Source organism: Flavobacterium algicola (genome assembly GCF_022399565.1).
Lineage (GTDB): Bacteria > Bacteroidota > Bacteroidia > Flavobacteriales > Flavobacteriaceae > Flavobacterium > Flavobacterium algicola.
The window spans coordinates 461,372-692,057 of record NZ_JAJTUT010000002.1 but is presented as its reverse complement, the minus strand read 5'-3'; the positions used below and the strand labels follow the sequence as shown (position 1 = coordinate 692,057).

The 230,686-nt window shown below is 32.7% G+C and carries 176 protein-coding genes, 1 pseudogene and 1 riboswitch (2 of these 178 cut by a window edge); of the genes and pseudogenes, 101 read left to right on the top strand and 76 right to left on the bottom strand.

Going from position 1 to position 230,686, the window contains the following annotated elements:
* Positions 1 to 326, top strand: partial view of a DUF1697 domain-containing protein gene (locus tag LXH21_RS09625; protein ID WP_239865224.1) — the 3' portion only. 220 nt of this gene lie to the left of the window's left edge; the window shows 326 of its 546 coding nt (coding positions 221-546); its start codon lies beyond the left edge, outside the window; its stop codon occupies positions 324 to 326.
* Positions 327 to 560: 234 nt separating this feature from the next.
* Here LXH21_RS09625 and ald read toward each other — a convergent pair whose 3' ends face one another.
* Positions 561 to 1,643 carry an alanine dehydrogenase gene (gene ald, locus LXH21_RS09620; RefSeq protein ID WP_239865222.1) on the bottom strand — a complete coding sequence of 361 codons (1,083 nt, stop codon included), beginning with the start codon at positions 1,641 to 1,643 and terminating at the stop codon, positions 561 to 563.
* Between the two features lie 350 nt (positions 1,644 to 1,993).
* A complete protein-coding gene (locus LXH21_RS09615) occupies positions 1,994 to 2,722 on the bottom strand; it encodes a Dph6-related ATP pyrophosphatase (RefSeq protein ID WP_239865221.1) in 729 nt (242 codons plus the stop codon).
* Positions 2,723 to 2,945: 223 nt separating this feature from the next.
* On the opposite strand from LXH21_RS09615, the gene LXH21_RS09610 reads away from it, so the two are divergent.
* Complete coding sequence (locus LXH21_RS09610; protein ID WP_239865219.1) at positions 2,946 to 5,027, top strand: M1 family metallopeptidase; 2,082 nt, start codon at positions 2,946 to 2,948, stop codon at positions 5,025 to 5,027.
* A gap of 1 nt (position 5,028) precedes the next feature.
* On the opposite strand, the gene LXH21_RS09605 is transcribed toward LXH21_RS09610, so the two are convergent.
* Positions 5,029 to 5,550 carry a DUF7935 family protein gene (locus LXH21_RS09605; protein ID WP_239865217.1) on the bottom strand — a complete coding sequence of 174 codons (522 nt, stop codon included), beginning with the start codon at positions 5,548 to 5,550 and terminating at the stop codon, positions 5,029 to 5,031.
* Between the two features lie 109 nt (positions 5,551 to 5,659).
* On the opposite strand from LXH21_RS09605, the gene LXH21_RS09600 reads away from it, so the two are divergent.
* Positions 5,660 to 6,430, top strand: coding sequence for a sulfite exporter TauE/SafE family protein (locus tag LXH21_RS09600; protein ID WP_239865214.1), 771 nt, complete (start codon positions 5,660 to 5,662; stop codon positions 6,428 to 6,430).
* A gap of 65 nt (positions 6,431 to 6,495) precedes the next feature.
* On the opposite strand, the gene LXH21_RS09595 is transcribed toward LXH21_RS09600, so the two are convergent.
* From LXH21_RS09595 to hxpB, 5 genes are all read right to left on the bottom strand, one after another.
* Complete coding sequence (locus tag LXH21_RS09595; protein WP_239865204.1) at positions 6,496 to 7,665, bottom strand: MFS transporter; 1,170 nt, start codon at positions 7,663 to 7,665, stop codon at positions 6,496 to 6,498.
* Between the two features lie 176 nt (positions 7,666 to 7,841).
* Positions 7,842 to 9,584, bottom strand: coding sequence for an APC family permease (locus tag LXH21_RS09590; RefSeq protein ID WP_239865202.1), 1,743 nt, complete (start codon positions 9,582 to 9,584; stop codon positions 7,842 to 7,844).
* Positions 9,585 to 9,649: 65 nt separating this feature from the next.
* The gene (locus LXH21_RS09585) at positions 9,650 to 10,093 is read right to left on the bottom strand and encodes a DinB family protein (protein WP_239865201.1); all 444 of its coding nucleotides are present in this window, start codon (positions 10,091 to 10,093) and stop codon (positions 9,650 to 9,652) included.
* On the bottom strand, positions 10,065 to 10,562 hold the full coding sequence (locus LXH21_RS09580) for a nuclear transport factor 2 family protein (RefSeq protein ID WP_239865193.1): 498 nt from the start codon (positions 10,560 to 10,562) through the stop codon (positions 10,065 to 10,067). Before LXH21_RS09580 ends, LXH21_RS09585 begins: the two co-directional genes overlap by 29 nt.
* 210 nt (positions 10,563 to 10,772) lie before the next feature.
* Positions 10,773 to 11,423, bottom strand: coding sequence for a hexitol phosphatase HxpB (gene hxpB, locus LXH21_RS09575; RefSeq protein WP_239865190.1), 651 nt, complete (start codon positions 11,421 to 11,423; stop codon positions 10,773 to 10,775).
* 266 nt (positions 11,424 to 11,689) lie between these two features.
* Between hxpB and LXH21_RS09570 the strand changes: the two genes are divergently transcribed.
* From LXH21_RS09570 to LXH21_RS09530, 9 genes are all read left to right on the top strand, one after another.
* On the top strand, positions 11,690 to 13,015 hold the full coding sequence (locus LXH21_RS09570) for a TolC family protein (protein ID WP_239865188.1): 1,326 nt from the start codon (positions 11,690 to 11,692) through the stop codon (positions 13,013 to 13,015).
* 10 nt (positions 13,016 to 13,025) lie between these two features.
* Positions 13,026 to 14,222: an efflux RND transporter periplasmic adaptor subunit gene (locus LXH21_RS09565; RefSeq protein ID WP_239865187.1), complete on the top strand. Its 1,197-nt coding sequence runs from the start codon at positions 13,026 to 13,028 to the stop codon at positions 14,220 to 14,222.
* A gap of 7 nt (positions 14,223 to 14,229) precedes the next feature.
* Positions 14,230 to 14,973, top strand: coding sequence for an ABC transporter ATP-binding protein (locus LXH21_RS09560; protein WP_239865185.1), 744 nt, complete (start codon positions 14,230 to 14,232; stop codon positions 14,971 to 14,973).
* Between the two features lie 2 nt (positions 14,974 to 14,975).
* On the top strand, positions 14,976 to 16,196 hold the full coding sequence (locus tag LXH21_RS09555; protein ID WP_239865183.1) for an ABC transporter permease: 1,221 nt from the start codon (positions 14,976 to 14,978) through the stop codon (positions 16,194 to 16,196).
* Positions 16,197 to 16,202: 6 nt separating this feature from the next.
* Positions 16,203 to 17,237: a sensor histidine kinase gene (locus LXH21_RS09550; RefSeq protein ID WP_239865180.1), complete on the top strand. Its 1,035-nt coding sequence runs from the start codon at positions 16,203 to 16,205 to the stop codon at positions 17,235 to 17,237.
* A 3-nt stretch (positions 17,238 to 17,240) separates the two neighbouring features.
* On the top strand, positions 17,241 to 17,972 hold the full coding sequence (locus LXH21_RS09545) for a LytR/AlgR family response regulator transcription factor (RefSeq protein ID WP_239865178.1): 732 nt from the start codon (positions 17,241 to 17,243) through the stop codon (positions 17,970 to 17,972).
* Positions 17,973 to 18,057: 85 nt separating this feature from the next.
* On the top strand, positions 18,058 to 18,801 hold the full coding sequence (locus tag LXH21_RS09540) for a hypothetical protein (RefSeq protein ID WP_239865176.1): 744 nt from the start codon (positions 18,058 to 18,060) through the stop codon (positions 18,799 to 18,801).
* Between the two features lie 342 nt (positions 18,802 to 19,143).
* Positions 19,144 to 21,060, top strand: a complete 1,917-nt coding sequence (locus tag LXH21_RS09535) for a DUF294 nucleotidyltransferase-like domain-containing protein (RefSeq protein WP_239865174.1) — start codon at positions 19,144 to 19,146, stop codon at positions 21,058 to 21,060.
* A 23-nt stretch (positions 21,061 to 21,083) separates the two neighbouring features.
* Complete coding sequence (locus LXH21_RS09530) at positions 21,084 to 21,659, top strand: 3'-5' exonuclease (RefSeq protein WP_239865172.1); 576 nt, start codon at positions 21,084 to 21,086, stop codon at positions 21,657 to 21,659.
* Here LXH21_RS09530 and LXH21_RS09525 read toward each other — a convergent pair.
* The 14 genes from LXH21_RS09525 to LXH21_RS09460 all read right to left on the bottom strand — a co-directional run bounded on the left by LXH21_RS09525 (position 21,652) and on the right by LXH21_RS09460 (position 36,623).
* A complete protein-coding gene (locus LXH21_RS09525; protein ID WP_239865170.1) occupies positions 21,652 to 22,617 on the bottom strand; it encodes a YeiH family protein in 966 nt (321 codons plus the stop codon). The genes LXH21_RS09530 and LXH21_RS09525 overlap by 8 nt on opposite strands.
* Positions 22,618 to 22,692: 75 nt before the next feature.
* Positions 22,693 to 23,589 carry a LysR family transcriptional regulator gene (locus LXH21_RS09520; RefSeq protein ID WP_239865168.1) on the bottom strand — a complete coding sequence of 299 codons (897 nt, stop codon included), beginning with the start codon at positions 23,587 to 23,589 and terminating at the stop codon, positions 22,693 to 22,695.
* A gap of 28 nt (positions 23,590 to 23,617) precedes the next feature.
* Positions 23,618 to 25,645 (bottom strand): hypothetical protein, encoded by a 2,028-nt coding sequence (locus LXH21_RS09515; protein WP_239865165.1) that lies wholly within the window; start codon positions 25,643 to 25,645, stop codon positions 23,618 to 23,620.
* Between the two features lie 60 nt (positions 25,646 to 25,705).
* Entirely contained in the window at positions 25,706 to 26,452 is a 747-nt protein-coding gene (gene fabG / locus LXH21_RS09510) for a 3-oxoacyl-[acyl-carrier-protein] reductase (RefSeq protein ID WP_239865163.1), read from the bottom strand.
* A 185-nt stretch (positions 26,453 to 26,637) separates the two neighbouring features.
* Positions 26,638 to 27,960 (bottom strand): Na+/H+ antiporter NhaC family protein, encoded by a 1,323-nt coding sequence (locus tag LXH21_RS09505; RefSeq protein ID WP_239865161.1) that lies wholly within the window; start codon positions 27,958 to 27,960, stop codon positions 26,638 to 26,640.
* Positions 27,961 to 28,017: 57 nt separating this feature from the next.
* A riboswitch (SAM-I-IV-variant riboswitch) is annotated at positions 28,018 to 28,113 on the bottom strand.
* Between the two features lie 117 nt (positions 28,114 to 28,230).
* Positions 28,231 to 28,656 carry a hypothetical protein gene (locus LXH21_RS09500; protein ID WP_239865159.1) on the bottom strand — a complete coding sequence of 142 codons (426 nt, stop codon included), beginning with the start codon at positions 28,654 to 28,656 and terminating at the stop codon, positions 28,231 to 28,233.
* Positions 28,657 to 28,870: 214 nt separating this feature from the next.
* Positions 28,871 to 29,743, bottom strand: coding sequence for a succinate--CoA ligase subunit alpha (gene sucD / locus LXH21_RS09495; protein ID WP_239865157.1), 873 nt, complete (start codon positions 29,741 to 29,743; stop codon positions 28,871 to 28,873).
* A gap of 96 nt (positions 29,744 to 29,839) precedes the next feature.
* Entirely contained in the window at positions 29,840 to 30,202 is a 363-nt protein-coding gene (locus LXH21_RS09490; RefSeq protein ID WP_239865155.1) for a nuclear transport factor 2 family protein, read from the bottom strand.
* Between the two features lie 2 nt (positions 30,203 to 30,204).
* A complete protein-coding gene (locus tag LXH21_RS09485) occupies positions 30,205 to 31,134 on the bottom strand; it encodes a UDP-3-O-(3-hydroxymyristoyl)glucosamine N-acyltransferase (protein WP_239865153.1) in 930 nt (309 codons plus the stop codon).
* Between the two features lie 92 nt (positions 31,135 to 31,226).
* Positions 31,227 to 31,793 (bottom strand): elongation factor P, encoded by a 567-nt coding sequence (gene efp, locus LXH21_RS09480; protein WP_239865151.1) that lies wholly within the window; start codon positions 31,791 to 31,793, stop codon positions 31,227 to 31,229.
* Positions 31,794 to 32,016: 223 nt separating this feature from the next.
* Positions 32,017 to 32,805 carry an acyl-ACP--UDP-N-acetylglucosamine O-acyltransferase gene (gene lpxA, locus LXH21_RS09475; protein WP_239865149.1) on the bottom strand — a complete coding sequence of 263 codons (789 nt, stop codon included), beginning with the start codon at positions 32,803 to 32,805 and terminating at the stop codon, positions 32,017 to 32,019.
* 49 nt (positions 32,806 to 32,854) lie between these two features.
* On the bottom strand, positions 32,855 to 34,249 hold the full coding sequence (locus LXH21_RS09470; protein ID WP_239865140.1) for a bifunctional UDP-3-O-[3-hydroxymyristoyl] N-acetylglucosamine deacetylase/3-hydroxyacyl-ACP dehydratase: 1,395 nt from the start codon (positions 34,247 to 34,249) through the stop codon (positions 32,855 to 32,857).
* Positions 34,242 to 35,285, bottom strand: coding sequence for a UDP-3-O-(3-hydroxymyristoyl)glucosamine N-acyltransferase (gene lpxD / locus LXH21_RS09465; protein ID WP_239865138.1), 1,044 nt, complete (start codon positions 35,283 to 35,285; stop codon positions 34,242 to 34,244). The genes LXH21_RS09470 and lpxD overlap by 8 nt, the downstream gene beginning before the upstream one ends.
* Positions 35,286 to 35,381: 96 nt before the next feature.
* Positions 35,382 to 36,623 carry an HD domain-containing protein gene (locus tag LXH21_RS09460; protein WP_239865136.1) on the bottom strand — a complete coding sequence of 414 codons (1,242 nt, stop codon included), beginning with the start codon at positions 36,621 to 36,623 and terminating at the stop codon, positions 35,382 to 35,384.
* Positions 36,624 to 36,825: 202 nt separating this feature from the next.
* Between LXH21_RS09460 and LXH21_RS09455 the strand changes: the two genes are divergently transcribed.
* From LXH21_RS09455 to LXH21_RS09440, 4 genes are read left to right on the top strand one after another with little or no spacing between them, the layout of a single operon-like run.
* Positions 36,826 to 37,335, top strand: coding sequence for a GbsR/MarR family transcriptional regulator (locus LXH21_RS09455; RefSeq protein ID WP_239865134.1), 510 nt, complete (start codon positions 36,826 to 36,828; stop codon positions 37,333 to 37,335).
* 25 nt (positions 37,336 to 37,360) lie between these two features.
* Positions 37,361 to 38,467: an efflux RND transporter periplasmic adaptor subunit gene (locus LXH21_RS09450; RefSeq protein ID WP_239865133.1), complete on the top strand. Its 1,107-nt coding sequence runs from the start codon at positions 37,361 to 37,363 to the stop codon at positions 38,465 to 38,467.
* A gap of 33 nt (positions 38,468 to 38,500) precedes the next feature.
* A complete protein-coding gene (locus tag LXH21_RS09445; RefSeq protein WP_239865131.1) occupies positions 38,501 to 41,665 on the top strand; it encodes an efflux RND transporter permease subunit in 3,165 nt (1,054 codons plus the stop codon).
* Positions 41,655 to 43,055 (top strand): efflux transporter outer membrane subunit, encoded by a 1,401-nt coding sequence (locus LXH21_RS09440; protein ID WP_239865129.1) that lies wholly within the window; start codon positions 41,655 to 41,657, stop codon positions 43,053 to 43,055. Before LXH21_RS09445 ends, LXH21_RS09440 begins: the two co-directional genes overlap by 11 nt.
* 258 nt (positions 43,056 to 43,313) lie before the next feature.
* Here the strand turns inward: LXH21_RS09440 and LXH21_RS09435 are convergent, their stop codons facing one another.
* From LXH21_RS09435 to LXH21_RS09415, 5 genes are all read right to left on the bottom strand, one after another.
* Positions 43,314 to 46,040, bottom strand: a complete 2,727-nt coding sequence (locus tag LXH21_RS09435; protein ID WP_239865127.1) for a response regulator — start codon at positions 46,038 to 46,040, stop codon at positions 43,314 to 43,316.
* Between the two features lie 27 nt (positions 46,041 to 46,067).
* Positions 46,068 to 46,496: a response regulator gene (locus LXH21_RS09430; protein ID WP_239865125.1), complete on the bottom strand. Its 429-nt coding sequence runs from the start codon at positions 46,494 to 46,496 to the stop codon at positions 46,068 to 46,070.
* 6 nt (positions 46,497 to 46,502) lie between these two features.
* Positions 46,503 to 50,045, bottom strand: a complete 3,543-nt coding sequence (locus LXH21_RS09425) for a PAS domain S-box protein (protein ID WP_239865118.1) — start codon at positions 50,043 to 50,045, stop codon at positions 46,503 to 46,505.
* Positions 50,046 to 50,176: 131 nt separating this feature from the next.
* A complete protein-coding gene (locus tag LXH21_RS09420; protein WP_239865116.1) occupies positions 50,177 to 50,863 on the bottom strand; it encodes a DUF547 domain-containing protein in 687 nt (228 codons plus the stop codon).
* Positions 50,864 to 51,008: 145 nt separating this feature from the next.
* Positions 51,009 to 52,196 (bottom strand): acyltransferase family protein, encoded by a 1,188-nt coding sequence (locus LXH21_RS09415; RefSeq protein WP_239865114.1) that lies wholly within the window; start codon positions 52,194 to 52,196, stop codon positions 51,009 to 51,011.
* A gap of 320 nt (positions 52,197 to 52,516) precedes the next feature.
* On the opposite strand from LXH21_RS09415, the gene LXH21_RS09410 reads away from it, so the two are divergent.
* Positions 52,517 to 53,533: an FAD:protein FMN transferase gene (locus tag LXH21_RS09410; RefSeq protein WP_239865112.1), complete on the top strand. Its 1,017-nt coding sequence runs from the start codon at positions 52,517 to 52,519 to the stop codon at positions 53,531 to 53,533.
* A 143-nt stretch (positions 53,534 to 53,676) separates the two neighbouring features.
* Here LXH21_RS09410 and LXH21_RS09405 read toward each other — a convergent pair whose 3' ends face one another.
* The 4 genes from LXH21_RS09405 to dnaK all read right to left on the bottom strand — a co-directional run bounded on the left by LXH21_RS09405 (position 53,677) and on the right by dnaK (position 64,579).
* The gene (locus LXH21_RS09405; RefSeq protein ID WP_239865110.1) at positions 53,677 to 60,567 is read right to left on the bottom strand and encodes a S8 family serine peptidase; all 6,891 of its coding nucleotides are present in this window, start codon (positions 60,565 to 60,567) and stop codon (positions 53,677 to 53,679) included.
* 450 nt (positions 60,568 to 61,017) lie between these two features.
* Positions 61,018 to 61,722, bottom strand: a complete 705-nt coding sequence (locus tag LXH21_RS09400) for a DUF3307 domain-containing protein (RefSeq protein ID WP_239865109.1) — start codon at positions 61,720 to 61,722, stop codon at positions 61,018 to 61,020.
* Entirely contained in the window at positions 61,716 to 62,318 is a 603-nt protein-coding gene (locus LXH21_RS09395) for a transcriptional regulator (protein WP_239865107.1), read from the bottom strand. Before LXH21_RS09395 ends, LXH21_RS09400 begins: the two co-directional genes overlap by 7 nt.
* Positions 62,319 to 62,695: 377 nt before the next feature.
* Positions 62,696 to 64,579 carry a molecular chaperone DnaK gene (dnaK, locus tag LXH21_RS09390; RefSeq protein WP_239865105.1) on the bottom strand — a complete coding sequence of 628 codons (1,884 nt, stop codon included), beginning with the start codon at positions 64,577 to 64,579 and terminating at the stop codon, positions 62,696 to 62,698.
* A gap of 340 nt (positions 64,580 to 64,919) precedes the next feature.
* Between dnaK and LXH21_RS09385 the strand changes: the two genes are divergently transcribed.
* The 9 genes from LXH21_RS09385 (at position 64,920) to LXH21_RS09345 (ending at position 75,452) form a co-directional block, all read left to right on the top strand.
* Complete coding sequence (locus LXH21_RS09385) at positions 64,920 to 65,309, top strand: DUF1398 domain-containing protein (protein WP_239865103.1); 390 nt, start codon at positions 64,920 to 64,922, stop codon at positions 65,307 to 65,309.
* 420 nt (positions 65,310 to 65,729) lie between these two features.
* Entirely contained in the window at positions 65,730 to 66,167 is a 438-nt protein-coding gene (locus LXH21_RS09380) for an acyl-CoA thioesterase (RefSeq protein ID WP_239865101.1), read from the top strand.
* A 144-nt stretch (positions 66,168 to 66,311) separates the two neighbouring features.
* The gene (locus LXH21_RS09375) at positions 66,312 to 66,611 is read left to right on the top strand and encodes an HPF/RaiA family ribosome-associated protein (RefSeq protein WP_239865099.1); all 300 of its coding nucleotides are present in this window, start codon (positions 66,312 to 66,314) and stop codon (positions 66,609 to 66,611) included.
* A 170-nt stretch (positions 66,612 to 66,781) separates the two neighbouring features.
* Positions 66,782 to 67,600 carry a 3-methyl-2-oxobutanoate hydroxymethyltransferase gene (gene panB / locus LXH21_RS09370; RefSeq protein WP_239865097.1) on the top strand — a complete coding sequence of 273 codons (819 nt, stop codon included), beginning with the start codon at positions 66,782 to 66,784 and terminating at the stop codon, positions 67,598 to 67,600.
* A 1-nt stretch (position 67,601) separates the two neighbouring features.
* The gene (locus tag LXH21_RS09365; protein ID WP_239865095.1) at positions 67,602 to 68,291 is read left to right on the top strand and encodes an RluA family pseudouridine synthase; all 690 of its coding nucleotides are present in this window, start codon (positions 67,602 to 67,604) and stop codon (positions 68,289 to 68,291) included.
* 179 nt (positions 68,292 to 68,470) lie between these two features.
* Positions 68,471 to 69,232, top strand: coding sequence for a hypothetical protein (locus LXH21_RS09360; RefSeq protein ID WP_239865092.1), 762 nt, complete (start codon positions 68,471 to 68,473; stop codon positions 69,230 to 69,232).
* Between the two features lie 89 nt (positions 69,233 to 69,321).
* Positions 69,322 to 73,377 carry a PAS domain S-box protein gene (locus tag LXH21_RS09355; protein ID WP_239865090.1) on the top strand — a complete coding sequence of 1,352 codons (4,056 nt, stop codon included), beginning with the start codon at positions 69,322 to 69,324 and terminating at the stop codon, positions 73,375 to 73,377.
* A 50-nt stretch (positions 73,378 to 73,427) separates the two neighbouring features.
* Complete coding sequence (gene ypfJ, locus LXH21_RS09350; RefSeq protein ID WP_239865088.1) at positions 73,428 to 74,285, top strand: KPN_02809 family neutral zinc metallopeptidase; 858 nt, start codon at positions 73,428 to 73,430, stop codon at positions 74,283 to 74,285.
* Between the two features lie 231 nt (positions 74,286 to 74,516).
* Entirely contained in the window at positions 74,517 to 75,452 is a 936-nt protein-coding gene (locus tag LXH21_RS09345) for a phosphatase PAP2 family protein (RefSeq protein ID WP_239865087.1), read from the top strand.
* 5 nt (positions 75,453 to 75,457) lie between these two features.
* Here the strand turns inward: LXH21_RS09345 and LXH21_RS09340 are convergent, their stop codons facing one another.
* Positions 75,458 to 76,300, bottom strand: a complete 843-nt coding sequence (locus LXH21_RS09340) for an NAD(P)H-hydrate dehydratase (protein ID WP_239865085.1) — start codon at positions 76,298 to 76,300, stop codon at positions 75,458 to 75,460.
* A gap of 178 nt (positions 76,301 to 76,478) precedes the next feature.
* Here LXH21_RS09340 and gcvT point away from each other — a divergent pair, with 178 nt between their 5' ends.
* The 6 genes from gcvT to LXH21_RS09310 all read left to right on the top strand — a co-directional run bounded on the left by gcvT (position 76,479) and on the right by LXH21_RS09310 (position 82,357).
* On the top strand, positions 76,479 to 77,561 hold the full coding sequence (gene gcvT, locus LXH21_RS09335) for a glycine cleavage system aminomethyltransferase GcvT (protein WP_239865083.1): 1,083 nt from the start codon (positions 76,479 to 76,481) through the stop codon (positions 77,559 to 77,561).
* A gap of 75 nt (positions 77,562 to 77,636) precedes the next feature.
* Entirely contained in the window at positions 77,637 to 78,350 is a 714-nt protein-coding gene (locus LXH21_RS09330; RefSeq protein ID WP_239865081.1) for a YebC/PmpR family DNA-binding transcriptional regulator, read from the top strand.
* Between the two features lie 81 nt (positions 78,351 to 78,431).
* The gene (locus LXH21_RS09325; RefSeq protein WP_239865079.1) at positions 78,432 to 79,292 is read left to right on the top strand and encodes a DMT family transporter; all 861 of its coding nucleotides are present in this window, start codon (positions 78,432 to 78,434) and stop codon (positions 79,290 to 79,292) included.
* Between the two features lie 619 nt (positions 79,293 to 79,911).
* Positions 79,912 to 80,148 carry a hypothetical protein gene (locus tag LXH21_RS09320; protein ID WP_239865077.1) on the top strand — a complete coding sequence of 79 codons (237 nt, stop codon included), beginning with the start codon at positions 79,912 to 79,914 and terminating at the stop codon, positions 80,146 to 80,148.
* Positions 80,149 to 80,492: 344 nt separating this feature from the next.
* A complete protein-coding gene (locus LXH21_RS09315) occupies positions 80,493 to 80,936 on the top strand; it encodes a MarR family winged helix-turn-helix transcriptional regulator (protein ID WP_239865075.1) in 444 nt (147 codons plus the stop codon).
* Positions 80,933 to 82,357, top strand: coding sequence for a serine hydrolase (locus LXH21_RS09310; RefSeq protein WP_239865073.1), 1,425 nt, complete (start codon positions 80,933 to 80,935; stop codon positions 82,355 to 82,357). The genes LXH21_RS09315 and LXH21_RS09310 overlap by 4 nt, the downstream gene beginning before the upstream one ends.
* Before the next feature lie 223 nt (positions 82,358 to 82,580).
* Here LXH21_RS09310 and LXH21_RS09305 read toward each other — a convergent pair whose 3' ends face one another.
* The gene (locus LXH21_RS09305; RefSeq protein WP_239865071.1) at positions 82,581 to 82,766 is read right to left on the bottom strand and encodes a hypothetical protein; all 186 of its coding nucleotides are present in this window, start codon (positions 82,764 to 82,766) and stop codon (positions 82,581 to 82,583) included.
* 159 nt (positions 82,767 to 82,925) lie between these two features.
* Here LXH21_RS09305 and LXH21_RS09300 point away from each other — a divergent pair, with 159 nt between their 5' ends.
* From LXH21_RS09300 to LXH21_RS09235, 15 genes are all read left to right on the top strand, one after another.
* Positions 82,926 to 83,468, top strand: a complete 543-nt coding sequence (locus LXH21_RS09300; RefSeq protein ID WP_239865069.1) for an STM3941 family protein — start codon at positions 82,926 to 82,928, stop codon at positions 83,466 to 83,468.
* Between the two features lie 194 nt (positions 83,469 to 83,662).
* A complete protein-coding gene (locus LXH21_RS09295; protein ID WP_239865067.1) occupies positions 83,663 to 84,253 on the top strand; it encodes a hypothetical protein in 591 nt (196 codons plus the stop codon).
* Between the two features lie 176 nt (positions 84,254 to 84,429).
* Complete coding sequence (locus LXH21_RS09290; RefSeq protein WP_239865065.1) at positions 84,430 to 85,155, top strand: hypothetical protein; 726 nt, start codon at positions 84,430 to 84,432, stop codon at positions 85,153 to 85,155.
* 541 nt (positions 85,156 to 85,696) lie between these two features.
* Complete coding sequence (locus LXH21_RS09285; RefSeq protein WP_239865063.1) at positions 85,697 to 86,305, top strand: Pr6Pr family membrane protein; 609 nt, start codon at positions 85,697 to 85,699, stop codon at positions 86,303 to 86,305.
* 430 nt (positions 86,306 to 86,735) lie between these two features.
* Positions 86,736 to 87,764 carry a major royal jelly family protein gene (locus LXH21_RS09280; protein WP_239865061.1) on the top strand — a complete coding sequence of 343 codons (1,029 nt, stop codon included), beginning with the start codon at positions 86,736 to 86,738 and terminating at the stop codon, positions 87,762 to 87,764.
* 188 nt (positions 87,765 to 87,952) lie between these two features.
* Positions 87,953 to 88,615, top strand: a complete 663-nt coding sequence (ribB, locus tag LXH21_RS09275; RefSeq protein ID WP_239865059.1) for a 3,4-dihydroxy-2-butanone-4-phosphate synthase — start codon at positions 87,953 to 87,955, stop codon at positions 88,613 to 88,615.
* Positions 88,616 to 89,197: a Crp/Fnr family transcriptional regulator gene (locus LXH21_RS09270; RefSeq protein ID WP_239865057.1), complete on the top strand. Its 582-nt coding sequence runs from the start codon at positions 88,616 to 88,618 to the stop codon at positions 89,195 to 89,197.
* A 265-nt stretch (positions 89,198 to 89,462) separates the two neighbouring features.
* The gene (locus tag LXH21_RS17250) at positions 89,463 to 89,591 is read left to right on the top strand and encodes a hypothetical protein (RefSeq protein ID WP_262916192.1); all 129 of its coding nucleotides are present in this window, start codon (positions 89,463 to 89,465) and stop codon (positions 89,589 to 89,591) included.
* Positions 89,592 to 90,192: 601 nt separating this feature from the next.
* Positions 90,193 to 92,265 (top strand): hypothetical protein, encoded by a 2,073-nt coding sequence (locus tag LXH21_RS09265; protein ID WP_239865055.1) that lies wholly within the window; start codon positions 90,193 to 90,195, stop codon positions 92,263 to 92,265.
* A 272-nt stretch (positions 92,266 to 92,537) separates the two neighbouring features.
* Entirely contained in the window at positions 92,538 to 93,311 is a 774-nt protein-coding gene (locus LXH21_RS09260) for a Rossmann-like and DUF2520 domain-containing protein (protein ID WP_239865053.1), read from the top strand.
* Complete coding sequence (locus LXH21_RS09255) at positions 93,295 to 93,822, top strand: KdsC family phosphatase (RefSeq protein ID WP_239865051.1); 528 nt, start codon at positions 93,295 to 93,297, stop codon at positions 93,820 to 93,822. Before LXH21_RS09260 ends, LXH21_RS09255 begins: the two co-directional genes overlap by 17 nt.
* 52 nt (positions 93,823 to 93,874) lie before the next feature.
* Positions 93,875 to 94,801 carry a geranylgeranylglycerol-phosphate geranylgeranyltransferase gene (locus LXH21_RS09250; RefSeq protein ID WP_262916191.1) on the top strand — a complete coding sequence of 309 codons (927 nt, stop codon included), beginning with the start codon at positions 93,875 to 93,877 and terminating at the stop codon, positions 94,799 to 94,801.
* Complete coding sequence (locus tag LXH21_RS09245; RefSeq protein WP_239865047.1) at positions 94,794 to 95,378, top strand: Maf-like protein; 585 nt, start codon at positions 94,794 to 94,796, stop codon at positions 95,376 to 95,378. Before LXH21_RS09250 ends, LXH21_RS09245 begins: the two co-directional genes overlap by 8 nt.
* Before the next feature lie 13 nt (positions 95,379 to 95,391).
* Positions 95,392 to 95,922, top strand: a complete 531-nt coding sequence (locus LXH21_RS09240; protein WP_239865045.1) for a mechanosensitive ion channel domain-containing protein — start codon at positions 95,392 to 95,394, stop codon at positions 95,920 to 95,922.
* A gap of 119 nt (positions 95,923 to 96,041) precedes the next feature.
* Positions 96,042 to 97,859, top strand: coding sequence for a BamA/TamA family outer membrane protein (locus LXH21_RS09235; RefSeq protein WP_239865043.1), 1,818 nt, complete (start codon positions 96,042 to 96,044; stop codon positions 97,857 to 97,859).
* A 195-nt stretch (positions 97,860 to 98,054) separates the two neighbouring features.
* Here LXH21_RS09235 and LXH21_RS09230 read toward each other — a convergent pair whose 3' ends face one another.
* The 3 genes from LXH21_RS09230 to LXH21_RS09220 are packed head-to-tail and all read right to left on the bottom strand — an operon-like array spanning position 98,055 to position 101,512.
* Entirely contained in the window at positions 98,055 to 98,945 is an 891-nt protein-coding gene (locus LXH21_RS09230) for a Ppx/GppA phosphatase family protein (RefSeq protein WP_239865041.1), read from the bottom strand.
* Positions 98,946 to 98,949: 4 nt separating this feature from the next.
* Entirely contained in the window at positions 98,950 to 101,022 is a 2,073-nt protein-coding gene (ppk1, locus tag LXH21_RS09225) for a polyphosphate kinase 1 (RefSeq protein WP_239865040.1), read from the bottom strand.
* Entirely contained in the window at positions 101,009 to 101,512 is a 504-nt protein-coding gene (locus LXH21_RS09220) for a SixA phosphatase family protein (protein WP_239865039.1), read from the bottom strand. Before LXH21_RS09220 ends, ppk1 begins: the two co-directional genes overlap by 14 nt.
* A gap of 734 nt (positions 101,513 to 102,246) precedes the next feature.
* Here LXH21_RS09220 and LXH21_RS09215 point away from each other — a divergent pair.
* Genes LXH21_RS09215 through LXH21_RS09205 form a run of 3 tightly spaced genes read left to right on the top strand, consistent with a single transcriptional unit; the run spans position 102,247 to position 114,866 of the window.
* Entirely contained in the window at positions 102,247 to 111,948 is a 9,702-nt protein-coding gene (locus LXH21_RS09215; protein WP_239865038.1) for an Ig-like domain-containing protein, read from the top strand.
* 59 nt (positions 111,949 to 112,007) lie between these two features.
* Positions 112,008 to 112,916 carry a PorP/SprF family type IX secretion system membrane protein gene (locus LXH21_RS09210; protein ID WP_239865037.1) on the top strand — a complete coding sequence of 303 codons (909 nt, stop codon included), beginning with the start codon at positions 112,008 to 112,010 and terminating at the stop codon, positions 112,914 to 112,916.
* Between the two features lie 12 nt (positions 112,917 to 112,928).
* On the top strand, positions 112,929 to 114,866 hold the full coding sequence (locus LXH21_RS09205; RefSeq protein ID WP_239865036.1) for an OmpA family protein: 1,938 nt from the start codon (positions 112,929 to 112,931) through the stop codon (positions 114,864 to 114,866).
* A 2,884-nt stretch (positions 114,867 to 117,750) separates the two neighbouring features.
* On the opposite strand, the gene ccsA is transcribed toward LXH21_RS09205, so the two are convergent.
* Positions 117,751 to 120,948 carry a cytochrome c biogenesis protein gene (ccsA, locus tag LXH21_RS09200; protein ID WP_239865035.1) on the bottom strand — a complete coding sequence of 1,066 codons (3,198 nt, stop codon included), beginning with the start codon at positions 120,946 to 120,948 and terminating at the stop codon, positions 117,751 to 117,753.
* 342 nt (positions 120,949 to 121,290) lie between these two features.
* Between ccsA and LXH21_RS09195 the strand changes: the two genes are divergently transcribed.
* The 11 genes from LXH21_RS09195 to LXH21_RS09145 all read left to right on the top strand — a co-directional run bounded on the left by LXH21_RS09195 (position 121,291) and on the right by LXH21_RS09145 (position 130,534).
* On the top strand, positions 121,291 to 122,283 hold the full coding sequence (locus LXH21_RS09195; protein WP_239865032.1) for a tyrosine-type recombinase/integrase: 993 nt from the start codon (positions 121,291 to 121,293) through the stop codon (positions 122,281 to 122,283).
* 274 nt (positions 122,284 to 122,557) lie between these two features.
* A complete protein-coding gene (locus tag LXH21_RS09190) occupies positions 122,558 to 123,337 on the top strand; it encodes a hypothetical protein (RefSeq protein WP_239865030.1) in 780 nt (259 codons plus the stop codon).
* Between the two features lie 184 nt (positions 123,338 to 123,521).
* Positions 123,522 to 124,070 (top strand): hypothetical protein, encoded by a 549-nt coding sequence (locus LXH21_RS09185; protein ID WP_239865028.1) that lies wholly within the window; start codon positions 123,522 to 123,524, stop codon positions 124,068 to 124,070.
* 164 nt (positions 124,071 to 124,234) lie between these two features.
* Complete coding sequence (locus LXH21_RS09180) at positions 124,235 to 124,708, top strand: hypothetical protein (protein WP_239865025.1); 474 nt, start codon at positions 124,235 to 124,237, stop codon at positions 124,706 to 124,708.
* Positions 124,708 to 125,370 (top strand): hypothetical protein, encoded by a 663-nt coding sequence (locus LXH21_RS09175; protein WP_239865017.1) that lies wholly within the window; start codon positions 124,708 to 124,710, stop codon positions 125,368 to 125,370. Before LXH21_RS09180 ends, LXH21_RS09175 begins: the two co-directional genes overlap by 1 nt.
* A gap of 200 nt (positions 125,371 to 125,570) precedes the next feature.
* On the top strand, positions 125,571 to 126,026 hold the full coding sequence (locus LXH21_RS09170) for a hypothetical protein (RefSeq protein ID WP_239865015.1): 456 nt from the start codon (positions 125,571 to 125,573) through the stop codon (positions 126,024 to 126,026).
* A gap of 175 nt (positions 126,027 to 126,201) precedes the next feature.
* Entirely contained in the window at positions 126,202 to 126,456 is a 255-nt protein-coding gene (locus LXH21_RS09165; RefSeq protein ID WP_239865013.1) for a hypothetical protein, read from the top strand.
* Positions 126,457 to 126,554: 98 nt separating this feature from the next.
* Positions 126,555 to 126,971 (top strand): hypothetical protein, encoded by a 417-nt coding sequence (locus LXH21_RS09160; RefSeq protein WP_239865011.1) that lies wholly within the window; start codon positions 126,555 to 126,557, stop codon positions 126,969 to 126,971.
* 193 nt (positions 126,972 to 127,164) lie between these two features.
* Positions 127,165 to 127,767 (top strand): hypothetical protein, encoded by a 603-nt coding sequence (locus LXH21_RS09155; protein WP_239865009.1) that lies wholly within the window; start codon positions 127,165 to 127,167, stop codon positions 127,765 to 127,767.
* Between the two features lie 744 nt (positions 127,768 to 128,511).
* The gene (locus tag LXH21_RS09150; RefSeq protein WP_239865007.1) at positions 128,512 to 129,054 is read left to right on the top strand and encodes a hypothetical protein; all 543 of its coding nucleotides are present in this window, start codon (positions 128,512 to 128,514) and stop codon (positions 129,052 to 129,054) included.
* A 910-nt stretch (positions 129,055 to 129,964) separates the two neighbouring features.
* Positions 129,965 to 130,534, top strand: a complete 570-nt coding sequence (locus LXH21_RS09145; RefSeq protein ID WP_239865005.1) for a hypothetical protein — start codon at positions 129,965 to 129,967, stop codon at positions 130,532 to 130,534.
* Positions 130,535 to 130,771: 237 nt separating this feature from the next.
* Here the strand turns inward: LXH21_RS09145 and LXH21_RS09140 are convergent, their stop codons facing one another.
* Positions 130,772 to 131,044 (bottom strand): hypothetical protein, encoded by a 273-nt coding sequence (locus LXH21_RS09140; protein ID WP_239865003.1) that lies wholly within the window; start codon positions 131,042 to 131,044, stop codon positions 130,772 to 130,774.
* 321 nt (positions 131,045 to 131,365) lie between these two features.
* Here LXH21_RS09140 and LXH21_RS09135 point away from each other — a divergent pair, with 321 nt between their 5' ends.
* From LXH21_RS09135 to LXH21_RS09120, 4 genes are all read left to right on the top strand, one after another.
* Positions 131,366 to 132,715, top strand: a complete 1,350-nt coding sequence (locus LXH21_RS09135; RefSeq protein ID WP_239865001.1) for a hypothetical protein — start codon at positions 131,366 to 131,368, stop codon at positions 132,713 to 132,715.
* Positions 132,716 to 133,818: 1,103 nt separating this feature from the next.
* Entirely contained in the window at positions 133,819 to 135,087 is a 1,269-nt protein-coding gene (locus LXH21_RS09130; RefSeq protein WP_239864999.1) for an alpha/beta hydrolase, read from the top strand.
* 1,042 nt (positions 135,088 to 136,129) lie between these two features.
* Positions 136,130 to 136,714: a hypothetical protein gene (locus LXH21_RS09125; RefSeq protein ID WP_239864997.1), complete on the top strand. Its 585-nt coding sequence runs from the start codon at positions 136,130 to 136,132 to the stop codon at positions 136,712 to 136,714.
* 156 nt (positions 136,715 to 136,870) lie between these two features.
* A complete protein-coding gene (locus tag LXH21_RS09120) occupies positions 136,871 to 137,686 on the top strand; it encodes an META domain-containing protein (protein ID WP_239864995.1) in 816 nt (271 codons plus the stop codon).
* A 35-nt stretch (positions 137,687 to 137,721) separates the two neighbouring features.
* Here LXH21_RS09120 and LXH21_RS09115 read toward each other — a convergent pair whose 3' ends face one another.
* On the bottom strand, positions 137,722 to 138,591 hold the full coding sequence (locus LXH21_RS09115) for a LysR family transcriptional regulator (protein ID WP_239864993.1): 870 nt from the start codon (positions 138,589 to 138,591) through the stop codon (positions 137,722 to 137,724).
* Positions 138,592 to 138,698: 107 nt separating this feature from the next.
* On the opposite strand from LXH21_RS09115, the gene LXH21_RS09110 reads away from it, so the two are divergent.
* The 6 genes from LXH21_RS09110 (at position 138,699) to LXH21_RS09085 (ending at position 145,033) form a co-directional block, all read left to right on the top strand.
* Positions 138,699 to 139,406: a class I SAM-dependent methyltransferase gene (locus LXH21_RS09110; RefSeq protein WP_239864990.1), complete on the top strand. Its 708-nt coding sequence runs from the start codon at positions 138,699 to 138,701 to the stop codon at positions 139,404 to 139,406.
* A 370-nt stretch (positions 139,407 to 139,776) separates the two neighbouring features.
* Positions 139,777 to 140,949: an MFS transporter gene (locus tag LXH21_RS09105; protein ID WP_239864988.1), complete on the top strand. Its 1,173-nt coding sequence runs from the start codon at positions 139,777 to 139,779 to the stop codon at positions 140,947 to 140,949.
* Positions 140,950 to 141,129: 180 nt separating this feature from the next.
* Positions 141,130 to 141,732, top strand: coding sequence for a TetR/AcrR family transcriptional regulator (locus LXH21_RS09100; RefSeq protein ID WP_239864986.1), 603 nt, complete (start codon positions 141,130 to 141,132; stop codon positions 141,730 to 141,732).
* A 52-nt stretch (positions 141,733 to 141,784) separates the two neighbouring features.
* A complete protein-coding gene (locus LXH21_RS09095) occupies positions 141,785 to 142,591 on the top strand; it encodes a haloacid dehalogenase type II (protein ID WP_239864984.1) in 807 nt (268 codons plus the stop codon).
* A 375-nt stretch (positions 142,592 to 142,966) separates the two neighbouring features.
* The gene (locus LXH21_RS09090) at positions 142,967 to 143,704 is read left to right on the top strand and encodes an SDR family oxidoreductase (RefSeq protein ID WP_239864974.1); all 738 of its coding nucleotides are present in this window, start codon (positions 142,967 to 142,969) and stop codon (positions 143,702 to 143,704) included.
* Positions 143,705 to 144,082: 378 nt separating this feature from the next.
* On the top strand, positions 144,083 to 145,033 hold the full coding sequence (locus tag LXH21_RS09085; RefSeq protein ID WP_317208789.1) for an NAD(P)-dependent oxidoreductase: 951 nt from the start codon (positions 144,083 to 144,085) through the stop codon (positions 145,031 to 145,033).
* 331 nt (positions 145,034 to 145,364) lie between these two features.
* Here the strand turns inward: LXH21_RS09085 and LXH21_RS09080 are convergent, their stop codons facing one another.
* On the bottom strand, positions 145,365 to 148,280 hold the full coding sequence (locus tag LXH21_RS09080) for an FAD-binding and (Fe-S)-binding domain-containing protein (protein ID WP_239864965.1): 2,916 nt from the start codon (positions 148,278 to 148,280) through the stop codon (positions 145,365 to 145,367).
* A gap of 236 nt (positions 148,281 to 148,516) precedes the next feature.
* Positions 148,517 to 149,227: a hypothetical protein gene (locus tag LXH21_RS09075; RefSeq protein WP_239864964.1), complete on the bottom strand. Its 711-nt coding sequence runs from the start codon at positions 149,225 to 149,227 to the stop codon at positions 148,517 to 148,519.
* A 191-nt stretch (positions 149,228 to 149,418) separates the two neighbouring features.
* On the opposite strand from LXH21_RS09075, the gene LXH21_RS09070 reads away from it, so the two are divergent.
* The 5 genes from LXH21_RS09070 (at position 149,419) to LXH21_RS09050 (ending at position 154,912) form a co-directional block, all read left to right on the top strand.
* A complete protein-coding gene (locus LXH21_RS09070; RefSeq protein ID WP_239864962.1) occupies positions 149,419 to 150,306 on the top strand; it encodes a carbon-nitrogen hydrolase in 888 nt (295 codons plus the stop codon).
* A gap of 127 nt (positions 150,307 to 150,433) precedes the next feature.
* Complete coding sequence (locus tag LXH21_RS09065; RefSeq protein WP_239864960.1) at positions 150,434 to 151,996, top strand: protein adenylyltransferase SelO; 1,563 nt, start codon at positions 150,434 to 150,436, stop codon at positions 151,994 to 151,996.
* Between the two features lie 61 nt (positions 151,997 to 152,057).
* Positions 152,058 to 152,693 carry an HAD family hydrolase gene (locus tag LXH21_RS09060; protein ID WP_239864958.1) on the top strand — a complete coding sequence of 212 codons (636 nt, stop codon included), beginning with the start codon at positions 152,058 to 152,060 and terminating at the stop codon, positions 152,691 to 152,693.
* A 358-nt stretch (positions 152,694 to 153,051) separates the two neighbouring features.
* Positions 153,052 to 153,900, top strand: a complete 849-nt coding sequence (locus LXH21_RS09055; RefSeq protein WP_239864956.1) for a transketolase — start codon at positions 153,052 to 153,054, stop codon at positions 153,898 to 153,900.
* A gap of 58 nt (positions 153,901 to 153,958) precedes the next feature.
* Entirely contained in the window at positions 153,959 to 154,912 is a 954-nt protein-coding gene (locus LXH21_RS09050; protein WP_239864954.1) for a transketolase family protein, read from the top strand.
* A 135-nt stretch (positions 154,913 to 155,047) separates the two neighbouring features.
* Here LXH21_RS09050 and LXH21_RS09045 read toward each other — a convergent pair whose 3' ends face one another.
* The 15 genes from LXH21_RS09045 to menD all read right to left on the bottom strand — a co-directional run bounded on the left by LXH21_RS09045 (position 155,048) and on the right by menD (position 175,139).
* The gene (locus tag LXH21_RS09045; protein WP_239864952.1) at positions 155,048 to 155,794 is read right to left on the bottom strand and encodes an MlaD family protein; all 747 of its coding nucleotides are present in this window, start codon (positions 155,792 to 155,794) and stop codon (positions 155,048 to 155,050) included.
* Between the two features lie 6 nt (positions 155,795 to 155,800).
* The gene (locus LXH21_RS09040; RefSeq protein WP_239864950.1) at positions 155,801 to 156,544 is read right to left on the bottom strand and encodes an ABC transporter ATP-binding protein; all 744 of its coding nucleotides are present in this window, start codon (positions 156,542 to 156,544) and stop codon (positions 155,801 to 155,803) included.
* The gene (locus LXH21_RS09035) at positions 156,544 to 157,362 is read right to left on the bottom strand and encodes an MlaE family ABC transporter permease (RefSeq protein WP_239864948.1); all 819 of its coding nucleotides are present in this window, start codon (positions 157,360 to 157,362) and stop codon (positions 156,544 to 156,546) included. Before LXH21_RS09035 ends, LXH21_RS09040 begins: the two co-directional genes overlap by 1 nt.
* A gap of 111 nt (positions 157,363 to 157,473) precedes the next feature.
* Complete coding sequence (gene tamL, locus LXH21_RS09030) at positions 157,474 to 159,762, bottom strand: translocation and assembly module lipoprotein TamL (protein WP_239864946.1); 2,289 nt, start codon at positions 159,760 to 159,762, stop codon at positions 157,474 to 157,476.
* The gene (locus LXH21_RS09025; RefSeq protein ID WP_239864944.1) at positions 159,746 to 164,737 is read right to left on the bottom strand and encodes a translocation/assembly module TamB domain-containing protein; all 4,992 of its coding nucleotides are present in this window, start codon (positions 164,735 to 164,737) and stop codon (positions 159,746 to 159,748) included. Before LXH21_RS09025 ends, tamL begins: the two co-directional genes overlap by 17 nt.
* A gap of 363 nt (positions 164,738 to 165,100) precedes the next feature.
* Entirely contained in the window at positions 165,101 to 166,291 is a 1,191-nt protein-coding gene (gene fabV / locus LXH21_RS09020) for an enoyl-ACP reductase FabV (protein ID WP_239864942.1), read from the bottom strand.
* Positions 166,292 to 166,375: 84 nt separating this feature from the next.
* Positions 166,376 to 168,028, bottom strand: a complete 1,653-nt coding sequence (gene recN / locus LXH21_RS09015; protein ID WP_239864940.1) for a DNA repair protein RecN — start codon at positions 168,026 to 168,028, stop codon at positions 166,376 to 166,378.
* A 40-nt stretch (positions 168,029 to 168,068) separates the two neighbouring features.
* Positions 168,069 to 168,953, bottom strand: a complete 885-nt coding sequence (gene porD / locus LXH21_RS09010) for a type IX secretion system protein PorD (protein WP_239864938.1) — start codon at positions 168,951 to 168,953, stop codon at positions 168,069 to 168,071.
* Positions 168,946 to 170,157 carry a bifunctional phosphopantothenoylcysteine decarboxylase/phosphopantothenate--cysteine ligase CoaBC gene (gene coaBC, locus LXH21_RS09005; protein WP_239864936.1) on the bottom strand — a complete coding sequence of 404 codons (1,212 nt, stop codon included), beginning with the start codon at positions 170,155 to 170,157 and terminating at the stop codon, positions 168,946 to 168,948. The genes porD and coaBC overlap by 8 nt, the downstream gene beginning before the upstream one ends.
* A 14-nt stretch (positions 170,158 to 170,171) precedes the next feature.
* On the bottom strand, positions 170,172 to 170,486 hold the full coding sequence (locus tag LXH21_RS09000) for a DNA-directed RNA polymerase subunit omega (protein WP_239864934.1): 315 nt from the start codon (positions 170,484 to 170,486) through the stop codon (positions 170,172 to 170,174).
* 9 nt (positions 170,487 to 170,495) lie between these two features.
* Positions 170,496 to 171,290, bottom strand: coding sequence for an outer membrane protein assembly factor BamD (locus tag LXH21_RS08995; RefSeq protein WP_239864933.1), 795 nt, complete (start codon positions 171,288 to 171,290; stop codon positions 170,496 to 170,498).
* Between the two features lie 123 nt (positions 171,291 to 171,413).
* Entirely contained in the window at positions 171,414 to 172,295 is an 882-nt protein-coding gene (gene dapA, locus LXH21_RS08990; RefSeq protein ID WP_239864931.1) for a 4-hydroxy-tetrahydrodipicolinate synthase, read from the bottom strand.
* Positions 172,296 to 172,302: 7 nt separating this feature from the next.
* The gene (locus LXH21_RS08985; RefSeq protein WP_394799570.1) at positions 172,303 to 172,821 is read right to left on the bottom strand and encodes a DUF6913 domain-containing protein; all 519 of its coding nucleotides are present in this window, start codon (positions 172,819 to 172,821) and stop codon (positions 172,303 to 172,305) included.
* 182 nt (positions 172,822 to 173,003) lie between these two features.
* Positions 173,004 to 173,345 carry a DUF2853 family protein gene (locus LXH21_RS08980; protein ID WP_239864926.1) on the bottom strand — a complete coding sequence of 114 codons (342 nt, stop codon included), beginning with the start codon at positions 173,343 to 173,345 and terminating at the stop codon, positions 173,004 to 173,006.
* A gap of 132 nt (positions 173,346 to 173,477) precedes the next feature.
* Positions 173,478 to 175,139 carry a 2-succinyl-5-enolpyruvyl-6-hydroxy-3-cyclohexene-1-carboxylic-acid synthase gene (menD, locus tag LXH21_RS08975; protein WP_239864924.1) on the bottom strand — a complete coding sequence of 554 codons (1,662 nt, stop codon included), beginning with the start codon at positions 175,137 to 175,139 and terminating at the stop codon, positions 173,478 to 173,480.
* A 162-nt stretch (positions 175,140 to 175,301) separates the two neighbouring features.
* On the opposite strand from menD, the gene LXH21_RS08970 reads away from it, so the two are divergent.
* Complete coding sequence (locus tag LXH21_RS08970; protein ID WP_239864922.1) at positions 175,302 to 176,246, top strand: tRNA dihydrouridine synthase; 945 nt, start codon at positions 175,302 to 175,304, stop codon at positions 176,244 to 176,246.
* A 4-nt stretch (positions 176,247 to 176,250) separates the two neighbouring features.
* Here LXH21_RS08970 and LXH21_RS08965 read toward each other — a convergent pair whose 3' ends face one another.
* The gene (locus LXH21_RS08965; protein WP_239864920.1) at positions 176,251 to 178,578 is read right to left on the bottom strand and encodes a type IA DNA topoisomerase; all 2,328 of its coding nucleotides are present in this window, start codon (positions 178,576 to 178,578) and stop codon (positions 176,251 to 176,253) included.
* A 417-nt stretch (positions 178,579 to 178,995) separates the two neighbouring features.
* Between LXH21_RS08965 and acs the strand changes: the two genes are divergently transcribed.
* The 3 genes from acs to LXH21_RS08950 all read left to right on the top strand — a co-directional run bounded on the left by acs (position 178,996) and on the right by LXH21_RS08950 (position 183,296).
* Positions 178,996 to 180,906, top strand: coding sequence for an acetate--CoA ligase (gene acs / locus LXH21_RS08960; protein ID WP_239864912.1), 1,911 nt, complete (start codon positions 178,996 to 178,998; stop codon positions 180,904 to 180,906).
* Positions 180,907 to 181,170: 264 nt separating this feature from the next.
* Positions 181,171 to 181,839: a response regulator transcription factor gene (locus LXH21_RS08955; RefSeq protein ID WP_239864904.1), complete on the top strand. Its 669-nt coding sequence runs from the start codon at positions 181,171 to 181,173 to the stop codon at positions 181,837 to 181,839.
* A gap of 77 nt (positions 181,840 to 181,916) precedes the next feature.
* Positions 181,917 to 183,296 carry a sensor histidine kinase gene (locus tag LXH21_RS08950; protein WP_239864901.1) on the top strand — a complete coding sequence of 460 codons (1,380 nt, stop codon included), beginning with the start codon at positions 181,917 to 181,919 and terminating at the stop codon, positions 183,294 to 183,296.
* 133 nt (positions 183,297 to 183,429) lie between these two features.
* Here LXH21_RS08950 and LXH21_RS08945 read toward each other — a convergent pair whose 3' ends face one another.
* On the bottom strand, positions 183,430 to 183,747 hold the full coding sequence (locus LXH21_RS08945) for a winged helix-turn-helix transcriptional regulator (RefSeq protein ID WP_239864892.1): 318 nt from the start codon (positions 183,745 to 183,747) through the stop codon (positions 183,430 to 183,432).
* A 120-nt stretch (positions 183,748 to 183,867) separates the two neighbouring features.
* Here LXH21_RS08945 and LXH21_RS08940 point away from each other — a divergent pair, with 120 nt between their 5' ends.
* Entirely contained in the window at positions 183,868 to 184,380 is a 513-nt protein-coding gene (locus LXH21_RS08940) for a lactoylglutathione lyase family protein (RefSeq protein WP_239864890.1), read from the top strand.
* A 132-nt stretch (positions 184,381 to 184,512) separates the two neighbouring features.
* Here LXH21_RS08940 and LXH21_RS08935 read toward each other — a convergent pair whose 3' ends face one another.
* From LXH21_RS08935 to LXH21_RS08910, 6 genes are all read right to left on the bottom strand, one after another.
* A complete protein-coding gene (locus LXH21_RS08935; RefSeq protein WP_239864888.1) occupies positions 184,513 to 184,995 on the bottom strand; it encodes an ABC transporter ATPase in 483 nt (160 codons plus the stop codon).
* Positions 184,996 to 185,084: 89 nt separating this feature from the next.
* Positions 185,085 to 185,765: a TIGR02117 family protein gene (locus LXH21_RS08930; RefSeq protein ID WP_239864886.1), complete on the bottom strand. Its 681-nt coding sequence runs from the start codon at positions 185,763 to 185,765 to the stop codon at positions 185,085 to 185,087.
* Positions 185,766 to 185,842: 77 nt separating this feature from the next.
* A complete protein-coding gene (locus LXH21_RS08925; RefSeq protein ID WP_239864884.1) occupies positions 185,843 to 186,634 on the bottom strand; it encodes a (Fe-S)-binding protein in 792 nt (263 codons plus the stop codon).
* Positions 186,635 to 186,780: 146 nt separating this feature from the next.
* Complete coding sequence (locus LXH21_RS08920; RefSeq protein ID WP_239864883.1) at positions 186,781 to 188,088, bottom strand: (Fe-S)-binding protein; 1,308 nt, start codon at positions 188,086 to 188,088, stop codon at positions 186,781 to 186,783.
* 189 nt (positions 188,089 to 188,277) lie between these two features.
* On the bottom strand, positions 188,278 to 189,246 hold the full coding sequence (locus tag LXH21_RS08915) for an MlaD family protein (RefSeq protein ID WP_239864881.1): 969 nt from the start codon (positions 189,244 to 189,246) through the stop codon (positions 188,278 to 188,280).
* Between the two features lie 50 nt (positions 189,247 to 189,296).
* Complete coding sequence (locus tag LXH21_RS08910) at positions 189,297 to 190,448, bottom strand: N-acetylmuramoyl-L-alanine amidase family protein (protein ID WP_239864879.1); 1,152 nt, start codon at positions 190,446 to 190,448, stop codon at positions 189,297 to 189,299.
* A 133-nt stretch (positions 190,449 to 190,581) separates the two neighbouring features.
* On the opposite strand from LXH21_RS08910, the gene LXH21_RS08905 reads away from it, so the two are divergent.
* Both LXH21_RS08905 and LXH21_RS08900 read left to right on the top strand, forming a co-directional pair.
* Positions 190,582 to 193,260: a putative LPS assembly protein LptD gene (locus LXH21_RS08905; RefSeq protein WP_239864878.1), complete on the top strand. Its 2,679-nt coding sequence runs from the start codon at positions 190,582 to 190,584 to the stop codon at positions 193,258 to 193,260.
* Positions 193,261 to 193,331: 71 nt separating this feature from the next.
* Positions 193,332 to 193,712 carry a RidA family protein gene (locus LXH21_RS08900; protein ID WP_239864876.1) on the top strand — a complete coding sequence of 127 codons (381 nt, stop codon included), beginning with the start codon at positions 193,332 to 193,334 and terminating at the stop codon, positions 193,710 to 193,712.
* Here the strand turns inward: LXH21_RS08900 and LXH21_RS08895 are convergent.
* The 4 genes from LXH21_RS08895 to pfkA all read right to left on the bottom strand — a co-directional run bounded on the left by LXH21_RS08895 (position 193,702) and on the right by pfkA (position 197,131).
* Positions 193,702 to 194,073 carry a methylglyoxal synthase gene (locus LXH21_RS08895; RefSeq protein ID WP_239864874.1) on the bottom strand — a complete coding sequence of 124 codons (372 nt, stop codon included), beginning with the start codon at positions 194,071 to 194,073 and terminating at the stop codon, positions 193,702 to 193,704. The genes LXH21_RS08900 and LXH21_RS08895 overlap by 11 nt on opposite strands.
* Positions 194,074 to 194,085: 12 nt before the next feature.
* Positions 194,086 to 194,940 (bottom strand): N-acetylglucosamine kinase, encoded by an 855-nt coding sequence (locus LXH21_RS08890; protein WP_239864872.1) that lies wholly within the window; start codon positions 194,938 to 194,940, stop codon positions 194,086 to 194,088.
* A 117-nt stretch (positions 194,941 to 195,057) separates the two neighbouring features.
* Positions 195,058 to 196,062: a type I glyceraldehyde-3-phosphate dehydrogenase gene (gene gap, locus LXH21_RS08885; RefSeq protein WP_239864870.1), complete on the bottom strand. Its 1,005-nt coding sequence runs from the start codon at positions 196,060 to 196,062 to the stop codon at positions 195,058 to 195,060.
* Between the two features lie 82 nt (positions 196,063 to 196,144).
* Positions 196,145 to 197,131 (bottom strand): 6-phosphofructokinase, encoded by a 987-nt coding sequence (pfkA, locus tag LXH21_RS08880; protein ID WP_239864869.1) that lies wholly within the window; start codon positions 197,129 to 197,131, stop codon positions 196,145 to 196,147.
* Between the two features lie 323 nt (positions 197,132 to 197,454).
* Here pfkA and LXH21_RS08875 point away from each other — a divergent pair, with 323 nt between their 5' ends.
* The 3 genes from LXH21_RS08875 (at position 197,455) to LXH21_RS08865 (ending at position 202,545) form a co-directional block, all read left to right on the top strand.
* Positions 197,455 to 199,290: a cytochrome-c peroxidase gene (locus LXH21_RS08875; protein ID WP_239864867.1), complete on the top strand. Its 1,836-nt coding sequence runs from the start codon at positions 197,455 to 197,457 to the stop codon at positions 199,288 to 199,290.
* Between the two features lie 132 nt (positions 199,291 to 199,422).
* The gene (locus LXH21_RS08870) at positions 199,423 to 201,588 is read left to right on the top strand and encodes an alkaline phosphatase PhoX (RefSeq protein WP_239864865.1); all 2,166 of its coding nucleotides are present in this window, start codon (positions 199,423 to 199,425) and stop codon (positions 201,586 to 201,588) included.
* A 54-nt stretch (positions 201,589 to 201,642) separates the two neighbouring features.
* Positions 201,643 to 202,545, top strand: a complete 903-nt coding sequence (locus tag LXH21_RS08865) for a leucine-rich repeat domain-containing protein (RefSeq protein ID WP_239864863.1) — start codon at positions 201,643 to 201,645, stop codon at positions 202,543 to 202,545.
* A 28-nt stretch (positions 202,546 to 202,573) separates the two neighbouring features.
* On the opposite strand, the gene LXH21_RS08860 is transcribed toward LXH21_RS08865, so the two are convergent.
* On the bottom strand, positions 202,574 to 206,905 hold the full coding sequence (locus LXH21_RS08860; protein WP_239864861.1) for a translocation/assembly module TamB domain-containing protein: 4,332 nt from the start codon (positions 206,903 to 206,905) through the stop codon (positions 202,574 to 202,576).
* A 306-nt stretch (positions 206,906 to 207,211) separates the two neighbouring features.
* Here LXH21_RS08860 and tsaD point away from each other — a divergent pair, with 306 nt between their 5' ends.
* Genes tsaD through LXH21_RS08830 form a run of 6 tightly spaced genes read left to right on the top strand, consistent with a single transcriptional unit; the run spans position 207,212 to position 212,511 of the window.
* A complete protein-coding gene (tsaD, locus tag LXH21_RS08855) occupies positions 207,212 to 208,234 on the top strand; it encodes a tRNA (adenosine(37)-N6)-threonylcarbamoyltransferase complex transferase subunit TsaD (protein ID WP_239864859.1) in 1,023 nt (340 codons plus the stop codon).
* A gap of 3 nt (positions 208,235 to 208,237) precedes the next feature.
* Complete coding sequence (locus LXH21_RS08850) at positions 208,238 to 208,948, top strand: 16S rRNA (uracil(1498)-N(3))-methyltransferase (RefSeq protein ID WP_239864849.1); 711 nt, start codon at positions 208,238 to 208,240, stop codon at positions 208,946 to 208,948.
* Positions 208,949 to 208,964: 16 nt separating this feature from the next.
* A complete protein-coding gene (locus LXH21_RS08845) occupies positions 208,965 to 209,609 on the top strand; it encodes a DUF4159 domain-containing protein (RefSeq protein ID WP_239864847.1) in 645 nt (214 codons plus the stop codon).
* A gap of 50 nt (positions 209,610 to 209,659) precedes the next feature.
* A complete protein-coding gene (locus LXH21_RS08840) occupies positions 209,660 to 210,751 on the top strand; it encodes an AI-2E family transporter (RefSeq protein ID WP_239864846.1) in 1,092 nt (363 codons plus the stop codon).
* Positions 210,752 to 210,753: 2 nt separating this feature from the next.
* Positions 210,754 to 211,935, top strand: coding sequence for a THUMP-like domain-containing protein (locus tag LXH21_RS08835; protein WP_239864838.1), 1,182 nt, complete (start codon positions 210,754 to 210,756; stop codon positions 211,933 to 211,935).
* A gap of 9 nt (positions 211,936 to 211,944) precedes the next feature.
* Positions 211,945 to 212,511, top strand: a complete 567-nt coding sequence (locus LXH21_RS08830; protein WP_239864837.1) for a hypothetical protein — start codon at positions 211,945 to 211,947, stop codon at positions 212,509 to 212,511.
* An 84-nt stretch (positions 212,512 to 212,595) separates the two neighbouring features.
* Here the strand turns inward: LXH21_RS08830 and LXH21_RS08825 are convergent, their stop codons facing one another.
* From LXH21_RS08825 to LXH21_RS08810, 4 genes are all read right to left on the bottom strand, one after another.
* Positions 212,596 to 214,362 (bottom strand): RagB/SusD family nutrient uptake outer membrane protein, encoded by a 1,767-nt coding sequence (locus tag LXH21_RS08825; protein WP_239864835.1) that lies wholly within the window; start codon positions 214,360 to 214,362, stop codon positions 212,596 to 212,598.
* Positions 214,363 to 214,365: 3 nt separating this feature from the next.
* Entirely contained in the window at positions 214,366 to 217,641 is a 3,276-nt protein-coding gene (locus LXH21_RS08820) for a SusC/RagA family TonB-linked outer membrane protein (protein ID WP_239864833.1), read from the bottom strand.
* A gap of 78 nt (positions 217,642 to 217,719) precedes the next feature.
* Complete coding sequence (locus LXH21_RS08815) at positions 217,720 to 218,628, bottom strand: FecR family protein (RefSeq protein ID WP_239864831.1); 909 nt, start codon at positions 218,626 to 218,628, stop codon at positions 217,720 to 217,722.
* 119 nt (positions 218,629 to 218,747) lie between these two features.
* On the bottom strand, positions 218,748 to 219,263 hold the full coding sequence (locus LXH21_RS08810; protein ID WP_239864829.1) for an RNA polymerase sigma factor: 516 nt from the start codon (positions 219,261 to 219,263) through the stop codon (positions 218,748 to 218,750).
* A 300-nt stretch (positions 219,264 to 219,563) separates the two neighbouring features.
* Between LXH21_RS08810 and LXH21_RS08805 the strand changes: the two genes are divergently transcribed.
* From LXH21_RS08805 to LXH21_RS08770, 8 genes and pseudogenes are all read left to right on the top strand, one after another.
* The gene (locus LXH21_RS08805; RefSeq protein ID WP_239864827.1) at positions 219,564 to 220,640 is read left to right on the top strand and encodes a phosphatidylinositol-specific phospholipase C1-like protein; all 1,077 of its coding nucleotides are present in this window, start codon (positions 219,564 to 219,566) and stop codon (positions 220,638 to 220,640) included.
* Between the two features lie 236 nt (positions 220,641 to 220,876).
* A complete protein-coding gene (locus tag LXH21_RS08800) occupies positions 220,877 to 221,014 on the top strand; it encodes a hypothetical protein (RefSeq protein WP_239864825.1) in 138 nt (45 codons plus the stop codon).
* Between the two features lie 376 nt (positions 221,015 to 221,390).
* Positions 221,391 to 222,587, top strand: a complete 1,197-nt coding sequence (locus tag LXH21_RS08795; RefSeq protein ID WP_239864823.1) for a hypothetical protein — start codon at positions 221,391 to 221,393, stop codon at positions 222,585 to 222,587.
* A 3-nt stretch (positions 222,588 to 222,590) separates the two neighbouring features.
* Complete coding sequence (locus tag LXH21_RS08790; protein ID WP_239864821.1) at positions 222,591 to 223,670, top strand: hypothetical protein; 1,080 nt, start codon at positions 222,591 to 222,593, stop codon at positions 223,668 to 223,670.
* Between the two features lie 39 nt (positions 223,671 to 223,709).
* Positions 223,710 to 223,976: pseudogene (locus LXH21_RS08785) on the top strand (DUF6804 family protein); the annotation flags it as partial.
* Positions 223,977 to 223,988: 12 nt separating this feature from the next.
* Positions 223,989 to 224,831: an endonuclease/exonuclease/phosphatase family protein gene (locus LXH21_RS08780; RefSeq protein ID WP_239864817.1), complete on the top strand. Its 843-nt coding sequence runs from the start codon at positions 223,989 to 223,991 to the stop codon at positions 224,829 to 224,831.
* A 165-nt stretch (positions 224,832 to 224,996) separates the two neighbouring features.
* A complete protein-coding gene (locus tag LXH21_RS08775) occupies positions 224,997 to 225,869 on the top strand; it encodes an AraC family transcriptional regulator (RefSeq protein WP_239864815.1) in 873 nt (290 codons plus the stop codon).
* Positions 225,870 to 226,116: 247 nt separating this feature from the next.
* A complete protein-coding gene (locus LXH21_RS08770; protein WP_239864813.1) occupies positions 226,117 to 227,262 on the top strand; it encodes an alpha-hydroxy acid oxidase in 1,146 nt (381 codons plus the stop codon).
* Between the two features lie 470 nt (positions 227,263 to 227,732).
* Here the strand turns inward: LXH21_RS08770 and LXH21_RS08765 are convergent, their stop codons facing one another.
* Together LXH21_RS08765 and LXH21_RS08760 are read right to left on the bottom strand one after the other, a co-directional pair.
* A complete protein-coding gene (locus LXH21_RS08765; protein WP_239864811.1) occupies positions 227,733 to 228,254 on the bottom strand; it encodes a DUF4252 domain-containing protein in 522 nt (173 codons plus the stop codon).
* Positions 228,255 to 228,268: 14 nt separating this feature from the next.
* On the bottom strand, positions 228,269 to 228,526 hold the full coding sequence (locus LXH21_RS08760) for a hypothetical protein (RefSeq protein ID WP_239864809.1): 258 nt from the start codon (positions 228,524 to 228,526) through the stop codon (positions 228,269 to 228,271).
* Between the two features lie 76 nt (positions 228,527 to 228,602).
* On the opposite strand from LXH21_RS08760, the gene LXH21_RS08755 reads away from it, so the two are divergent.
* Positions 228,603 to 230,009 (top strand): S41 family peptidase, encoded by a 1,407-nt coding sequence (locus LXH21_RS08755; protein ID WP_239864808.1) that lies wholly within the window; start codon positions 228,603 to 228,605, stop codon positions 230,007 to 230,009.
* Between the two features lie 62 nt (positions 230,010 to 230,071).
* Here the strand turns inward: LXH21_RS08755 and LXH21_RS08750 are convergent, their stop codons facing one another.
* Positions 230,072 to 230,686, bottom strand: partial view of a TonB-dependent receptor plug domain-containing protein gene (locus LXH21_RS08750; protein WP_239864805.1) — the 3' end only. 1,323 nt of this gene lie beyond the right edge of the window; the window shows 615 of its 1,938 coding nt (coding positions 1,324-1,938); its start codon lies off the right edge, out of view; the stop codon is at positions 230,072 to 230,074.

The window sequence follows — 230,686 nt, the reverse complement described above, 5'->3', positions numbered from 1 at the left end:
CTATTATAATAATAAATAAATCCGATTTGCAAGCTTGTTTTACCAATAATGAATTTTTGAAAGAAAAGGATGCAGATACAAAAAAATTATATGTTGCCTTTATCTCTGCAAATTTGAGACCAGACAGTATTAATGATTTGCGAATAAGTCAATTTAAACCCGACGAAGCGCGCATTGATGACAATCGCATTTTTATAAAATATGCAGTAGGAGCTGGTAAAACTCGTTTTGATCAAAAGTATATTGAGAAAAAATTAAATGTATCTGCCACAATTCGTAATTGGAATACCGTTACGCAATTACTAAAGATGTATGAAGAGCGTTAATTACAAATAGCACTCTTTTTGCAGTCGCAAGTCAATTAGAGCGTTATTGATAGTTACAAATTTTGTTGTTTCCGCGTGAGGGATAGAAGTGAAAAGCCCGCAAAAAAGTGCCGCGATAGCAGCACTTTTTGAGGACTTGTAGCGGATAGCCCGACCTTCAAAATCCCGATGCTTTGAGATTTTGAAGGTCACGCCCAAAAAGTTGCTATTCTTTTTGTAAAAAGGAACTTAAATTTATTCAAAACCTTCCATTATTCCAGGGTAAACGCATTCTCCGTTTACTATATTTAATCCTAATGCTAATCCAGGATTTGCATCACAAGCATTTTTCCATCCTTTGTTTGCTATTTGCAGTGCATAAGACAAAGTTACATTGGTTAATGCTAATGTAGAAGTATGTGGAACTGCACCAGGCATGTTGGCTACACAATAATGTACTACATCATCAATAATATAAATAGGATCTTGGTGTGTTGTTGCTCTTGTAGTTTCAAAACAACCACCTTGATCAACAGCTACATCTACCATAACCGTTCCAGGACGCATGTCTTTTAACATATCTCTAGAAATTAATTTTGGTGCTCTTGCTCCTTTTAATAATACACCACCAATGATTAAATCATGAGTTTGAATGTTTTTACGAATGTTGTATTCATTAGAAAATTCAGTTGTAACATTGTTTGCCATAATATCATTAATATAACGTAAACGTTTCATGTTCACATCCATGATAGTAACGTGAGCGCCTAATCCTGAAGCTTTTCTAGCTGCTTGCATACCTACGACACCTGCACCAAGAATCAATACTTTTGCAGGAGGAACTCCAGGAACTCCACCTAATAAGATACCCAATCCACCATACGTTTTCTCAAGATATTTGGCTCCTTCTTGAATTGACATTCTACCTGCAACTTCTGACATAGGAGTCAATAATGGTAGGCTTCCATCTGGATCTTCAACTGTCTCATAAGCAATACAAATAGCGTTACTTTTCAACATTGCTCTCGTTAAGGCTTCACTACCTGCAAAATGGAAATAAGTAAATATTACTTGATTTGATTTTATAAGGGAATATTCTGACTCAATAGGCTCTTTGACTTTTACAATCATATCACTTATTGCATAAACCTCTTCAATACTAGGAAGTATTAGCGCACCAACATCAATGAAATCTTGATCGGTAAAACCACTACCTAAACCAGCAGTATGCTGAATATAAACAGTATGGTTATTCTTTACCATCTCAAAGACACCCGCTGGTGTCATACCTACACGATTTTCATTATTTTTAATCTCTTTTGGAACTCCTACTATCATAAAATGATTGTTTTAATTGTTAATTGTTTTGTGAAATAAAATCAACTTAATAGCCGATGCGTTGATAAATGTACAAAAAATATGAAACGGAAATAACTTTTTTTAAGAATAATGTATTCTAATAAAACGTCTACTTACAGCAAGTTTTACATTTAATAACGTTAAAAATACGTTTGATATAAAAGTGTTGATGATATCAATCAAAATAGCCATTTTTTTTTCTTTTTACATTTTTTTTATCAATATTACTATTCACGAATAATTTGCCTAAAACATTACTTTTTGTAAATATTTTGTGAGTTTTAACCAATTTATTGAATGAGGTATATCTAAATTAACCGCAATCGCCATTACTCTAAATCGCAATACCAGAACCCAAATTCAAACGCTGAATCATCTGTGTTGCATGCAGTATTAGATGCTTTCTGTGCTGTAGGCTTTTCATATTTTCTATAAACGATTTCACCAATTTTGAAGTTTACTGGTGTTGAAAAGATTGGACCATCGAAAGTAAAGGTGTGAAACTCGCCGTTTTCGCCGCAGGCATCTACATTTTCTGGCAGATCGTTGATGAAATCGTGGTCTATTATGCGACCCACAAAACTTTTATCGAGATATTTTTCGTTAACGCAAACGACAATGGTTTTAAACCCTAAAGATAAAAATTCATTAATTAAATCATTTGTATCTCTTTTCCATAACGGGAACAATGCCGTCATATTCAAGGATGCCAATTTTTCTTCGCGATAGCTACGCAAATCTTCTAGAAAAATATCTCCAAAAATAGAATGTGTAATTCCGTTTTCTTTTAATTTCAGCAAAGTTTCCTTCATTACTGACTCATACACCTCCATAGTAGGCATTTCTGGAACCGTCATTATCTCTAGAGGTATACCAATACTCTTCGCTTGTTGCTGAAGTAATTCTACCCTCACGCCATGCATAGAGATACGTTGAAATTGTTTGTTAACACTAGTCAATAAACAACTGATCTCAATTTCAGGGTTCTGAAGTATTTTGTATAATGCTATGGCAGAATCTTTCCCGCTGCTCCAATTAAACAATGCTTTTGTTTTCAATACTATCTTAATTATAATTAGTGAATTGTAAACTTACAAAAGTTTAAAATTTATTGTAAACATTATATAGGTATAAGATAAATTGGTAATCTAATTAACAGATACATCATATTATTAGTAATGCCAATACAATAGCCGCTAACTGATTGTAAAAGGAGATGCAGACTAGGGTGTAATAAGCAAACCTTTTGTAACTTTGACAGATAGAAAATTATATATATACATGAAATATTTATTCTTATTGCTCTCCTACATAGCCATTGGACAACAAGTTAAAAATGTAGACTTTATAAGGTCTTGTGGTAAGTTAATGCTCAATACACAAGAAAAGTCAATTTCTGGTGAAGTAGTTTACGAATTTAAAGTTTTAAAGGCAGTTGATACTATTATTATTGATGCAGTCAATATGAGTTTTGAAGATGTCACTTTAAATGGTAAAGCAATAACCACTAAAAACACTTCTAAAGCACTACAATTAATTTCATCTTTTAAGAGAGGTAATTATAAATTGAGGTTTAATTACAAAGCTGTCCCAAAACAAGCTTTGTATTTTGTTGGAGATTTTGTAGCAGGAGGAGACTCTCAAATTCCCTCGCAAATATGGACACAAGGGCAAGGTCGTTATACAAGCAATTGGTACCCAAGTTTTGATGATGTAAATGAAAAAGTAATTTTTAATATAGAAGTTTCTTTCGATAAAAAATATGAAGTAGCTTCGAATGGTGTTTTAGAGTCAAAAAAGCAAGGTTTATCAGAGACGGTTTGGACTTATGAAATGCAGAAACCTATGAGTTCTTATCTATTAATGCTAGGAATTGGTGAGTACAAAATATATAAGGATGTGTCAAAATCCAATATTCCCATGGAAATGTATCTTGAGAAACTAGACAGTGCAAAATTCGAAACTACTTACCGAGATTCTAAGAAAATTTTTTACTTTCTCGAAAGTAAAATAGGAGTGAAGTACCCTTGGAAAGTATACCGTCAAATTCCAGTTAGAGATTTCCTTTATGCAGGTATGGAGAATACATCAGCAACTATTTTCTCAAGTCGCTACGTTGTGGATACAGTTGGCTTTGCAGATAGGAGTTATACCAATGTCAACGCTCACGAACTAGCACATCAATGGTTTGGAGATTTGATAACTGCAGAAAGCGGGAAACATCATTGGCTGCAAGAAGGTTTTGCTACTTACTACGCTCTTTTGGCTGAAAAAGAATTAAAAGGAGAGGATTATTTTTATGGCAAAATGTACGAATCAGCACAGCAAATAAAATATGCATCACGCACTGATACTATTCCGATTTTGAATGAAAAGGCAAGTTCTTTAAGTTTTTATCAAAAAGGAGCATGGGCACTCTTTGTACTGGAAAATGCTATTGGTGAGAAAGCATTTGATAAAGCAGTACAATCATATTTAAAAAAGCATCAATTTCAAAACGTAACCACAGAAGATTTCTTTACAGAAATTAGAAAGGTATCAGATTATGACCTACAACTTTTTAGTAAAGTATGGCTTGAAGACTATGTTTTTAATACACAACAAGCCAATGACTTATTACTTAAAAATAAAATGATCCAACTTTTATTTCAAGTAGATGAAATGAAATTGGATAGCTTATCTAGAAAGGAAGATTTTTTTAGAAAAATTTTAATTGCAGATGTTTCGATAGTGGTAAAAAAAGCCATAATTAATCAACTAAAAATAGAAAGTTGGTCAAATAAACAAGCGCTATTTGAGGCTGCAATGAGTACAAATGATTTAGAATTACGACAATATACTGCTGCCTTAACGCCAAAAATAACTGAAGAATTTCGCACTCAGTACGAGTCATTACTCAATGATAAATCGTATCAAATGCAAGAGCTAGCGCTCTTCAATCTTTGGAGAAATTTTCCAGCCGAACGCATTAATTACTTAGAGCAAAGTAAGGATTGGATGGGTTTTAATGATTACAATTTACGTACACTATGGTTGTCTTTAGCATTATCTACTTCTGATTATATTCAAGATAAAAAACCATTAGTTGATGAATTAATTCAATATTCCAGTCCTCAATTCGAAGCCATTACGAGACAAAATGCATTAGAAAAATTAATAAGTTTTAAGATTATAAATGATGAAGTGCTTATCAATTTGGTTAAAGCTACCACACATCATATGTGGCAATTTTCTAAATTTGGAAGAGATACAATACGAAAAATGCTCAAAGAAGAAGCAATGAAAACTTCCTTTGAGCATATTTTACCAGCATTAAATGAAGCAGAAAAGTTTCAATTGACTAGACTCTTAAAAGAGCTTTAGTCTACCACATTTCACTTACTTCATTTTTTATAAACGCAATAGCGGTTGCGCTAGGGGTAGGTTTATCTAGCAAATCGTTCAAAACATAAGCACGTAGCGTATCTGCATCAATTACTTGACTTTTTTGAGCAGCAAGTCGAATCATTTGTATAGTTGCATTTTTGGCTGTCAATAAGATCGACCAGCATTTTGCCGAAATATAAATTTGTTGCGTCAAATTGTGCTCAAATTCTTGTTCAATTTGTGCAATTATATAATTTTGATAATCAACTTTGTCGGTAGATATAGGTGCTACTCGAACTAATAATTGTGTGGGATTGATGCGTTCTGCAAATAAAACCATTCGCTCATATGCTTGCAGGCGTAAAGGTAAGATTGCTGGTTGACTCTCCTTTTGAAGTAGCCAATGTCGCGTATTTTGTTGATCTTTAAAATGAGCATCGAATAAATAGTAAGCAACAGCTCCTGTTATCAATGAGGGTATAGTATATGAAAGTAGTGTCGGCAAAAAAGTAGCGTCCATTGTAGTGATAGGTTTAAATACAAAAATATACTTTTTTGAATAGAATATATCTAGCTATATCAATTTTGAAACGTTATTTTTGAAAACTTATTTAATCAAATAAACTGTAATGGAAAATTATATAATTGCTCTGCTATGCTTCGCCGCATTTATAGCGGGTTTTATCGATGCTATAGTTGGTGGTGGTGGTCTCATTCAAACCCCTGCTGGATTAATTTTATTACCAAATTTACCTGTTTCTACAGTAATAGGGACATTAAAAATCCCCGCATTTTCTGGCACTTCATTTGCCGCTTTTCAATACTTGAAAAAAGTGACAATGAATTGGCGTTTGCTATTTATGATGATGATTATTGCGATTCCATCAGCGTTTGCTGGGTCAGCACTATTGACCTATATGAGCAATGACTTTATGAAACCTTTACTTCTTTTTATATTATCACTGCTAGCAATATATACTTATGCAAAGAAAAATTTCGGACAACATATAGAGAAGAATTTAACAAAGCGTCAGCAACTTATAAATGCTGCACTAATTAGTTTTATTGTTGGCATGTATGATGGTTTTATTGGGCCTGGTACGGGTAGTTTTTTTGTAGTTGCCTTTATAGCTTTGATGGGATTTGATTTTTTACAAGCTTCAGCAAATGCCAAAATGGTAAATCTAGCAACCAATTTCGGTTCAATAGTCCTATTTATGATTAAGGGTAAAATCATTTGGGTAATCGCGCTACCAATGGCGGCTTGCAATGCATTAGGCGGATGGTTGGGCGCCAAATTAGCAATAAATAAAGGAAATGGTTTTATCAGAATCTTTTTTTTAATAGTTGTAGTCGGAACTTTGATTCGTTTTGCCTATGATGTGTTTTGGAATAAATAACCGTTAGTACTCTCAAAATGTGCTATGATCATATTAAATAATTACCCTACTTAGCATCCAAAACTTTAAGAGTGTTGGATGCTTTTTTTATTGAGGTAAAACAAACCAATCACTGGGCCGACAGCCAATACCATAAAGAGATACACAGCGTTATTAGCTGTAACGAAATAACTAATTAACTGAATACTTACGATAGTCACAAGAAAACCTACAGAATTTACAATCGTGATGATCGACCCTTTACTATCTTGCGGTGCTTCTTGTGCAATAAGAGTCGAAAAAAGTGGCGAATCTGCAATTACGGCAAAGGACCAAAAGAATAAAAAGGTAAGAAATAGAATTTCAGAACCGATTTCTAAAAATAGAGGGGATAAAAGGCAACAAATAGCTGAAACTGTTAATATAATTTTTGATAGTTTTTTCGTTCCAACTTTCTTCGAAAAATAGCCACTCAAAATGCAAGCTATGCTACCGATGGCAATTATATAAAAACTTAATAAAGAAAAATTAGCGTTAAATTCGGGATGATTTTTATAGTAATTCTGTATCATTAACGGGACAAATGTCCAAAAAGCATACAACTCCCACATATGACCAAAATAACCAATTGCAGCTGCAGTTAATTCTTTATTTTCAAATGCATCAAATATTGTTGTTAATGTGAAAGAAGTTCCTTTAGATCGAAAGGGACCGTCAGGAACTAAAATATATAATAACAGCCCACCTATAACTGAAAATAGGGAGGTAGCATATGCAACATATTGCCAAGGTAAATCAAGTGTAAAACTTTTTATGAAATGAGGAAAAGCGGTACCTAATACCAGAGCACCCACTAAATATCCTAATGATTTTCCCAAACCTTCTTGGTAATAATCTGCAGCAATTTTTATACCTATTGGATATATTCCTGCAAGGAAAAATCCAGTTAAAAAACGAACAGAAAGTAAAAGTGCAGGAGTAAGACCTGGTAAATTAACACCAAGATTAAAAATAGCAGCTAGAAGAGCACTTATAAAAAATACTAATGAAGGAGAGAATCGATCTGCTATTGCTAATAATGCATAAATTAAAGTTCCTAAAATAAATCCAAGCTGTATTGCACTTGTACTATGCGCTAAAAAATCATTTGATACCCCCAATTGTTGAATTAGTTCGGGTAATATGGCGTTTCCAGCAAACCAGAGAGAAGTGCAGAGAAATTGAGCTAAGACGATTATAATTAATATTTTTTTCATTGATAAATTTATTCTTTAGTCGTTGCGAATTGTAAACCTGACATCTTGGTAGGTATAATTTTAAATTATCTAATTTAAGTATAACCAAGAAAGTTCTGTTGTTAAGAAGGTAAAAATGCCGCAGTTCAAATTTGAAGAATTTGAGCTGCGGCACTATATAATTTGTGAACTAATAATTACATTATTAAACGAACTCCACCGAGTTCAGAAACTCTATAAGAGAAACGATCACCTGGAGAACCAATAAACATAAAGTTTTTTGGTATGTTCCAACGGTTTGATAAGGTGTCTATAATCTCTGGACCAAACACACCGTCTAATTCAATGAATTCGATATCAATATCTGGATAAGCTCTGTCTAAAACTTTTAAATCAGAAATTAGTAAATCGTTATTTTCATGGTCTTTATTAATATTTACAATTTTCAATTTTTTTGTTGATTCATTATTTTGAACATACTGCATCACTTTATTTATAATTGCTACATCATCACCTTTGGTGAAAAATACAAATTCTTGTGACTCTATCTTTAAATTCATTTTATGTAAATAACGATTACTAAAAATGACCATTTTGCGTAAAGGTTGGTAAAAATATTCCAACGCTTCGATAAGAAGACGAATTAACAATGTACGATTAAGCATTATTGCAACAAATCCAAAAGCTGGTACCAAATACTGCAGAAACGTATAAAAAGAACTTACATTAAGTTTAATATTACCAACAAATGCCGTGATAATTAACGCTACCGCAATCACTACAGCGATACCGCGGGCTCTTTCTGGTCTCGGTAATTTTCTTCTTTTAAACTTCAATAATAAATTTCCTATTCCGAATAACCCCATTACCGCCAAAAATGAGAATGTATAGACACCCGCAAGTGCAACAATATCTCCTTTGGTAACCAGTAATACAGAAATACAAAGGATAAGAAAGCTAATAATTATTCGGTAATTTGATCCTCTACTGTTTTGTTTTAAGAAGTAGTTTGGTAAAATTCTGTCCAAAGTCATACGACTTAATAATCCTGAAACCCCAACAAATGATGTTAATACCGCACCACACAGTACTAATACAGCATCAATTGATATCAAATAGGCCAACCATGATCCACCTGTAGTAGCTCCTAAGTGCGCTAAAAGAGATTCTTGATGGTCTCCAACTTGCGCTAGCGGAATTATACAAATAAGTAGCAAGGCTATTACAGGGTTAAAGAAACTAACGATTGCCCACATATTACGTAATGTTTTTGGAAAAACACCCACTTCTTGCTCTTCGACAAAATTTGCAGAACTTTCAAAACCTGAGATTCCCAACATAGCTGCCGAAAATCCTAAAAACAAAGCATTCATTATTGTTCCAGAGTTGATGGGTAAGCTCCAATTCATTTCAAAAACATCAAAACCGTTCATAAATATAAAAAATACAGAAGCGATAACCAGTAATGTTAGTGTACTCAAATGGGTTATAAAAATAACTACCGCTACGATTGCAGATTCACCAATTCCGATAATGGCCAATCCTGTAAAAATTAGTAAAATAATAATCGTTGCAATGGTGATATTTATGCCAGGAGCAATATTATGCAAATAATGCATTCCTTCTGAAGCAGATATTACTGCCGTAGCCATATAAGACAGTACCGTTAAAGTAGCTGCAATAGAAGCTAATCTTTTTGAAGATGTATTAAGAAGTACGTTATATGCACCACCATTTAAAGGTAGAGCGCCAACAACTTCCCCGTATATTTTTCTAAACAAGAATAACACTACCGCCACAAATAATAGAGAAATCCACGCATATTGACCTGCATACATTATAGTAAGCGCCGATACGTATAAGCAAGAAGAACTAATATCATTTCCACAAATAGCAGTGGCTTGAAGTTCATTTAATTTCTTGTGCATTACTTTTTTCATTATCAATTTTTTATTTAAACAGGCGCAAGATACTCGTTTGTTAATTATTTCCCAATAATAAATTATTAAATATCCAACAATCTTCGGTGGTAATTAATCTGTCCTAAATGGTAGGTGAGGTGTGTGGTTAAATGAATCAACAAATATTCTGTAGACGTTTTCTCTTTTAAAACTAAGATGGGAAATTCTTCTTGTAGAGTTGTTAGATCTAAGCTATTCAATGTTTGATTGATTATAATTACAGTCGAATCAATCATTTCAAGCAATTTATCAGTCGGAATATATTTGGTGGAAAATTCTAATTCTCGATTACGAACATAACCAGAATTACCCAAAATGCCACCAATATAGGTGTTTAAGTTGCCCAATATGTGTAAGGTTAAATTTCCAGCAGAATTAGCAATGTTATCACTGGTAATCCAAATACAGCTTTCGTTTTGATACGACTCAATTTCTGACTTGAGTACTGCTAAATTATTATTAAACAGTAATAGTATGCTTTTTATCACCTTGATGTAGTTTGTAGTTTAGTAATGATAGTAAGGCTTTTTCTTGAATTTTTTGCTGCATGAAGCCGGTCCAGCCCATAAGTGCACCAGAAAGTCCCAATGCTTGTCGAGACCATTTCCAAATATCGAATTCATCAGTATGTTTAATAATGAGACCATCTTTAAATTGAAAGTTAGCATTAACTACGTTGACCACCTTCCTATTAGCTGCACTATATTGATAAGTCGCAGTCCATTTTGCAGAACCCATAAATTCATCTGCTCTAATATCAGTGACCTCAATATGCATTTTCCCTTTGCCTTTATCAATTAGCATTGACCACATACAAAACACATCATTCCCTGTAAGCGATCCAAAAATAGGATCCATAAAGCGCACATTTGGTGCGTATAACTTAAACATTGTAGCTGTATCTGATTTGGAAAAAGCGGAATAAAACTTATGGATATTATCTTCGTTTGCTGTCATTTATAGTGGTTCTTCTAGTAAAAATAGTAAAATATTTCGATATCTTAACAGTTTTGCGACATTGTTATTTTTACTTTATCCTTGAAATACTATTCTTGATTTTTGTGTCGAAATGGACAATAGTAGCCAACTTTACTTTCGAAAGAAAATTCAGTTGTTTTCGCAAGATAACCAACACTAAATCATGTTATTATTCGAATAAAATCCAACCTATTTTTCAGTTTGTAAATAATCAATTACCTCTATCATTGTACCAAAAATAGCGTCTGCCAGTGAGAATCTAGGATCATTTTGATTTTCTGGAATCACAATTGTTGTCATACCTGCCGATTTGCCCGCTATCATTCCCGTAACACTATCTTCAAGAACGATGCAATCTTGAGGTTTCACTTCCAACTTCTTAGCAACTGTCAAATAAACGGCTGGATGCGGTTTTCCGTAGTCTTCATTGTCCGCACTGCACACCACTTTAAAGTAATGCCTGATGTTTAATTTGTCAAAAACAGCATTAATAATTGGTATACTAGATGAAGTACCAAGTCCAATTTTGAAATTGCTGGCTACCAAATAGTCTAGCAGTTCAAACAGCCCTTCTTTTGCTTCACCTTCCTCACCGATAAGCACTACAACCGAATTAATAATTTCCTTCTCAATGATTTTAGGATCTAAAGAAAGATTGAATAATTCACACCAAGTTAAAGCTACATCATCGATGCGTTTTCCCATCGTGTATTTGATGCAGTCTTCCGCTGTGATAATTACATTTTGACTGGCTAGAACTTTTATCTGAGCATTTCTCCAAATAGGTTCCGAATCAATGATTACGCCGTCCATGTCGAATATAAAGGTGTTTTTTTTCAATTTAAATCTGTATTTAGATATTAATTTTTCATTTGTCTTCAGATACAAAACTACTGATTTGCTTTTTTAGTACAGTTAATTGTTTTGTAATAATCCATTTTTAGTGACCAAAATATCCATATTATTTCAGCTAACAACTATTTCGATAAAAATCTCATCGATAGAATCATTGTTTGTAGGGGTAAAATAGCCCCAAAAATCTATTTTAGTTTAGTAAATGATAGTATTATTTCACCTTTGAAGTGTTAATCAAAAACACTTTAACAATGAAACTATATTTAATCATCATAAGCTTCTTGTATATGCAATTATCATTTGCTCAAGAAGTTTTAAAAGTACCAGCAACAAAAATTTGGTCATTGCAAGACTGTATAACATATGCAATAGAAAACAATATAACTGTGAAAGAGGCGTCTCTAAACACCGATATCGCAGAAGTTGACTACAGCAAAGTACAGTCATCGCGATTACCAAATTTATTTGGGAGCGCGGCGCAGAATTTTGCAAATGGTAACAGTATTGATCCCATAACAAGCAATTTTGTAACAGATCAAATTTACAGTACAAACGTTGGAATCAACAGTTCAATGACGTTGTTTCAAGGAAACCAGATAAACAATCGCATTAAGCAAAGCAAATTGTTATTTGAGCAAAATGTCTTTTTAGAAGAGCAAGCAAAAAATGATATTGTGATAAGTTTGCTTCAAACCTATTTACAAACTCTTTACAGTAAAGAAGGAATTGCTATTGCAGAAAGTAACTTGGCATCATCTGAAAAGGAAGTTATACGTGCAAAGTCACGTCTAGATGCAGGTTCAATTGCCTTGAACGATTATACTGAAGCACAAAGTCAAGCGGCAACAAACAAATACAATCTTATTACGGCCAAAAATACTTACCAACAGTATATCATTACATTAAAACAATTACTAGAGTTGCCACCAACAGAAAATTTAGAAATTTCAGATGAAAGCACTGTGCTTATGCATTCTGAATTTGATAAAATGGCCATCTATAATAAAGCTTTAAGCTTTTTACCAGAGATTGGTGCTAGTAATACAAATATAGCGGTGAATCAAAAGGAATTGGATATTGCAAAAGGAGGCTATTTACCAACAATTGCTCTTGCGGGTAGCATAGGCTCTGGATATACGAGTATTACTGATAGCAATTTTACAGATCAACTAAATCTGAATTTTAATCAAAAAATCGGATTGTCTGTTAGTATTCCAATTTTTAATAGAAATATTACAAATGCAGCTGTTCAAACGGCTTCAATCAATATAGAAAAAGCTGAGATACAAAAACAAACGACAGTTAAAGAAGTTTATAAGAAGGTAGAAACTGCTTATCAAAATGCTGTTTCCTCTCAGGAGCAAGTACTGGCTGCTACAGCATCGCGAGAAGCTGCAATGCAATCCTACAAATTGGCACAAAAAAAATATGAGCTTGGGGCTTTGAGTACTACAGATTTAATCGTAAGTCAAAATACCTACACCAATGCAGAACAAAACTTTCTACAAGCAAAATATTTAAAAATATTATACTACCAATTATTACAATTTTATCAAGGAAACGACATCAAACTTTAATACAGAAAAAATGAATAAAAAGAAAATAATCATAGCAAGTATCGTACTAATTGTCTTAGTTGTAATTGGGTACTTATTTTTGAAAGGTGATGATACTGTTGTCATCGAAGCCAAAACGGTTTTAGCAAAAAGCGAAAATGTGACTACCATGGTCACTGCTACAGGAACGATTGAACCCATTACACAGGTAGAAGTAGGGACGCAAGTTTCTGGAGTTGTAGAGAAAATCTACGTAGACTATAATAGTGTTGTAAAAGAAGGCCAGTTGATTGCTGAGCTAGATAAAACGAATTTAAAAGCATCGTTGATTCAAGCGCAAGCGGCTTATGATAACGCCGTAAGTCAAAGATCATATACCAAAACGATCTACGACAGACAAAAAACGTTGTTTGACAATCAAGTAATTAGTAGATCTGATTATGACGAAGCGAACTACAACTATCAAACGGCAAAAGGAACGGTAACACAGCGATTATCTGATTTGCAAAAGGCAAAAACGAATTTGAGCTATGCCGATATTTATTCGCCTATAGATGGTGTGATTTTGTCTAAAGCTATTGACGAAGGTCAAACTGTAGCTGCAAGTTTAAGCACTCCAACACTATTTACTATAGCGCAAGATTTGAAAGAAATGCAAGTTGAAGCAGATGTCGATGAAGCCGATATTGGTGATGTAAAAGAAGGTCAACGTGTGACGTTTACGGTAGATGCTTATATAGGTCAAGTGTTTAACGGAGTCGTAACTCAGGTGCGACTTGACCCAACTGTTACTTCAAATGTAGTTACTTATACTGTTGTAATTAAAGCAGATAACCCTGACTTGAAATTAAAACCAGGTTTAACAGCTACCATCTCAATTTATACATTAGAATTAAAAGATATTTTAACCGCTGAAGCGAAAGCAGTGAATTTTACACCTGAGAGTGAATTGTTATCCAATTACAATTTGCAACATAAATTAACCGATACTAAAATTACGCCAGCTGAAGATGCTAAGACGTTATGGGTACTTGCAGCAAATGGTGCGATCACTCCCAAAACAGTTCTTCTCGGAGCAAGTGATGGTGTAAACGTTCAGATACTAAGTGGTATTGAAAAAGGCGAAAAATTAGTATATAGTTTAAAAGAAACTACTGCAAAAGCATCAAAACAAGCTACTAGCGAAAGTCCATTTATGCAAAAACCACCAGGAGGTGGAAGAAAATAAGTATATCATGAGTAAAGAAATTATCAAAATAGAAGATTTGAAGCGTGAATTTATGATGGGAACTGAAAAAGTTCAAGCTTTAAAAGGAATATCGTTCGGCATTCAACAAGGGGAATTTGTTACCATTATGGGTTCGAGTGGTTCAGGAAAAAGTACCTTACTAAATATCTTGGGTTGTTTGGACCAGCCAAGTTCTGGGATTTATGAAATTGATGGCGTAAAGGTTAAAGATTTAACTAAGAACGAGCTGGCTACTATTCGAAACGAAAAAATAGGATTCATTTTTCAGTCTTATAATTTACTGGCGAAAACTTCAGCGATAGAAAATGTCGAATTACCATTGTTATATAACAGCAAAGTATCAAGTGAAGAACGACGAGAACGCGCAATCAAAGTTTTAAAAATGGTGGGGTTAGGAGAAAGAATGCACCATACACCTTCACAACTCTCTGGAGGACAACAACAACGTGTAGCGATAGCGAGATCATTGGTCAACAATCCGGTAATGATTTTGGCAGATGAAGCTACAGGAAACTTAGATACTAGAACGTCATACGAAATTATGTCTTTGTTTCAAGAATTGAATAAGCAAGGAATCACGATTACGTTTGTGACCCACGAGCCAGACATTGCTACATTTAGCAGTAGAACCATTGTATTAAAAGATGGAAATGTAATCAGCGACTATAAAAATGAAGCAATTCAGTCAGCCGCAGAACAACTAGCAAATTTACCTAAAGAAAATCATTAATTATGAGAATACTTAATCCATTAAGAATAGCTTTTAAAGCCATAATCCTTAACAAAGTGCGATCACTGTTGACAATGCTAGGTATTATAATAGGTGTAGCTTCTGTAATTGCAATGTTGGCGATAGGGGAAGGATCCAAAGAAAGTATTCGCGCTACCATAACCAGTATGGGATCCAATATGATAACTGTAAGGCCAGGAAGTGATGTGCGCGGGGGAGTCAAACAAGAACGTAGTGCTATGGAAACGCTAAAACTTACAGATTATCTCGCACTAAAAGAAGAAGCTTCATTGTTGACTTACATTTCTCCTTTAGTGAATGGTAGTGGTCAAGTCATCAGCGGTTCCAACAACTGGCCATCTTCAATTTATGGAGTGAATCCCGATTATTTGAAAATCAAAACTACAGAATTGCAAAGTGGTAGCATGTTTACAGATGCCGAAGTTCAAACTGCTGCTAAGGTAGCTGTCATAGGACAAACGGTTGTAGATAATATATTTCCAGACGGTAAAGATCCAATAGGCCAAATGATTCGGTTCAACAATATTCCATTTACAGTCATTGGAGTATTGGAAGTAAAAGGTGAAAATACTTTTGGACAAGATCAAGATGATATTGTGATTGCACCTTATACAACAGTGCAAAAAAGAATTCTAGCGGTTGACTTTTTAGAATCAATTGTGGCTTCGTCTATAAATGAGGAAAAAGCACCTGAAGCTGTACTTCAAGTAAGCGAAATTATGCGCACACAGCACAAACTAACAGAAAGCACTGCGAATGATTTTAATGTTAAGTCGATGGAAGAACTTATATCAACATTTAGTTCGACAAGCGAAATGCTAACATTATTATTAGTAGCAGTTGCTAGTATATCGCTATTAATTGGTGGAATCGGAATTATGAATATTATGTATGTATCTGTAAAAGAGCGTACAAAAGAAATCGGTTTGCGATTGGCCGTAGGAGGGAAGGAGTCTGATATTTTAATGCAGTTTCTAATTGAAGCAATTCTGATTAGTTTAACAGGCGGATTCCTTGGCGTAACTTTAGGACTTTCGGCAACTTTCTTTATCGAAAATTTCTTAAATTGGCCCACGAGTGTAACCTCATATTCGATTATAATTTCTTTTGCAGTATGTGCGGTAACTGGTATTTTCTTCGGATGGTATCCCGCGCGAAAAGCTTCTGCTCTAGATCCAATAACTGCTTTACGTTACGAATAAATAATTATGAAAAAGAATCAAATAATAACACTTCTTTCGCACTTACTAATTTGGGTATTTCTCTTTTGTATGCCTTATCTATTGACATCACAACAAGAAGGTGTCAATAGAATTATTGCACACTTTTGGGTACCGTTAACCTTTTATGCGATACTGTTTTATACCAATTATTTCATTTTAATTGATCGATGTTTATTTTCGAAAAAGACAAGCTTGTTTATCATTATCAATATTTTATTAATTGCTTTGTTCGTATATCTAAAGGAGCAAAGCGATATTACTTTTTTTCAGGAACTTGTACGTAAGAAAATTTTAAAGGAAGGAGAAGGAGGTCCACCATTTAAGTTGTTCATATACATGCAAATACTTCCTTATATTGCATCAGTTTTATTTTCAATTGCGGCAAAAACTACCAAAAGATTAGCTAAAACCGAAGCGGAACGCAAAGAAGCTGCCAATGTGAAGTTAGAATCGGAATTGCAACATTTGCATTACCAATTGCAACCGCATTTCTTTTTCAATTCACTTAACAATATTTACTCACTAGTTGATAGTGCCCCAGAACAAGCAAAAAAAACGATTCATAGTTTGAGTAAATTGATGCGTTATATGTTGTATGAAACTAATTTAGAGCTAGTTTCACTTACAAAAGAAATCGATTTTATGAAAAAATATATCGATTTAATGAAGTTGAGAGTTTCAGATAAAACGACAGTCAACTATTCATTTCCATTACAAGAAACAGGCATACAAATTGCCCCTTTATTATTTATTTCTTTGATCGAAAATGCCTTCAAACATGGTGTTTCTGCCAGTAAAGAAAGTGCTATAGATGTAACTATGACCTCTAATAATAAACAGGTATTGCTAGTTATAAAAAATAGCAATTTTCCTAAACAAACTGATGATAAAAGTGGTTCAGGTATTGGTTTAATTAATCTTGAAAAACGCTTAGAATTGCTTTATCCTAATAAATATGACTTTAAAACAGGTGTAGAAAACAATTGTTTTTCAGTAACTTTAGAAATTGAAACTACCTAAACTATGAGTAATCTAAAGATAAGTTGTGTAATTGTCGATGATGAGCCGATGGCAATAAATTTGGTCGAAAGTTATGTCGAAAAAACACCATTTCTCACGCTTAAAGGTAAATTTAACAGCGCTATAGAAGCAATGGCGTTCTTAATGTCAAATCCGGTTGATTTACTATTTCTTGACATACAAATGCCCGATCTGTCTGGTATTGAATTTTCTAAGATGTTGCCGAAAGAAACGCGAATTATTTTTACAACTGCTTTTGATCATTATGCCTTAGAGGGTTTTAAAGTAGAAGCTTTAGACTATTTACTGAAACCCTTTGATTATGCAGAATTTTTGACTGCAGCAAATAAGGCAAATCATTGGTTTGAACTGGTAAGGGGTAAAGAGCAGTCAATGCTAAGTGCTGAAAAAGATTTTTTATTCGTAAAATCAGAATACAAACAGTTACGTATAAAATTGGATGACGTTTTGTATTTTGAAGGATTAAAGGATTATATCAAGATATGGTTAAAAGACAATCCAAAACCTATTTTGACAATTATGAGCTTAAAATCACTGGAAGAAGAACTACCGGTATCTAAATTTATGCGCGTACATCGATCTTTTATCGTAGCATTAAAAAGTATTGAATTGGTAGAACGAAGTCAAATAGTGATTAATAATCAGCGTATTACGGTATCTGAGCAGTACAAAGCAACTTTTACGGATTTCATCAATTCAAATTCTCTTAATTAGTTGCGTTTTTAGTAATCATATTAATAAATACTAAAAATTAATTGCCGATCATTTTTACTTTCCCAATATAACTGATAACCCATACATGAAATTATTTCGTAGTTTTAGAAGAAAACTTATTGCCTTGAGTAAATTCAAGTCTTATTTGGCCTATGCTTTGGGCGAGATTGTACTTATTGCGATAGGTATCTCGATTGCTTGGAAAATCAATAATTTAAATGATATTCGAAAGGATAATATCGTAGAAAAAAAGATTTATGCCAACTTAAACGAGGAGCTAAATTCGAATTTACGCACACTCAATGGCTTGATCGACGAATACCCTCAAAGAATAACTTATTTAGAAAAAACTTTAGATTATGTGGGTAAACAGCCAAATGAATTAACCCAAGGAGCAAAAGACACCATTATTAATTTATTTGATACCGATGTAATTTTACTCGATAATTCTATCAATTCGATACTAAGGACAACTAAATTTGAATTTATAGAATCTACAGAGCTCAAAGATTTAATTATTTTGTATCCTAATAAAATTATTAAGTTTCAAGAACAAAATGATAAAATTAAAAACTTGGTAAATAATCGAATAAAACCTGCTATAGAAAAACACATATCATTGGCAGACAAATTACCAGCATACACGAAATACCAACGTATAAAAGATTTAGGAAGTAAATCTGATTACAATGCATTGTTGGCAAATAAAGAATATCAAAATTCTATTATAGATTGGTTGTTACAAACTCAGATACAGTTAAACAATGCGAAAAATATTCGTAGTAAAACCAAAATATTGATACAAGAGTTGAAAACAGAGTTAGATTAATCACCAACTATATTATTCTGGATTTAAAATAATAACCTAAAACTAGACTCATCTTACTATAATTCGACCTTTATAAATTGAACTATAATTTATATTATGTAAAATAGAATATTTTAGAACTACTTCTATTGCATTTATATCGTTAATTATCAGGCCTTAATAAAAATAACTCTTTATCGCAATATCAAATTCGAAAACAACAGAAAAAAGAAGTATTTATTTACATATTCTAAGAAAACGATTGTATTAAGACATTTTTAATAAAACTAATTAGAATCCTCGACAAATAGATTTTATAATAGTTTAATTTATTAATTTTGCAGTATACAATTAATAAAGTCTATGAATTCAATTGCTGTACAAATTGCCGATTTTTTAAAGGAATATACACCGTTTAATCGTTTGACTACGGATGAAATATTAGAAATTGCTGTAAGTATTCGTGTAATTAATTTAGAAAAAAATAAAACAGTATTTAGCATAAATGATTCTTTACACGATAGTTTCTACGTTGTAGCTTCAGGACTAATTAATCTAACTGTTATTGCGGAGGCAGAAGAAACAATTTTGACCAAATGTCATGAAGGGACAATTTTTGGTTTAAGACCATTTTTTGCCAAGAACAACTACATGATGAATGCCAAAGCACGTGAAGAAAGTGTTGTTTATGCGATTCCAATTGCTGTTTTTAGACCTTTTGTTGCAAGTAATTCTGATGTTCTAAATTTGCTGTTAGAAAATTTTGCAGTAGACAAACGCAACGCAAACGATAAGGAAAATTTCGAAAATAATCTGATCTCTGAAAATTCATTTTTTACAGGACAACAATCTGGAATGCAATTTTTTCAAAATTTATCTTTCAATACACATCCACTAATCACAACTGGAAATACTGTAATTAAAGAAATTGCTCAGTTAATGGCTGAAATGAAAGTAAATAATGCCTTAATTTGCGAAAAAAATATACCAGTTGGTATTGTCACAGATACTGATATGTCTTCAAAAATTGCTACGGGACGCTTCCCGATTACGGATACTGTCGATGCGATTATGTCGTATCCCGTGATTACAGTTTCTGAAAATGTTTCGCTAGCTGAAGCACAATTATTGATGCTGAAAAACAATGTAACTCATTTGTGTGTCACGACAGATGGTTCTGATAAAACGGAAATTAAAGGCGTTATCTCCGAACACGATCTAATTTTGGCACAAGCAAATAACCCAGGTGTATTAATTAAAGAAATTAAGCGTTCGCAAAAAGCTAGTGAGTTAAAACAAATACGCTCTCGATTAGGCGACATAATACAGTCATCGATTCAGAAAAATATTCCACTAACACATATATCAAACATTGCAAGTGAAGTAAATTTTGCGATTTTAAAGAGAGCTGTAGAGCAATCTATTTTAGAACTGGGCTCCCCTCCTGCTCGATTTGCTTGGTTTAGCATTGGAAGTCAAGCCAGAAAAGAACAATTATTACTTACCGATCAAGATAACTTTTTGGTTTTTGAAGATGTTGCTCCAGAAAAGTACAAAGAAATTAAAGACTACTTTATAGAATTGGCAACAAAAGCTATTGCAAAATTAGAGAAAACAGGTTATACGATGTGTCCAGACGGTCATGTTGCCAGCAATATAATTTGGTGTAAGTCGGTTTCTGACTGGTTAAAGCAATTTGATTCATGGATGAAGAATCCTGGTGAGAAAAATAATAATCTAAGCAGTATCTTTTTTGACTATGAAATCATTTTTGGTGATCAAAAAATAGAAGATGCATTAAATACTGTTGTATTTGAAAATGTAGTTGGTAACACACTTTTGTTCGACTTTCTAGGGAACGATGCTCTAAGAAAAAATTCACCCCTGAGTTTTTTCAAAAAATTCCTCGTTGAAGAAGAAGGTCCTCACAAAGATAAATTTGATATTAAAACCAGGGCTTTATTACCTTTAATTGATGGTGCTAGAATGTTCACAATGAGCTACGGTATAAAAGGAATTAACAATACTTATGTTAGGTTTAAACAACTAGCTATCACAGATTCTAAACATGCTGAGATTTATCTTGATTGTGCCGATGCGTATTTGACATTAACAAAATTTAGAACTCTCGAAGGAATCAAAAATGATGATACCGGACAATATATAAATATTGAAGAGCTTTCAAAAATTGATCGCGAAAAGCTCAAAAATGCCCTTGCTCCTATGAAAGAGCTTGAAGATTTGATCAAAAACAAATTTCAATTAACTCAATTTTCTTAATTATGCTAGATTGGTTAAAAACTATGAATAAAGTTTATCCAGATTTTTGGAAAAACTACTTATCGACATTTAATAAAAAATCCAAACGATTTGTTTTGTTATCTATAGAAACAACTGGAGATAGCGTACAATCGGATGTTATTTTAACAATCGGTGCTTTTTCTGTAATCGACGATAGCATACATATAGGCGATAATTTTGAAACTGTATTAATGCAATACAAATTCTTTCATGATAATAAACTCCCTTTTGATTTTATAGTAGACAGCAAATTAAAAAAAATGGGAGAACCTGATGCTATGAAGGGTTTTATTGATTATTTGGGTAATGCAATTCTAGTTGGTCACAATATTAATTTTAGCGTCGCAATGCTAAACGCCGCCTTAGAACGTTTGGAATGTGGAAGCTTAAAAAACGAAGCATTGGATGTAAATATTATGCATCAAAAGTTAATAGAAGTTACTGATCAAGATTTCACATTAGATGAGCTATTAAAGGTGTACAAAATTCCAAATGAAATAAAAGGTTCTTCGCCTGATGCTGCCTATCGCACTGCTCTACTATTTCTAAAATTAAAATCTAGACTGGGTATTAAATAAGATATCTTATAGCTACCAATGACATACTAGCAATAAATAACCATAATAATACACCATGAAGTAAAGGTTTAAAACCTACAGAAAGTAATACATTAAGATTAAGTCCAGAACCAATTAAAAATAAGGTTATAGTTAGCCCTATTTTTGCTAGGAGTACAATTGTTGGAGCAATTACGCTTATTTGTGGCACATAAGTATTTAAAAACATTGCAATTATAAAAAATCCTATAAAGTATGGAATGTTTATTTTTTTAGATTTATTCTTAAACGCTATAGTTGTCACTAATGCTACCGGAATTATCCACAATGCTCTGGCTAACTTTACTGTAGTTGCAATTGACAGCGCTTCCGCTCCATATTTGTTAGCGGCGCCCACGACCGAGCTAGTGTCATGAATTGCTATAGCGCACCATAATCCAAACTCTTGCTGTGACAATTGCAACCAGTGGCCTATCGCTGGAAATAAAAATAGGGCTATCGAATTTAGTATAAATATTACTCCTAGTGCTACTGATGTTTGTTTTTCATCTGATTTGATTATTGGAGCAATAGCTGCAATAGCACTACCGCCACAAATCGCAGTTCCACAAGAAATTAAATGAACGGTTTTTCGATCAATTAAAAACCATTTTCCCAATAAGAGACCTATAGCAATTGTGCTGATAATAGAAACTACCGTAAATATAAAACTAGTTGAACCAATTGCCATTGCTTGATAAACATTCATACCAAATCCCAGACCAACTACTGAGAATTGCAATAAATAACGAATAGCGATATGGTTAAAAGGTAAGAATGGATGTCCCGAAACATTGGCTACGATTAAACCTAATAATAGCGCTATTGGTGGTGTTACTCCAGCAGTGAGACATAAAATCAGTAGGATTACAAATATGAGTTTCTGAAAATTTGGATTTACTTTTACGAACGGATGCATTTTTTGATCTTCGGTTTCCATTGTACTTTTTTTAAATTAATACATTACAAAGTTGCGCCATTTAAATCGTTCTAAAACATCATAAATAACAATACTCTATAACTTCAAGTTATAGTATTCTGCTAGATGTTTAATGAATAAATTTACCAAAGCATTTTGACTTCCTTGAAGTGTAATTATATAAAAGTACCTTTCAATTGCTAAATCTTCAACATCTATAACTCTTAATTCGTTATTTTTTAATTCTTTGCTTACAGCATGTATAGACATAAACGCAACACAGTCTGAATTTAATAAGTAAGATTTGATACTTTCGGTACTGCCTAATTGCATCTCAATTGAAAGTTTTTGGAGTGATTTGTTTTGATTATTAAGACTGTGCTCTATTACCTCTAAAGTTCCTGATCCTACTTCTCTTGTTACAAATTTTAATTTTTCTAGAGTGTCAAATGATATGTTATTGTAATCTGCTAAAAAATGATTTCTTTTGCAAACCAGCACAATTTCATCTCTTAAAAATTCAATATATTTAATCGAAGGATTTTTAGATTGTCCCTCTACAATACCTATTTCAATTTCATTATTTAGAAGCGCATTTTCTATATGTTCGGTATTTCCATTTCTCAGATTTACTTTTATATCATTCAATTTTAAATGAAAATCTGCTAATAATGGCGAAATTACATACTGAGAAATTGTCGTACTTGCCCCCAATCGCAATGCACCTCTTCGTTCTTTGGTTAGAGTACTCATCTCATAATCTATCGTTCTGTAGGTCTCAAAAATGGTTCGACTATATTTTAATAAAATCTCCCCTGCTTGTGTGAGCGATATCTTGGATCCTCTTCGATCGAAAAGTTTTATTTTATAATTTTCTTCTAATTCTTGAATGTGTTTACTTACTGCAGGCTGAGTTATGTACAGTTCCCCCGCTGCCTTAGTAAAACTTAAACGGTTGGCAACAGCAGCAAAAACTTGTAGTCTAAAATCCATAGAAATATCTTGTTAGAAGCTAATGTAATTATAATAATCCATTGTATTTTCGAATAAACCACTCAGCAGATAGTGTTGCCGCAATTATAATCAATAGCCAATACCAGTCTATGAGCGGCGATCGGCTTACGTGTTTCTTTTGCACTGCTTGATAGTCACTATTGCTTAATAATGACTGCACTAATTGCTCCATTTGATTGGGGAAATACAACTTACCAGCAGTTTGAGTAGCTAATTGGTTTAATTTTTCTGCGTCTGCATTTACAAATTGTTTTTCAATATCAAAATCTAATATTTCGAATGAATTGGAATAAATTGTTTTGGTATTCAGTTCCTTAACAACAAAGCTATAACTACCTGCTGTGAGTCCGTCAAGGTTCACTTTAAAGAAACTGTTTGATTTTAGTAAATCATAATTTTTTACCTGTTTCGATTTTTCATTTTTGACAGAGATAGTTAAATGAGCTTTTTCATCAAACTCATAATTTTTATTAAAAAACTGAGCATTAATTTCGATAGACTCACCTGAATTATAAAAATTTTCGTGATTAACTACTAATGATTTTTTAGTATTATTCGATGATAAAAATTGAATAATTTTGTCTACAAATAAATCATACTTATCAAATGATTGCTGATCTATATTAGATTGTAACCGCCATCTCCAGCTATTCTCTCCAAATAGAAAAGCCGAACGCTTTCCCTGTCTTTCACCAAATGCGAGCAGAGGTGCGCCTGTTTCGATATTTCTAATCTTCGCTGACAATGCTGTCGATACAAGATTTTTGACGGTGATTTTTCCAAATGGATTTTCTAACGGTGGTAAATTTTCAAAACCAATATTTTCTGCGGCAAATAGATTAAATTGTTCTTCAAATTTAACAGTGAAATCTTCTGGTTGACTACTCATTTTAAAATCAAAATAGTCTTGCGTTTGATTTAAAAAATTATAGTTGGTATGCATTCCCGTTATGATAAAGGCGTTGATACCGACTTTATCAATTTCCTCAAAAACTACTTTAAATTTTGATGTAGGTTGGTAAAATATACATACAGCATAATTACTTAAGTTACTGATTTCATTTGGTTTAACAATGGTTACTTTCCGTTGTTCATTAGTCTCGATAGCGCGCTTTAAAGCAGCTATGTCAGGATGATTAATTTCTGTAATTATTGCAATATTTGTTTTTTGATCAAGCACTTCAACAGCAAAATTTTTGACATTATTGTATGTGTTTTTTTCCTTCTCAGAGGTAGTAATCTTTGCCTTGTAAATCTGTACGCCTTTTCTATCTGCAGGCAAGAGTAGATTTACAGTAGTATTCTTCACCATGCTCGATAATGAAACCTTCTGCTTGGCTACAATAGATTTTCCTTGGGTAATTATTAAATCAGCTTGAATAGCTTTAGTTCCAGAATAGTTAAGAAAAACTTCTACTGGAAATTTATTTTTGTAAAATGCATATTTATTTACATTTAGCTGTCCAATTTTTAAGTCAAATACTTTTGTAGTATCTCCCACAACAATAGGATACACTTTGTTGGAATTATCAAAGGCATATACATAATCATTTCCATGGGTTTGATTACCATCCGTAATTACGATACTCGGATAAGTTTGACTTCGATAATAATTCTTTAAGTTTTTTGAAATGCCATCAAAGTTAGTTTGATTACCTTTATAATTAAAGGAAGATGATGGTATAAATTCACTGTCAAATCGAAAGGATTGAATCGCAAATTTATCAGCCAAGTCTTTATTATTAACCAAGAAAGTGTAAATGTCTGATGCAGATTCAGATGCACTTAAATATTTAATAGAGCTGGAATTATCAACTATAATGGCTAAGGGAGGTTTAACAGTCTCTAACTTATTAGTTGTAAATATGGGGTTGATAAGCAGAATAAAGATTGCTAACAATGATAAGAATCGTAAAAAAGCCAAAAGAAAATTCAGTCTTGAATCACTTTTGGCTTTGTATAGGTATTGAATAAAAGACAAACCACCTGCTACAAGAACAGAAAGTATTAGAAATAGCATTGTTGATTTGTCCATATTTTAAAGTAAACTTTATTCTAAGTAATCAATATAGCATTAAATATTGATGTTTATCTACTACGTTAGCATTCCACCACATACGTTTAATGTCTGCCCTGTAACATATGCGCTCATATCAGATGCTAGGAAAAGACACGCATTAGCCACATCTTCTGTAGTTCCTCCACGTTTCAACGGGATACCATCTCTCCATCCTTGGACCACTTCTTCACTTAACTTTCCTGTCATTTCAGTTTCGATAAATCCAGGAGCAATTGCATTACAACGAATATTACGTGAACCCAATTCAAGAGCTACTGACTTTGTAAATCCAATTACACCTGCCTTTGAAGCTGCATAATTAGTTTGCCCAGCATTACCTTTAACACCTACCACACTACTCATGTTGATAATTGAACCAGCACGTTTCTTTAAAAAAGTTTTTTGTACCGCTTTGGTCATATTAAATACAGACTTTAAATTAACCGCGATAACTGAATCAAAATCAGCTTCTGAGATACGCATTAATAAATTATCCTTAGTAATTCCGGCATTGTTTATAAGAATATCAATTGTACCAAAATCCTCTAGAACTTTATCAACTAAAATTTGAGATTCATTAAAATCCGCCGCATTTGATTGATAACCTTTTGCTTTAATACCTAATGCATTTAATTCATTTTCTAATTCTAAAGCAGATGCTGCAGAAGAACTGTATGTAAAAGCTACATTAGCTCCATGTTTAGCAAAAACTTCTGCTACTCCTCTACCTATTCCACGACTTGCACCTGTAATGATCGCCACTTTTCCTTCTAGTAATTTCATATTTAAAAATTAATTTATTTTTTATTTGAAGCTATTCCTGCTATACGTTGCAATCTTTTATGTCCGCATGGCGGATATAAAAGGATTTTCACTGCTATCAGGGCTATCTAAGAGTTGTCAAATATAGAGTAATTCCTTTTTTAAAAAAAATTTCAAATTCATTTACCTCACAAATCTAATCGTAATTATAGTTTAAAAAAACGTTTTACCAATTTATCCCAAAAAGTACTATAAATAGCAATCAAGGTAAAGAGAAATAAAAACAAATGATACCAAGCATTACTGAGTAAATCCATAAAGTCTAATTTACCTTTCGCAAAACTTAATATTAAAAGCACTTGTGCTCCGTAGGGTAATATTCCCTGTATAACACAAGAAAATATATCCAGAATAGCTGCTGTTTTTTTGGAACTCAAATTGTATTCCTCGTTAATTTCCTTTGCAATTCCTCCAGTAATTACAATTGAAACGGTATTGTTGGCAATCGCTACATTGGTAAAACCAACCAAAGCTCCTATTCCCAATTGAGCTGATTTTTTATTTTTGATTCTTTTTTTTATTTGGTGCAATAAAAAATCGATTCCACCCGCTTTGTCTACCATAGCAGCTAACCCTCCTGTAAGCATAGATAATAAAAATATTTCGGTCATACTAGTAAATCCTTCATAGACTTTTCGAGCAAATTCCATCACGGTAAAATGATTTCCAAAATAACCAATCAAGCCAGCCAATACGGTACCAATAATTAAAGTTGAAAAAACATTGACTCCCATAAGAGCAAGTACGATAATTAATATATAAGGAACAATAGTAACCCATTCAAAACTGGTTTTAGTAATTGCTTCTGCTGTAATATCTGAATTTAATCCAAGGAAATAAAACAATATAATTGTAATTATTGCGGCCGGTAAAGCAATAAATAAATTAACTTTAAATTTGTCTTTTAATTCACAACCCAGCGATTGAGTTGCTGCAATTGTAGTATCGGAAATCATCGATAGGTTATCGCCCAACATAGAACCACCCAATAATGCACCGGCTATCAAGGATAATGAAGCTCCACTTGAATTAGCCAAGTCTACTGCAATAGGACCAATGGCAACAATAGCTCCAACCGAAGTTCCTGTAGCCGTTGATAAAAAAGCAGCAATTAAAAAGATTCCCAAAGGAAAATAGGCTACATCAATAGTACTAATTCCTAAGCTTACAACCGCATCAACACCGCCCATAGCTTTACTAACGACTGCGAAAGCACCTGCTAAAAGGTAAATTAAACACATTGTCATAATTTTTCTTTCGCCACAGCCAGCAATTAAAGTAGCTACGTTTTCTTCGGTAGAATTTTTAAATAACAAAAAAGCAGCTATAATACCTATTAATACAGCAACTGGAGCAGGTAAAGCATAAAAATCATGAAGCCAAATACCAGCTCCTAAAAATGTAAAAATAAAAATCAGTAAAGGAATCAAGGCATATGCATTTCCTTTTTTTTTCAATAAATGTGTCATAAATCAATTTTATCATGAAATGATTATAACGAAAAACAAAGCTAAAAATGGGAATGTAAAACAACATTTTTTTCCAAGGAATTGGCTTATCGTTTTAGCACCTTGCTCGTTGTTGCAGGTTGCTATCTCATTATGAGATTCGTGATAACGTTTGCAAAACTACTTATTATTTTATGGAAAAATAATAGTAAAATGGTTTTTATAATTTTAAATTAAAAAAGCTTTACCGAAGTAAAGCTTTTTTAATCTTTTCTATCAAAAGTTGCTAGCTTAGAAAGCCACATTCCATCTTGGTAATCTACCATTTTCAGATAAAAAGTTCTGTAGCACTTGTCCTTCTACATAAGTTGGAATACCTTTATCTGTGTCATTAAAAGTTTCAAACCATAGCACTTCAAGTCTTTCGATATTTTCGATTTTCATTTGTGCAGGCCAAGAATACTTTCTTCCTGTTTTTGCAAATTGATGTCCGTTTACAATTTTATCATACAAACCACCATTTTTACTTTTTAGTGAACCATCATTCTGTACAGTTCCTGTAGAACCAACCATAATAAGTTCTTTATCATCACCATTGATTGCGTTCACGATGAAAACTCCACTTCCTTCAGAAGCGTTACAAGCATCTTCTAAACTATCATCAACTGAAATTGTAAAACTATTGTTTTCTTTGTATTTCTCTAATTCTTTGTACATAACTTTTTGTTTATTATTTGTGGTTTTTGACAAAAAAAATCCCCACAAAAGCGTGAGAATCCATAAAAACCAATCGTTTATCTTTGCGATATAGTAATTAACATTAAAAAAATAATGATTTTTACTAAAGTGCAAATATATTTCTTTAATTTCATTTTATACTAAAAAAGCCCCACAAATGTGAGGCTTCTTATTATTATAATTTAGAAAAAGATTATCCTAAAACTTCTTTAACTTTTTTACCAATTTCAGCAGGTGAATCAACAACGTAAATACCGTTGTCTCTCATGATTTGTTTTTTGGCAGCAGCAGTATCATCTGTACCTCCAACAATAGCACCAGCATGACCCATTGTTCTACCAGCAGGAGCAGTTTCTCCAGCAATAAAACCAATTACAGGCTTACGGTTACCATCAGCTTTGATCCATTTTGCAGCATCAGCTTCTAATTGACCACCAATTTCACCAATCATAATGATACATTCAGTCTCAGGGTCGTTCATCAACAATTCAACAGCTTCTTTTGTAGTTGTTCCAATAATAGGGTCTCCACCAATACCAATTGCAGTAGTGATTCCTAATCCTTGTTTAACTACTTGGTCAGCCGCTTCATAAGTTAATGTTCCTGATTTAGAAACGATCCCTACAGTTCCTTTTTTGAAAACGAAACCTGGCATAATACCAACTTTAGCCTCACCTGGAGTAATAACTCCTGGACAGTTAGGTCCGATTAATCTAGCATTTCTTTCTTTTACATATCCATTTGCTTTGATCATATCTGCTACTGGAATTCCTTCTGTAATAGCGATAATTACTTTGATACCTGCGTCAGCAGCTTCCATGATTGCATCAGCAGCAAAAGCTGGTGGTACAAAAATAATAGTAGTATCAGCTCCCGCTTGTTCAACAGCATCTTTAACTGTATTAAAAACCGGACGTTCTAAATGTGTAGTTCCCCCTTTTCCTGGTGTAACTCCTCCAACAACGTTTGTTCCGTATTCAATCATTTGAGAAGCGTGGAATGTTCCTTCACTTCCTGTAAATCCTTGAACAATTATTTTCGAATCTTTATTAACTAAAACACTCATGATATATATTTTATGTAGTTTTTAAATTTTGTGTTGCAAAAATAGAAAATAGTAGGCATTAATCTGTTGAGAACTTCGAATTTTTTAAAACAAAAATCAAGGTTTTTGACTGATTTGAAACCCGCGATATAATTTATCGTCTTTTATCTCCCAGATCGCCATGAAATAACCTAAGAGCATGTCCTCTCTTGGGTTTTCAATAGTTTTAACAAAATGAGTATACCGTACAGAAATCATATTATTTTCTGCTACGATTTGACTTATTTTAACTTTTGATCGAATATAACCTATACTTAAATCTGTTATAAGAGACAAAAGAGAGTCGTAATTTAATTCAGAATATCCGCTACTATTATTCCAGTCGATTCGAATCTCTGGATGGATATAATTTTTCATTATTTCGCTATCAATAAGTGCATCTGATTTATAAAAATCAACAACTAATTCTTTTGCAGTCATAACTATCGTAATTTGGTTAAAATTTCAGGTATTTTTTTAAGATTAGCAAGCTGTTTTAATTGCTCTCTAGATTCTTGGATGGGTGTACCGAAATAAGATTTTCCACCAGCAACAGACTTAGTAACACCTGTTTGCCCCATTATTACAGCTTTTGAACCAATAGTAATACCACTTGTAGTACCAACTTGCCCCCAAAGAGTAACTTCGTCTTCGATTATTACACATCCAGCAATCCCTGTTTGTGAAGCAATTAGGCATTTCTTACCAATTACCGTATCATGACCCACATGAACTTGATTGTCTATCTTTGTTCCTTCTCCAATAGTGGTATCGCCAGATACTCCTTTGTCAATTGTACAAAGCGCACCAATTCCGACATTATCTTCGATAACCACTCTACCTCCTGAAATAAGTTGATCAAAGCCAGTCTCCCTCTTTTTATAGTAAAAAGCATCAGCTCCTAATATTGTTCCTGCATGTATGATTACGTTGTTACCTATAACTGTGTGATCATATATAGACACATTAGAGTGAATAAGACAGTGATCCCCAATAGTTACGTTGTTCCCAACAAAAACATTAGGCTGAATTACGGTACCTACTCCTATTTTTGCCGATTGCGAAATAGAAACTGAAGAGGAATGAAAAGGTTTGAAGTAATTTGTTAATTTATTAAAATCTCTAAATGGATCATCAGAGATTAAAAGTCCTTTACCTACTGGGCAATCAACTTTTTTATTAATTAATACAATTGTAGCAGCAGACAGAAGTGCTTTATCATAATATTTAGGATGATCAACAAAAACGATATCTCCTGGCTCAACGACATGAATCTCATTCATACCCAAAACTGGAAGGTCTTGATCTCCAACAAATTCACATTGCAGTAAATTTGCAATTTCTTTTAAAGAACTAACTTTTGGAAATTTCATATTAATCTAATTGTATTTAATTTATCATTTAAAAAATTATGCACTTCAGGCGTAGTAAAATCACTACGCTTGAAGTGCAAAAATTTGAAAAATTATTCTTTTACACGTTCCATATAAGAACAAGTAGCAGTATCAATTTTAATTTTATCTCCTTCGTTAATAAACAAAGGTACATTTACAGTTGCTCCAGTTTCTACTGTGGCAGGTTTTGTAGCATTTGTCGCTGTATTACCTTTTAATCCTGGTTCTGTATAAGTAACTTCTAATATTACCGATGGCGCCATATCTACAGCTAATGGTAAATCAGTTTCTGTATTGATTTGAATCATTACATTTTCTCCTTCTTTTAATAAATCTGGAGAGTCTAGAACATTTCTATTTAAAGTAATTTGTTCAAATGATTCTGCATTCATAAAGTGAAAATCATCACCTTCTGGATATAAATATTGAAAAGTATGTGTTTCTACACGCACTGTATCAATCTTATGTCCTGCTGAAAAAGTATTATCTAATACTTTACCATTTGTCAATGATCTCAATTTAGTTCTTACAAACGCTGGCCCCTTACCTGGCTTAACGTGTAAAAATTCAATGATTTTATAAATATCGTGATTGTGCTTAATACAAAGTCCGTTTTTAATATCTGATGTAGATGCCATTTTGTTTATTATATTTTAATTATTTTAAAGCTAATTTCTTTAGCTTACCTATATTTTATTTATCCTCTCCTAATTAAAGTAGTGAGTTATATAAAATCATTTATTAAGAAAATTTAGGAACCATTTTATTTATTTAAAAGTAAATAGAATTATTCTTATCTAGTATTTTTATTCCGAACTAAGATAACATATAAATAGTTCAAAATCAATACTAGCTATTTCATTATATTGTGCTACTTGAATAACCTTTCATCACTCCTCTTGATGAATTTCGAATAAAATCTAAAATTTCATCACGTTCTGGAGTTGCTTCCATTTCGGCCTCAATGATTCCTATAGCTTGTGTTGTGTTATAGTTTTTTTGATAAAGAATCCGATATATATCCTGAATCTCTCTAATCTTTTCGGTTGTAAAGCCTCTTCTTCTTAGTCCAACGGAATTGATACCAACATATGATAAAGGCTCTTTTGCTGCCTTCGTATACGGAGGAACGTCTTTACGTAACAACGATCCACCAGAAATCATAGCATGATCACCAATACTGATGAACTGATGAACTGCTGACAAACCTCCAATTACAGCGTAATTACCAACTGTAACATGTCCGCCTAATAAAACACCATTTACAATAATAGCATTGTCTCCTACGTGACAATCATGCGCAATATGTGCAGCTGCCATAATTAAACAATTGTTTCCAATGGTCGTCTGACCTGATGCAATAGTACCTCTATTAATGGTAACGCACTCTCTAATAGTACAGTTATCACCAATAATGGCTAGAGAATCTTCCCCTCCAAATTTTAAATCTTGTGGTACGGCAGAAATAACTGCGCCTGGAAAAATGTTACAATTTTTACCAATTCTAGCACCTTCCATAATGGTAACATTGGAACCGATCCATGTTCCATCTCCAATAATTACATTATTATGAATAGTTGTAAAAGGCTCTATAACCACATTTTTGGCGATTTTGGCACCTGGATGAACATAAGCTAATGGTTGATTCATCTATTTTTTTTTAAATTTAATTATGATAGAGTATAACTCTAAACTTATATTAATGTTGTGGTTTTAAAGCAATTTGTGCCATTAACTCAGCTTCTGCTACTAATTTTCCATTAGCGTATGCATTAGCTTGCATATGACAAATTCCTCTACGAATAGGTGTAATTAAATCACATTTAAAAAGTAGTGTATCTCCTGGCAAAACTTTATGTTTAAATTTTACATTATCCATCTTCATGAAATATGTCAAGTAATTTTCTGGATCTGGAACTGTACTTAATACTAATATACCTCCTGTTTGTGCCATAGCTTCAACAATTAAAACACCTGGCATAACCGGAGCTTCTGGAAAATGTCCTACGAAGAAATTTTCATTCATAGTCACATTTTTCATACCCACCACATGATTTTCAGACATTTCAATAATTCTGTCAATCAATAAAAATGGAGGTCTATGAGGTAAAACCGACATGATTTTATGAATATCCATCAGTGGTTCTTGGTGCAAATCATAACTAGGAACAAAATTACGTTGCTCTATTTTAATGATTTTTGCCATCTTTTTTGCAAATTGAGTATTTACAAAATGTCCTGGTTTATTAGCTATAATTTTTCCTTGAATTTTCGTTCCAATCAAAGCCAAATCACCTACAACATCGAGAAGTTTGTGTCTTGCTGCTTCATTTGGATAATGCAATGTCAAATTATCTAAAATTCCGTTTGGCTTTACATTTAATGAATCTTTACCAAATGAAACTTTTAATTTTTCCATTGTACTAGCAGATATGTCTTTATCTACATAAACAATAGCATTATTTAAATCTCCACCTTTGATTAAACCATTGTCTAATAACGACTCTAATTCATGTAAGAAGCTAAACGTTCTTGAATTTGCGATTTCAGTCTTGAAATCATCCATATTTTTTAAAGTAGCATTTTGAGTACCTAAAATTTTAGTACCAAAATCTACCATAGTGGTTATACTATAAGAATCACTAGGCATAACTAAAATTTCACTTCCCGAGGCTTCATCCGTAAATGAGATAACTTCTTTTACTACATATACGTTTCTCTTTGTATTTTGTTCTTCAACTCCGGCTTTTTCCAAAGCTTCAACAAAATACTTAGATGAACCATCCATAATAGGTAATTCTGAAGCATTTAGCTCCACAATAACATTATCTAAATCACAACCTACCAGTGCTGCTAATACATGCTCTGGAGTCTGAATTTTTACGCCTAATTTTTCCAAATTAGTACCCCTTTGTGTATTTACTACATAATTTGCATCTGCTTCAACTACAGGATGTCCTTCTAGATCAACTCTAACAAAAGTGAAACCGTTGTTTACTGGAGCAGGTTTAAAAGTCATGCTGACTTCTTTACCTGTATGTAATCCAACCCCAGTTAGGGATATTTCTGCCTTGATGGTCTTCTGTTTAACCATTATTTCTATTTTTTGTGTTTAATATTTCTTTCTTCAACTCTTCAATTTCTGTTATTATCTTTGGTAAATTTTTGAAATGAACATATGATTTACTAAAATCATTATATCCAAATGTTGGACTACCTTGCAGTATTTCGTTATCTTTTATATTTCTCGTAACACCTGATTGTGCTTGGATACGAACATTGTTACCTATGATCAAATGACCTGTAATTCCTACTTGACCGCCTATCATTCCATTTTTACCAATTTTGGTAGATCCTGCAATTCCGGTCTGAGCGGCAATTACTGTATTCTCACCGATCTCTACATTATGCGCTACTTGAATTTGATTGTCAAGTTTTACACCTTTTCTTATTATGGTAGAACCCATTGTAGCTCTATCAATTGTAGTAGCAGCTCCAATTTCAACATCATCTTCAATAATAACATTACCTATCTGAGGAATTTTCTTGAACGATCCGTCAGCATTTGGTGCAAAACCAAAACCATCCGAACCTATCACTACACCAGAATGTATCTTACATTTATTACCAATTTCGGTTTCAGAATATATTTTAACACCAGGATAAAGCGTCACTTCACTTCCAATTTTCACATTGTCTCCAATATAGCAGTTAGGATAGATCTTAACATTATCGCCTATTGTAACATTTGTACCAATATAACTAAAACTTCCTAAATAAAAATTATCACCGTAGATCACTCCTTCTGAGATAGCTACAGGATTTTCTATTCCGTTCTTTAGACCTTTTACTTGGTCGTAAAATTCAAGTAATTTTGTAAAGGACAAATAAGCATCCTCTACTTTTATCAATGTTGTATTTATTTTACTTTCTGGCTCGAAGTTTTTGTTGACAATAGTTATGGTTGCTTCTGTAGTATAAATAAAGTGATTGTATTTTGGATTGGACAGAAATGTTAGTGATCCATCTTTCCCTTCTTCAATTTTTGACAATTGATGAACTTCAGCATTCGGATTACCAACTACTTCTCCTTCTAAAATATCCGCTATTTGTTCTGCTGTAAATTTCATTATGATTTAATTACTTCTTCTTAACCTTAATAACTATAATAGTATTAAAAAATCGATTGTATTATTGATTTCGACAAAAATATAAAAAAAAAGATCTTAAATCTTGATTTGTTCGAGTTGTTTTGGGAAACAAATATAGTATTTCGTAACTAGCTTTGATAATGATTTCAAGTTCAGTTGATCTGCAGATTCAAAAACATCCTCTACAGAGCGATCTTTTTTAAGTATTCGAATAGGTTCTGCTTCTTTACTGTAAGCCTGATTTTTAATTTTACCTTTAAAAATAAAATAGCTTGTATCCGCCATACTCAAGTTATGCTCGGCAGCAAATTTCTCTTTAAATTGCTCGAGATCATCAACGGTAGGTTTATCACTAGACAATTTTATTTTTGGTAGATCGCGATTAATAATCATCTTACTTAAAGTTGATAATATATAATCATCATTATACTGCCAAGCTTTTAAAGCGCTTATTATATCAAAATCATCTAATTGTGAAAACAACTGCAAGTTTTTGGAATCGAAAGATTCTAAGTCAATTTTATTTTTCATAAAGAATTGTAACGGCATGCTGCAAGGTAAATCAATCCCTTTACTCGTTAAGTCTTTCGCACGTTTGAGTACTTTAGTCAACGTTAGTTCGGCCGCCAAACTAGTTTTATGTAAATAGGCTTGCCAATACATTAATCGTCTTGACATCAAAAATTTCTCAACAGAATAGATACCCTTTTCCTCAATAACTAGATAATCGTCGACTACATTCATCATTTGAATCAGTCGTTCTGAATTGACGTTACCTTCCGCTACCCCCGAGTAAAAGCTATCTCTTTTTAGATAATCCATTCGATCCATATCCAATTGGCTTGAAATCAACTGTAACATGAACTTTCTATCGTATTCCCCCTTAAAAATTTGAATAGCAAGATCAAGTTTACCATCAAACTCAGCATTCAGCTTTTCCATAAACAGTAAAGAGATTTGTTCATGATGAACATCTTCTACAATAGTTTTTTCCATCGTGTGTGAAAAGGGACCATGTCCTATATCATGAAGCAAAATAGCTATGTACAGTGCATTTTCCTCCTCTGCTGAAATTTCAACTCCTTTGAAACGCAAAACATCTACCGCTTTCTGCATCAAATGCATACAACCTAAAGCATGATGAAATCGAGTGTGGTGTGCTCCCGGGTAAACAAGATAAGACAATCCCATCTGTGTTATTCTACGAAGACGTTGAAAATAGGGATGCTGAATTAAATCATATATTAAAGCGTTGGGTATTGATATGAACCCATAAATTGGGTCGTTGAATATTTTTAATTTATTGATGTTACTCACAATCGTAATGTTTTGGTCAACAAATATAGTTAAATTTCATTTTAGTACCTATCGTAAAAATAGTATGCTTTTATTAATCAATTCTTAATTATTAGTAGGTTTCATTGCATTAAAATTAACGCTTTTAAAATTAACAATTTTTTATGGTTCTAATGGTTCGGTGTTTTACGAACCAATTGTACTTTTGCATAAAAAATCACAAATGGAAGACATTCAAAAAGAAAGAGCTGAGATGATTGAGCTGTTTGGAATTCATTTCGAATCTCTTTATCAAATTCCACCTCTAGCGGCTCGAATACTAGGCGTTTTAATTGTAGATGGCTGTAAATCTGGTTTAACCTTTGAAGCTTTGATAGAAAAGTTATCAGCCAGTAAAAGCTCCATCTCTACCAACTTAAAACTACTATTGAGCATGGATAAAGTATTTTACTTTACTGTAAGTGGTGATCGAAAGAAATATTATAAATCGGCTCCATTAAGCGATAGATTAAGTAATTACATGAAGATGATTGAGGCTGAGAGTAATATCATTAATAGAATGCATGATTACCGTCTTAAAACAGCTTCTTGTTCAGAAGAAATTTGTAATCTTGAAAATATCATTTCGTACAAAAATCACTTGCATAAAATAGAGAAAACTTTTGAACAAACGATTGCAGAATTTAAGAAAATCGAAATTAAGAATCATAGTCATCTACAAATAAATAATTAATTAAAAACAAGTAAAATAATCTAAAATGAGAAAGAGATATATCATAAGTGCATTTGTATTATCACTGAGCTTACTATCCTGCAAAAAGGAAGAAACAGCTGCTGCTCCAACTGTAATGCCTTATAAAGTCGTTGCCGTAGAAGCATCAAATACTACTTTATTGGCTGAGTATCCTGCTTCATTAGAAGGAATAACAGATATCGATATTCGTGCTAAAGTAGATGGTTACATCGAGAAAATTTATGTACAAGAAGGTGAGCAGGTCAAAAAGGGACAGCTTCTTTTTAAACTTGAGACTCAAACAGCCAACCAAGAAGCTAGTGCTTCTAAAGCTAATATTACAGCTGCACAAGTTGAAGTAAACAGATTAAAGCCATTGGTTGATAGAAATATCATTAGCGATGTGCAATTAGCCACGGCAAAAGCAAATTTAGCTAGTGCAAAAAGTATGTACCAAGGTATTCTAGCTAAGATTAATTATGCTTCTATAAAGAGTCCTGTTAATGGTATTGTTGGTAGTTTACCTTTGCGAATAGGAAGTTATGTAAGTAGTCAAACGGCAGAACCTTTAACTAGAATTTCTGATGTGAGTACTGTTTTCGCCTATTTTTCTATTAATGAAAAGCAACAGCTAGACATTATGATGAATGCTAAAGGAAAATCTTTTCAAGATAAAGTTGACAATATGCCAGCTGTAAATTTAGTACTAAGCAACGGTCAAGTATACGAGCAAAAAGGTAAGATTCAAACATTTAGCGGACAAGCTAATATGCAAACTGGATCATTTAATGTGAGAGCAAGTTTTCCTAACGCTAATAAATTATTACGTTCTGGAGGAAGTGGTGTTGTACAAATCCCAACAGACTTAGAAGATGTTATCATCATTCCACAAAATGCGACATTAGAAATGCAAGACAAGCGTATAGCATTAATTGTAGATAAAGATAGTAAAGTAAAAGCAGTGCCTATCGTAGTACGTCCTATCCCAGGAGGCCGTTTTTATGTTGTAGACAGCGGATTAAATGTGAATGATAAAGTTCTAATTGAAGGTGTAGGAATTGTAGCCGAAGGAACTCAAATCAAACCAGAAGTAGTTGATTATAAAGCAACAATTAATCCTACGACAAAATAATTGACAATTTAACTATTGCGTAAATAAAAATATATGTTTCAAAAATTTATTGACAGGCCGGTATTGTCAACGGTGATTTCTGTAATCATCTTAATATTAGGAGCGATTGGATTAGTTTCCCTTCCTGTTTCACAATACCCAGAAATTGCACCACCAACAGTTACTGTTGCTGCAAGTTACCAAGGAGCAAGTGCTGAAGTTGTAATGAGCTCGGTAGTAATTCCGTTGGAAGAACAAATTAATGGTGTAGAGGACATGACTTACATGACTTCAACATCAAATAATGATGGTTCAGCAACTATAAACATTTACTTTAAATTAGGTACAAATGCCGATTTAGCAGCGGTAAACGTTCAAAATAGAGTGTCACGTGCGACACCATTGCTACCGCAAGAGGTAACGCAAGCCGGAGTTACTACTTCAAAAAGACAGAGTGATAACATCTTAATCTTCTCATTATATAGTGAGAATCCTGATTATGATATGACATTTCTTCAAAATTACGCTAATATCAATATCTTACCCAAAATTAAGAGGGTTGCAGGTGTAGGAGAAGCAGTAATTTTTGGTCAAAAAGATTATTCTATGCGTATCTGGTTAAAGCCAGATGTTATGGGCGCTTATGGGTTGATACCTTCTGATATCACTGCTTTGCTAGCGGAACAAAATATTGAAGCAGCTCCTGGACAATTGGGAGAGAATAGCAATCAGTCTTTTCAATATACTTTAAAATACAAAGGTCGTTTACAGGACACTAAAGAATTTGAAAATATCATTGTTCGTGCTACAGATAATGGTGAAATTTTGAAATTAGGTGACGTTGCAAGAGTTGAATTAGGAGCAGTAAATTATGCTGGTAATACACTTACAAACGGTAATCAATCTGTGGCTATTGCTATTGCGCAAACTGCGGGTTCAAATGCACAAGAGGTAATTGAAGGCGCTTTAAAAGTTTTAGATAATTCAAAAGTAAACTTTCCTAAGGGAGTTAATTACACAACTTTAATTAATGCAAATGACTTTTTGGAAGAATCCATTACCAAGGTTATTCATACACTTATTGAAGCATTTATACTAGTATTTATAGTTGTTTTCATCTTTTTACAGGATTGGAGATCTACATTAATCCCAGCGATATCTGTACCTGTAGCAATTTTGGGAACATTCTTTTTCTTAAGTGTCTTTGGTTTTACCATTAACCTTTTAACATTGTTTGCTCTGGTCCTTGCCGTGGGAATTGTTGTCGATGATGCGATTGTTGTCGTCGAGGCCGTCCATGCAAAAATGGAAGCTGGTGAACATGATCCTAAAAAAGCGGCTCATAGTGCAATGGGTGATATTAGTAGTGCTATTATTTCGATTACATTAGTAATGTCAGCAGTTTTTATACCAGTATCTTTTATCAGTGGATCGGCTGGGGTTTTCTATAAACAATTTGGTTTAACACTGGCTGTTTCGATCGTACTTTCGGCAATTAACGCCTTAACATTATCACCAGCATTGTGTGCTATTTTCTTAAAGCCACATGATAATGCAAAGAAAACAGGATTCTTAGATCGTTTTTACACTGCGTTTAATGTTGGTTTTGACACAACTACTCAAAAATACAAAAGGTCAGTTGAATTTTTCATCAAGCGTAAATGGTTAGCATTTGCTGGTATTGCTATTTTTGCTGGATTATTTATTTTATTATTAAATATCACTCCAAAAGCATTTGTACCTGGTGAAGATACGGGAGCAATTATTTCTGATGTATCTCTTCCTCCTGGAACTTCTTTAGAAAATACTGAGAAAGTATTACTCGAAATCGAAAATAAAATTAAAGACATTCCTGAAATAAAAGAAGTATTACGTATCTCAGGACGTAGTTTGATAAGTGGTACAGGTAGTAATTACGGAATGGTAATTGTAAAATTGAAAACTTGGGCCGAACGTAAGGATGCTAATCAAGAGATTTCAATGATTGTTGGCGAATTATTTAAACGAACTGCAGCTGTAAAAAGTGCCAAAGTACTTTATTTTGCGCGCCCTACCCTAGTTGGTTTTGGATTTACAAATGGTTTTGAAATGCAACTACAAGATCAAAAAGGTGGAACCATACAAGAATTAAGTGATGTGAATAATAAGTTCTTAGCGGAGTTGAACAGCCGTCCAGAAATAAAATATGCTGCTACTTCTTTCTCTCCAAATTATCCACAGTATCGTATTGATCTGAATGTTGCAGCTATTAAAAGATCAGGATTAACTGTAAGTGATGTTTTAGGAACAATGCAAGGTTATTACGGTGGTGTGTATGCTTCCAATTTTAATAAATTCGGAAAACAGTATCGCGTTGTTTACCAATCCGAACCTGAATTTAGAGCTGATGCAGAATCTTTAAACAAAGTAAAAGTTAGAAACGACCAAGGTATTATGGCTCCGATCTCACAATATGTGACTTTGGTAAAAGTATTTGGACCGCAAGCAATTGAACGTTTTAACTTATTTACGTCAGTCAAAGTGACGGGTGCTCCTAATGAAGGATTTAGTTCTGGAGATGCGATTAAAGCTGTAGAAGAAGTAGCTGCTCAAAAACTTCCTATTGGTTACGGTTATGAATTCTCAGGTATGACGCGTGAAGAAATTAGTGCTGGTGGACAAACTTTGTACATTTTCTTATTGTGTTTGGTATTTGTTTATTTTTTACTAGCAGCACAGTACGAAAGTTATATGCTACCATTTGCAGTATTAATCTCATTACCAATTGGATTGGCAGGAGCGTATATTTTTGCTTTCTTATTTAATGTTAGTAATAATATATACTTACAAATTACATTAATTATGCTTATTGGATTACTGGCTAAGAATGCTATTTTGATAGTGGAATTCTCAGTCGACGCAAGAAAGAAAGGCTTAAGTGTCGCACAAGCGGCTGTACAAGGTGCTGTTTCTAGACTTCGTCCTATCTTGATGACTTCATTTGCATTTATCTTCGGGCTATTACCTCTTATGTTGGCTCAAGGAGCTGGAGCAGTTGGTAATAAATCGATTGGTACAGGAGCTATTGGAGGAATGTTAATAGGTACATTATTAGGAGTATTTGTTATTCCTGTATTGTTTATAGTTTTCCAAAACTTACAAGAAAAGATTTCACCATTAGTATTTGATACTACAAACGAATCAGATGTTCCATATTTAGAGAAAGAAAATGAAAAATAACATATATAAAATAGGGGTATTAGTCGCGACTACTACCCTAATGCAATCTTGCTTTGTCGCAAAGGATTATAAACGACCTGATGTTAAAACTATTGATCTTTATAGAACGGAGCAAACTTCGACAGATTCGCTATCGATGGCCAATGTGAGTTGGGATAAAATCTTTGTTGACCCATTATTGCAAGGTTATATTAAAAAAGGTTTGGAGAATAATCTGGATGTTCGCATTGCCATGCAAAATATATCAGCAGCCGAATCATTGATGTTGCAAGGAAAAGCGGGTTACTTTCCTACTCTTAGCGTGTCAAGTGATTGGACGCATACCGAGTTGTCAAGAAATAGTCAATTTGGAGCTATTGTTGCTAATAGAAGTGTTGATCAATATCAATTGTACGGAAGTCTTTCTTGGGAAGCAGATATCTGGGGAAAAATAAGAAGTAATAGCCGAGGAACTCAAGCTACTTACCTACAGACGCAAGCTGCTAATCAAGCGATAAAAACGCAACTTATTGCATCTATTGCTTCAACCTATTATCAATTATTGACTATTGATGAGCAAATAAAGATTGCTGAGACCACTTTATTAAATAGAGATAAAAGTATTGAAACTATTCTCGAACTTAAAAAAGCAGGATTGGTTACTGAAGTTGGAGTTAAACAAACAGAAGCACAGAAATATGCAACTGAGTTAATTCTTGCCGATTTAAAGAATAGTACTATTCTTTTAGAAAACTCTCTTAGTGCACTTTTGGGTCAAGGTTCTAAAAACATAGAGCGCGGTAGCTTTGATTCTTATCCATTACAGCCTGAACTTTCTGTTGGTGTTGCTACAAATTTGTTGCGCAATAGACCAGATGTGATCGCAGCAGAATACAATTTGATTAACAATTTTGAAATGACAAATGTTGCCAAAAGCAGCTTTTATCCTTCGTTAAAGGTTACAGCTACTTCGGGATTACAAACCATAGATATTCAAAAATGGTTTAGCGCCAATTCAATTTTCGCTAGTATAATCACTGGTTTGACGCAACCTATCTTTAATCAGAGACAAATTAAGACGAAGTACGAAATTGCGAAGGCTAATCAAGAAAAAGCTTATTTACAATTTGAACAATCGTTATTAACTGCAGGTAAAGAAGTATCAGACGCTTTAGCTCAGTATAAAAATGAGTCTTATAAGTTGACAGTTAGAGAAAAGCAAGTAGAGGCATTAACAAAAGCATCTAGTTTCTCTGAAGAATTATTGACTTATGGTTTGGCTAATTACTTGGAGGTTTTAACATCAAAAAATGATGCTTTGAATGCAAAACTAAATCTTGCAGACAATAGATACCAACAGTACAAATCAGTAATACAATTGTACAGAGCCTTAGGTGGTGGATGGCAATAAGTAATAATTTCGTATATGAAATTATAATTGGTTGATTAATTTAAAAAGCCACTAAGTACTGCACTTAGTGGCTTTTGTTTTGTAAATGGGAGCAGAAAATATAATTATGGAAGAAGTCCTCTCCTGCTATTCACTATATCTTTATGACAAAAAAAGTCATAAAGGATGCCGTTTCTATCAGGGCTATTGAGAACAATTTATTTTCAATATATTATTTTACAAATCCATTGATTAATAACTGATGTACTATAAACACGTTTAATTTAAATGTAAAAAATATTTATTGAGTAAAAGTTCCAACTCATTTTTGTTGATGGGCTTAGTTATATAATCATTCGATCCTGCTGAGATTGCTTTTTCGCGATCACCTGTTAATCCAAATGCAGACTGTGTTATAATTACTATTTCGTTGTTCAGTTTTCGAATCTCTTTGATTGCTTCATAACCATTCATTACTGGCATTTGTACATCCATTAAAATTAAATCAAAATTAGAATTAGCTCTAAAACTTTCAACAGCTTCCAATCCGTTTTTAACCTCTATAATTTCTTTACCAAATTCCTTGACCGATTTTGAAATTAATTTTCGAGAAATCGCATCATCATCTGCTATCAAAATCTTCAATTTAGATAGTAAAGAAGTACCATTTTTAATTTCAACATTTTCGATAATGGGTAAAGTAACATTAACTTCTTTTTTTTGTGAATTGAGAGGCAGTGTGAAATAAAATGTGGAACCAAGTCCTTCACCGCTTTCTAACCAAATCGTTCCACCAAGTAAATTAACAAAAGCTTTCGCTATAGCCAATCCTAATCCAGCACCGTGTCTAGCTTCGATATTAGCGATGTCAACTTGAATAAATCGTTCAAATATCGCCAAGTGCCTGTCAACAGGAATTCCGATTCCAGTATCCTTCACAAAAAACTCTACCCTATCTTCTTTAATTTGATAACCAAATTCTACAGATCCTTCGTCAGTGTATTTAATTGCATTTTTGACTAAATTGGTCAAAATAGCATAAAGTTTTTCTGGATCTGTATTTAGATAAAGTGCGTCAAAATGCTGGCTGTTGTACGACAATTGAATTGATTTTTCTTCGGCATCTAATTTTAAAAGTTCAAAAATATAACTTACTTTTTCATTTATATCAACTTCTTGCAAACTGATCTCCATCATTCCAGATTCAATCTTGGAGATGTCTATGATTTCCGAAATTAGATTCAGCATACGAGCACCACTCACTTGTATGAGCTTTATATATTCTTTTTGTTCTTCTTTACCTAATCCAGGTTGGCTTAGAAGAGATGAAAACCCTAAAATTCCATTCATGGGTGTTCGAATTTCATGACTCATATTGGCTAAAAATGCCGATTTTAATCGATCACTTTCAACAGCTTGCTCTTTTGCTTTAATTAATTCATCAAATATTGTTTTCTTCTCAGTAATATCAGATTTAATAGCTAAATAATGTGTTATTTCTCCATCTTCATTTTTTATAGAAGAGATAGCAGCTTGCTCCCAATACATAGATCCATCTTTGCGTTTATTTTGAAATTCACCCCTCCATTCCTTTCCTGATCTAATTGTTTCCCAGAGGTTATTGTACTCTTCTGATGATGTATAACCTGACTTTAAAATATTTAAATTTCTACCTACAATTTCATCTAAGGTATACCCTGTAATTTCTGTGAATTTGGGATTTATATATTCCACATTACCCAAAGTATCTGTGATTTCGATAAGAGAAGGACTTTGCTCTACTGCACTCGAAAGTTTTATCAATTTGTCTGATATTATTTTACGATCTGATATATCTCTCGTTACTCCAAGTATACCAATCGCATTTTTATTTTCGTCCAGAATTAATGAAGCTTTAACTTCAGTCCATATTGTTGTCTTATCCTTTCTATACATTTCTAACTCCACTGCATTTATCAAACATTCTTTCTTATTTGCTGAAAGTTCATTTGTTTGTAACCTACCCATAAGTTTGGATAATTTAAGGTAAGATGAAGGAGTCAGAACATCTACTATATTTTGCTTAATAGCTTCTTCTGGAGTGTAACCTCTTAATGTTTTTACGGCAGGACTTATGTAGGTATAATTAAGCTGCATGTCTAATGTAAATATAATATCTCCAGCATTATCTGCCAAGAGACGGTATTTGGATTCACTTTCTAACTGAGCTTTATTTCTCTCTTTTAATTCGTAATGTTGATAAGAGTTAATGATAATAGATGGTAACTTAATTAAATAATTATCATTCTTAGTAATGTAATCATTGGCTCCTAATTTTAAAGCTTGAACTGCCAATTCTTCATTTCCTTGGCCGGTAACTATGATTATAGGAATCTTAAGCTTTAATTGCTGCCTTACCGTTTTAATTAACTCCATTGCATCCATACCTGGTAATTTATAATCCATCAAAATAATTTTATATTTTTCTGGATTATCTAATTGCAGCTCACGTAGGGCTTCATCCGATGACATCACTGGAGAGATATGTATAAAAGGAGCATGTTGGGCAAGATGGCGTAACGTAAAGTCTATGTCTGCCGCATGATGTTCTATGTATAAAACTTCTATTATCTCTGCTCTACTACTTATATTTTCTTTAAAATTTGAAATTGCTTGATAAATAGCTTCTGGTAAATTTGCAATATAATCAGTTCGTTTTACTATATAATCTTCTGCTCCAGACTTTAAAGCTGTGACAGCAATTTCTTCATCGCCTGCACCCGTCAACATGATAACCGGAAATTGAAAATCCTTTTGTCTTATTTCCATCAATATTTCAAGACCGTTACCGTCTGTAAGATTCACATCAAGGAGTGCAATATCAAATATAATATTTGAATCAAGTAAAACTCTAGCTTCCGATAGTGAGGACGCATGTTTAATACTAACATTGGGAAGTAGACGCGACAGACCAATGGTAGTCAATTCTGCATCTGATAAATTATCCTCAAGTAATAATATTTTCATACAAATATGGTTTATAGTAATAGTAATTTATACCGTTATGTTGGTTAGCCTCCAATACAGGTCTATATGTCCTACAATATCTAAGAATTTTTCAAAACTTACAGGTTTTACAATATAAGAATTAACTCCTAATTCATAGGCTGTTTTTAAATCTGATGATTCAGAGGAAGTTGTTAAAATAACAACCGGAATCGTTTTAAATTCGGGATGTGATTTCAGCTTTTTTAAAACCTCCAAACCATTTATTTTAGGCATGTTTAGATCTAGTAAAATAATAATAGGTTTCAATTCTCCATTTTCCCATTTTTTAAAATAAGTCAAGGCTTCTTCCCCATCTCTGGCAACTTGAATTGGATTTGAAATTTTCTTTGAAGCAAAAGCTCGTAAAGTAAGATCTATATCGATTGGATTATCTTCTACTAATAAAATCGGGCTTATACTATTATCTGAATTCATAGTTATTTAATTTTTTGGTATTTCAATATAAAAAGTCGCACCTGCGTTAGGAGTACTTTCTGCCCAAGCTTTTCCTTTCATTCTATGCATCGCCTTATTTACTAATGCTAATCCTATTCCCGTACCTGGAAAATCTTCTATACGTTGCAAGCGTTGGAAAATTTCAAATATTTTATGGTGGTATTTCATCTCAAATCCAATGCCATTATCGTTAACAGCAATGATCCAAGATAATTCTTTTTCTTCTAACTCTATTACAATCATCGGATTAGTTTTACCCTTGGTGAACTTTATAGCGTTTTCAACTAAATTACGAATAGCCATTGCCAATCCTTTTGCATCGGCTTGTATTTCTACATCCTGAATTTTTACATCAATACTAAAATTAGTCGTTTCATTACTATAACTTGTAAGCACAGTGTTCACTAGTTCTTTGATTTTTACTTTACCAATTGTTAATTGGCTTCGTTCTAATCGAGAATACTCCAAAAGATCATCTATTATTTGATTCATTTGTAATGTCGAACTTCGAATTTTATCTATAAAAGATTGCGCTTCTGTATTCAGTTCTGGTTTATAAATATCTGCCAATAGCTTACTATATCCGTCGATCCCTCTTAAAGGAGCTTTTAAATCGTGCGAAACTGAATATGTAAATGTTTCAAGTTCCTTATTTATAGCTTCAAGTTGGACAGTACGAAGTCTTACCTTCTCTTCAAGTTCATTATTAAGACTTATAATTTCTTTTTCAGCTTTTTTTCTTTGGGTGATATCATTAATAATACTCAAAAACAACGTGTGATCATTAATGTCAACTATGCAAGCAGAGATTAAGTAATCAGCTATTTGTCCCGATTTCTTTAGAAACTGAACCTCCATTTCATTTACAGACTCATTATTTTTTAGCTTAGCGATAAAAGTATCCTTCTCATCACAGTTAACCCATGTCGTGCAGTTATTTTTGCTACATTCCAAAAATTCTTCTCTTGTATATCCCAGTGTTTCAATAACGCGATCGTTTACTTCTAAGACTTGACCATCCAGTGTACTAAGCGAAACCATATAAGGACTTAATCGAAACGTTTTTTCGAATTTTTCCTCAGAAAGTTTTAGTGCTTCTTCAATTAATTTTCTCTTTGTAATATCAATACTTAATCCTGATGCACCTGTGATTATGTCATCTTCAAAAATGGGATTTAAGGTAGTTTGTAAATATCGTACATCATTATCAATCGCAATTTTAAATTCAAATGTACTACTTACGCCCCCAAAAGTCGTTTTAAATTTTGGAATCCAAAAAGCAGCTTCTTCAGCAGATAAATTTGCGATGGAACTCATTCCTTTTTTTAACTTAATATCATATTTTGTATTTATAATATTTTCAAAGGTATTATTGAAAATGATATAGTTATAATTTCGATCTATAGAATAAATCGAATCTTCTCTATTATCAATCATAGACTTCAAATTAGCTGCAGTTTCTTTAAGTGCTTGTTCTGCCAACTTTAACTCGGTAATATCTCTAGTGATAATTAGAAGATGCGGAATATTATTTAATTTTACAACTGCCGCAGACACTAGACCAGTGGTTGTAACAGTACTATTTTTAGGTTTAAATTGCGCTTCAAAGTTCTCGATTTTACCGTATTTATTTATAGTTGAAATCATGTGATCTCGATCATTCAAATCATTCCAAATATTAATATCTTCATAAGTTTGCCCAATAATTTCTGCCCTTGAATAACCAGTTTTTTGCAGAAAATTTTCATTAACATCAATGTATTTACCATTATCAATTTGCGTAATTGTAACTACATCTGGACTTGTCAAAAAGATTTGCTTGAATTTTTCCTCACTTTCAATTAAGGCTTTCTTTGCCTTTTTTTGCTCGGTAATATCATGAGAATTATAAAGAATATATACACATTTGTCATTCTCATCCATTACTGGATTTAAGGTAATTTCGGCAGTATAATTATTTCCGTTAATGTCTACGTTTTCTGTGTAGTGAAGTGATTTTTTAGTGAATGCCACTTTCTCATAATTTTTGATCGTATCATTATAAAATATTTCATTCAAGCCAATGGCATCATTTAAAACACGTACAGATTTACCAATGAAGAAATCAAAATCTAACATGACTCCATTAGCTTTAAGGGCATCTATATATGGTTTGTTTATTATGTCCACTTGAAACTCGTTATTATCGTGAACACTCACTAATAGCTGAAGATCTGTGTGATTATTAAAAATAACAGATAACTTTTTTTCACTATCCTGCAAGGTTTTTTCAGCTATTTTACGTTCAGATATATCTCTAATTATATTCAGGTAACGATTATCACCCACCATTTTGGAGCTTAATTCTGTCGGGACATAACTACCATCTTTTTTGCGCAAGCGATATTGAGAACAAACCGTCTCGCCCAACTGAAGTCGATCTACTGTTTGCTTATAATCTTTGCAGTTAAAATCTTCGGGATGTATAAGATTGTGACCATTGAGCACTATTAATTCTTCACGTGAATATTCTAGTATATCACAGATTTTATTATTTAACTCTAAAATATCACTATGCTCGTTAAACACTGCAATTCCGTCTGCCGAATTGTCAAATAAACTTTTATACTTATATTCACTTCTTACAAGTGCTTCTTCTGCTCTTTTCTTTGTTGTAATGTCTGTTGAGATACCTCCCACCCCTTGAATTAAACCTTGTTTATCATATAATGGAAATTTCTGAGAGATATAAAAATGTTTTCCATCAGCTTCCATATTTTCTTCTTCAATCACAATTGATTTTTGCAATCGAATAACTTCTAGATCATTATTCCGATGCTGATCTGCAATTGTCTGAGGCATGATTTCATCTCGGAATTTGCCAATAATATCTTTCGAATTTACTTGAAAAATTTCTCCAAATTCATTATTTATAAGCATTAATTTGCCTTCAAGATCAAATGCATAAATTAATGCAGGACTATTATCTAAAATATCTTCTAGAAGCATCTTTTTTTTAGATAATTCAGTGTTAATTCTGACTTGATTCGATTGTTTAATGGCAATTTCAAAAATGCACTGAAGAGCTTCTAATAAAAAACTTAACATGTTTTTTATATCACTCAAAGAAAATACTGGAACTGAAGCAACATCATTTAAAAATCGTTCAGTTTTAAATTTATATATATTTGCTTCTTCTGCGAACAGGGTAATATCCGGCTGTTCGAAAAAAAAGTATCCAGCATGGAGATCAAAATAATGCTCTCCTTCAATAATAATCGGAATAGAAAGTTCGGCTAAGCCATTTATATTTTTTGAAATTTTATAGTTATCTAATTTCTCAAATGTTAATATAATATCTGTAGTCCAATTTGATGTTTGTTTATTTTGAAGGTAATAATCCTTATGTAGTTTTCTCCAATTATAATGGGATAATATAACGTCTTCGCTATTTATTATAGCTACCGCTAAACCATTAGTTTTTGTAAAACGTTTTAGTAGTTCATCTATTTTTTTGAAGTCGAAAGATTTGAATGACGCATTTCTCATAAAACATTATACTTAAAGAGATTCTTAAAAATAATCATTTTTAGGTCAACTAACGTAAAAATAACGATTAATATCTTACTTTAAACAATATTTTATTGAAGCGTAAAAAAACTAAAGTTATCGTTTCTTTATTAACCAAAATTTTCTAGATACGGTTCCCAACTATAATCGTTAAATTGAATTTTATAATTATTATTTTCTAATTCCAAAATATGATTAAGTAATTTTTGAATACCTTTAATACCGCCAAAATCACCGCGATACCAGTGTAATAATTTTGATGTTTTCAGTATTTGTTCTTTTTCATTCACAGTGGTTTCAGATATGATAAACGAATGCATAGCTTCATTAAGCTGAGAATGCAGCGCATCCACTTTATAGAAGGCAATCGGAGGGCAACTTTTTGCTCCACAATTTAATGCAAAGTGAATACGGTAATCTAAATCCTCAACGGCTAGATCATGAATTAATCTAGATGAAAATGGATTTCCAAAATAGCCAAAACTCCATTTCCATCTGTTTTTTCTTAGAATACCATGTTCGATATCATCGAGGCTAAATCTATTATTAGCAATTATAACTTCACTTAAAGAAAAAATTTTCTTACGAACAATTGATCGATTTGCAAATATTTGGAAATAAGCGTTGTAAATATTGATCCAAAAAGTTTTCTTCGCTTTGTCTGAACTCAACTCTAATTTTAATTGTTCAAAATCGAGATTGCTCAGCTGCAATACTTCATCTTCGGTATTTTTATTCATTTTTACATTCAGTAATAATTTTCCCGAAAGTACCGTATATCTATTTAAATTTTCCATTATTAAAATTTTGATAAGAATTTGTAAAACTAAATTCTTGATTATAATTAAAATAATAGACTAATAACTAGATACTTCCTGACAAAACGGCTTAAAAATTAACAGAAATATAGTGAAGCTGAAATAGAATATTTAAGTTTATAATTTACAAACCTACAATTGCTTGACGCACATTATTACTTAGGTGACTACTATTAGCTATAGGTAAACTCAACATTAAATCATCATATGGAATAATTTTGGAAATAATTTTGGTTTGCAAAAATTGAATTTCAGCATCTGTCAATTTTATCGCTTTTATAGGAAAGAAAAATAATCGAGCAAATTTTAATTTCAGCATATATTTATAAATAAGACAGCACATTACTATATTTAAAGCAAATAGAAATGTGTGTAAAATTGGGTTATAAGCTTCTAAATCAAACATGGTACCGTAGACATCTCTAATGAATATATGATATGCTAAAATGAAAAAACTAGCTTTCGAGCAGTAGGTTAAAACCAAACTTAAAAATGGAATTTTCTCTATATATTTAGATAAATATAGAACTGTAAATATTCCTAAAATAGATAATAGTAACAGATAATGATAATTGAATATCAAAAAATACATATCAAAATGAATGTCTAATTGGAAGTAAATTAAAATACAGCACGAAATTATGAAGAAAATTGGGAACATAATCATTTTCGAATTAAAGAAAAAAGCATTCCCATTTAAAAACTGACTAGAAAATTTCTTGAATGTAAACCCAAGTAATAAGTAGGTGAAAAATATTGGTGTATGTTGAATATTATAAAAATTAATTTTCACATTACTTAAGAACACTAATAATATAGATAATAAGATATAAAAATAATAATTAGTTGGTGTATTTAAATTTAAGTTAGCTAATGCTCCTTTAAAAACCATCTGTCCAAAAAACAAAGCGGCTATAAACCAGAACGCACCAATCATCATAAAGTCACCAAATTTAAAGACTCTCAAAAATGTTTTTATTTGATCAAATATTCCTATAATTGTTATATGATCTGTGCTAATTGTGTAGAGTAGGATATTTAGTAATAGTATACTAATCATAAAACTTAACAAAGGTTTTATTAAACTGTCAACCTTACTCTGGAAAAACATTTTATAACATAGTTTATCTGTAAAGAGATATCCCGAAATAAAAATAAACAACGGCATTTTGATAATCATAGCTATTTTTTGAAAACTAACTAGTGCAGGATAAATATCCTTAAACTGATAGTGGCTTATCGTCATTAATATAATGCTAATCCCTTTTGCAATATCAAAGATTTGAACACGTTTTTTATTTTCTACCATCATAGTTTATCTTTAATTATTATACCTAAAAATTTCGCTTACAAAACTATGTCTACTCTGTATTTATTCTTTACGGTTTTCCGTAACCGGTGCATATTGTTTTAATTTTTTTTTATGGCATTAGCCTTACTTAGATTTAGATTTAAGAATATCAATTACATTAGCAATTCTCAATTTGATTTTTGAATACCGTTTGCTCGTTATCTTGACGATTTTATACTTGCAATAGTTTAGAGTATTATATTTGTAAACCTTTACTATTTCAAGTGTTAATCAAATTTGATGATTTAACAACTATAGATAATTGCTTAAATGAAGATTTTATGTTAAAAAAATTAGTATCTTGCTCTTTGATTACTTTATTTATGTCTAGCTGTGTTTCTCAAAAAAGAGAAATAATTAAACTTGAAGGAAAATCACAGGGCACTACCTATCACATAATATATATGTCTAAAGATGGCATTCGATATAAAAAACAGATAGATTCCCTTTTAACAGTTGTTGATAATTCTATGTCAACTTGGGTTCCTAATTCCATTATTTCTAGAATAAATAATAATGAAGAGAATGTCATAGTTGACAACTATTTTAAGACGGTTTTCAATAAGTCATTCGATGTATCAAATAAAACAGAAGGGAATTTTGATATTACGGTCGGACCTTTAATTAATTCTTGGGGATTTGGACCTACTACCAATAACGCATTAGCAAGTACTAAAGTTGATAGTTTGATTCAACTAGTTGATTATAAAAAAGTAACGTTAAAGAATAATGTTGTCATTAAAGAAAATCCGTCTATTAAAATTGACTTTAATGCAATAGCACAGGGATATTCTGTAGATGTGATAGCCGACTTCTTTGACAAAAAAAAGGTAAGAAACTATTTGGTCGAACTTGGCGGTGAGATAATAGGAAAAGGTAAAAAAAATGGTGAAGAATGGAAAGTTGGTATTGATCAACCAAATGAAAAAGGGGTGTCTGAAGGACAACTAGAGGCAATCATAAACTTAGATAATAAAGCGTTAGCTACTTCAGGTAATTATCGAAAATATTATGTTAAAGGCGATCAAAAATTTTCACATATTATTGATCCTAAAACAGGTTACCCTGCAAAACATAATTTATTAAGTACTACAGTAATAGCAAAGGATGGAATTACAGCAGATGCATATGCCACTGCTTTTATGGTAATGGGATTAAAAAAATCTAAAGTTTTTTTAGAAAAAAACAAGAAATTAAATTTAGAAGTCTTTTTCATCTATGATGAAAATGGTAAATGGAAAACTTTCACCTCACAGGGTTTAAAAAAACGTCTTATAGAACTCCCTAAAAAATTATAGCCCATTTTTAAAAATAGGTCTTTATTTATATTACGCCATTGTCAAAGATTTTCTGTTTTACTATTTCAGGACGGGACAGTTATTATATAAAAAAAGCTGCTTGAATAATTTCAAGCAGCTCTTTAAAATAATGGTGTAGAAAATTATTGAACAATTACTTTTTCAGTACTTGTTTTACCATCTTCCTCTACTTTCAAAATATATACTCCTCTGATAAGCGAAGAAGTATTAATTTCTTTACTTTCTGTTTGAAGTGATAAAACTTCTTTTCCAGAAACGTCATAGAATGTAACTTTTTTAGAACCGTTATTTGCTGTAATGACAAACACTTTTCCGTTAACTATCGGATTTGGAAAAATTGCAAATCCTTCAATAGCATTTTCTTTGATGTCCAATGAGCAACCATCATTAGTTACGTGAACAGTTCTACAGATCATAACTTCATTATTAAATGCATCTTTGACAGTATAACTTACAACATAAGTTCCAATAGTATTCACATCAAGTGTACTAGTTACCATAACATTTGAAGTTAAATCTGTACCCAGATTATCTTTGGCACTGTAACCTGCCTCCATATAAGTACAACCTTTACCAATGGATATCTCCATTTGTCCTAGTAATGTGATCATTGGTACTGCTCTTTCAATAGTAATAGTCCATTTTTGAATAGTACCATTTTGAGCTATCACATTATACATAATTGGCATTGTGTAATTAAGAGATGTAACTCCACTATTTTGGTAATAAGTACCAATAAGTACAGTTGCTTGTTCTGATACTTGAAAAACAGGAACCAGAGCATTCAAATTCGCATTATTATTCACAAATACCTTAACCGTTTTGGAGTTTGTATCGATCAAGCTTGAACCAACTTGATTTGCTACCGAATAGTTAATAAACGAAGCTTCTGGGTTCTTAGCATTAATAGCTACATTGTAATTTGTTTTAGAAAGCTTGTTTTCTGAAACTACTGTAACTAATACATTATTTGTATAATCTACTGCTGAACTTTGCGATGTTTGTTTTACGTTATCGATATATAATTCAGCACCTGTAGAAACAGTAAATGCCGCTTTTAAATTTGAAGTAGTCACTCCAAATGGCACTGTGGCAGTAACATTGTCTCCAGAAATAGTAGTTGCAATATCCTGCGTTAAACTAGGGTTTGCACTAGCTTTAAAATCATAACTAATTAATTTGCTCTCACTATTCAATCCAACAAGAACATTGATAGAATATTGTTCTACAATTCCTGTATTGAATCCAACTCCTTGAACCTCTAGGACAACGGGTGCTCCAAAGTTTACCAATGTTTGACCACTTACTACTGGAAGACCTCCAATAGTTACTGTAGAATTCATACCTGCACTAAAATCTATTGTAGCTGCATTAATATCTATTCCATCTTTTAATACAACGTTGAATGTTTTACTGGCTGCATCATAAGAAGACGACAGTTGTTCTGTCAACTTCAAGCTTTCTAGTAATACTGGTGTATTCCAGAATTTGCCAATACCCATACCATTTGTATCTGCATTTTTGACAATAGCCGTATTATCACTTGCACTAGTGTCATATACATATTGTCCGTCACCAGAAGAAAAAGAATAATAAGCTAATAAACCTGCTTCATTTCCTGTAAATTTAGTAGTTGCATTAGCCATAAGTGTTGCTTGGTCGCGAACACCAGACCAGATACGAACTTCATCAATTTTACCATCTATACCACGTGTTAGTGAGGCATTGTTTCCAATAAAAGCTTGTAAGGTAGCATTTGTAGATGCTGCTGCTGCAGTACCTGTTGCTGTAAAGGGAACTGCAACTCCATTAACATAAATAGTATAAACATTGGTAGCACTTACTGAAAATGCAATATGTTGCCATTTATTCAATGATACAGAATTTGCTCCTGTGTTCGCCACATAAGAACCTGTTGCTGTCGTAATTGATAGCACCAAACTATTTTCATTATACGTAGGATTGTTGTTGGTATGAACAAACAATAGCACTCTTGACTTATCCAAAATTCTCCCAAATGTTGTTGGATTATTTCTATTTACCCAAGCTTCAAAAGTATAATTGTTTGTTAGATCTAGAGCTGGGCTCACATCTGTAACTATATAATCGTCTACTCCGTCAAAAGTACCTACTACATTGGTAGCTGCATCAGCTACGTGATTAAATGAGATAGTTTTTGAATCATTTGTAGCATCTGTATCTCCAACCAATTTGGTATATACTTCAATCGCATAATTTCCAACAGCGGATAAATCTGCTTTTGTTGTAAAAGTGAAAGTACCAGTTGCACCAGCCGCAATTGAAGCTGTATTTGTTTGTACAACCTCTGCTCCACCATTAATTTTATAAGCTATTGGGAAATTTGAAATCGCAGTCGTCGAATAGTTACGAATAAGAGCAGTAACTGTAACTGGTTTCATTCCTAGTTTTACTGGTGCAGTAATTGATTCTACACTAGCATCAGCTGCTGTAAAAGGAAGAACGTTAATAGTATACTCTTCAATTTCGAAGTCTTCTCTTGAAGTTTTTAATCCATCAAAAGTGGGTCCAAGATTCACATTAAAATATTCACTCGGAGATCGGAACATATGAATAACACGCATCAGTTTTTCACCAGAAGTTGTACTCGCTGGAATTGTTAGACCACCTACCAAAGTTGTGTTGTTTCTAAAGTTGTGAATACTTGTAGTAGAAGCAACAGCTGGAGATGTCGCAGTAGTTAAGGTATTAACCCAAAAGTTTCCTGCATAAAATTCATCCGTTAGGTTTCCGTCACCATTTAAATCGATTACAATCATTGTAAAAACACCTGGTGTTGTACTAGATAAATCTCTAGAAATCGGTCTTTCAGGTTTTGAGATTGTAACTTGAGGCTGATAAGTAAATCCAGAATATACAGGTATCTTGATGTTTTTAAAATCTGAATAACCAGTAACTCCAGAATTGTTTATAACATCATTCCACTTAAATGAAGTAATCGCAAAACCATTAGTATTAGTATTGGTTGGTAAATTATTATTGTTATAAACTACTTTTTCAATAGAGTTATTTGTTATATCATCATCAATTTCGTTAACACCTGCTTTAATCGTATATTGACCATTAGCTAAAGATAAATCTGCAGTCGTTTCAAATGTGTAAGTTGCAGTAGCTAGAGAAGCAATAGTAGCAATAGTACCTGTAACTTTAGCTTCACCATTTACTTCGTAATAGACAGACACGTTAGTTCTTGCAGTAGCACCATTATTCTTAACTAAAATAGTTATAGGGTTTGCTGCTGTTTTTTTACCAAGAATTTCAGGTGCATAAATTTGTGTAATTCCAGTATCATTTAGAGTTGATGTTGGTTTAGCTACACATGAAATAGTAGCAACCCATCCTTTTTCAACAACTTCGCTGTCAGATATAAATCTAAATGTAAGTTGTCCTCCTGTAGCAGTAGAAGTTAATGATGGAGGTAATGAATTTCCGTCAAACTTCCCTAATAATGTTGCTGAAACCGAACTTCCATTATATACATATAGATAATCATAACCAGCTTCTACATCAAATTCGGTAAAATCAACTTTAATGCTATTCCCTGTAACTGCAGGTGCAAAAGTTATGGTTTGTGTAAGACTGTTGCCGTAATCCGCATACCTACTACCGTTATCTACAAAAACTGCTGAACAAGTGGTTACCGTTGTAGCGCTTCCCATCGCAATATCAGTCCCGTTGTTAATAACTGTTTTAGTAATTGAATTGTTAGCTTCAACTGTATCACCTGTTGGAGTAATTTTAGCAACAACAGTATATATTCCTCCTGCTACGAAATCTGCAGTTTTAGTGAAAGTATAGGTAGACTCACTTAAAGGTGCAATAGGTCCTGGAAGAACTTCTGTAACTTCCGCTTGATTATTAATTTTATATGAGATCGGAATATTACTAATGGCTGTTGGAGAATAATTATAAATTTTAGCTGAAACTGTTTCAGTTGCAGTATAGCCCGTGTTGGTTGTCAATGAACTCAAAGCAAGATCAGTTGTTGTTGCTTCATAAATCTCAACATTATCAATAAAAATTGTATTATATGTTGGGGTCGTTGTAGCATCATTATCCATGACACCTTCCAAAGTTACACTGAATTTTGTTCCAGCTACTGCTGCCAAATCATAAGTCAAGGTAGTGTTTCCTGAAAGTGAAGCCCCTCCATAAACTGATACATTTTCATGACTTGTAACAGGTACACCGTTTACTAAAACTCTAAAAAAGTTTTTATTAGCTGCAACACTATTTGACCAAATTAAATTGAATTTTAAACGAATTGCTTTGCCTGTTAAAGTAGTGGCATCGATATCACAAAAAGACAATCTTTTAATGTAATTCGGATTATTTGTAAATGCATTACTTACTGTACTAGCAACCCATAATGGTGAGCCAGCAACAGATGAACCAGACATTTTTACAGCATCTAATAGATCTAAACTTGCAGATTCATATCCAATTGTTCCTGTACTGCTCGCTTTTGACAAGGTATAGTTTGTTGGCTTTCTATCATTAAAGTTTTCTTTAAAAGGCAAAGTTGGTGCTGTCAAAGTAGGACTACTTATTGGTTCTACATTAATAGCCTTAGCTCTTTGTGATACTAGACCAGTAGCAGTGTCAATTGCACGTACTGTAAACCAGTTATTATCACCTACTGTTAAATTTGCAAAAGTATAGGTAGGGTCACTTACAATTGCAACTGACTCAAACGCATATCCATTTAATTTTAATACTTCATATGTAGCACCTGAGATTGCGTTCCATGTCATCGTGTAAGCAGACACTCCACATGCTGCAGGAGCAATTTGCAAGTTCTCAGGTTCTGTCATAACCGCAAAGTTTTCTTTCGAAAATTCTACTTTGCTTCCAGCGCTGATTCTGATTTTTGCATTCGAAACTACACCTTGTGGTACAGTCCAAGCAAAATTTCTTGCCGCTGCCGGTAAATCTGCAGCTATTATTGTATAAGTATTACCTCCATCTACTGAATATTCGATAGTAAATGGTTTTTCATCCCCCTCGTAATCCCAACGAATATATTCTGTTGATTTTGGATTAAATTTTTCTCCACCAATAGGATAAGTTACTACCAACTCTGGAGCAACATAATCATAAACTACTGAAAATTCTTGTGCGTTCAAAGGTACTGTAGTTCCTGTAACTATAATAGTATAAGTACCTGCAGCTGGATTATCTAGTGTGATTTGCTCGATATTATTCAATAAATCTACCCCTCTCTTAGCAATAGCATTTGGAAGTGTAGGATCTAGTATCCACGGAAGTGTTGTTACACCGTCTTTAACTATTTTAATATCTAAATCATTTACAGATATATTAGTTGCGCCTGGCGTAGCTCCTATATCTGAATAAGCCATCATAATTTTTAACGATGACAAACCTGCTGGCACTGTAATTTGTTTTTCATAAGTAGCACCATTTGCAACAGATGCTGTGTAAAACATTTTTTTATCCAATACCTTTATTGCTCTTAAAGCGTTTAGATTACCAAAACCATATTTATAATCTGGTCCAGCATTACCAACATCTTTAGCCGTATTACAAACTAACGCTTTCATTAAGGAAGCCAACGGTTTTGCTGCATAAATATTTTTGTAACGTTCATACAACAAGACCAAAGTTCCAGAGGTTCCTGGCGTTGCCATAGATGTTCCACTCATTGTTTGATATCCATTGGAATAATCCAAAGAATAAACATTTGTTCCTACTGCTGCAATTTGAGGTACCAAACGACCATCTAATGTTGGACCAAAACTACTGTAGGTACTAATTACATCATTTGGATCATTTGCAGCTACATGTAAAGCATTCTTAGAAGCCTTTGTAGAAGTATTAAATCCACCTGTGTAGGCACTCTGTGAATTTCCATTCGAATAAACATTTAATAAATAAGGATATTTAACTGTTACGTCATCATCCCCTCGATCACTAACGCTATATCTCGTAGTATTGTAACCAGTTGTTAGACTTACACCATAAGAGTTAGAAGTAATTTCTACTCCATCATCGGCAGCAGCAAGATCTCTTTCTACATACACAGGAAGTCCGTTTGATTGTGTATTAAAATTCCACCCAAACATCTGTACATCGGGCGCCATCCCTTTTGCTCGAGGATCTAATACTCCTGCTCCACCAATAGTTCCAGAAACGTGTTCTCCATGTGAAGATGGGTTTTCATATTCTCTATTTGTAACTCTTCCAGTATGATCAATATGTTTTTCTAGATTTCCATCCCAGATTCCGATTTTTACCCCTTTTCCTGAAAGATCGTAACCTAATCCTGGAATTTTAGAACTTAAAACGTTTGCTTTATGTGATGTTACACCTGGAACATTATCACTTTCTACTGGAGCAGGTTGTAATTCGATATTCTGTACCCAATTTAATTCAGCTAATTCATTTACCTTTTCAGATGGAACTTCAAGGTATACTTGATTATATGAGCTAATATTTTTGAAGCTTTTGATATTAAGTTTAGCTAAATCACTATTAATCGTTGCTTCGTCAACACCTTTGAAATAAGATGCCACTACTTTGATATTATTATTTTCCATTCCGTATTCAGGAACAGCTCCATTAACAATTACAGGATCAATTTTTAGTTCAGAATCTACTGCAACAACAGTTCTAATGTTTTTTGAAAATGTACTTTGATTGTAGTATTTAGAATCAATAGCTACATAATACGCATTATTAGATAGATAACTAATTAAATTTATTCCCTTGTTTTTTAATTCTTTTTGCTCATCCAAAGTAGGAATCTTTGTAAATTGCATTAAAGAATATTCTGTTTTAGGAATTTTCTTGTCGGTACTTTTTTTACGAGCACTAACTTGAGCAGAGAAATCTGCTGTAGTGTTAATTTTTCTTCCATTTATTGAAATGGAATAATTATCTTGATTACTAACCTGCGACCATCCTCCCATGATCGACAAGTTAATCAAGACAAGTGAAAGTAATTTTTTTCTCATCTTTGAATAATTATATGTTAATATGTTAAAACGGTAAATTTAATTTAACATTTAAAAATAAACGCTAAAAATTTTAAACTAAATAATTTGATTTATAATTTAGTTTTCATTATTAAAAATCACCATTTCTCTTTATATCATTGCATTTAATTAAACGGATTCAAAAAATGATTGAATTTTATTCATTGTTATATTGTTAGTAATGATATAGATACTTTATTATTTACAGTGTATTTAGTGATGAAAATGCAATATAATTTTATAGAAATTAACAATTTTTAGGTTTCCTCTTATTTCTACACACACTTAGCACTATTTCGATAAAAATTATTTAATAGAGAATTAATAAAAAATTAATGGACAAAAAAAAAAGACTTTCTTCCGTTAGGATGAAAGTCTAAAATGTATCTTTTAAGATATATTATGGAGCTTTTTTTTCGAATAGTATAGCTATAAATACAAACTAATAAATTGGTACCCCCTAGCAATTAGCATGGACAATCCAAAACTCAACAAAGTTCCTATCAGCACATATTCGGTCAAATTACGGTCTTTAGCATTGTTTAGATCTCCAAATCTAAAGATTGATTTAGCTCCTAGTAAAAATCCTACTCCCTCCCAATAATCCATGAGAACAAATGCAAATATAAAAAGTCGTTCTAGTATCCCGATATATTTACCCGCCTGATTGGGATTCTCATCTTTCATTTTCCATTTTGATAACAGCACTTTAATGATAATTGCCGCTACTTGGGTCTGTAACACCAAAGCAGTTAGAAATAGGACTATTTGAGAAAATGAAATTACAGTAGGATCAAATACAAATGGTTTATAGGAATAAACCACAAAAGTTATAATTATTAAGTGGGCAATTTGATCTAAAAAAAACAAGAGGATTTCATTCTTTTTATTTTGTAATCGCAATTTAATCCAATCGATTATAAAATGTGAAAAAATGATAGATATTATTCCAATCCAATATTGAAACTGAAATTGCAAAGCTATAATTAACGCCAAAGTATGTACACCTATATGCAAGCATAAGTATTTCGGACGCTGTCTAGCAATAGATTTTTCTTTTACCCATTTATCTGGTTGTAGCAGAAAATCACCAACCAAGTGGGCTAATAATAAAGGAATTAATAATGTCAACATAATTCAAGTATACTTTGTCTATAGTAGTTTAAAAATTGATTGAGTTGGTCATACCCTCCCCTTTTTAATGCTTCGCTAATATTTCCTTGACCTTTTTTGTCGAAATTCTCAGCAATATCTATTTGATTCATTGTTGGGTTTTGGAATTTAAAGCAAATCACTTTAGCTGTTTTAGCTGTCCATTTATCCATTGTAATCGAAGCCAAGTCTAACATAGTGTTAACTATTGTATTATAGTGCTCCCAAGGTGTCTTTATCGAGAAGTAATGTTTCTTTAACCTATCAAAACTAGTTCCCGAATTTACAAAGGCTGAACCATTTGATTCAGTGATTTTATCTGTTCGGTAATTAATATCTCCCACTCCAATAGCCATTCGAACATTAATATTATTACTTTTTAAAGACGATTTAATTATAAGGCCTAATAACAGAGCTTGTTCTGGACTTGTTATAATTTGAAAGCTATCACCACGGTAAATTTCCCAATCTTTGGGAGTAGAACCATATTGACTCAATATTTTTTTTAATGGATGCATCCACAATTCAACGTCTGTTTGTTGAGATTGGACAATATCACCTGTAATAACTGCAAACATATAAAATTAATTTAGCTTGTAAATATATCTATTTAAAAGCAGATAATAAAAAATATATACAAAAAAGCAGATAATATTAAATATATGCTCAGTGATATATATTATCAATCACTTAAAAATGATTACTTATGAAACATCATTTTCTTCTTATTAATAGTTTTAAATGTAACTAAAATATAAAGATAAGCGCTCCATTTTATATTAAATAATTTCAGTTTGAGTTAAAGTTACTCATCACTTATTACAAAAAATATGTTTTTTGGAACAAAAAAAAACCGAGCCATTGCTAGCTCGGTTTTATTATTTATTCTTGAAAAGATCCCGATAGAATCGGGACAAGCGATTCACACAATTTTTTATAAAAATTGGTTTATTACTTATTTTACTTCTTCGAATTCAACGTCTTCAACATTGTCTCCTTGGTTTTCAGCTTGTGGTTCAGCACCACCTTGAGCTTGTTCTCCTTCAGCATACATTGCTTCAGTAGCTTTTTTCCAAGCAGCATTGATGTTATCAAGTGCAGTTTGAATAGCTGGAATGTCTTGAGATTGGTGAGCCATTCTCAATTCAGTTAAAGCGTACTCAACAGCAACTTTATTATCATCTGTTAATTTAGCTCCAAGATCTTTCAACTGAGTTTCAGTTTGGAAAATCATAGAATCAGCTTCGTTTAATTTCTCAGCTCTTTCTCTTGCAACTTTGTCAGACTCAGCGTTAGCTTCAGCATCTTGTTTCATTCTTTCGATTTCTTCAGAAGTTAATCCAGAAGAAGCTTCGATACGAATATCATGAGATTTACCTGTTCCTTTATCAGTAGCAGATACTTTGATGATACCATTTGCATCAATATCAAAAGAAACCTCGATTTGAGGAACTCCTCTTGGTGCTGGTGGAATACCGTCTAAGTTGAAACGTCCGATAGTTTTGTTATCAGCAGCCATTGCTCTAGCTCCTTGAAGAACGTGTAGTTCAACAGTTGGTTGAGAATCTGCAGCTGTAGAGAAAACTTGAGATTTTTTAGTTGGGATAGTAGTATTAGCTTCGATTAAGATAGTCATAATTCCACCCATAGTTTCGATACCTAAAGATAAAGGTGTAACGTCTAATAACAATACATCTTTTACATCTCCAGAAAGAACTCCACCTTGAATAGCTGCTCCAATTGCAACAACTTCATCAGGGTTAACTCCTTTAGACGCTTTTTTACCGAAGAATTTTTCAACTTCTTCAACAATTCTTGGGATACGTGTAGATCCACCTACCAAGATAACTTCGTCAATATCAGATGTAGATAAACCTGCATCTTTCAACGCTCTTGCTACTGGAGCCATAGAACGTTTTACTAATGAATCAGCTAATTGCTCAAATTTAGCACGAGATAATTTTTTTACTAAGTGTTTTGGTCCTGAAGCAGTAGCCGTAACATATGGTAAGTTGATTTCTGTTTCAGTAGAAGCAGATAATTCAATCTTAGCTTTTTCAGCAGCTTCTTTTATACGTTGTAATGACATTGGGTCAAGACGTAAATCAATATCTTCGTCAGCTTTAAATTCGTCAGCTAACCAGTCAATGATTACTTGGTCAAAATCATCTCCACCTAAGTGAGTATCTCCATTTGTAGATAATACTTCAAAAACTCCGTCTCCTAATTCAAGAACAGAGATATCAAATGTACCTCCACCTAAATCGTAAACTGCGATTTTTTGATCTACTCCTTTTTTATCTAATCCGTAAGCAAGTGCAGCAGCAGTTGGCTCATTGATGATACGCATTACTTTAAGACCTGCAATTTCACCAGCTTCTTTTGTAGCTTGACGTTGTGCATCATTAAAGTAAGCAGGAACAGTAATAACCGCTTCAGTAACTGTTTGACCTAAATAGTCTTCAGCAGTTTTTTTCATTTTTTGCAATGTCATTGCTGACAATTCTTGTGCAGAGTATAAACGACCATCAATATCAACACGTGGTGTATTGTTGTCTCCTTTTACTACTGAATAAGGAACTCTTTTTGCTTCTTCTGTAGTTTCAGCAAAAGATTGTCCCATAAAACGTTTGATAGAAGCAATAGTCTTAGTTGGATTAGTTACCGCTTGTCTTTTTGCAGGATCCCCTACTTTAATTTCTCCACCTTCAACAAAAGCGATGATAGATGGTGTTGTTCTTTTTCCTTCTGCATTAGGAATTACAACAGCTTCATTACCTTCCATTACAGAAACACAAGAGTTTGTAGTACCTAAATCAATTCCGATTATTTTACCCATTTTTAATATATTTAATTTTATTATATACTCGTTTTAATAACTTGTTGACTGTAAAGCAATCTTTATGCCAACAGAAAACCCTATATTAAATTGTCAGTATTTGTTATAATGGCGGAAATATAGCTGACATCTTGACATTTTACTACGACTGACATTTTAAAATGCACAATATCTATACTGTCATATTTACTCATGAGTACTCCCTAAACACAACCTTTAATGAGTTGAAGGCACTGTAAAGGTTATAATCGAATCAAAATTAATTAATCATTCACTTTCCATTTTCGAATTCGAAATTTATTTTCTTTATCTGTATCTTTGTTTTCTTAAAATTCAAATTATGTTTACCCTATCACAAATTCAGGACGCACACGATAAAGTGCAAACCGGCGAAGATTTTTCTACTTACATTCAAGACTTAATTCAATTAGGCGTTAAAGGATACGATACTATTGTTACAGATGGCCGAATCTCTTATTATGGAGATAATAACTACACAACCACTACAGAGGCAAAATACGAAACATTGGCTACTGCTACAATCGCTAACAAAGAACGATTTATAGAGTTTTTGGTGATGCACCAAGATGGTCAAACTAATTATCATACGTTTTGCCAACATGCAGCACAATGTGGTATTGCAAAATGGCGCGTTGACATCATAGAGATGACCTGCACGTATTTAGACGCAGCTAATAATCCGATTGTTATCGAAAAAATTCCAGTGTAATTTAGAACTTCATCATCTTAACTGGTTATATTATCTATATTAAAAAAAACCTGTCGCAGAACTATCGATTTCGACAGGTTTAAAATAAAACTTTGTTCTTGATTAAACCTTTATAAATTTATTCTCATCTGGTTTGAACTTTGATTTCAAGTACTCCTTCACAACCAGAAACATTTTGAATCAACTTAGTTTTATACTTCAACAAAAAAAGAAATTTAAAATAAACTCTTCATTTCTTTCACAATAACTTCATTCTATTAATTTTTAACGCTTTAGATCAAAATAGAAAAATGATCTTAAAATTGGTCCATAGCGATAACCTATTAATTTACCACTTTTCTCAAACTTCTTGAGAATCTATCTTTCAATTCACTAATTTTACTATCCTACATTATCTATTAATTAAATAAAACAATACATATGACCTCTTTCAGCAAACAAATCTCTTTTCGTTGGGCAGATCTTGACCCAAACTTTCACGTAAGACATAGTGTGTATTATGATTTTGGTGCACAACACCGTATCGAAATTTTAGAGGGGCTTGGACTAACAATGAAAATTATGCAGTCACAGTACTTTGGCCCAGTAATCTTTAGAGAAGAATGTGTTTTCCGAAAAGAAATTAAACTTTCTGACACCATATATATTCACACCAAAGTGGCAAAGATGAAACCCGATGCTTCGAGATGGACAATTGTACACGAGTTGCGTAATGAAGAAGATTTACTTGCTGCCACAATTTCTGTAGATGGTGCTTGGATGGATACAAAATTACGTAAACTTGTAAACCCTGTTCCTGATGTGATATTAAAAGCATTGTCTGTCTTTCCTAAAAGTGACGATTTTATTCAACTTTAATTTTTAAATGTAATTTCATATAAAATTAAATACGTAAATTTGAGAATAAGCACTTTCAAATTATAACAAACTTCACTCAAATAGTAATAAGCCCTAGAAGAACTCCTCATTTACCTAAAACAATAAACTTAAAAATAAAGATATATGGAATCAATCATTCAATTCGTACATGCTGAAACTAATAAAACAGCAGAACACATCGTATTAAAAAAGTTAGATACCTTAACAAATCATTTTGACTGGGTAATACGTGCAAATGTCATCTTTAAGGAAGAAAAAGATTCATATGGTAAAGGTAAAATTTGTGAAATAACATTGAGTTGCCCTGGCCCTAGAATATTTGCAGTTTCTAATGAAACATCTTTTGAAATTGCAGCTGCAGAAACTGTTAAAGATATAGAGACACAATTGAATAAGCGAAAAAGCGAAATGAAATCGCATTAATAACATCTTTTAATGCAATTTAAATAAATGAACTTTATTAAACTTTTGAGTTTGATAAAGTTCATTTGCATTTAATAGCGCCCACTTTAAAATATTTACCTAATTTTACATGCTCGAATTGATATAGAGTACCCTTAATTTATTAAGGTTTCAACCAAAAATAGAACAGAATGTCTGTAGCAAAAAAAGATTATAAAAGAATTACCACTAAGTCCTTGATCGAAATGAAAGCAAATGGAGAGAAAATCTCTATGCTAACTGCTTATGATTTTACTATGGCAAAAATAGTTGACACAGCTGGTGTTGATGTTATCCTCGTAGGTGATTCTGCCTCCAACGTTATGGCTGGACATGAAACTACCTTACCTATAACGCTAGATCAAATGATCTATCATGCTTCATCGGTAGTGAGAGCAATAGAAAGATCACTTGTAGTAGTTGATTTGCCTTTTGGTAGTTATCAATCAGATCCAAAAGAAGCGCTGCGTTCTGCCATTCGAATAATGAAAGAAAGTGGAGGTCATGCCGTAAAATTAGAAGGTGGTAAAGAAATTAAAGACTCCATCAAAAAAATATTAAATGCCGGTATTCCTGTAATGGGCCATTTGGGTTTGACACCTCAGTCAATTTACAAATTTGGAACCTATACAGTACGTGCCAAAGAAGAGCAGGAAGCTGATAAATTGATCGAAGATGCTTTGCTTCTAGAAAAGTTAGGATGTTTTGCTGTGGTTGTAGAAAAAATTCCCGCACACCTAGCCGAAAAAGTAGCTCAAAGTATTTCTATCCCAGTTATCGGAATTGGTGCAGGAGGAAATGTTGATGGTCAAGTATTAGTTATTCACGACATGCTTGGAATGAATAATGAATTTAGCCCACGTTTCCTACGTCGTTATATGAATTTATTTGAAGGAATGACTACCGCAATTGGTCAGTATGTTGCCGACGTAAAATCAAAAGATTTCCCTAACGAAAAAGAACAATATTAAGTTGAAGATAGTATCTACCAAAGATAATTTACAAGTGCTACACGAAGACAATCACATTATTGTGATCAACAAACGTGTCGGTGATCTTGTTCAGGGTGATAAAACTGGTGACAAACCGTTGTCTGACATCGTTAAGGAATACATCAAAGACAAATACAATAAGCCGGGAGAAGTTTTCTTGGGCGTAGTACATCGTTTGGATAGACCGACAACGGGTATTGTTGTTTTTGCTCGTACAACCAAAGCACTTACGCGCCTTAATGAGCTGTTTAAAAATAGAGAAACGCAAAAAACGTATTGGGCAGTTGTAAAAAATAAACCGCCAAAGCAAGAAGATAAACTAATTCATTATCTAAAAAGAACTGAAAAAAATAATTCGTCAAAAGCGCATATTAAAGAAGTTCCAGATAGCAAAATGGCTAGTTTGGATTATACCGTAATCAAAGAGTTAAACAATTATTTTGCCTTAGAAATAAATCTTCATACTGGTAGACACCATCAAATTAGAGCACAATTATCAGCTATTGGCTGTCCTATTAAAGGTGATTTAAAGTATGGATTTGACCGTAGTAATCCGGATGGCGGAATACATTTACACGCTCGCAAATTAACTTTTATTCACCCCGTAAGTAAAGAAAGTTTAACATTATTGGCACCTACACCAAATGATGTTATTTGGTCTGCAGTTTAATAGCATTATCGGGATCATCCTAGATCATACACTCCTATTAAATTAATTAGATGCTTTCTAATTTTTATAAAATAATAGTATTAATTGCAATTAGCATTGTTAATAAATTATTACTTTCGGCAAAAATATAAACTAGTAGTACACTTAAAATACTTGTTTATGATTAAAAAATATAGAAAATGGAGCTTAAAAAAGATAAAATTGAGCAACTCAAGTCTCAGGGATATGAATTAAATTTTGAAAACACTTTCAACCAAGTATTGGGTAATTATAAAAAGATAGCATTATATGCTGGTTTTATGATTCTTGTTTTTGGTGTTTTACTGATTTCACTTATATACGGTGGACTTCTATCTTATTTTGGAGCTGAGAAAATTATCGAAATTGCAAAACCAGAAAATCTGACTCCCGAAAAATTAACTAAAGAATTTTTTATAATTTATAATATTCTTGCTATCTTACTTAGCTGTTTAATAAGTCCATTTGCTGCAGGCTTTATAAAAATGGCTTATTGTGCAGATCATGATGAGGAGTTTAATGTATCAACCATTTTTGCCTACTACAAATTTCCTATGTTTATCAAGTTATTTACTGCTACCCTACTTATCGCAGTTTTCAATTGGATATTAGCATCAGGTTTTGAAGCGATCGGAATTGCTTCTTTTGGTATTGTAGTATCATTATTAGTATCTTTATTTACAGCATTAAAAACTCCGATGATAATTTTCAGTAACTTAGGTGTTATAGAATCCATAATGACAAGTGTCTCTTTAATTTCAAAACAAGCATTTACAATAATGGGACTTATTCTTGTTTGTGCACTATTTTCACTCGTAGGATTACTAGGATTGGGAATCGGAATCATTTTTACGCTTCCAATTATGTATTCACTATATTACATACTATACAAAGAAATCATTGGGTTTGATAAGTTAGAATAATAAACTACAAATCGATTGAATACGTAATTTAAGCTTTACGTATAAATGTTTATCTGGAAACAGTCGCTACTAAATTATAAAAGTCAACTATGCTTGTTTGTTATCATTTTATTGAGACATTTCTATCGCAATTACTTCAATATCCTTGGAGTATCGTTTCATTGGGAATTAATTATTTCTCTCCGATTGATCAAACTCCAGTAGAGCAAAGTGTTTATAGAACAATTGCTATTTTTTTTACTGTTTTAATACTTATACTTTTTTACTATATCTTCAAATCAAATAAAATTATACAAAATCAATTCACAGATAATTTTTTATCGAATGAATCAAGAAGTAAAGAATACCAACACTATTTTCTTTACTTTGGACTGTTCTTTATCGTACTAGAAACATCATTAGAAATATTTAAAATCAGGCCAGAAAGTCTGTTTTTATCCAATGTAATAATCGGATCTGTATTTTGTACTATTTCACTTTTAAGTAGAAAATATACTTTCTTATTTAACAATTTACATTTCTTATTTAAATTATTTTTCTACCTATTCTTTTTAAAAGTTACTCATAACATTGTTAAGCATCCTACTGACAGCATACCTTACGTAGGTTTCATTATGCTATTGTTATTTTCTTTCAACATTTACAGACCAATAAAAATATATTACTACTTTCTTATCAATGCGATACTTGTTCTTTTAGTGTTGTTTTTTGAAAGCTTAATTCCTTTAAAGTCGATAATTGTTTTAATAAATTATAGTCTAGTAATTGTAATAGTCAACTTTATAAGACATTTGTCATTATTAAACATTAAAAATCAATTTCGTTTTTCGAATGATATCGTACATCGAGGTAACTCACTCTCCATCGCCATTGATGATAATAGAGAAGTAGTTTTTTGCAGCCAAAATATCGTGAAATTATTAGGTTTTACTCCAGACGAGATTGTGGGCGATAATTTTTCAAAACTTACACACAGTCGTGAATTAATCGAATATTTCTCAAGTACAGGTGCACTCGAAAACAAATTATACATCAAAGAAATCAGGTGCAAAAATCATGGACTAAAATACTTCCAATGGAGTTATCAAAGATATTCTGAAGAATTATTTATCATTGTGGGACAAGACGTTACAGAGCAGATACGGATTCAAAAATCGTATGAAAATCTGGTTGAATCTGCCAATGATATTATTTTTGAGCTGGATAGTTGTGGCGAATATATTTTTATCAATAAAAATTCAGAAATTATAACTGGTTATACACTTGAGGAATTATATAAGTCAAATTTTAAAAGTTTAATCAAAGAGGATTACAAAGAAAACATTATTCACTTTTATATCAATCCTCCAGACGAAGCAAACTCATATTCTATAATTGAATTCCCTATAGTCAAAAAAGATGGTTCAGAAATTTGGCTCTCTCAAAAAGTGTCTATTAATCGAAATGAATTTGGTAAAATAATCGGTTTTTTTGCAATTTCTAGAGATATCACATTCGTAAAAGATAATGAGAAAGAAAAAGCATTACAACAAAATAAAAATCAAAAATACAGCTCAGCATTAAAAATCTTTACTCAGAAAAGTTATTCAAACGCAGAAACGTTGGATACCAAAATAAAAACAATACTTGAGATTACTGCACAAAATACAAACATTGACCGTGTAAGTTTTTGGGAGTATAATAGCGCTAAGATTGAATGTTTTTACTTGTATAAAAAGAAAGAAAACGTATTTAGCAAAGAGCCTAACATTTTAAGAAATTCATGTCCTAAATATTTTTCGACAATAGAAAAAAAATCGCAAGTTGTTATTTCTGATATTAGTCTTAAACAAATCGATTTGGAATTTAACACATCTTATTTTCCTGAGAACAATATTGTTTCGTTACTAGACACACCAATTTTTATTGATGGCGAAATCAAAGGAATAATCTGTTTTGAAGCAGTTCACACCAAACACCATTGGGACAACCAAGATATAAATTTTGCTAGATCAATTGCAGATATTATTGCTATCGCTTTTGAATCAAAAAGCAGAGTTGAAATCGAGAAGAAATTAATTTACAAAAGTGAATTACTTGCTGCCATGACACTTTGTGCTGAGAAATTATTGAACAGCCAAGACCTTGATGAAATCTTTTCAAACGTGCTGATTTTGATGGGTCAAACTACGCAATCAAATCGTGCTTATTTTTATATTACAAATTTAAAAAACAAAACGATTAGCCAGAGGTACCGATGGATTGCTGGCACTTCTCATTTATCAGAAACAAATCCTGAATTACAGAATTTAAGTTTTGAGTATTTTGAAGATATATTGCACCCACTACAAGAAAACAAAATATATAATGCAACTGTTTCTGAAATTGATAATATCTCACTTAGAACTAAGCTGGAGAATCTTAATGTTTTCTCTTTAATTTTATTCCCTTTATTCGTGAAAAATCAATTCCATGGTTTTCTAGGTTTTGATGATACTTCACAAGAAAGATTTTGGTCTGAGGATGAAAATAATATTTTACAAACACTTGCCCGAAATATTTCCACAGCAATAGAACGAATTGAAACGGAAACTGCTATCCAAGAAAGTGAAGAGAAATTCAGGTTATTAGCAAATAATATTCCTGGAACTGTTTACTTGGCCAAAAATGATCCCGGCTTTAGTAAAATATACTTAAACGATGAGATCGAAAAGTTGACAGGCTATAATAAGAATGACTTTCTGGATAACAAAATTTTATATGTAGATCTTATCCATCCAGATGACTCTGCAGATATATTAGCCGAGTCTAATGAAAGGTTGAAGAATTTACAACCCTTTCATTTTACCTATCGTATCATTAAAAAAGACAAAGAAATAGCCTGGGTTGAGGAATTTGGAGATACCGTTCTTAAAAATGGAAAAATCACCTATATCGAAGGTATAATGCTCGATATTACAAAGAGAAAAGAAGCTGAAAGTGCTATAGAAAAACAAAAATATGCGGAAGCTGCCAATATAGCAAAATCAGAATTTTTGGCCAATATGAGTCATGAGATAAGAACACCACTTAACGGAATCATTGGATTTACTGACTTGCTAATGAAAACCAAATTGGGTGACAACCAACTCAAACATATGAGTACTGTTAACCAGTCTGCTCATTCACTGTTGAATATTGTCAATGATATTTTGGATTTTTCTAAAATTGAAGCTGGCAAACTAGAGCTCTATATCGAAAAAGTCGAAATTCAAGAATTACTAAATCAAGTTATAGACTTAGTTTCCTATGATTCTAGCATCAAGAACATAGATTTACAATTGATTGTTACTCCAAATGTTCCTAAGTTTTTCTGGATTGATAATATTAGAATTAAACAAATATTAATTAATCTTTTGGCGAATGCTGTAAAATTTACAAATAATGGTTTTGTAAAATTAAAAGTTGACAATCTCAAAACGATAGGAAATTCTCAGAATTTAATTCGTTTTTCAGTAGAGGATTCTGGAATTGGGATATTAGAAAAAAATAAAGCACGCATTTTCAATGCATTTTCGCAAGAAGATAATTCGACTACCAAGAAATTTGGAGGAACTGGATTAGGTCTCAGTATTTCTAATAAATTATTAGGCTTAATGGACAGCGGACTGAATGTAGAAAGTGAAATTAATGTGGGGAGTACATTTTATTTTGACATACAACTCAAATGCTCTAATAAGGTAGAGCCTGATGATCTTGTCTCTTTGCCTAAAGAGGCCGAAGATTATCGAAAAAGTTTGTCTCGATTAGAAAGTAGTACACCGATTATTATGCTAGTAGAAGATAACAAAATTAATATGTTATTGATCAAAACTATTATCAAAAACATATTACCCGATGCTCAAATAATTCAAGTTTATAATGGTGAAGAAGCTGTAAATCAATTTAAAGTTGCAGAACCAAATATTATTTTTATGGACATTCAAATGCCTGTGATGAATGGATATGAGGCAACAAAATTAATACGATTACTAAAAACAGGTGAATCAATACCCATTATAGCAATTACTGCTGGTGCCGAAAAAGAAGAAAAAGATAAATGCCTTGCTATTGGGATGAACGATTACATTTCAAAACCAATTATTAAGGGAATTGTAGAAGAAAAATTAGCACTTTGGCTGCGCTAATTGGTAAATAAAAATCATTAGATAAATAAACAACAATAAAATTATAAATCATGAAGTGGAAAGGTAGAAGACAAAGCGGAAATGTAGACGATAGAAGAGGAATGTCTGGCGGTGGTAAAGCAATTGCTGGCGGTGGAATTATCGGAATTGTTATTTTACTACTAAATGTTTTTGGTGGTGAAAACGGACAGATGGTAGGTAATATTTTGCAACAAACGCAAGGTCAATCTGCTCCGACCGAGCAACGTGATCTTACTACTGCCGAACTTGAAGAACAACAGTTTGTAAAAACTATCCTTGCCGACAATGAGGATGTATGGACAAAAATTTTTCAAGAAAATAATCTAACTTATAAAGAGCCTAAAATTATTTTGTTTGAAGGATCTGTACAAACAGCATGCGGTGGAGCAACTTCAGCTTCGGGTCCGTTTTATTGTCCAGGAGATCAAAATGTGTATATGGATCTAAAATTCTTTGAAGAACTAAAAACAAAATTTGGTGCTCAAGGTGGAGATTTTGCAACTGCTTATGTGATTGCGCATGAAATAGGGCATCATGTGCAAACCTTATTAGGAACATCTGCAAAGATGAGACAAATGCAAGAAGGAAAAAGTAAAGCAGAAGCAAATAAGTTATCTGTTGCTTTGGAACTTCAAGCTGACTTCTACGCTGGTTTGTGGACAAACTACAACCAAAAAATGAATAATGTACTTGAAATTGGAGATATTGATGAAGCATTAAGTGCAGCACATGCTGTAGGAGATGACGCTATTCAATCAAAAATGCAGGGCCACATCGTTCCAGAATCATTTACTCATGGAACTTCAGAACAACGCAAATATTGGTTTATGAAAGGATATAATTCCGGAGATATTAAACAAGGAAATACTTTTGATGAAATTCGTTAAATGACAAAATTAGGTTTGAATTTTTAATAAATAGGTATCGAGAAATAGTTCGCTAAAACGATGGTTTCTCGATATTTTTTTTTCGAATAACAGATGGCAACTGTGGCTGTTTTTCTTGCAGTAACTTTTTAAATTACTATCTATTTTAAAATTATATAAATCATCTTTTGCCATTGTTACTTACTTTATCAAAATGTATATTTGTCCCGAAGAAAACAGTAGCACTGCACTATGAAAAAAGCGTCCTTATTTTTAATCATCTTTATTTCGATAAGTAGCTTCGCTCAAATTGATAGCGTAGCTATAAAAAAAGAAAGCCGATTCAAAGTCGCTACAGCTGTACTTAAAAATAGTATAATTAGTGTACCAGGAGATTTCTCAGAAATGGGACATACTATCTCTAGTGACTGGAAACGCACCGCTTTATATACAGGTGGAATTATCGGACTTATTGCAGCCGATAAAATAACGACGGGTTATTTACATGATAAGATAGAACCAACTATAGATTATCAATTACCCAGAATTGATGTTGTTAAGACAGATATTGATTGGGTTGATGGCAATAATGCTTATATCTTGTACCCAATATTGGGGCTTTATGCAGGATCAATTATTGCAAACAACGAAAAGGGTCAGGTAGTAGCGGTCAATGCTGTAAAAGCAGTTACGTATTCCTATGTAATATCCCATTTATTATTAAAATCGATTACTGGCAGAAACAGACCGCAGCGTCCTCTCAATGGTGACGAACCTGCAGTCGCGCCCTGGACAAAAGACAATTGGGATTTTGGTAATTTTCACCGCCCCTACATCAGTTCTGAAGCCGACGGAACTTCATTCCCCTCCTTTCATGCCACTTTCTACTATTCGGTAGCCAAAGTGTTTCAAATGGAGTACAACAATTATTGGATTCCTTACACCATAGCTACAGGAGTTTATTTGGCCGATTTAAAAAATCATAATCACTGGGTGTCAGATATTTTGATCGGTGGTCTCGTAGGAACAATTATTGGTAAATCAGTGGTATTAAGTAGTCGTAAGCAAGCGGAAAAGTCTACAAATACAGCAGTTATAAGCAATCCAAAAAACTTTAAAATGACCAAACAACTCATCCCACAAGTTTCAAGTAGCATGATAGGTTTGCATTTTATTGGTAGCTTTTAATCACATTACAAAGTTAGAAAAGCTTTCCCCAAATAGTCAATAATATCAGATGCTATAAACGATTGTGTTCCTGTAACTGGTAGCGCAATATCGGCAGTGAGTCCATGAAGGTAAACGCCTATTATGGCTGCATCTACTGGAGCATAAGATTGTGCCAAAAGGCTGGTTATAATTCCGGTCAATACATCGCCACTACCTGCAGTTGCCAAAGCGGCATTTCCTGTACAATTTTGATAGACTGTAGCACCATAGACAATATGGGTAGGTGCTCCTTTCATAACAATGATAACATTGTATCTTATAGAAAAACTGATAGTTTTTGCAAACATCTCTTCTTCACTACTCCACTCACCTATCAATCTTTGCAATTCTTTCAAATGTGGTGTTAATATGGTTTTCGGTTTTAGCGTTTCAAGAGCTTCTGGATTTACAGAAAGTATGTTTAATCCATCGGCATCGACTACCATCGGACATTTGCATTTTCTCAAAAATTTTAAAACTGCTTTTTGAGTTTGAGACGACAACCCCAAACCAGGACCAATCCCTACAGCATCAGGTTTAAATAAGAGATGAATATCAGATATTCGTTTTTCAACATCATCTGTATAAGTCATTACTTCGGGATTTGTCGATTGCATAATATGATAGCCACATTTGGGAATAAAAACGGTTACAAGACCGCAACCCGATTTTAGGCAAGCTTTTGATGATAAAACAACGGCACCTATTTTACCATAACTTCCTGCCACTATCAAAGCATGCCCCTGCACTCCCTTATGAGTATCGCTAGCTATTGGATGGAATCTTTCTAAGATATCCTTCTTATCAATTAGTATTATTGGTTTCATAATATATTGTATCACTTTTACTTAAAAATACAAATATTTTATTAAAAATACTATTACACACTAGCTCAAATCACAAAAATATTTTAAAAACAGTCCTGATAAATTTGTATTGGACTTCACTTTGGTCAGTCCATAAAAAAGCGATAAATTAGCGACTTCAAAACTATAGAAAATCAAGATGAAAAATACTGCGCTTACGCACATACACGAAGGTTTGGGAGCAAAAATGTTGGCTTTTGCGGGCTACAATATGCCAATATCTTATGAAGGAATCAATATAGAGCATGAAACAGTTCGTTCTGCAGTAGGCGTTTTTGATGTTTCGCACATGGGAGAATTTTTACTTTCGGGACCAAATGCTTTGGCTTTGATTCAGAAAGTAACATCAAACGATGCTTCGGTATTAACAATAGGTAAAGCACAATATTCTTGTTTACCAAATACAACGGGTGGTATTGTTGATGATCTTCTAGTATACAAAATGAAAGAAGAGCAATATCTATTAGTAGTTAACGCATCAAATATTAATAAAGATTGGGATTGGATTTCAAGCCAAAACGATTTGGATGTCGATATGAAAAACATATCCGAAGACTACTCTTTACTTGCCATTCAAGGACCAAAAGCTGTAGAGGCAATGCAGTCTCTAGCTTCTGTAGATTTAGGCGCTATTGCTTATTATAATTTTGTAATTAGTGACTTTGCAGGAGTCGAGAACGTTATTATCTCGGCAACAGGATACACAGGTGCAGGAGGATTTGAAATCTACTGTAAAAATACAGAAGCCGAACAAATTTGGAACAAAGTGTTTGAAGCTGGTGCTGCTTTTGGTATAAAACCAATCGGCTTAGCAGCACGCGATACCTTGCGTCTAGAGATGGGATTCTGTTTGTATGGTAATGATATCAATGACAGCACTTCGCCATTAGAAGCGGGATTGGGATGGATCACAAAATTCAATAAAGAATTTACCAACTCATCTAGTCTAAAAAGTCAAAAAGAAGCTGGTGTTACTCGTAAGCTAGTAGGTTTTGAAATGCAAGAACGCGCGATTCCTAGACATGATTATGAAATCGTAGATGCTAATGGGATTGAAATCGGAATTGTAACATCAGGCACAATGTCTCCTTCTTTAAACAAAGGAATTGGTCTAGGTTATGTTACATTAGCAAACAGTGCAGTCGACAGCGAAATTTTCATTCGCATCCGAAAAAAAGATGCTGTGGCCAAAGTGGTTAAACTGCCATTTTACAAAAAATAAGAATCCAATTAATTCATTTTATAAGTTGTAAAAATATCTTATTTTTGCAAGCGTTAAAAAACAAAAAAATCAGAAATGGGAAGAGCATTTGAATTTAGAAAAGGAAGAAAAATGAAACGTTGGTCAGCAATGGCAAAAGCGTTTACGCGTATAGGAAAAGATATCGTAATGGCAGTTAAGGAAGGTGGACCAAACCCTGATGCCAATTCTAGATTGAGAGCAGTAATCCAGAATTCTAAGGCAGTAAACATGCCTAAGGACAATGTAGAGCGCGCGATCAAAAAAGCAACAGATAAAGATACTGCCAACTACAAAGAAGTCCTTTTTGAAGGCTATGCACCCCACGGTATTGCAATTCTAGTAGAAACTGCTACTGACAATAATAACAGAACTGTTGCCAACGTAAGAAGCTATTTTAACAAATGCAACGGAACATTGGGAACGCAAGGTTCTGTAGAATTTATGTTCGATCATACTTGTAATTTCCGTATTCCAGCAGAAGGACTTGATCCTGAAGAATTAGAATTAGAACTAATTGATTTTGGTGCCGAAGAAGTTTTTGAAGATGAAGACGGAATTTTAATCTACGCTCCTTTCAACAGTTTTGGAACAATACAAAAAGAATTAGAAACGCGTAATCTTGAAATTTTATCTTCTGGATTTGAAAGAATACCACAAATCACAAAAAAATTAACTGAAGCTGAAATGGCAGATGTTGAAAAGTTGATTGAAAAGATGGAAGAAGACGATGATGTTATGAACGTTTACCACACAATGGAGGAAGCATAAGACCCATATACTTTTACAATACAAAACTCTAGCGTGCGCTAGAGTTTTTTTGTTTCACATCAAACACTACAAATTAATCCCATGCTCTACCTTATTCTAAGCATATTATGCAGCGTCACCATAGGTGTCATCTTCAAAATTTCTCGAAAGTACACAATCACAACTAGTCAAATTGTAGCTTGGAACTACGTCTTTGCACTACTTCTATGTTACTTTATATTCCAACCCGATCTTAGCAGCATTACTACAAGTGCCCCTTGGAGCATTTACATTCCGCTAGGGATTCTACTGCCGACAATATTTTTATTTTTGGCGGCATCAATCAAATATATGGGAATCGTGAAAACAGATGCTGCGCAACGACTCTCTCTATTTATACCATTGCTTGCCGCTTGGCTATTGTTTGACGAACAGTTCAGTACCTTAAAACTCATCGCCTTTTTAATTGCCATGCCTGCGCTGCTACTTATATTGTCAAAAAAGTCAGATAATAAAAGTAACAAATGGACGTATCCAATGGTTGTCTTGGTAGGATTTGGTGCCATCGATATACTATTCAAGCAAATAGCACTGGCAACTACCCTACCCTTTACGACCTCCTTGATGATTGTATTTTCAATATCATTATTGGTAATTATGCTTTACGTACTGTACGAGGTGATTATACAGAAAGTAAAACCAACCAGCATCAATTTTTATATCGGTGCCTTAGTAGGAATCTTTAATTTCGGAAACATACTCTTTTACCTCAAAGCCCATCAAGCCTTTGCCAAGAACCCATCAACGGTATTTGCGGCCATGAATATGGGAGTGATCATTATCGGAAGCTTGGTTGGTATCATTGTATTCAAAGAAAAATTAAATAACAAAAATTACCTAGGATTACTATTCGCACTTATTGCCATCGTACTTATTACGTATTCTCAAATACTTCAATACTAAAGATTAATTTAAGGAGAAATAGTGAATGTTTTTTTAGGAGCAATTTCCAGCTATACGCTCCAATCTTTTTATAAGGCAGAAAAATGCCTCACAAAAAGGATTTCCACTGCTATCTGGGCTATGGATTATGAAAAGGAAAACATATTATTTATCGAAAAAATTATTTCTAAAAAAGGATGCAACTACATCATTATAATAAACACATTAGATTTATTCTTTAAACCTACATTTCTAATAAAGGCAACCCGAAACGGTTGTCTTTTTTTTTCAAAATCCAATAAGCTTACATTTTTATGTGTATTTTAAGGAGCAGGAACAACCGTTTCATAACAATCCTCTCTCCCATCCCGACGCTTTGGGTCTAACGGTGGTATGTATATGCGTTTTGTTTTTCCTATTTGTACCTGAGTAGTTATGACAAGTCAAACTATAGAAACACTGAAGTTTCTACTTCTTACTTACAAAAACTATCCAGCAAATAAAAAGACATCATACTTATTTGTAAGAAAAAAACAATATATTTGAAAGTAAATAAAGTATGACAGTTGTCATACATATCTACTAGTTAGCAGTAATAGTGCGCAAGAATCGAAAATTATGGATATTAAAAAATATTGTATTGAAAGTTTCAAAAGATGAAAATGCAGCTCCATTCCATACAACATCAATGATTCAAATGCCTGAAGGAAATACTATTTCAAGAGAAATGCTAGAAAAAATTTTTGCTGAAAGCAATGAAACAAAGACATTAATTAGACATTTAGTTCCTAAATATTTTTCCGAAGCTAAAATAGTAACAGCTGTTTCACCAGAAAAAAGTGTTCCTGAAATGAAGAAAAGGACTAAAAGAGAATAATTAATACTGCTCACCGCTATTTTGATATAGCTGGAATTTAGTGAAATTGCCGTTTCGCAATCATATTTTCGATAAGCCGAAAACTGAGCATTTACGAACTTCCAGCCATCTCAAAGCATAACGTTATGTGACAGTAATAAAAAAATCCAACGTAATCACACCACTTATAGGATTTCATATTTTAATTGAAATAGAAATGCGGAAACTTGAAAATTGCGTGTGATTTTCAGTGACAATTTCTACCCTATTCAAAATTTACTTTTCAATACCTAACCTGTCTTTTTTTTAATATTTATTTGATATATCAAGTAAATACTTATATTTGCTTGATATATCAAATAAATATGAAATTCGCAACACCAACAAGCACTGTACTTTACTCAATTGAAGAAACTATAAAAGCTTATCGTAGATTAAGTCAACAAAATATATCTAGTATAGTTCCCGATATTACTGTGGACCAAGCCTTAATTCTAATTATCATTGACAGAGAGGACAAAACTCAATCTGAAATTGCCGATTTAGTTTTTAAGGATTATGCATCAATAACCCGAATTATAAAGTTGATGTTAAACAAAAACTATCTAACAAAAACTATTGACGATGCTGACAAACGAAAAGCGGAGTTAAAAATCACACAAATTGGTAAAGAAATCATAGAAAAACTAAACCCTGTAATAAAAAAAAATAGAGAGATTGCGCTTAACACATTATCAGAACAAGACATAAAACAATTATTTGAAATATTAAATAAAATTACTCAAAACTGTAAAAAAAATAGTAAATGAAAAAAATTATCTACCTATTAGCTCTCACAAGTATATTTTCTTGCACAACTAAAAAAAACGTTTATTTTCATAACACTAAAGTGCAAGAAATTGTTAACTATCTTGATTCTTTGGAAGGATTCAGCGGAGCCGTTTTAATTTCTAAAGATGATAGTATTTTATTACAAAAATCTTATGGATTTGCTCATTTAGGTCATAAAGTCAAAAACAATACAGATACAAAATTTACTTATGCTTCCATAGGCAAATCATTCACAGCAGTTGCTATTTTTCAATTAATCCAAGCTGGTAAAGTATCTTTAGATGATCCGATAGGAAAATTTCTTCCAAGTTATCCAAATAAAATAGCAAGAGATTCCGTCACAATTAAATTGTTACTAATGCACAGAAGTGGGTTGCCTGATTATTTTTATTCAGATAAGTTTTTGAATACTCCTAAAGAAAAATTTAGAACAATAGAAAGCCTCACAAATTTATATGAAAATGAACCGTTAGAATCTAAACCAAACGAAGAATTCTCTTATAGGAATTCTAATTATATTATACTTGGTAGAATTATAGAAGCTGTGAGTAAAATGCCTTATGACAGCTATATAAAAGAAAATATTTTTTCTAAAGCAAATATGCAAAATACAGGCAATTTTGATATTGACCATATTATAGAAAATGAAGCAGAGAACTATACATTCTCAGACGTTTATCCAAACCAATTACAAAAAACAATTTTTATGAGTGCTGTAAAAGGAAGTTCTGCGGGTGGTGGATATACCACTATAAATGACCTGTATAAATTTGCATTGGCATTTAAAAATAATAAGTTCTTAAATGCAGATTATACAAATTTTATGAAAAAAGAACCAGAAAATGGCTCGTATGGATACGGATTGCAATTTGCAGGAGCAAAAGGTTCAGGTGTATACGGGCACAGTGGCGGACATTTTGGAGTTGGTGCTGAATGGCGAATATTTGAGAAACAAAATTATACCGTAATTCTACTAACTAATAAAGACCTAGGCCAAGGATTTTTTGATGCTCGTTTTTTTATTGAAAAAACAATTGCAGGTTCAACACCAAAGTTGAATAACTATTTTTATACAAAAAAAGTAATCAATACTTGTTTAATAAAGGATATTGAAGAAGCTAAAATAGTTATAAAAGAATCAAAATTAGAACTATCCGAAATCGACCTTAATGCCAAGGGGTACGAGATGATTAAAAGAGGTCTTTATAAAAAAGCAATAGACTTATTCACACTCGGAATTTTTTCTTTCCCAAAATCGTATGAAGCTTATGATTCTTTAGGTGAAGCATATATGATGGACGGTAATATTAACAAAGCTACTGAAAATTATAAAAAAAGTTTAGAATTAAACTCGGAAAATACTAATGCAGTACAAAAGTTAAAAGAATTACTAAAATAAAAAAACTATATACAATCACGTAAATAGCCGTCACATAACAGCTAGAGTTTCGTTGCGTGCGAAGCACAAACAATGAAAGTCGTGTTGAACGAAACCGCTCAACATCTATACCTATGGATTTTTCGTTTTATAAGTTTAAGAATTTCAAGAGACTATCCTTCCTCTATTTTTTTTGCAGTAAATTTCAATGTAATTTTCTACTGTTTTCCCTCACTTCTGAATATCAAATTCCTTGCCCGTAAGTAGGACGACCTTCTGTCTTTATAGTACTAACGCTAAAGCCTAATGATTTTAATGATAGTACATCGACAAAAGCTACGATAAAACAAACCACATTATATGAAGTAATTGTTTCTTTTAAACTATTAATAAATAGCTGATTGCGAGGAATTCCAGTGATGTGTTGCATGCTTAAATATACAACTTTTCTTCTTTTTTATTAGACATTATGTGTTATATTTGATTCAGATAAATTTTAGTTTTTTCATAGACTGAAGTTAGCGATGAGCTTAAAACGAAAAGGAGAATTTAATAACCTAACGCGATAAAAAATATACATTTAAATAGAATGAATAAAATTGAAATTCCATTAAGCAGAACAAAGTTAACATTGACAATCGTAGGAGCATTTTCTTTTGTATTCTTTGGGATTGTTTTTATAATTAATCCTGACAAATTTATCACACCTTTTTTGCGAAGTCCTGAATTGGTTAGAATTGTTGGAATTATTGCAAGTTTACTTTTTACTATTTTGGGTATATATGGAATTATAAAACTGTTCGACAAAACCGTCGGCTTAACAGTTGACGAAAATGGAATTACTGACAATACAAATGCTTCAAGTGTAGGACTAATTAAGTGGAGCGAAATCACAGAAATTAAAGCTGAGAAAGTTATGTCAACAAAATTTTTACTAATTTTCACAAAAAACCCGAATAAATTTTTAGAAAAGAAAAGCGGTATTAAAAGGAAAATATTGCAAGGAAATATGAAAATGTATGGAACGCCAATTTCAATAACTTCAACAACTTTAAAATATAAATTTGACGATTTAAATAATTTATTAGTTGAAAAACTGAGAGAGCAACGAGAAAAAAAACCGAACGTCTAACAGCCATTTAGCAAGATTGCGAATTTTGTGGCAAATTCACGGATACGTTTCCCAAGAAATTTTATCTTTAACGGAAAATTTAAGGTTACGAAATTTGCAACCTCGCTAAGGTCAAAACATTGTAAGCAATGCAACCGAAAAACCGGATGACCTAAATACTTTTGAAATTTAATTTACCTAATAAATTGGAAAAAATGATTAGAATTATAGTTACTTTTTTAGCTCTTTGTGTAACACTGTTAACTTTTGGTCAGGCAAAAAATCAAGAAAAATGGGCGAAAGTTATTTCAGAAATGACCAAAGCAAACAAAGGAGACACTATTAGTCTAAGGTCAAAAAACATTTTAGAATGGTCTGATTTTAAAATGTCACCTGAATTAAACAAAGATTTGAATTCTAATATAGAATTGAATTCTAATATAGAATTGACATTTGGCGTTTTTACGAAAAAAGTAAATTTTTGGACAGGAGTCATTACTGTTGAATCATATGGGGGAATTAGAAGGGATTTATCGTGGGTTAATCCACAAAGTAAATCGGAACAACTTTTAGATTATCTTCAATTGAAATATGAGATTGCACATTTTTTTGCAAAACAATCAGAAAATGATATTAATAGCAAAAAAATAAATGCAGGAAATGTAAATAAAATTAACGGAATTATAGAAACATATTTAATTGCGCGAGATAATGCTCTTAATGAATTTGATATGGAAGCTAATTTTGGCAATAATGCAGAAGTTATTGGTAAATGGAAACAAAAACTCCGTAATAACGAAATGTAAAATGTATTGCCTGTAATTGCAGTTGCACAAAATACAAGACTTTAGTGGAAATAACGTTCTGCATCAAGTTTTCGTTTAGCCGAAAATTGAATGGTTACAAACTTCTATACATCGTAAAGAAGCAACATTTCAGCGATCATTATGCAATGAAACCTACAAAACTGAACAAATAAAAGATGATAGAAAATTTACCGACATACATTTCATTGACATTTGGAATGACAACTGTTGCAACTCTTCTACTCTTTATTTGGACAATTAAAAACTCAAAATCTGAAAAGGCAAGAAAAAAAACAGCATATATTTCATTGGGATTAATAGTTTGGTTATTATTCCAAGGTGTTTTGACATTAAATAATATGTACAACACTGATACAAATTCGTTTCCACCAAAAATAGTGTTATTAGGAATATTGCCAATGGTTATGGCAATTATAGTATTATTTACAACCTCAAAAGGAAAACAATTTATTGACAGTTTGCCGCTAGAAAATTTGACTTATGTAAATGTTGTGAGGATACCAGTTGAAATAGTTTTATTTTGGCTTTATGTCAACAAAGCAATTCCAGAACTTATGACATTTGAAGGTCGAAATTTTGATATCCTTGCTGGAATTTCTTCTCCATTTATTGCGTACTTTGGACTAACAAAAGTTAGATTCAATAGAAAAATAATTTTAACATGGAACCTTATTTGTCTTGGACTCTTATTTAACATCGTTTTAAATGCTTTGTTTTCTGCACCTTCGCCAATTCAAAAATTTGCTTTCGAACAACCGAATATTGCGATTTTAAATTTTCCTTTTAGCTGGCTGCCAACATTCATAGTTCCGATTATTTTATTTGGCCATTTAGTATCAATTAGACGACTAATAAGTTTTAAGACAGAACTTAATAAATAGTGCCTGAAATCTATCTGTCAAGATTGCGAATTTTTGCTGAATTCACGTTTACGTTTCGCAAGAAATTATATCCTTTATAAAATGATCATTTATTAATGTACACTTATTGTAAAATGCTAGCAATAGCTATTTTATATGGCAAAGGGAAAAAGTTAGTTTGATTTAATTAAATAATAGTAGTTATGAAGCTGCATTTTGGGTTAAAAAGTATTTTATCATAATTGAAATAGTATGCTCGAAATCATTTAACAATTAATCATAATCTAAAACTTTGCGATTGCCCAATAATCTTATATCCTTTTATAATTTACGGAAATTATTTTTTTAACCAAGGCAATCATTACAAGCACCATTCACAAGACCTATTAATCGACAATCCGACCACCTAAGAATTAGTTCAACAAACATTCTGTACAATTTGCTTATTTACTAGATTTACCGTTTTAATTTGTAATTTCGTTTAGCTGAAAATAATCATTTTCGTAGAACAGTCTCAAACGCGGGAAATGACATTAGCACTAAGCTTAAAATAACGCACAGCATGAAAAACAAATTATCGATCCTTTTTGCAGCAATAACTTTGTTTGCGGTTGTGACTCAATATTATTTAATGATAGAAAGTAGAGTTGCTTCAATACTTGAAACAACAATTCGATTCTTTAGCTTTTTTACCATTTTGACAAATTCGCTAGTAGCGATATATTTCATATTGTCTTTGGTTAAGAAAAAAAACAATTATTTGTCCATCATTTATAAATCTGGAACTCTTACTGCTGTAACCGTTTATATCACTATTGTGGGATTGGTTTATCAAATTCTCTTACGACATATATGGACTCCAGAAGGTATGCAACGGCTCGTTGATGAGTTACTTCATTCAATAATACCGATCCTGGTAATTATTTTCTGGTATTTGTACGAAGAAAAAATATCGATAAAATACAAACAGTTATTGAAATGGCTAATTTACCCGATACTCTATCTTATATTCATCTTAATTCGCGGAGCCTTAGCTGAATTTTATCCTTATCCATTTGTAAATGTGGCTGCTCTTGGTTTAGAACAGGTTCTCATCAACAGCGCCGGACTTTTAGTACTGTTTATTTGCATCTCCGCTGGGTGCATTAAACTTGGAAAAATATTAAAGTGAAGACAATAAATAAGTTTATTTCTGAAAGCTCGATTTTCATTGCCTGCCTCATATGTACGATCGAACTTGTATCTCAAAGAACCGATTTTAATCCCTCAAAAATTTACGCTTACTTTCAAAAAATTGAAAGAATATCAGGAGATAACTGTGTCTTTACTATTAAAATTAATTGACTACTATCCTACTCTTCTAAAGATATTGGTCTTTATTATAAGATTAAGAATTGCAGCAACTTTTGTATTTTGAACTTGATAAAAAAATTATTCAGTGAGAATTATTTAAGGCGATAAAGACATTAGAGACATCTTGCAACCTTTGGAAGTGTGTAAAATCATGAATTTTCTAGTACATTTACATTTGGCTCTATTAGTAAATAATCACTCACTAATTATTCCAATCTCAACTATACATTATTTAATTAAACAAAAAAATGAAAAAAATAATTGCACTAATCATAATTACTGGGCTTTGGAGTTGTAAGTCCGAAAAGGTAAACATTCAAAATGTCGCGACGTTTAAAGGGCAACAAGTAACAGGTGTAACTGTTAGCAATAAAGGCCGCATTTTTGCAAATTTCCCGAGATGGAGAGATGGTGTAGACAATGCTGTTGTTGAAGTTCTCACGAAAGGAAACTCAAACGCATTTCCAAATGAAAATTGGAACAGCTGGAAATTGGGAGCAACACTTTCTGATAGTGTATTTGTAGCTGTACAAGCTGTAGTTGCTTTTGAAAATAAGCTTTATGTTTTAGACACACGAAATCCATCATTTAAAGGTGTCTTAGATAATCCAAGAATTTTTGCTTTCGATCTTACCACCAATCAATTGGTAGAAACCTATTTGTTAGATACCAAAAGTTTTCATCAAGACTCCTACATCAATGATTTACGAGTTGATAAAAAGTTGGGTAAAATTTATATGACAGATTCTGGTCATGCTGGAATAGTAATCTTAGACATTAATTCTGGAGTATCTTTTAGAGTATTAGACAATCATTATGCTACATTGGCAGAGACAGATCATTTAACTTTCAGTAACAGTGTCTGGACAAATACCGTCCATTCTGATGGAATAGCATTAGATACCAAAAACGATCTTTTGTACTTTCATGCGTTAACAGGATATAAATTGTATTCCATTCCAACAAAGATTTTAAATTCGGGTAATCAAAAAGAAATTGAAGATAATGTAAAGTTGGTTGCAACTACATCTGCGCCAGACGGAATGATTTTGAATAATGATGATTTATTTTTTGCTGATTTAGAAAATCATAAAATTATGAAATTGAATATACCAACTGGTAATACATCTGTAATTATTGAAGGAGAAAAAGTAAGATGGGCAGATACATTTAGCATTCATAATAATGAGTTATTCTATACCAATTCCAGAATTAACGAAGTTACAGGTGATATCAAGGATATGGAATTTACTATCAACAAAATAAAGATTAAATAAATTATAGAAATTAAATTGACAAGTTTACATTAAATCGCTATTCTACTTATTATCAACCATTATGAACTGTAAGAATAAAAAGTCTTAATTATACTCATTCAATTTTAATTAAATTTATTGACCTATGTCAAATAATTCGATTTAAGACAACACTAATTTTGCCATAGAAATTATAATTAAAATTTACAATGGTACTTACAGAATTAGATACTTTAAGAATATTTGGCAAAGACAGTAAAGAACGAATCGAAAAAGCAATGAATCACCTTCAAAACGGATTTGGAATTATTTTGATTGATGACAAAGACCGTGAAAATGAAGGAGACTTAATATTCGCGGCAGAAAATATGACTACAAAAGATATGGCGCTCATGATTAGAAAATGCAGCGGTATAGTATGTCTTTGTTTGACAAATGAGAAAGCGGACTTACTCGACTTGCCTTACATGGTGAAAGAAAATACGAGCAGTTATCAAACGCCATTTACAATTTCGATAGAGGCCAAAGAGGGTGTTACTACTGGAGTTTCTGCCAAAGACCGATTGACGACGATTCAAGTTGCATCTGCGGTAGGCGCAAAGAGCACAGATTTAAATAAACCAGGACATATTTTTCCTTTACGAGGAAATAACAATGGTGTTTTAGGACGCGAAGGACATACCGAAGGCAGTATTGATCTTATGAAATTGGCAGACTTAAAGCCTGAAGCAGTACTGTGTGAACTGATGAATGACGACGGAACTATGGCGAAAATTGATACGATTACTGAATTTGCAGAACAACACAATCTCGTTGTACTCTCAATACAGGATATTATTTATTATCGTAAGTTTGTAAGAGATTATAAATAGATGATAAATTATATTGAGCTTACAAATTACATAAGAAAGAATATCAACATTGAGGAAGAAGAATTAAAAATCGTATTGTCTTATTTCAAAGCCATTAAAAAAGGCAAAAATGAAATTTTACTATCAAATGGTAAAAATAGTCAAGTTAGTTATTTCGTAAAGAAAGGGTGCCTAAGATTCTTTTACATTGATGAGGAAGGTAGAGACATTACGCGTTACATAGCATTTGAAAATCAATTTGCTACTGAGTTTGTTAGTTTCATAACCAATGAACCTGCAAAAGAAACCATTCAGGTTATTGAAGACAGCGAACTTTTATACATTACTCACGACAACTTTAGACACCTTATGACAATAATTCCTAATTGGAAGGATTTTTATAACATCTATTTAGAAAAGGCTTATGTCAATAATGCAAAACGATTAATTTCGTTTACCGCTCTCGATGCAACAGAGAGATACAAACAACTTTTTAAAATAAATCCAAATATTGTAAAACGCCTACCAAACAAAATAGTTGCCTCTTACATAAATATATCACAAGAAACATTGAGTAGATTAAAAGCTAAGATTCTATTGTGAAAATCTAATATGTCTTACTATGAACTCTAATTTAATTACATAAAAATCACAGTAAGACATTCTATTTCTATAGAAAATTAGACCTCTTTAAATTTTTATTTTTTTTATAAAAGTTAGGCAGTTAGTATTCGAATGACAGCATATCCTATGGGATTAGATGTATCTAATTTCAATATTATTATATTAAACTGAATGCGATTTTTCAGCTCAGCCAAAAACGCTGACAATTCCCATTTCTTTCCCGTTTGTTGTGTAATTTTGCAAGATGAAGATTTTAATTATCGAAGACGAGCCACAGCTATTAAACAATAGTAAAGAATCACTTGAAAAAGAAAGTTTTCTTATTGAAACAGCTGCTGATTATAACAATGCTATTGACAAAGTATTTATATAAAACTAAGAAAATTAGTGGTTCTGCATAACTTCTTCTCTCAACTACCAAAACAAATACATGGAGTCCATTTACATATCAAGTAACACGATTCACTTTTTATTATTCAAAACGTTTTTGAAACAAAAATCCACCTTTACTATTGGCTGTATGAGCGATATTTTGGCAAATGGAACCAATAAGATAGTCAATTATCTAGCATTTGATATTTTGGTAAAAAATCCGTTCTAGAATTAAAACAGAAACGGCATTATCTGCTATAAAAAAAGGTCAATATTAATAGGTTTGCTATTTACTTTATAGTAATAAATAGTATAAATTAAACTATAATTATAGAGAGCAATTCGATTATAATTGTTAATTTACTTATCAGAATAGTTGGCTAAAAATTATCGAATTGTTTATCCATTAAACATTTTACAGATTATTACCCTGCTCCTGCTGTTTTTATCCTCAAATAGTAAATTTAAATTAGTAAATTACACCCAAATATTTAATAAGAAATTATAAACCTAACTCTATAATTTACAACAATTATGGTACGGAGATTTTATCCTACCGCAGAAGATTGCCGTTCTATGGAACGTTTTAAAATATACCACATATGACAAATAACATTCTAATTGAGAATCAATATAAAAGATCTAGTTTATTCGAAAAAGAGAATGTCAACTATCTAGTTCGCATTTTAAAAAGGTTCAATACTGTTCCCAAAATAAACAATATCAATATTATCACCTCTACTAGTGAGCCAACTATATTTAGAATTGTTCCCAACAAATCCATAATAATAGGATCGTCTTTTTTGGATAAACCTATTTTGGCCCTGGTTTATTTAAGATATGGTATCGAATGGCAGCTTTGGTATAAAGCTGTAAACAATGAAAAAGAAGATGCTACATTATGTGATCTAGCAGCGCTTGAGGTTACACGTATTTTTTATAATTTACTGCCTAAAAATGATAAAGAAAAATTAGAAAATCTAGATGATTTTTTGGTGAATCTCATTAAAAGTGATTCGGATTTAAATACTGATGCAATCCTTAAAAATAAAGAAATTCAGTCTTATCATAAATTAGACACCTCAAATAGTGTTTTTAAGGATTCTTGGAAACCTATTGTCGAAAACTTAGCAAAACCTACAGAATATTTATTAATGTCCGGAGGAGACATGAGGTTGAATATTGACGAAATTCAGTTACTGAATAAGTACGGATGCCGTCCATTTCCAAGACCAGAAGCCTATACTTTTGCCTCGTCAACGGCATCGAGTGTTTCTAATTTTGCTTATGACAAAACTGATAAAGTTAGGAGCATTTTAATTAAGAACAGTCTAAAAAAGGGATTCAAAAAAACCACTATCGAATTTTCTGAATTGTTGAAAAGCAACCTTCGAAAAATATTTAAATTAAGCGAAGAGTCTGAAATAATTTTTTCGCCTTCTGGTACAGATTCTGCGCTTCAAATAGCTGCTATAACTCAGATTATTTCCGACAAAGAAATTACACATATTTTAGTCGCTTCAGATGAAACAGGTAGCGGTGTTGCTTCGGCATTGCAAGGATGTCACTTTGAGACGACAACTGCTTTAAATATACCAATAGTAAAAGGCGAACGAATCAAAGGTTTTAGAGATGTTGATTTGATAAAAATTCCATTTAGAGATGCAAAAGGTGCCTTAAAAACATCGGCCCAAGTGGATGAGGAAGTTTATAATGCAGTAGCCAAAACAAATGCTCAAGGTAGACATGTAGTTTTACACACTATCGATCAATCAAAATTAGGATACCAATCCCCTACTGATGATCTTATAACCAAACTTAATGCAATAGAAGACTTATCGATTCAGATTGTTGTTGATGGGTCGCAATTACGTTTAGATCCCAAAGACATACAAAATTATTTGAACAAAGGCTATATCGTCACTATTACCGGAAGTAAGTTTTTTACAGGACCACCCTATTCTGGTGCGTTATTATTACCAAAAAGCGTTAATAAGGTAGTACAGTCTATTCAAAATAATGTTCCCGAAGGTTTGACTCAATATTACAACCATTCGGACTGGCCGACTTCATGGTTTTGTGCGAATAAATTATCCGAAGGTTTCAATTACGGATCGTACATGCGCTGGAATGCTGCAATTGTCGAAATGACTAGATACCACAAAACACCTATTTTGTATCGAAATATGGGAATTGAGATGTTTTGCAATTTTATAGATGATTCTATAAAAGATGCCATTTTCCTAGAGCCAATATATGGTGATGAAACTAGGGCGAAAAGCTACAATAGTAAGGAGTTTGGAATACGAAATATACGCACTATTTTTCCGTTTTTTATACTGAATAATAAAGGAGCCTTACCAGTAGAAAAAGTTAAAAAATTATATACCCTTTTGAATTCTGATTTATCAAAACAGTTTGAAGATTCTTCAATAGAAATAATTAGACTGGCAGCTCAAAAGTGTCATATTGGGCAGGCTGTAAATGTGATTTATACGAATGATCTAGAAAGTGCTGTTTTAAGAATTAGTTTGGGTGCGAGAGTAATCTCTGAAAGTTGGGTGAATAGAGATATTAGTTTGTTTTTTAGAAATATCGAACTACAAATGACCCAGATTACAACTACAATAAAGAAAATAGAATTAATTCTAAGCAATTCTGAATTGTTAGATTAACTGCTGTATTTTATAGTTATTAAAAAAGAGTTCTATTTGCATTGGTAATAGAACTCTTTTTATATGTCATGATTAGAAGAGACAATTTTGCAAATTTAGCTAATAGTCCACTGAGTCATCAATCCTCAATTATGTTCGACTATAACATAAAACATTGATTGAATAACTTTTAGGCAATTATAAAAAAAATAGGTCAATTCAGATTTCATTTTTTAAGGCAAGCTATTAGGATCTATAGGACTACAACCACTTTTTTTTGCTAATTTTGCAGAATGGTAAAAGTAGTAATAATTGGTTCTGGAAATCTTGCACAACATTTGATTGTGGCGTTTCAAGAGGCTGCAAAGTCAGGCAAATCAGTTCAGTTTCTGCAGGCATATGCACGTAATCCAAATCACCTTTTACATTTATTACCTATTGATGCTGTAACTTCAGATTTCAATAATTTAAAAGAGGCAGACATTTATATCATTGCAGTATCAGATAATGCAATACATACAGTTGCATCACAGCTACCATTCGAAGACAAACTTGTAGTTCATACCTCTGGTGCAATGCCAATGAACACTATACCTTCAAAAAACAGAAAAGGTGTTTTTTATCCTTTGCAAACTTTCACGAAAGGTAAAAAAGTAGATTTTAATGGAATTCCGATCTGCCTGGAAACTGAAAATGAAGCTGATTATAAAATAGTCGAGCTTGTTGCCAAATTTATTTCGAACAAAGCAGCAAATATCAATTCAGAGCAACGAAAATCATTGCATGTAGCGGCTGTATTTGTGAATAATTTTACAAATCACTTGTACCAAATTGGTGAACAAATATGCAACGATCATAATCTACCTTTTGAAATATTGCATCCATTAATTCAGGAAACGGCATCCAAAATCACTACTCTTTCTCCACATCAAGCCCAAACCGGCCCAGCAGTGAGAAATGATTCGGCAACAATTACGGCTCACGAAGCGTTACTTACAGATACAAAGCAAAAACAATTATATAAAATTCTAACACAATCGATTCAAGATAATGGCAAAAAGTTATAAAGAAATAATGAATGATATTACCACATTTGTATTTGATGTGGATGGTGTATTAACAGATGGTTCTGTATTTATTGCCAATGATGGTGAAATGCACAGAACAATGAATATTAAAGATGGTTATGCTATGAAGACTGCCATTGACAAAGGTTATAATGTTTGCATTATATCTGGTGGTAAAAATGAAGGCGTTCGCATTCGATTAAAAAACTTGGGCATTAATGATATCCATTTAGGAGCTCCGAATAAAGTTGAAACTTTTGAGGTATATGCTAAATTATACAATATAAAACATGAACAAGTCGTATACATGGGTGATGATATTCCTGATTTTCATGTAATGAAATTGGTTGGATTAGCTACTTGTCCACAAGATGCTTGTGCCGAAATTAAAAATATTTCAAAATACATTTCGCATAAAAATGGAGGAAAAGGTGCTGTTCGCGATGTAATTGAGCAAGTGCTTAAAGTACAAGGCAAATGGATGGAAAATTTTGAGGGAAATAATAATTAGTATATCTCAAAAAAAGATAATCATCTCGACAACAAACCCTTAATATACTGCAATGAATTTCTTAAAATTAATACGCTATAAAAATCTGATCATGCTTGCATTAATGCAGTTACTTTTCAGATATGGCTTTTTAAATCTTCAAAAAATTTCGTTAGCGTTGCAAGATTGGCAATTCATTTTGTTGGTTCTGAGTACTGTTTTAATTGCTGCCGCCGGATATGTGATTAACAATATAATGGATCAAGAAACAGATAGGATAAACAAACCACAAAATCTAATCGTAGGGAAATCAATTTCAGAACAAACTGCCTATTATATTTATGTTGTATTGAACTGCACTGGAGTAGGAATTGGTTTTTATCTTGCCAATGTTATAGGTAAACCTAATTTTGCTGCTTTGTTTATTCTTATTGCTGCAACTTTATACATGTACGCAACTAGCTTGAAACAAATGGCTGTTATTGGTAATTTTGTAGTCGCTTTATTATTAGCTATAAGTGTAATAGTTGTAGGGATATTTGATCTTTATCCCATAGTTACACAAGAAAATAAATCCGTAATGGGAAGTTTATTTTCTATATTTTTAGATTATGCCTTCTATGCATTCATGATAAATTTTTTAAGAGAAATTGTCAAAGATTTAGAGGATATTGAAGGTGATTATAAACAAGGAATGAAAACATTGCCAATAATTTTTGGTTTAAAAAGAACAAAGAATTTAGTATTGGCCTTGAGTATACTGCCTATTGTGTTTATCATAATTTACATAAAAACATATCTATTTCCATTCCGCTTGTATTTTGCTATTTTTTATAGCATGATTTTCATACTAGCTCCCTTATTTTTATTTGTAGCGAAGTTAGCTACAGCCAAAACTCAAAAAGAATTTCACTATTTGAGTACTTTGTTAAAACAAATTCTATTTTTAGGAATTCTTTCAATAGTAATTCTGAATCTAAACATAAAATACAATGCATAATTCTAATTTAAAAAAATACAAATTAATACTAGCGTCTGGTTCACCGAGACGTCAACAATTTTTTAAAGATTTGGAGTTAGATTTTGAAATCCGCCTGAAAGAAATCGAGGAAATATTTCCTCCAGAATTAAAAGCTGGTGAGATTACCAATTATTTAGCCCAACTCAAAGCATCAGCTTTCGATGGAACACTGAAAGATGATGAAATTTTAGTGACTAGTGACACAATTGTCTGGCATAACAATGTCGCTTTAGGTAAACCAAAAGATAAAGAAGATGCTTTTCGAATATTAAAATCATTGTCAAACGCTACTCATGAAGTTATTACTTCTGTTTGTTTTAAATCCAATCAAAAAACGCATTTGATTTGCGAAAAAACCAAGGTTACATTTAATACTTTGAGTGATGAAGCCATTCTTTATTATATCGAAAAATTCAAACCTTTTGATAAGGCAGGATCTTATGGCATTCAAGAATGGATTGGATTTATAGGAGTTTCTAAAATTGAAGGTTCGTATGCTAATGTAATGGGAATGCCAGTTGATAAAGTATACCAATATTTAAGTACCTTAGAATAAAATCTTAATTACTATGTACAAATTTGATTTCACAACACAAGAAGTTTTATCTACAGGCATTGTTATCGTTTCTGTAATTGTCTCAAGAATCATCGTTTCTTTGGCAGTACGTAAATTTGCAAAAGCAACCCATAGAATAGAACATAGAACTAATTTGGTTATCAAATATTTAGATTTATTAATCAATATAGTAGCTGTTTTGGCTTTGATTTTAATTTGGGGTGTTGAAGCCCGAGATATCATTATTGCAATATCATCTATTACTACTGTTGTTGGAGTTGCAATGGTCGCGCAATGGTCTATCTTGAGTAATATTACTGCTGGAATTATCTTGTTTTTTTCATTTCCTTTTAAGATTGGAGATGTAATAAAAATTCACGATAAAGACTTCCCAATAGTCGCAGAAATTGAAGACATAAAAGCTTTCCACATCGCACTGAAAACAAGAGAAGGTGAAATAATCGTTTACCCTAACAATCTTATTTTTCAAAAAGGGATTTCCATTTTAAAGCATCATTTCGATGATAAAGAATTTGTAGATTAAGTACTATTCTTAAAACTTCTGTTCCTTATATTTCTTTCCATAAAATTTGTACCTTTAAAAAATAGCTAGTACAGTAAAAATCATTACCAGTATGATTTTATTTAGCAATTTTAAATAGAATGCTCCAGAGTCAAAAAACAATTATCCCCATCATCTTTTTATTGCTTTTTTCGTTTTCGAATGCTCAAACTACGAAAACAGAAAAGGACAGTATCGACATGTATACAAAAATTCAATTATATTCTAAAAAGAGAAAATTCACCAAGTTCTTACATAAAATAATATTTGAACCCGTAGAATCTGAACCACAGAAACCAAAAAGTGAAGTGATCAAAAATACGAAAAGGTATAATGGTAAGATCATCAGAAAAATTAATATCACAACCCTTGATCCTTTCGGATATTCAGATAGTGATTCTCTCAAAACACCCAAAAAGTGGGAACAACGCGTAGGTAATAGTTGGCACTTAAAGTCAAAGACATTTGCTATCAAAAATGTACTATTATTTAAAAGAAATACGCCTTACAGTGACATTGCCATCGATGAGTCTGAACGTCTTATACGTGCACAACGTTTTGCAAATCGTGTAACAATAACAGAACAATTAATTGGTAAAGATTCTATAGATGTAAATGTACGTGTTTTAGATTCGTGGACGACGGTACCAGAATTTCAAATGTCTAGCTCCAAAGTAAAAGTTGGTCTTAAAGAACGTAACTTTTTCGGAACGGGACAGCAATTTGATTATCGTTTTACCAATAGATTTTCAGATGGCAAGGATGCACACGATATTAGCTACACGATACCGAATATTAGAAATAGTTTTGTCAACACGGTTTTCAAATACACTACCGATCTGGATGACTATTATAGTAAAGGAATTTCAATCGAACGACCCTTTTATTCCCCCTTGGCCAAATGGGCAGGTGGAATATATGTAGGACAGCTATTTCGAAAAGATTCCTTGCAAAATATAGATTCTCAATATCAAAAGCAAAATTTTAAATATAGTACACATGATTTTTGGGTAGGTAAAGCTTTTCCTGTTTTTGTTAGAGATACAGTAAACAACAAAAGTTCAAACTTAATTATAGCGGCACGATATCTAAATATTAATTATTCCGAAAAGCCAAATGAATCGTTTGACCCAATTGATTTTTATAATGATGAAAAATTAATCTTACTAGGAATTGGAGCCAATACCCGACGATTTATCAAAGACAATTACATTTTTAATTATGGAGTAACCGAAGATGTACCTATCGGTAGAATTTATGGATTAACTGCTGGCTACCAGCATAAAAATGATGTTTGGAGGCCGTACTTAGGTGGCCAATTTGCATTGGGTAAATATTACAAATGGGGCTATTTAAGTACAAATATTGAAATGGGTACCTATTTCAATCATTCTAATACAGAACAAACCGCATTTTCTTTGCAGTTTAATTACTTCACAAATTTACTAGAAATAGGAAAATGGAAAATAAGACAGTTTATAAAACCAGTTATGCTACTTGGTAACAATAGAAAGGATTCTAATGCCGATTACTTGACTATTAATGAAGAAAGTGGTTTAAGAGGTTTTAACAGTCCCATTTATGGATCAGACAAATTTTTATTGACATTTCAAACGCAAACCTATTCGCCAAAAAACATTTGGGGCTTTCGTCTAAATCCTTATTTTAATTACTCTATAGCGATGTTAGGAAGCGTGAAAAATAATATGGCGAGTAAAAAGGTGTATTCAAAAGTGGGTGTGGGAGCCATCATTAGTAATGACTTTCTTGTATTTAGCTCTTTTCAAATTTCTATATCGTATTACCCTACAATACCTTTTGAAGGTGATCATTTGTTTAAAACAAATGCAATAGAAACTACTGATTTTGGCTTTCAAAATTTTGAGTTGGCAAAACCTAAAACAGTTTTATATCAGTAAAAATCTAAAATTTTAATAATTTATTTTAAGTATTTTAAAAAAGCATTCAAACTAATTTAAACTGAAGTAAGCCAAACGGATTGTATTTATCGTTTGGAGCAATTATATTAATTGTCTTATCGATTTTATTATTGAAAAAAAATAAGGGCTATTTCAAGTTAAGAAATAGCCCTTATTTTTTTATGATTGTGTTCATTAAATATTACCAAAGTACATAGCCTTAACGATACCATCAGACAAACCAATCTTTGGAACATATATTTGTCTAGCACCACTCCACTTCATAGCATTCAGATAAATACGAACTGCAGGTATAATTACATCGGCCCTATCGGGATTCAGTCCTAATTCAGAAATACGCTGTTCATAGGTTAAAGAGTTTAAAAATGTGTATTGCGAGTTCATGTACATATATGACAATGGTTTTTCTTGCGTTTTACCAGACATCTTAAATAATTTATTGATGTTTCCTCCTGATCCTATTAATGCAATATCATCAAAATCTGCAGTATTTGTTTTGATCCATTTTTCGATCTCACTCCAAACAACATCACAAACCATATTATTTAAGAGTCTTACAGTACCTGCTTTGAATGATCTTGAATTCATAATCTTCCCGTTCGAAAAAAGTGTAAATTCAGTACTTCCACCACCTACATCTACAAACAAGTAGTTTTGGTCTTTTTCTAATAAATGCATTAGATCAGTAGACGCTATGATTGCAGCTTCTTTCTTACCATCAATAATTTCGATTTTTAAATCTGCCTTTTTCTTTATTAATGCAGCCACTTCTTTACCATTATAAGCTTCTCTCATTGCAGAGGTTGCAAATGCACGATAAGATTCCACCTTATGCACTTTCATTAACAAATAGAAAGCTTTCATGGCATCGCACATTCTTAAAATATTTTCTTCAGAAATCTCCCCTACTGTAAAGGCATCTTGTCCTAAACGAATAGGTACACGAACTAAAGCACTCTTATTAAATTGCGGTTCTTTTCCTTCTTGTTCTACTATATTGACTACTAAAAGACGCATGGCATTAGAACCAATATCAATCGCAGCATATTTTTTTAATGTAATCATCTATTTATTTTTGTTCCGTTTTACCTTGTAAATGCAATTTGTTTTGGTAATACTTATAGGTTTCTAATTGTGCTCTAAAAATCGGAGCTTCGTTTCTCTCTCGATATTTATTATCTAGTTTATCAGAATGGTAGCGTGCTTTTACATTCCCTTTCCAACCCAAATCAAAATTATCAATTAATTCTCTCTTAATATCTTCATCATAAATTGGACAAGTTACTTCTACTCTACCATCCAGATTTCGACTCATAAAATCGGCCGATGATATAAAGACATCTGGCAAACCAGCATTGCCAAAAATATAAATTCGAGAATGCTCTAAGTAATTATCAACTATACTAATTGCTTCTATGTTTTCACTCAGTCCCTTTACACCTGGTATCAGTGAACAAATACCCCTTACTTCCAATTGTATTCTTACGCCAGCCTTACTAGCAGCATACAATTTGTCAATTATAGCGTAATCAGATAAGCTATTCATTTTCAATTTAATGTACGCTTTTCTACCTGCAAGTGCATGAAGAATCTCCCTATCAATTAGCTTGTAAAATCGAGAACGCGTATAATGTGGCGAAACGATTAGATGCTTGTAGCGATGTACTCTATAATTGATATCAAAAAATTCGAAAATTTTACTGATATCCTTCAAGATTTGCTGATGACTTGTTAATAAGGTCACATCGGTATATACTTTTGCAGTAGACTCATTAAAATTTCCTGTCGAAATAAAACCATATCTCTTAGTCTTTTCCTTTTCTGTACGCTCAATAACACATATTTTACTGTGTACTTTAAGACCTTTTATTCCAAATATTAAATTGATTCCTTCTGTTTGCATTTGCTCCGCATAGGAAATATTTGATGCTTCATCAAATCGTGCTTGTAATTCAATTTGAACGGTAACTTTCTTACCATTTTTTGCTGCATTTATAAGCGAACTAATAATTTGAGAATTCTTAGCCAATCGATATAGCGTGATTTTTATCGAAGTCACCTTCGGGTCTAATGCTGCCTCTCTTAAAAACCGAGTGATATAAGAAAACGATTGATAAGGAGCATTTACTAAATAATCCTTATCACTTATCTTTTGTAATAAACTACCTTCCAAACTTAAACCAGGAATGGGTAATGGCGGGTTTGTTTTATACAACAAATCATTTCTACCCAAACTTGGGAAGTCCATGTAATCCCTACGATTATGATATCTACCACCAGGAATAATACTATCTGTCGATACGATTTTCATTTTTTCTAAGAAAAACAAAAGGGTATCTCGACCTATAGTTTGGTCATAAATAAATCGAACAGGCTCTCCTATTCTTCGGTCTTTTACACTTGTCGAAATTTTTTCAAGCATACTTTTACTGAGATCGCTATCAATTTCTAACTGTGCATCGCGACTAATTTTGATCATGTGTGCTGATACACTTTGATAATCAAAAATGTTGAAAATACTTTTTAAATTATGACGAATGACATCATCAATCAAGATGACATATTGTTTTTCATTATCAGAAGGAAGTACTAGAAAACGATTAATAGTCTTTGGAATTTCGATTATTGCATAACGAACTTCTTGGCTATTCATCACAAGTTTTATTGCCAAATAACCCATATTATCTTTCAATAAAGGAAATTCAGCTAAGTCATTTAAAATGATGGTAACCAATTCGGGACTCAATTTTTGAATAAAGAAGTCTTTCAAAAATACCTCTTGTGCATCAGAAATCTCGTCTTCGGTGATAATAGAGACCCCCTTAACTTCAAGTTCTGTTTCAATTTCTTTAAAAATACTCAAACTTTCCGTTTGATGGCGAATTACGATTTCGTTGATATCTTTTATTAATTGTTGAGCCGAAATACCACCGAGAATTTTTTCACCAGTTTTCCCTGAATTGCTTAACCTACGAATAGCAGCAAATCGAACTCTAAAAAATTCATCTAAATTATTTGAAAAAATTCCCAAAAAGCGCAATCTTTCCAGTAGAGGCACAGACTTATCTGCAGCTTCTTGCAATACTCTAGCATTAAATGTCAACCAGCTTTTTTCTCTATCTATATATCTATTTACTAACACTTTCTTTTTTTAAATCTTTTGGAGTTATTATTTTTTTTGTTCGGCCGTTATTGATTTTTTTCCAACAATCAGTATCAAATTGCAGTGACACAAATCCAGTAGTAGGAACATTATCTATAAACACATCACCAAATTTATTAACAAAATCTGTAATTGCACCATTATGGCCAAAAAGAATTAAACTTTCAAATGAATCATCACAAGATTTAATGATTTTTTCGAGTTGATTGTCATCAAATGTGTATAAATCTGGCTTAAATACAATACTATCTATAGGCGCCAATAAATTTTGACTAAAAATCAAGGCGGTATCTGCAGCTCTTTTTGCTGTACTGCTCCATAAAATATAGGTTTTAGGAATAGCATCGGCGATGTTAGAAGAAACTAGATGTGCATCTTGCATTCCTCTTTTATCCAAAGGTCTATCTATATCTTTAAACGGAACATCCCAATTGGATTTACCATGTCGTATTAATATTAAATTTTTCATATTGATTTGATTAAATTCAGAAAGAGAAAGATACAATTTTTATTTAATGTGCAACTCAATACTTTATAGTTATAACAGTAATTTATTTACGATTTAACGTTGGGTAAATAGCATCAAATAAAATAATTATTAGATAAATTTGTTATTTCAACGGATTTAATTACTTTTAATCGATTATTTTAAATGTCAAAATGGTTTAAAACACCTTATATGGACAGAATATTGAGCCTCGATAAGCTCTTTATAAGTAATAATTAAGATTGAGATCTGTTTATTTTAACGGAATTTTAGTATTTGAACGAGTTTTTGTGTTGTTCAAAGTATAAATTGTAGTAATAACCTTTATATAGCTTAAATTTGAAACATATTATCATAATTATGTAAATTCAAAAATATAGTAAATGATAATTCTTACTAATAAAGCAATATATTATTTAGAATTACTAAAAATGTATTCATTATAAATTAAAAAGTAAAACATGCAAAATCTTCAAAATGATAGAGTGACAAATTCGACCTCAAGTTGCTTATTATTATTTTTTTCGAATAAAATTTTCTCTTCGAAAAGTTTTACTTACCAATTATAATTTTTAAGTTATTTTGAAAGTTAGTTAAATGGATTTTTATCAAATAATTTTGTCGAAATTTTAATAAAAACTCATTATTTCTTACTCTCAACCAACTTTTACTTACAAAAACAAACTCAATAGCTAGATTAAACTAAGTATTTCCAAATGAAACAAAAACTACCTCTAAACAATTTTATCAAATCAGTTTTTATTACATTATTATTTTTAATTAGTAATAGTGCAATAGCGCAGATTCCAATTTTTTCAAATCCATCTGAGATAATTGGCACCGATAAAACAAAAGGCGCTAAATATTTATATAAAGATGTAACTACTACCAGTGGTGTCGGAGTAGACGCTGTAGTTACGGTTGTAGATATTGTAAATGCAACTATTATCACCATAGATAATCCGACAAATGGAGGGCTTATAAATAGATTTCAGCCTGAAATCAAATCTACTAGATCTGGTGGTTATGTCGAATTTGAGTTTGCTTTTTTTAAAGCAGGAACATACGGTACTGCTGGACAATTAGAAGTGGAATTGGAGTCATTTCCTCTAGAAGCATTGGACGTAGATGGAACCGAATTTTTTGATGTAGCTCGACCCAACAATGAGAGTTACTTTCTTGAGTCAAATACCTTAATAACTGTAACTCCCGGAACTCCGTATACTAGATTCCAGGGCCCGAACCAATCTGCTAATCTTATCAATCTTAATGATACAGAATATATTGCTGTTGTATATTTTAAAAATCTTAGCTCCGTTAAATTTAGACTTGGTAGTAATTCAGTAAATAACGGAACAGCAGGTAATAGACAAAGTTCAATTAGTTTTGGTGAAGTAGTATTTAATGTACCTGTTGCGCCCAACGCAAACAATGATTTTAGCTTTTGTAATACACTTAAATCAGCTGCTAGTATTGATGTTACCATAAATGATACTGATCTAAATAATAATATAGACAAATCATCAGTAGATTTAATTCCTTCTACAGCTGTAATTGACAAAACATATGTCGTAGCAAATCAAGGAACGTGGACAGTAAATAATAGTGGAATTGTAACCTTTACTCCTTTGGCTGCTTTCACCGGTAATCCTACTCCTATCACATATAAAATTTACGATACAACATTACTTTCAGATTCAGCTACAATAACGATTACTTACAAGCCTACTGCGACAATTGAAGGAACTACAACATTATGTAAAGATGCCACAGCAACCAAAATCACATTTACAGCTACTGGCGGAAATGCACCTTATACTTTCACCTATAAAATCAATAATGGAAGTGAACAAAAAGTAACTACAACAAGTGGAAATTCTGTTTCAGTGTCGGCACCAACTTCTACAGCAAATCAATTTGTTTATACACTGATAAGTGTTGGAGATGGAAGTTCTAACAGTTGTATAAATCCACAGTCAGGTAATGCAACTGTAACAGTCAATCCAAAAGCATCTGCTTCGGATATTACTACTGCTAATCAAACAATATGTACTACTGAAAAAGCTACGGTAACTGCAACGAGTAGTATTGCTGGAGCAACTTTTAAATGGTATTCAGATGCTGCCCAGACTACATTATTATCTTCTAGTGCTTCATTTACTACGCCTGCTTTAACGGCAACTACTTCTTATTATGTAACAGTAACTGGAACGGCAACTTGTGAAAACGCTGCTAACAATGCTAAAGTGGTTACGGTAACAGTAAATCCTAAAGCATCTGCTTCGGACATTACTGCTGCTAACAAAACAATATGTACAGGTGAAATGGCTGCTTTATCTGCAACGAGCACAATCGCTGGTGCAACTTTCAAATGGTATTCAAATGCTGCTTTGACTACTTTAGTAAATACGGGTGCTAACTTTACTACTCCTACTCTAACAGCAACGACTTCTTATTACGTAACGGTAACTGGAACTTCAGTTTGTGAAAATACCGCTAACGCTGGAAAAGTAGTTACTGTAATAGTGAACCCTAAAGCATCTGCTTCGGACATTACTGCTGCTGACAAAACAATATGTACAGGTGAAACGGCTGCATTATCTGCAACGAGCACAATCGCTGGTGCAACTTTCAAATGGTATTCAAATGCTGCTTTGACTACATTAGTGTATACGGGTGCTAACTTTACTACGCCTACTCTAACAGCAACGACTTCTTATTACGTAACGGTAACTGGAACTGCAACTTGTGAAAACGCTGCTAATTCTGGAAAAGTGGTTACGGTAACAGTGAACCCTAAAGCTTCTGCTTCGGACATTACTGCTGCTGACAAAACAATATGTACAGGTGAAACGGCTGCATTATCTGCAACGAGCACAATCGCTGGTGCAACTTTCAAATGGTATTCAAATGCTGCTTTGACTACATTAGTGAATACAGGTGCTAACTTTACTACACCTGCTTTAACGGCAACTACTTCCTACTATGTGACTGTAGCGGGAACATCTATTTGTGAGAACGCTGCTACCACTGCTAAAGTAGTTACGGTAACAGTAAATCCTAAAGCTTCTGCTTCGGACATTACTGCTGCTAACAAAACAATATGTACAGGTGAAACGGCTGCGTTATCTGCAACGAGCACGATCGTTGGTGCAACTTTCAAATGGTATTCAAATGCTGCTTTGACTACATTAGTGAATACAGGTGCTAACTTTACTACACCTGCTCTAACAGCAACTACTTCTTATTATGTAACAGTGAGTGGTACGGCAACTTGTGAAAACGATGCTAACGCTGGAAAAGTAGTTACTGTAACAGTAAATCCTAAAGCGTCTGCTTCGGACATTACTGCTGCTAACAAAACAATATGTACAGGTGAAACGGCTGCATTGACTGCAACGAGCACAATCGCTGGTGCAACTTTCAAATGGTATTCAAATGCTGCTTTGACTACATTAGTGTATACGGGTGCTAACTTTACTACGCCTACTCTAACAGCAACGACTTCTTATTACGTAACGGTAACTGGAACTGCAACTTGTGAAAACTCTGCTAATTCTGGAAAAATTGTTACGGTAACAGTAAATCCTAAAGCATCTGCTTCGGACATTACCGCTGCTAACAAAACAATATGTACAGGTGAAACGGCTGCATTATCTGCAACGAGCACAATCGCTGGTGCAACTTTCAGATGGTATTCAGATGCTGCTTTGAAAAACTTAGTTTACACAGGTGCCAACTTTACTACTCCTACTCTAACAGCAACGACTTCTTATTACGTAACGGTAACTGGAACTTCAGTTTGTGAAAATACTGCTAACGCTGGAAAAGTAGTTACTGTAACAGTGAACCCTAAAGCATCTGCTTCGGACATTACTGCTGCTGACAAAACAATATGTACAGGTGAAACGGCTGCATTATCTGCAACGAGCACAATCGCTGGTGCAATTTTTAAATGGTATTCTAATGCTGCTTTGACTACATTAGTGTATACGGGTGCTAACTTTACTACGCCTACTCTAACAGCAACGACTTCTTATTACGTAACAGTAACTGGAACATCAACTTGTGAAAACGCTGCTAACAATGCTAAAGTGGTTACGGTAACAGTAAATCCTAAAGCTTCTGCTTCGGACATTACTGCTGCTGACAAAACAATATGTACAGGTGAAACGGCTGCATTATCTGCAACGAGCACAATCGCTGGTGCAACTTTCAAATGGTATTCTAATGCTGCTTTGACTACATTAGTGTATACGGGTGCTAACTTTACTACGCCTACTCTAACAGCAACGACTTCTTATTACGTAACAGTAACTGGAACATCAACTTGTGAAAACGCTGCTAACAATGCTAAAGTGGTTACGGTAACAGTAAATCCTAAAGCATCTGCTTCAGACATTACTGCTGCTAACAAAACAATATGTACAGGTGAAACCGCTGCATTATCTGCAACGAGCACAATCGCTGGTGCCACTTTCAAATGGTATTCAAACGCTGCTTTGACGAACTTAGTGTTTACTGGTGCTAACTTTACTACGCCTACTCTAACAGCAACGACTTCTTATTACGTAACGGTAACTGGAACTTCAGTTTGTGAAAATACTGCTAACGCTGGAAAAGTAGTTACTGTAACAGTGAACCCTAAAGCTTCTGCTTCGGACATTACTGCTGCTGACAAAACAATATGTACAGGTGAAACGGCTGCATTATCTGCAACGAGCACAATCGCTGGTGCAACTTTCAAATGGTATTCAAATGCTGCTTTGACTACATTAGTGTATACGGGTGCTAACTTTACTACGCCTACTCTAACAGCAACTACTTCTTATTACGTAACAGTAACTGGAACTTCAGTTTGTGAAAATACCGCTAACGCTGGAAAAGTAGTTACTGTAATAGTGAACCCTAAAGCATCTGCTTCGGACATTACTGCTGCTGACAAAACAATATGTACAGGTGAAACGGCTGCATTATCTGCAACGAGCACAATCGCTGGTGCAACTTTCAAATGGTATTCAAATGCTGCTTTGACGAACTTAGTTTACACAGGTGCTACATTTACTACGACTGCTTTAACGACAACTACTTCTTATTATGTAACAGTAACAGGAACGGCAGTTTGTGAAAATGCTGCTAATGCTGGAAAAGTAGTTACTGTAACAGTAAATCCTAAAGCATCTGCTTCGGACATTACTGCTGCTAACAAAACAATATGTACAGGTGAAACGGCTGCATTATCTGCAACGAGCACAATCGCTGGTGCAACTTTCAAATGGTATTCAAATGCTGCTTTGACTACAGTAGTGTATACGGGAGCCAACTTTACTACGCCTGCTTTAACAGCAACGACTTCTTATTATGTAACGGTAACTGGAACGGCTACTTGTGAAAACGCTGCTAATTCTGGAAAAGTGGTTACGGTAACAGTAAATCCTAAAGCATCTGCATCGGACATTACTGCTGCTGACAAAACAATATGTACAGGTGAAACGGCTGCATTATCTGCAACGAGCACAATCGCTGGTGCAACTTTCAAATGGTATTCAAATGCTGCTTTGACTACATTAGTGTATACGGGTGCTAATTTCACTACTCCTGCTTTAACAGCAACTACTTCTTATTATGTAACAGTGAGTGGAACGGCAACTTGTGAAAATGCTGCTAATTCTGGAAAAGTAGTTACTGTAACAGTAAATCCTAAAGCATCTGCTTCGGACATTACTGCTGCTGACAAAACAATATGTACAGGTGAAACTGCTGCATTAACTGCAACGAGTACGATCGCTGGTGCAACTTTCAGATGGTATTCAGATGCTGCTTTAAAAAACTTAGTTTACACAGGTGCTACATTTACTACTACTGCTTTAACGGCAACTACTTCTTATTACGTAACGGTAACTGGAACTGCAACTTGTGAAAACGCTGCTAATTCTGGAAAAGTGGTTACGGTAACAGTAAATCCTAAAGCTACTGCTTCGGACATTACCGCTGCTAACAAAACAATATGTACAGGTGAAACGGCTGCATTATCTGCAACGAGCACAATCGCTGGTGCAACTTTCAAATGGTATTCAAATGCTGCTTTGACTACATTAGTGTATACGGGTGCTAACTTTACTACGCCTACTCTAACAGCAACGACTTCTTATTACGTAACGGTAACTGGAACTGCAACTTGTGAAAACGCTGCTAATTCTGGAAAAGTGGTTACGGTAACAGTAAATCCTAAAGCATCTGCTTCAGACATTACTGCTGCTAACAAAACAATATGTACAGGTGAAACCGCTGCATTATCTGCAACGAGCACAATCGCTGGTGCCACTTTCAAATGGTATTCAAACGCTGCTTTGACGAACTTAGTGTTTACTGGTGCTAACTTTACTACGCCTACTCTAACAGCAACGACTTCTTATTACGTAACGGTAACTGGAACTTCAGTTTGTGAAAATACTGCTAACGCTGGAAAAGTAGTTACTGTAACAGTGAACCCTAAAGCTTCTGCTTCGGACATTACCGCCGCTAACAAAACAATATGTACAGGTGAAACGGCTGCATTATCTGCAACTAGCGGTATCGCTGGTGCCGTTTTCAAATGGTATTCAGATGCTGCTTTGACGAACTTAGTTTACACAGGTGCTACATTTACTACGACTGCTTTAACGACAACTACTTCTTATTATGTAACAGTAACTGGATCGGCAACGTGTGAAAACGCTACTAATTCTGGAAAAGTGGTTACGGTAACAGTAAATCCTAAAGCTTCTGCTTCAGACATTACTGCTGCTAACAAAACAATATGTACAGGTGAAACGGCTGCATTGACTGCATCAAGCACCATCACTGGTGCAACTTTCAGATGGTATTCAGATGCTGCTTTGACGAACTTAGTGTTTACTGGTGCTAACTTTATTACGCCTGCTTTAACAGCAACTACTTCGTACTACGTAACAGTAACAGGAACGGCAGTTTGTGAAAATGCTGCTAACGCTGGAAAAGTGGTTACCGTAACAGTAAATCCTAAAGCATCTGCTTCGGACATTACTGCTGCTGACAAAACAATATGTACAGGTGAAACTGCTGCATTAAGTGCAACGAGTACGATCGCTGGTGCTGCTTTCAGATGGTATTCAGATGCTGCTTTGAAAAACTTAGTTTACACAGGTGCTACATTTACTACGACTGCTTTAACGGCAACTACTTCTTATTATGTAACGGTAACTGGAACGGCAACTTGTGAAAATGCTGCTAACGCTGGAAAAGTTGTTACTGTAACAGTAAATCTTTTACCTAAAGCAACTATCTCAGGTACTACTACAGTTTGTAAAGATGTAATTTCTCCAAAGGTGACTTTTACTGGTTCAAATGGAACAGCTCCTTACACATTTGTTTACAAGATAGGAAATGGAAGTAATCAATCAGTAACAACAACTATTGGAAATTCTGTAACAATTGACGCACCTACTACTGTTGCAGGACAATTTGTTTACTCTTTAGTAAATGTAACTGACGCTAGTTCATCAATATGTTCACAAACTCAAACAGGAACTGTAACAATAACTGTTGATCCATTACTTCAAGCAAATAACGATATTGGAAGCGAAGTTAACGGCTCTATAGGAGGAACTTCTTATGCTAATGTCTTAAAAAATGATACATTAGACGATCAACCAGTTACAAGTAACCAAGTAATTGTAACTTTCGTATCTTCAACTAATCCGAATATTACTCTTTCTGGGAACAACGTAATGGTTGCCGCTGGAACTCCAACAGGTAATTACAGCTTAACTTACAAGATTTGTGGTACAACTACAAGTTGTTCATGTTCGACAGCAACTGTCTCTGTTCCTGTAGGATCAGCAAGTATTGATGCTTTAGATGATACCTTCGCTTCAGCAAGTGGTATTGTAGGAAATAGTAATATTGGAAATGTATTAAGTAGTAATCCTACTTCTGATAACACACCAGATACTTTAAATGGTCTTCCAACCAATATAAATGAAGTAAAAATCTCAATACTTACACCTGCAATTCCAGCTAGTACAAATGCTCCAGTACCGACAATCGATATTAGCACTGGAAACGTTTCCGTTCCTGCTGGTACAATTGCCGGTAATTATATCATCAAATACCAAATTTGTGAAATTTTAAATAGTGCAAATTGTGATTTTGCGTTTGTAACTATACCTGTTTATGCTCCTTCAATTTCAATAACAAAAGACGGTACTTACAGCGATGCTAATAATGATGGAATAACAAATATTGGCGATTTAATCAACTACACATTTATTGTTAAAAACACAGGTGGTTCTATATTAACAAACGTAAAAGTAACAGATGACAAAGTTGCTGTAACTGGAGGTCCAATTGATTTAGCAATTGGACAAACTGATAACTCAACTTTTACTGCTGCATACTCAATAACACAAGATGATATTAATAAAGGTGTAGTTTACAATTTAGCCTTAGCAACTGGTACTCCTCCTGTCGGTCCTTCAGTTACGGCTACCTCTACTGATCCAACGCCTTGTACTACTTGTCCAGTTGATCCTATTTGTTTGGATTGTACAATGACTCCATTGGAACAAAAAGGAGCTATCTCAATTACAAAAGATGGTACTTACCAAGACACAAATGCTGACGGAGTTACAAACATCGGAGATCTTATTACTTATACTTTCGTAGTGAAAAATACAGGTAATGTGACTTTGACAAACGTAACGGTAACAGATGATAATGCAACTGTAATCGGTGGTCCTATCGCGACATTGACTGTAGGTGCAACAGATACAACTACATTTACTGCTACCCACACATTGACACAAGACGATATCAATAAAGGTATTGTTTACAACTTAGCAACAGTAACAGGTACTGATCCTAAAGGGAACCCAACAACGGCTACCTCTACTGATCCGACTCCTTGTACGACTTGTCCAGTTGATCCTGAATGTATTGATTGTACAATGACTCCATTGGATCAAAAAGCGGCTATCTCAATTACAAAAGATGGTATGTACCAAGACACAAATGCTGACGGAGTTACAAACATCGGGGATCTTATTACTTATACTTTCGTAGTGAAAAATACAGGTAATGTGACTTTGACAAACGTAACGGTAACAGATGATAATGCAACTGTAATCGGTGGTCCTATCGCGACTTTGGCTGTAGGTGCTGTTGACAATACGACATTTACTGCAACGCATACATTGACACAAGACGATATTAATAAAGGTATTGTTTACAACTTAGCAACCGTAACAGGTACTGATCCTAAAGGGAACCCAACAACGGCTACTTCTACTGATCCAACACCTTGTACTACTTGTCCTGTTGATCCTACTTGTTTGGATTGCACGATAACCGAATTAGATCAACAAGGCGCTATAGCTCTTGTTAAAACTGGTTTATTTATTGATTCAAATAAAGATGGATTTGCACAAGTTGGTGAAACAATAGAATACAGTTTCACAGTTACAAATACTGGAAATGTGACTTTAACTAATGTAATTGTTACCGATCCATTACTACCAAACTTGACTGGTTCTCCAATAAATATTCTATTAGTAGGTAATTCTAATAATACAATAAAAGGGACTTACATATTAACTCAAGCAGACATAGATGCTGGAAAAGTTATTAATACAGCTCTGGCAGTTGGTCAAGATCCGAAAGGAACAGATGTACAAGATATTTCTGGTACAACGGTAAATAACAATACTAATACAGTAACACCTTTGCCACAAAGTGCAGCATTGGCAGTAGTTAAAGTAGCAAACACTCCGTTTTACAGTTCTGTAGGTGATGTTATAAATTACACTATCCAAGTGCAAAATATAGGTAGTGTATCGTTATACAACATTGTTGTAACAGATCCATTGACTGGATTAAACGAAACAATTCCTACCTTAGCACCTGGAACCTACCAAGAGTACAACGTAGATTATATTATAACTCAACAAGATAGATTAAATCTTGAAGTTATCAATGTCGCTTTTGCAAATGGATTTACACCAGACAACAAACCAATTAGTGCATCGGATACTGAAGTTGTTGAAGCAAATATTGTAGAAGGTTGTCGTAGTATTACAGCTGTTGATATTCATAATGCTATATCGCCAAATGGAGATAATAAAAATGAAGTTTTCATAATTGATAATATTGAAGATACTTTATGCTACCCTACTAATAGTATTGAGATTTACAACCGTTGGGGAGTATTGGTATATGAAACAAAAGGATACGACAATGCAACAAATGCATTTAAAGGTTTCTCTGAAGGAAGAACTACAATTAGTAAATCTGAAGGATTGCCAGCTGGAACATATTTCTACATCTTGAATTATACGTCTTTAGATGGACTTAATAATTCTATCAACAATACAATAGATGGGTATTTATACCTAGCTAGATAATAATAAAACCCAAATCTAACTCCTGAGGATGAAAATCCTCAGGATTAAAAATAGAATAAATGAAGACAAGAATAGTAACTTTCGTTTTGATGTTTACAGCAACAGTAAGTTTTGCTCAGCAAGATTCACAGTTCACGCAGTATATGTATAACACAATTAACATTAATCCCGCTTACGCAGGTTCACGCGGTGCATTGAGCGTATTCGCTTTGCATCGTACACAATGGGTCGGTTTAGATGGTGCTCCTGTTACCAATGCTGTATCGGTAAACACTCCTTTAAATAATAGCAGATTAGGATTAGGTGTATCTATCATCAACGATAAAATTGGTCCTACTACAGAGAATACAATTTCTGGAGATTTATCTTATACCATTCCGACATCTGAAAGTTTCAAACTTTCATTCGGTTTGAAAGCAACTGCAAACTTATTCGATTTAAATAGTACAAAACTTAACCCAGTTGATGCTGACGACCCTACTTTGCAAAATGTAACCAAGTTTAATCCTAACATCGGAGCAGGTATTTATTACCATTCCGACAAGGCATATGTTGGTCTTTCTGTTCCAAATTTTATAGAGACGAATAGATATGATGATAATGAAGTTGCTATCTCAAAAGAAAAAATGACCTATTATTTAATAGGAGGTTACATCTTCGATTTAAGTAGTACTTTAAAATTTAAACCAGCAGTATTGACCAAAATGATTGCGGGTAGTCCACTACAAGTAGATATATCAAGCAACTTTATGTTATTTGATAAGTTAACATTAGGAGCATCTTACAGATGGAGTGCTGCTTTGAGTGCTATGGTAGGATTTCAAATTTCTGATGCAATGTATATTGGATATGGATATGACAGAGAAACAACTAATCTAAAAAATTATAACTCTGGATCTCACGAGATTTTCTTTCGCTACGAGATATTCAAAAACAATGACAAAATTACTACTCCAAGATTCTTCTAAAAAGCCGCTATCATGAAATATAATATTCTTCTATACATAACAATAATCACGATATTTTCAGCTAATATATATGGGCAAAGTTCAAAAATTGCCAAAGCTGATCGAAAGTATGATAATTTTGCCTACATAGACGCTATCAAAACTTATGAAAGAGTAGCTGAAAAAGGTTATAAGTCGGTCGAAATTTTCGAAAAACTTGGTAACTCATACTACTTTAATGGGCAGTTGGCAAATGCATCCAAATGGTACGGAGAATTGTTTGCAATGAAAGCAGATGTTAAGCCCGAGTACTTTTTTAGATATGCGCAATCATTACGTGCGATAGGAGAAAATAAGCAAGCTGATCTAATTATGCAAAAGTTTGTAGAACTTTCAACTGATGATAGCAGAGCAGATTTTTATGATAAGAACAGAGATTATCTTGCCGAAATAAAAAATAATACAGGAAGATATGATGTAGATAGTACGTCTATTAATTCTAAATATTCAGATTACGGATCGGCGTTTTTTAATAATAAATTGATCTTTGCTTCTGCACGTGATACAGGAAGTATTGGGCAAAGAAAACACACTTGGACAAATCAGTATTTTACAAATCTTTATGTTGCTGATTTAGATGAAAAGTTGAATCCGTCGAATCCAGTGAAATTCGAAGGAAAAATTAATTCTAAATTTAATGAGTCAACTCCTATTTTTACAAAAGATGGTAAAACGATCTACTTTACTCGAAATAATTATCTAGATGGAAAAAAAGGTAAAAATGCTAATGATGTTACTTTAATTAAAATTTATAAGGCAACACTTGTAGATAATGAATGGTCTAATATAACCGAAATGCCATTTAATAGTGACTCCTACTCTACTGCGCACCCTGCGTTAAGTAAGGATGAAAAAACACTTTACTTTGCATCTGATATGCCAGGAACAATCGGACTTTCGGATTTGTTTAAGGTATCTATTGGTGAGAACGGAACTTATGGAAAACCTGAAAATTTAGGAGTTAAAATAAATACCCCTGGTCGTGAAACATTTCCTTTTTTAAATGATGAAAACGAAATCTACTTTGCGTCTGATGGGCATCCTGGTGTAGGAGGTTTGGATGTATTTGTTACCAAGATAAATGATGACAATACCTATGGTGATGTTCAAAATGTGGGTGCAGATATTAATTCACCGAAAGATGATTTTGCTTATATTATCGATAGCAAATCGAGAAGAGGTTTCTTTACTTCTAGCAGAGATGGTGGAAAAGGATATGATGATATTTATAAGTTTATAGAAAATAAACCATTGACCTGCGAGCAAGAATTGTACGGACAAATTACAGATGTTGATTCTAAGGAACCATTACCGAATGCAAAAGTTAGTTTATTTGATAAAAAATTTACTGAAATTGCAACAACAACTGCGGATGCAAATGGTAATTATACCTTTAAAGTGGACTGCGGAAAAACGTACTATGTAAGAGCTGAGCAACCAGACTACAATACAAGAGAAGAAAAAGTTACCACTTCTACTGAAAAAGGCAGAACAGAACTTAATATAGCACTTGAAAAAATTACGTGTAAAGTTTCTGTAGGTGATGATTTAGGACATTGTTTCGGAATCAAATTGATTTACTTTGACTTGGACAAATCGGATATTCGACCACAAGCTGAATTAGACTTAGAAAAAATATTAGATGTTTTAAGACAGTATCCAAATATGAAATTGGATATTCGATCTCATACAGATAGTAGAGGTTCATTTAAATACAACGAATCATTATCAGATCGACGTGCTAAAGCGACAATCAAGTGGCTGGTACAAAATGGTGTTACAGCCGACCGACTTATTGGAAAAGGATATGGTGAATACCAACTTGTAAACAAATGTGTCGATGGAGTATCTTGTACAGAGGAAGAGCACCAATTCAATAGAAGAAGTGAATTTATCATCACTGACTTATAGCATTTAGAAGTACTATACTTCTATAAAATTTAAAAGGTTATTCTTAAAATACTTTAGCTCTTAAAAAGTTCTAAATTATTTTTCGAATAACCTTTTTTTAGTGGTCTAAATAAAATGATTTTTCAGATTACCAGTTAGCTCTGAGAGCGAATTTCACTTTAAATTATAGAATTGCACAGTATTTCAGTTTCTATAAATTTATCATAATCTATTTTTGAGATACCATTCATATTTTTACAATGACAACTTTGTTATACTTAATTCATATCGACTACATGAAAAAAATTGGTAACTTAAAATTTGATTTTTTTATGGCCTTTTGTAATTTTAATTAAGTATAAAAATCGTGCCTCACTCCTATTCTGATAAAGCATTTTCGAACATACAGATAGAAAATTAGATTTTAAATGACAATATTTAATCTTAACTATTTTCTTTTTGCCATTTGAGAATCAAGGGCAATTGTCTATATATCATTAATTTTATTTACATAGTTATTTACGAAATCGTGTTTAACTTAATAAGTTGCCAAATTCAATAAATAAAAATTTTAAGTTAAACTTCCTACCTGTAATTGAAAGGCAGATTAAAATAATAAATGATGATATTTGAAAAACCTATAACTTGTTTTTAATGTATTATTTTATAAAATAAACATTCAGACTACTGAAAAGTTAGATGTTTAATTCTCGAATAATTTTAAGCTTCCTACCTCCTGCTCTTAAGCCCCGTTTACATATTGCCTGTGACCTTTTACAGTTTATTAAAGTAGCTTTTTTTGTAAAATCATTCAGTAATTGATTTTTTGAATAATACGGAAACTGTATTTTTTTTTAATTGCTATTTAAGGAATTGCGTTAAATATATTGTGTTACCAAATTATCATCAATAACCTGCTATTTTCACGAAGTTAAGGTTTGGGAAGAGATCATATTGACAGCTTAAAAATTTGATCTAGCTTTCTACTGCAGTAAACGATTCTAAAGCGATTCTGGATTAGATTTATAACTTTGTATATTGGTTGTCATAACAACTTGACAAAAAAGCGATCTAGCAAATAGTTTAATAAAATCACTGTCACATTACTTTGTATAATCAAAATGTCGTTATTGTCAATTAAAAAACTAACTGAATTATGACCTGTGATTTTAAATAATTTCTATTGATAATTTACATGATCAAGCATTTTGTATAAATAGCGCTTAAAACAACTCTAAAACAGCTAATTCGGGCATTTAAGCTAGGATGATTTAAGTTATGCAACCTTAACTTAAACTCATTTAAAAGCACCTATAATTATCTCGTATCAAAATTTGATTGTTATGGGTGAACAAGTTAGCCACCTTATTCAGTACAAGTTTAATCACATAATGTAAAACGAAATTTTTGAATGAATGACTAGCCAAAATATAAGATCATTTTAAGATCGTATAAAACTTATTTCCGTCATTTTTAGACAGTTTTAGGTTACGTTATAAAAAAGTTATAGAGTATTAGATATTGGTATATTTAAATAAGATGTAGCCAGTATCATTCGCGAATATTTATCAGATCAAAACTAAATATATTACCGTTTTAATTTTATATACTCAATACTCCAAAGTTCACAATTTAATTAGAATTTCTAATTGCAAGTCTTTATTGTTTCGCCCCCTATCAAACGAGAGTGTTAATCTAAATTTCGATTATTAATCATACTGCATTACAATTTTAATTGGAACTAACAATCATGTAATTTAACTTTATACAAATTGCTACAATTTAGTAAGGCTGGCATCTATTTAGTACCACTGCAGATCTAACATTATTTGATCATACTCATTACCGTAAAATCAACAGAATAATTTTATACTATGCAAAGTTGCTTATTAAAAATCGTTAATCAATGGCCTACTTTACCAACAATATAGAATTATATATATGTTGTATTGACACCCTATACAATTCATTACTAAAATTACAAATGTACTGTTTGGTATTGCAAATAGGTCTTAGTTTCTTAAACTCAAACTTTCCTCACCATGCAATACTATACCTTTTCAGACAAATTAATCTGGTAAAAATAGCTGTTAGCTTAACTTTAAAAAGCTTTCATTTCGGAGATGACTATTGCACTATTTATTGATTGCTTATAGCATCCTTACTGATTGAGATCCAAATTACACCTGCCTTTCGAAAATTAACAATTAGCAATTTAGATTACTTACTGTTGTTGCACCATCTCAAACTTTTCTAGAAGTACTGATCACTTAATATTACCAAATCTAAATATTCCCATTTATTAATAGCATAGGAGATTTCGAATAAGACATTCTGCATTAAATACAAACTAAATTAACATGGATTAAATAGTTCTTCAATCACAATAACAGATCATATCGAGACTATCACTTTCGATACAAATAAAAAAAAACTTGATAAAGATACAAGGTAAATCAGCATTGCTAAAGTTACTACTGCATTATTCCATTCGAAAAAAATTAAACATAATTTTGAAACTTAGCTTATTATTAATCGAATTATAGCAACTACACTTCCTCCTTCTGAAAAGAAAATAATATTATTAATCATAGTCTACTTTAAAGGATAAGATTCTAAATAATTGAATATTTACAAATTAGACTGCCAAAAAGTAACTCAGTGCAAAAGAAGCCTTTTAAGCGATTGTATATAACTTTCATCTTCTTCTAGATGTTGATTACTATAAGAGCGCATTAAGGCTCAAATTAGCCTAAAATCAGTCGTTCTAATGCTTTTTTCAACAATAAAGTCTTTGTGGTAATTACCTTCAATAAATCACTTTCGAATAAACCACTTTAAAACTAAAAAAAGGTCCATAGAAATTAAATTCCATGGACCTTATTATTGATTATTTATCTAATAATTACTTCTTGTAATACTTTCTATATTTAGGATACGTAATTGCTCCTATCAGTGCGATACCTCCCAATAAGTAGTAAAGCCAGTCTAACGATTTAGCTTCACCGCTTGCATAAGAGTGTAATCCTACCAAGTGGAAATTTACTCCATAGTACGTGAATAAAATCGATACAAAAGCAAACATACTCATTAGGTTAAAAATCCATTTACCACGTAATGATGGTACAAAACGAGCATGTATGACAAAGGCATAAACCATGATACTTATCAAAGCCCAAGTTTCTTTTGGATCCCAACCCCAGTAGCGACCCCAGCTTTCGTTGGCCCATTGACCTCCAAGAAAGTTTCCAATTGTTAGCATGATCAATCCAACTGTTAAAGCTAACTCGTTGATATAGGTAATCTCCTGAATATTTAAGTCCATCTTAGCTTTGTTCTTGTCATTGGTAAAAAAGATCAAAAGTAAAGAGACAAATCCTAAAATCATTCCCAAAGTAAAAGGGCCATAACTCGCCACAATCACAGCGACGTGAATCATTAACCAATAAGAATTAAGTACAGGTTGTAGATTAGCAATTTCTGGATCGATCCAGTTAAGGCTAGATGCCCACAAAATCATAGCCGTAACAAAAGCAGATGAAGCAACGGTAAGTTTTGACTTGCTATCAAATGCCAATCCAAAAAACATGGTTGCCCACGCAATGTAAATAATGGATTCGTAAGCATTACTCCAAGGTGCATGACCAGAGACGTACCAGCGCGCTATCAGACCGACAGTATGCAAAGCAAATAATAAACCAATAATAACATGCATTGTGTTTACCGCAATTGTTAAGAACTTCCGATCTTTGAATATTTGCATAATTGTAAATACGAACATTAAAAGCGCTGCAAGGATATACCAGTTAAAAAGTTTCTGAAAAATATCGTATTTGTTATATAAAATTTCAGTATCAATTTTCCCCTCAGATGGCATTACTTTCTCACCAAATTTACGTTGAAAACCATGTAAGCTTTCCAATAAATCATCTGCATTTTTATAGTCATTTGTAACCGAAGCATTATTCAAAGAACCAAAATAAAGTGGTAAAATACTTTTGGTATAAGTAGAATCCATCCCTTTTAATCCAGAATTCTCTGTTTCCAAATACGAAATCCATTTGTTGTTGGCATCATTTGGAATCGGGAAGATTTTCATAATAGAACCACTCAAAGCCGATTCCATTAAATTAACCCTTTTATCTGCCGCGATAAAGTCTTGATCAAATTGATTAGGATTGGCCGCCTTGTAAGCGCCATCCAAATAGGGAGATAATTTATAATTTCCTTTAGCATCAAAAAATTTAATAAAAGGTGCGTATTTCTGTTTTGAATCAATACCTATTATTTTTCGAATACTATCATTACCCAATTTCAAATAAATTATAGGCACCTCAATCCATAATTTTGCATACTGAGACATCGATAAAAATACCTGGTCAGAATTCATTCCGTTATAATCATTGGACTGACTCACCTTTCTCAATAACTCTGACGAAAATGTATTGATAGGTTTCATTCTTCCACCAGCATCCTGAACAATCAAACGTCCAAATTTTGCTGCATGCTCAGGAGAAACTTTAAATTTATTAAGCAAAGAATCTAGTTCCTTTGCCGTAGGAGATCGCTCCACGTGGGCACTTAGACTATTTTCAGTCTGTTCGTGTTCGTGATCATGATCATGCTCGTGGTCATGGTCATGCGTTTGAGCAAAACCATTAAAACTCAATAACACCACAAGTAAAGTGATCAATTTTGATTTCTTCATTTTTACTACTTCAAGTTTACGTTTTACATCTGCAAAACGAGAATATTTGGTAAACATAATCGCCATCATAGCAAAGTACAACAAAAAGTATCCGAAATAGGTAATGTTTGTACCCCAAAAATCATGATTAACAGACAATACCGTTCCTTTTTCATCAGGGTCAAATGATGACTGAAAAAATCGGTAGCCATTATGATCCAATACATTATTCATAAAAATATGGGCGTCAAAAGTTTCTGTATCTTGTACGGTTACAAGACTTTCAAAAGAAGAATAACTCTTCTCTGTTCCAGGATATTTCTTAGCAATAAAGTCATTTAATTTTATTTTAAAAGGTAATACGTATGCCTTACTACCATAGAATAAGCTATATTCCTTATCTCCAATCTTAACTGTTTTTGGTTCCCCTATTTTACCTTTAGATCCAGTAAGAGTCACTTCCTTTTCTTGTCCGTCAGCTTTTACTTTTACAATCAAAGCATTGTCACCCCCTTTTGCTTTGTAATCATTTTTAGACTCATAGGCAATAATCCCTTTTACAGGCATATCTGGTAGTACAAAACGCATCTCACCAATACTATACAAAGAACGCATCATCAAGGGTTGCACATCATCCTTGGTAACTTTACCCTCAAATTTATCTGCCATACGCATAAAATTACCTTCAAAAGGAGTCTGAATTGTAAACTCTTTACCCGTGGTATTTATATTTATAGCTCCATCAGTAGGATTGTTTAGTGAGAATAAAACGTTGTGTATATTTTGTACTTCACCCTCCTTCAAAAAGTGCTCATGACGACCACCATCACCAGCCTCGACAATTTTCATGTACAAAATTCCGCTGTTGTCTTCCTTAATATATTCGGTGGCATCCATTATAAAATCTTGGTATTCTACCTCAAAAGGAGTTTCTCCAAATTTACCCGAAAGCGAAAAATCATTGCTAGTAGCTGGTGAAAGAAGAATCGATTGATCAAAAACCCTACGTTTCATCTCCCCTTTGTACTCCCCATCAACAAAAACAGTCAAGAACGTCTTATCTGAGTAAAACTGATTTTCAGCAGCACCCTCACGTATCGGCATTACACCCTCATAACTTATGTAACGTGTTACAAAAGCACCCAAAAGGATAAAAACAAAAGACAAATGAAGAATCAGAGTAGCCCACTTTTCTTTTTTCCACAACTGGTAACGTTTGATGTTTCCGGCAAAATTAATCAAGAAAAAAACCATGATTGCTTCAAACCACCAGCTGTTATAGATCATAATTCGGGCAGTATCGGTATTGTATTTACTTTCAATAAAAGTTCCGGCACCCATAGCAATAGCAAAAGTTAAGAAAAGCACCGCCATCAATCGGGTGGAAAACAAAATAGAGATAATTTTTTTATCCATTTTTCAGGGTATATATTAAATTTAAAAAGTCCGACAAAAGTACTCAAAAATGTTCGGTTTGTTTGATGCCCATTTGTTAATTTAATCCAAAATTAAGCTTCAAAAGCACTTTCTATGCTGGTTTCTTTTGGGCGTGCCACCATTCTTAAAATGAGCTATCTTCATTGCACATAGTAGCTCATTTTAAGAATGCTGTCGGGCTATACATTACAAGTCCTCAATAAGTTTCGCTACCGCTACACTTCTTTCCGGGCTTTCCACTGCTATCCCTCACGTAAGTCAAAAATTAAAACAATTTCAAATCAATAAATAATTATCTTTAAAATATAAAACTTAGCAATTATGAAGTGGACAGCCAAATTAATTAAATATAAAAGTGACACTAGAATTGCTGTATATTTCGAAAAAGACATTGATTTAATTGCACGCATCAAACAAATAGAAGGAGCGCGCTGGAGCCAGTCATTAATTGCTTGGCATCTACCAGATACAGAAGAAAACCGGAATAGATTCAAAATAACGTTGCTTAATCACTCTTTGCCCTCAGGGGAAGGTGTTATACAAATTGAAAAATTCAAACAATTTTTACGTTCTAAGCGGTATAGCGAAAGTACCGTTTCCACCTACAGCGATGCTCTAAAATCATTTTTGGTGTTTTACCGAGAAAAACCAATTGCAGAAATAACCAATGACGACATCATTATCTACAATAATGACCACATTCTAAAAATTAAACTATCTGCTTCTTATCAAAATCAGACCGTCAATGCAATTAAACTTTTTTTTCAGACCATCAGAGATACCAAAATTTTTATCGATAAAATTCACCGCCCAAAACGTGCCAAAGTACTACCCAATGTACTGAGTAAAGAGGAAGTGAAATTAATTTTGGATGCACATAGCAACATCAAACACAAAACCATGCTTTCGGTCATTTACAGCTGCGGATTGCGGTGCGGTGAGCTACTTGCTTTAAAACCGCTGGATATCGATTCCAAGCGCAACATTGTTTTGCTTAAAAATTCAAAAGGCAAAAAAGATCGCATAGTTCCTTTGAGCCCAAAGATCTTAGAATTGCTACGTGAATATTACAAAACCTGCAAACCCAAAGAATTTCTGTTTGAAGGTCAAACCGTAGGAAAAGCCTATGACGCGAGAAGTTTACAACTTATTTTAAAGCAAGCTCTAGTAAAAACAGAGATAAAAAAACCAGTAACCTTACACTGGTTGCGCCACAGTTACGCCACCCATTTACTCGAAAGTGGTACAGATTTGAGATACATTCAAGAATTGCTAGGACATAATAGCAGCAAAACCACTGAAACCGAAGTATGAGGTTCAGGAATACCTAAAAAAAAAATGTTGAAAAATGAGTAAATTTATACACATGTAAGCACCAAGAGTTTGCAACAAATAAAAAGTCCCTTTGATGATTTGTAAGTTTAATTATCTATATTTGAAACACAAATAAAAGCGAAACAAACCTTCGCTTATACACCCAATTTCGGGTGGCTATGCGAAGGTTTATTTCGCATATATACTAGTTGTGCGTCAGTTTAGTGGAACGCATAGAAAACCAAAAGATCATCGAAAGAACATCGAAAGAAAAATGAAAAACAAAATTCTATATATTTTAATTTTAACTCTATTCTTAAATTGTAAAAGAGAAAAAACTAAAATTGTAAAAGAAACAAAAATTGAGCAAATTTTTGCTGAAAACGATTATGGAATATTTGGTAAAATAAATCTAAAAATATATTCTGACAGTTCTTACACTTGTGTACGTTACGAAACAAGCCCAAATTATGAAAAGACCGAGAAATTCAATGGTTTTTTCAAAATAATAAATGATACCATAAACTTTTTTCCATCTGACTTCAAAGCGAATTACTCAACAAAAGCGGTTATTAAAAATAATTTTGTCGAATTAGTTGATGGAGAATTTCCGCTGAAAATCGAAATAAAGAGAAATAAGTTAAAGTCAAAAAATAGTTTGAAATTTGACGAAATTAAAGATTATGCAATTTTCACATTCGATGAAAAATATTATAGTAACATTTATTATGGTTATAAGCCAAAAACAATAAAAGCATATGATTTAAAACAAAATGAATTAGAAGAATTAGATATAATATTGAAGAAATGTTTTGTGGAAAATAATACAAAACTAAAAGATATAAATAATTACGTAAAACAATGTATTGTTGTGATAAATCCAAAACAAGAAATTGAAGTTTGGGTAAGTTGTTATTGCAAAAATAAATACGAAAAAGACAATTATAAATATTCGATAATACGAATGCACGACGGCGGAAATTGTAATATAAATCTAAAAGTGAATTTAACAAAACACAACTATTCAGAATTAAATATAAGTGGAAGTGCATAAAAAACCGAACGCACAACAGCGGTTTGCAAAAATGGCGAAATATGAGGTAAATTGACATTTATCTTTCGCAAGAAAATTTATCTTAGCCGAAAATAATCGGTTACGAAGTTCGCCACTTCTGCAAGCCGCGACACGTTGTGCGTCAGCTTGGTAGAAACGAATAGAAGACTTAATAATTTACTAAATGGCATCATTATTTCACTTTATATTTGAACTTATCAAAATATCAATTTTAGGTTGGATTTATTCAACTATTTTGTATTTTATTTTCAAAGAAATTCCAGCAAAAAAGAAACCTGAATGGTGCAAAAAAATATTCAAAACGAAAAAATCAATTTGGATATTTACTTGTCTTTTACTTTTATTTTATATGTTTACGCCTTATGGTAATCACGGTTTAGGAGATAGTGCGAGAATTCCAATTAGTTTTTCAAAAGCAGTTAGTAATGTAGATTGGACCGAAGAGTCGACGATAGATGATGTAGAAACAAAAGACAGAAGTAATCTACAAGCGAAGGAATTTAAAATTATTGATGAAATTGTTTGCGGAAAATACAATAACTTTCATTTTATATATAATTCTGATAAAGACAAATTAGAAGAATTTTATACTGAAAATGAATACAATGAAAATGCAAAATTATTAGATTTACCTCTTTCAGATGAACTTTTAAGTTTTAAAGAAAACTATGATGAATATTGGCATAATTGGAGGTTATTTTTATTACCTTAAAAAAGCCGAACGCACAACAGCTGTTTTGATATAACTGGAATTTAGTGGAATTATCGTTCCGCATCAAGTTTTCGTTAAGCCAAAAATTAGGCGGTTACGAACTTCCAGCCATCTCAAAGCAGCAAAACGTTACCGGTAATGATTCGACATAATCCCTATAAAAAATGAACTATACAATTGAAGATTCTCCTCTACTTGAAAAATTCACTGAATTTAATTTAAGCAAGCCTGAGGCTATTACCTTTCTTCCAGAAAATATTGAATTGGCACAATCCAATAATGAATTCTTTTTTGCAGATTCTACAGTTGACTTAAGAAAATTATTGCGATTAAATTCAATTGAAACTGCGGAGCTAATTTCAATTACAAACTCTTATAATAGAAAGTCCGCAGATTTTTATGGACCAGCAGTGTTCATCAGTCTTTCTTTACTTACTCAAAATCCAGATTTAGTTTCTATTGCTTTAAATCTTATCTCAAATTATATTTATGACCATTTTAAAGGAAAAACTGGTAGTAAAAACGTAAAGCTTGAAATTTACGTTGAAACTAAGAAAAACAAAACTATTAAAAAGATCAATTATGATGGAAATGCGGACGGCTTAAGTCAATTAAATGAAATAATAAAGTCATTGTAATGAATCCATATTTTACCAATCCAAATAATTTGCTTTTCGAATTTAATGAAACTATGCTTGAGGCACAGCGAAAAGCCATTTTTGCTGTTGCAATTGAAATTCAGAAAGAAGAAATTAAAAATTTAGATTTGTACTTAGAGAAAATATCTAAAGCTAAAAAGGAGTTTTCCGAACACAATTATGAGAATGATGCAAACTTAGCTTATTGTTTATTTACACTTGCTGAAATTATTCAACTCGAATTAAAAATGCTAGTTTCACTGAAAGAAGATAGAATGGCAGAAGCTTGGGATATTCTTATTACATGTGAATACAATTTGGGAACTGTTATTAGAAATTATCCTTTTGATCAAGATCATTTGCAAAATTATTTAAATAGATTGATTGACTATCAGAAAACTTTATTTCCTAAAATGATGTTTCATAGTTATGGTGGAATTGTAAAAGAAAGCCACTGTTCTATATGTAAATTAGATTATGGCAATTGTAATCACTTTAAAGGTAAATTATATAATGGCGAACTTTGCTGCAGACATATTACTGAAGTCCAAATGGAAGAACTTTCTGTTGTAGAAAATCCTGCTGATAAGCGTTGTAGAGCCATAAGTATTGAAAATAATGGTGAGAAAATCGATGTTTTGACATTGCGAAAAATCATATAGCACTACCGGTAACAGCCGTTTCTCGCAATTGCGAATTTTGTGGTAAGTTCACATTCACGTTTCGCAAGAATTTTTATCTTTAACGGAAAATAAAAAAATCCGAAGTTCGCAACTGACGAGAAGCGGCGGAACGTTGGCAGTAATTTAACCGCAGAATCAGAAATATAGTGCACAAAACAAGATATATATTACAATAAAATATGAGAAAATTACTTTTTATTTCTTTGTTTATAATTTCGATGGGATGTAAAAATTCAGAAGAGAAACCAAAAGAATTACAAAATTTATTGACTAAAATTGATAAACTTGAAAGACAAAACAAACAGTTAAAAGATTCTTTATCAAATATTGAAGAAGAATTTCTATTCTCTCAAATTTTAATTGGGATTTCAGACGAACAAGTAGTGAAAGTTGGAAAGAAAAATAATATTGTTATGCTTCTACAAACTTTTAATAGAAAATTGCCAAAATATGAAATTTTTAAAATTGAAGGCACAAAAGAAATAAAAATTGGAGAAAATAACCAAACTAGATTTAACTATGACTTTATCCCAAAATCAATAAATGATAATGAATTAGAACTCCTGATTAAAATTCCATACGGAAAAAGAATAATCAAAATTCCAGGCAAAATGTACTTTCCGATTAAAGAATAAACTACCGCCAACACACGTCTTGCGCCATTTGCGAATTTAGTGGAATTACCGTTTTTTAATCGTATTTTCGTTTAGCCGAAAATACTCGTCTTCGTAAGTCGCAAACGGCGCAAGGCGCGAGAACGTTGGGTAATATTTTGCCAAACAAACCTAATAATCAATAACTTACAAAAAAATGTATAAAATTTTATTTTTACTTCTAATCTCTAGCTTTTATAATTGTTATTGTCAAGAAGTGCCTCCTCCTCCTCCTCCAGCTCCAAGTTTAAAAAACGAAAAAAAATACGAAAAGCCACAAGAGATCGTTGAAGTTGCTGAATCAACGAATCTAAAAAAAGAAATTTGTAACGTACAAATATTTGAAATTGACAGTACGTCTTTTACCGACAATAGTTCTAATTCTATTTTAAAAAAATTGAAAGCAGATTAAATGCTATTGATTTAGAAATTTCGTCTGAAGAAATAATCGCTTACACAAAATACAGAAATAGTTTAAAGTTTAATCCATTTAAAATTGATAGTATTGCTTTGGCTATTTACAAATTAAATGAAAATTCAAAATATGAAGACGCAATTAACCTATCTGCTACTTTAAGAATTATTTCGCCAAATAATATAACATTACAAAAAGAGTTGGGGTATGCTTATAAAAAATTAGGACAGACAGAACTATCAGAAAAGCACTTCGAGATGATGAAAAAAATATTAAGTGCAATTGAAAAATATAGCGATGGTTGCAGAATAAATCCATATATATTAAATAATTGCTTTGAAGGCATTAGTTTATATGAAGCAAAATTTAGTCTTTATCCCTCCAAAACTAGATTTATTTTAACCGAATCTAAAAAAATAATTTACGGATATGACATTTACCACATTATGAGATTTGCTAATTTAAATCACTATAAAGAATATTTAAAAGAAGGTGAATACAAGATTGAATAAATAAAAACATCACCCAACCGCCATTTTGAGCTAGCTGGAATTTAGTGGAATTACCGTTTCGCATCACGTTTTCGTTAAGCCGAAAATTGAGCGGTTACGAACTTCCAGCCATCTCAAAGTGGCATAACGTTGGCAGTAATACTACAACAAAACGCTAGAAATGAGTTTCACAAACAAAAAAGTCGATTTTTAAATGCAGAAATTTGGAGTTTTTATCAAAACTGATAAATTTTATTGGACAAAAAATAGAACAATTTATTCAATTTTCTTTTTTTGTCTTTTTATTATTCTCGTCAATCAGAAAATTTTAAAAATAGAAATAGATTTGATAAATGGTATTTTTGGTGGAAGTATTGCAATACTTGCATTCGTTACTTTATTTTGGAGCATTTTTGGAATGGCAAATCCAGATTCTTTAAAAGGAAAAATTGAAGGTTTTATTATATTTAAAAATGACGCTATTGAAATTAAAAATGAAACTTATGAACTTAATCTTATTAAAAATATAGAAATATATAATGAGGATTATTATGGTAAGAAAAGCTTAAGAAATACAGGAGACTTTAATTCTACTTTATCAAATGGTGTTAAAAATCATATTACAATTACATTTTTATCAGCAGAGCAGAAAACCTACAATTTTCAATTATTAAACTCTAATGATTTTCAAAATTTTAGAAGCGAGTTAATGATATATTGTAAGTTAGGAAAAATAACATTCGAAAATATTTGCAAGGTTTTAGGTGAAGAAACTAAAAAAGAAAAAGACGAGTTAAAAAATGAATTATCAAAATAAAGTACTACTGCCAACCGCCATTTTGAGCTAGCTGGAATTTAGTGGAATTATCGTTTCGCATCACGTTTTCGTTAAGCCGAAAACTGAGCGGTTACGAACTTCCAGCCGTCTCAAAGTGGCATAACGTTAGCTGTTATGTTAGCGCAGAAAACGAAAAAAGCGTAAAAAAAACAATAATTCTATGATACCAAAATTGAAAATTTTATTTATTTTTATATTTTCTCTTTTCCTATTTAGCTATGATCCACCTCATTACATTTATTTTATAAATAACTCAAATTCAATCGCGAAAGTAAGACTTAATATAAAACCGAAAACAGAAAATTACGATTTAGAAAGTCTTCAAGTCGGAGATTCTATAGTTTTTAATTTTAAACAGAAAGAAACTGTAAAGATTGACTTTGGTATCAGGAATTGGTCGGATTAAGAAATTGACGAAATAGTAAACGAAATAAAGACTATTGAAATTGAAACGAATGAAATCAAGAGAATTTATAAAACTAAAAACTCAATTAAAAGTTTTTTACAGAATAATAGAAAAGGAATTTTAATACGCTCGAAAATTGAAATTCACATTAAATAAAAACACAACAGCTAACAACCATTTTGATATAGCTGGAGTTTAGTGGAATTACCGTTTGGCATCACCTTTTCGTTAAGCCGAAAATTGAGCGGTTACGAACTTCCAGCCATCTCAAAGTGGCAAAACGTTAGCGGTTATGTTAAAAAAACGAAACTACAAAAATGGAAAATTGGAAATATAAAGTTATACTTTTTCTTATCATTTGCGCCTTGATAATTAGTTATCCATTTTTTTATATAGATTATTTTGAAGCGTCAACTGCGCAAAGAATAACCGCTAAATATTTTTTAGTTCCTATAATTATTTGTCTGTTAATTCTTTTACCAACTTTCTATTTTAAAAAAGTAAAGCCACTTGACAATGATATACCGAAAACTAAAATTAAGGAAAGACTACGCGATGGAATTTCCATTTTTATGATGTTATTTTGTTTAACCGGAATCTTTTTTGGAATAGTGTTTTCATTAATTATAACAACAAATAAGCTTGTCGGAAAATCAGAAACTGTAAAGATTAAAGAGTACGTGGAAGAGTACAAACCAAATACAACCAAAAACGGACGTTTAAGACATTATATAAAATTTGAAAATCCAAAAAATCAAGAATTAATAAATTTAGAAGTATACAGAAAATATGAGGTTGGAGAAATATTCGAAAAAGAAATGAAATATGGTTATTGGGGGATTTTATACTCAACTGAATAGAAAACACAACCGCTAACCGCCATTTTGAGCTAGCTGGAATTTAGTGGAATTATCGTTCCGCATCAAGTTTTCGTTAAGCCGAAAATTAAGCGGTCACGAACTTCCAGCCATCTCAAAGTGGCATAACGTTGGCAAACAGTTAAAAAATAAGACATGCGAAAATTTATTTTATATCAAATATTGTTTAATAATTAGAATAAAATATTGAAGTAACTAGTGTGAAAAATTAAAATTAGCTACAATTGAAACTAAAAGAAATTAAATGATCAGTACAATTATATTTATTATTTGTTTTATTTGCTTGTGGTTATTTGTTGCTCTATATCCACCATCACATAAAATATTACGCAAGAGAAAAACTTACAATACGTTCCTGATTACATCAATTTTATCACCAATTATAACTCTTTTATCCTACGATAAAAACGACGAAGTTTATTCAAAAAATATATTTTGGGGTTCATTTTTTTTTATAATATTTATTTTACTTTATAAGTATTTTGATAACTATATTATTAAAAAATATGAAAGGAATTTAATTTTGGCTATTAAATTTAATGAATTTTGGCACGATGACGAATCAGACAAACAAACTTCAATTGAATTGTTGTTTCAGATTTTACTTCTTGGTATACCAATATTTTACATATTATTATCCAATTATTTGGTAATGAATTTGACATAAAAAATTTTTATAGTTAGATTTACAGAAAAATTCTAAAAACAAAATCTTAAATGAAAAGATGCATAAATAACCGATTTGCCAACAGCCATTTTGAGCTAGCTGGAATTTAGTGGAATTACCGTTTCGCATCAAGGTTTCGTTAAGCCGAAAATTGAGCGGTTACGAACTTCCAGCCATCTCAAAGCAGCAAAACGTTACCAGCAATTTTACCGAAAAACCTGAAAAATGAACGTACTGTTTTTTTCCATATTTCTAAATATCATTTTATTAATAATTATTTACTTTTCTTCAAAGGAGAAAAAAATCAGCTCAAAACTGCTAATTTATTTTGGGCTTTTCGCTGGTTTTTCTTCTTTAAGTTTAACTTATTTATTTGGTTCTTGTTTTGGAGCTTCAACTCCAATTGACATAAAAACACAGAATATAACTAATCAAAATTTAAGCATTTATGCAATTGCATTTTGGGACGATTATGGAAATGGAAGCGGAAATTTTGTAAACTATAATTCAGAATTGGAGCCGAATGAAACTTCCGAATTTTGTATCGACAGCGATGGAGGAAAATTTTGGATAGTTGCAAAAAATAAGGAAAATGAAATTGTTTACCTCGAAGAAACAGAAAACAAGAAAACTGATTTTAAAATAAACGTAAATCAAAATGCTGAACTTGATAAAAACCAATTAGCAAAAGAGTTAACTTTTAAGAAAGACAAAAGTGTAGAATTAGAAATGTATTTAGTATTGACAAACATAATTTTGATTGTTTTACTTGGAATAAGATTACTAAAAAAATAAAAACTGCTGGTAACAGCGGTTTGCAGAAATTGCGAGAATTTTGCAAGATTGGCAAATTTCTTTCGCAAGAAATTCTATCTTAGTAGAAAATTATACGGTCACGAAGTCCGCAACTTCTGCAAGCCGCCAAACGTCAGGCTGTGAAAAAACCTCTTTTTCTACAATAATCATTAAATTTTACGATATTACAACTTAAATAAAGCCGTCTAAGAAGGCTATTTTTTTTAGGCAGCTGATTTAGTTTGAAACGAAAGGAAGTCTGTATTCGGGTTTAAATACGTCGTTTTTAGCAAAAGCAAGACTTTTGCCTTGTATGGTGAGTTCCATTTTTGAAGTTTGGTAATTAAATCGGGAACGCTCAGTGTTTTGATACTGCGTTTGATGTTGTAAACCAACATAATTAAACTGTGTTCGCCATTTACTTTTTCTAAACCTATTACATTTGTGTGATTGTATCCCTGAATTAGTAAAAAAAAGCTGATTTAAAGGAATTCCGGTGATGTGTTGCATCTTTAAATATACAACTTTTCTTCTTTATTATTTGACGTTATGTGTTATATTTGATTCAAATAGATGTTAGTTTTTTCACAGACTGACGTTATAGACAATTTTGACACTTGCATACCTAAAAACTTAAATAGCAAATTTGTAGTTATGAAACGATTAACTCTCTTATTTTTTATATTAACTTATTATTCGTTATGTGCGAGTGAATGCTATCGTTATCACACAAAAACCAATTATAAAATTATATCCAAAAACGAAAAATGTTATTTATATACTACAATCATAGACCCAAACGGAGTTAGCATAGTAAATCGTACTATAATTTTGCTCAAAGATATTTCAAGCAAAAACATCCAGCTAATTTCTGAGGGTAACGATGGATTAATTATTTGCAATCAAGTTGGGTATTACTGGATAGACAAAAACACAGACACTTTTGAAGCAAAAGGGGTTAAAAAAATAATTGATAAAAATAAAGTATCACAAGTTTTTGGACTTCATGCATTTTGCATTAATGGCAAATGGAAACACTTGACTTATGATATTAATACCGATAGGAGCACTATTAAAGATTTAAAAAAGTTTCCGAATAATGCTAAAATCATTCATCACTCTACAGCGGGAAGAGGTAGTTGTTATTTATTAAAGGATAACACTAAAGTATTTTCGTATGATGAAGATGCTGGAGAAATTAATGAAATTGAAAATCTAGATGCGGCTACTACAAATTTTCAGTTATCTGATTGGGATTATGATGACCATTTTTTATATGACCACAATACCTTTTTAATGATTGATTTAAATTTTGATAACATTAGAGATGTTACTGCTGATTTTAAAAAATTGGGATTGAAACACAACTTTACACAGGCAAAATTTACACAAAATTTTAGTGCAGAATTAGTATTGGATTTTAACGACGGTAGTTTATGGATTTATAATAAAAACGGGGTCGATTTAGAAAACGAAGAAAGTGTATTGTTTTATCAAATAAAACATGCGACATTTTTACCACATATAAAATATATTTTACACAACAAAAATCTATATTCTAATAATTTCGATTTAATTAATGATATCAGTCGATTTGACGTAGCTGAAGTCGCCGATTTGAAAAGTTTAAATGAAAAATTCAGTGTTTTTTATGATAAGTTCAATCAATACAAAATTGTAACTAACAGTAACGGAACTAATATCTTTAAAAAAGAAACAAACCACAGTCAAAACAGTACAATATTATTAGACCCATTAGTAAATTACGAAGGTGTATATTCCTATTTGCATAGTATGCCGCAATTTTACACCAGTAAAGGATTTATATTTTTTTTAAATGATAATAATACTATCGAAAAGTCAATACCTTATAAATCAAAAATTAAAAACCTTAAAATTGCCTACGCATTTGATAATAAATTACTAATTGAAAATCAAGTGATTGAAAATATAGCAGATTATGATACTATTGAATTTATAGGTTCTTCGGTAGATGAAATCTCGGGCTGTGATGGAGGAAATGGACAAACTGATATAGTAATAGAATACAACTATTATTTTAAAGACAAAAATGCTGTTTATTTTTATCATAGTAATTCGAATAAAATGAATAAGTTAGAAAACAAAAAACCGGATAGCTATAATAAAAGCAATTTTTTTGAAACCTTATTAAAAAAATAAACTGCCCACAACAGGTAGAGTTTCGCTGCGTGCGAAGCACAAATAATGAAACTCGTGTTGAATCTTTCACGGCTAAAAAGCTGATTGCACAACATCTATTTCTGGAGATCTTTCGTTAAATGAATTAATAGCATTTCAAGTGGCTATCCTGCCTCATATTTTTTGCAGTAAATTATAAGGTATTTTTAGTGTTATCCGTCACATCAGGATATAAAGTGCCATATAAATAAGTATTACGATCTTCTTTCTTTGAAATATTAACGATAATACTTAATGATTTTATTGTAAGTAAACCGACAAAAGCATCGATAAAACGAACCACATTATCCGTACTAATAGTTTCTTCTAAACTAGTAAAAAATAGCTAATTACGAGGAATTCCGGTGATGTGTTGCATATTTAAATATACAACTTTTCTTCTTTTTTATTTGGCATTATGTGTTATATTTGATTCAAATAAATATTAGTTTTTTCACAGACTGACGTTATACGTCATGCTTAGGGACACTGCTAACCTGAAACTGACTATAAGAAACTACTTTAACACCTAAATAAAATATAATCAATATGGACTACAAAGCATCACTTGACACTTTATGCTAGGTAATGACAGCAGGAGCATTTATTCTTTTCATTGCAATTGGATAGAAGAATGTAAGAGCAATTATTTCAGCAAATAGCACTTCAGACCAACTTTAGAGTCCTTCTGCTTTTTGCTGCGACAATTGTCATCAGTTATTTATACAACACAATCAGATATTTTGTATCAAGTCATGAACTTAATAGTCAACGACCAGTCAGCGAAAGAATAATTAAGATTCTAACGTAACCGAAATTAGAACTGTTGACTCAACAGACTTTTCAGGTACAATCAGAACTTTTGGTATTGGTGGACTTTTTGGCTACTTCGGAAAATAGTATAAATCTAAAATTGGAAACATGACATGGTATCTAACGTAGAAGAACAATAAAGTCCTTGTTCGGACGCAGCACGGAGATAAAATAATTATTTCACCTGACGACGTTAGTTTAGTTGACAAGGTGCAAACTGCAATGAAACCGAAACAATGACGAACGATAAAATTACATATAAATCAAACAGAATGAAAAAAGCATCATTAATTCTACTTATATTCTTAACATCTTTAACTGTGTTTGGGCAAGACATTAGTGGACAGTGGAATGGAATATTAAAAGTGCAAGGAACTCAATTAAGAGTTGTTTTCAATATCAGTAAGACAGACAATGGATATAGATCTACCATGGATAGCCCAGACCAAGGAGCAAAAGAAATTCCTGTAACCACTACAAGTTTTGATAATTCAGTGTTAAAGCTTGCGGTAACAAATTCAAGAATTGAATACGAAGGAACTTTGAATAAAGACAATAATATTATTGGAAACTTTAAGCAAGCAGGGCAATCTTTTCCAATGGATTTATCAAAAGTAAAAACTGAAAAAGAAAAAGCGGTAATTGCATCTGAAAACAAGGACACGAACTTTATGGAAACGCAAATAATCTTAAAGACAAAGAGTGGAGATATTTTTGGAACATTAACTACTCCTAAAAGTTTCTCTAACATTTCTGTTGCTTTAATAATTGCAGGTTCTGGACCAACAGATAGAGATTGTAATAATCCTATGATGAAATGCGATGCTTACAAAAAACTTGCTTACGGCCTTTCTGAAAATAATATTGCGTCATTACGCTATGACAAAAGAGGAATCGCAGAAAGTAAAGCAGCAGGAAAAAGCGAGACTGACCTTCGCTTTGATGACTATGTAAATGATGCAAAGGAATGGATACAATTATTAAAGCAAGATAAACGATTTTCAAAAGTCATTGTAATAGGACACAGCGAAGGTTCATTGATTGGAATGATTGCATCAACAATTGCTGATAAATTTATTTCTATCGCTGGTGCAGGACAGTCGGCAGATAAAACTATTAAAGAACAATTAAGCACTCAACCAAAAGAAGTTCAAGATTTATCTTATCCAATTCTTGACAGTTTGGTAAAAGGAAAAACGGCTGACAATGTAAATCCAGTGCTTAACTCTCTTTTCAGAAAAAGTGTTCAGCCTTATATGATTTCATGGTTTAAATATGACCCACAAATTGAAATACAGAAATTAAATATGCCTATCCTCATCGTTCAAGGAACTAATGATATTCAGGTAACAGTTGAAGATGCAAAGCGACTTTCAAAAGCAAACCCAAAATCACAATTGGTACTGATTGAGAAAATGAATCACATCTTTCGAACAGTTGACGGTGACAAAAAAGCGAATGTTGCAACATACAACAACTCTTCATTACCGCTGGCGGACGGATTTATAAAAAACATTACGAGCTTCATTTTGAAAAACTAAATACTAATTAATTTGCAACAACACAGTTTCATGAACACAGCGAAACTACATCAAACAATCTTTGGTGCCGACTTCAAACAATCGTGCCTTGAACGAGCAGTAGCACGAACGCATAACAGCACATACCCAAAAGGCGGGGTTTCGCATTCCAAAGACAGTTTGGTGGTTAATCAGCATTAGTTTTTCAAATATAGTTTTATGGTAAAAGTCCCGCCCTTCGGGTAGCCCCGTACCGTAAGGCTGTGAAAAAACCACATTTTTCTACAAAACCATTAAGTTTTACGATATTACAACTTAAATAAAGACTTCTAAGAAGGCTATTTTTTTTAGGCAGCTGATTTAGTTTGGAACGAAAGGAAGTCTGAATTCAGGTTTAAACACTAAGTTTTTAGCAAAAGCAAGACTTTTGCCTTGTATGGTGAGTTCCATTTTAGAAGGTTGGTAATTAAATCGGGAACGCCCAGTATTTTGATACTGCGCTTGATGTTGTAAACCAACATAATCAAACTGTGTTCTCCATTTACTTTTTTTAATACTGTTAAATTTGTTTGATCGTTTCTCTTATGAATTTTAAGATCGCTTAATGATGACAAAGATATCTTCGTTCATCTATTGAATATTTTTTGACCTATCACACTCAAATCAAGCATCTTAAATTCATTGCTCGGGTCCATACATTTATTTATCTTCGAGATTACGTTTAATATCCAGTTGAGAAAAATCTCCTTTCAAAACTCTTTGTATCATTTATAAAACTGCTGAGCTATTCTGTGCTGACTGATGACTTATTTGTTTAATGATAACTCAATCGGACTGCTTATTTTCATAAGAATTGTCTAAAGTTTTCCGCACTAGATTCAAGTTAAGTTCTACCTCTAAGCTTTCTGTCATTACTACCCTAGTATGTCTAGAAAAATACATTGAAATTAGTTAAATATCACAGTATTCTGTACTAATAGCAATAACTAATTTTTTAAGCCGTTAGTTGTACTAACAATAATTAATTTTTACAACTAGTTAAACAACAAAAGAATTTTACCTCATGAAAAATATGAAAATTGCGGCAATCGTCTTATTACTTTTTACGTCAAATATTTTTGGTCAAACAACAGACAAACCTATCAAATCTGGTTCTTTAAAAAGTCAATTTGAAACTATTATTGAAAACTCAAATAGCTTTAAGGGATACAAAGTAATTAAAGAAGCTTCGCTACAAAAATTACAATCAAATATTACAGATTCTTTATCAGTTTCAAAAAATAAACTTTCAGCCGCTATCGAATTCCAAAATTCGCAAAAACAACTTATTGAAAGTTTGCAAACTAAATCAAATAGCGCTAAAGCGATTGTATCTGATTTAAAATCAGAAAAAGATAACATCTCACTTTTAGGTATTCCTATCCAAAAATCTTTTTTTAAAACATTGTTCTTCTTGATCGTAATTGTATTGATCGCTACAGTAATCTTTTTAATTTTTAAATTTAAACGAAGTAACATTATAACTGCAGAAAGCAAATTAGCTTTGGAACAGACTGAAAAAGAATTTTTGATTTACAAAGAAAAAGCTTTGGAACGCGAACAAAAAGCGATGCGTAGACTGCAGGACGAATTAAACAAAAATAAATAGAAATTTTAATCGTTGCTATCAGCTGAGAAATAGTAATTATATCAAATCGAATACTATTTGATTAAGTAGTTTAATAAATTTAGAGATAGACTGATGATATATTTCAATAGTCTATCTCATTTAATGTAATTTTGTAGTATGTTAAATCAGAAAGCAATGAAATTATTATTAAAAGTATATCCTATTTTTATTTTGTTCCTGATTCTATCTTGTTCAAATATAAGAAGACAAATTTCATCGAACGAAGTAAGCTTAAATACCATTGATTCTGCACAGTCAACTGAGCATAACAACAGAATGAACGAGATCAATACCTCTGATAATATTTATTTTAAATCTTCGGGAACGGAACCGTTTTGGGGACTAACAATATCTGATAAAGGGATTGTTATAACTACGATTACAGATTCTATTATCGTCCCACATACTACTCCAGTTCAAGCTATGGATAGTAATGTGAAAATGTATAAAACCGAGACTGACTCTGCACAATTAACTATTCAAATCAGTCAATTGCAATGCAGCAACGCTATGTCTGGAGAACTTTCTCCGTATGCGGTATCTGTAACTTACAAAGATAAAACCAAGCTGTCAGCACAAAAATTAGAGGGTTGTGGCGCATATATTACTGATTACCGACTGCATGACATATGGGTTCTCGAAAGTCTGAATGGACAATCTATTGATCGCGCCGATTATATAAATGGTTTGCCTATTATCGAAATATATAGTGCTACAAATTCATTTATCGGTTTTGGTGGTTGCAATCAAATAGCCGGTCAATTATTTTTTGAAAAAGGATTACTTCGATTTAAAGAAGTAACTACTACCGAAAAGCTTTGTACAGATTCTAATCTAGAAAAATTATTTATTGAAGCATTACAAAGTACAACAACCTATAAAATTGAAAACAATCGTTTACGCTTTTCCAACCCATCTAAGCAACTTTTGGTATTAAAAAAAATTGACTGATTATTAGCTTTTACTGAAATACAAATTAAAATAAACTATCCGATTAAAAAGGAAACAGCTGAATCTGTTACTGCCGATTTTTCATTTTTTGGTATCGAAAGTAATACATCAGTTGAAAAATTATTATTTAATGGTAAAAATGATAATTCGGGATATTGGTGACTCTTTTTTAAACTTGAGGGAACGATTGAAATTCCTAAGCCATTTCGAACCAATTGAATTATAGAATTAATGTTGTTGGATTCATGCACAATATTTGGTGTAAATCCGTAATAAGCGCAAATTTCAATCAATGAATTATAATAGGTAGGAGCATAATCTTTATTAAAAAAAACAAATACCTCATTATCTAATCTACTTAAATCATTTGCATCTTCAATGGCAATTTTACTATTATTAAATACGAGAGAATACGAATCTTTGAACCATAATTTAGATTCAATTTTTGAAGATGCGACTGGAGCTCTTACAATAGCTAAATCTAATTTACTTTGTTCTAAAGCTAGGATTTGTTTCTTTGTAGACACTTCATATAACTTTATATTTAGATAAGGATACTCCTGCGTCAAGAATTGAATAAGGTTGGTGATAGTATCTGAAAAGGTAGAACTAATATACCCTATTCGAAAATCACCACTTACATTCTCGCCTATCTTTTTGGTTTTTATTACAATAGATTCTAGATTTTGTAGTTGAGTGGTAATTTGTTCCTTAAAATACAATCCCGCTTCGGTAAGTATAACTTTTTTATTATTTCTGTTAAAAAGCTCTACTCCTATTTCATTTTCTAGTTCCTTAATTTGTCTACTTAGTGGTGGTTGAGAAATATAAAGTTGAGCTGCCGCCTTTGTAAAACTCAGTGTATTGGCCACAGCTAAAAAATATTTAAAATGCCTTAATTCCATATCTATACTTTTAGAGTATTATAGATTGACAAATTAAGTACTTTTAAGTATCAATTCAAAGCGTTACTTTTGAACTAATCATTTAAATCTGATCAACACAAATAATTATGAATAAATCAACTGTACAAGAAATCAAAGAACGTTTTGATAATGATGTAGAACGCTTTTCAAATTTAGATACAGGCCAGGTAGCTACAATTGATGCACAAATTTCACTAGAACTCTTGACCGAAGCTTCTAAAAGGATTAAGCCTGATGCGCAAAATCTTCTAGACGTTGGTTGTGGAGCGGGAAACTACAGTTTAAAAATGCTGACTAAAATTGCCAATTTAAATTGTACTTTGGTAGATTTGAGTAAACCAATGCTGGAAAAAGCTTTAGAGCGAGTGTCGAATGAAACAATTGGCACTGTAGCAACGATACAAGGAGATGTTAGAGATGTTACTTTAGAAGAAAATAGCTTTGATATTATTCTAGCAGGAGCTGTACTGCATCATTTAAGGGATGATAATGATTGGGAAAAAACATTTATAAAACTATACCGATTACTAAAACCAGGAGGATGCTTAATGATCTCTGATCTGATCACACAAGAAACTGAAGCGGTAAATGAATACACCTGGGAGCGCTACGGTGATTACCTAGAATCTGTAGACGGAAAAGAATACAGAAAGAAAGTGCTAGATTATGTAGAAAAAGAAGATTCGCCACGATCCATGACCTACCAACTAGAATTGATGAAGAAAGTAGGTTTTAAAAAGACGGAAATCTTACATAAAAACATGTGTTTCGGTGCCTTTGGAGCAATAAAGTAAGATTCAATAAGTAATCACATAAGAGGTCGTTGAGGCCTCTTTTTTTGGTATACCCTATTCTTATACTGTTTTTCTAGATTTGGAAAAAATGAAACTAGCCACATCACAAAGTTAAACAGTTAGTATCGCTATAATTATTTAACGGTAGTTGTAAGGTGTTCTGCTTTCTTCTAACATTAAGTCACGATTTATAATGACAAAACGCAATTGCTGCCTGTTGCACTTTTATTAAATGGATATCGCTTATCTACTTTTTAATACTGTTTAAATATTTACTTTATCAGACTGTTTTTTTTTAAATAATCACGCACTGAGACAAAATAAGATAGTATTTTCTAATCTATCTTTGTATTCGAACTAGAATATCAAAATGGAAACGACACAATCAAAAACAATAAGTCAAAAATTATTATTTATAATGGCTGTTGCAATTGCAGCAACAGCAGCTAATCTATATTACAATCAACCCTTGATTCCTTCGATAGGAAAATCATTGGGATTAAACAAAAATTTGTTGGGATTTATTCCATCTGCTTCTCAAATTGGGTATGCCGTAGCAATTCTTCTTATTTCTCCTCTTGGTGACGTTATGGATAGAAAACGAGTAATTAGAAATCTATCCATTATATTAGTTTTTGCTCTAATTGGCGTTTATTTTGCTCCCAATTTTTTTATATTAATCACAGCAACATTTGCTGTCGGTTTGGGCGCAAACATTACACAACAATTAATACCACTTGGCATCTCCCTGTCCTCACCCGAAAATAAAGGTAAAGTTGTTGCTACTTTGATGACAGGACTCACAACCGGAATTCTATTATCACGAACACTCAGTGGCTTCATGGCGGAACATTTTGGTTGGCGTGCCGTGTTTCTGGGCGCGGCGATTATAGCTGCAATCATTGGTATTGTGCTGCATTATGTGTTGCCATCAAATATTCCTACAGCAGATTTAAAATATACCAAATTACTCGGCTCTATGTTCACTCTAATCAAGACAAAACCGCTATTGCGTCAAGCCGCGTTTGTGGGTGCTTTGTGGTTTGCTGCCTTTAATGCCTTGTGGGCTACGGTTGCTATACATATGATGGATAAACCTTTCTCCTACTCTGTTCAACAAGTTGGATTATTAGGTTTTGTAGGTGCATCTGGAATTTTTGGCGCAAAACTAGCAGGTAAATGGGTAGATAAAATTGGCGCAAACAAAGTGATGATGTTCTCTATTGGAACTGTACTATTGAGCTTTGTTGTGCTAGCGCTCGGAAAAGATAATATTATCATTCTCTGTATCGGAATCATTCTTCTTGATTTAGGCGTTTTTGGATCTCAGGTACCGAATCAAGTACGCGTTTTTTCGGTGGATATAAATGCACAAAGTAGAGCTAATGCAGTTTATATGCTATTCTACTACATAGGTGCTGCTGCTGGATCTGCTGTTGGAGTATCTGTCATTAGTAAATTCGGGTGGTACGGACTTACTGGTTTTGGATTCACATTAGCCATCACTGCGTTTATTTTTCATATAAGTCGAAAAAATAGATGATAGTCTTTGTAATTTCTTTATCGCAATTATCGAATTCTGTGTGAATTTTATTTTTCGAAAGTACTACTCGATGCATTTATAATCTGAATTTTGTTTTTGTATCTAGAAGTAAAATTTAGAAACTTTTTTAATTAACATAACATAAACATACTAACAGGTATTTTTTTATAACTTTGAAATATGCAACAAGAATTAAAATCAGATTTTACCAAACAACTTATCATTGATAAAGCGTTCAGTTTGTTTTATGAGAATGGTTTTAAATCAACAAGTATTGATGCGATAATGAGAGAGACATCATTAAGTAAAGGTGCTTTTTATCATCATTACAAAAGTAAAAAAGACATCGGACTCGAAGTTATAAGCTTAAAGGTCGAAAAAAGAGTTGTTGAAGGAATGATTTTGCCTCTGATGAAAAAAGGTAATGCCTACGATATAATAGTGAAAGTTTTTATCAATCGTTTAAAGGAATTTTCATTTTATGACAAGCAACATGGTTGTCCTATGAACAATCTAATAAATGAAATTGGTAACACTGAAGCTGTATATCAAAAGGCACTTAGAAACATCATTGAACAATGGAAATATGCTTTGGAACAACTTATTGAAAGAGGAAAATATGAAAATTCAATCAAGAAGGAAGTTTCTAGTAAAGCGGTTGCTATTTATTTAATTAGTGCTTTTGAAGGCATTAGAGGAATTAGAAAACTATATGATAATGATGTAGTGATCGAAGATTTTTTATCTGGTCTTTCTTCTTACTTGGAACAAATTAGAGTTTAATTTTTTTACATAAAAAACATACCTATTAGAATGTTTTTAAATTACAGAATATATGAAAAATGAAAGAAGAGATTTTATAAAAAAATCTACCATGTTAGGGTTCGGAATGGTTGCAGCACCGCAATTTACAAGCGCAGCTACTACAAATGAAAAAACAAATAATACAGAAGATATGATAAGCACAAGACCAAAAGTTTTATTTTTTGATGTTAATGAGACCTTATTAGACTTAACATCTATGAAAAAAGTTGTTGGAAAAGCATTGGGAGGTAGAGAGGATTTATTGCCATTATGGTTCACAACGATGCTACAGTATTCACTGGTTACCACTGTTGGAAGACAATACAATGACTTCGGAATTATTGGTGCGGCTGCCCTGCAGATGGTCGCTGCAAACCATGATATTAAATTAACTGAGCAAGAAGCACAAGAGGCAGTTCTTACACCTATTCGCTCGCTTCCTGCTCATCCTGAGGTAAAGGAATCACTGAAAAAACTTAGAGAAGCTGGCTATAAATTGGTATCCTTTACAAACTCGTCTAATAAAGGTGTAGAGACACAGTTTAAAAATGCTGGTTTAACAGAATACTTTGACCAACGATTAAGTATTGAAGATATTGGAAAATTTAAACCAGATGCCGACGCATATGCATGGGCAGCTCGCAAGATGGGCGTAAAACCTAGCGAATGTTTATTGGTCGCTGCACACGGCTGGGATATTGCAGGTGCAATATGGGCGGGATGGAGAGCTGCATTTGTTGGCCGACCTGGCGCTCAGTTGTTCCCACTAGCCCCTACTCCAGAAATTAATGAAAGTAATTTGAAATTAATAGCAGAACAACTAATCGCTTTAAAATAAGATGAAAAAAATAATCCATCAAGGTATAAATGTTATATCGATAATTGTTCTGTTGTTTTTCGCTGTTCCAAAAATTATGGGAATGTCTAAAAGCATTGAAGGCTTCAAATAATTTGAGAGTGGTCTAGGCATTGATGCTACTTTTTTTAGAATTTTTACTGGTATATCAGAATTAGTAATCGTGATTCTAATTCTGATATACATTTTTAAAAACAGTATCTTGTTTGGTAAAATTGCTTATCTTTTTTTATTAGCAACCATGATAACTGCCTTGGCGATCGAGTTTTTTGTTAGGCCACAACCTGAAATACTTTTGGTCATAATAGCAATTACATTATCAATATTTTCAATTTATAAATTAAAATCAATTTAGTCATGAATAACTTAGACAACAAAGTAATTTTGGTTACAGGTTCCTCAAAAGGTATTGGAAAAGAAGTTGCTATCCTGCTAGCAAGGAATGGAGCAAAAATAATAGTAAACCATTCTAATAGTCAGAAAGAAGCTGATGAGACAGTAAACGAAATTAAACGTAATGGTGGTGACGCTATCGCTATAAAAGCAGATGTAAGTGACAAAGAGCAAGTTATTCAGCTTTTTGATAAGGCATTAGCAGAATATGGTAAAATTGATGTATTGGTAAATAATGCAGGAACCATGATTTCTAAAAAACTGAAAGATGTAACACAAGATGATTTCACCAAACAATTTGAAGTGAATGTAAGAGGAATTTTTAATACCTTACAAGAAGCGGATAGTAAATTGGCAGATAATGGGAAAATTATAAATTTCTCCTCAAGTACTACCAAACTGATGTTACCTACCTATGCCATTTATTCGGCAACAAAGGCAGCGGTGGAGCAAATGACGAGAGTATATGCCAAAGAAATTGGTCGCGGAATATCTGTAAACGCTATTGCTCCTGGAGCTACAGAAACGGACTTATTTATGAACGGAAAATCACAAGAGCAAATAGACAAGATGAGCGCTATGAATGCTTTTGACAGATTAGCAAAACCAATTGACATAGCAAGAGTTGTGTTGTTTCTAGCAAGTGATGATTCAAGTTGGATTTCAGGACAAGTTATTGGTGCTAATGGAGCATTGGTGTAATCATGCAATCTAACATTTCGATAAAAATTATTTATCGAATAATTAATACGAATCAGTATAATTTAAAAGAGCTTTTAACGAAGCTCTTTTTTTATGCGATTTATTAAGACTTGATTTATGTTTAAATACACTATTTATAGATCCAAATAATCTATTACAGTTAGGTACCTTGAACGATTTCTTAATAAGATAAACTTTACTAGAAAATGCTTTTTTTAGCGTTTAGATAACTATAAAAAAGTAAATAGTAATCTATTGAAGTTTCATAATTGCTTATGCACTAAAAAAAAAGACACTTAGTCTTCGCTTGTAAATACTATGATTTTGCTATAAAATCTTCAGATAATTTAGGTAAAAGCAGGTCGCATTTGGGCTGTTTTGTTAAATGGTAACAGATGTATATCTTTGTACCGACAAATAGAAACAAACAAGCTAAATAAGTTGAATATGAAAAAACCTAAAATAGGATTTATTGGTCTCGGTTTAATGGGTGCCAATATGGTTGAAAATTTACAAAAAAGAGGATTTGAGTTAACTGTAATGGATCTTAACAAAGATGTAGTTGCTACAGTTATTGCACGTGGTAATGCTACTGAGGCAAAATCTCCAAAAGAATTGGCTGAAAATAGTGATATCATTATGTTCTGTCTTACGACTTCTGCAGTTGTAGAAAAAGTGGTTTATGGTGAAGAAGGTATCCTTGCAGGTATTAAAGAAGGTGCCGTATTAATTGATTTTGGAACTTCGATTCCCGCATCTACTCGTAAGATTGGTAAAGACCTTGCAGATAAAGGAGCAGGAATGATTGATGCACCGCTAGGTCGTACGCCAGCTCATGCAAAAGATGGTTTGCTTAACATTATGGCAGGTGGAGACAAAGAAACTTTTGAAAAAGTAAAACCAGTTCTTGACGAACAAGGTGAAAACGTTTTCCATTTAGGTCCTCTTGGTGCTGGTCACACAACAAAATTGATCAACAACTTTATGGGTATGACAACTGTTGTGGCAATGTCACAAGCTTTTGCTGCTGCTAAGTTATCTGGTGTTGATGGACAACAATTGTTTGATATTATGTCTGCTGGACCATCAAACTCTCCATTTATGAAATTTTGTAAAAACTATGCTGTAGATAACGTAAGCGATTTAGGCTTTTCTATTGCAAATGCAAATAAAGACTTAGGTTATTTTGTTGAAATGATGAATGACCTCGGTACTGTTTCTCAAATTGCAAACGCAACTTCTGCAAACCTTCAAGCTGCTTTTGATGCAGATATGGGTAGCGAGAATGTTCCTGTGATCTTTGATTACTTTACAAGTTTGAAAAAATAAAAATATTTATATTAAACTCTTTTGAGTTTAGTTTATAGTTTAAAAGTTTTGGCTGTTATTTAGTATCGAAAAGTCTACTAGACAATTTAATTCTAAATGACAGCCATATTTTTTACTAGGTATTCTAATATAATGAATGTCGTTAAATTCCTTTTTTGCGTGAAGGATTGTAGCGGCATCCTTTTTATTACTGGCTTTTTCTGCCAGAAATAAAAGATATAGCGAAAAGCCTGACCCGCTCCGAATTTTCCGGAAGGGGCACGCCATAATACTTATTCAACTTCAACTGACAATAGTTATTTACAACCCTATTGATCTGTATTTTAACTTATTATTTCAAGCACATCCTCAAAATACTCACCGGATGTTGTGCTTTTCTACTTGTACCATCAAAAATTTGATGGCGACAACTGGTTCCTGCAGCAGCAATTTCAGTAGTTTGTGCGGTAGAACGTATTTTTGGGAATAAAGTATCTTCACCCATCTGCATGCTTATATCATAATGTTCTTTCTCGTAGCCAAATGAACCTGCCATTCCGCAACAGCCCGAATTGTAAATAGTTACGGTGTTGTTTTTCGGAATATTAAGCATAGCAAAGGTAGCTTCGACAGTACTCAATGCTTTTTGATGACAGTGACCATGAATTTTTATTTCTTTGGGTTCGTCTGAAAATTGGTCAGCTTTGATATTGCCTCTAAGTATTTCATTTTTAAAAAATTCTTCAATTGTGAATACATTTTTGGCTAAATTCTCCGCTTTAGGTTTGTCTTCAGCAAGGCGAATGTATTCATCTCTAAAAGTTAATATTGCAGATGGCTCGATACCAATCAGCGGTGATTTATCTGTAATCACATCTGAAAATATTTCGATATTAATATTCGCAATTTCCTTGGCTTCTTTAAGGAACCCTTTTGAGAGGTAAGCCCTTCCGCTCTCCTCATGATTAAGAATTACTACTTCATATCCCAGTTTTGTCAGCATCTCAAAAGCATCAATTCCGACCGATACATCATAATGATTAGTAAATTCATCACAGAACAAATAAACTTTATTATTGATCAAAGTGTCCTGAATAATGGCATCTGGTTTTGATTTATACCAATCTTTAAAAGTCATTTTAGCCAAGTGAGGCACTTGTCTTTTGGGTGCTACTCCCATTGCTTTTTTGACTAGAGGCAAGTTTGTAACCCAATTGGTAAAGGAAGGAAAACCGCTTCCCAAATGATTCAGTTTTGAATTGTTGGCAAAAATTCTAGAACGCAAAGAGTACCCATTTGCTTCTTGATACTGATAAAGAAATTCTGCTTTTAAAGAAGCAATATCTACGTTGCTAGGACATTCGCTTGCACATGCTTTACAACTTACACATAAATCGAATACCTTATATAACTCTTCGTGATCAAATTTATTGGCTTTATCAGAATTGGTTAGGTAGTCACGTAGGGCATTGGCGCGGGCGCGCGTTGTATCTTTTTCATTTCTAGTGGCTCGGTAACTAGGGCAAAGCGTCCCTCCTGCCGATGGTAATTTACGACAATCTCCAGAGCCATTACATTTTTCGGCAGCTCTTAAAATACCCATACTGTCTGAGAAATCCTGAATCGTTTTAATATTTGGTTCTACTCTACCCGGTTCAAAACGCAAATTTTCATCCATTTTAAATGCATTGACAATCTTACCCATATTCAGAACAGAATATGGATCAAAAGCCAATTTTAATCGCTTTAGCAATTCATAGTTTTTTTCGCCAATCATAAAGGGCAAAAATTCCCCACGTACAATTCCGTCACCGTGTTCTCCACTCAACGAACCTCTGTATTTTTTTACCAAAACAGCGACTTCAGTTGCGATATTCCTAAATTGGAAAATACCTTCCTTCGTTTTTAAGTTTAATACGGGACGCAAATGAATTTCTCCTGCTCCAGCGTGGGCATAGTAAATGGCACTTTGTCCGTGGCGTGCCATCATCTCTGAAAAATCAGCTATGTAATTGGGTAAATCGCTAAGTTCAACTGCAGTATCTTCAATAGAATCTGCTGCTTTATTATCACCAACGATACTTCCCAATAATCCTAAACCTGCTTTACGAAGTTCATTTATTTTGTCAATATCAGTACCGTAAATTTTAGGCAAAGCATATCCAAAATTATTATTTTCTAAATCTGCAATTAATTCATCTGCTTGCTTTTGTGCGTCGTCCATACTAATGTACGACCCTACTTCTAGCATCATCACTGCTTTTGGCTCTCCTATGATAAAGAATCTATTTTTTGCTTGTTCTCGATTGGTTTTTGTACAGTCAAGAATTGTGTCGTCCATCATTTCGCAAGTGTACAGATGATGCTTCATCGCTACAACTACTGCTTCTAAACTTTCTTGAATAGTATGAAAATGAGCCACTACCATCACATTGTGAGCAGGAGGCAAAATATCTACTTTTAAAGTTACTTCTGTTGTAAAGGCCAATGTACCTTCACTTCCGCATAATAATTTACCAACATTAATTGTGGGTTCCGTACCCCCAAATAAATCTGATTTTAATAAAATATCTACAGCATAACCAGTATTCCTTCTGTGAATTTCAGGTTTCGGAAATTCATTTTTAATTTCGTTTTGAGTTGCTTGAACGGTTAACTCATCGTATAGTTTTTTATAAATTTGATTTTCTAACGTAGTACCTTTTGTTTTCTCAATAAATTCAGTAGATGTTAATTCTGAAAATATCACTTTCGAACCATCACTTAAAACAGCTTTTATTTCGACAATTTTATCACGAGTCACACCATAACGTATCGATGTTGTTCCTGATGAATTATTACCAACCATACCCCCAATCATACAGCGATTGGATGTAGAAGTATTGGGGCCAAAAAACAGGCCATAAGGTTTTAAGAAAATATTAAGCTCATCGCGAATTACTCCTGGTTGTACAGTTACCGTTTTTCTATCTTGATCGAATGAGACAATTTGAGTAAAATGCTTGGATACATCAACAATAATTCCGTTTCCTACTGTTTGACCAGCGAGAGAAGTCCCTGCGGTTCTTGGAGTAATTGATAAATTATTCTCTCTAGCAAAATGAATAATTTTAATAATATCATCAACCGTCTTTGGCAATGCAACTGCCTCTGGCGTTAATTTGTAAGCTGATGCATCTGTAGAATATAATATTTTATGAAGTTGATCGTATAGCAATGTACCATCTAATTGATTAGACAGTGAGTCAAATTTTGATTTCGAAGACATGGAAAATCGTGTTTAATGAGAATAACAAAGATAAAGATATTCGACGGGAATATTCTTTGCAAAAGAAAAGTTATATCTGTAAATAATTGTTAAATTTTTTCATAATACCGGCTTTATAAACAATTTGTACAACGTTACTTTTGAGATAATGTATGCAAAAAACGGCTGAACCAAAGTCAGTGATTTTATCCTTTAATAAATGACTGATTTGAATTATTTAATATTGTTGATTAAATTTATAAGTTTGAAAATAGTGATTGATCAAAATCATTTTTCACTAGTACATTCTTAGGACCATTGGATCCCTTTGAACGATCATACGATAATAAAATCGAACCTGCTTTCTGATAATTGTCCCAGGCCATTGTGAATTTTGGCTCAGAGTCCTTAAAGTTTTTAAAGTAAGACCATTGCTTAATCAAATGATCATTCTTATCTACATAAATATAATATTTATTTTCTGGCGTTACCCCTACAGCACTAAAAGTCATTTGTAAAACATCTGCTATATTTCCATTTGCTAACTGCTCTGTTTTAACATATGATAAATCGACACCAGGATCTTGCAATTTCCACGGCATAACTAACCAGTATGAATCGTTGATCCACCAGTTTTTTGCTTGTTGTAACATTTTATTTGATTTATCAGCATCAGTTACTAATTTTCCATTTTCGAAAACTTTACCTTTTAATGTATTTACATTTAATATAATTATTTGGTCAGCATCAGGATTTTCGACACGCACATCGCCAGTCCATTTGTTCCAGAAAAGTTTACGTTTACCAAAATCCCATTGTATAAATTTAGTTTTATTATAATTAATTACGCCGCCCATTGCATTCTCAACATCGTTCACAATTTTGTTGACATCAGTTTGTGCAGAAACAAAATTTGAACTACATAATACAAAAATTACTGCGATTATTAATGCTGTTTTACGATTCATATTTATTTAATTTTAAATTTTTTGGTAAAAACAAAAATACTGAATTTTGCTCACGTTTAACCACTTCCAAATAGATAAACTAAACGTTTTGTTAAACTTATATAGAAATTAAACCCGATCCTCTTAAAATTTTCTATTCCTTTTTTCTAGTCCTTATAAAATGTTTATTTTTGCACTCTAAATTAGACAACATGCCAAATAAAAAATATAAAATTGCCGTTCTTCAGCTTAATTTAAATGATGTAGCCGAAAATAATTTAAAGAAATGTATTAGTTGGGTACGTGACGCTGCAAGTCAAGGTGCCGAGGTAATTTCGTTACCAGAATTATACAGCAGTCATTATTTTTGTCAAAGTGAGGATGTCGAAAATTTTTCGATCGCAGAACCATTATATAGTACTTCTTTTATCGCTTTTAGCGAATTATCAAAGGAATTGGGAGTTGTAATCATAGTTCCTTTTTTCGAAAAAAGAATGGCTGGCATCTATCACAATAGTGCTTACATTATTGACACTGATGGTACGGAAGCTGGATTATACCGTAAAATGCACATTCCAGACGATCCGCATTTTTACGAAAAATTTTATTTTACGCCAGGAGATTTAGGTTTCAAAACTATCCCTACAAAAAAAGGAAAAATTGGTACTCTAATATGCTGGGACCAATGGTATCCAGAAGCAGCTCGATTAACTGCTTTAAAAGGTGCTGAAGTTTTATTTTACCCAACCGCAATTGGATGGCATCCACAAGAAAAAGAACAATATGGTGAAAATCAATATGGTGCTTGGATGAATGTAATGAAAGGACATGCTGTTGCAAATGGTGTCTATGTAGCCGCTGCCAACCGTATCGGTTTAGAACAATATATTGAGGGAACAGCTGGAATCGAGTTTTGGGGTGCATCGTTTATCGCTGGGCCACAAGGGGAAATTTTAGCGCAAGCATCACATGATAAAGAAGAAATATTAATTGCTGAAGTTGATTTAGATCTACAGGAAAATGTACGTCAAAACTGGCCATTTTTCAGAGACAGACGAATTGATGCTTTTGGAGATATTACCAAAAGAGCGATAGACTAAGGAAATTCTAAAGACTATTTGAGAGGACCAAAACACAAGTGTTTTGGTCCTTTTTGGTTTTTTATAACATTGTCAAAAGTACGCTACACGTTTTGTATTTGTATCTTTGTGTAAAATAGTAAAAGCCATGAAATTCAACATTCAAGATACTTTCAATAAAGAACTTCCTGCTGATCCTATAGCAGAAAATACGATAAGACAGGTGGAGAAAGCCTGTTTTTCATTTGCAACTCCAAAGAAAACTGCTGATCCAAAAATTATTCATGTATCACCTGAAATGGCAGAAAATCTAGGGATAACAGAAGAAGATACTAAAACTGATCTTTTTCGTGATATTTTTACCGGTAATGAAGTTTTACCTAATACACAACCTTATGCCATATGCTACGGTGGTTATCAGTTTGGAAACTGGGCAGGCCAACTAGGTGATGGTCGCGCAATCAATTTAACAGAAATTGAACACAATAATCAAAAATGGGCTATTCAATTAAAAGGTGCTGGTCCTACTCCCTATTCAAGAACGGCAGATGGACTGGCAGTTTTGCGATCATCAGTACGTGAATATTTGTGTAGCGAAGCAATGTTTCATTTGGGTGTGCCGACTACGCGTGCATTGTCTCTTGCATTATCTGGGGACGAGGTTTTGCGTGATGTGCTGTATAACGGAAACCCCGCTTACGAGAAAGGAGCCATAGTAAGTCGAATTGCTCCAAGCTTTTTGCGTTTTGGAAACTATCAATTATTTGCTTCCCGTCAAGATCACGAAACATTAAAAACCTTGGTTGATTATACCATTAAACATTTTTACTCGGATTTAGGATCGCCATCTACAGAAACTTATTTACAATTTTTCCAGCAAGTAGCTGATAAAAGTTTAGATATGGTTTTACATTGGCAACGTGTAGGATTTGTGCACGGTGTGATGAATACAGATAATATGTCGATTCTTGGACTGACCATTGATTATGGACCATATGGTTGGCTCGAAGGTTACGATTACGGTTGGACACCAAATACAACCGATTCTCAAAACAAACGATACCGATACGGAAAACAAGGCGAAATGGTGTTGTGGAATTTGTACCAATTGGCCAACTCGCTTTATCCGCTTATTAACGAGGCATCAGGTCTTGAAGCTGTTCTTGAAAGCTACAGAACAAAATATGACGAGAAATACCTAACTATGATGCGTTCCAAAATTGGCTTATATACGGACAGAGAAGAAGATGCTGCTTTGATTCAGTTAATGGAAGAGAATTTGCATTTGACAGAAACCGATATGACAATCTTCTTTAGAAATCTTAGTTACTTCGAACAAGATAAGCCTGAGGAAGGTTTTGAACACATTAAAGATGCTTTCTACCACTCATTAGAAGAAAATCCTGAAATTATTGAAATTTGGAGGAATTGGTTTCAGCAATATAGTGTGAGATTGGCATTCGAAAATGAGAATGATAACCCACGTGCTGTGAAAATGAATACATATAATCCAAAATATGTTTTGCGTAATTATATGTCACAACTTGCCATCGATGCTGCTGATAAAGGAGATTACAGTTTAATTGATGAGTTATTCAAACTATTAAAAAATCCTTATGATGAACAACCTGAATATCAAAAATGGTTTGCCAAACGACCAGATTGGGCAAGAAATAAAGTAGGTTGTTCTATGCTTTCTTGTAGTTCTTAAGTAATTATCTATAGCAACTACAAACGTCTTCTATAGTAGAAATAAAATATCAAGTTAAATTATGAAATACAAATGTATCATCTTTGATTGTGACGGCGTATTAGTCGATAGCGAGCGTATCTCAAACGGAACCTTAATAGAAATGGCAAAATCGATTGGTGTTGCTCTCACCGAATCATTTGTAATGAATCACTTTTTAGGCAAATCATTAGCCTTCTGTTTTCAATACATACAAGATCAGACAGAAAAAACGCTGCCAGTTAATTTCGAAACTGAATTTAGAGAGCGCAGTTTTGAAGCTTTTAAAACACAATTGCTACCCATTCCTGGCATACATGCTTTGCTTGAAAAAATAAAAACTGACTACTGCGTCGCTTCAAATGGACCAAGAGACAAAATTATTCTGAATTTGACTACTGTAAATCTCATTTCGAAATTTGAAGGTAAAATTTTTAGCGCGTACGATATCAATAAATGGAAACCCAATCCCGAGCTTTATCTCCATGCAGCTAAAACAATGGGATATGAAATCGAAGATTGCGTAGTTATTGAAGACAGTACTGCGGGTGCACAGGCAGGATTGGCAGGAGGTTTCGCTACATTAGGCTATCTCAATTCACACAATCAAACCGACTTCAAAAAATTGGGAATTCCAGTTTTTGAGAATATGGAAAAATTAGAGGAATTATTATCGTAAGACATAGTTCATTTGAATAATATAGAATTTTGAATTTGTTAGCTTAAAGACATTTATTCTCAAATCTAACTTTATCAATTCAATCTCATCATATAAATCAGCTTACATATTCAACATGTTAACAAACTGACTAACAAAATATTAAATGATTATTTTCGAAAATAGTTAGGATAGGATTATTAAAACCGAAATATACATTTAAAGCAATTTAATTTGACTTACGATTTGGAAATCGGCGAAAAGACCAAAATATTAGGATTTTTTTTGCTTTATATTTAAAAATAAACAAATTCGTAAATCATTTGCCTTAACACAAAATAAAATTTACATTTGCAGTAGTTTAACTTTTACAAACACAATGAAGCCTAACACACAACAATTAAGTGATTTAACAATCCAAGTAAGAAGAGATATTCTTCGAATGGTACATGCTGTAAACTCTGGACACCCAGGAGGATCTCTTGGATGTACTGAATTTTTAGTAGTTCTATACCAAAATATTATGGAACGTAAGGAAGGATTTGAAATGGATGGAATTGGTGAAGACCTTTTCTTCTTATCAAATGGACATATTTCTCCAGTTTTTTATAGCGTTTTAGCAAGAAGTGGCTATTTTCCAGTTTCTGAACTAGCTACTTTCCGTTTAATCAACTCAAGATTACAAGGACACCCAACTACACATGATAATTTACCAGGTATCCGTATGGCTGCTGGATCTTTAGGTCAAGGTTTATCTGTATCAATTGGTGCGGCTCAAGCAAAAAAATTAAACAATGACAATCATATCGTTTATGCTTTAACAGGTGATGGTGAATTGCAAGAAGGTCAAAACTGGGAAGCAATCATGTATGCATCTGCTAAAAAGGTAGATAATTTAATCGCAACAGTAGATTTAAACGGAAAACAAATTGACGGTGCAACGGATGATGTATTGGCAATGGGTAGTATCCGTGCTAAATTTGAAGCTTTTGATTGGGACGTTCTTGAAATTAAAGAAGGAAACAATATTGACGCTATAATTGCGGGTATGAATGATGCTAAATCAAGAACAGGAAAAGGAAAACCAGTTTGTATTTTACTTCATACTGAAATGGGTAACGGAGTAGATTATATGATGTACAGTCATGCTTGGCATGGTAAAGCACCAAATGATGCTCAATTAGAAAATGCTTTGGCTCAAAATCCAGAAACTTTAGGAGACTACTAAATAGGAACCCTTTTTAAGTATTCCGTAATGGATGCATTCACCTTTTTTAAAATAAGAAATGAAAAAATATACAAACACAGGAAGTAAAGATACCCGTTCAGGTTTTGGAGTGGGAATGACTGAACTAGGTCAAAAGAACGAAAAAGTAGTGGCACTTTGTGCAGATTTAATTGGATCATTAAAATTTGATGATTTCAAAAAAAATCACCCAGAGCGCTTTTTTCAAATTGGAATTGCTGAAGCAAATATGATTGGAATTGCTGCTGGTTTAACTATCGGTGGTAAAATTCCATTTACAGGAACTTTTGCAAACTTTTCTACAGGAAGAGTTTATGACCAAATTCGTCAATCAGTTGCTTATTCTGATAAAAATGTAAAAATCTGTGCATCTCATGCTGGTTTAACATTAGGAGAAGATGGAGCTACACACCAAATATTAGAAGATATTGGATTGATGAAAATGTTACCTGGTATGACAGTAATTAATACTTGTGATCACAATCAAACTAAAGCAGCGACAATTGCACTAGCTGATCATCATGGTCCTGCTTACTTGCGTTTTGGACGTCCAGTTGTGCCTAACTTCACACCTGCTGACGAACCTTTCGTAATTGGTAAAGCAATTATGTTAAGCGAAGGATCTGATGTAACTATTATTGCAACAGGTCATCTAGTTTGGGAAGCATTAGTTGCTGCTGAAGCTTTGGAAGCTAAAGGTATTTCTGCTGAAGTAATCAACATTCACACTATTAAGCCATTAGACGAAGAAGCGATTTTGAAATCTATAGCAAAAACTAAATGTGTTGTTACTGCTGAAGAACACAATATTCTTGGTGGACTTGGAGAAAGTGTTGCTAGAGTTTTATCACTGAACAATCCTACTCCACAAGAGTTTGTAGCTGTTCAAGATAGCTTTGGTGAGTCTGGAACTCCTGAGCAATTAATGGATAAATACAAATTGAACAACGAAGCAATTTTTGCAGCTGCTGAAAAAGTAATTGGAAGAAAATAATAGCTTTTCTAAATAATTATAAAGCCGCTCCTTTTATAAAGTGAGCGGCTTTTCTATGAATGTACATTAGGGAAATTAAATATTTTAAAATATAATTTTGATCTGATTTACCTAATTAGTAAAAAATGAGAATCACTATTTTTTACTTTTCTCTTTTTCTTTCTCTCGTTTTTCTTGCTCCTTGATAGCCTCTTTTTCTGCTTTTTCTTTCTCTCTTTCTTTTTTATTGAAATACCCCTTTAAAAGAAAATTATGTTTAGCGGCTTCCATATTTTGTTCGAGACCTTTTGAACCTTTACGCAGGTTCTCTACTGTTTTCTTCATATCGGCGGCAATCTTTTCATCATTAAGCAATTTTCCTAAAACTCCTTCGCTGTCATTTACACTAGTTAACAATGTAGCAAGCTCGTCTGTAATTACTTCGGCATTATTTGCAGACACTTCGATAGAGGATAGAATACTAGTAAACTCAACTGGCTCGACAGAATTGATTTTATCGCCATTCTTGACCTCTGGCGACTTTGTACTCCCTTGCGATATCATTAATATTTTATCTCCAATAACACCTTCAGATGTTATCGACGCTTTACTATCTTTCTTGATAAATTTCTTAATATCATCATCCATGACAAAAGCAACGTTTACAGTTGAATCATTGATAATTGCAACACTTTCTACTGTCCCTACCGCGATTCCTAAAAATCGAACTTGACCCCCTACTTGTAAGCCGCTGACATTTCGAAAATTAGAATTAATTGTAAATTTCGATGTAAATAAATTTTGATTGTTTCCTATGAAAAATATAATTACCAAAAGAATTAGAATTCCTATCGAAACGAAAATTCCTAATTTTACTTTATATTTAGAGTTAGTTGTTTGCATAATTTTTTATTTAAAAAATGATTTAATATATGGATCTTGTTCGCTGGTAAATTCTTCTAAACTGCCTTCTTTATAAACTTTTCCGTCCTTTATCATTACGATTCGATCGGCTACTGTTTTAACACAATTTATGTCGTGAGTAATAATTATTGAAGCATTTTTAAATTTGTCTCTTGTGTCGTTGATTAAATGACTTATTTCGTCGGAAGTTATAGGATCAAGTCCAGTAGTAGGTTCGTCATACAAAATAATATCTGGTTTTACCACCAGAGTTCTTGCTAACCCAATTCGTTTCTTCATTCCACCCGATAATTCTGAAGGCATCTTATCAATAGAATCTGGTAATCCCACATTCTCTAATGCTTCCTCAATCATTTCGTTTACTTGATCTGTAGTAAATTTTTCTTTTAATCTCAAAAGAGCAAAAGTTAGATTCTCTCTCACAGTCATCGAATCATAAAGTGCGGCACCTTGAAAAAGAAAGCCAATTTTTTTTCGAACTTTAATTAATTCTTCTTCCGATATATCTGTTATTTCATGACTACCCACTTTTATACTACCAGTATCATGTTGTAATAAGCCAACAATACATTTTATGAGAACTGATTTGCCTGACCCAGACTTACCAAGTACTACTAGATTTTCTTCTTTATTGAGGTGTAAAGTGATACCGTCTAATATCGTATTATCGCCAAAGCTTTTTGTTAGCCCTTCAATACTAATTACAATTTTATTGTTACTTTCTTCCATTATAATAAATCGGTTATTTGTACAGCAATTAAGTCTACAATGATTAATAATAATGAAGAAGTTACCACCGCTGAGTTAGCAGCAATTCCAACACTCTCTGTTCCTCTTCCGGCATTATAACCTTTATAACATCCGACTAAACCAATTACAGCTCCAAAGAAGAATGATTTAATTACTGCTGGAAAAATATCTATAAACTCTAGATTTTTAAAAGCCTCGGCAATAAATAATTTGAGACTTAAAGTGTCTTTGATATTCACGCCCAGCCAACTTCCAAAAATACCAATTGCATCAGCATAAAGCGTTAGTAATGGTATCATCACTGCAGCAGCAACAAATCTTGGAATAATAAGAAAATTGATTGGATTGGTATTAGACACTTCCATAGCATCTATTTGTTCTGTAACGCGCATAGAACTTAACTCTGCTCCCATGCTAGAACCTATTTTTCCTGCACATATTAAAGCAGTTATTACAGGTCCCATTTCTCTTATGATGGAAATGGCGACCATACCTGGCAAGATAGATACAGCTCCAAAATTGACCAAAGAGGGTCTCGATTGTATGGTCAAAACAAGCCCTACGATGATACCTGTTATGGAAATTAATCCTACAGAGTTATTACCAATTTGATAGCATTGCTTTAAAAACTCTTGAAACTCAAACTTATTTGTAAATAGGTTTCGAAAAACAATTGATAGGTATTCTATCACATTTGCAATTTTGATAAAGAACATCTTCATTTTCTCTTTGACAAGAGAAGTTAACGATGCCTCTTCCTTGACTGCAACTTCAGGATTAGGTATTTGTTTTGGCATAATTTGGTAATTTTAGTACCTACAAAAATATACCAAACTGTAACCAGAATTTTTATACTATTCCTTTATAAACTTATAGAATACCAATCTTTTATGAATCCAATTAATAATCTAAAAAGGGTATCCAATTGCTAAATTGAAAATTAAATTATCACCACGCCACGAACTGTCTGAAAAGTCAATTTTGTCAATAACCCATTGATTTCCATCAGATGCATATGGTTTTCTTAATGGGAAAGCTAAATCTGTTCGAAGTACCAAAAAGCTAAAATCAAATCGAAGTCCCACTCCTGTTCCTACTGCTAGCTGATTTAGAAATTGACTGGAGAATTCTCCACCTGGCTTCTCGTCACTTTTTCTTTGCAGCCAGATATTACCTGCATCAACAAATACAGCTCCTTTTATAAAACTGTAAATTTGTGTACGCAACTCAGTGCTAAACTCTAATTTTAGATCTCCAGATTGGTCTGGTAAAAATGAATTTGTTACGGATGTTCCATCAAATGTACCTGGTCCTAATGATCGAGCTCTAAAAGCTCTAATACTACTAGTACCTCCGATAAAAAATTGCTTGATGTAAGGTAAATTATTTGAATTACCATATGGAATTCCCGCACCAACAATAATTCTACTGGCTAACTTAGTTTCAGTATTAAAATTGTAGTAGTGACGAAATTCTAATTCCGCTTTCGAATATTGACTGAATGGTACTCCAAAAATACTTTGAGGATCACTACTATCATTTGCGCCTAAAAGTAAACCAAGTGCATTTCCTGAGAAATCCAAACTACCCTTGAAGTAAATATTATTTTTTTTATTCTTTAGCATCGTATTGGTATACGTATAAGAATAATTAGTTCCGAAGATTAATTGTTTATCAATAATATTCTGCAAAGATGGACTCGCTGCTATTTGCGATAAATACAAATCAGACACATCATTTGATGATGTATAAGCTATATTCAACACATTAAGATTGTGTTCCTTGCGTTCATTTTCCTTCCACACATAACCAAATGAACTATTAAAGGTTCTTAAAGTATATAATTTTGATCTTAGTTGGTATTCATATCCTATGGTCGCTTTTGTATTAGGAACATATCCACCACCTGAATTCATTTGTATTGGTGAAATAAATCGTGGCCAAACCAAGTTTGCTTCACCTCCAAAACGATACACATTAAAACCATTATTTTGACCCGATACTTGTACCTCTACCCCTGCAAAGGCAGAAACTGTAAGCAATTCTGCCCCTTTAAAAGTATTACGATTACTCCAATTGATATTAAGCTCTGTACCCGAATAGTTTGCTGTATTTGTTTTACCTAATGCTTCTAGTTGAATGGATTTCTTTGGTAAAGGTGTTAAATAATAGTAAGAATCGAGCTGATCTTTAAAAGTATCATTTACTTTAAATTCATTATTTACAAATTTAAACGTACCCAATGTAATCAATCGGTTCAATGAAAGGTTGTGAGTTGTTCTATTATATAAATCACCTTTTTTAAACAGTAATGTTTTGTCAAAAATTAGTGGTTTGAAAACTGTTTTATTATCAATAATTTTAATATCGTTATGAACAATTGTGTCTTGCTTATTATTTGAGATCGTATCTCTTTTTAAGTTAAAACTAGGATATACAAATACATCGTTAATTTTATACTGAATTTTAGCTTTAGCAGGGGTTTCAGGTTTAATTTTTATCAATAGATCTACCTGGTTTTTGGCCACTGTACTATCAACTTGTACAAGAAGATAGTCTTCACTAAAATAATAAAATCCACGCTCTTTCAATTTTGCATCGATACGAGAACGTTCTGCCTTGATAACATCCAAGTCATAATTATTTCCAATCTTCAATACACTTTTCTCTTTAAGCAAATTTATTTCATCACTTAGAAGAATTGAATCTTTTGGAAATGTAATTGATTTTATTTTGTATTGATTGTGTAGATTTATAGTATAAGTTGCTGTTGCCTTTTTACCTTTGCTCACTGAATCAGCTACCGTTTCAGCATTGAAGTAACCTTTGTTCTCTACAAAATTCTGAATTACATCTTTGTTATAATCAAGCTTTACCGAGCTCATTAATACGGGTGCTTTACCCAATTTGTATTTAAGCCAATATTTAAAACCTTTGTCTTTCTTAACTTCCCCAGCTAGATTATAGAAAAATATTTGCGGACGAAGACCCAAGAAAGAGGAGTTAGGAATAGGGCGTATTAGCCCATCCACATCGGACTTTATACTTTTACGTTTACTTTTTGAGACAGTTCCTTTTTCAACTGTAATATCATGACCAACATATAGAAAATCACCTTCTGGAATTTTTCCTGTTCCACAACCTGTGAATACAGTCACTAAAGAAGCTAGTATTACACGATTAATTATTTTCATCATCCTCAGGTTTCTTATTATTGTTTTTTCTTTTATCCTTACTCTTAGATTGAAATAATTCTTTAAACTTGTTGTAGTTCATTGTTATGATAAACGCAACTCCAGTTTCAACCACTTGACCTTGCAGTGCAACTTGGTAATTATTTTTTCTATAAGCTCTTAATTTATAACGACCATCTGTTGTTAGTAAATAATCTGCCGTAACATCACCAGCAATATTGGTCGCTTGCTCATTTGTGTTTTGCTCTCCTTCGACACCAAAACTGCTTCCTAATGTAACTTTTAATCGGTCATTAAAAAGTTGCTTTGAAAGCCCAACATTAAGATCTGTTCTCTCTTTACGCTCACCAGATGAATAATCTTCTGAAGCTTCCAAATCAAAGTCCAATTCAAATCCTTTGATCAAATCTCCCGCTACATTGTTAAGTTGCTGCGATAGAATTTTACTAACACTTTGTTTCGCTAAGTAAGCACCGCTTGTTCCACCAGCTTCACTCTCAAAAGGATTGTCACCAATAAAGCGATTCAATAAGAGTAAAGCAAAAACTTGTTTGTTTAATGCATCCTCATCACGTTTAAGATCCGTTAGTTTTGCTTGTGTTGTATTTATAATTTCTGTAGAAACATCATTGTTACCATCTGGTAAAACAATATCAAATGAAATTTGAGGTGCAAGCAACTCCCCTTTCATTATTAGATTTGTTTCAAACGGAATTTTTTGCTTGTACGTATTTCTTGTTTCTGTAGTTATACCTGTTAGTTGATCATCTACTAAATCGAGAGGCGAAGCGTCAACTTTATATACAGCTGTAATATTAATATTAGCTGCTGTAGGCTCTCCAGTCCATTGGATATAACTTTCTGGCTGAATCTCAAATTTTCTTTTTATAAGATTGAAATTCATTTCGTAAGCACCACCAGAGAACTCGTATTTCCCCGTTAGAGTAGTTTTCCCAGAAGGATCTATTCCACCGTTTAGCTGCGCTTCTCCTTGCAGTTTTAAGTAGTCACCGTTTGCTTCATCAATTACAATTGATATTTCTGCTTTCTTATCTACAACAATATTTACAGAAGCATCAATTCCTTTCAGCTCAGTTTGTACAATATCTTTCATTGGATCTACATATTCAACAAGAACAGTTTGATCTTGATCAATAAATTCAACGATACCTTCTCTATCTGCTATAGATGGATCACTTTGTGGTAAAACAATAGTGAATTTTGTATCCTCATTGATTTTGATAGTACCATCAATAATTGGGCTGTTCATAGTCCCTTTAATTCCCAAATTATTATCTAAGAACAGTTCGCCATAAAACAATTTATTATCTGTTGCTTTTGAGTTAACAGCTCTAAAATTTTTAGCATCTACTTTTAAATTAAAACCAACGTTTGTCAAGTCTTTACTATCAATAAAACCATCTACTCTAAGCGGATTGTCATTTTCATCTTGCAATTTAAAATTGTCAAACGTTATTTTATTCCCTTTAAAAATAATCTCATCATTGGATAATTTAAATTTTGAATTTAAAGGTACTACAAGAAAACCAACCGAGTTAAACTTTAAGTTTCCGTTAAAATCAAGAGTGGCAGGTTTACCTGTAATAGCTAGTTTACCATTGATAAAGCCCTCACTATCTTTTAGGTTTTCCATCGTAAAAGCCTGCAACGATTTCATTTGTAGTTTTTGCACATCAAGAACAAAATCCAAATTTTCACTTGCTACATTGTAGTCACCGTCTACATTCAATTGATTATCTAAACCTGTTAGCGCAACACTAGCAGTATAGATATCTTTATTCTTATTTGCTACCTTTAATTCCAAATCACCTATTGAATCTTGCTTTAACGTCAAATTTTTGATGTTTAAGTCAGATACAAATACTGGTTTGGTCGTCAAATTTTTTACTGTAGTTTCACCATTAATCTTTCCTCCTAATTCAAATTCAGACTTAGCAATACTTGTTAACGTTTTTATTTCGAAATTTTGAAACGTAGCAACAAATGGAGCAGTTATGTCATCCGTCTCAGATTGAATTCCGAAAGATTGTTCTCCATTCTCTATTTTAAAATTTGAAAACAGAATTCCTTTTGGAGCGATCTTTATATAATTATTGGCGTCTACAACCCATTTATCATAATTAAGTAACAATTTTTCGGGATCGAAAGAGACAATTGATGCCCCTAAACTGTCTTTAAATTTTCCTGCTACAATATACTTATCTACGTCTTCTGTATCTTTAATATTTAGATTATAATCAATTTCATTATTTTGTAAAGATCCTACAATCGCAGTTTTAGGAATTTCAAATTGAGCACTCTTGATCAATCCAAAAGATAAGTTATAATTTAACGAGTCGCCTTTTGTGTTAATATCCAATACACCATTCGAAATTTCATTTGATGCATAATTAATTCTAGGCAATAGTGCATTTATGGCAATGCTATCGTTTAGTGAATTATAGCCACCATTTAAAGTGATCTCTGATAATTCTAAAACCTGAGGCACAAGCTTTTTAAGAATTGGATTGTCTTTTATCTTAAACTCAAAATCTAATTGCTGACTCTCTTTGCTGGTAACATATTTTTTATCAAATTGATAATACTTAGAAATGGAATTTTGCAGCTCGTTTGCAATGGTTGATAATTTGTAATTTCCGCTTATCACACCATCAACAAATTGAGATCTCAAAACGATTGAATCTCTTTGAACGTTTGATACAGCTGTAATAGTAATAGAATCGAGCGGAAACTGCTCTTTCTCTAAAGCAACCAAAAAATTATTGATACTTATCACTCCATTAAGATTATCGACATTCAAATCATCAAAATTTGCGGTGATATTACCTTTCAATTTCAACGGTCCAGCGTGAAGATTTAATTTATCTAAATCTATAATTTCTGCGTTCAATTTTAAATCTACCGTTGGTTTTTCGGGAACTGAAGACCCTTTTGCATCCAATTTAAAAGTCAAATTAGGATCATTGGCCGATGCATTGATGTCAAATAAACCGCTGTTGATCGAACCACTCAAATTAATACCTTTATAGGTATATTGATTATAAGTTGCTCTCACAACTTTTGATGTAAATGTTGCAGTAGCTTTTGCAGGATTCAGACTAACACCTTTTATTTTAGCATTTGCTGTTATTTTGCCAATCTCTTTATTTTTGATAAACTTACCTAGATCAAAATTTTCGACACTAGCTTCTGCTATGTACTTTTCACTATTTTTTCTACTTTGATCAAAAGTTGCTGCCAATACTGCATTACCAAGAGAACTCTTGACATCTAGGTTTGTTTTGAAAGTATTCATACTTCCATTAAAATTTCCTTTTACATTAAATGTATTTGGTAACTGTAAGTTTGTTGGTATTGTATTTTTTGGAACAAAGGAGTATATGTCTTTTGCTGTAGATTGAAGGTTAAGTGACGTCATATTGAAGATACTCGTCTCAACTTCTGGCAAACCCGCAATAGCACCCTTTATGCTTACCACCGTATTACCTAAACCACTTGCATTAAAAGTTTCGATTGAAAGTTTGTCCAACCTACCTTTTAAAACGGCATCAAACTTAAGTACAGCCGAAGGGTGGTTTTTAAAAACATCATTTGATGATAGTGTAGGTACAAGAAGTAAAACGTCCTTAAATGCCAGTTTGCTATCTGTCAAATTTGCATTTATCGTCAATTCTTCTAGATGATCGTTCAAAGAGGCAATAGACGGATAAGTAACGACAACTGATTGTTGTAGAGTTGTCTGTGGTGTTTTTAAATATAAATTGTTTAGAGAAGCACCTTTGTCTCCATAAACGAAATCAGTTTTTAAAGTTTCAATTTCAAATCCACTTTGCTCTTTAAATTGTAAAGATGCTATTTTACCTTTATAGCTGTTATCCTTTATGATAAAACCCTCACCCTTAAAATTGAAACCACTTAAAGTCATGTGGTTGTAATTAATTCCTTTGGGAGCCCTAGCTTCATTATTATTATCGAATGCAAAATTTAAGTCCGCAATAGAAATAGCATCAATAGTAAAATTCCATGGTAAACTTTCTGATTTTTCAGTATCTTCTTTTACAACAGCTTCTTTTTGTGCAGTTTTAGTCAAGGTTAATTGCCCCTTCGTCTTATTCAGTTCGATGGAATTAAGTGCAATAAGCTGTTTCTCTAAATCGATAGACTCAACCTTAGCACCTAAATGTGCTAACTGAAATTGCGTATCTATATTTGCAACGCTACTTTTGTATTTAATTAAAATATCATCCAGTTGAATGTTATCTAATTTCAACTTCAGTACATTAGTATCTGCTTTCTTCTCAATATCTTTGGCAACATTTTTTGTCGCCTCAACTACATCTTGGTTTAAGTCTAATTTAAATCCTTTCAGATTAATGTCTGGGATGTCAAATGATAAATTGTTTAGATCGAAGCTTTTTATCTTAGTGTCAAAATGTGTAATGTATAGCGCTACATCATTTTTTGAAACGGCATCTTGATAGGTAAATTTGACTTTATTTAAATCAATTTTTTTCAGCGCTATTTCCATCGGACTCTCCTCTTCTTTCTTAGGTTCGTCTGCTGTTGCAAATGCATCAATTATGTAATCAAAGTTATAAACAGAATCCTTACTTACTTTAATATTTGCTACAATTTCGTCTAATTCAATAGAATTAATTTGTACTTTGTTATTCATCAGCTGAAATAAGTCAATATCAACTTTTATCGATTTCCCAGCAAGTAGTGTGTCTTTGGATTGCTCTTCGAAGTAGAAATCATTTAGAACTATTTTTTTAGGTAAGCCAATTTCTATTGATCCTATGGCAACTTTAGTTTTTATCTTTCCTTCCAAATAAGTAACAGCGTAATCCTTTACTTTATTTTGAACAAATGACAATTGTAATGCTAACACAATTAATAGAAAAAGTGCTAAGAGTCCTAATACAATCTTTAAAATAATTTTAAAAGCTTTTTTCAAAGTTCAAATGGGTTAAAGTTTAATTTAAGCGAAGATCATTAAATAGAACCGGTAATCCATTGATTACTTTTAATTTATCAGTTCCTAATTGCATCGTAACGCTCCTTTACTAATCAATTTTAGTGATTTTGGCGAAGATAAGTATATAAGCAATAGATGTTTTTATAAAATTTATAAAATTTCTTTTAAAATTTCAATATTTAAATATTAAAAGCTTGTTTGAATTGAGGTGTAAATTGTAAAAACAGAAACTGAACAAATATCTTTTATTGTACATCTTTCATTAATAAAAACAAAAACACCTTAGTTTAACTGGCTTGAACCGTGTAAACTAAGGTGTTGTATTGTGAAAGAGGAAATAGACTATCCGATACTCGGGATCGCTACCATTTCGTCTGTGTCTGCTTTGTAATCTACGCCATCAACATCAAAACCAAAAAGATTATAAAAATCTCTGCGGTAACCTTCAAGATCTCCTATTTCTTCAAGGTTTTCGGTAACAGCTTCTTGCCATAAAGCGGCAACTTTAGCTTGAACGTCTTCTCTCATTTCCCAGTCGTCAATGCGGATACGTCCTTGCTCGTCTGTTGGTACTTCGTTTCCGGAATACAAACGATCTGCGTATAAACGTTGGATTTGTTCAATACAACCTTCGTGAATCCCTTCAGCTTTCATGATTTTATACAATAAAGAGATGTACAGTGGAATTACTGGAATCGCTGAACTTGCTTGTGTTACCAAAGCTTTGTTTACCGATACATATGCTTTTCCGTTTAAATCAGCCAAGCTTTTAGTGATTTCAAAAGCAGTAGCTTCTAAATGATCTTTAGCACGACCAATAGTTCCTTTTCTATAAACTGCCTCAGTTAATGATGGCCCGATGTAAGAATACGCTACTGTTGTAGCGCCCGGAGCTAATAGATTAGCCGCTTTTAGAGCGTCCATCCACATTCCCCAATCTTCACCACCCATTACAGCAACAGTGTTTTCTATATCGTCTCCACTACAAGGCTCGATAGAAACATCAGATACTTTACCTGAGTGAAAATCTACTGTTTTATTTGTAAAAGTTTGACCAATAGGCTTTAAAACCGAACGATGCATAACACCTGTATTAGGATTTGTACGCACTGGCGATGCCAAGCTATAAATAACTAAATCAACTTGACCTAAGTCGGCTTTGATCAAGTCTAAAGTTTGTTCTTTTATTTCGTTTGAGAAAGCATCTCCATTGATACTTTTTGCATATAACCCTGCTGCAGTAGCTTCTCTTTCAAAAGCGGCAGAGTTGTACCATCCTGGCGAAGCAGTTTTTCCTGCTGCTGGTCCTTTTTCAAAAAATACGCCAATAGTCGCAGCATTTGATCCAAAAGCAGAGGTGATTCTAGAAGCTAATCCAAATCCAGTTGAAGCTCCAATAACCAAAACCTTTTTTGCACCGTCAATAGTACCTTTTGATTTTACATATTCAATTTGATTTTTCACATTTTGCTCACATCCCTTTGGTTGAGATGTCAAACAAATAAATCCCCTCATTCTAGGTTCTATAATCATGTTTCTTTATTTACTCGTTATTTATATAGCGCTAAAAAGCAGTTTAAATTTCATTTATTTCGAGAACAAATATAATTGAATATATTAGTTCAGCAAGGCTTTGGCATGATTTAAGGCAGAATCAGAAACTACTGTACCAGATAGCATTTGTGCAATTTCTACAATTCGCTCTTCTGTATTAAGCAGTACCAATTCTGATTGTGTATCTTCCCCAACTGTCGATTTGAATACTTTGAAATGTGCATTTCCTTTGGCTGCAATTTGCGGAAGATGCGTTATAGCAAATATTTGCATTTGCTGACTCATTTCTTTCATGATTTCACCCATTCTAATAGCAATTTCTCCTGAAACACCTGTATCAATTTCATCAAAAATTAAAGTTGGTAATTTTGAATATCGAGCCAAAATGGCTTTGACAGCAAGCATAATACGAGACATTTCTCCTCCTGAAGCTACTTTTTTAAGCAAACTAAAATCGGTCCCCTTATTTGCAGCGAATAAGAATTGTAATTCATCTTTCCCATTTTCAAAATAAGTATTTGTTGGCGTTACTTTAATATCAAAGCGTACATTAGGCATTCCTAAAGTTGCTAGAATAGAAATTAATTGGTCTCCTAAAATCGGAATTGCAATCTGACGATTCTCAAATACTGTCGCTGATAAAACATCTAACTCTTTAGTTTTCTCAGCAATTGAAAGGTTTAAGTCTTCTATATCATTTTCTAAATTTCCCAATTCTAAAACAGAATTTTCTAATTTTGATTGAATTTCCAATAGTTCCTCAACTGTACCAGCTTGATGTTTCTTTTGCAAATTATAAATCAACTGCAACTTTTGATTGATCATTTCCAACTGTGCAGGATCACTCAACAATGATTCCGAACAGTCGTTTAATTCTTTTTCAACATCATCCATCTCAATCAAAACGCTTACTACTCTTTCGTGCAAACTTTGATATTCTGGTGAAAAACTTGCAATTTTATGTAAAGCAGTTTTAATATCATTTAAGTTGGCCAAAACACCAATGGACTCGGCACTAGTCGTAGCCAACGATTTATCAATCGCTTCCTTTATAACTTCAACATTATTTAACTTTTCATAGTCAGCTTCCAAAGTTTCTTGTTCGCCAGACTTTAGCTTCGCTTCTACCAATTCTGTTAACAGGAACTGATTGTATTCCTGCTCCTTATACGATTCAGCTTGTTTCTTTATCAAAGCATTCAATTTGGATTTCTCAGCCTTGTATTTCTTTAAAACCAATTGATAACTTAAGAGAATATCTGCATTTTGAGCAATAGCATCAATGATCTTGAATTGTACATTTTCATCTGACAATTCTTGAGTTTGTTGTTGCGAATGGATATCGATCAGATACAAACTCAATTCTTGCAATTCCTGCAAATTCACAGGGCTATCATTGATAAAAGCACGCGACTTACCCGAAGGTAAAATTTCGCGTCGTATAATAGTATCGTCTTCGTAATCCAAATCATTGGCTTCGAAAAATGGTTTTAAACTGTACTTGGATATTTCAAAGTGGGCTTCGATGATGCATTTCCCTTCTTTGTTTTTCAACGAAGACAGATCAGCTCTCTTGCCTAAAACTAAACCTAAAGCGCCTAGAATAATTGATTTACCTGCTCCTGTTTCTCCTGTGATTATCGAAAATCCTTTGGAAAAATCAATTGACAATTTTTCAATTAATGCGTAATTTTTTATAGATAGTGTAGTAATCATTTAATCTACTTATTTAATCTTAAGATGTATAGAAAAAAACTTAGTACTTTATAGCTGACCATTTGCTGGTATTTAGAGGAGAAGTTCTGTTAAGACTTTCTACCAAATCTGTAACGGTAATACTTGGTCCTGCAGAAAATATAGAAACTATTTCATCAGACTTAGCATCAAAAAATATGCGCGTTAAAAAAGCATTAGGTTTTGAGCTGTAGAGTTTATTTAAATCAATTAATGAAGCTTTTATTTTTTCTTTCGAACCTTTTAAATCAGTTGTCATTAAATCCAATCCAGTGTGATAATCGGTTACTGTAGATCGTATCACAGAAAATGTTGGTGATAACAAATCATTTATTAGAAAATAGCGATTTTGAAATCCATCTGCTTGACTCCATCCTTTGTACCCACCCTGTTGTGCTATATTAGAAATATTTTGAGCAATAACTAAATTAGCATTTCCAGAATTAGCTTCAAATGAGTCCGCATCCAATCCTAAGATAACATAAGCGTAGAAGGAGACCACAGAAACCAAATTAGATTCAAAACCATTAGGATTAAAAATTAGATTTTGAAATTGAGTATATCGAAAACTAAAATCTTTATCGTTGAAATTTAAAATTGGTGATGAATATGAAGAGTTATAAATAGGTCTAGAAGATTGAACTTGGATTGTTGCCACAAAATCATCAGAGTTATTTGCCGAGATCGTAATATACATCGAACAATTGATTTTCTCATTTTGCTTTAAAGCCTTCCCTGTCCAGTCTGTCTTATTTACAAAGTCAGTCAATGATGTCTCTAATGTTTTATATACAGTTTGATTTGTATTGGCCAATTTCTCTGTATTTATTGTAACTGTGCAATTAAGTTGCTGTCCTTGCAGAGAGATAAAAAATACAAGTGTTAAAAAAAGTATCACTTTATTCATGAAAATACGCTTTAATTTTATTTAAAATATCATCAGCAACTGCATCCTTTGATTTTAACTCCATCGGTTCGATATTAAATTCTCTATCGATAAAAGTCACTTTGTTGGTTGCGGTTTTAAATCCAGCTCCTTCATCTTGTAAAGAATTCAGAACTATCAAATCTAAGTTTTTTTTCTGAATTTTCCCCTTTGCATTTTCAATTTCATTTTCCGTTTCTAGTGCAAATCCAATTAAAAATTGTTTTTCTTTAATTTGACCCAGCGATAATAAAATATCTTTTGTCTTTTCTAATTCAATTGTAAATTGATCAGAAGCTTTTTTAATTTTCTGTGTCGCAACATTTATAGGTCTATAATCTGCTACGGCTGCTGCTGCGATAGCTACATCTACTTGTGCAAAATAAGTATGACATGCATCATACATTTCTTGGGCAGATACTACAGAAATTAATTTTATTAAAGAATGATTTGATTTACAATTTGTCGGGCCACTTATAAGAATAACTTCTGCACCTAATTTGGCGGCACTGTGAGCAATATCAAAACCCATTTTACCCGAAGAATGATTTCCAATAAAACGAACGGGGTCAATCGCCTCATAGGTAGGACCAGCTGTTATTAAAATTTTCTTTCCCTTGAGAGGTAATTTACTTTCGAAATCGGCGATGATAAAAGCAACAATATTTTCTGGTTCAGCCATACGACCTTCTCCAGAAAGTCCACTCGCTAATTCACCAGATTCGGCAGAAATAATGGTATTACCAAAACTTTTTAAAGCACTAAAACTTGCAAGCGTAGAAGGGTGCTTGTACATGTCTAAGTCCATTGCTGGGGCGACATACACAGGACATTTAGCCGATAGATAGGAAGCGATGAGTAAATTATCGCAATTCCCATTTGTCATTTTTGACAAGGTATTTGCGGTAGCTGGAGCAATGATCATCAAATCGGCCCATAGTCCTAATTCAACATGATTGTTCCACTCTGCATCTTGCTCCTCTTCGTTATAAAAACTAGAGTAAACAGGATTTTTGGAAAGAGTTGATAACGTTAATGGGGTTACAAAATCCTTAGAAGCAGGTGTCATTATCACTTGGACATGTGCACCTGCTTTTATAAAGAGTCGTACTAATGAAGCTGTTTTATAGGCAGCAATCCCACCAGAAATACCTAGTAAAATTTTCTTACCGTTTAAAACTGACATTTTCTACGTATTAATTAATTTGAATCTCTGTGGTAGATTTTACCATCTAACCATTCTTGTACAGCTAAAGCGTGTGGTTTAGGCAATTTTTCATAGAATTTTGAAACTTCGATTTGCTCTTTGTTCTCAAAAACTTCTTCAAGACTGTCATTATATGTTGCAAACTCTTCTAGTTTCTCAGTCAATTCTTTTTTGATTTCAGAATTGATTTGGTTTGCTCTCTTAGCCATAATGGTGATCGCTTCATACACATTCCCTGTAGGTTCTTCAATAACTGTTTTGTTGTAAGTTATTGTATTTACGGGAGCATTCGTCTTTTTTAAATCCATGACTTTATTTTATTTTGTAAATTTTTCTAAATCTTTTTCAACTCGAGCCAACATTTCATCAGCTTTTTCTTTGTACTTCGTATCTTCCTTAAACTTAACTAAATTAGAATAAGCTTTTTTAGCTACTTTTAATCGTTCTTCCATTTTATCTGGAACACTGTTGATACCTAATTTATAAGCAGAATCTAATCTGTAGTAAAGAGCATCTTCTTTATATGGTGTTCCTGGATAATCATTTACAAAATTATCCAATGCAACTAGAGCTGATTTGTAGTCAGATATTGTGTTGTAACCTTTTGCATTTTCATAAACTTTCTTTTCAATCTTCTCAGCTAAATCTTTCACAATAACATTGGCTTCTGCCAAGTAAGATGAATTTGGATAACTATCGATAAAGTTTTGCATTTTCTCGATTGCTTTAAAAGTATCTGTTTGATCCAAACTAAATGTTGGTGACAATTTTGAGTAACTTTTAGCTCCTAAAAAAGCAGCTTCTTCTATTTTTTCACTTTTTGGATAACTAGAAGTAAAACTTTCAAATTGATATCCTGCTAAATAAAACTGATTGGTTTTAAAATATGATTGTGAAAACATGTAAAACAATTTCTCAGCTTGAGGCTTTCCTCGATAAGTAGTTGCTACTTGCTCGAACAAACGAATTGCTTTTGAATACTTACCTGCTTCGTACAATTGCGTTCCTAATTCATATTTTACAGCAATATCTTCATTTTTCAATGCTTTTTGATATTCATTACATGAACTAAAGAAAACTACAAGAACTAATAATGATATTACTTTTTTCATTTATTTATTTTTTCGATTCAATTGTTAATTATAAAAACAAAAAATAGCACCGAAGTTTCGGTGCAAATTTAGGTATTAATTTAGCCACTACAAAATATTTCTTTTAAACAAGAAAAAGTAGTGTTATTTATCAAATTCTGATACAAAAGAATCAATTCTATTTGCCAAGGATTCGTCTACAGAAACCAACGGCAAACGCACATAATTTTCAGCAATACCTTGAACTTTAAACACTTGCTTGATACCAGCCGGATTACCTTGTTCAAAAATCATATCAATACAATCTGCTAGACGATAGTGTAGTTCATAAGCTTCATCAACCTTACGATTCAACCCTAAACGCACCATTTCAGAAAATGCAGTTGGAAAACATTGCCCGATTACTGTAATAATACCTACTCCACCCGCTAAAATCATAGGTAAAGCCAACATATCGTCACCAGATATTACAAGAAAATCTTTCGGTTTATTTTTTATAATTTCCATGGCTTGTACCAAGTCACCTGCAGCTTCTTTTACTGCAACAATGTTCTTGCAATCATTGGCCAAACGTATTACTGTTACTGGTAACATGTTACTAGCTGTCCTTCCTGGTACATTATAAATGATAATAGGCAGCGGAGATGCCTCTGCTACTGCTTTGTAATGTTGGTAAATTCCTTCTTGAGTTGGTTTATTATAAAATGGAGATACAGAAAGAATAGCCGCAAATGCACTTAAATCTCTAGTTTTTAACTCCTCAACCACTTTCATAGTATCATTTCCTCCAATACCTAAAACAAGAGGAAGTCTTCCGTCATTTGTAGCAACGATCGTATCGATCACTAATTCTTTCTCTGCTGGACTTAACGTTGCCGTTTCTGCAGTAGTTCCTAAAACTACTAAATACTCAACACCACCATCGACAGAAAAATTGACAATTTGAGACAATGCCTCAGTGTCAATAGACAAATCTGCTTTGAATGGTGTTATAAGTGCGGCTCCAGTTCCTATTAATGCTTGCATGTTTAGGTTATATTTTATTTAATAATTTTATGTATCGAAACAATTCTTGTACAAAAACTTGATAATTATCGGCATTTACATTAATAATCAAATCATTTAATTTTTTATCAACAGTTGCAAACCCAGCTTTGAATTTTGCCTTTGACTTACTGTTAATCAATAGTAACAATGCTTTTTCGACATCGTAATAATTAATTAGTAAATCAAATTCTGTCTCTATAAATTCTTTTACAGATTTATCTGTTACTTCAGCGTTCCAATTTACTGAAGCGGGTGTACAAATAGTATAATTCCCTTTATCAATGCTCTTAATTCTATTTTTGTAAACTAAAATTTGAATATTCTCTTGAGAAATACCAAAAGAGATAATCTCATCAATCAATTTGCCTTTTTCAGAAAAATAATTTTCATCAACCAACAATCCTACCGTCTTTATGATGTCTGAACTGGCAAGGCTTCTCTCTGTAGTCAAGCTACTTTTTACTTTTCTTTTAATGAAAAAATCCTTGACGTAATTCAGCAGCATATTCTCTTATCTAGAGGACAAAATTAATTAATTCCATCACATTTCGGACAGCAAATCTATAAAAGTATAACATAGAATTAAAACTTTTTGTTATATTCTTAACAGTTAAACTTTTATCCCTTCACTTTTACACATAAAAAAAGCGCCTCAAGGAGACGCTTAAAATTATTATGTGTGTGTGCTTAGTTATAAACACTTTCCTTTTTAAAATGAACTGCTAGTAGGTAGTAAACTACAGCTCTATGTTTATTTGCATTTGAACGACCATATTTTTCAATAACAGCTTCAATTCCCGCATCCAACTCTGGACCATCTGATAATCCTAATTTTTTTATCAAAAAATTATTTTTAACAGTATCCAGTTCTGATTTTTGACTACCAGCGACAGTAGATGCGTCCTTGTTATATATAGAAGGACCACATCCGATAGTTACTTTCGTTAACAAATCCATGTCTGGAGTCACTCCACACTTATCTTTTAAATCTGCTGCATACTTTACAATAAGCTCGGCTCTTGCACTCATATTATTTAGTTTTATTTAGGTTATAATCCAAATATAGCGAAATAGATCGATATATGCAACAATTTACCTACTAAAATAAACAAAACAAGACTTTATCAATACTTGATTTTACCTGTATTACGCAACGATCTATTAAATTAATTCTTTAAAAAACTGTAATAAAATTTTATCGTTATCCAGCGTTGGTGTAAAAATTTCAAGTATTGCTGGTTTATCATTTTCTCTAAAAAATCTTGGTAAAGTTAACTCCAGATCATCACTATCAAAGGAGCTATAATACTCTAAATCATACATTCTCGATAAATGTTCTGCAGTTAATTGATGTGATGTTTCAAAGAATGTATTAAACACGGGTGATTCTTGATGTCCAGGCAAAATTCTAAATATTCCTCCCCCACCATTATTGATGATAACTATTTTAAAATTAGGCATCATGTAATTATTCCATAGCGCATTACTATCATACAAGAAACTTATGTCGCCAGTAATTAAAGTGGTTTGTTTACCATTTACTAAGGCAGCGCCTATTGCTGTAGAGGTACTCCCATCAATTCCGCTAGTACCTCGATTACAAAAAACCTCAATTGATGGATCAATAGCAATTAACTGTGCATATCGTATCGCAGAGCTATTACTTATTTGTAGCTGAGAATTATGCGGTAGATTGGTCATTACCTTGTCGAAGGCAACAAAGTCAGAAAACGTAATTTTCTTCAGATAATCGTCTGTTCTTTGTGCTCGAACCAGTACAACTTTAGCTATTTTAGAAAAATATGTACTCTCTACTTTCTTTATTAACGGAATAAAATTATTGAAAAAAGTGTTTGGATCCTGTATGAAGTGGTGTGTCAAACTACCAAAAGTGTCATAAGCTCTAAAACTATCAATATGCCAGTGATGTTGTGGTTTGTACTTCCTTAAAAATGCTTTAACTCGCTTTGATACAATCATTCCGCCGAAAGTAATCAATATTTCAGGCTGAAAATCAACAAAATCATTTACTGTAAAAGGTGTAATGATAGTATCTATATTCGAAATAAAATTTGGATGATGCAAATTAGATGTCGTTTCTGTCATTACAATAACGGAAGGATCTTTGGCTAAAAATTCAATTATCTTTTCATCAATTTGATTAGGACCATTTACTCCTACGAGTACCAATTTCTTGGATGAATTATTCCATATTTTAGCTTTTTCATCGAGCACCGCCTCCTCTATTTCGAAAGGTTCATTTTCGAAAGAAGTAACTTTAACAGCAACAGATAAATCTTCAACAGTTTCATATAACGGCTCTTCAAACGGAGCATTGATATGTACTGGTCCTTTTTGAAATAATGCCGTATCTATTGCCGCATTTATTTTTAAATCATTTTCCAAAGAAGATTGCTCGGTGAGATTAGCATTGTATAGAGAGTGGTTTTTATATACATTTTCTTGTCGAATGGTTTGTCCGTCACCAATATCTATTTTGGATTGTGGTCTATCCGCAGAAATTACAACAAAAGGAATCTGACTATAAAAAGCCTCGGAAAAAGCAGGATAATAATTCAGTAAAGCTGAACCTGACGTGCATACTACAGCTACCGCTTTACCTGTTTGTTGTGCTATACCCAATGCAAAGAATGCAGCGCATCGTTCATCTGCAATACTGAAACATTTAAAATTTGGATTATTAACAAAACCAATCGTTAATGGAGCATTTCTAGAGCCAGGCGAAATAATTATTTGTGTAACTCCTTTGGCCAAACACAACTCGATTATGCTTTGTGCTAAAGGTATTTTAGGATATATCATTATATTCATTTGAAGAAGACAAAGATACAAAGTTGTCACATCTTACATTCTATTTGTAGTCAATTTTATAATGAATATAACAATTGTTTCAATTTGAAAGTTGCTAAAATAAAAAAACATACAACCTGAAAGAATATTATATTTGCAGTCTTAAACTATAAAATGGATTACACCCTATTATCTTCTCCTCTACAAGGTTTTACTGACTTTAGATTTAGAAACGCTCAACATAAATTTTTTGGTGGTATTGACACTTACTACGCACCTTATATTCGTTTGAATGGCAAACTAGTCATCAAACCTTCATACCACCGCGATTTATTACCAGAAAACAATACAGCGATTGAAGTGATACCGCAAATTATCACAAACGATGCAGATGAATTTTTATTCGTTGCTAAATATGTTCAAGAATTAGGTTATAAAGAGTTAAACTGGAATTTGGGCTGCCCCTACCCAATGGTAACTAAATCTGGAATGGGTTCTGGATTAATTAGTAATACCGAAAAAATTAATCATATACTTGATCGCGCCCATTCTGAAACTGATATCACTGTTTCTATGAAGATGCGTCTGGGTTATGAATCTCCACAAGAAATTATTGACGTAATGCCTATTCTAGATAAGTACCCACTCAAAAATATCGCTATACATGCGCGTTTAGGTAAACAGTTGTATAAAGGTGGTGTACATCTAGATGCCTTTCAAAATTGCATTGATACAACTAGACATAAATTATACTACAATGGAGACATTACTACGGTAGCCAAATTTAAGGAAATGCAAGAGCGATTCCCTACTATTGATCATTGGATGATTGGTAGAGCCTTAATTGCAGATCCTTTTTTACCATCAATGATAAAGAACAATAGTCCGGAACATCCTGATAACAAGCTAGAAGTTCTTAAAAATTTTCATGATACTTTGTATGAAATCTATAGTGAGTCGCTCTCTGGACAAACTCATATTTTACTTAAGATGTACCATCTTTGGGAATATTTCTCTACAACATTCTCAAATCCTCATAAAGTTTTAAAACAAATTAAAAAAGCGCAGAGCTTTAGAAATTACGATGCTGCCGTTATCGAAATCTTTAAAAAAGGATAATGTTCTAAAAATTATCACTCAGAATTTTGTAAACCAGTTCCTTACTTGGCTGCTGATTTTTTAATTTTTCTCTGACTAAATCAAAGAGTACCTTAAAATCGCAGCCTGATTTGTAATTACTACAACCATAAGCCGTTTTCCCCTTCATAACGATGCCCTTTTGACATTTTGGGCAAGGTAAATCATCTGAAGCTACTTTACTTTGAACAGCCTCAGCAACAGCAGCTGTTTTCTTAGTTTCTAATATTAGTTTAAAACTTTCATCAAAACGTAATAATCCTTCTGCATTTCCGGTCGCTGTTTTAAAATCTTTTAAATTTACCGTAGATCCTTTTTTAAGCAATCTTAGATATTGATTTTCTGATATTTTTTTTTCTGCAAAAATAAATGGTAAAACAAAATCACAACCTTGACTGTAATTACCACAGCCATAAGCAGATTTACCTTTTATTAGCGTATTCTCTTTACATTTGGGACATGTTTCTTCTGTAATACCTGCAACCTTCTTTTTATCAACAGTTGCTTTTTTAATTTGAATACTGCTCTCATGAGAAATCCTCGAACGTACTGTTTCACTACGCACTTCGTAAACTAGTGCATCTACCATCTGCTTCATATTTTTTATAAATGAAGCAGCAGAATAAGTGCCTTTCTCAATGTCTTTTAATTGTTTTTCCCAAGAACCAGTTAGTTCTGCCGATTTAATCAAATCATTTTGAATCGTATCAATTAATTGTATGCCAGTAGGTGTTGGTAATACTTGTTTTTTATTTCGAACAATATACTGTCTTTTAAATAGAGTCTCAATGATATTTGCACGAGTAGATGGACGCCCAATTCCGTTCTCCTTCATGAGTTCACGCAAATCATCATCGTCAACCTGTTTCCCTGCCGTCTCCATAGCACGCAATAATGTTGCCTCTGTAAATTGATTAGGTGGCTTGGTTTCCTTTTCTAAAAACGACGGTTGGTGTGGTCCTTTTTCACCAATTACAAAATCTGGAAGCAGATCGGCTTCCTTATCTTTTGACGACGTACCCGGTTTTGTAGCATTTTCAAAGACAACGCGAAAACCCTTTTTAAGAATTACTTTCCCTGTAGTTTTAAAAACAACATCTGCCGCCTTTCCTAAAACAGTGGTATTGGCTACCAAACAGTCATCATAAAAAACAGCTATAAATCGTCGTGTAATTATATCATAAACTTGCTGTTGATTGAACTGCAAGTTAGATTGCACCCCGGTTGGTATGATAGCATGGTGATCGGTAACCTTTTTATCGTTAAATACCTTTGCTGATTTTTTGATCTTTTTTCCCAAAAGTGGTTCAGTAAGGCTACTGTAATTGGTCAGGTTTTTTAAAATTCCTGATACTTTAGGGTAAATATCATTTGGTAAAAATGTGGTATCTACTCTAGGATATGTAATTACTTTTTGTTCGTATAAAGTTTGAGCAATTTTCAACGTCTCCTCTGCAGAAAATCCAAATTTGGTATTGCAATATACTTGCAGTCCTGTCAGGTCAAATAGTTTTGGAGCAAATTCATTACCATTTTTCTTTTCGATAGAAATAATTTCGAACTCACTTTCTTTGACTCTGTTTGCTAGTAATTCACCGTCTTCTTTTTTTAGAAAGCGACCGTCTTCGTAGCTAAATAATGTTTCTCTATACAATGTCTGCAACTCCCAATAGGGCTGCGGCTTAAAGTTTTCAATTTCTTTAAAGCGATCAACAACCATCGCCAAAGTAGGCGTTTGAACACGACCTATAGACAATACTTGCTTGTAACCACCGTGTTTTACAGTGTACAGTCGAGTAGCGTTCATACCTAATAACCAGTCTCCTATGGCTCTAGAAAAACCTGCATAATATAAATTATCATAATTAGCAGAAGGTTTTAAATTTTCAAATCCTTCCTTTATGGCTTCGGTTGTTAAAGATGAAATCCAGAGACGTTGTACCTCACCTTTATATTTGGCTTCGTTCATCACCCAACGCTGAATCAATTCTCCCTCTTGTCCAGCATCACCACAATTAATGACCAAATCAGCTTTGTCAAATAAATTTTTAATAATCTTAAATTGTTTTTGAATTCCAGAGTTTTCTACAACTTTAATTTCGAACTTATCAGGAAGCATTGGTAGATTATTCAAATCCCAGCTCTTCCAATAAGGTTTATAATCATTAGGTTCTTTTAAAGTACAAAGATGACCAAAAGTGTATGTCACAGCATAACCATTACCTTCATAATAGCCATCATGCTTGGTATTGGCTCCTAATACAGATGCTATTTCTCTTGCTACACTGGGTTTCTCGGCAATACAAACCTTCATTAATTCTTCTTGTTTTGAGGCTGCAAATTAAGAATTTAGAATTTGGTAATGAAGCAGATTAGTATGTTTTACCAATTCTTTTATTACCGTCATAAATTGTGATTAAGATTTCTAATTATAACTATTTCATCTAAAAAGTATTACATCAAATTATAGTGGCAGGTATATTATAAAAGGAAATAAAAATGGTAAATAAATAAGCTAAGGTACTGTTTGGCTTAAATTTTCTAAATTTATCGAATAGTAAAAAAATTCATAAATTTTAACCGAATTTGTTGGGATTTCACATCCTAGTTAGTGAATGATAAAAAAAAATATTAGTTTTACAAAACTTGATTTTTGATTGATTTTTTTGAATTTCATTTTTTTATTCAAGAATTAATAGAGTTTTAATATATTTATGCAAAATTTGAAAAGATGAGTTATTACAAAATAGACAATTTAGAACAATATTTCAAGCACTATAATAAATCAGTGCGCGAACCTAGAAAATTTTGGGGAAAAATCGCCGAAGAAAACTTTACTTGGTACCAGCAATGGGATAAAGTAGTAGAGTTTAATATGGCAGAGGCTGAAATTGAGTGGTTTGCAGGTGCTAAGGTCAATATTGTAAAAAATTGTATCGACAGACATTTGAATAAAAGAGGGGAGAAAACAGCAATCATTTTTGAACCTAATGATATAAATGAAGAGGCTTTACATATAAGCTATAATGAATTGCACCAACGTGTTTGTAAAATGGCAAATGTGTTGCGCGATCAAGGAATTCAAAAAGGAGATAGAGTTTGTATTTACTTACCTATGATTCCAGAATTAGCTGTTTCTGTACTTGCATGTGCTCGTATAGGAGCTATTCATTCTGTTGTATTTGCAGGTTTTTCAGCTTCTGCAGTAGCGAGTAGAATCAATGATAGTGAATGCAAAATGGTTATAACTTCTGATGGTGGTTTCCGTGGAAGTAAAACGATAGAGTTGAAACCAATTATTGATGAAGCACTAGAGAAATGCCCATCTGTAAGTAAAGTTTTGGTTGTAAAAAGAACCAACACTGCTATTAATATGAAAGAAAATAGAGATATCTATTTACAACCATTATTAGACGAAGCGTCAGATAATAGTGTGGCAGAAATCATGGATGCAGAAGATCCATTATTTATATTGTACACTTCTGGTTCTACAGGTAAACCAAAGGGTATGGTACATACCACTGCAGGTTATATGGTGTATTCTGCTTATACATTTAAAAACGTTTTTAACTACGAAGAAAATGATATTTTCTGGTGTACTGCCGATATTGGTTGGATTACAGGACACTCTTATATTTTATACGGCCCATTATTAAATGGTGCAACAACAGTTATTTTTGAAGGAGTTCCCTCCTATCCTGACTTTAGTCGTTTTTGGGAAGTTATTGAAAAGCACAGAATCACACAATTTTATACTGCTCCAACGGCAATCCGAGCGCTGGCTAAGGAAAGTTTGGATTTTGTGTTGAAATATCCATTCAAATCATTAAAAGTGATTGGATCAGTTGGAGAGCCTCTTAACGAAGAAGCTTGGCACTGGTACAATGATCATGTGGGTGCAAAAAGATGCCCAGTTGTAGATACATGGTGGCAAACAGAAACGGGTGGAATTATGATTGCGCCTTTGGCTTTTGTAACACCAACCAAACCCACCTACGCAACTTTACCATTACCAGGAGTACAAGCAGTAATAATGGATGAGAGACGTAACGAAATCGAAGGAAATCAACAAGAAGGTAGTTTGTGTATCAAATTCCCATGGCCTGGAATTGCACGCACTATTTGGGGAGATCACGATCGTTATAAAGAAACGTATTTTTCTCAGTTTCCAGGAAAATACTTTACAGGTGACGCTGCTCTTCGTGATGAAGTTGGTTATTACAGAATCACGGGTCGTGTTGATGATGTTGTAATTGTATCAGGTCACAACTTAGGTACCGCTCCTATTGAAGATGCTATTAACGAACATCCCGCTGTAGCAGAAAGTGCCATCGTAGGTTTCCCTCATGATGTAAAAGGAAAAGCTCTTTATGGCTTTGTGATTCTAAAAGAAACAGGAGAATTAAGAAACAAAGAGAATTTATTTACCGAAATCAACAATCACATTTCTGGACATATCGGACCAATTGCGAAACTGGATAAAATTCAGTACGTTTCTGGATTACCAAAAACAAGATCAGGTAAAATTATGCGTCGCATATTGAGAAAAATTGCAGAAGGCGATTTCTCTAACTTTGGAGACACAACAACTTTGCTAAATCCTGAAATCGTTAATGAAATTAAAGAAGGAAGAATAGAATAATCTCTATTTCGATATAAAGCCAAAGGCTCAAGATGTATTTCTTGGGCCTTTTTCTTTGCTATAATATGGTAGATTATCGCTTGACAAATTTTACCACAAAAATCAGCCACTTTTAATTCAGAGCATTGTCGCAAATTAAAATTATCACAAGTGTGTTACATTGCTTAAAATTTACTTAAGATAGATAACTGAAGCCGCAATTAATTTGGTTTTACTTAAGTTTGTGAAGTAATGTTCAATTTATTCATGTAGCAATAGGTAATAATGAAAATATTAATTGTAGAAGACGAACTGGGTATCACACAATTTTTACAGCAAGGACTTGAAGAGGAAGGTTATAAAATAACTACAGCTTCTGATGGTTTATTGGGGCTAGAAGCAGCTCAAAAAGAAAATTTTGATCTCTTACTACTAGACTGGATGTTACCAAAAATGACAGGGTTAGAAATTTGTAAAATTTTTCGAAATACAAATAAAACCACACCTATTATTTTTCTCACTGCCAAAGATACAACTCAGGAGACTATTCAAGGGTTGCAAGCAGGCGCAAATGATTACATCAAAAAACCTTTTGATTTTGGAGAATTATTAGAACGTATCAATGTTCATTTTCGAAATAAAAAGAGCAAACCAAAATTATATTTAGGTGACATAGTAATTAATATCGACGAATATACTGTTACCAATCTAGGACAAGAAGTTTCATTAACACAAAGAGAATTTGAATTATTGAAATATTTGGTGCTTAACAAAGGAAAAGTATGTACGCGCAAAAATATTATTGAGGAAGTTTGGGACATTCATTTTAATTATGATACCGGTGTTATTGATGTGTTTATAAATGCCATTAGAAAGAAATTAAAATTAAAAGTGGAACAGGATTATATTAAGACCATTCGAGGTGTTGGTTATATTGTATCTGATTTAATTTGAAAGAACTTTAACTATGAATTTCAACTACCAAATGACACCAAGATAATCTCACATAATTATTATTATAAAGTAACTACATGAAGCCACTTTCATTTAAAAATAAAATCGCATTTTACTATATTGTTACGACAGCTATATTAATATTTGTTGTTTTTTTTTCAATTTATACCATTGTAAAGACAAATGTAAATGCACATTTAAATAATGATATTTTAAAAGAGGTCAAAAATCATTTGAATGAAATTACAATAAAGGATGGTCATTACAAACTGATACATCTTGAAGAATGGAAAGAACGAGAGCACAACACCGTTGATGTTAATCCAGTTTTCATCGAATTTCTTGACCGCAATAAACAGTTAATAGAAAAATCACCCAATCTTAAAAAACATACACTTGCTTTTAATGATCAAAAAGTAGCTTACGAATTATTTGATGCTACCATTGTCAAAGCAAAGATTCGACAAATTCAGGTACCAATTTTAGAAGGTGAACAAATTATTGGCTACCTAGTGATAGCAATGTCTCTAGAAAGTACTTCGATTGTTTTAAATGATATGGCTGATATATTAACAGTATCCTATCCTTTGATCTTACTAGTTCTTTTTCTTATCGCAAGATTAATAGCTGGAAGAAGTATCCAGCCAATCAATGCAATAATTAAAACTTCTGACAAAATAACAAGAAATAATTTATCTGCTAGAATTCCATTACCACAAAATAAAGATGAACTATATATCCTCTCAGACACAATAAATAATTTGCTGAATCGAATCGAAAATGCTGTTGACAGAGAAAAACAGTTTACATCTGATGCCTCACACGAATTGCGCACACCGCTGACCATCATTAAGGGAACACTAGAAGTATTAGTTAGAAAACCTCGAACAGAATTAGAATACCACGATAAAATCAAGTATTGCATTAACGAAGTAAACCGACTCAATCAGCTAGTCGATCAATTATTACTACTCGCTCGCTTCGAAGACCAAAAGCAATCTATCGTCATTAAGTCTTTCGACCTCGTATCTGAATTAATAGAAATTGTTGAAAGAAAAAATCAAGAAAATCAATCAATTAGATTACAGATTAAAAACTTTACGCAAGGTCCCGTAATTATAAATTCTGATGATTACCTACTTTCAATTATATTAAATAACCTTATATCAAACGCCTTAAAATATTCGAACGTAGAAATGCCGGTATGTATTGAAATACATGCGGTAGATCAGAAAATAGAATGCCATGTAATAGATCAAGGTATTGGTATCTCCTCCACTGACATGGAAAAAGTTTTCAATCCATTTTACCGATCCAAAAATCAGTTTGATAAGGGTATCAAGGGAACTGGTTTAGGACTCTCTATCGTAAAGAGATTAAGCGAATTACTAAATATTGCGATAGCCATAGAAAGTATAGAAAACAAAGGCAGTAGATTTATTTTAAAATTCAAATAAAACAAAGCTGTATCTAAAATCGTACACATAAATACAATCTAGATGATACCAATTTATATAATGCCTTATATATATCTATAGATTCATTATAATTATCTCAAAAAGAAAAGCTCTAAAGTATTTAAAAAATAAATTAAGACTCTCTATTATTTTGATCAATACCCCATTGATCTAAACTATGTAATATTGACTCGAGAGAATTTCCCTTTGCAGTCAATTTGTACTCCACTTTGGGAGGAACAACCGGGAAAATGATTCTATCAACAAGTCCGTCATTTTCCAACTCACGCACCGTCTGTGTAAACATCTTATTTGAAATTCCGTTTATTTTCTTTTGTAAAATTCCAGAGCGCAGAGGACCATCTAATAAATAAAATAAAATTAAAGGTTTCCATTTGGTACCAATTAAATTCATTGTATAATTCAGCGGACAATATATTATTTCAATCATTATTTATTTTTAACTATCTGTAAACCTGCAATTAACCCCTTTAGGTAACTATAACACTTTTTGGTAAGTTATTGCCAATAAGGCAAATATAAAGTAATTTTGTACTTAAAAATAATATATATGGAGACTAATAAAAATTATCCAAAATCATTTTCACATATCGGAATCACCGTTCCCAATATTAAAGAAGCCGTAAAATTCTATTCTGAAGTTATGGGCTGGTATGTAATAATGGAGCCATCAGTAATTAAAAAAGAAGAAGAAACGGCAATCGGACAAATGTGCATCGATGTATTTGGTCGTGATTGGGAAGAGTTTGAAATTGCTCATTTATCTACATCAGACGGAATCGGAGTTGAATTGTTTTCATTCCCTCACGGAGTAAAAGAAGCTCCTGAATTCAATCCGTTCAACACAGGTTTATTTCACTTTTGTATTCAAGATCCAAATATCGAAGAACTGGTTGAAAAAATTGTAGCTTATGGAGGAAAGCAGAGGATGCCAATTAGAGAATACTATCCTAACGACAAACCTTATAGAATGTGCTACGTACAAGATCCTTTCGGAATTGTATTTGAAGTTTACACGCATAGTTATGAATTAACTTATTCTTCAGGAGCTTATAATTCATAATAAATTAGAAAACATTTTTTTTCTTGAAATCTATTAGTGTAATTATTAAAGTGAGATAATTTATCATTACTTTAAACAAAAAATGAGACTATTTTAAAGTCTCATTTTTTGTTTATATAGTCTATGCGCTTCTTAAAAAAAGCGACTGTGCCAGCTGTCCATAGCCTCAACTTCCCAAATTTCATTAAATTCTTGCACATTATTTATAAGATTATTGAAAACAATTGTATTTTCGGTAACCGACTTGTCTTTAACCATTTTCTTAAAATCAATTAATGGTTTGTGTGCAATATGCTCCCCTTGCTTAAAAGTAACATTCATTTTATCTAGTAAATCTACGTTGTATTTCTTTTCTAAACTTTGAATGAATTCAACTGAAGAATCAATTGAGCAACCGGTAGCTGCCTGTACATCTTGGTTTACTGCCAGAATAATAAATCTATTGTATTTTAACTGATATGATGACTCTAAGCTTGTGCCGTGAGCTGCCCAGTTCTCTAAAAAAACTTTTAAATCTGCTTCTATATCTGCCATCTCAACATCAGAAAACTTTCTGTTGGATTGGTATATCCAAATTCTGGATTCTTCTGGTAAATTTTCAAAAGGTATGTACATGATGTTGTTATATATTATCGATTAAAAAATCTATTTTAATAATTTCAATTTTATTTGTTGTTATTATGTTCGAAACATAAAATCTTATTTTATTGATACAAAGCCAATATACTTGAATCAAAAGGTGTCCACAAACATGCTTTTTGTCCTGCAACCTTGAGCCCCTCGTTTGTCCAAGTATTACAAGTGTAAAACAAACTATAGCTACCTATTGCCTCATAAAAAGCATCTGTATTGCCGTAATTAGCATCGGTTTCTACTACAATAAAATGACCATCGTTAGTTTTTTTAAAACTCTTGGTTATATAGGCTATTAATTTTGCATATTGGTCTTGACTGATCACTATCCTAACACATAAATCATTTTCAATCACTTTATTGTAAAAGGTAGCATGTATAGCTGTCGTACTTAAACCAAAAGCAGCGTTAAATGCAACCGAAGCTTTCAAATCTGACCAATTTGGTGTATCTAGGTAAAAACCCTTGTCTCCCCAGCCCATCCCCACATACTGTGCACTGCTGTCAGCTGATTTTGTATGTGAATATTTTATTTCTTTACTCCAATCAATCTGGGAACTTTTTACAGGCATAACGATATCTGTATGTACCCCATTTGACTGAATGTAAATTTCAACTTCTTTTTTTGTAGTAAGTTCTCCGCTCACTTGAATCTTTGATAAAATAAATGATATCAAAAGATAGAAGGCAGCTAAAACAAATACCGTTGCTACAGAAAATAGTAAAAATTTCAGTGCTATCTTTAAATACATAAACTAATAATCTTATTTATTTTAACCCTTTTAATTAACAAATTAATTTATTACAATTCGGAATTAAAATACTGTTTTTAAAGATCTTGAGCATTTGCAATTAGCTCTGCAATATCCATCACCTTTACATCTCCTTCTTTCTCTTTGTTTTTTATTCCGTCAGTCATCATCGTATTACAAAATGGGCAACCTGTCGCTATAATTTCTGAAGTAGTTTCTAGTGCATCTTCTGTTCGCAATACGTTCACCTCTTTATCCCCAGGCTCTGCATCTTTAAACATTTGTGCACCACCAGCTCCACAACAGAGACCATTAGCACGAGAACGTTTCATTTCGACTAATTCAGAATCTAATTTTCTAATCAATTCTCTTGGTGCCTCATATACTTTATTGGCCCTTCCCAAATAGCAAGGATCATGAAATGTGATTCTCTTCCCTTTAAATTGTCCTCCTTCAATAGTCAACCTACCATCGTCTAGTAATGATTTTAAAAATTCCGTATGATGAACTACTTCATATTGACCACCTAACTCTGGATACTCATTTTTTAATGTATTAAAACAATGCGGACAAGCTGTAACTATTTTTTTTGCCTCATACGCATTTAATACTTCGATATTCATCATTGCCTGCATCTGGAACAGAAATTCATTTCCAGCTCTTTTTGCCGGATCACCAGTGCAACTTTCTTCTGTACCTAAAACTGCAAAGGGTACATTAGCGCGGTTCAGAATCTGCACAAAAGCTTTGGTAATTTTTTTTGCTCTATCATCAAAACTTCCTGCACATCCTACCCAAAATAAAACCTCTGGTTGTTTGCCTTGTGCCAGCGTTTCTGCCATTGTAGGTACGATTAAATTTTCAGACATGATTCTATTTTTATATTGTTGAACTGTTTAAAGTATAACTATTATTATTTATTGACTACATGTGGTAGAGATGAAGATTGCCCACAAACCCAATACCGCATATGACAAATTAGATTTTTTGGAATAAAAAAGATATAGTTAAATTTCTAACTTTCGTTCTTCCAGTTTAATCGATCTTGCTGATTGTATTGCCAAGGTGCTCCATTATTTTCAACATTTGTCATCATAGCATTTAAAGGCATTGGTGCTGCGCTTTGTTCCATTACCAAGTAACGACGCATATCAATGATAATTGAAAGAGGACTAATATTAATAGGACACTCCTCTACGCAAGCATTACACGAAGTACATGCCCACAATTCTTCTGGAGTGATATAATCGTTTAATAAGGTTTTATTATCTGGAATAAAAACACCTTTATTAGCATCTATGTTCCTTCCAACTTCTTCTAATCGATCACGAGTATCCATCATAATTTTACGCGGCGACAATTTCTTACCCGTAAGATTGGCAGGGCAGGATGATGTGCAACGACCACATTCTGTGCAAGTGTAAGCATTTAGTAATTGCACCCAGTTTAGATCTTGAACATCGCTAGCTCCAAATTTAGCTGGAACATCACCTTCAGTAGCAACAGGTGTAGCAAAAAGATCTGCATTTGGATCCATCATTAATTTTACCTCATTTGTTACCGCTTCAAGATTACTCAACTCACCTAACGGATTTAAATCTGCAAAATAAGTATTAGGAAAAGCTAATAAAATATGGAGATGTTTAGAAAAGTAAAGGTAATTTAAGAAAACTAAAATTCCACTTATGTGTAACCACCATGCAGTTCTTTCGATTAAGTGCAGATTGCTTGTTGAAACTCCAGAAAAGATAGGAGTTATAAATTGCGAAACAATATTCCCTGAATTTAATAACTGGAAATGTGTATCAGTTGCATTCATAACTAGAAAAAGAGTCATTAAGACCATTTCAAAATAAAGAATGTAATTTCCGTCATTCTTCGGAAACCCATTTAGGTCTGGATTGATAAAACGTTTTAGTTTGATTACATTTCTTCGAATCCAAAATACAATTACTGCCACTAAAACTAATAATGCTAAAATTTCGAAAGAGCTAATTAACAGACCGTATAAAGCTCCCATAGATGAGAAAACTCTATGAGTACCAAACAATCCGTCAATGATAATTTCAAGTAATTCAATATTAATTATTACAAAACCAACATAAACAATGATATGAAGAATTCCTGCTACTGGTCTTTTTACCATTTTAGATTGTCCCAAGGCAATCATAGCCATGTTTTTCCATCTAGCCGAAGGGTTGTCCGTACGATCAATAGCAATACCTAAATTAATATTGCGCTTGATTTTTTTTATGTTCGTAAAAAAGTAACCAAAACCACAAATTAATAAAATAGCAAAAAACAAATTATCTAAATAATCCATATGTTTATGTTTACTGTTTGTTATTGTTTAAAGTATGCTAACAAAGATAGGTAATAGTGCATTCCACCATTAATCGTATTACAAATTTAATAAATCGACAATAATTGCCCAATCCTAAATCTGTCTATAACTATTAATTGAGTTATCCACTAATTAACTTTCTTAAAGATACAATTGTATTACTACTGTTTATTTATCAGTGTTGGAGATAGTGTCTTTTGCTGTAGGTGCTACATAAGGTTTATCTTTCTTACCAAATACAGAAACATTAATATATCGCGTAGGATGTAGACGAACATCTTGAAGTAATAATTCTAACTCTTTCGAAGTATCATTAAAATTATCATATAATGCATCATCTTTCAATAATTTACCCATAGTTCCCTGACCTGCTTCCATTCCAGATATTATAGTGTTTACCTTCCCTAAAGTGGCATTAAGATTACGAATAGTTTTCGCAATGTTAGCTTTGTTAATAGAATCAGAAATTTTAGAAAAATTACCAGAGATTTTATCAAAATTGGTAACAATACCTTTAATCTGACCTTTATTTTGGTCCAAAATACTATTCATGCTTGCAGAAGCTTTGTTGAATTGCTTCATGGTCTGGCTTAAATCTGCTAAACTGCTTTTAAGATCTGCTTGGGCTTTCGTATCTAATACATTATTGATTCCAGTAATCAATTGGTCTGCATTAACAATCAACTTTTCTATTTTTTCTTGTAATGGAACTAATTGATCTCCCAATTTCTGAGTTAGACCTTTTCGCACTGTACCAGAAAGCAATGCTCCGTCTTCAGCTAGCTGACTGTCTGCAAGATTAGGTTCAATAGCAATTTGTTTACCACCAATAAAACCTGGCTCGTAAATAATGGCACTACTAGACTTTGAAATAGGAAAATCAGTTTTAACTTGAAGTTCAACTACTAATTTCCCTGTAGTTTCGCTAATTGTAATTCCGTTTAATTTTCCAATCACCAAACCGTTTAATGTTATGGGTGCAGATGGCGCTAAACCTTCTACATTATCGTACATTACATAGAAAGTTTTATAATTTGAAAAAAGGTCTCTACCTTTTAAAAAACTGTATCCCCAAATAAATAATAATATCGATGCGATGACCAAGATCGCTGTTTTTATTTCTCTCGTTAATTTCAAAATATATGTTTTTATTACAAATTTAATACAAATAAATATATATCCTTAGCTTATTTGATAGCATCTTGTACACTTACCTTCTTTCCTCCTACAAACGCGGTAATAAAAGCATATTGATAACCTTTTGATTTTGCTTCACTTAGTAGCTTTTTTGCTTCATTATAATCGGAAGTTTTACCATACATATATTTGTATAATTTATTCTCGTAATCTACTGAAATATTATCTAAACCTTTGAAATTCTTAGGTACTAAAGGCAATTTTTTACTAATTGCATTGATTTGAACCTTAAAAACAGCATCAGAATTAGATTGTGTCGCGGCAGGTTTCGATTTAATAGAGTCGATTGTATTTTGAACAGAGTTGGAAACCGCAACTGGCTTTTCTGCAGGTTTTGGTGCTACCTTTACAGTTTCAGCTTCTCCTCCAGAACCATAATACTCATTTTTGTAACGCATAATGGCATTTGTAATTGCTTTTGCTACTTCCATTTGACCACTTTCAGAATCCAACAAAGCCCCTTCTTTAGGATTAGATATAAACCCAGTTTCAATTAAAATCCTTGGCATATAGGCTTTATGGAGAACCATAAATGGTGCTTGTTTTACTCCTCCTCCTCTAATAATTTTACCTAGCTTCTCAAATTCATCCTCAACCTTACTCGCAAGCGAAATACTGTTCTCTAAATACTCCTCCTGCATCAATTTCATTCCAATCATAGTTTCAGGTGAGTTTGGATCGAAACCTTCATATTTTCTCTTATAATCTTTCTCCAGTGTGATTACCGAATTCTCTTTCTTAGCCGCCTCTAGATTGGAAGCAATTTTATTCATACCCATAACATAGGTTTCTGTTCCCGCAGCAGAGGTGTTTTTATTAGCATTACAATGTATTGATACAAATATACTAGCATTATCTCTATTGGCTATATTTGCTCTTTCGACCAAATCTATAAAAACGTCAGTTTTACGAGTGTAGTTTACATCAACTTTTGGATAAGCTTCTAACATCTTCCCTACTTTTAGAACTATAGCTAATGCAATATTCTTTTCTACATGTCCACTATAAACGGCACCAAAATCGTGAGCACCATGCCCTGCATCAAGTGTAACCTTGAAACTATTGGACTGTCCATAAGTCGTAATAGTCATTAAAATAGTCAGAAAAGTAATTATTACTTTGATCTTATTGAAAGTGTTCATACTTGATAAAGTTAATTTAATTAAAAAGCTACCCTTATAATTTGAGCAATTGATTATTTTTGGCAAAAAATAATATGTAAGTTTGCCGTTCAAATAGCGAGCCATAATTTTTACAAAAATAGTATTTAAACCTTTGCAGACAAACTTATTTAATATCGTTTTGTTTTCGTTACTCTTTAGCTCAGGATGTATTTCTTTATATTCTCAAGAGTTACCCAAAAAAACAACTGCTATACCTGCTGTAAAACAAGCAGATACAGCAAACAAAACAGCTAGCGCGCTAAAACTAACACCAGAAAAACCTGCTGATACAATAAAAAAGATAGATAGCTTGAAAACAAATAAAGCGATTCTTGAAGGGAAAGTAAAGTACAAAGCAGAAAAATATTCTCGAATTGATCAAAAGAAGAAACATATCACTTTATATGACAAGGCAGAACTTTATTATCAAGATATTGAATTAAAGTCAGGAATTATCGTCTTAGACTATGAAAAAAATGAAGTATATGCCGGAAGAATTAAAGATTCAACTGGGAAACTTACCCAATATCCAAATTTCAAACAGGGAGATAATGTAATTGAGCCAGATTCTATTCGATTCAACTTTAAAACAAAAAAAGCTTTAATCTGGAATTCCAGGACAGATCAAGGAGAGTTTAAAGTAAAAGCTCAAATCACAAAAAAGGAAAATGATTCCGTTTATTTTTTAAAAGGGGCTCGATTTACCACTTCTACCAATGTAGAAAATCCTGAATATTATTTTCAAACTAGTAAAGTTAAATTCATACCTGGAAAAAAAGTAATTACAGGGCTAACACATATGGTTATCGCCGATGTACCTACTCCTATCGCTCTGCCTTTTGCTTATTTTCCTATGAGTAAGGAAACAAGCATCTCTGGAATTATTTTACCGAGTTACAACGATTCGAACACCCGTGGTTTCTCTTTACAAAATGGAGGTTACTATTTTGCTTTAAGCGATCAATATGATTTGACGGTTCTTGGAGATTATTATACGAATGGAAGTTATGGACTTCGATTTGAGTCTTCTTATGCCAAAAGGTACAGTTACAGAGGAAATGTTAATTTAAGATATGAGAACTTAATTACAAGTGAACGCGGTTATCCCGATTATGCGCTTCAAAAAATTTATAATATTCAATGGTCACATTCAAGAGATGCAAAAGCTAATCCAAATTCAAGCTTTTCAGCATCTGTCAACTTAGGTAGTAGTAAATACTTCGACCAGTCAATAAATCAAGCAAATGTCGGGTCAACATTAAATAATACTTTGAGTTCTTCTGTGTCCTATTCTAAAACTTTTAATTCGGTTCCAGAAGTACGCTTATCACTTACAGCAACTCATTCACAAAATACCCAAACAGAAGTTATTGATATGACGCTACCAACACTGCAAATGAGTGTTGATCGTATTTATCCCTTCGCAGGTAAAAATGACGTCAAAAAAGGGTTTATAAAGAACATTAACCTTCAGTACAACTTAAATGCTCAGAACAGCATTACCACAACTGACTCCTTATTTTTTAAATCGCAAATGTTTAATGATGCAAAAGTTGGAGCACAGCATACAATTCCTATTAGTACCAACTTTAAGTTATTTAAATATTTTAGTGCTACTACCTCTGCAAATTATGAAGAAGTTTGGTACATTAAAACATTAAATAGATATTACGATACAGATAAAAGTGCTGTTGTTGATGAAGTACAAAACGGGTTTGACGCATACCGTTCTTACAACTTTTCTTCTAGTTTAGGTACAACAGTTTACGGAACATTTAATTTTGGCGAAGACAAAAAAATAAAATCAATTCGACACGTAATGCGACCTGCTTTGTCTTACAGCTATACCCCAAGTTTTGAAAAATATTATGACACTTATGCAACCGATGCAAGTGGTACAATGGCACAATATTCTCGATTTGAAGATGGTATTTATGGAGCGCCTGGTCTAACAAATTCTAGTAACTTGGGTATATCGATTAGTAATACGTTTGAAGCTAAAGTAACTGATCGAGATAGTACTAAAGTAGAACCTAAAAAAATAATGCTGATAAATAATTTAAATTTATCAACTAGCTATGACTTAAACGCTGACGGTGTTAATACATTGGCATGGTCACCAGTGCGTGTTAGTGGTGGTACGCAGCTGTTTAAAGAAAAATTAAACATGAATTTTGGAGCAACATTAGATCCATATGCTATCGATAATTCTGGAAATAGAATAAACACTTTTAATGTTGACAACGGAGGAAGTTTATTTAGAATGACAAGTGCCAATATGACTTTGAACTATGCAATTACAAGTAAGGACAAAGAAACAAAAGATAAGAATACGCAAACCACGCGAAATGGAGGTCGTGAAGACGACTTATTTGGTACCACTTCGGGCTTTGGTAATAACAAAAGTCAATTTGATGGTAGCGAAGAAGAAGGTGATGATTTGGTGTCAGAATTTTTTAATTCTAAAATCCCTTGGGACATGACCTTTGCATATTCACTTACTTATGGTAATACGAATAGAGAGAACAGTATAATTGGTAACTCGGTGATGATTTCTGCTAATACCGATTTGACACCAAAATGGAAAGTTGGAGTTTCAACTGGTTACGATTTCGTACAGAAGGGAGTATCATATACGCAGTTGCGATTTGAACGTGATTTGATGAGCTGGAGAATGAGTTTAAATTTAACTCCTTTTGGTACCAATTCAAATTGGAATTTCTTTATCGGAATAAAATCGGGTATTCTTAGTGATATCAAATGGGATAAATACAGTACCACAACTCGCTAGTAATTATTTTTATTTATCTTTAAAAAATTCAATATCTAAACGTAAACAGTACTTATTTTAAAACACCTATTATGAAAAAAATTATATTTACAGAAGATGCTCCTGCTCCTATTGGTCCTTACAATCAAGCAGTACTAAGTAATGATACGCTTTATATCTCTGGTCAGATCGCTCTAGACCCTAAAACTGGAGAATTAATCAACGAAACTATCGTTGCAGAGACCAAACAAGTAATGGAGAATTTGAAAGCAGTATTAGAAGCGGCCGGTATGACATTTGAGAATGTTGTAAAGGCAACAATATTTATTACTGACATGAATGACTTCACAAGTATCAATAGTGTTTATGGTTCCTATTTAAACGAAAAAACCGCTCCAGCTCGTGAAACGGTTCAAGTATCTTGTTTACCAAAAAATGTAAATATCGAAATTTCGATGATTGCTATTCAATAGTTAAAGCATTTAGTAACAACTGTGCCGAGGCTTCGTTGGTAGCAATCGGCACATTGTGCACATCACAAACTCTAAGTAGCATATTAATATCAACTTCATGAGCGTGACTTGCCAAGGGATCTTTAAAGAATAAAACCATTTTAGTTTTACCTTCTGCAACTCTCGCTGCAATTTGTGCATCCCCACCCATTGGCCCAGAAAGCATTTTTTTGACTTTAAATCCTGCATTTTCTGCTTTACCCCCTGTAGTACCAGTAGCTATAATTTTAATTTTTTCGGCTTGTAGAATTGCAATGTTCTTATTCAAGAACTGCACCATATCTACTTTTTTCCCATCGTGAGCAATAATCGCTATTTCCATCTTACCTGACATTTATTTATTAGCAACATGGTACGCAATCAAACCATCAATTGGTCTTCTTAAAACGTTTCCTAACTGAAGTTCGTACTTATCGAAAGTAATTTGCAGTTCGTCTCTTAAATAATATGCAATAGAACCTACAAAGTGTACGGGTACTTCTTTGCAATTATCATACTGTTTAACATAATTTTTCACAAAAGACTTCATTCCTTTCATAATAATTTTTTTGCAAAATTCAGTATCCTTGTGTTGGATTAAGAACTTAGCAAATGTTGCCATATAAGCATTTGGATTTGGCTCTTTGTATAATTTATTTTTAATAAAATCAGGTTCCATATCGTAGATTTTTTCAAATTCTACTGCTAGTTCCTTTGGCATTTTATTGAAATAATATTTTCTGATAAGCTCTTTTCCAAAAACATTACCACTACAGTCATCCATAATAATATATCCTAATGATTGTACTTTTTGGTGCAATACAGTACCATCAAAATAACTACAATTAGAACCTGTCCCTAGAATACAAACAATTGCTTTTTGATCTCTTGGTGTTGTTGCATACACAGCAGCATAAGTATCTTCTTCTACAACAACTGTTGATGCATTTGTAAAGTATTCTTTGAAAACAGCAGTTAATGAGTCCTTCATTCTATCTGTTCCACATCCTGCGCCATAAAAATACAAATGCGTTGCATCGTCTTTACTTTGTTGAAGATCAAAACGGTCATTAATACGTTCTATTATAACTTCTTTACTCAAAACTTCTGGATTTAAACCCAAAGTCTGTGTAGTAAATAATACTTTCCCACTATCATCTATCGCGATCCAATCAGCTTTGGTTGAACCACTATCCACTAATAATCTCATCTTAATTGGTTTTGTCGGTTATTCATTAATTTAATGAAAGATAAATTTTTTCTCGAATATAAAAAAATCCCGTTAATTAATAATAACGGGATTTTTTATTTTGTAATTATTAATTGATTATTTCAATCCTGTAATATGTACAGATAAATCAATTAATTTACTAGAATAACCATATTCATTATCATACCAAGAGATGATTTTGAAGAATGTAGAGTTCAATCCAATTCCTGCGTTTACATCAATGATAGAAGTTCTTGAATCACCAACAAAATCTTGAGAAACAACTAAATCTTCAGTATATCCAAGGATACCTTTCATTGTAGTTTCAGAAGCAGTTTTTAAAGCAGCCATGATTTCTTCATAAGAAGTTTCTTTTGCTACTTTTACAGTTAAATCTACTGCAGATACATCTGTTGTAGGTACACGGAAAGCCATACCTGTTAGTTTACCATTCAATTCTGGAATTACTTTTCCAACTGCTTTTGCAGCACCTGTAGAAGAAGGGATGATGTTTACAGAAGCAGCACGTCCACCTCTCCAGTCTTTTCTAGAAGGACCATCAGTAGTCATTTGAGTTGAAGTTGTAGCATGAACTGTAGTCATTAAAGCTTCAACGATTCCGAAGTTATCATTGATAACTTTAGCCAATGGAGCTAAACAGTTAGTAGTACAAGATGCATTAGAAACAACCAAATCAGTCGCTTTTGCTTCTGTATGGTTTACTCCCATTACAAACATTGGAGCGTCTCCTGATGGAGCAGAAATTACAACTTTCTTAGCACCACCTTTGATGTGCTCATTTGCAGTTTCAACAGTTGTAAAGAAACCAGTACATTCTGCAACTACATCAACATCAACTTCATTCCATTTTAAATCTGCTGGATTTCTTTCTGCAGTTACACGAATGTTAGTTCCGTTTACAAAAAGTTTTCCTTCTTTCACTTCAACAGTACCTTTGAAACCACCGTGAACTGAATCATATTTTAATAAGTAAGCTAAGTGATCAACATCTAATAAATCGTTGATTGCTACTACCTCTACATTATCTCTGTTAAAAGACTCTCTAAAAACAATTCTACCAATTCTACCAAAACCGTTTATTCCTAATTTTACTTTTGACATTTCTTTAATTTATTTATTATTTATTATTAAGTTAAAAAGCAACAGCATACCTTTAAGTACGAGTTGCTTTGCATTATTTTTTTTATGTAGTAATGATATCAGATACTCTCAATAATTCCTTATCAATTTCTGATTTTCCTTTTATAGCTTGCGCTAATGGTGTTAGATTTACTTTATCATTACTTAAACCTACCATGAAATTTGATACGCCATCTAACAATGACTCAACTGCTTTTACCCCAAGACGACTTGCAAGTACCCTATCAAAGCAAGATGGTGCTCCACCACGTTGCATATGACCTAAAACAGAAACCCTTACATCATATTCTGGTAAATTAGCTTCAACATAATCTTTTAATTCAAATACATTTTTACCAATTTTATCACCTTCCGCAATTACTACAATACTAGAAGATTTTCCAGATGCTTTACTTTTCTTTAAAGACTCTAATAATCTGTCTAAACCTAAATCAGCTTCAGGAATAAGAATTTCTTCTGCACCTGCACCAATTCCTGCATTAAGAGCGATATGCCCTGCATCTCTTCCCATAACTTCGACAAAAAACAGTCTGTTATGTGAACTAGCAGTATCTCTAATTTTATCTATAACTTCGACAACGGTATTTAATGCCGTATCGTAGCCTAATGTGTAACTAGTTCCGAAGATATCATTATCAATTGTACCAGGTATTCCCATTACTGGGAAATTATATTCAGAGTTAAAAAGCAAACCTCCTGTAAAAGTACCGTCTCCTCCAATAACAACCAAAGCATCAATATTAGCTTTTACTAAATTTTCATGTGCTTTCTTTCTTCCTTCTGGAGTTCTAAATTCAGCAGAACGAGCTGATTTTAAAATTGTCCCTCCTTTATTGATAATATTATTAACAGATCTAGGACCCATTTCTTTGAAGTCACCCTCTATCATTCCTTGGTATCCTCTATAAATACCTATACATTCAATATTATGGAAAGCACAAGTCCTAACGACTGAACGAATAGCGGCATTCATTCCTGGTGAATCACCACCAGAAGTCAACACTCCTATTTTTTTGATCTTTTGTGTCATTATTTTCAGTTTGTTTTTAGTTTAAGATGTAAATTTAAGAAACAAATAGCACTTTTAAGCCTTATGAAATACTAAATTACACGAAATCAGGAAATTCAAACGTTTTCGTTAATAAGTTTTCAATAAAACATTAATAAGTATAACAAATTAACATAATTAGAATAATTATATAATAATAATTCAGATTATTATTAATTTATCAAAATTGTTTTTAGAAAATGCGCGCATTGTATTTATTGAATTTTAATAAAATTTGGCAATTATTTAAACTTCATTTAAAATAGGAATAATATTCGTGACGTAATTTTGAACTCAAAAATTTCATGAAGTCAACTTTACTGCTGCTTACCCTCTTTGTCTTTGGTTTTACAATTATGTCTTTCTATCCTACTGGTAGCGAGTATCAAAATACGGAAACTTACATTCAGCAAGAATTATTAAGTTTTAGAGAACATTTACTCAAATTACAAACAGATACGCGTTTGTTTCAAGCAAATGAAATTACGCCCGAGACACTACAAGCTACACTAAAAAAAACTAGAAATTCGTACAAAGAAATCGAATTTTATATCGCTTATCATTATCCAGAATTTTCGAAAACACACCTTAACGCCGCCCCTTTATTTCATATCGAAGCTACAGGCACTGCTGCAAATACAGTACCACCAGAAGGATTGCAAGTGCTAGATGAAATAATTTTTTCTGACACAATAGGTGATGCAGAAAAAGATTTAATTGTAGAAACTGCAGCAATATTATATAATAATTTTAACGATTTTTATTTAAGTTCGAAAAAAAATGGTCTATCGAATGGAACTAATAAAACGATTCCACTGCGCCTAGAACTGATTAAAATATATACAATGGGGATCACCGGATTTGACACGCCAGGATCTTTAAACGTATTTGAAGAATCGATACACGCTTTATCTGGAATGCTTAACTACATTAGAGCAGAAGAATATTTTCGCTCTTACAACACCTCAAAAGCAGAGCTCTTATTACTTGATAATATAGATTACCTTTCAAAAAACAATAATTTCGATACATTTGATCGCATACAATTTTATAAAAATTACCTTCAACCATTGTATGAAGAAGTAGGAAAATGGGATAATAGAGCTGACGATTTAAAAAGCATTTCTGGCTGGAATATTAAAAATGTAAACTTTTTTAGTAGTGATTTTCTAGATCCTTATTCCTATACATTATTAAAGAAAGAAGAAGACAGTGATGCATTAAGAGCTTTGGGGAAAATGATTTTTTATGACCGCGATTTAAGCAATAATAATAAAATGAGTTGCGCTTCATGCCATCTACCGGAAAATGCTTTTACCGATTTGCAACCAAAATCGTTAAGTAATATAGAAGGAAGAACAGTTTTACGCAACTCACCGTCATTGTATAATGCTGTTTTTGCTAAAAGATTTTTCTATGATATGCGCGCCTTCTATTTAGAGCAACAAGTAGAACATGTAATTTATAACGAACAAGAGTTTAATACGAGTTACGGAAGCATTATAGAGAAATTAAACAAAAGCACCATTTATAAAAGATCATTTAAAAAGGCTTTTAAAAGCAGTAAAATCACCAAACAAAATTTTTCTAAAGCATTAAGTTCTTATGTGGCTTCCTTACATTCATTTGACAGTGATTTTGATCAATTTATGCGTAATGAAAAAGACATAAATGAAGATGCAAAAAAAGGTTATAATCTGTTCATGGGGAAGGCAAATTGTGCTACTTGCCATTACGCTCCACTATTTTCTGGCCTCGTCCCTCCATTTTTTAATGAAAACGAATCGGAAGTTTTGAGAGTTACTCGAAATCCATTGCAAGCAATTCCAATTGAGTTAGATCCTGATAGAGGTAGAATAATGAGTACAGTACAAAAAGAAAAATCATGGATTTATGAAAATTCATTTAAAACGATGACCGTACGAAATGCAGCACTTACAAAACCCTATTTTCACAACGGCGCCTTCTCTACTCTGGAAGAGGTTATCAATTTCTACAATGAAGGTGGTGCGGAAGGCATGGGAGTCGCAATTGAAAATCAAACCTTATCACCCGAAAAGTTGAATCTAAATCAAGTTGAAATTAACCAGCTTATTGCATTTATTAATACATTGACCGACATTAGTAAAACAAAAGAGTAATAACCTTTTCTTAACCACCTTAACAATCCCCTAATGTTTTACTAATCTTTGACGGCTTTATTTAAACCTGACATAACAGACAACACTTGATCAAAAAATAACTTTGTTCACACAAATAAAAACATACAACAAGTGAAAACAAAATTATTTTCAATCGCAACGCTTTTAGTGGCTACAAGTTCGGTCCTGCATTCTCAGACAGTTTTTAGTGAAGGTTCTTTATGGAAGTACGATGACAAAGGAGTACAGCTAGTAGACCAATGGAAAACACCAAGTTTTGATAATTCATCCTGGCTTTCAGGAAACGGTCCATTGGGTTACGGAGACCCCGTTACAACTACTATCACCAAACCATTAAACACAGCTTACTTTTCGAAAGATTTTAGTATAAATCTATCGGACTTAAGTACAACAATGGAATTGGGAATTATGAGAGATGATGGTATTGTCGTTTTCTTAAATGGTGTCGAAATTCTTAGAGACAACATGCCAGAAGGAACGATAACCTACGCTACAATTTCAAATAGTACGATAGATGGTGCTGATGAAAGTGTTTACAATATTTTCTCTATCCCTAAATCAAAATTTGTAGAGGGCACAAATAGATTATCAATCGAATTGCATAACCGAGGAGCAGGAAGTTCTGATTTAAGAATGGATGCTTATCTTAAAAACACAGCAACTGCAGTTGTTTTGCCTCCTATTGCCTCTTCTTGTACTGATGGAAATCACATTAGCTGTTTTACTTCAATCGTACCTACAGCACAAACTTCAAAATTAATTATTCCTTCAGAATTAACTTTTCAAATGATTATTAAAGAGGGGGATAATTATACCGAAGGCGGCGGATTTGTAGGAGCTCAAAATGATTTTACAGCTTTTGTAGCCAAAAAATCAGTTGGAGTAGCAAGTAGTACTGATGGTTATTTATCTATCAACCATGAAACAAATCCAGGAGGTGTTTCTATTGCAGAAGTAAATTTCAACGCTAATTCTAAACTTTGGGAAGTAACAAAATCTAGAGCAGTTGATTTTTCTGAGACTAGCTTAGTACAGACCATTAGAAACTGTTCTGGAGGAATAACACCATGGGGAACAGTTGTAACGGCCGAAGAGTCTGTGGCAGGTAATGACACCAATGGTGACGGTTACAAAGATTATGGTTGGTTAGTCGAAATTGATCCTGCTACTGCTCAAGTAGTTTCTAAGAACGCAAATGGAAGCAAAGGAAAATTATGGCAAATGGGAATTATGAATCATGAAAACGTGGTTATCAATAATTCAGGAACAATTGCTTACTACGGAGAAGATGGAGGTACTCATATGGTGTATAAATATGTTATGGATACTCCCAATGACTTATCATCTGGTGATTTATATGTTTTAAAATTAGATAATGGAATTACTAGTGGTAATCCAGTGGGTAAAACGGCTACTTGGATCCAGATACCAAATAAAACGCAAGCCGATCAGAACAATACAACAGCTCTGGCAGAATCGCTAGGAGGTACTCGTTTTAATGGAATTGAAGATATTGAAATTGGGCCCTTAGATAATAAAGTTTACTTCGCAGCAAAAGGTTTAGCTAAAGTATATCGTATGAAGGATGATGGTGCAAAAGCTTCTGAAGTTGAAGTTTTTGCAGGAGGATCATCAACTGTATATTCTTTTGAAACTGCAGACGGAATAAAATCTGAAACATGGGGCTCTGGAAATGACAATCTAACTTTTGATGAATTGGGGAACTTATGGGTATTGCAAGATGGTGGAAAAAATTATATTTGGGTAATTGCTCCAGATCATACTATAGCTAACCCAAAAGTTAGACTTTTTGCCTCTATGCCTATCGGGTCTGAGCCTACTGGACTTACTTTTACTCCTGATCATAAATTTGGATTTTTCTCTATTCAGCATCCGAGTGCTAGTATCGCCACTGATACAGATGCCTCAGGTAAAGTTATTGACTATAAAGGAAAGTCTGCTACCATGGTTATTGCTCTAAAACAAAATTTAGGTAAAGATACAAACTTAGGGATAATCGATAATAAGATTGAAAATGAGGTCATTGTAAATCCAAACCCTACAACTGGGTTAGTAACTATTAATTCAAGTAATTTGCAAAACTTAAGCGTCACTGCTTATAATTTATTGGGTCAGATTGTATTCCAAAAAAAATATACAGATGCTACATCATCGCTTGAACTTGATTTAACGAGACAATTGGAGTTATCAAATATTCTATTGTTACACCTTGAAGCTGATGGTTTTCAAAAAACTATAAAACTGCTTAAAAAGTAATTACTAATTTTATTATTAACTGCCAGCATATTCATGTTGGCAGTTTTTCTATTTATGAAAAAATCTATTTCACTACTTACTTTTGTACTTTATATTAGTACTGCCGCAGCACAAATTGACCCTATCAAATATCCAACTTATACTGATATTGAAACTGCTTTAAAGTCTGAACTTCCTGTTTACAGTATAAGTTTACGAGATAAAGGTTTATACAACCTTCCTCCTGACCTAATAAAAATGGAATCCTTATTTTTCTTGAATGCTATGGGGAATCATTTAGAAAAAATTGATCAATCAGTATTTACCTTAAGCAAATTGAAGTATCTAAATCTAAATGCCAATAATCTCACTTTTATTCCAAACGATATAGGTTCATTAAAAAATTTAGAGACTTTTTCGATAAACTTAAATAATTTAACGGCTATAAATGAAGAGATTACTAATCTTAAAAATTTAAAAGTTGTTCATTTTGAATCCAATAATTTAAGTAGTTTCCCTTCAGCTTTGTTACAAATTCCTACTTTAGAAGAGATTAATCTTCAGAGTAATCAGATAAGTTTTGTTTCTGATAGTCTGTTTAAGATTAAAAATTTGAAGTATTTAAATCTTTCCGAAAATCAGATTAATGATCTTGGTGCTATAAAATTACCAAAGCATCTTAAATATTTAGAGCTGCAAAAAAATAATATCGTAAAAATTCCCGAAAAGGTATTTAAAATTAAATATGCAGAATATATCAATTTGAGCAATAATGCAATCGTTGAGATTCCGAAAAATATAAAAGATCTAAAAAGTGTTGTCAGTATCAGTCTGGCGAACAATAGAATCACTACAATACCGCAGGAAATACAAGAGCTAGAGAATCTTAAGACATTAATTTTAACTGGTAATCCTATTGATATAGAAACCATTGAAAAAATAAAAGCTATGATTCCCAACGCAAATGTATATTTTTAATCGCAAAATAGATTTGAGAATAACAGTCCTACTCTTCCTCTTTAATAACTCCTTCGATAGTAGGTTTTGAACTTTCCTTTTTTGGACTCTTCGGCTTGGTAAAGTTGATATATTCTGGCGCTAAATCAGAATCTTGGAACTGGTCGATATATTGAAGTGGTTTATCTAATTTTCTATTATTGAATATTTTATTTACTAATTCAGTAAAAGTATCAAAATCAACCTCATAAGTAAGTCCAATACCCTGAGTGTATCCAATACCTTGACCTATGTAATTCACATCATTTTCACGATTAAAAAGACGTAAACTTAATGTCCCATCTTCATTTACACGGTACTGCACTTCTAGATTTCCTACTACAGCAGATTCATTTATTCCACCAAAAGGCACCCCAACTTTTCCGTTGATTGTAAATCGTTCATTAATTTGTGATGAAATGGTTGCGACCACTCTACCGTCTGTTTCTTGCCCTAAGCGTTTGTCTGCAGCCGTGTATAAGAAGCCCACTTTAAACTTATCATTATCGCTTTTAATAATTCCATCTAATAAACTCGAAGCTGTTTCAAAAAGACTTCCAGAGAAGTCAGATTGACTTACACCCTCAGAACTCAAGAAACCTCCAGAGGACAGAAGATATAATGCCTGAGTCTGTCTCACATCTTTGTCATTCAATTTATATTGAATTTCTGATTTTAACACATTACTCACAGTTGGGAATTCTATATTAAAATCAGGTTCTGGACTGGCTAAATCCCCTTTAATTCCGATCACCACATTTACTGGTACTTTGGTATTAAATGAGGAATTTTCTAGTAAAACTGCAGGATTTGCAATGGTGGTATAAACGGCTTCCAAATTTAATTGAGCACGCATTGGGTTTCCTTCCCAAGAGATAGAACCTCCTTTTCTAACATCAAATTTCTTATCGATTAGTCCACCGTATTTAAAATTATACGAACCCTCATATGCTTGGAAATCTCCCCACATATTAAACTTTCCTAAAGTGTTAATTTTGAATAATAAGGATCCAAAACCTTTACCTTTTATACCATGTCCAGAATTACGATCCAAAATCACCTCTACTTCAGCATCGGGGGTTATATCAAGGTCAAACTCTAATTCTAAACCTTTATAATTTCTAGAATTATCTACAATTCCCTTTTTGATATTACTTTTTTCTTGTGCTGTAATAAAGTGTAATAAGCTATTATTACTGACACTCTCTGCCTGATTGATTGGGATTTTTAGTGTAGAACCTTTTTCAGAAGTCGCGTCTACTTTAATAAAAAGTCCATTTGTAGGTCCCACTATAGTTGCAGAACCGTCAATAAAAGCAGTACCATAATAAGCTGCATCTTCACTATCTTCCGTATTTAGAACCAGCAAGCGTTTAGAACTGATATCTAAATTTAGTTTCCAGTCCATAAATTTATTGTGCTCGATGCTACCACGCAAAATTCCCTTGGTATCAAATTTAGAATCGGTAAGGACATTGTTTCTAAACAAGAATTTTTCATCTAATAAATCAATGATCGAACCCTCGCCTAAAGCATAATCAACATTAAGATAAGGAATCGTCATTCCAGCACTGTCCACAAATAAACGTCCACTTATTTTTGGTTTGTTTACAGTTCCTCCTACATGCGAATTACCCGTAATAAATCCTCTAATATTTGATAGTACTTCTCCCCCAAGAGGATTAAACAATCCAAGGTTAAACTTATCCAATTTCAGATCCAAATCAAGAGCTGTTTGGTTATTTACGATTGTGAAGTTTCCATTGGCATTAAATGATTCTAGATTTTCATTTTCTAAAAAAGAATTGATTGAAAATTTTTCTAAATTCTGATCTCCTTCTATGTCAAATTTTAAATTTCCTAATTCGGTATCATTGATATTTAAACCTGCTATTTCCAGGGAAGCCGTTGGCCTATATATATTGTTATTTTGGGAAAAATTAATTGCACCGTTCAGATTACCATTAAACACAAATTTTTCATCAGATGGAGTGATATTAAATAAATCGACATCTTTGAAGGTTAAATTTAAATCCTTATTGGTAGTTCCTTTAATTTTTCCTCTTAATACAATCTCTTGATCTTCGTGAGATAAGATAATATCATCGATGTTGAAATTTTTAAGAAGTTTATCAAATACAATTTGATTATTGTTCTCTTCCTTTTCATTCACGAACCACATATTGTCTTTAATTTTCATTTCAGATTTACTGAAACCAACAACGTTTTCATTATTTTTATTAATAGTATGGTATAAGTTTAAATTAAAGTAGTCATTCCCTCTTGAACCCCCTTTAAATTCAGATCTAAAGAATAGCGTATCTTTTACAGTGACGTTGATCAAACTAAAATCACGAATTTTATAATGTTTCGTTTTTATACTGTCTAATTCGATATAAGCATTATAAAGCGGATTTTTATTATCGATAGCTACACTTATATTATCAAAGGTATTAGATGCAGCAACGATTTGAGGGGATTTAAAATTAAGTTTAAATTCCTTAGAATCCGATTTTATATTCCCTCTCATCACAGTATTGGTGGCAATGGTAATGTCGGGGTAAAATAATTCGATAATTTTATTGTAAATAGTAAAGTTAAATCTCAAGAACTGTCCTTTATTAACAGCTTCTGGTTTAAAGTTGGTATACAAACTCCCCAAAGAGTTTCTAACTAGTTTTCCTAAATCTGCGAATTTGAACTTACCGATAATTTGCCCCTGAACAATATCTGGAGAATCAAGTGTTATTGTTCTGATTTTATCAGCATCAAAAATTGAATTGATCGTAAAGTCATCAAAAATGTAAAAATCTTTATCATTTTGGTACGAAGTATTTTTAATATAAATATTCCCTTGTAAGTTTTCAATTGTATTACCATCGACTTGAACTACTACATCTCCTTTAAAATTAGAGACGGTATCATTCACAAAATTCAACTTATGTAAATCGGCATTTCTTACATCTACATGAAAGTCATATTTACTGTCTTTTTTACTTAAATCTACCGATCCGTCAAAATCCATATTAAGATTCAGATCATTAACATTTACTTTCCCTCTATAATATGGTGGTTTAAAGTTTCCGTTAAGGGCTACATTTTTGTAATTGTATTTGTTATAGTAAATTTCAGAAACAACTCCCTTTACGCCGGTATCAAGATACTTTTCCGAAAATCCTACACCTTCAATTTCAACATCCATAGTTACCTTTCCTAGCGCTTTTTCTCCAAGCAAGATACCCATGTTAAAACCTTGAGTCATTATATTCCCGTTATAAGAAGCCTTATCAATAAAATCAATTTGATTAATACTCAAATCAGATTGTACTTTACCTATATCTGTAACCATAGAGAAATCAGCATCAAGATCGGTAGCGCTCCACTGCACATTTCCATTTATCGAGAAGTTACCCACTCTTTTCAGTTCAATAGGTAGCTTTTTACCCAATACGTTGGGAATCAATTTAACCAAACGGTCATAGGACGATGCTAATTTACTCAAATTGGCATCCATCAAAAAGCGTTGTTGTTTATTCCCCCAAATATTCTTGAAATTAATAGCTCCATATAATTTTGTATTATCGGAGTCGTATAAACTAATATTATTTAGAGATAGATTATTTAAAGTTCCTTCTAATTTGGTTGCCAAATTAAATTTTAAATCTTTACCTAAGTCTTTGTAAAAAGGTCGAATATCATTAGAAGACAATAATGATGGATAGATAACTCCATCAAATTGTACCTTATTATTAAAGTCAGCAAAATCTGCGATATCATAGCGCAAAGTCATGTCGGCTTTTATCAAAGACTCCTTTGTCTTAATATCTAAATTCTTAAGTACTATTTGTTTTTTACTGTAACTAAAAATAGTGTTTAATTCGGAAACGTATATCCCGCGGTGATCATAAAACGACATTTTTTTGATCACGGTATTAACCTCTGGTCCGTATAATTTAAACTTTACTAGCTTCAGATTCAGTTTAGTAAAATCAACGTCCTTTGGAATCACTCGATTTTCATCGGTCAATATAAAGCGGCTGTTTACAATTTCAGCATCGGTAGCGGTAAATAAGGTATGTTTATTTGATGGCTTGCCAGTGCTAAATGAATTAATAAAGACATTAATGTTTGAATCTTTTTCATCTTTATATGTCTTTAAGTTGAATAGTAAATTCTCCAATCGAATACCACCAAAGAATAAGTCACCCTCTACCAACTTATTTAAATCAAGAATATTTGTATTAACAATTTGACTATAAATTAATGTGTCTTTATGGTGGTCTCTTATAAGAACATCTTTTAATTTTACACCACCAAAAACGTTAATTTTGGCTTTTGACATAGAGATATCAACGCCAAAATCTTTATTTAGAGTTTGCGTTACGTAATTTGCAATTTTAGTTTGTACAAATGAGGTCGAAAGTGCTATAGCAAGTACTAGTAAAAGGATTACTAATCCGATTATGATACTTGAAATTATTTTAATAGTCTTTTTAATTTTCTTGTTTTTTATTTTTTTCTAAAAAATGGATATTGCACAGCGAAAGCTTCTGTCCTTTCACAAAAATTCTTTAATTTTGGCTGCGCCGTAAAATTAAAGAATTTAAATTTCGGTTCGTCAAATATAATTCAAAATTTGTCCCTTTTTATGCAAAATTCCGAGGTTTTTATTCTTGCCATCGAAAGTTCCTGTGATGATACCGCCGCCGCTGTTTTACAGAACGACAAAGTGCTGTCAAATGTTGTGGCAAATCAACTTATTCATTCACAATATGGAGGTGTTGTTCCCGAACTAGCATCAAGGGCGCATCAACAAAATATCGTTCCAGTAATAGATGCCGCTTTAAATAAAGCAAATATTCAGAAAGAACAACTCACCGCAATCGCATTTACACAAGGACCTGGACTAATGGGGTCATTACTCGTGGGAAGTTCTTTTGCAAAATCTATGGCAATAGCCTTAAATATTCCGTTGATTGCTGTCAATCATATGCATGCGCATATTCTTGCTCACTTTATACATGAGGAAGGATATGACAAACCCGAATTTCCTTTTTTGGCACTCACTATTAGTGGTGGTCATACACAAATTGTTAAGGTCGATGGCTTCTTTGACATGACTATAATCGGTGAAACTACAGATGATGCCGTAGGAGAAGCATTTGACAAATCAGCAAAAATTCTTGGACTCCCTTATCCCGGTGGTCCATTGGTCGATAAGAATGCCCAGCTTGGGAATCCATTAGCATTCAAATTTACAAAACCCAAAGTGGCCGGATTGGATTTCAGTTTCTCAGGTTTAAAAACAGCAATCTTATATTTCATTCAAAAGAAGAAATTAGAGAATGAGAATTTTATTATCGAAAACATGAATGACATTTGCGCTTCTATTCAATATACTATTATCGAAATTTTAATGGACAAATTAAAACTTGCTGTTAAGGAAACAGGTATTACTCAAATCGCTATTGGCGGTGGTGTTTCTGCCAATTCGGGAATTAGAAAAACATTGAAAGAAAGCGAACAAAAATATGGTTGGAAAACCTTTATACCAAAATTTGAATACACAACCGATAATGCTGCAATGATTGGAATTGTAGGTTATCAAAAGTTTTTATCCCAAAAATTTGAAACTGCCACCGTAGTTTCTAAAGCACGAATTCAATTCTAAATTATGCAATTATTTTACAATAGCGACCTTACAGAGACTACAAAAAACTTTTCTTTTGATAAAGAAGAAAGCAGACATATCATTAAAGTATTACGCAAAAGAGATGGAGACATTCTTCATGTAACCAATGGCCTTGGCCTTTTGTTTGAAACCAAAATCACATTGGCATCTGACAATAAATGTACAGTCGAAATTATATCATTAACCAAAAAAGAAGCCTTACCTTATTATTTACATCTAGCGGTTGCGCCTACCAAAATGAACGATCGTTTTGAATGGTTTCTAGAAAAAGCAACAGAAATAGGAATACATGAAATCACTCCTATATTGTGCGATCGATCAGAGAGAAAAGTTATTAATAAAGATCGCTATGAAAAAATAATTTTATCAGCATTGAAGCAGTCTAATGAAGTGTATTTACCTAAGTTAAATCCAGCAGTAACGTTCAAAGAATTTGTAGCTCAAGAAGCAAAGCGCGGTCTTAGATTAATTGCCCATTGTGAAGAAACTGATAAAAAAACACTTAAATTTGTATTAAAGGCAAATGAGGACGTAACAATGTTAATTGGACCAGAAGGAGATTTTTCAGAAAAAGAAATTCAGTTGGCATTAGATAATAAATTTCAAGCAGTGTCTCTTGGAGTTACACGATTGCGTACAGAAACGGCTGCAATGGTAGCTTGTCACAGTGTAGCATTCTTTAATGAAAATTAAATAATGCTTTGATAAGATGAAAAAAATATGTTTTATTTTTATTTTACTTACCTATTCTTTGAGCAGTTTTGCTCAAGAGCTTGCATTGTTAAAATATAGTGGTGGTGGCGACTGGTATGCAAATCCAACGTCACTACCCAACTTAATACAATTTTGCAATTCAAATATTGCGACCACATTAAAATCAAAACCAGCCACTGTTGAGCCTGGGAGCCCAAATATTTTTAGCTATCCTTTTGTACATTTAACAGGTCACGGTAACGTCGTCTTTAACGAAAATGAAATCAAGAATCTACAAAATTACCTCAACTCGGGAGGTTTTCTTCATATTGATGATAATTATGGTTTGGACGAATACATTCGAAAGGAAATAAAAAAAATATTTCCCAATATAGCTCTAGTTGAACTTCCTACATCGCATTTGATTTTTCAAAAACCATATTCTTTCCCAACCGGATTGCCCAAAATTCATGAGCATGATGGCAAACGACCGCAAGCATTTGGAATATTTGTAAAAGGTAGATTGGTGTTACTATATACGTACGAGGCTGATTTAGGTGATGGTTGGGAAAATGCCGAAGTAAATAATGATCCTGTAGCTGTGCGTCAGAAAGCATTAAAAATGGGTGCTAATATTTTGTACTACATTTTTAATAACTAAGCAATTTTGGACTGATTTTAAACTACATTTGAATCCATATAATTCAACTTATGATCACATCAAAAATTATTGCAAACGGAATAGTAAGAGCTGTTACTATTTTGGTAATATCATGTCTTGTTCTTTACTTTTTATATCAAATTCAAACAGCAATATTATATGTTGTGATTTCATTGATATTGTGCTTAATTGCTAGTCCAATTTTTAGGTTTTTACATGTTAGACTTAAAATGAGTAACACAGTAGCTACGGTATTTACCCTTCTGTTATTTTTGTCACTTTTAGTGGGTTTCATCCTCCTATTTGTACCTCTAATTATTTCGCAAGCTTCAAATTTATCGCTGCTCGATACTGATTCTTTACAAAGTCAATTCATGACTATCGAAAAAAATATTGAAAATTATTTCAGTCTTAACTCCATAGATTTTCAGGAACTTTTAAAGGAATCAAATCTCTCTTCCAAAATTAATTTCAATTATTTTACCAACTTTATCAATTCCATTTTAAATTTAATTGCAGGTTTTGGTATGGGGTTGGCTTCTGTTTTTTTTATCACATTTTTCTTTATGAAAGATCAATTGATTTTTAAGGAAAAAGCCAAGTTAATCCTCCCAGATGAAAACGAAGATAAAATTTTGAACTCTGTAGAAAAAATTAACAAACTGCTGACAAGATATTTTATAGGTTTATTGATTCAACTTACGGCAGTATTCATCCTTTACTTGATTGTACTTTTAATTTTCAACTCAGAAAATGCATTTATCATAGCGTTTTTGTGTGCTCTTTTAAATATCATACCATACATAGGACCAATAGTAGCGACTATTTTGGCAGCTATACTTACCTTAATTGGCGGAATTGGAAGTGATTTTAGAACCGAAGTTTTACCAACGACTATTTATGTAGTGATCGGATTTTTGCTTGTGCAAGTGATTGATAACAATATTAGTTCTCCAATTATATTTTCGAAAAGTGTAAAATCTCATCCCCTTGAAATATTTTTAGTTATCTTGATCAGTGGAATTACTTTTGGTGTCTTCGGAATGATTATCGCGATTCCGATTTACACTATGTTGAAAGTCGTATTAAAAGAGTTTTTCCCAAATAACAAAATCGTCTCTGTATTAACCGAAAATATTTAGATTTGGAGTCCCCTATTTTAAAATCCTCTATCCAAGAGTTTATCAATAATAGTTTAACAATTCCTTTGTCAAAATTGGCGTTGCAAAAAAATCCTTTTCCCGAGGTTGAATGGATTGATATTGTAAAGCAAATAGAGGCAAAAGCAAAATCTAAGGATAAGTTACCATTATGGTTTCAAACAGAGAGCATTATTTATCCTACCAAAATTTCGATAGAACAAACCTCATCAGAAAAAACAGCCCTCTACAAATCAACTCTTGTTTCAGGCGAGAGCTTAATAGATCTAACTGGTGGTTTTGGCATAGATGATTTTTATTTTTCGAAAGTGATACCGCAAATAATACATTGCGAAATTAACCCTGAACTTTCGAATATTGTATCCCACAACTTAAAGCAATTGCAAGTTTCAAATATTAAATGTTGTGTTGGTGACAGCAGAGAAACCTTATTGCATCTCTCTCAGAAATGGGATTGGATCTATATTGATCCTAGCCGTCGTAATGACGCCAAGGGCAAGGTTTTCTTGCTAAAAGACTGTTTGCCAAACGTACCTGAGAATTTGGATTTTTATTTTGAATACTCAAATAAAATATTAATAAAAACAGCTCCATTATTAGACCTTAGCTCTGCCCTGACGGAATTGAAAAATGTGAAAAACATTCATGTCATTGCACTTGAAAATGAGGTCAAAGAATTATTATGGGAGATACATAAGGAATATGTAGGTCCTGTTTCAATCAAAACAGCCAATTTATTAAAAGACAAAACAGAAGTCTTTGATTTTATATTAGGAGAAAATTCTAATGAGCCATTGATGGGAATGCCCAAGCGGTATATTTACGAGCCCAATAGTGCGATCATGAAATCGGGCGGGTTTACTGAAGTTGCTTTGAATTATAATTTAGAAAAGCTTCATAAACATTCCCACCTATACACTTCAGATGAATTGATTGATTTCCCTGGTCGTAGGTTCGAAATTCACAAGGTGGTTCCGTATAATAAAAGTGAAATTAAAACTGAGCTTTCAAATACAAAAAGTAACATTACTACCCGAAATTTTCCGGAGACAGTTGAGAATATTCGTAAAAAATGGAAAATTAAAGATGGTGGTACGACCTATTCTTTTTTTACAACTATTGAAAATAATGATAAAATAGTTTTAATTTGCAACAAAATACCATAAAACCAAAACATGAAAAACCTTTTTATCGCATTCGTTCTACTTATCAATACAGCTGTTTTTGCTCAGAAAGATTGTGAATACAGTGTCAATGTAACCGATTCATTAGGCGTATACAAACTAACAAATGAATACTTAATTTCAGAAAAAAACTTTGCGGGAAAGTCTGAGTATATATTTTGTTCCCTAGTTACTGATAATGGTTTTCCTAGTTTAAACATTCAGTTAATTCAGAAAAGTAAAGATTTTATGTCTGCCAAATGCTTCGACAAAAATTCTAAGTTATATCTTCAATTACAAAATGGAAAAGTGATTACAATGCTACATCTTGACAAGGAAAGTTGCGGTACGCTAATTCGCAATGTCGACGGAATTGATAGTAGATTAACAATGGGCACTTTTATGTTTATTAAAGGCTCTATTGAAGACCTCAAAAGCTCTCCAGTCAATTTAATGCGAATCAAATTTTTGACAAGTACCGATGATTATTTGGTAAAGAAAGAAGTTACCTCAGAAATGAATAAGAAAGTATATTTACCAGAAACTTACTTCATTAATTATTTGAAGTGTATTGAGTAAATCATTTACTAATGAACTCTATAATATAAAAAATCCGTCAAATTAGTTTTTGACGGATTTTTATATTTATATGAAGAGCTATTTTTAATTTGTGTAACCAAAATTTTGTATAAAATCTTTGGTAACATCTAATGTCTGCTGTGGAATAGGAAAGATTCTTCTGTAAGGTTCTGAAACTGGTTTTGCAGTATATGCCAAATCGTACTTACCAAAACGAATCATTTGTGGTCTTCTGTACATTTCCCAATACATTTCAAATCCAATCTCTTTGTATAGAACTTCACTATCAATAGATGTTAAGGCTTTTCCTGGTGCATTGTTATATAAAGCTTCTCGCGTTCTATTAATTCGCAATGCATTTACATCTGAAAGGGCTGATGCAACTTGTCCTTTTCGATAGTAAGCTTCCGCTCTCATGGTATAGATCCCTCCTAGTCTGAATAACGGAATGTCTACTTTGCTCGCACCGTTACCTGCTTCTGGATCAAATTCCCATTTAAAACATCTTACACCGCGATTGATTTGATTTTGAGCAAACACCGATTGCGTTGGATTATCAAAATTAAGTTCAGGCGTAAAGTTCATTCGCGTAGATGTGCTTTTCTCCATATACAATTCGGATACCTTTATCCTACCATCCGTTGTTCTTTCAAAATCACCCGTTGATGTTAACTTTGGTCCATATTGAGGTCCGTCGATCATACCTCTGGTAAAATGAAACCAAGGCAAGTTGTCACTATTAGGCACAATATCTGTCGCAGGAACACTTCCTACTTCAGTATTTGTAAACCAAGTACCATCGCTATATTGATAAGCTCTGGCAAAACGTGGGTCATCATGGTTGTTGTCCCAACTGTGATAAAATTCAGGTGTAGTGCAAGAAGCATTTGTTCCTCTGTTTGATGGGGAAGCTCTTTGATTTCTTTCCATCGAATTGTATGCAAAATCATTATCGCCATTCCTTATATTATCAATCTTTTGCACTATTACAAATATGAACTCTGATCCTTTAGAATTGTCAATACTGAAATTATCAAAATAATTTTTCTCTAATTTAAATTTGCCCGTATCAATTAGTAGAGAAGTATAGTAAATCACGCGGTCCATATCAGTACCGGTACCTGATACAGCCGCTTCTGTAAAATTAAAATTAGAATTGGCATTATAACGATCTTTAAACACTGCCCTATTCAAATACATGGCAGACAATAAACTGTAAGCGGCCTCTTTTGTAAACCTCCCCGTATGCGTACTCTTTTCGCCCAAACTAGCCAGATTAGGAATTATTTCTTCAACATCCACTATTAATTTATCTATAGCTTCAGCCGCTTGTAATATTTCAAGTGGCCCATCATCAATCGACGGGTCACGGTAAGGAGCTTGACCATATAAATCTAATGTAGTATAAGTATAATAAGCCAAAAGTCCTTTTGCTTCTGCCAAAAACATATCCTTATCTGCAGATTCGCTATTACTAATTATTTTTATGGCAGAAAGTGATCTCGTAATTCCATTGGTGAGTAAATTCCAGTTATCCGTTACAATTGCATTGCTAGAGTTCCAAGTAAACTCATGCATTGCACGCCATTTTCCTCCATCACCCCAATCGCTCCCTCTCGTAGGTAATAAGGCAACATCTGTTGTAAATTCTTGCATTGAAAAAACACTTTTGCCAACAAATGTACCATCTCCTAGGCGATCATATGCTGCTGCCAATGCACCATCAACACTCGACGCATCTGCACCCAAAATTTCATCAAGTACAACCTCATCTAAATTGGTACAACTTGACAAGAGTAATGTTGCGATGGCAAGTACCATACTTTTTATAACTATTTTATTTAATTTCATGACTTATAATTTTAAAGTTGCTCCAAGGATAAAAGTTCTAGATGTAGGATAGCTTGAGTAATCGATTCCGATTGACTGGTTTCCACCGCTTGATTTTGGACTGTTGATTAAGGGGTCATAGCCACTGTAATTTGTAAATGTCAACAAATTTTGTCCTGTAATATACAGTGTTACTCCCTGCATCCATTTTATTTTATTTGATTGAAAGTTATAACCTAATCGGGCTGTGTTCAATCTAATGAAATCTGATTTCTCCAAATACAAAGTTGATAATGTAGGGGCATTGGTAGCATTTGCTCCAGAATAAAAATAATCAGAAGATACATTGCGATCAGAAGCCAAATTATTAATGTTTAAAGCATTTAATCCTGTATTATTAAGTAAATAACCGCCTGATTGACCGATTATAGAAAAGGAAAAATCAAAATTCTTGTAACGCATCATACTATTGAAACCATAGGTTAATTTAGGAATAGCACCCTCAATAATAATTCTATCGCTATTGTTTATGACGTTATCTCCATTTGTGTCTCGATACACATTGGCTCCATTTTCATCAAAACCAATATGGTCTAACAGATAAAAAGAACCTGCAGCATAACCACTTTTATAAATATTTGCCAAGACACCTGACTGACCTGGCCCAGAAACTGTTCCCGACAGAATCTCTGATACTGGTAAATTTTTAATTTCGTTGTTAAGAGTAGCTCCATTAACATCAATGTCCCAAGAAAAATTTTGTGTTTTCAATATCTGAGAACCAAGCATAAATTCGAGACCTTTGTTAACGATATTACCATCAATATTTACCCAAACGGTATTTGTGGGACTTAATACCTGAGATGGAATGTTCAAAATTGCATCTGTGGTCGTTTTATTGAAATAATCCAGCGTACCGTACAATTTTCCCTTCCATAGATTAAAGTCTAGTCCGACATTATACTGAGTGACAACCTCCCATTTTAAATTAGGATTTGGTGTTCGCGCCACTGATATACCATTTACTAAAGCTAAATCGTCATACAAATAATAGCCGTCTGCACCAGAAAGAGCATAACTTGCTTGTGTAATCTTATTTTGTACTTCTTGATTTCCTGTCTGACCCCAACTGCTACGTAATTTTAAATTATCAACTACAGAAGATTCTTTTAGGAATGTTTCTTCGTTAATATTCCACCCTAAAGCAAAAGAAGGAAAATAACCGTACTTATTATTATTTCCAAAACGGGTAGAACCATCTGCTCTCATAGAAGCAGTTAACAAATATTTTTTATCGAAAGTATAATTGACTCTTCCAAAATAAGATTGCAATTCATTCTCTTGAGCAAAACCAGTGACACCCGATTGTAAGCCTTGATAGCCAGGATTGTTAGCTGGTTGTATTCCTGTATCCTTACTCGCAATATTGTCGATACTAAAAGATGTTCCCGATCTTTCAAATTTCTGATAAGAGAATCCACCTAAAATCTCTACTTTATGCTTGTTTGCATTTAAGCTATAAGTTAAGTAATGTTCTAAAAGTGAACTTTGTGATTCAAGGTTATTTTGAACGTATTTGCCCAGCGGGTTTAAATCTGTTTTATTTGGATAGATAGTTGTATTTCTTTCTGCGATAGAACGGTCGATACCGTAGTTTAATTTGTACTCCAAACCGTTGACTATTCGAAAAGAAGCTTCCACATTCCCTAAAACTCTTAATGTACGAGTCTCATCTTCATATATACTTAAAAGATAAGCTGGATTATAGTGAGCATTCATATTGAAGTTAGTGTATTCTCCGTTTTCATCGAATACTGATCGAGTTGGATTTGCCATTAGGGTATGAATGATCAATTGTCCATTTGAACCTCCATCATCACTTGTTGGAACTCCATTGTCTTTGGTCTCACTAGCGGTTAAATTAACCTTTACCTTCAACCTTTGGTTATCAAGAAAGGATTCCGCCGCATTAATTCTTCCCGATGTACGCTTGAAGTTACTTTGATTTACAATTCCTTCTTGGTCCATTTGTGCTAATGACACATAATAATTTCCTGAATTTGACTGCTTAGCAAATGACAAAGAATTGTTTTTTGTAATTGCAGTTCTATATATTACATCCTGCCAATCTGTATTCCCTCCATGATCGAAAGCTGGTTCTGTAATGGCACTTCTATATTCGTCTGCAGTAAGCACATCCAATTTTTTTGCTACAGATGAAAAGCCCATATAAGAGTCTACTGTGAAAGAAGCTTCTCCTTTGGTACCTTTTTTGGTAGTTATAATCACAACTCCATTTGATCCTCTAGCACCATAAATTGCAGATGCAGAAGCATCTTTCAAAACGGTTATCGATTCAATATCACTAGTGTTCAAAAAGTTCAAAGGATTTTTGGCAGCAGAAGAACCAAATCCAACATTGGTTCCCGACGGACTTACATCATCATTTGATAATGGCACACCATCGACAACAAATAGTGGTGTACTTCCGCTACGGATAGAACCTACTCCACGAATGGAAACATTGACACCTGCACCTGGTTCACCGCTTGTTCCTACAACGCGTACACCAGCGACTTTACCTTGAAGTAAATTATCAGCAGATATATTAACCCCCTGTTTAAAATTCTCAGCTTTTAATTGCGTTACAGAACCTGTTACATCAATTTTTGACTGCTTCCCATATCCTACAATCATTACTTCTGTCAGTTCTGATGCATCAGGTTCTAATTTGATAGTCATAACATAACCTTTTACTACTATGGCTTTTGTTTTATAACCTACATAAGATACCTCTACTGTTCTTCCCTGAGCAACATTCAGTTGAAACATCCCATCAATACTCGCTACACTAGAATTTTTTGTACCTTTCTCTATAATAGTGGCACCAGGAAGCGGAAGTCCCATTTCATCTACAATAGTCCCTTTAACAAGCTGTTGTTCGGTTATTTTATTAACGATGGTAACTCTTTTTTTAATCAAGACCAATTTGTCTATTACATTGAAATCAAAATTAGCCTTGGTTGCTAAATCATTTAAGAACGAAATTAATGAAGCATCAGTCAAACTGACTTCATAATGTTTATGATCTTGAATAATAGCTTCTCCGTAACTGAATTTATAACCTGTTTGATTACTTAATTGCGAGAATATCGAAATTAATGTAGCTTTTTGTGAATTAATTTTTATTTTTGGTAGTTCATTAATCGTTTCATTCGAATATCCCAAATGGCATGATAGCGTAAATACCATCAGTAAGAATATGCTTTTCTGTTTTAAGTAAAGAAATTTAAAATACATTTATTTAAGTTGTTAGTTGATGACTTTTATTTGTCGGCCATAGTTGTTCGTAGCAACTATGGCTTTTTTTTAGATAAATTAATAAACAGTTATGGTATTTTCATTTGTCTTAAATTTTAAGTTAGTGATATAGTTCATTTGAAGTAGGATATTTTCTAGCGATGCATTTTTTTCAATAAATAAAGTCAATGAGGTATTTCTAACAGTGTTACTCGAACTATCGAAATGCACATCGTATTTGTTTTCTATAAATTCAAATGCGTCAAATAATTTTACATTTTTTAAATCAACGTCCCGACTGTACCAGTTTACAACCAATAGTTTTGATACTTTATTTTTTACTAGCTTATTATTTTCAAAATTTGCTGCTTCATTCGGTAACAGATCAACATTCTGATTTTCTGCCGATACATTGACCTTCCCCGTAGCAACGATAACGTTACATTTGCCTTTTGACATTTGAATATGGAAGGAAGTTCCAACAACTCTAGTTTTGACATCTCCAGAATGAATGATAAATGGATGAAGAGAATCTTTTGCTACCTCAAAAAAGGCTTTCCCCCTACTCAATTTTACATTTCTTTCTCCCAATTCAAACTTTTCTGGATATTCAAACACAGAATTTGCTGCCAGATAAATTACAGAGCCATCAACTAGATGGACTGAATCTGCCGTTTTACCCGTATGTACAGTAATCATCTGGGGAGCTATTATAGTAGGTTTGATTGCTGTAAAACCTATACCTATAATAATGAGTACACTCGCGGCAATGCCGTAAGCGGTGTAACGAGATCTCTTTCTTTTCTTGCTTCTATTTACAAAGCTGTGGAAATCTTGCCCCTTTACAGTAGTAAGTGTATTCAATGAACTTTCATCATACTCTTTGCGCATAAAGTTCTCTAGTAATTCTTCCTCGGCTCTAGTTGCTGTTTTTTGCAAGCTTTTTTCAATAAGTTGCTCTAGAGTATGCTTTATCTTTCTTGTCATAATATGTAATTCTACAACTAAGTACCATAATCAAAAAATCGTACTATCTAGAAATATTATGAGATTGTTAAGCGAAGGTTACTATAACAAAACACCATAAAACTATTTGGAACTACACTTTATAAAAAGAGAAAAGTAAACTCTTTTAAACCTTGTCTTAATTGCTTGATAGCAGATGAAATTTGATTTTTTACCGTTTGTCTGGAGAGATCTAGCTCAGCTGCTATTTGATCTATATTCATATCCTGAAGTTTATTCATTAACAGAATTTCCCTGCGTTTTTCGGGCAAACCATCAATTAGAATATAAATTTTATCGGTCAATTCTGTATCTATTGCATTAAAATTATCTATCACATAATTTTCAAATTTGTCTTCTAGAATTGTTTTATCAAATTTGTCATTTCTATAATTTTTAAAAATTTGATTTTTTACAGCTCTAAATAAATAATTTTCTATGGAATCAATCTGAAGACTATTTTTTCTTTCTAATAAATCAATAAAAACATCTTGAACCACGTTTTGCGACAAGTAACTATCCTGGGTTATTTTTAACGAGAATGCTGTTAACTTTTCCCAGTGCTTATTATATATTTCCTCAAAGTCGAAAGAATTATTCATTTTAAAAAGCATCATTATTTGAATTGCGAAATAATAGAAATATTTCACAATCTCTTTTACCTAAAGGTTATATTTAAATTAACAATATCAAGTAGCAATTGAAAGCATAGAAATTAATCTAAAGAGAAAAAATCAAACAACATTTATTAGTTCAATTATATAGTATGTATATCAAAACGATATAGAGTAACATTAAGATAATAGTTAACTTGTAATTTCTTTATATAAAAGATGAACATGCATAACTTTAGATTTTTAATTTTACTTTCAAAATCTGCTATAAAATTTCCTTAAAAAGTCTAACAAAAAAATGACATGAAAATATTTAACTTACTTACACTTATTGCATCTTCTACTGCACTTTGCCAGATCAGCACAATTAATGATCAGTTGAAAATCAATAAAATACAGGTAATTGGTTCCCACAACAGTTACAAAAAAGCAATTGAACCTAAGTTATATCAATTTTTGGAATCTAAAGATTCATTACATCAACTAAAGGGATTGCAATATGAGCACATTTCGATAGTAGAACAATTGAATATGGGTCTGCGCAATTTGGAAATTGACATTTATGCAGATAGCAAAGGTGGAAAATACGCGCAGCCAAAAGGATTACTACTTGCCGCAGCAGATCAAGCTTATGATGAAGAGGGCAAGATGAAAAAACCAGGCTTCAAAATACTGCATGTGCCCGATATCGATTTTAGAACAGCCTATTATACTTTTGATGATTGCTTACTAGATTTAAAAAAATGGTCTGATGCAAATCCTGGACATACCCCTATTTTTATAACGCTTGAACCTAAAGACGGTAGTAAAAATCAATTTGGTACAGAGCCCGAAGCTTTTACATCGTCGTTATTTGATCAGGTAGATCAGGTTATAAAAACAAAGTTGGGAACTGATAAAATTGTAACACCAGACATGGTACGCGGGAAATTTGGTACACTAGAACAAGCAGTATTAAATGATAATTGGCCATCATTAGCTAATGCAAAAGGCAAATTTTTATTTATTCTTGATGATAATGGCAAAAAAAGAGATTTGTATATCTCAAATCATCCTTCTTTAAAAGGTCGAATGGTTTTTGTCAATGCAGAACCCGGAACGCCAGAAGCTGCAACACTATTCAGAAATAATCCTGAGGATAGTACTATTACCAATCTGGTAAAAAAGGGTTACATTATTAGAACCCGAGCAGACAGCAACACCAAGGAAGCTCGTAACAATGACTACAAACATTTTGAAGATGCAAAAGAATCTGGAGCGCAGATTATAACCACAGATTATTACAAGCCCAGTACCTTTTTTGAATCTACCTATCAAGTAAAATTCAATGACGGCGGCTATATGCGAGTAAATCCTATTAATCGCGATGCAAAAAAATAATTCTTAACAAATCACTGCTTGATAAGTTAAGTTATAAACGTAGCTAAAAGCAATTTTGACTAGAGATTAATTAAAAACTTCCAATAGGAAGTTTTTTTTTCGTTTATACATTTTTCTTGCATTTACGGTTTACCGTAATAAACTTACATTCTATATAATGACCTTTGACAAAAGTTTGATCTTAGCCCCTATTAAACTACAAATGAAACGTCAATTATAAAATGTAAATGTTTAAAATGCGAAAATTAACTTCAGTACTCATTATATCTATCATGGTAGTAATTACCATTATTATTGTGAAATTTTACGGAATGGAAAAGCGTTACCATTCAAATGAAAATTCCTATTCCATTCCGCCACCTCCTTCACGATAAATATATCAATTGTTTGCTTATCAATACTAAATTCAATCCATTAATCAATTGAACTTTATTTGAATGTAATAAAATATGCTGAGATAATTATCTAGCACATACTGTAGCTAACCACCTATTTATTAACGGTTTGCAGCTGTACATCTTATCATTTTTATTTACTTATAAATTTTTATTTACTCTGATTACGGTTTTCCGTAATGTAAATGTATTATATCGAAGTAGGTTTGGGTAAAATTTTAACTTAAACATTATAGAATTCGATTGATACCAAAAAGCATTAATTATGCAAGAAAACTGTAGAGCCTATTTTGAAAAATAGTTACTCTACACGGTGACAAAATATACATGTGATAAATATTAAAACATAAAATAAATGGAAGAAATTAAAGATAAAAGTAAAATTACATATCAACAATATGGTTTTCGTTCTGCACAAAAATCACAATCAAACCCAGGAGGATTAGATGGTTATTTAGACAACGTTTATGAGAAATTCCTTGAAGAGCAAAAATTAGATGAGCAAGGTGTAAAAGACAGAACTTCAAAATTAAAAGCTGAAGTACAGCAAGAAAAAATGAAAAAAAATGATGCAAAAGCTGAAGTATCATCCCTTCAAAGTCATAAAGATGTTAAAGAGAAAGAAATTGAAGAATTAGAAATTGAAAAAATTGAAATTAGAAATGGTGATGCTGAATTAGGTGACACTTCATCATTTGTAATTGGCGCATTTATAACTTTGTTACTTACAATGTATCTTTTCGTTTTTTATTCATCTAGCGGATATTCTGCATTTTACGGAATAAAGCAAGGTAACTTAGGTTTTATAAATCCAGATGTTTTTGCAGATGCATCTAACAAAGGTGGAGGAGTAATGGCTATAATTATCTTATTCCCTGTAATTTTTTTAGGATTAGGTTTTCTAATTCATAATTCAATAGAAGTTAATAAAAATCTAATCGCTGAAGGTAAACCAAAAACATACACTTTAATATCAGCATTGTTACTGATTACATTATTAGCTGATATATTTATAGGCTATAAGATATCATATGGAGTGCATCTAAATGAATTTAACAGCGGTACCACTACAGAATATTGGCATTTCAATATGATCTACAAAGATATTAATTTCTATCTGGTTTTAGTTTTAGGCTTTGTTGTTTATGTTATATGGGGAATATTACTAAACTTTGTACTTAGTCATTCTTATTTAAAAACTGAAAATGAAAAAATTAAACTTTTAGTAGAAAATCTGAATTCAAAAATAAGCGAAAAAAGAAAGGAACTTTCTGCGATAATTACTAAAATTCATAAACTAGAGAGTGATATTATCAATTTCGATAACAATATTCAAGAAAAAGAGAATAATATAATTGGATATGAAAATGGAGTTATTCCAGTAAACATAGCATCATTAAAAGGTTCAATAGGCGAATTTATGGGAGGTTGGCAAAATTACACACATGGCAACTCTTTTGCAGAATTAGCACTTACATTGAACAATGAGGCAATAAAAGCACAAATCAAATGGCTAGCTAATAAAATACAAAATTTAAATTTAGATAATTAACTTATGGAACACTCTACTTTAAAAAAGAAAAAAAAGGATAATAAACCATTATATATATTAGCAGGAGCTCTATTATTCTTTTGTTTATTCATTTATGTAATTAGTATTCCTTCAAATTTGAGTAAAGCTTTGAAAGAATTAAAAGTTAGTTATAGTAAAAAAGATATTGAAATGGTATGGTACAAATACAAAGCAGATCTATTTGATAACGATGAATTTTTATTTGAAGTAAGAACAAAGCTATCTGATTTAAAATTAACTGAAGTTGAAGTTGATGAATGTAGATCTTGGCTTCCACCACCTCCCACTAGTTTAAATTTAATAGTTATTCCTGATCTCTCAAGAAGAATTATTGATTCAACAAATAATCCTAATCAGATTAAAAGTGATTCCATAGTTTTACAAACTATATGGCAGTCTTTTGTGAATTATTCAAAACTTAAGCAAAACACTAAAGATAAACTGATCATAGATATTACAGATATTGATCAGGCTAAAGGTCAATTTGGAAAAGTTGCAAACGAACTACAATTCGATCTATCTTCACACACAGGTAAAAGTAATATCCTATATTTCACAAAGGATAAAGATGAACAATTTAGAGCTAGTATAAAACAATTGTATAATTTGGCAAAAGAAAAACCACTTGGAGCAGACTACCGCTTTTATTTTAGAAGGTACTTGAAAAATCATTTAAAAAAATCGACTTTGTTTGATAATTTTACGAATAAAATAATAATAATAACAGATGGATATTTAGAGGCAGAAAATAAAATTGCAGACACAAAGATAAAAGGGTTTGAAAAATATCTTTATCCTGCTGTTTCAAATAATAATATATTAGAAGTAATTAACAAAAGAGGTTTAAGCATTCCAAAAGTCGATATTGATTTATCAAAAACCGAAATTTTAATTTGTGAAGTTAATGAAAGAAAAATAGGTAAAGGTTACGATTTTGATATTTTAAAAACGTATTGGGAAGATTGGCTTTCCGAAGTGAATAAAAAAAATATTAGATTTGTTCAACATGAGCAAGCAAGCAGTCGAACAATTAATTATATCTCAACTTTTGTAGCAAACTGACTTTAGTAGGTAGTAAATTTTTAAACAAAACTCACTCTCGCCATCCTCCTACTAGCATGCCTCCTACCCTTGCATTACGGTTATTTTCAACTCGTTCGGTTTTTGGGTATGGTAGGATTTGGGTATTTAGCAGTGTTGGCAGCGGGTGCGGAAAACAAGAATGAAGCAATTATTTATATCGCACTGGTATTACTCTTTCAACCCTTTTTTAAAATTGCATTGGGGAGAACGATTTGGAATATAGTCGATGCTGTCGTCGCGCTTGGTTTATTAGGATCTATTGCCTTATCTTCGAAAAAACAATAAGCAGCCCTAAAAATGTATATTATAAAAAATCGATTCTCCTCTTTTAAACTACATTTTCTATTCCTCTTTATTTTCTTGTTAGTACAAATTGGAGGTCTTTACGCCCAAACCAAAATTGTATCTTGGAATATTGAAAACTTAGGCAAGTCTAAGTCGGACAGCGAAATCGAATTTATGGCCAATACGCTTAGAGATTTTGATGTGGTAGCTATTCAGGAAGTTGTGGCGGGATATGGCGGGTCACAAGCTGTTGCCAAATTAGCAGATGAACTGAATCGAACAGGTACTCAATGGGATTATACCATAAGCGAACCAACTTCTAGCAGCGCCTATAAAACAGAGCGATATGCTTTTTTATGGAAAACAAATAAAATAAAAAAAGTGGGTCAGGCATGGTTAGAGCAAAAATACCATCTTGAAATAGATAGAGAACCATATTACTGCACTTTCGAGATAAATAATAAAACTTTTACTTTGGTTAATTTTCACGCTATTACCAAAAGCAAACAGCCTGAGACAGAGATTAAATATTTCAAGTTTTTACCGGCACAATATCCAGCACTGAATTTAGTTTTTACTGGAGATTTCAATTGTCCTCAATCACATACAGTTTTTAATCCTTTACGAAAAATGGGTTACCTACCAATTTTAAAAGATCAAAAAACCTCCTTGAAAAGAGATTGCGTATTAGAAGAATGTTTGGCGTCGGAATTTGATAATGTATTCTACAATTCAAATAAAATTACAGTTAAGAATTCTGGAGTGATACTATTTTACGATAAATTTAAATCTTTACCTGAGGCACGCTCCATCTCAGACCACATTCCTATCTGGGCAGAAATCGTAATTAATTAAGTATTTCTTTTATTTTAACGAATTTCAATCCTGAGTAAATCATACTTTGTATTGGCACTGATATTATTTAATTAAAGACTTACCCAAATAATAAATACTTTTTTTGCTCTAACGCCATATTTTGAGTACTTTAACCTCATAATAATATTATGCAAAATTATAATAATGAAACTCCATTTATTAGATCGAAGTAGTCTTAACAACAGTTCGTTTACTGCCAAGTTAAATGATTATCCTTATTTTTTAAAGATTTGGCATTACCATCCCGAATTAGAACTGGTAGTGATTTTAAAAAGCGAGGGAAGCTGCTTTGTTGGGGATAGTATCGAAAAATTTGAAGTTGGAGATATTATCCTTATCGGAGAAAATTTACCACATATGTGGCTCAATGATGAAGACTATTTTCAAAAAAACACCAATGAATCGGCTAAAGCCATTGCTGTTCATTTTAAAAAAGATTATCTCGGTACCACATTTTTTGAAACTCCAGAGATGAATCATATCTCACACTTGTATGAAAGAGCTCGCTTGGGTATAAAATTTTTAAACCTTGATCATAACCTCATTCAAGATATTCAAAAAATGGTTGAGCAAAAAGGTTTTGAAAAAACTATGTCATTTCTACATATTCTCAATCAATTAGCGCGCCATAAGGATACCAAAAGTTTGGCGAGTAAGGGTTTTGTGCATTCATTTAAAACTTCTACGAATGAAACGCAAGACAAAGTACAAGCCTACATTTTTAAAAATTTCAATAACCCAATCACACTTGAGGAGGTAGCACAAATTGCCAACATGAATACCTCTGCTTTCAGTCGGTTTTTTAAACGAATGAACCGTAAAAACTTCTCACGTTATCTATCTGAGATTCGCATTGGGTACGCTTGCAAACTGCTATTGGAGGACAAATACAATATTGCTTCTATTTGTTATGAATCGGGTTTTAATAATATATCAAATTTTAATAGGCAATTTAAGTTAATTATGAATTGTACCCCTTCTGATTATGTAAGACAGCATCATAATGATACGCATTAAACTTTTCTCTACTTTATTTATAACGCTATATTAAAAGACAAAATCACAATTAACTACTGATTTAAATCAAATTTCTATTTATAGGCAAAAATAGTATTGCTTTTAATCAAATATTAGGAAGTTTCACCTTTGTATTCCTTGTAATATTGTACTCTGATTTATTCTTAGTGCCAAATAACACAAGTGTAGACAGAAAAAATATTTGATTAAAACAACATACCTTTTATAATTAACCAATATAGCGATTATGGCAGTACAATTAGATTCTAGATACCCTTCTATAGATGATTTAAGAACTCAAGCACAAAAAAAGATTCCAAGATTTGCTTTTGAATATCTTGATGGTGGATGTAATGAAGATGTTAATTTACATAGAAATACTTCTGATTTAAGAGAGGTTCAGCTTAAACCTAATTACCTAAGAGACCATAATGGTTCTAGCATGAAAACTAAACTTTTCGGAATCGAATACGATGCTCCTTTCGGAATTGCACCAGTGGGATTACAAGGTTTGATGTGGCCTAATGCAACAGAAATTTTAGCAAAAGCAGCTTTCGATCATAATGTACCCTTTGTTTTGAGTACTGTAACCACAAGTAATATTGAACGTATTAGCGAAATTACAGAAGGTAAATCATGGTTTCAATTGTACCATCCTGCTAAAGATGATTTGAGAGATGACCTAATTAAGAGAGCGGCAGCAGCAGATTGCCCTGTTTTGGTAATTCTATGTGATGTACCAACTTTTGGTTTTAGACCGAGAGATGTCAGAAACGGTTTAGCAATGCCTCCAAAAATGTCTGTTGCAAATATTCTGCAAGTAATGGGTAAACCTGAATGGGCCTTACAAACGCTAATTCACGGGCAGCCGGGTTTTGCAAATCTATTACCATATATGCCGAAAGGTTTGGATTTAAAGCAATTAGGTAAATTTATGAACGACACGTTTTCTGGTCGTCTTAATGAAGCCAAAATCAAGCCAATTAGAGATATGTGGAAAGGGAAACTAGTACTTAAGGGTGTAGCTTCTGAAGAAGATATAGAGGAAGCTATTCGTCTTGGTGTAGACGGTGTAATCGTTTCTAATCATGGCGGTCGTCAGCTAGATGCGGGAGAATCTTCAATAAATTCATTAAAACGATTAGTGGCAAAATATGGTGATCAAATTGAAATAATGATGGATAGCGGTGTACGCTCTGGACCAGACGTTGCTAGAGCTATGGCTTGTGGTGCTAAATTTACATTTATGGGTAGATCATTTATGTATGGTGTTTCTGCTCTTGGTAAAAAAGGAGGAAATCATACTATGTCATTATTAAAAACAGAACTTCAGCAAGTTATGGAACAACTAAATTGCGCTACTGTTGAAGATTTTAAAAATCATCTTATATAAGTACGATCAATAAAGAACAATACAAAATAAAATACCCTATATCCTAGGGTATTTTTTTGCGTTATACTTAAATAATATTGACTACTATTCAATAGTTGTATACCAACCTTTTGCCAGATACACCTACCAATTTGTTATTACTTAAATAAATTCTACTGTAAGAAAATTAAAATATTTTTAACTTTTTTTTATACTTAGTATAAAAAAAAGCATAATTAAATTGGAATTTAATAACAATCACGTATATTCGAATCGTTAATTATCCGAACCGTACAATGTTTCAAATTTTCTATCGCAATTAATAAAAAAGAGATTGAATAATTTTATCTCAGTAGGGAAAATTAATTATAAGTAGAGAAAATAATACTCCAAGTTTTAAAAAATATAATACCAAAACAACTATAATAACCAATAAAAATGCCTTAGAAATTTTCTAAGGCATTTTTTTTTTATTCCGCTATTTTGTTTTTCTATCTGGTAGCTCTTTTCAATTCATCTCCACCTTGTATTTTCATTTTATCTGTAAGAATGGCAATCTCACTCAACTTAAAACTACCTGTAAGCGACATTAATACAGATTCATTTTCTTTACCACTCCCTTCAATAAACATTAAAAGTTCTTTTATTTCTGCATCTGCAGCTCCCGATTTCACAACAATATGAACTTTCTTACCACTGTCATTCACTTTCATTAATTCCTCTAGACCTGCAGTTTGGATGTATTTGTCGGCGGTCAGTTTCATATCTGATGCTACTTTAGCGTTGGTAGTTATAAATACTTTTAAGTTGTCTAGTTTTTTGATTAGATTCATATACTGGTATCTTTCCTTATCAGAAGCATCCACTTTTACTTTACTCATCAATTCAAACATTTTTTTATCAACTACAACAGCAGTAACTTGGTCTTTATCATTAAATTTATCAAATACTGATTGTGCAGTTGCGGAATTTGTTACAAGTAGAACCAGTAATCCAAATAATTGTTTTTTCATGGTTTGGTATTTTATTATTCTTGTTTTATAAAAATTTTGGTTTTGTCACTGTCATGTTCTTTAACATATAATACACTTTTCATGCCAATATTTAAAGGCTTCGCAATAAGGCGCAATGCTTTCTGTGTTTCCCTATAAGCTATCTCTGGATCATCAATAGTATCCGAGTTCGTAATGCTTGTTTTAGTATTCGAAACATAAAAAATTACTAAAGCTATCGATGCAATCAGTAATGCGAAAGCTAATCCTTTCTTCAAACCGTTAAAATTCATATCAATTTAAATTATTAATGTTTTAAATATAGAACAAATTAAAACTAAAGATAGTATTTTTACGTTAATTACCTATATGAAACAGCTCAATATGACACGCTACTCTACTGCTCTTATTATTCTATTGATTACAGCTTTTGGTTTTCAAAGTTGTACCGATAATGACGATGTTGCTATCGCAAAAGATCTAGAAATCAACGATTTTATCTGGAAAGGACTCAATACCTACTACTTATGGCAATCGAGCGTACCTGATTTGGCCGATGACCGTTTTTCTACTCCGGACCAATACAGTAATTTTCTTGGCAATTATTCTCCAGAAGAATTATTCGATGCTTTGAGAGTGTCCAAAACTATTGATCGTTTTAGCTGGATTGTGAGTGATTACACCGTACTTGAACAAGAATTTCAAGGAACTACGAAAAGCAATGGTATCGAATTTATCTTAAATTACGATCCTACAGATAATAGTAAATTGGTAGCTATTGTAAGCTATATTGTTCCTAAGTCCGATGCTGCAACTAAAGACATTAAAAGGGGGGACTTTTTTACTAGTGTTAATGGAATTAGACTTACTGAAGCTAACTATTATTCACTATTATTTAGTGCAGAAGAAATATACACGCTAAATTTTGCCACTTACAACGGTACTGCAGTTGTATCAAACGGTAAATCAATTTCTTTTACCAAAACAGTATTAGATGAAAATCCGATCTTAGTAAATAAAGTCATTACCTCTGGAAGTCACAAAATAGGATACATCATGTATAATGGTTTTTACTCTAACTATGATTCCCTGTTAAACGACGCTTTTGGTACCTTAAAATCAGCAGCCGTAACTGACTTAGTTTTAGATTTACGTTATAATCCAGGAGGATCTGTGCTAACTGCCACTCGCCTAGCAAGTATGATTACTGGCCAGTTTACCAATCAAGTTTTCTCAAAGTTAATCTACAACAGTAAAAAAAGTAACAGCAATACTAATTATTTATTTCCAGATAAAATAAATAGTGTAGCGATTAATAGTCTCTCATTACCTACCGTTTATGTACTGACAAGTTCAAGAACAGCTTCTGCAAGCGAATTGATTATAAATGGTTTAAAACCTTATATAAATGTGGTTCAAATTGGAGACACTACGGTAGGTAAAAATCAAGCTTCCACTACACTTTATGACTCTGCAAATTTTACAGCGAATAATAGAAATCCAAATCACAAATATGCAATGCAGCCTATTATTGCATACACAGTGAATAAAAATGATTTTGGTGACTATCAATCAGGGATACAACCAAACTACTTTCAAAAAGAAACAGGAAGTACTTTTGGCGTATTAGGTGATGTTAATGAACCTCTACTAAAAATTGCTATTTCAAAAATCACAGGAACTAGTCGAACCATTAAACAAAATATTGAAGATCCATTTATCTACTTCAATGACTCTAAAACGATTACTCGCAGGGGTGGAATGCAAGTTGAATAAATCAAAAAAAAATCTCGTTCTAATTATAGAACGAGATTTTTTTTCCGATTAAATTTAAATCTTTAGAATAAGAATGTCATTCCGATCTTAAAGTTTCTTCCTTTTGTACTGTAACCCAAAACCTCAACAAAATCTTCATTGGTAATATTGCTAACTGTTCCAAAAACAATTAATCTATCCTTTACCAAATTATATCTTGCCACAGCGTTTAGCAATTGGTAAGCATCCAATACAGAAACTACTGGAGGATATCCTGTAAAAGCATCTCTTTTGTCCAAATACTGATAGGTTAAACCAAAGTAAGTTCCATCACTAAACTGATAATCTAAACTAGCATTAATTTTGTGCTTCGCATTGTATAGATTTGCGGTAACATCTGGAAATGTATTATTAACTGCTTTTGATTCTACCTGACTGAAAGTATAGTTAGCATTTAAATTTAATTTATTTGAAATTGCAAAAGTTATTGCTGTCTCCACACCCTTAGCATTGTACTTTCCGCTTGCATTAAAATAAGATGAAGCATAGGTTGTTGGATTTGAATAATATTCAATAGCAGAATCTTCTTCTCTGTAAAATCCAACCACATTCAAAGAAACTTTGTTATTTGCTGACTGCACCTCAAAACCAGCTTCAATAGTCGTATTTTCCTCAGGCTTTAAATCCAAGTTACCCGA

Bases quoted from the DNA above. Each gene is read 5' to 3' on its own strand.
- ald (WP_239865222.1), bottom strand. From the start codon at position 1,643: ATGATAGTAGGAGTTCCAAAAGAGATTAAAAATAATGAAAATCGTGTA.
- LXH21_RS09610 (WP_239865219.1), top strand. From the start codon at position 2,946: ATGAAATATTTATTCTTATTGCTCTCCTACATAGCCATTGGACAACAA.
- LXH21_RS09605 (WP_239865217.1), bottom strand. From the start codon at position 5,550: ATGGACGCTACTTTTTTGCCGACACTACTTTCATATACTATACCCTCA.
- LXH21_RS09600 (WP_239865214.1), top strand. From the start codon at position 5,660: ATGGAAAATTATATAATTGCTCTGCTATGCTTCGCCGCATTTATAGCG.
- LXH21_RS09595 (WP_239865204.1), bottom strand. From the start codon at position 7,665: ATGAAAAAAATATTAATTATAATCGTCTTAGCTCAATTTCTCTGCACT.
- LXH21_RS09590 (WP_239865202.1), bottom strand. From the start codon at position 9,584: ATGAAAAAAGTAATGCACAAGAAATTAAATGAACTTCAAGCCACTGCT.
- LXH21_RS09580 (WP_239865193.1), bottom strand. From the start codon at position 10,562: ATGACAGCAAACGAAGATAATATCCATAAGTTTTATTCCGCTTTTTCC.
- LXH21_RS09570 (WP_239865188.1), top strand. From the start codon at position 11,690: ATGAAACTATATTTAATCATCATAAGCTTCTTGTATATGCAATTATCA.
- LXH21_RS09565 (WP_239865187.1), top strand. From the start codon at position 13,026: ATGAATAAAAAGAAAATAATCATAGCAAGTATCGTACTAATTGTCTTA.
- LXH21_RS09560 (WP_239865185.1), top strand. From the start codon at position 14,230: ATGAGTAAAGAAATTATCAAAATAGAAGATTTGAAGCGTGAATTTATG.
- LXH21_RS09555 (WP_239865183.1), top strand. From the start codon at position 14,976: ATGAGAATACTTAATCCATTAAGAATAGCTTTTAAAGCCATAATCCTT.
- LXH21_RS09550 (WP_239865180.1), top strand. From the start codon at position 16,203: ATGAAAAAGAATCAAATAATAACACTTCTTTCGCACTTACTAATTTGG.
- LXH21_RS09545 (WP_239865178.1), top strand. From the start codon at position 17,241: ATGAGTAATCTAAAGATAAGTTGTGTAATTGTCGATGATGAGCCGATG.
- LXH21_RS09540 (WP_239865176.1), top strand. From the start codon at position 18,058: ATGAAATTATTTCGTAGTTTTAGAAGAAAACTTATTGCCTTGAGTAAA.
- LXH21_RS09535 (WP_239865174.1), top strand. From the start codon at position 19,144: ATGAATTCAATTGCTGTACAAATTGCCGATTTTTTAAAGGAATATACA.
- LXH21_RS09530 (WP_239865172.1), top strand. From the start codon at position 21,084: ATGAATAAAGTTTATCCAGATTTTTGGAAAAACTACTTATCGACATTT.
- LXH21_RS09525 (WP_239865170.1), bottom strand. From the start codon at position 22,617: ATGGAAACCGAAGATCAAAAAATGCATCCGTTCGTAAAAGTAAATCCA.
- LXH21_RS09520 (WP_239865168.1), bottom strand. From the start codon at position 23,589: ATGGATTTTAGACTACAAGTTTTTGCTGCTGTTGCCAACCGTTTAAGT.
- LXH21_RS09515 (WP_239865165.1), bottom strand. From the start codon at position 25,645: ATGGACAAATCAACAATGCTATTTCTAATACTTTCTGTTCTTGTAGCA.
- fabG (WP_239865163.1), bottom strand. From the start codon at position 26,452: ATGAAATTACTAGAAGGAAAAGTGGCGATCATTACAGGTGCAAGTCGT.
- LXH21_RS09505 (WP_239865161.1), bottom strand. From the start codon at position 27,960: ATGACACATTTATTGAAAAAAAAAGGAAATGCATATGCCTTGATTCCT.
- LXH21_RS09500 (WP_239865159.1), bottom strand. From the start codon at position 28,656: ATGTACAAAGAATTAGAGAAATACAAAGAAAACAATAGTTTTACAATT.
- sucD (WP_239865157.1), bottom strand. From the start codon at position 29,743: ATGAGTGTTTTAGTTAATAAAGATTCGAAAATAATTGTTCAAGGATTT.
- LXH21_RS09490 (WP_239865155.1), bottom strand. From the start codon at position 30,202: ATGACTGCAAAAGAATTAGTTGTTGATTTTTATAAATCAGATGCACTT.
- LXH21_RS09485 (WP_239865153.1), bottom strand. From the start codon at position 31,134: ATGAAATTTCCAAAAGTTAGTTCTTTAAAAGAAATTGCAAATTTACTG.
- efp (WP_239865151.1), bottom strand. From the start codon at position 31,793: ATGGCATCTACATCAGATATTAAAAACGGACTTTGTATTAAGCACAAT.
- lpxA (WP_239865149.1), bottom strand. From the start codon at position 32,805: ATGAATCAACCATTAGCTTATGTTCATCCAGGTGCCAAAATCGCCAAA.
- LXH21_RS09470 (WP_239865140.1), bottom strand. From the start codon at position 34,249: ATGGTTAAACAGAAGACCATCAAGGCAGAAATATCCCTAACTGGGGTT.
- lpxD (WP_239865138.1), bottom strand. From the start codon at position 35,285: ATGAAATTTACAGCAGAACAAATAGCGGATATTTTAGAAGGAGAAGTA.
- LXH21_RS09455 (WP_239865134.1), top strand. From the start codon at position 36,826: ATGGAAGACATTCAAAAAGAAAGAGCTGAGATGATTGAGCTGTTTGGA.
- LXH21_RS09450 (WP_239865133.1), top strand. From the start codon at position 37,361: ATGAGAAAGAGATATATCATAAGTGCATTTGTATTATCACTGAGCTTA.
- LXH21_RS09445 (WP_239865131.1), top strand. From the start codon at position 38,501: ATGTTTCAAAAATTTATTGACAGGCCGGTATTGTCAACGGTGATTTCT.
- LXH21_RS09440 (WP_239865129.1), top strand. From the start codon at position 41,655: ATGAAAAATAACATATATAAAATAGGGGTATTAGTCGCGACTACTACC.
- LXH21_RS09435 (WP_239865127.1), bottom strand. From the start codon at position 46,040: ATGAAAATATTATTACTTGAGGATAATTTATCAGATGCAGAATTGACT.
- LXH21_RS09430 (WP_239865125.1), bottom strand. From the start codon at position 46,496: ATGAATTCAGATAATAGTATAAGCCCGATTTTATTAGTAGAAGATAAT.
- LXH21_RS09425 (WP_239865118.1), bottom strand. From the start codon at position 50,045: ATGAGAAATGCGTCATTCAAATCTTTCGACTTCAAAAAAATAGATGAA.
- LXH21_RS09420 (WP_239865116.1), bottom strand. From the start codon at position 50,863: ATGGAAAATTTAAATAGATATACGGTACTTTCGGGAAAATTATTACTG.
- LXH21_RS09415 (WP_239865114.1), bottom strand. From the start codon at position 52,196: ATGATGGTAGAAAATAAAAAACGTGTTCAAATCTTTGATATTGCAAAA.
- LXH21_RS09410 (WP_239865112.1), top strand. From the start codon at position 52,517: ATGTTAAAAAAATTAGTATCTTGCTCTTTGATTACTTTATTTATGTCT.
- LXH21_RS09405 (WP_239865110.1), bottom strand. From the start codon at position 60,567: ATGAGAAAAAAATTACTTTCACTTGTCTTGATTAACTTGTCGATCATG.
- LXH21_RS09400 (WP_239865109.1), bottom strand. From the start codon at position 61,722: ATGTTGACATTATTAATTCCTTTATTATTAGCCCACTTGGTTGGTGAT.
- LXH21_RS09395 (WP_239865107.1), bottom strand. From the start codon at position 62,318: ATGTTTGCAGTTATTACAGGTGATATTGTCCAATCTCAACAAACAGAC.
- dnaK (WP_239865105.1), bottom strand. From the start codon at position 64,579: ATGGGTAAAATAATCGGAATTGATTTAGGTACTACAAACTCTTGTGTT.
- LXH21_RS09385 (WP_239865103.1), top strand. From the start codon at position 64,920: ATGTTTACCCTATCACAAATTCAGGACGCACACGATAAAGTGCAAACC.
- LXH21_RS09380 (WP_239865101.1), top strand. From the start codon at position 65,730: ATGACCTCTTTCAGCAAACAAATCTCTTTTCGTTGGGCAGATCTTGAC.
- LXH21_RS09375 (WP_239865099.1), top strand. From the start codon at position 66,312: ATGGAATCAATCATTCAATTCGTACATGCTGAAACTAATAAAACAGCA.
- panB (WP_239865097.1), top strand. From the start codon at position 66,782: ATGTCTGTAGCAAAAAAAGATTATAAAAGAATTACCACTAAGTCCTTG.
- LXH21_RS09360 (WP_239865092.1), top strand. From the start codon at position 68,471: ATGGAGCTTAAAAAAGATAAAATTGAGCAACTCAAGTCTCAGGGATAT.
- LXH21_RS09355 (WP_239865090.1), top strand. From the start codon at position 69,322: ATGCTTGTTTGTTATCATTTTATTGAGACATTTCTATCGCAATTACTT.
- ypfJ (WP_239865088.1), top strand. From the start codon at position 73,428: ATGAAGTGGAAAGGTAGAAGACAAAGCGGAAATGTAGACGATAGAAGA.
- LXH21_RS09345 (WP_239865087.1), top strand. From the start codon at position 74,517: ATGAAAAAAGCGTCCTTATTTTTAATCATCTTTATTTCGATAAGTAGC.
- LXH21_RS09340 (WP_239865085.1), bottom strand. From the start codon at position 76,300: ATGAAACCAATAATACTAATTGATAAGAAGGATATCTTAGAAAGATTC.
- gcvT (WP_239865083.1), top strand. From the start codon at position 76,479: ATGAAAAATACTGCGCTTACGCACATACACGAAGGTTTGGGAGCAAAA.
- LXH21_RS09330 (WP_239865081.1), top strand. From the start codon at position 77,637: ATGGGAAGAGCATTTGAATTTAGAAAAGGAAGAAAAATGAAACGTTGG.
- LXH21_RS09325 (WP_239865079.1), top strand. From the start codon at position 78,432: ATGCTCTACCTTATTCTAAGCATATTATGCAGCGTCACCATAGGTGTC.
- LXH21_RS09315 (WP_239865075.1), top strand. From the start codon at position 80,493: ATGAAATTCGCAACACCAACAAGCACTGTACTTTACTCAATTGAAGAA.
- LXH21_RS09310 (WP_239865073.1), top strand. From the start codon at position 80,933: ATGAAAAAAATTATCTACCTATTAGCTCTCACAAGTATATTTTCTTGC.
- LXH21_RS09305 (WP_239865071.1), bottom strand. From the start codon at position 82,766: ATGCAACACATCACTGGAATTCCTCGCAATCAGCTATTTATTAATAGT.
- LXH21_RS09300 (WP_239865069.1), top strand. From the start codon at position 82,926: ATGAATAAAATTGAAATTCCATTAAGCAGAACAAAGTTAACATTGACA.
- LXH21_RS09295 (WP_239865067.1), top strand. From the start codon at position 83,663: ATGATTAGAATTATAGTTACTTTTTTAGCTCTTTGTGTAACACTGTTA.
- LXH21_RS09290 (WP_239865065.1), top strand. From the start codon at position 84,430: ATGATAGAAAATTTACCGACATACATTTCATTGACATTTGGAATGACA.
- LXH21_RS09285 (WP_239865063.1), top strand. From the start codon at position 85,697: ATGAAAAACAAATTATCGATCCTTTTTGCAGCAATAACTTTGTTTGCG.
- LXH21_RS09280 (WP_239865061.1), top strand. From the start codon at position 86,736: ATGAAAAAAATAATTGCACTAATCATAATTACTGGGCTTTGGAGTTGT.
- ribB (WP_239865059.1), top strand. From the start codon at position 87,953: ATGGTACTTACAGAATTAGATACTTTAAGAATATTTGGCAAAGACAGT.
- LXH21_RS09270 (WP_239865057.1), top strand. From the start codon at position 88,616: ATGATAAATTATATTGAGCTTACAAATTACATAAGAAAGAATATCAAC.
- LXH21_RS17250 (WP_262916192.1), top strand. From the start codon at position 89,463: ATGAAGATTTTAATTATCGAAGACGAGCCACAGCTATTAAACAATAGT.
- LXH21_RS09265 (WP_239865055.1), top strand. From the start codon at position 90,193: ATGACAAATAACATTCTAATTGAGAATCAATATAAAAGATCTAGTTTA.
- LXH21_RS09260 (WP_239865053.1), top strand. From the start codon at position 92,538: ATGGTAAAAGTAGTAATAATTGGTTCTGGAAATCTTGCACAACATTTG.
- LXH21_RS09255 (WP_239865051.1), top strand. From the start codon at position 93,295: ATGGCAAAAAGTTATAAAGAAATAATGAATGATATTACCACATTTGTA.
- LXH21_RS09250 (WP_262916191.1), top strand. From the start codon at position 93,875: ATGAATTTCTTAAAATTAATACGCTATAAAAATCTGATCATGCTTGCA.
- LXH21_RS09245 (WP_239865047.1), top strand. From the start codon at position 94,794: ATGCATAATTCTAATTTAAAAAAATACAAATTAATACTAGCGTCTGGT.
- LXH21_RS09240 (WP_239865045.1), top strand. From the start codon at position 95,392: ATGTACAAATTTGATTTCACAACACAAGAAGTTTTATCTACAGGCATT.
- LXH21_RS09235 (WP_239865043.1), top strand. From the start codon at position 96,042: ATGCTCCAGAGTCAAAAAACAATTATCCCCATCATCTTTTTATTGCTT.
- LXH21_RS09230 (WP_239865041.1), bottom strand. From the start codon at position 98,945: ATGATTACATTAAAAAAATATGCTGCGATTGATATTGGTTCTAATGCC.
- LXH21_RS09220 (WP_239865039.1), bottom strand. From the start codon at position 101,512: ATGAAAAATTTAATATTAATACGACATGGTAAATCCAATTGGGATGTT.
- LXH21_RS09215 (WP_239865038.1), top strand. From the start codon at position 102,247: ATGAAACAAAAACTACCTCTAAACAATTTTATCAAATCAGTTTTTATT.
- LXH21_RS09210 (WP_239865037.1), top strand. From the start codon at position 112,008: ATGAAGACAAGAATAGTAACTTTCGTTTTGATGTTTACAGCAACAGTA.
- LXH21_RS09205 (WP_239865036.1), top strand. From the start codon at position 112,929: ATGAAATATAATATTCTTCTATACATAACAATAATCACGATATTTTCA.
- ccsA (WP_239865035.1), bottom strand. From the start codon at position 120,948: ATGGATAAAAAAATTATCTCTATTTTGTTTTCCACCCGATTGATGGCG.
- LXH21_RS09195 (WP_239865032.1), top strand. From the start codon at position 121,291: ATGAAGTGGACAGCCAAATTAATTAAATATAAAAGTGACACTAGAATT.
- LXH21_RS09190 (WP_239865030.1), top strand. From the start codon at position 122,558: ATGAAAAACAAAATTCTATATATTTTAATTTTAACTCTATTCTTAAAT.
- LXH21_RS09185 (WP_239865028.1), top strand. From the start codon at position 123,522: ATGGCATCATTATTTCACTTTATATTTGAACTTATCAAAATATCAATT.
- LXH21_RS09180 (WP_239865025.1), top strand. From the start codon at position 124,235: ATGAACTATACAATTGAAGATTCTCCTCTACTTGAAAAATTCACTGAA.
- LXH21_RS09175 (WP_239865017.1), top strand. From the start codon at position 124,708: ATGAATCCATATTTTACCAATCCAAATAATTTGCTTTTCGAATTTAAT.
- LXH21_RS09170 (WP_239865015.1), top strand. From the start codon at position 125,571: ATGAGAAAATTACTTTTTATTTCTTTGTTTATAATTTCGATGGGATGT.
- LXH21_RS09165 (WP_239865013.1), top strand. From the start codon at position 126,202: ATGTATAAAATTTTATTTTTACTTCTAATCTCTAGCTTTTATAATTGT.
- LXH21_RS09155 (WP_239865009.1), top strand. From the start codon at position 127,165: ATGCAGAAATTTGGAGTTTTTATCAAAACTGATAAATTTTATTGGACA.
- LXH21_RS09150 (WP_239865007.1), top strand. From the start codon at position 128,512: ATGGAAAATTGGAAATATAAAGTTATACTTTTTCTTATCATTTGCGCC.
- LXH21_RS09145 (WP_239865005.1), top strand. From the start codon at position 129,965: ATGAACGTACTGTTTTTTTCCATATTTCTAAATATCATTTTATTAATA.
- LXH21_RS09140 (WP_239865003.1), bottom strand. From the start codon at position 131,044: ATGCAACACATCACCGGAATTCCTTTAAATCAGCTTTTTTTTACTAAT.
- LXH21_RS09130 (WP_239864999.1), top strand. From the start codon at position 133,819: ATGAAAAAAGCATCATTAATTCTACTTATATTCTTAACATCTTTAACT.
- LXH21_RS09125 (WP_239864997.1), top strand. From the start codon at position 136,130: ATGAAAAATATGAAAATTGCGGCAATCGTCTTATTACTTTTTACGTCA.
- LXH21_RS09120 (WP_239864995.1), top strand. From the start codon at position 136,871: ATGAAATTATTATTAAAAGTATATCCTATTTTTATTTTGTTCCTGATT.
- LXH21_RS09115 (WP_239864993.1), bottom strand. From the start codon at position 138,591: ATGGAATTAAGGCATTTTAAATATTTTTTAGCTGTGGCCAATACACTG.
- LXH21_RS09110 (WP_239864990.1), top strand. From the start codon at position 138,699: ATGAATAAATCAACTGTACAAGAAATCAAAGAACGTTTTGATAATGAT.
- LXH21_RS09105 (WP_239864988.1), top strand. From the start codon at position 139,777: ATGGAAACGACACAATCAAAAACAATAAGTCAAAAATTATTATTTATA.
- LXH21_RS09100 (WP_239864986.1), top strand. From the start codon at position 141,130: ATGCAACAAGAATTAAAATCAGATTTTACCAAACAACTTATCATTGAT.
- LXH21_RS09095 (WP_239864984.1), top strand. From the start codon at position 141,785: ATGAAAAATGAAAGAAGAGATTTTATAAAAAAATCTACCATGTTAGGG.
- LXH21_RS09090 (WP_239864974.1), top strand. From the start codon at position 142,967: ATGAATAACTTAGACAACAAAGTAATTTTGGTTACAGGTTCCTCAAAA.
- LXH21_RS09080 (WP_239864965.1), bottom strand. From the start codon at position 148,280: ATGTCTTCGAAATCAAAATTTGACTCACTGTCTAATCAATTAGATGGT.
- LXH21_RS09075 (WP_239864964.1), bottom strand. From the start codon at position 149,227: ATGAATCGTAAAACAGCATTAATAATCGCAGTAATTTTTGTATTATGT.
- LXH21_RS09070 (WP_239864962.1), top strand. From the start codon at position 149,419: ATGCCAAATAAAAAATATAAAATTGCCGTTCTTCAGCTTAATTTAAAT.
- LXH21_RS09065 (WP_239864960.1), top strand. From the start codon at position 150,434: ATGAAATTCAACATTCAAGATACTTTCAATAAAGAACTTCCTGCTGAT.
- LXH21_RS09060 (WP_239864958.1), top strand. From the start codon at position 152,058: ATGAAATACAAATGTATCATCTTTGATTGTGACGGCGTATTAGTCGAT.
- LXH21_RS09055 (WP_239864956.1), top strand. From the start codon at position 153,052: ATGAAGCCTAACACACAACAATTAAGTGATTTAACAATCCAAGTAAGA.
- LXH21_RS09050 (WP_239864954.1), top strand. From the start codon at position 153,959: ATGAAAAAATATACAAACACAGGAAGTAAAGATACCCGTTCAGGTTTT.
- LXH21_RS09045 (WP_239864952.1), bottom strand. From the start codon at position 155,794: ATGCAAACAACTAACTCTAAATATAAAGTAAAATTAGGAATTTTCGTT.
- LXH21_RS09040 (WP_239864950.1), bottom strand. From the start codon at position 156,544: ATGGAAGAAAGTAACAATAAAATTGTAATTAGTATTGAAGGGCTAACA.
- LXH21_RS09035 (WP_239864948.1), bottom strand. From the start codon at position 157,362: ATGCCAAAACAAATACCTAATCCTGAAGTTGCAGTCAAGGAAGAGGCA.
- tamL (WP_239864946.1), bottom strand. From the start codon at position 159,762: ATGATGAAAATAATTAATCGTGTAATACTAGCTTCTTTAGTGACTGTA.
- fabV (WP_239864942.1), bottom strand. From the start codon at position 166,291: ATGATTATAGAACCTAGAATGAGGGGATTTATTTGTTTGACATCTCAA.
- recN (WP_239864940.1), bottom strand. From the start codon at position 168,028: ATGATTACTACACTATCTATAAAAAATTACGCATTAATTGAAAAATTG.
- porD (WP_239864938.1), bottom strand. From the start codon at position 168,953: ATGAATAAAGTGATACTTTTTTTAACACTTGTATTTTTTATCTCTCTG.
- coaBC (WP_239864936.1), bottom strand. From the start codon at position 170,157: ATGTCAGTTTTAAACGGTAAGAAAATTTTACTAGGTATTTCTGGTGGG.
- LXH21_RS09000 (WP_239864934.1), bottom strand. From the start codon at position 170,486: ATGGATTTAAAAAAGACGAATGCTCCCGTAAATACAATAACTTACAAC.
- LXH21_RS08995 (WP_239864933.1), bottom strand. From the start codon at position 171,290: ATGAAAAAAGTAATATCATTATTAGTTCTTGTAGTTTTCTTTAGTTCA.
- dapA (WP_239864931.1), bottom strand. From the start codon at position 172,295: ATGCAAGCATTAATAGGAACTGGAGCCGCACTTATAACACCATTCAAA.
- LXH21_RS08985 (WP_394799570.1), bottom strand. From the start codon at position 172,821: ATGCTGCTGAATTACGTCAAGGATTTTTTCATTAAAAGAAAAGTAAAA.
- LXH21_RS08980 (WP_239864926.1), bottom strand. From the start codon at position 173,345: ATGAGTGCAAGAGCCGAGCTTATTGTAAAGTATGCAGCAGATTTAAAA.
- menD (WP_239864924.1), bottom strand. From the start codon at position 175,139: ATGATATATCCTAAAATACCTTTAGCACAAAGCATAATCGAGTTGTGT.
- LXH21_RS08970 (WP_239864922.1), top strand. From the start codon at position 175,302: ATGGATTACACCCTATTATCTTCTCCTCTACAAGGTTTTACTGACTTT.
- LXH21_RS08965 (WP_239864920.1), bottom strand. From the start codon at position 178,578: ATGAAGGTTTGTATTGCCGAGAAACCCAGTGTAGCAAGAGAAATAGCA.
- acs (WP_239864912.1), top strand. From the start codon at position 178,996: ATGAGTTATTACAAAATAGACAATTTAGAACAATATTTCAAGCACTAT.
- LXH21_RS08955 (WP_239864904.1), top strand. From the start codon at position 181,171: ATGAAAATATTAATTGTAGAAGACGAACTGGGTATCACACAATTTTTA.
- LXH21_RS08950 (WP_239864901.1), top strand. From the start codon at position 181,917: ATGAAGCCACTTTCATTTAAAAATAAAATCGCATTTTACTATATTGTT.
- LXH21_RS08945 (WP_239864892.1), bottom strand. From the start codon at position 183,747: ATGATTGAAATAATATATTGTCCGCTGAATTATACAATGAATTTAATT.
- LXH21_RS08940 (WP_239864890.1), top strand. From the start codon at position 183,868: ATGGAGACTAATAAAAATTATCCAAAATCATTTTCACATATCGGAATC.
- LXH21_RS08935 (WP_239864888.1), bottom strand. From the start codon at position 184,995: ATGTACATACCTTTTGAAAATTTACCAGAAGAATCCAGAATTTGGATA.
- LXH21_RS08930 (WP_239864886.1), bottom strand. From the start codon at position 185,765: ATGTATTTAAAGATAGCACTGAAATTTTTACTATTTTCTGTAGCAACG.
- LXH21_RS08925 (WP_239864884.1), bottom strand. From the start codon at position 186,634: ATGTCTGAAAATTTAATCGTACCTACAATGGCAGAAACGCTGGCACAA.
- LXH21_RS08920 (WP_239864883.1), bottom strand. From the start codon at position 188,088: ATGGATTATTTAGATAATTTGTTTTTTGCTATTTTATTAATTTGTGGT.
- LXH21_RS08910 (WP_239864879.1), bottom strand. From the start codon at position 190,448: ATGAACACTTTCAATAAGATCAAAGTAATAATTACTTTTCTGACTATT.
- LXH21_RS08900 (WP_239864876.1), top strand. From the start codon at position 193,332: ATGAAAAAAATTATATTTACAGAAGATGCTCCTGCTCCTATTGGTCCT.
- LXH21_RS08895 (WP_239864874.1), bottom strand. From the start codon at position 194,073: ATGGAAATAGCGATTATTGCTCACGATGGGAAAAAAGTAGATATGGTG.
- LXH21_RS08890 (WP_239864872.1), bottom strand. From the start codon at position 194,940: ATGAGATTATTAGTGGATAGTGGTTCAACCAAAGCTGATTGGATCGCG.
- gap (WP_239864870.1), bottom strand. From the start codon at position 196,062: ATGTCAAAAGTAAAATTAGGAATAAACGGTTTTGGTAGAATTGGTAGA.
- pfkA (WP_239864869.1), bottom strand. From the start codon at position 197,131: ATGACACAAAAGATCAAAAAAATAGGAGTGTTGACTTCTGGTGGTGAT.
- LXH21_RS08875 (WP_239864867.1), top strand. From the start codon at position 197,455: ATGAAGTCAACTTTACTGCTGCTTACCCTCTTTGTCTTTGGTTTTACA.
- LXH21_RS08865 (WP_239864863.1), top strand. From the start codon at position 201,643: ATGAAAAAATCTATTTCACTACTTACTTTTGTACTTTATATTAGTACT.
- LXH21_RS08860 (WP_239864861.1), bottom strand. From the start codon at position 206,905: ATGTCAAAAGCCAAAATTAACGTTTTTGGTGGTGTAAAATTAAAAGAT.
- tsaD (WP_239864859.1), top strand. From the start codon at position 207,212: ATGCAAAATTCCGAGGTTTTTATTCTTGCCATCGAAAGTTCCTGTGAT.
- LXH21_RS08850 (WP_239864849.1), top strand. From the start codon at position 208,238: ATGCAATTATTTTACAATAGCGACCTTACAGAGACTACAAAAAACTTT.
- LXH21_RS08845 (WP_239864847.1), top strand. From the start codon at position 208,965: ATGAAAAAAATATGTTTTATTTTTATTTTACTTACCTATTCTTTGAGC.
- LXH21_RS08840 (WP_239864846.1), top strand. From the start codon at position 209,660: ATGATCACATCAAAAATTATTGCAAACGGAATAGTAAGAGCTGTTACT.
- LXH21_RS08830 (WP_239864837.1), top strand. From the start codon at position 211,945: ATGAAAAACCTTTTTATCGCATTCGTTCTACTTATCAATACAGCTGTT.
- LXH21_RS08825 (WP_239864835.1), bottom strand. From the start codon at position 214,362: ATGAAATTAAATAAAATAGTTATAAAAAGTATGGTACTTGCCATCGCA.
- LXH21_RS08820 (WP_239864833.1), bottom strand. From the start codon at position 217,641: ATGTATTTTAAATTTCTTTACTTAAAACAGAAAAGCATATTCTTACTG.
- LXH21_RS08815 (WP_239864831.1), bottom strand. From the start codon at position 218,628: ATGACAAGAAAGATAAAGCATACTCTAGAGCAACTTATTGAAAAAAGC.
- LXH21_RS08810 (WP_239864829.1), bottom strand. From the start codon at position 219,263: ATGATGCTTTTTAAAATGAATAATTCTTTCGACTTTGAGGAAATATAT.
- LXH21_RS08805 (WP_239864827.1), top strand. From the start codon at position 219,564: ATGAAAATATTTAACTTACTTACACTTATTGCATCTTCTACTGCACTT.
- LXH21_RS08800 (WP_239864825.1), top strand. From the start codon at position 220,877: ATGCGAAAATTAACTTCAGTACTCATTATATCTATCATGGTAGTAATT.
- LXH21_RS08795 (WP_239864823.1), top strand. From the start codon at position 221,391: ATGGAAGAAATTAAAGATAAAAGTAAAATTACATATCAACAATATGGT.
- LXH21_RS08790 (WP_239864821.1), top strand. From the start codon at position 222,591: ATGGAACACTCTACTTTAAAAAAGAAAAAAAAGGATAATAAACCATTA.
- LXH21_RS08780 (WP_239864817.1), top strand. From the start codon at position 223,989: ATGTATATTATAAAAAATCGATTCTCCTCTTTTAAACTACATTTTCTA.
- LXH21_RS08775 (WP_239864815.1), top strand. From the start codon at position 224,997: ATGAAACTCCATTTATTAGATCGAAGTAGTCTTAACAACAGTTCGTTT.
- LXH21_RS08770 (WP_239864813.1), top strand. From the start codon at position 226,117: ATGGCAGTACAATTAGATTCTAGATACCCTTCTATAGATGATTTAAGA.
- LXH21_RS08765 (WP_239864811.1), bottom strand. From the start codon at position 228,254: ATGAAAAAACAATTATTTGGATTACTGGTTCTACTTGTAACAAATTCC.
- LXH21_RS08760 (WP_239864809.1), bottom strand. From the start codon at position 228,526: ATGAATTTTAACGGTTTGAAGAAAGGATTAGCTTTCGCATTACTGATT.
- LXH21_RS08755 (WP_239864808.1), top strand. From the start codon at position 228,603: ATGAAACAGCTCAATATGACACGCTACTCTACTGCTCTTATTATTCTA.